The 230686-nt window shown below is 40.9% G+C and carries 222 protein-coding genes, 1 tRNA gene, 2 pseudogenes, 1 riboswitch and 1 other annotated feature (2 of these 227 cut by a window edge); of the genes and pseudogenes, 39 read left to right on the top strand and 186 right to left on the bottom strand.

What is annotated here, in order from left to right; genetic code table 11:
* A protein-coding gene (locus tag IGJ12_RS06580) for an NAD kinase (protein ID WP_301280263.1) crosses the window boundary here: on the bottom strand, positions 1–693 show its 5' portion. 105 nt of this gene lie to the left of the window's left edge; only the first 693 of its 798 coding nucleotides appear in the window; the start codon lies at positions 691–693; its stop codon lies beyond the left edge, outside the window.
* A gap of 5 nt (positions 694–698) precedes the next feature.
* The gene (locus tag IGJ12_RS06575; protein WP_005236729.1) at positions 699–1367 is read right to left on the bottom strand and encodes a GTP pyrophosphokinase; all 669 of its coding nucleotides are present in this window, start codon (positions 1365–1367) and stop codon (positions 699–701) included.
* Between the two features lie 196 nt (positions 1368–1563).
* On the opposite strand from IGJ12_RS06575, the gene IGJ12_RS06570 reads away from it, so the two are divergent.
* Positions 1564–2142 carry a CYTH domain-containing protein gene (locus IGJ12_RS06570; protein WP_016621318.1) on the top strand — a complete coding sequence of 193 codons (579 nt, stop codon included), beginning with the start codon at positions 1564–1566 and terminating at the stop codon, positions 2140–2142.
* Between the two features lie 105 nt (positions 2143–2247).
* Positions 2248–2904, top strand: a complete 657-nt coding sequence (locus IGJ12_RS06565) for a DsbA family protein (protein ID WP_008379746.1) — start codon at positions 2248–2250, stop codon at positions 2902–2904.
* A 135-nt stretch (positions 2905–3039) separates the two neighbouring features.
* Here the strand turns inward: IGJ12_RS06565 and pepF are convergent, their stop codons facing one another.
* The 5 genes from pepF to IGJ12_RS06540 form a co-directional block, all read right to left on the bottom strand.
* Complete coding sequence (pepF, locus tag IGJ12_RS06560) at positions 3040–4857, bottom strand: oligoendopeptidase F (protein WP_430619494.1); 1818 nt, start codon at positions 4855–4857, stop codon at positions 3040–3042.
* A gap of 60 nt (positions 4858–4917) precedes the next feature.
* Positions 4918–5916: a competence protein CoiA gene (locus IGJ12_RS06555; RefSeq protein ID WP_430619493.1), complete on the bottom strand. Its 999-nt coding sequence runs from the start codon at positions 5914–5916 to the stop codon at positions 4918–4920.
* Positions 5917–6016: 100 nt separating this feature from the next.
* Positions 6017–6667, bottom strand: a complete 651-nt coding sequence (locus IGJ12_RS06550) for an adaptor protein MecA (RefSeq protein ID WP_016621314.1) — start codon at positions 6665–6667, stop codon at positions 6017–6019.
* Between the two features lie 152 nt (positions 6668–6819).
* A complete protein-coding gene (gene spxA, locus IGJ12_RS06545) occupies positions 6820–7218 on the bottom strand; it encodes a transcriptional regulator SpxA (RefSeq protein ID WP_003127030.1) in 399 nt (132 codons plus the stop codon).
* Positions 7219–7923: 705 nt separating this feature from the next.
* A complete protein-coding gene (locus tag IGJ12_RS06540; RefSeq protein WP_005236757.1) occupies positions 7924–9660 on the bottom strand; it encodes an ABC transporter ATP-binding protein in 1737 nt (578 codons plus the stop codon).
* A 244-nt stretch (positions 9661–9904) separates the two neighbouring features.
* Here IGJ12_RS06540 and IGJ12_RS06535 point away from each other — a divergent pair, with 244 nt between their 5' ends.
* Positions 9905–10639, top strand: coding sequence for an HAD family hydrolase (locus tag IGJ12_RS06535; RefSeq protein WP_034878652.1), 735 nt, complete (start codon positions 9905–9907; stop codon positions 10637–10639).
* A 46-nt stretch (positions 10640–10685) separates the two neighbouring features.
* Here IGJ12_RS06535 and IGJ12_RS06530 read toward each other — a convergent pair whose 3' ends face one another.
* The 3 genes from IGJ12_RS06530 to IGJ12_RS06520 are packed head-to-tail and all read right to left on the bottom strand — an operon-like array spanning position 10686 to position 18119.
* Positions 10686–13850 (bottom strand): SNF2 helicase associated domain-containing protein, encoded by a 3165-nt coding sequence (locus tag IGJ12_RS06530; protein WP_429960089.1) that lies wholly within the window; start codon positions 13848–13850, stop codon positions 10686–10688.
* Positions 13851–13866: 16 nt separating this feature from the next.
* The gene (locus IGJ12_RS06525; RefSeq protein WP_430619492.1) at positions 13867–16995 is read right to left on the bottom strand and encodes an AAA family ATPase; all 3129 of its coding nucleotides are present in this window, start codon (positions 16993–16995) and stop codon (positions 13867–13869) included.
* 2 nt (positions 16996–16997) lie between these two features.
* A complete protein-coding gene (locus IGJ12_RS06520) occupies positions 16998–18119 on the bottom strand; it encodes an exonuclease SbcCD subunit D (RefSeq protein ID WP_430619491.1) in 1122 nt (373 codons plus the stop codon).
* Between the two features lie 254 nt (positions 18120–18373).
* Here IGJ12_RS06520 and anmK point away from each other — a divergent pair, with 254 nt between their 5' ends.
* The 3 genes from anmK (at position 18374) to IGJ12_RS06505 (ending at position 22061) form a co-directional block, all read left to right on the top strand.
* A complete protein-coding gene (gene anmK, locus IGJ12_RS06515; protein ID WP_194188025.1) occupies positions 18374–19534 on the top strand; it encodes an anhydro-N-acetylmuramic acid kinase AnmK in 1161 nt (386 codons plus the stop codon).
* A 21-nt stretch (positions 19535–19555) separates the two neighbouring features.
* Positions 19556–20851, top strand: coding sequence for a PTS sugar transporter subunit IIC (locus IGJ12_RS06510; protein WP_005236767.1), 1296 nt, complete (start codon positions 19556–19558; stop codon positions 20849–20851).
* A gap of 118 nt (positions 20852–20969) precedes the next feature.
* Positions 20970–22061, top strand: a complete 1092-nt coding sequence (locus IGJ12_RS06505; RefSeq protein WP_016613241.1) for a DUF871 domain-containing protein — start codon at positions 20970–20972, stop codon at positions 22059–22061.
* Between the two features lie 53 nt (positions 22062–22114).
* Here IGJ12_RS06505 and IGJ12_RS06500 read toward each other — a convergent pair whose 3' ends face one another.
* Entirely contained in the window at positions 22115–22750 is a 636-nt protein-coding gene (locus IGJ12_RS06500; protein ID WP_005229679.1) for a lysophospholipid acyltransferase family protein, read from the bottom strand.
* A gap of 137 nt (positions 22751–22887) precedes the next feature.
* Here IGJ12_RS06500 and IGJ12_RS06495 point away from each other — a divergent pair, with 137 nt between their 5' ends.
* Both IGJ12_RS06495 and IGJ12_RS06490 read left to right on the top strand, forming a co-directional pair.
* The gene (locus tag IGJ12_RS06495) at positions 22888–23622 is read left to right on the top strand and encodes a tRNA1(Val) (adenine(37)-N6)-methyltransferase (RefSeq protein WP_005236774.1); all 735 of its coding nucleotides are present in this window, start codon (positions 22888–22890) and stop codon (positions 23620–23622) included.
* The gene (locus IGJ12_RS06490) at positions 23612–23890 is read left to right on the top strand and encodes a GIY-YIG nuclease family protein (protein WP_005236776.1); all 279 of its coding nucleotides are present in this window, start codon (positions 23612–23614) and stop codon (positions 23888–23890) included. Before IGJ12_RS06495 ends, IGJ12_RS06490 begins: the two co-directional genes overlap by 11 nt.
* Positions 23891–23973: 83 nt before the next feature.
* Here the strand turns inward: IGJ12_RS06490 and IGJ12_RS06485 are convergent, their stop codons facing one another.
* Positions 23974–24666, bottom strand: a complete 693-nt coding sequence (locus IGJ12_RS06485) for a hypothetical protein (RefSeq protein WP_086338085.1) — start codon at positions 24664–24666, stop codon at positions 23974–23976.
* Between the two features lie 231 nt (positions 24667–24897).
* Positions 24898–24970: riboswitch (Fluoride riboswitch) on the top strand.
* Positions 24971–25064: 94 nt separating this feature from the next.
* Between IGJ12_RS06485 and IGJ12_RS06480 the strand changes: the two genes are divergently transcribed.
* On the top strand, positions 25065–26276 hold the full coding sequence (locus IGJ12_RS06480; protein ID WP_430619490.1) for a chloride channel protein: 1212 nt from the start codon (positions 25065–25067) through the stop codon (positions 26274–26276).
* Between the two features lie 62 nt (positions 26277–26338).
* On the opposite strand, the gene efp is transcribed toward IGJ12_RS06480, so the two are convergent.
* The 18 genes from efp to parE form a co-directional block, all read right to left on the bottom strand.
* Entirely contained in the window at positions 26339–26899 is a 561-nt protein-coding gene (efp, locus tag IGJ12_RS06475) for an elongation factor P (RefSeq protein WP_005229668.1), read from the bottom strand.
* Positions 26900–26973: 74 nt separating this feature from the next.
* Positions 26974–27912, bottom strand: coding sequence for a cation diffusion facilitator family transporter (locus IGJ12_RS06470; RefSeq protein WP_034872243.1), 939 nt, complete (start codon positions 27910–27912; stop codon positions 26974–26976).
* 104 nt (positions 27913–28016) lie between these two features.
* Positions 28017–28586, bottom strand: coding sequence for a DUF2179 domain-containing protein (locus IGJ12_RS06465; protein ID WP_005236782.1), 570 nt, complete (start codon positions 28584–28586; stop codon positions 28017–28019).
* Between the two features lie 362 nt (positions 28587–28948).
* Positions 28949–31948 (bottom strand): WxL domain-containing protein, encoded by a 3000-nt coding sequence (locus IGJ12_RS06460; protein ID WP_430619489.1) that lies wholly within the window; start codon positions 31946–31948, stop codon positions 28949–28951.
* A gap of 408 nt (positions 31949–32356) precedes the next feature.
* Positions 32357–33118 carry a hypothetical protein gene (locus tag IGJ12_RS06455; protein WP_035006818.1) on the bottom strand — a complete coding sequence of 254 codons (762 nt, stop codon included), beginning with the start codon at positions 33116–33118 and terminating at the stop codon, positions 32357–32359.
* An 81-nt stretch (positions 33119–33199) separates the two neighbouring features.
* On the bottom strand, positions 33200–35653 hold the full coding sequence (locus IGJ12_RS06450) for a glycogen/starch/alpha-glucan phosphorylase (protein ID WP_430619488.1): 2454 nt from the start codon (positions 35651–35653) through the stop codon (positions 33200–33202).
* A gap of 117 nt (positions 35654–35770) precedes the next feature.
* Complete coding sequence (gene glgA / locus IGJ12_RS06445) at positions 35771–37204, bottom strand: glycogen synthase GlgA (RefSeq protein ID WP_430619487.1); 1434 nt, start codon at positions 37202–37204, stop codon at positions 35771–35773.
* On the bottom strand, positions 37201–38352 hold the full coding sequence (gene glgD, locus IGJ12_RS06440; protein WP_430619486.1) for a glucose-1-phosphate adenylyltransferase subunit GlgD: 1152 nt from the start codon (positions 38350–38352) through the stop codon (positions 37201–37203). Before glgD ends, glgA begins: the two co-directional genes overlap by 4 nt.
* The gene (locus IGJ12_RS06435; protein WP_016613232.1) at positions 38342–39484 is read right to left on the bottom strand and encodes a glucose-1-phosphate adenylyltransferase; all 1143 of its coding nucleotides are present in this window, start codon (positions 39482–39484) and stop codon (positions 38342–38344) included. The genes glgD and IGJ12_RS06435 overlap by 11 nt, the downstream gene beginning before the upstream one ends.
* A gap of 42 nt (positions 39485–39526) precedes the next feature.
* Complete coding sequence (gene glgB / locus IGJ12_RS06430; protein WP_016613231.1) at positions 39527–41461, bottom strand: 1,4-alpha-glucan branching protein GlgB; 1935 nt, start codon at positions 41459–41461, stop codon at positions 39527–39529.
* Between the two features lie 174 nt (positions 41462–41635).
* The gene (locus IGJ12_RS06425) at positions 41636–42043 is read right to left on the bottom strand and encodes a hypothetical protein (protein ID WP_005236791.1); all 408 of its coding nucleotides are present in this window, start codon (positions 42041–42043) and stop codon (positions 41636–41638) included.
* A gap of 94 nt (positions 42044–42137) precedes the next feature.
* Positions 42138–42584 carry a hypothetical protein gene (locus tag IGJ12_RS06420; protein ID WP_005236794.1) on the bottom strand — a complete coding sequence of 149 codons (447 nt, stop codon included), beginning with the start codon at positions 42582–42584 and terminating at the stop codon, positions 42138–42140.
* Positions 42585–42781: 197 nt separating this feature from the next.
* A complete protein-coding gene (locus IGJ12_RS06415) occupies positions 42782–43591 on the bottom strand; it encodes a DUF1803 domain-containing protein (RefSeq protein WP_207463016.1) in 810 nt (269 codons plus the stop codon).
* 88 nt (positions 43592–43679) lie between these two features.
* The gene (locus IGJ12_RS06410; RefSeq protein WP_008379685.1) at positions 43680–44609 is read right to left on the bottom strand and encodes a manganese-dependent inorganic pyrophosphatase; all 930 of its coding nucleotides are present in this window, start codon (positions 44607–44609) and stop codon (positions 43680–43682) included.
* A 94-nt stretch (positions 44610–44703) separates the two neighbouring features.
* Positions 44704–45459, bottom strand: a complete 756-nt coding sequence (gene pflA, locus IGJ12_RS06405; protein ID WP_008379682.1) for a pyruvate formate-lyase-activating protein — start codon at positions 45457–45459, stop codon at positions 44704–44706.
* Positions 45460–45563: 104 nt separating this feature from the next.
* A complete protein-coding gene (gene pflB / locus IGJ12_RS06400) occupies positions 45564–47792 on the bottom strand; it encodes a formate C-acetyltransferase (protein WP_008379680.1) in 2229 nt (742 codons plus the stop codon).
* A gap of 270 nt (positions 47793–48062) precedes the next feature.
* Complete coding sequence (parC, locus tag IGJ12_RS06395; RefSeq protein WP_430619485.1) at positions 48063–50534, bottom strand: DNA topoisomerase IV subunit A; 2472 nt, start codon at positions 50532–50534, stop codon at positions 48063–48065.
* Positions 50535–50545: 11 nt separating this feature from the next.
* Positions 50546–52573 (bottom strand): DNA topoisomerase IV subunit B, encoded by a 2028-nt coding sequence (gene parE, locus IGJ12_RS06390; RefSeq protein ID WP_034872209.1) that lies wholly within the window; start codon positions 52571–52573, stop codon positions 50546–50548.
* 284 nt (positions 52574–52857) lie between these two features.
* Here parE and plsY point away from each other — a divergent pair, with 284 nt between their 5' ends.
* Positions 52858–53496 (top strand): glycerol-3-phosphate 1-O-acyltransferase PlsY, encoded by a 639-nt coding sequence (gene plsY, locus IGJ12_RS06385; RefSeq protein WP_008379676.1) that lies wholly within the window; start codon positions 52858–52860, stop codon positions 53494–53496.
* Positions 53497–53548: 52 nt separating this feature from the next.
* Here the strand turns inward: plsY and IGJ12_RS06380 are convergent, their stop codons facing one another.
* From IGJ12_RS06380 to IGJ12_RS06310, 15 genes are all read right to left on the bottom strand, one after another.
* Entirely contained in the window at positions 53549–54424 is an 876-nt protein-coding gene (locus IGJ12_RS06380; protein ID WP_005236816.1) for an aldose 1-epimerase family protein, read from the bottom strand.
* 11 nt (positions 54425–54435) lie between these two features.
* The gene (codY, locus tag IGJ12_RS06375) at positions 54436–55227 is read right to left on the bottom strand and encodes a GTP-sensing pleiotropic transcriptional regulator CodY (RefSeq protein ID WP_005236817.1); all 792 of its coding nucleotides are present in this window, start codon (positions 55225–55227) and stop codon (positions 54436–54438) included.
* Positions 55228–55240: 13 nt separating this feature from the next.
* Positions 55241–56638 (bottom strand): ATP-dependent protease ATPase subunit HslU, encoded by a 1398-nt coding sequence (gene hslU, locus IGJ12_RS06370; RefSeq protein WP_005236820.1) that lies wholly within the window; start codon positions 56636–56638, stop codon positions 55241–55243.
* Between the two features lie 14 nt (positions 56639–56652).
* Positions 56653–57195 carry an ATP-dependent protease subunit HslV gene (gene hslV, locus IGJ12_RS06365; protein ID WP_005229630.1) on the bottom strand — a complete coding sequence of 181 codons (543 nt, stop codon included), beginning with the start codon at positions 57193–57195 and terminating at the stop codon, positions 56653–56655.
* Positions 57196–57217: 22 nt separating this feature from the next.
* On the bottom strand, positions 57218–58156 hold the full coding sequence (xerC, locus tag IGJ12_RS06360) for a tyrosine recombinase XerC (protein WP_005236822.1): 939 nt from the start codon (positions 58154–58156) through the stop codon (positions 57218–57220).
* A gap of 196 nt (positions 58157–58352) precedes the next feature.
* Positions 58353–59789 (bottom strand): flotillin family protein, encoded by a 1437-nt coding sequence (locus tag IGJ12_RS06355; protein ID WP_005236824.1) that lies wholly within the window; start codon positions 59787–59789, stop codon positions 58353–58355.
* Between the two features lie 13 nt (positions 59790–59802).
* Positions 59803–60228 (bottom strand): hypothetical protein, encoded by a 426-nt coding sequence (locus tag IGJ12_RS06350; RefSeq protein WP_008379668.1) that lies wholly within the window; start codon positions 60226–60228, stop codon positions 59803–59805.
* A gap of 119 nt (positions 60229–60347) precedes the next feature.
* Complete coding sequence (gene trmFO / locus IGJ12_RS06345; RefSeq protein ID WP_008379665.1) at positions 60348–61649, bottom strand: FADH(2)-oxidizing methylenetetrahydrofolate--tRNA-(uracil(54)-C(5))-methyltransferase TrmFO; 1302 nt, start codon at positions 61647–61649, stop codon at positions 60348–60350.
* Positions 61650–61801: 152 nt separating this feature from the next.
* Entirely contained in the window at positions 61802–63880 is a 2079-nt protein-coding gene (gene topA, locus IGJ12_RS06340) for a type I DNA topoisomerase (RefSeq protein WP_008379664.1), read from the bottom strand.
* Positions 63881–64022: 142 nt separating this feature from the next.
* Positions 64023–64901 carry a DNA-processing protein DprA gene (dprA, locus tag IGJ12_RS06335; RefSeq protein WP_008379662.1) on the bottom strand — a complete coding sequence of 293 codons (879 nt, stop codon included), beginning with the start codon at positions 64899–64901 and terminating at the stop codon, positions 64023–64025.
* Between the two features lie 68 nt (positions 64902–64969).
* The gene (locus IGJ12_RS06330) at positions 64970–65734 is read right to left on the bottom strand and encodes a ribonuclease HII (RefSeq protein WP_016621295.1); all 765 of its coding nucleotides are present in this window, start codon (positions 65732–65734) and stop codon (positions 64970–64972) included.
* The gene (ylqF, locus tag IGJ12_RS06325) at positions 65718–66584 is read right to left on the bottom strand and encodes a ribosome biogenesis GTPase YlqF (protein ID WP_005229614.1); all 867 of its coding nucleotides are present in this window, start codon (positions 66582–66584) and stop codon (positions 65718–65720) included. The genes IGJ12_RS06330 and ylqF overlap by 17 nt, the downstream gene beginning before the upstream one ends.
* A gap of 424 nt (positions 66585–67008) precedes the next feature.
* Positions 67009–67914, bottom strand: coding sequence for a class C sortase (locus IGJ12_RS06320; RefSeq protein ID WP_087664328.1), 906 nt, complete (start codon positions 67912–67914; stop codon positions 67009–67011).
* Positions 67915–67936: 22 nt separating this feature from the next.
* Positions 67937–69808: a SpaH/EbpB family LPXTG-anchored major pilin gene (locus IGJ12_RS06315; protein ID WP_430619484.1), complete on the bottom strand. Its 1872-nt coding sequence runs from the start codon at positions 69806–69808 to the stop codon at positions 67937–67939.
* Between the two features lie 53 nt (positions 69809–69861).
* Positions 69862–73437: a SpaA isopeptide-forming pilin-related protein gene (locus IGJ12_RS06310; RefSeq protein ID WP_430619483.1), complete on the bottom strand. Its 3576-nt coding sequence runs from the start codon at positions 73435–73437 to the stop codon at positions 69862–69864.
* A 344-nt stretch (positions 73438–73781) separates the two neighbouring features.
* Between IGJ12_RS06310 and IGJ12_RS06305 the strand changes: the two genes are divergently transcribed.
* On the top strand, positions 73782–75275 hold the full coding sequence (locus IGJ12_RS06305; protein ID WP_005236849.1) for a helix-turn-helix domain-containing protein: 1494 nt from the start codon (positions 73782–73784) through the stop codon (positions 75273–75275).
* Between the two features lie 133 nt (positions 75276–75408).
* Here the strand turns inward: IGJ12_RS06305 and lepB are convergent, their stop codons facing one another.
* From lepB to IGJ12_RS06270, 7 genes are all read right to left on the bottom strand, one after another.
* Positions 75409–75957 (bottom strand): signal peptidase I, encoded by a 549-nt coding sequence (gene lepB, locus IGJ12_RS06300; protein WP_086299602.1) that lies wholly within the window; start codon positions 75955–75957, stop codon positions 75409–75411.
* Positions 75958–75989: 32 nt separating this feature from the next.
* Positions 75990–77420: a S41 family peptidase gene (locus IGJ12_RS06295; protein WP_430619482.1), complete on the bottom strand. Its 1431-nt coding sequence runs from the start codon at positions 77418–77420 to the stop codon at positions 75990–75992.
* Positions 77421–77496: 76 nt separating this feature from the next.
* Positions 77497–77718: a YozE family protein gene (locus IGJ12_RS06290; RefSeq protein ID WP_005236867.1), complete on the bottom strand. Its 222-nt coding sequence runs from the start codon at positions 77716–77718 to the stop codon at positions 77497–77499.
* The gene (gene msrA, locus IGJ12_RS06285; RefSeq protein WP_087664331.1) at positions 77711–78232 is read right to left on the bottom strand and encodes a peptide-methionine (S)-S-oxide reductase MsrA; all 522 of its coding nucleotides are present in this window, start codon (positions 78230–78232) and stop codon (positions 77711–77713) included. Before msrA ends, IGJ12_RS06290 begins: the two co-directional genes overlap by 8 nt.
* Positions 78232–78882, bottom strand: a complete 651-nt coding sequence (locus tag IGJ12_RS06280) for a YpmS family protein (protein ID WP_005236869.1) — start codon at positions 78880–78882, stop codon at positions 78232–78234. Before IGJ12_RS06280 ends, msrA begins: the two co-directional genes overlap by 1 nt.
* Positions 78879–79865 carry an SGNH/GDSL hydrolase family protein gene (locus IGJ12_RS06275; protein WP_086317054.1) on the bottom strand — a complete coding sequence of 329 codons (987 nt, stop codon included), beginning with the start codon at positions 79863–79865 and terminating at the stop codon, positions 78879–78881. Before IGJ12_RS06275 ends, IGJ12_RS06280 begins: the two co-directional genes overlap by 4 nt.
* A 214-nt stretch (positions 79866–80079) precedes the next feature.
* A complete protein-coding gene (locus IGJ12_RS06270; RefSeq protein ID WP_034872242.1) occupies positions 80080–80922 on the bottom strand; it encodes a DegV family protein in 843 nt (280 codons plus the stop codon).
* 126 nt (positions 80923–81048) lie between these two features.
* Here IGJ12_RS06270 and trhA point away from each other — a divergent pair, with 126 nt between their 5' ends.
* Entirely contained in the window at positions 81049–81702 is a 654-nt protein-coding gene (gene trhA / locus IGJ12_RS06265; protein ID WP_005236874.1) for a PAQR family membrane homeostasis protein TrhA, read from the top strand.
* 63 nt (positions 81703–81765) lie between these two features.
* Here the strand turns inward: trhA and IGJ12_RS06260 are convergent, their stop codons facing one another.
* From IGJ12_RS06260 to IGJ12_RS06195, 14 genes are all read right to left on the bottom strand, one after another.
* Positions 81766–82254, bottom strand: coding sequence for a dihydrofolate reductase (locus IGJ12_RS06260; RefSeq protein ID WP_086299606.1), 489 nt, complete (start codon positions 82252–82254; stop codon positions 81766–81768).
* A 5-nt stretch (positions 82255–82259) separates the two neighbouring features.
* Positions 82260–83006, bottom strand: coding sequence for a hypothetical protein (locus IGJ12_RS06255; RefSeq protein ID WP_008379634.1), 747 nt, complete (start codon positions 83004–83006; stop codon positions 82260–82262).
* Positions 83007–83049: 43 nt separating this feature from the next.
* Complete coding sequence (locus IGJ12_RS06250; RefSeq protein ID WP_005236877.1) at positions 83050–83997, bottom strand: thymidylate synthase; 948 nt, start codon at positions 83995–83997, stop codon at positions 83050–83052.
* Positions 83998–84013: 16 nt separating this feature from the next.
* Complete coding sequence (locus tag IGJ12_RS06245) at positions 84014–85921, bottom strand: ABC-F family ATP-binding cassette domain-containing protein (RefSeq protein ID WP_430619481.1); 1908 nt, start codon at positions 85919–85921, stop codon at positions 84014–84016.
* A 204-nt stretch (positions 85922–86125) separates the two neighbouring features.
* A complete protein-coding gene (locus IGJ12_RS06240; RefSeq protein ID WP_430619480.1) occupies positions 86126–88162 on the bottom strand; it encodes a cation:proton antiporter in 2037 nt (678 codons plus the stop codon).
* A gap of 3 nt (positions 88163–88165) precedes the next feature.
* The gene (locus tag IGJ12_RS06235) at positions 88166–88447 is read right to left on the bottom strand and encodes a hypothetical protein (RefSeq protein ID WP_008379625.1); all 282 of its coding nucleotides are present in this window, start codon (positions 88445–88447) and stop codon (positions 88166–88168) included.
* 190 nt (positions 88448–88637) lie between these two features.
* Complete coding sequence (locus IGJ12_RS06230; protein WP_016613209.1) at positions 88638–90758, bottom strand: peptidoglycan D,D-transpeptidase FtsI family protein; 2121 nt, start codon at positions 90756–90758, stop codon at positions 88638–88640.
* 311 nt (positions 90759–91069) lie between these two features.
* Positions 91070–92098 (bottom strand): LCP family protein, encoded by a 1029-nt coding sequence (locus tag IGJ12_RS06225; RefSeq protein WP_087664334.1) that lies wholly within the window; start codon positions 92096–92098, stop codon positions 91070–91072.
* Positions 92099–92271: 173 nt separating this feature from the next.
* Positions 92272–93081, bottom strand: coding sequence for an ABC transporter permease (locus tag IGJ12_RS06220; RefSeq protein WP_086299611.1), 810 nt, complete (start codon positions 93079–93081; stop codon positions 92272–92274).
* Positions 93082–93126: 45 nt separating this feature from the next.
* Entirely contained in the window at positions 93127–94182 is a 1056-nt protein-coding gene (locus tag IGJ12_RS06215; RefSeq protein WP_086317042.1) for an ABC transporter ATP-binding protein, read from the bottom strand.
* 167 nt (positions 94183–94349) lie between these two features.
* Positions 94350–94751: a glycerol-3-phosphate cytidylyltransferase gene (gene tagD, locus IGJ12_RS06210; protein WP_086317041.1), complete on the bottom strand. Its 402-nt coding sequence runs from the start codon at positions 94749–94751 to the stop codon at positions 94350–94352.
* Positions 94752–94860: 109 nt separating this feature from the next.
* The gene (locus tag IGJ12_RS06205) at positions 94861–95061 is read right to left on the bottom strand and encodes a cold-shock protein (RefSeq protein ID WP_005229578.1); all 201 of its coding nucleotides are present in this window, start codon (positions 95059–95061) and stop codon (positions 94861–94863) included.
* Positions 95062–95205: 144 nt separating this feature from the next.
* Positions 95206–95811, bottom strand: coding sequence for a superoxide dismutase (locus IGJ12_RS06200; RefSeq protein ID WP_430619479.1), 606 nt, complete (start codon positions 95809–95811; stop codon positions 95206–95208).
* A gap of 76 nt (positions 95812–95887) precedes the next feature.
* Complete coding sequence (locus IGJ12_RS06195) at positions 95888–96331, bottom strand: GtrA family protein (RefSeq protein ID WP_034872204.1); 444 nt, start codon at positions 96329–96331, stop codon at positions 95888–95890.
* A gap of 132 nt (positions 96332–96463) precedes the next feature.
* Here IGJ12_RS06195 and IGJ12_RS06190 point away from each other — a divergent pair, with 132 nt between their 5' ends.
* The gene (locus tag IGJ12_RS06190) at positions 96464–97273 is read left to right on the top strand and encodes a DUF1189 domain-containing protein (protein WP_005236906.1); all 810 of its coding nucleotides are present in this window, start codon (positions 96464–96466) and stop codon (positions 97271–97273) included.
* A 26-nt stretch (positions 97274–97299) separates the two neighbouring features.
* Complete coding sequence (locus IGJ12_RS06185; protein ID WP_086299663.1) at positions 97300–98295, top strand: phosphoglycerate dehydrogenase; 996 nt, start codon at positions 97300–97302, stop codon at positions 98293–98295.
* 64 nt (positions 98296–98359) lie between these two features.
* Here IGJ12_RS06185 and IGJ12_RS06180 read toward each other — a convergent pair whose 3' ends face one another.
* The 19 genes from IGJ12_RS06180 to IGJ12_RS06090 all read right to left on the bottom strand — a co-directional run bounded on the left by IGJ12_RS06180 (position 98360) and on the right by IGJ12_RS06090 (position 124041).
* Entirely contained in the window at positions 98360–99304 is a 945-nt protein-coding gene (locus IGJ12_RS06180) for a glycosyltransferase family 2 protein (protein ID WP_176285423.1), read from the bottom strand.
* 57 nt (positions 99305–99361) lie between these two features.
* A complete protein-coding gene (locus IGJ12_RS06175) occupies positions 99362–99661 on the bottom strand; it encodes a HesB/YadR/YfhF family protein (protein WP_008379609.1) in 300 nt (99 codons plus the stop codon).
* An 11-nt stretch (positions 99662–99672) separates the two neighbouring features.
* The gene (locus IGJ12_RS06170; protein ID WP_005229566.1) at positions 99673–100338 is read right to left on the bottom strand and encodes a potassium channel family protein; all 666 of its coding nucleotides are present in this window, start codon (positions 100336–100338) and stop codon (positions 99673–99675) included.
* 87 nt (positions 100339–100425) lie between these two features.
* Positions 100426–101055 (bottom strand): response regulator transcription factor, encoded by a 630-nt coding sequence (locus IGJ12_RS06165; RefSeq protein ID WP_005236913.1) that lies wholly within the window; start codon positions 101053–101055, stop codon positions 100426–100428.
* 3 nt (positions 101056–101058) lie between these two features.
* Positions 101059–102126 carry a sensor histidine kinase gene (locus tag IGJ12_RS06160; protein WP_005236914.1) on the bottom strand — a complete coding sequence of 356 codons (1068 nt, stop codon included), beginning with the start codon at positions 102124–102126 and terminating at the stop codon, positions 101059–101061.
* Complete coding sequence (gene liaF / locus IGJ12_RS06155; RefSeq protein WP_010749367.1) at positions 102123–102854, bottom strand: cell wall-active antibiotics response protein LiaF; 732 nt, start codon at positions 102852–102854, stop codon at positions 102123–102125. Before liaF ends, IGJ12_RS06160 begins: the two co-directional genes overlap by 4 nt.
* 152 nt (positions 102855–103006) lie before the next feature.
* Positions 103007–103486 carry a transcription elongation factor GreA gene (gene greA, locus IGJ12_RS06150; RefSeq protein WP_005229556.1) on the bottom strand — a complete coding sequence of 160 codons (480 nt, stop codon included), beginning with the start codon at positions 103484–103486 and terminating at the stop codon, positions 103007–103009.
* Between the two features lie 115 nt (positions 103487–103601).
* Complete coding sequence (gene mltG / locus IGJ12_RS06145) at positions 103602–104945, bottom strand: endolytic transglycosylase MltG (RefSeq protein ID WP_218193345.1); 1344 nt, start codon at positions 104943–104945, stop codon at positions 103602–103604.
* 191 nt (positions 104946–105136) lie between these two features.
* Positions 105137–106894 carry a hypothetical protein gene (locus tag IGJ12_RS06140; protein ID WP_430619478.1) on the bottom strand — a complete coding sequence of 586 codons (1758 nt, stop codon included), beginning with the start codon at positions 106892–106894 and terminating at the stop codon, positions 105137–105139.
* Positions 106895–107025: 131 nt separating this feature from the next.
* Entirely contained in the window at positions 107026–107973 is a 948-nt protein-coding gene (locus IGJ12_RS06135) for an NAD-dependent epimerase/dehydratase family protein (protein ID WP_207463014.1), read from the bottom strand.
* Between the two features lie 39 nt (positions 107974–108012).
* Positions 108013–111471 (bottom strand): CDP-glycerol glycerophosphotransferase family protein, encoded by a 3459-nt coding sequence (locus tag IGJ12_RS06130; RefSeq protein ID WP_430619477.1) that lies wholly within the window; start codon positions 111469–111471, stop codon positions 108013–108015.
* Positions 111472–111550: 79 nt separating this feature from the next.
* Positions 111551–114865, bottom strand: a complete 3315-nt coding sequence (locus IGJ12_RS06125) for a CDP-glycerol glycerophosphotransferase family protein (protein WP_430608741.1) — start codon at positions 114863–114865, stop codon at positions 111551–111553.
* A gap of 3 nt (positions 114866–114868) precedes the next feature.
* Entirely contained in the window at positions 114869–116068 is a 1200-nt protein-coding gene (locus IGJ12_RS06120) for a CDP-glycerol glycerophosphotransferase family protein (protein WP_142424438.1), read from the bottom strand.
* Positions 116049–116795 carry a WecB/TagA/CpsF family glycosyltransferase gene (locus IGJ12_RS06115; RefSeq protein ID WP_177900717.1) on the bottom strand — a complete coding sequence of 249 codons (747 nt, stop codon included), beginning with the start codon at positions 116793–116795 and terminating at the stop codon, positions 116049–116051. Before IGJ12_RS06115 ends, IGJ12_RS06120 begins: the two co-directional genes overlap by 20 nt.
* A complete protein-coding gene (locus IGJ12_RS06110) occupies positions 116785–117948 on the bottom strand; it encodes a CDP-glycerol glycerophosphotransferase family protein (RefSeq protein WP_087664337.1) in 1164 nt (387 codons plus the stop codon). Before IGJ12_RS06110 ends, IGJ12_RS06115 begins: the two co-directional genes overlap by 11 nt.
* Before the next feature lie 201 nt (positions 117949–118149).
* Positions 118150–119448, bottom strand: coding sequence for an asparagine--tRNA ligase (gene asnS / locus IGJ12_RS06105; RefSeq protein ID WP_005236932.1), 1299 nt, complete (start codon positions 119446–119448; stop codon positions 118150–118152).
* A gap of 43 nt (positions 119449–119491) precedes the next feature.
* On the bottom strand, positions 119492–120685 hold the full coding sequence (locus IGJ12_RS06100; protein ID WP_008381156.1) for a pyridoxal phosphate-dependent aminotransferase: 1194 nt from the start codon (positions 120683–120685) through the stop codon (positions 119492–119494).
* A 50-nt stretch (positions 120686–120735) separates the two neighbouring features.
* Entirely contained in the window at positions 120736–121236 is a 501-nt protein-coding gene (locus IGJ12_RS06095) for a DUF5590 domain-containing protein (RefSeq protein WP_005236934.1), read from the bottom strand.
* 48 nt (positions 121237–121284) lie between these two features.
* Complete coding sequence (locus tag IGJ12_RS06090; protein WP_430619476.1) at positions 121285–124041, bottom strand: helicase C-terminal domain-containing protein; 2757 nt, start codon at positions 124039–124041, stop codon at positions 121285–121287.
* A 212-nt stretch (positions 124042–124253) separates the two neighbouring features.
* On the opposite strand from IGJ12_RS06090, the gene IGJ12_RS06085 reads away from it, so the two are divergent.
* Positions 124254–125024: an SDR family oxidoreductase gene (locus tag IGJ12_RS06085; RefSeq protein WP_008381149.1), complete on the top strand. Its 771-nt coding sequence runs from the start codon at positions 124254–124256 to the stop codon at positions 125022–125024.
* A 98-nt stretch (positions 125025–125122) separates the two neighbouring features.
* On the opposite strand, the gene IGJ12_RS06080 is transcribed toward IGJ12_RS06085, so the two are convergent.
* The 5 genes from IGJ12_RS06080 to IGJ12_RS06060 all read right to left on the bottom strand — a co-directional run bounded on the left by IGJ12_RS06080 (position 125123) and on the right by IGJ12_RS06060 (position 129297).
* Entirely contained in the window at positions 125123–125755 is a 633-nt protein-coding gene (locus IGJ12_RS06080) for a YfbR-like 5'-deoxynucleotidase (protein WP_008381147.1), read from the bottom strand.
* Positions 125756–125861: 106 nt separating this feature from the next.
* Positions 125862–126062 (bottom strand): cold-shock protein, encoded by a 201-nt coding sequence (locus IGJ12_RS06075; protein WP_003126918.1) that lies wholly within the window; start codon positions 126060–126062, stop codon positions 125862–125864.
* 278 nt (positions 126063–126340) lie between these two features.
* Positions 126341–127465 (bottom strand): hypothetical protein, encoded by a 1125-nt coding sequence (locus IGJ12_RS06070; protein WP_005236938.1) that lies wholly within the window; start codon positions 127463–127465, stop codon positions 126341–126343.
* An 83-nt stretch (positions 127466–127548) separates the two neighbouring features.
* Positions 127549–128268 carry a ThuA domain-containing protein gene (locus IGJ12_RS06065; protein WP_087664339.1) on the bottom strand — a complete coding sequence of 240 codons (720 nt, stop codon included), beginning with the start codon at positions 128266–128268 and terminating at the stop codon, positions 127549–127551.
* Positions 128269–128364: 96 nt separating this feature from the next.
* Entirely contained in the window at positions 128365–129297 is a 933-nt protein-coding gene (locus tag IGJ12_RS06060) for a PEP phosphonomutase (protein WP_087664340.1), read from the bottom strand.
* A gap of 69 nt (positions 129298–129366) precedes the next feature.
* On the opposite strand from IGJ12_RS06060, the gene IGJ12_RS06055 reads away from it, so the two are divergent.
* Positions 129367–129438, top strand: a tRNA-Arg gene (locus IGJ12_RS06055).
* A 76-nt stretch (positions 129439–129514) separates the two neighbouring features.
* On the opposite strand, the gene IGJ12_RS06050 is transcribed toward IGJ12_RS06055, so the two are convergent.
* From IGJ12_RS06050 to sfsA, 11 genes are all read right to left on the bottom strand, one after another.
* Positions 129515–130696, bottom strand: coding sequence for a GNAT family N-acetyltransferase (locus tag IGJ12_RS06050; RefSeq protein WP_087664341.1), 1182 nt, complete (start codon positions 130694–130696; stop codon positions 129515–129517).
* A 60-nt stretch (positions 130697–130756) separates the two neighbouring features.
* Positions 130757–131170 (bottom strand): DUF3284 domain-containing protein, encoded by a 414-nt coding sequence (locus tag IGJ12_RS06045; protein WP_087664342.1) that lies wholly within the window; start codon positions 131168–131170, stop codon positions 130757–130759.
* Positions 131170–131355: a DUF3188 domain-containing protein gene (locus IGJ12_RS06040; protein WP_010749336.1), complete on the bottom strand. Its 186-nt coding sequence runs from the start codon at positions 131353–131355 to the stop codon at positions 131170–131172. Before IGJ12_RS06040 ends, IGJ12_RS06045 begins: the two co-directional genes overlap by 1 nt.
* Before the next feature lie 42 nt (positions 131356–131397).
* The gene (locus IGJ12_RS06035) at positions 131398–131619 is read right to left on the bottom strand and encodes a hypothetical protein (RefSeq protein WP_087664343.1); all 222 of its coding nucleotides are present in this window, start codon (positions 131617–131619) and stop codon (positions 131398–131400) included.
* Positions 131620–131706: 87 nt separating this feature from the next.
* On the bottom strand, positions 131707–133122 hold the full coding sequence (locus IGJ12_RS06030; protein ID WP_371179804.1) for a PTS sugar transporter subunit IIC: 1416 nt from the start codon (positions 133120–133122) through the stop codon (positions 131707–131709).
* A 102-nt stretch (positions 133123–133224) separates the two neighbouring features.
* Positions 133225–133542: a PTS lactose/cellobiose transporter subunit IIA gene (locus IGJ12_RS06025; protein WP_005236949.1), complete on the bottom strand. Its 318-nt coding sequence runs from the start codon at positions 133540–133542 to the stop codon at positions 133225–133227.
* A 38-nt stretch (positions 133543–133580) separates the two neighbouring features.
* A complete protein-coding gene (locus tag IGJ12_RS06020) occupies positions 133581–133898 on the bottom strand; it encodes a PTS sugar transporter subunit IIB (RefSeq protein WP_005229471.1) in 318 nt (105 codons plus the stop codon).
* Positions 133899–134032: 134 nt separating this feature from the next.
* Complete coding sequence (locus tag IGJ12_RS06015) at positions 134033–136747, bottom strand: sigma 54-interacting transcriptional regulator (protein ID WP_194188049.1); 2715 nt, start codon at positions 136745–136747, stop codon at positions 134033–134035.
* Positions 136748–136813: 66 nt separating this feature from the next.
* Positions 136814–138088 (bottom strand): DEAD/DEAH box helicase, encoded by a 1275-nt coding sequence (locus IGJ12_RS06010; RefSeq protein WP_016621253.1) that lies wholly within the window; start codon positions 138086–138088, stop codon positions 136814–136816.
* Positions 138089–138102: 14 nt separating this feature from the next.
* Positions 138103–139104, bottom strand: a complete 1002-nt coding sequence (locus tag IGJ12_RS06005; protein ID WP_008381134.1) for a Gfo/Idh/MocA family protein — start codon at positions 139102–139104, stop codon at positions 138103–138105.
* A gap of 18 nt (positions 139105–139122) precedes the next feature.
* Positions 139123–139848, bottom strand: a complete 726-nt coding sequence (sfsA, locus tag IGJ12_RS06000) for a DNA/RNA nuclease SfsA (protein ID WP_430619475.1) — start codon at positions 139846–139848, stop codon at positions 139123–139125.
* 182 nt (positions 139849–140030) lie between these two features.
* On the opposite strand from sfsA, the gene IGJ12_RS05995 reads away from it, so the two are divergent.
* The 3 genes from IGJ12_RS05995 to IGJ12_RS05985 all read left to right on the top strand — a co-directional run bounded on the left by IGJ12_RS05995 (position 140031) and on the right by IGJ12_RS05985 (position 142330).
* Positions 140031–140375, top strand: a complete 345-nt coding sequence (locus tag IGJ12_RS05995) for a DUF4828 domain-containing protein (RefSeq protein WP_008381130.1) — start codon at positions 140031–140033, stop codon at positions 140373–140375.
* Positions 140376–140589: 214 nt separating this feature from the next.
* Positions 140590–140754: a hypothetical protein gene (locus IGJ12_RS05990; protein ID WP_430619474.1), complete on the top strand. Its 165-nt coding sequence runs from the start codon at positions 140590–140592 to the stop codon at positions 140752–140754.
* A 241-nt stretch (positions 140755–140995) separates the two neighbouring features.
* A complete protein-coding gene (locus tag IGJ12_RS05985; RefSeq protein ID WP_016621251.1) occupies positions 140996–142330 on the top strand; it encodes a serine hydrolase in 1335 nt (444 codons plus the stop codon).
* 57 nt (positions 142331–142387) lie between these two features.
* On the opposite strand, the gene IGJ12_RS05980 is transcribed toward IGJ12_RS05985, so the two are convergent.
* Complete coding sequence (locus tag IGJ12_RS05980) at positions 142388–142900, bottom strand: GyrI-like domain-containing protein (protein ID WP_086317016.1); 513 nt, start codon at positions 142898–142900, stop codon at positions 142388–142390.
* Between the two features lie 124 nt (positions 142901–143024).
* On the opposite strand from IGJ12_RS05980, the gene IGJ12_RS05975 reads away from it, so the two are divergent.
* Entirely contained in the window at positions 143025–144224 is a 1200-nt protein-coding gene (locus IGJ12_RS05975) for a YdcF family protein (protein WP_016621250.1), read from the top strand.
* Between the two features lie 48 nt (positions 144225–144272).
* Here the strand turns inward: IGJ12_RS05975 and IGJ12_RS05970 are convergent, their stop codons facing one another.
* Together IGJ12_RS05970 and IGJ12_RS05965 are read right to left on the bottom strand one after the other, a co-directional pair.
* Complete coding sequence (locus IGJ12_RS05970; protein ID WP_430619473.1) at positions 144273–144782, bottom strand: HD domain-containing protein; 510 nt, start codon at positions 144780–144782, stop codon at positions 144273–144275.
* A gap of 124 nt (positions 144783–144906) precedes the next feature.
* On the bottom strand, positions 144907–145668 hold the full coding sequence (locus IGJ12_RS05965; protein WP_005236967.1) for a TrmH family RNA methyltransferase: 762 nt from the start codon (positions 145666–145668) through the stop codon (positions 144907–144909).
* Positions 145669–145763: 95 nt separating this feature from the next.
* Between IGJ12_RS05965 and IGJ12_RS05960 the strand changes: the two genes are divergently transcribed.
* The 3 genes from IGJ12_RS05960 (at position 145764) to IGJ12_RS05950 (ending at position 148144) form a co-directional block, all read left to right on the top strand.
* The gene (locus tag IGJ12_RS05960; RefSeq protein ID WP_005236969.1) at positions 145764–146042 is read left to right on the top strand and encodes an acylphosphatase; all 279 of its coding nucleotides are present in this window, start codon (positions 145764–145766) and stop codon (positions 146040–146042) included.
* Between the two features lie 124 nt (positions 146043–146166).
* On the top strand, positions 146167–147093 hold the full coding sequence (gene yidC, locus IGJ12_RS05955) for a membrane protein insertase YidC (RefSeq protein WP_005236971.1): 927 nt from the start codon (positions 146167–146169) through the stop codon (positions 147091–147093).
* Positions 147094–147202: 109 nt separating this feature from the next.
* Positions 147203–148144, top strand: a complete 942-nt coding sequence (locus tag IGJ12_RS05950; RefSeq protein WP_034872197.1) for an AEC family transporter — start codon at positions 147203–147205, stop codon at positions 148142–148144.
* A 285-nt stretch (positions 148145–148429) separates the two neighbouring features.
* Here IGJ12_RS05950 and IGJ12_RS05945 read toward each other — a convergent pair whose 3' ends face one another.
* The 9 genes from IGJ12_RS05945 to rpsB form a co-directional block, all read right to left on the bottom strand.
* Positions 148430–152779, bottom strand: a complete 4350-nt coding sequence (locus tag IGJ12_RS05945) for a PolC-type DNA polymerase III (protein ID WP_005236975.1) — start codon at positions 152777–152779, stop codon at positions 148430–148432.
* Between the two features lie 108 nt (positions 152780–152887).
* Positions 152888–154597 carry a proline--tRNA ligase gene (locus IGJ12_RS05940; RefSeq protein WP_008381112.1) on the bottom strand — a complete coding sequence of 570 codons (1710 nt, stop codon included), beginning with the start codon at positions 154595–154597 and terminating at the stop codon, positions 152888–152890.
* A 69-nt stretch (positions 154598–154666) separates the two neighbouring features.
* Positions 154667–155935 carry an RIP metalloprotease RseP gene (gene rseP, locus IGJ12_RS05935; RefSeq protein ID WP_430619472.1) on the bottom strand — a complete coding sequence of 423 codons (1269 nt, stop codon included), beginning with the start codon at positions 155933–155935 and terminating at the stop codon, positions 154667–154669.
* Positions 155936–156085: 150 nt separating this feature from the next.
* Positions 156086–156892: a phosphatidate cytidylyltransferase gene (locus IGJ12_RS05930; RefSeq protein WP_005236992.1), complete on the bottom strand. Its 807-nt coding sequence runs from the start codon at positions 156890–156892 to the stop codon at positions 156086–156088.
* Positions 156889–157689, bottom strand: a complete 801-nt coding sequence (locus IGJ12_RS05925; protein ID WP_005236994.1) for an isoprenyl transferase — start codon at positions 157687–157689, stop codon at positions 156889–156891. Before IGJ12_RS05925 ends, IGJ12_RS05930 begins: the two co-directional genes overlap by 4 nt.
* A 191-nt stretch (positions 157690–157880) precedes the next feature.
* Positions 157881–158438 carry a ribosome recycling factor gene (frr, locus tag IGJ12_RS05920; protein ID WP_005229434.1) on the bottom strand — a complete coding sequence of 186 codons (558 nt, stop codon included), beginning with the start codon at positions 158436–158438 and terminating at the stop codon, positions 157881–157883.
* A 1-nt stretch (position 158439) separates the two neighbouring features.
* Positions 158440–159162: a UMP kinase gene (gene pyrH, locus IGJ12_RS05915; protein WP_005229433.1), complete on the bottom strand. Its 723-nt coding sequence runs from the start codon at positions 159160–159162 to the stop codon at positions 158440–158442.
* Between the two features lie 147 nt (positions 159163–159309).
* Positions 159310–160191 (bottom strand): translation elongation factor Ts, encoded by an 882-nt coding sequence (gene tsf, locus IGJ12_RS05910; protein WP_005229432.1) that lies wholly within the window; start codon positions 160189–160191, stop codon positions 159310–159312.
* A 110-nt stretch (positions 160192–160301) separates the two neighbouring features.
* Positions 160302–161090: a 30S ribosomal protein S2 gene (rpsB, locus tag IGJ12_RS05905; RefSeq protein ID WP_005229426.1), complete on the bottom strand. Its 789-nt coding sequence runs from the start codon at positions 161088–161090 to the stop codon at positions 160302–160304.
* 301 nt (positions 161091–161391) lie between these two features.
* Here rpsB and IGJ12_RS05900 point away from each other — a divergent pair, with 301 nt between their 5' ends.
* Positions 161392–161862 carry an arginine repressor gene (locus IGJ12_RS05900; protein ID WP_005236999.1) on the top strand — a complete coding sequence of 157 codons (471 nt, stop codon included), beginning with the start codon at positions 161392–161394 and terminating at the stop codon, positions 161860–161862.
* Between the two features lie 86 nt (positions 161863–161948).
* Here IGJ12_RS05900 and argS read toward each other — a convergent pair whose 3' ends face one another.
* The 10 genes from argS to IGJ12_RS05850 all read right to left on the bottom strand — a co-directional run bounded on the left by argS (position 161949) and on the right by IGJ12_RS05850 (position 172885).
* The gene (gene argS, locus IGJ12_RS05895; protein WP_005237000.1) at positions 161949–163640 is read right to left on the bottom strand and encodes an arginine--tRNA ligase; all 1692 of its coding nucleotides are present in this window, start codon (positions 163638–163640) and stop codon (positions 161949–161951) included.
* A gap of 127 nt (positions 163641–163767) precedes the next feature.
* Positions 163768–163961 (bottom strand) — a binding site (T-box leader).
* 80 nt (positions 163962–164041) lie between these two features.
* Positions 164042–165055 (bottom strand): ornithine carbamoyltransferase, encoded by a 1014-nt coding sequence (gene argF, locus IGJ12_RS05890; RefSeq protein WP_005237003.1) that lies wholly within the window; start codon positions 165053–165055, stop codon positions 164042–164044.
* A 137-nt stretch (positions 165056–165192) separates the two neighbouring features.
* The gene (gene tsaD / locus IGJ12_RS05885; RefSeq protein WP_016621244.1) at positions 165193–166212 is read right to left on the bottom strand and encodes a tRNA (adenosine(37)-N6)-threonylcarbamoyltransferase complex transferase subunit TsaD; all 1020 of its coding nucleotides are present in this window, start codon (positions 166210–166212) and stop codon (positions 165193–165195) included.
* A complete protein-coding gene (gene rimI, locus IGJ12_RS05880) occupies positions 166205–166678 on the bottom strand; it encodes a ribosomal protein S18-alanine N-acetyltransferase (protein ID WP_005237006.1) in 474 nt (157 codons plus the stop codon). The genes tsaD and rimI (IGJ12_RS05880) overlap by 8 nt, the downstream gene beginning before the upstream one ends.
* Positions 166671–167213: a ribosomal protein S18-alanine N-acetyltransferase gene (rimI, locus tag IGJ12_RS05875; RefSeq protein ID WP_005237007.1), complete on the bottom strand. Its 543-nt coding sequence runs from the start codon at positions 167211–167213 to the stop codon at positions 166671–166673. The genes rimI (IGJ12_RS05880) and rimI (IGJ12_RS05875) overlap by 8 nt, the downstream gene beginning before the upstream one ends.
* Positions 167197–167922 (bottom strand): tRNA (adenosine(37)-N6)-threonylcarbamoyltransferase complex dimerization subunit type 1 TsaB, encoded by a 726-nt coding sequence (tsaB, locus tag IGJ12_RS05870; RefSeq protein WP_005237009.1) that lies wholly within the window; start codon positions 167920–167922, stop codon positions 167197–167199. Before tsaB ends, rimI (IGJ12_RS05875) begins: the two co-directional genes overlap by 17 nt.
* A gap of 264 nt (positions 167923–168186) precedes the next feature.
* On the bottom strand, positions 168187–169167 hold the full coding sequence (locus tag IGJ12_RS05865) for a LacI family DNA-binding transcriptional regulator (RefSeq protein WP_061053918.1): 981 nt from the start codon (positions 169165–169167) through the stop codon (positions 168187–168189).
* Between the two features lie 32 nt (positions 169168–169199).
* Positions 169200–170684 (bottom strand): UDP-glucose--hexose-1-phosphate uridylyltransferase, encoded by a 1485-nt coding sequence (gene galT, locus IGJ12_RS05860; RefSeq protein ID WP_005237015.1) that lies wholly within the window; start codon positions 170682–170684, stop codon positions 169200–169202.
* A gap of 3 nt (positions 170685–170687) precedes the next feature.
* Positions 170688–171686, bottom strand: a complete 999-nt coding sequence (gene galE, locus IGJ12_RS05855; protein WP_081118772.1) for a UDP-glucose 4-epimerase GalE — start codon at positions 171684–171686, stop codon at positions 170688–170690.
* Positions 171687–171727: 41 nt separating this feature from the next.
* Positions 171728–172885, bottom strand: coding sequence for a galactokinase (locus tag IGJ12_RS05850; RefSeq protein WP_008381089.1), 1158 nt, complete (start codon positions 172883–172885; stop codon positions 171728–171730).
* Positions 172886–173035: 150 nt separating this feature from the next.
* Between IGJ12_RS05850 and IGJ12_RS05845 the strand changes: the two genes are divergently transcribed.
* A complete protein-coding gene (locus IGJ12_RS05845; protein ID WP_017144401.1) occupies positions 173036–173203 on the top strand; it encodes a DUF3042 family protein in 168 nt (55 codons plus the stop codon).
* 56 nt (positions 173204–173259) lie between these two features.
* Here the strand turns inward: IGJ12_RS05845 and IGJ12_RS05840 are convergent, their stop codons facing one another.
* The 9 genes from IGJ12_RS05840 to IGJ12_RS05800 all read right to left on the bottom strand — a co-directional run bounded on the left by IGJ12_RS05840 (position 173260) and on the right by IGJ12_RS05800 (position 179516).
* Positions 173260–173616 carry a DUF488 domain-containing protein gene (locus IGJ12_RS05840; protein WP_005237034.1) on the bottom strand — a complete coding sequence of 119 codons (357 nt, stop codon included), beginning with the start codon at positions 173614–173616 and terminating at the stop codon, positions 173260–173262.
* Between the two features lie 148 nt (positions 173617–173764).
* A complete protein-coding gene (locus IGJ12_RS05835; protein ID WP_005237036.1) occupies positions 173765–174166 on the bottom strand; it encodes a rhodanese-like domain-containing protein in 402 nt (133 codons plus the stop codon).
* Positions 174167–174248: 82 nt separating this feature from the next.
* Complete coding sequence (locus tag IGJ12_RS05830) at positions 174249–175220, bottom strand: ROK family glucokinase (RefSeq protein ID WP_008381084.1); 972 nt, start codon at positions 175218–175220, stop codon at positions 174249–174251.
* Positions 175220–175429: a YqgQ family protein gene (locus IGJ12_RS05825; protein ID WP_005229394.1), complete on the bottom strand. Its 210-nt coding sequence runs from the start codon at positions 175427–175429 to the stop codon at positions 175220–175222. The genes IGJ12_RS05830 and IGJ12_RS05825 overlap by 1 nt, the downstream gene beginning before the upstream one ends.
* 30 nt (positions 175430–175459) lie before the next feature.
* Positions 175460–176128 carry a rhomboid family intramembrane serine protease gene (locus IGJ12_RS05820; RefSeq protein WP_430619471.1) on the bottom strand — a complete coding sequence of 223 codons (669 nt, stop codon included), beginning with the start codon at positions 176126–176128 and terminating at the stop codon, positions 175460–175462.
* A 12-nt stretch (positions 176129–176140) separates the two neighbouring features.
* Positions 176141–176680: a 5-formyltetrahydrofolate cyclo-ligase gene (locus IGJ12_RS05815; RefSeq protein ID WP_008381081.1), complete on the bottom strand. Its 540-nt coding sequence runs from the start codon at positions 176678–176680 to the stop codon at positions 176141–176143.
* A 90-nt stretch (positions 176681–176770) separates the two neighbouring features.
* Positions 176771–177748, bottom strand: a complete 978-nt coding sequence (locus tag IGJ12_RS05810) for a FecCD family ABC transporter permease (RefSeq protein WP_016621237.1) — start codon at positions 177746–177748, stop codon at positions 176771–176773.
* Positions 177748–178728 (bottom strand): FecCD family ABC transporter permease, encoded by a 981-nt coding sequence (locus IGJ12_RS05805; protein ID WP_008381077.1) that lies wholly within the window; start codon positions 178726–178728, stop codon positions 177748–177750. The genes IGJ12_RS05810 and IGJ12_RS05805 overlap by 1 nt, the downstream gene beginning before the upstream one ends.
* Positions 178725–179516: an ABC transporter ATP-binding protein gene (locus tag IGJ12_RS05800; protein WP_061053916.1), complete on the bottom strand. Its 792-nt coding sequence runs from the start codon at positions 179514–179516 to the stop codon at positions 178725–178727. The genes IGJ12_RS05805 and IGJ12_RS05800 overlap by 4 nt, the downstream gene beginning before the upstream one ends.
* Before the next feature lie 202 nt (positions 179517–179718).
* Here IGJ12_RS05800 and IGJ12_RS05795 point away from each other — a divergent pair, with 202 nt between their 5' ends.
* The 6 genes from IGJ12_RS05795 (at position 179719) to IGJ12_RS05770 (ending at position 184547) form a co-directional block, all read left to right on the top strand.
* Positions 179719–180678, top strand: coding sequence for an ABC transporter substrate-binding protein (locus IGJ12_RS05795; protein ID WP_016621235.1), 960 nt, complete (start codon positions 179719–179721; stop codon positions 180676–180678).
* A 137-nt stretch (positions 180679–180815) separates the two neighbouring features.
* Positions 180816–180965, top strand: coding sequence for a 50S ribosomal protein L33 (gene rpmG / locus IGJ12_RS05790; RefSeq protein ID WP_005229384.1), 150 nt, complete (start codon positions 180816–180818; stop codon positions 180963–180965).
* 652 nt (positions 180966–181617) lie between these two features.
* On the top strand, positions 181618–182028 hold the full coding sequence (gene fosX / locus IGJ12_RS05785; RefSeq protein WP_008381069.1) for a FosX/FosE/FosI family fosfomycin resistance hydrolase: 411 nt from the start codon (positions 181618–181620) through the stop codon (positions 182026–182028).
* 64 nt (positions 182029–182092) lie between these two features.
* Positions 182093–182479 carry a VOC family protein gene (locus IGJ12_RS05780; RefSeq protein ID WP_430619470.1) on the top strand — a complete coding sequence of 129 codons (387 nt, stop codon included), beginning with the start codon at positions 182093–182095 and terminating at the stop codon, positions 182477–182479.
* 254 nt (positions 182480–182733) lie between these two features.
* A complete protein-coding gene (locus IGJ12_RS05775) occupies positions 182734–184128 on the top strand; it encodes a Y-family DNA polymerase (protein WP_430619469.1) in 1395 nt (464 codons plus the stop codon).
* A 143-nt stretch (positions 184129–184271) separates the two neighbouring features.
* Entirely contained in the window at positions 184272–184547 is a 276-nt protein-coding gene (locus IGJ12_RS05770) for a hypothetical protein (protein ID WP_008381063.1), read from the top strand.
* A 35-nt stretch (positions 184548–184582) separates the two neighbouring features.
* On the opposite strand, the gene IGJ12_RS05765 is transcribed toward IGJ12_RS05770, so the two are convergent.
* From IGJ12_RS05765 to IGJ12_RS05750, 4 genes are all read right to left on the bottom strand, one after another.
* Positions 184583–185041, bottom strand: a complete 459-nt coding sequence (locus IGJ12_RS05765) for a hypothetical protein (protein ID WP_008381061.1) — start codon at positions 185039–185041, stop codon at positions 184583–184585.
* Between the two features lie 67 nt (positions 185042–185108).
* Positions 185109–185477: a thioesterase family protein gene (locus tag IGJ12_RS05760; protein WP_430619468.1), complete on the bottom strand. Its 369-nt coding sequence runs from the start codon at positions 185475–185477 to the stop codon at positions 185109–185111.
* Between the two features lie 7 nt (positions 185478–185484).
* On the bottom strand, positions 185485–186699 hold the full coding sequence (locus IGJ12_RS05755; RefSeq protein WP_016613091.1) for a CCA tRNA nucleotidyltransferase: 1215 nt from the start codon (positions 186697–186699) through the stop codon (positions 185485–185487).
* Positions 186686–187036: a nucleotide pyrophosphohydrolase gene (locus IGJ12_RS05750; protein WP_008381054.1), complete on the bottom strand. Its 351-nt coding sequence runs from the start codon at positions 187034–187036 to the stop codon at positions 186686–186688. The genes IGJ12_RS05755 and IGJ12_RS05750 overlap by 14 nt, the downstream gene beginning before the upstream one ends.
* 137 nt (positions 187037–187173) lie before the next feature.
* Between IGJ12_RS05750 and IGJ12_RS05745 the strand changes: the two genes are divergently transcribed.
* Positions 187174–188079 carry a YitT family protein gene (locus tag IGJ12_RS05745; RefSeq protein ID WP_005237068.1) on the top strand — a complete coding sequence of 302 codons (906 nt, stop codon included), beginning with the start codon at positions 187174–187176 and terminating at the stop codon, positions 188077–188079.
* 44 nt (positions 188080–188123) lie between these two features.
* Here the strand turns inward: IGJ12_RS05745 and IGJ12_RS05740 are convergent, their stop codons facing one another.
* The 8 genes from IGJ12_RS05740 to ilvD all read right to left on the bottom strand — a co-directional run bounded on the left by IGJ12_RS05740 (position 188124) and on the right by ilvD (position 197344).
* Positions 188124–188681: a YpiB family protein gene (locus IGJ12_RS05740; protein WP_034872191.1), complete on the bottom strand. Its 558-nt coding sequence runs from the start codon at positions 188679–188681 to the stop codon at positions 188124–188126.
* Between the two features lie 9 nt (positions 188682–188690).
* Positions 188691–189950, bottom strand: coding sequence for a tetratricopeptide repeat protein (locus IGJ12_RS05735; protein ID WP_008381050.1), 1260 nt, complete (start codon positions 189948–189950; stop codon positions 188691–188693).
* Positions 189951–191000 (bottom strand): hypothetical protein, encoded by a 1050-nt coding sequence (locus IGJ12_RS05730; protein WP_430619467.1) that lies wholly within the window; start codon positions 190998–191000, stop codon positions 189951–189953. It abuts the gene before it with no gap.
* Positions 191001–191166: 166 nt separating this feature from the next.
* Positions 191167–192420, bottom strand: coding sequence for a threonine ammonia-lyase IlvA (ilvA, locus tag IGJ12_RS05725; RefSeq protein WP_430619466.1), 1254 nt, complete (start codon positions 192418–192420; stop codon positions 191167–191169).
* A gap of 11 nt (positions 192421–192431) precedes the next feature.
* Entirely contained in the window at positions 192432–193421 is a 990-nt protein-coding gene (gene ilvC / locus IGJ12_RS05720) for a ketol-acid reductoisomerase (protein ID WP_008381047.1), read from the bottom strand.
* Between the two features lie 50 nt (positions 193422–193471).
* The gene (ilvN, locus tag IGJ12_RS05715) at positions 193472–193948 is read right to left on the bottom strand and encodes an acetolactate synthase small subunit (protein WP_430619465.1); all 477 of its coding nucleotides are present in this window, start codon (positions 193946–193948) and stop codon (positions 193472–193474) included.
* A gap of 4 nt (positions 193949–193952) precedes the next feature.
* Complete coding sequence (ilvB, locus tag IGJ12_RS05710; protein WP_430619464.1) at positions 193953–195653, bottom strand: biosynthetic-type acetolactate synthase large subunit; 1701 nt, start codon at positions 195651–195653, stop codon at positions 193953–193955.
* A 2-nt stretch (positions 195654–195655) separates the two neighbouring features.
* Positions 195656–197344 (bottom strand): dihydroxy-acid dehydratase, encoded by a 1689-nt coding sequence (ilvD, locus tag IGJ12_RS05705; RefSeq protein WP_008381045.1) that lies wholly within the window; start codon positions 197342–197344, stop codon positions 195656–195658.
* Between the two features lie 808 nt (positions 197345–198152).
* Here ilvD and IGJ12_RS05700 point away from each other — a divergent pair.
* The 4 genes from IGJ12_RS05700 (at position 198153) to IGJ12_RS05685 (ending at position 200080) form a co-directional block, all read left to right on the top strand.
* Positions 198153–198443, top strand: coding sequence for a DUF5960 family protein (locus tag IGJ12_RS05700; RefSeq protein ID WP_317722805.1), 291 nt, complete (start codon positions 198153–198155; stop codon positions 198441–198443).
* A 1-nt stretch (position 198444) separates the two neighbouring features.
* Positions 198445–198714, top strand: a complete 270-nt coding sequence (locus tag IGJ12_RS05695; protein WP_430619463.1) for a hypothetical protein — start codon at positions 198445–198447, stop codon at positions 198712–198714.
* Entirely contained in the window at positions 198632–198889 is a 258-nt protein-coding gene (locus IGJ12_RS05690; RefSeq protein ID WP_430619585.1) for a hypothetical protein, read from the top strand. Before IGJ12_RS05695 ends, IGJ12_RS05690 begins: the two co-directional genes overlap by 83 nt.
* A gap of 873 nt (positions 198890–199762) precedes the next feature.
* Positions 199763–200080 (top strand): hypothetical protein, encoded by a 318-nt coding sequence (locus IGJ12_RS05685; RefSeq protein ID WP_430619462.1) that lies wholly within the window; start codon positions 199763–199765, stop codon positions 200078–200080.
* An 82-nt stretch (positions 200081–200162) separates the two neighbouring features.
* Here the strand turns inward: IGJ12_RS05685 and IGJ12_RS05680 are convergent.
* From IGJ12_RS05680 to terS, 32 genes and pseudogenes are all read right to left on the bottom strand, one after another.
* A pseudogene (locus IGJ12_RS05680) lies at positions 200163–200354 on the bottom strand (N-acetylmuramoyl-L-alanine amidase); the annotation flags it as partial.
* A gap of 297 nt (positions 200355–200651) precedes the next feature.
* Positions 200652–201134: pseudogene (locus tag IGJ12_RS05675) on the bottom strand (N-acetylmuramoyl-L-alanine amidase); the annotation flags it as partial.
* Positions 201135–201174: 40 nt separating this feature from the next.
* The gene (locus tag IGJ12_RS05670) at positions 201175–201507 is read right to left on the bottom strand and encodes a phage holin family protein (protein WP_430619461.1); all 333 of its coding nucleotides are present in this window, start codon (positions 201505–201507) and stop codon (positions 201175–201177) included.
* A 5-nt stretch (positions 201508–201512) separates the two neighbouring features.
* Positions 201513–201830, bottom strand: a complete 318-nt coding sequence (locus IGJ12_RS05665) for a hypothetical protein (RefSeq protein WP_313151546.1) — start codon at positions 201828–201830, stop codon at positions 201513–201515.
* A gap of 71 nt (positions 201831–201901) precedes the next feature.
* Positions 201902–202039 (bottom strand): CD1375 family protein, encoded by a 138-nt coding sequence (locus IGJ12_RS05660; protein ID WP_171917632.1) that lies wholly within the window; start codon positions 202037–202039, stop codon positions 201902–201904.
* Positions 202040–202052: 13 nt separating this feature from the next.
* Positions 202053–202343, bottom strand: coding sequence for a hypothetical protein (locus tag IGJ12_RS05655; RefSeq protein ID WP_429968130.1), 291 nt, complete (start codon positions 202341–202343; stop codon positions 202053–202055).
* Between the two features lie 15 nt (positions 202344–202358).
* Complete coding sequence (locus tag IGJ12_RS05650) at positions 202359–204437, bottom strand: hypothetical protein (RefSeq protein ID WP_430619460.1); 2079 nt, start codon at positions 204435–204437, stop codon at positions 202359–202361.
* Positions 204438–204704, bottom strand: coding sequence for a hypothetical protein (locus tag IGJ12_RS05645; protein ID WP_135172201.1), 267 nt, complete (start codon positions 204702–204704; stop codon positions 204438–204440).
* Positions 204701–205282, bottom strand: coding sequence for a putative phage tail protein (locus IGJ12_RS05640; RefSeq protein WP_429968132.1), 582 nt, complete (start codon positions 205280–205282; stop codon positions 204701–204703). Before IGJ12_RS05640 ends, IGJ12_RS05645 begins: the two co-directional genes overlap by 4 nt.
* Entirely contained in the window at positions 205279–206412 is a 1134-nt protein-coding gene (locus IGJ12_RS05635; RefSeq protein ID WP_429968133.1) for a baseplate J/gp47 family protein, read from the bottom strand. The genes IGJ12_RS05640 and IGJ12_RS05635 overlap by 4 nt, the downstream gene beginning before the upstream one ends.
* Positions 206409–206783 (bottom strand): DUF2634 domain-containing protein, encoded by a 375-nt coding sequence (locus tag IGJ12_RS05630; RefSeq protein WP_429968134.1) that lies wholly within the window; start codon positions 206781–206783, stop codon positions 206409–206411. The genes IGJ12_RS05635 and IGJ12_RS05630 overlap by 4 nt, the downstream gene beginning before the upstream one ends.
* A 4-nt stretch (positions 206784–206787) precedes the next feature.
* Positions 206788–207090 (bottom strand): DUF2577 family protein, encoded by a 303-nt coding sequence (locus IGJ12_RS05625; RefSeq protein WP_429968135.1) that lies wholly within the window; start codon positions 207088–207090, stop codon positions 206788–206790.
* Positions 207090–208100, bottom strand: coding sequence for an XkdQ/YqbQ family protein (locus tag IGJ12_RS05620; RefSeq protein WP_430619459.1), 1011 nt, complete (start codon positions 208098–208100; stop codon positions 207090–207092). The genes IGJ12_RS05625 and IGJ12_RS05620 overlap by 1 nt, the downstream gene beginning before the upstream one ends.
* Positions 208064–208741, bottom strand: coding sequence for a hypothetical protein (locus IGJ12_RS05615; protein ID WP_430619458.1), 678 nt, complete (start codon positions 208739–208741; stop codon positions 208064–208066). The genes IGJ12_RS05620 and IGJ12_RS05615 overlap by 37 nt, the downstream gene beginning before the upstream one ends.
* Positions 208742–208750: 9 nt before the next feature.
* Positions 208751–213211, bottom strand: coding sequence for a tape measure protein (locus IGJ12_RS05610; RefSeq protein WP_430619457.1), 4461 nt, complete (start codon positions 213209–213211; stop codon positions 208751–208753).
* Positions 213212–213220: 9 nt separating this feature from the next.
* A complete protein-coding gene (locus IGJ12_RS05605; protein ID WP_164888636.1) occupies positions 213221–213394 on the bottom strand; it encodes a hypothetical protein in 174 nt (57 codons plus the stop codon).
* A complete protein-coding gene (locus IGJ12_RS05600; protein WP_249850305.1) occupies positions 213394–213789 on the bottom strand; it encodes a phage tail assembly chaperone in 396 nt (131 codons plus the stop codon). The genes IGJ12_RS05605 and IGJ12_RS05600 overlap by 1 nt, the downstream gene beginning before the upstream one ends.
* Positions 213790–213806: 17 nt before the next feature.
* Positions 213807–214271: a phage tail tube protein gene (locus IGJ12_RS05595; protein ID WP_429968139.1), complete on the bottom strand. Its 465-nt coding sequence runs from the start codon at positions 214269–214271 to the stop codon at positions 213807–213809.
* A 19-nt stretch (positions 214272–214290) separates the two neighbouring features.
* The gene (locus tag IGJ12_RS05590; RefSeq protein WP_101699392.1) at positions 214291–215595 is read right to left on the bottom strand and encodes a phage tail sheath family protein; all 1305 of its coding nucleotides are present in this window, start codon (positions 215593–215595) and stop codon (positions 214291–214293) included.
* 1 nt (position 215596) lies between these two features.
* Positions 215597–215830 (bottom strand): hypothetical protein, encoded by a 234-nt coding sequence (locus IGJ12_RS05585; protein WP_101699393.1) that lies wholly within the window; start codon positions 215828–215830, stop codon positions 215597–215599.
* The gene (locus IGJ12_RS05580) at positions 215817–216248 is read right to left on the bottom strand and encodes a phage tail terminator family protein (protein WP_430619456.1); all 432 of its coding nucleotides are present in this window, start codon (positions 216246–216248) and stop codon (positions 215817–215819) included. Before IGJ12_RS05580 ends, IGJ12_RS05585 begins: the two co-directional genes overlap by 14 nt.
* Complete coding sequence (locus IGJ12_RS05575; protein ID WP_101699395.1) at positions 216245–216715, bottom strand: HK97 gp10 family phage protein; 471 nt, start codon at positions 216713–216715, stop codon at positions 216245–216247. Before IGJ12_RS05575 ends, IGJ12_RS05580 begins: the two co-directional genes overlap by 4 nt.
* The gene (locus IGJ12_RS05570) at positions 216712–217074 is read right to left on the bottom strand and encodes a hypothetical protein (RefSeq protein WP_317720932.1); all 363 of its coding nucleotides are present in this window, start codon (positions 217072–217074) and stop codon (positions 216712–216714) included. The genes IGJ12_RS05575 and IGJ12_RS05570 overlap by 4 nt, the downstream gene beginning before the upstream one ends.
* 7 nt (positions 217075–217081) lie before the next feature.
* Complete coding sequence (locus IGJ12_RS05565) at positions 217082–217456, bottom strand: hypothetical protein (RefSeq protein WP_430619455.1); 375 nt, start codon at positions 217454–217456, stop codon at positions 217082–217084.
* Positions 217457–217464: 8 nt separating this feature from the next.
* A complete protein-coding gene (locus tag IGJ12_RS05560; protein WP_430619454.1) occupies positions 217465–218493 on the bottom strand; it encodes a head protein in 1029 nt (342 codons plus the stop codon).
* Positions 218493–219077, bottom strand: a complete 585-nt coding sequence (locus tag IGJ12_RS05555; protein WP_428206273.1) for a phage scaffolding protein — start codon at positions 219075–219077, stop codon at positions 218493–218495. The genes IGJ12_RS05560 and IGJ12_RS05555 overlap by 1 nt, the downstream gene beginning before the upstream one ends.
* A gap of 120 nt (positions 219078–219197) precedes the next feature.
* A complete protein-coding gene (locus tag IGJ12_RS05550) occupies positions 219198–220001 on the bottom strand; it encodes a hypothetical protein (RefSeq protein ID WP_430619453.1) in 804 nt (267 codons plus the stop codon).
* Positions 220002–220090: 89 nt separating this feature from the next.
* The gene (locus IGJ12_RS05545) at positions 220091–220279 is read right to left on the bottom strand and encodes a hypothetical protein (RefSeq protein WP_428206275.1); all 189 of its coding nucleotides are present in this window, start codon (positions 220277–220279) and stop codon (positions 220091–220093) included.
* 5 nt (positions 220280–220284) lie between these two features.
* Positions 220285–221931: an ADP-ribosyltransferase gene (locus IGJ12_RS05540; protein WP_430619452.1), complete on the bottom strand. Its 1647-nt coding sequence runs from the start codon at positions 221929–221931 to the stop codon at positions 220285–220287.
* A 5-nt stretch (positions 221932–221936) separates the two neighbouring features.
* Positions 221937–223328, bottom strand: a complete 1392-nt coding sequence (locus IGJ12_RS05535) for a phage portal protein (RefSeq protein WP_171917618.1) — start codon at positions 223326–223328, stop codon at positions 221937–221939.
* 13 nt (positions 223329–223341) lie between these two features.
* Positions 223342–224616: a PBSX family phage terminase large subunit gene (locus IGJ12_RS05530; RefSeq protein ID WP_430619451.1), complete on the bottom strand. Its 1275-nt coding sequence runs from the start codon at positions 224614–224616 to the stop codon at positions 223342–223344.
* Positions 224617–224621: 5 nt separating this feature from the next.
* Positions 224622–225440, bottom strand: coding sequence for a phage terminase small subunit (gene terS / locus IGJ12_RS05525; protein WP_430619450.1), 819 nt, complete (start codon positions 225438–225440; stop codon positions 224622–224624).
* A 127-nt stretch (positions 225441–225567) separates the two neighbouring features.
* Between terS and IGJ12_RS05520 the strand changes: the two genes are divergently transcribed.
* Positions 225568–226128, top strand: a complete 561-nt coding sequence (locus IGJ12_RS05520) for a hypothetical protein (protein WP_231455961.1) — start codon at positions 225568–225570, stop codon at positions 226126–226128.
* Between the two features lie 259 nt (positions 226129–226387).
* Here the strand turns inward: IGJ12_RS05520 and IGJ12_RS05515 are convergent, their stop codons facing one another.
* The 10 genes from IGJ12_RS05515 to IGJ12_RS05470 all read right to left on the bottom strand — a co-directional run bounded on the left by IGJ12_RS05515 (position 226388) and on the right by IGJ12_RS05470 (position 230138).
* On the bottom strand, positions 226388–227323 hold the full coding sequence (locus IGJ12_RS05515; protein ID WP_430619449.1) for a TIR domain-containing protein: 936 nt from the start codon (positions 227321–227323) through the stop codon (positions 226388–226390).
* Positions 227324–227616: 293 nt separating this feature from the next.
* Positions 227617–228087 carry a hypothetical protein gene (locus tag IGJ12_RS05510; protein ID WP_430619448.1) on the bottom strand — a complete coding sequence of 157 codons (471 nt, stop codon included), beginning with the start codon at positions 228085–228087 and terminating at the stop codon, positions 227617–227619.
* 67 nt (positions 228088–228154) lie between these two features.
* Entirely contained in the window at positions 228155–228310 is a 156-nt protein-coding gene (locus tag IGJ12_RS05505) for a hypothetical protein (RefSeq protein ID WP_430619447.1), read from the bottom strand.
* Positions 228270–228407, bottom strand: a complete 138-nt coding sequence (locus IGJ12_RS05500) for a hypothetical protein (RefSeq protein WP_231472552.1) — start codon at positions 228405–228407, stop codon at positions 228270–228272. Before IGJ12_RS05500 ends, IGJ12_RS05505 begins: the two co-directional genes overlap by 41 nt.
* Positions 228408–228421: 14 nt before the next feature.
* Positions 228422–228664, bottom strand: a complete 243-nt coding sequence (locus IGJ12_RS05495) for a hypothetical protein (RefSeq protein WP_430619446.1) — start codon at positions 228662–228664, stop codon at positions 228422–228424.
* A 2-nt stretch (positions 228665–228666) separates the two neighbouring features.
* On the bottom strand, positions 228667–228867 hold the full coding sequence (locus IGJ12_RS05490) for a hypothetical protein (RefSeq protein ID WP_430619445.1): 201 nt from the start codon (positions 228865–228867) through the stop codon (positions 228667–228669).
* Positions 228857–229243, bottom strand: a complete 387-nt coding sequence (locus IGJ12_RS05485) for a YopX family protein (protein ID WP_430619444.1) — start codon at positions 229241–229243, stop codon at positions 228857–228859. Before IGJ12_RS05485 ends, IGJ12_RS05490 begins: the two co-directional genes overlap by 11 nt.
* The gene (locus IGJ12_RS05480; RefSeq protein ID WP_430619443.1) at positions 229227–229439 is read right to left on the bottom strand and encodes a hypothetical protein; all 213 of its coding nucleotides are present in this window, start codon (positions 229437–229439) and stop codon (positions 229227–229229) included. The genes IGJ12_RS05485 and IGJ12_RS05480 overlap by 17 nt, the downstream gene beginning before the upstream one ends.
* 2 nt (positions 229440–229441) lie before the next feature.
* Positions 229442–229951, bottom strand: a complete 510-nt coding sequence (locus IGJ12_RS05475) for a hypothetical protein (RefSeq protein ID WP_430619442.1) — start codon at positions 229949–229951, stop codon at positions 229442–229444.
* 1 nt (position 229952) lies between these two features.
* Positions 229953–230138, bottom strand: coding sequence for a hypothetical protein (locus IGJ12_RS05470; protein WP_428219255.1), 186 nt, complete (start codon positions 230136–230138; stop codon positions 229953–229955).
* Between the two features lie 45 nt (positions 230139–230183).
* Between IGJ12_RS05470 and IGJ12_RS05465 the strand changes: the two genes are divergently transcribed.
* Together IGJ12_RS05465 and IGJ12_RS05460 are read left to right on the top strand one after the other, a co-directional pair.
* Entirely contained in the window at positions 230184–230327 is a 144-nt protein-coding gene (locus tag IGJ12_RS05465; RefSeq protein ID WP_428219254.1) for a hypothetical protein, read from the top strand.
* Between the two features lie 226 nt (positions 230328–230553).
* A protein-coding gene (locus IGJ12_RS05460) for a hypothetical protein (RefSeq protein ID WP_144330465.1) crosses the window boundary here: on the top strand, positions 230554–230686 show its 5' portion. It continues 185 nt past the right edge of the window; 133 of the gene's 318 nt are visible here — the first part of the coding sequence; the start codon lies at positions 230554–230556; the stop codon falls past the right edge of the window.

Genomic DNA, 230686 nt, shown 5'->3' with positions numbered 1-230686 from the left:
GATTTCTTCTTGCTCGATGGTAAATTGATCAATCGTCACTAAATAGTCGGTACTTTGTTGCAGTTGCACTTTGACCCACTCGTGATGACCCACGACGATCGGTGATCCAAGTGTCCGAAAGACGCGATTGTTCAAAGAAGCAATCTCTGCTAATTGAAACGCATTGATACTTGGGTGCAATACTGCCCCACCAACACTTTTGTTATAGGCAGTTGAGCCGGTTGGCGTTGAGATCGAGAGGCCATCCCCGCGAAACTTTTCAAAGAGGTCTTCTTTAATAGAAATATCGGCAACCATGGTGCGATTGCCGCGTTTGATCGTTGATTCGTTCAATGCCAGGAAATGCTTGTCTGGTTTGCCATTTGCATAAGTGATTCGGACATCCAATAAAGGATAACTGACACTCTTTTGATGGTCATTGCATAAAGACTCTACCAATTCATCCAATTCATAGTCACGCCAATCTGTATAAAAGCCGAGGTGTCCCGTATGGACCCCTAAAAATTGTACTTGGTCTAACTTATGGTTGAACAAGTGAAAAGCAGAAAGAAGCGTACCATCTCCACCAACAGAGATCACTAATTCAGGGTTCTCTTGATCGATCTTGTTTTCAGACTGCTCCAGGAGGACAGTTAAACGCTTCGTCACTTCTACTGACTTGCTTTCTTGATTATGGACGATTGCCACGCGGATGCCATTCATTCTGATTCCTCCTTCGGCAACTTGGGCGTGTCATGTCCGCCGCGTTTGCCTTTCCCATGAGAAAACAACCGCTGTGCCTCTTGGATCTCTTCACGAATATTAGACATCTCTTCATCTAGCTGGTAGGCTGCTTCTGCCGAACGTCGTAGTCGCTCGCTAATTTCATCGGGAAATTCCCCTTGGTATTTGTAGTTCAATGAATGTTCAATCGTTGCCCAAAAGTTCATCGCCAGTGTACGAATTTGTACCTCTGCTAAGATAATTTTTTCTCCATCGATCAATTGAACTGGATACTCGATCACCAGATGATACGAGCGGTAACCACTGACTTTTTTATTGGTAATATAGTCACGTTCAATAATGACTTTCATGTCTTTACGTGTCCGCAACAGTTCAACGACTTGGTGAATGTCTTCCACAAACTGACACATGATTCGCAAACCGGCGATGTCAGACATTTCTTCTTCAAGACGATCCAGTGCGATTCCTCGTAATTTGCTTTTTGTTAAAATGCTATCTACTGGCTTGACACGCCCCGTGACAAATTCAATGGGAACATGTTTGTTTTGTTCCCGATATTGTTTTCTTATGCCTCTTAATTTTACTTTTAATTCTGAAACCGCCTGTTCATAAGGCGCTAAGAATTCTTCCCAATCTCGAATCATTCTTCTCCCTCGATTCTGTTCATAACATACCTCTTATTCTACCATACTCTTGGAATAAAACTGAATGGACAGAAGTGCAGAAGCAAAAGATATTTTTGTCTGCCCCAATCGTATCCGCTTTTCTTTGTTTAGTTTCTTTGACGGAATAGCTGAAACAGCGTACACTATGTTTGCAATAGAAAGAGAGTGAAAATCAATGGTCGAACAAGTAGAGATTGAATATAAAACAATGTTGACGGAAAAAGAATACCACCAGTTGCTTGCTTATTACAAATTGTCAGAAAAAGCCTTCAAGACGCAAACCAATTATTACTTTGATACGCAAGACTATAAACTGCGAGAAAAGCATTTTGGCTTGCGCATTCGCACGACTCCTACCAATGCAGAATTAACGCTAAAGACCCCCATTGAACACGGTCTGTTAGAAACGACTGATCCTTTGACAATCGAAACCGCAGCGTCATTGATCGCGTCAGAAAAAATTTTAAAAACAGGTGTGGTTGCTCAACGCTTAAAAGCAGCGAATATCGAACCTGATTCATTACACATGATCGCAGCATTAAAAACGAAACGGGCGGAATTTCCGATCAATGAAGGATTACTTGCTTTGGATGAAAGCTGGTATGGTCAACAGCATGATTATGAGTTAGAGCTAGAAGTCAGTGAGCCAATTCAAGGAAAATTTGCCTTTCAATCGTTATTGCATTCTTTTGGTGTTCCTTACCGACCAGCAAAAAACAAGATCATTCGAGCCGTTGAAGAAAAATCATTGTAGGATGCCCTTTTGCTTACTTTTTTCGCGTTTTTTTGCTATATTTAATAAAACATACTTATTTTGTTTTTCAAGTTACTCAAGAATCTTAATTGGGGAGAGATTCAAATGATCGAACTTTTTTTATTTATTAATCCGATTGGGCCTATTTGTTATGATATCGAAAAAGAGATTCTCAACAAATTAAACACGAGCCGCAAAAAAATCCATTTGCAGATCCTGCCTTTCGTTAACTTGTTTTCCGTAGGTGTTTCAATGGACTATTTGTCCATGAATAAGGCGGATTTGGTCTTGCGAAATGAACAGACCAACCAAATCTATGCTGCGTCATTGGATTATAAAGCAGCCCAGTTGCAAGGAAAAAAAATTGCTCGGGATTTCTTATTGAAATTGCAACAACGGATAGGGATCGAAAAACAGGAATATTGTGACACCTTAGTGAAAGATCTATTTTCAGAAACGAATGGTGATTTAGAGATGTTCCTAGAAGATCGTACATCTGAGTTAGTGAAAAAGAACTTTGCCACTGATCAGAGGGTAGCGAAAGACATGGGCATCACGATCACACCTTCTGCTGTGGTGTATGATTTTTCAAGTGAAGAAGAATATGGGGTCCTTTTAGAAGGATCAGAGGAACTGAGAAGTCTTCCTCTCGTCTGTGGTACAGCAACAGAACTCGATACATTTATGCAAAAAGCTCAGTCTTTGAAAGCACCAAAACTTTCCACTATTCATGAAATTGATCGAGGGTTGATTCTTTTATGAAACCCTATTCAATAGCGACGCTGCGCAGCGAGCCAAACGATGATCTTGTGTTTGGCTCGCTGCGCAGCGTTTTTCATTGCGGGAGGAACAAAAAAACAAACCAATCCTTTTCGGACTGGTTTGTACTCTTTTCAATTATGCTTCGACTTCTTTTACGAGTTCTTCCAATTCATTCAAGCGTTGCTCAAATACTTTCATTGCATCTTCAATATAATCTGCTTTCGTCATATCTACGCCTGCTTTTTTCATGACTTCGATTGGATAATCACTACGTCCGGCTTTCAAATAGTTCAAATAGTTAGTTAAGGCATCAGGTTCGCCAGCTAAGATTTTCTTCGCCAAAGCAGAAGCTGCCGAAAAACCAGTTGAATATTGGTAAACATAGTAATTGTAATAGAAATGCGGAATGCGTGACCACTCAAGACGAATCTCCGGATCTTTTTCAACTGATGGTCCGTAGTATTTTGCATTTAACTCGGCATAGTTCTCGCTTAAGAATTCACTGGTCAACGGCGTTCCTTTCGCATCTTCCACGTGCATGAAGTGTTCAAACTCGGCAAATTGCGTTTGACGGAAAATCGTTCCTTTGAAGCCATCAAGAAAATGATTCAAGACATAGGCTTTGACCCGCGGATCAGTCTCAGTCCGAAGCATGTATTCCGTTAAAATATTTTCATTCGTGGTTGAAGCGATTTCTGCTAAGAAGATCGAGTAATCCCCATAGGCATAAGGCTGGTTATTCCGTGTGAAGTAACTATGCACACTGTGTCCCATTTCATGAACGAGGGTAAAGAGTTGATCCAATCGATCATTCCAGTTCATTAAGATATAAGGCAGTGTGTCATAAGCACCTGAAGAATAGGCACCACTGCGTTTGCCTTTGTTTTCAACGACATCGATCCACCGATTGCTGAAAGCTTCTTCAACTACAGCTAGATACTCTTCCCCTAATGGTTTTAGCGCTTCTTTCGCTTTTTCGACTGCTTCTTCATAGGTATAGCGAATCGGTGCTTCCCCTAAAATCGGCGTGTACACATCATACATATGAAGCGTGTCGACAGCCAACAGGCGTTTTCTTAATGCCATATATCGGTGTAATAATGGCAAATGCTGATTAACGACGTCCACTAAGGTATCATAGACACTTTCAGGAATATGATTGGCACTCAAAGCGGCTTGGCGTGCCGAGTCGTATTTACGGGCTTTGGCTTTAAAGTTGTGGGCTTTGATATTCGTACTTAAGGTTTGGGCAAAGGTATTGCGGAATTGCTCATAAACGCCATAGAGACCTTTAAAGGCCGCTTCCCGAACAGACCGATCCGTGCTTTCCATCAACTCACCGTATACACCATGAGATAGCTGTACTTTTTCCCCGTTTTCGTCTTCAACTACTGGAAAATCCAAATCAGCATTGTTTAAAACAGAAAAAATGTTGCCGGATGCTCCAAAAATTTCGCCTGCTCCGGCCAATAGCGCTTCTTGATCGGCAGGCAAAACATGGGGCCGCTCGTTAATAGTTTTTTCGATCATATGACGATAAACAGCTAGTTTCGGTTCTTGATCGAAATAGCCCCAAATCGTTTCATCGGACATCGTCAATAATTCGGGATCAAACCAAGCAACGGCTTCACTTACTTGCGCAACTAAACTGCTGGCTTTCGCATATAAGCCTTGATAAGTCGTATTAGCGGTATCTTGATCATTTTTCAAATGACTGTAAACATACAGTTTCTCTAAACGGCGAGAAAGATCTAAGACAAATTCTAAAGCGGATAGGAAGGCTTGTGGCCCATCTGCTAAAGTGCCTTGGTAACTGCTAGCTTCTTTAAGCTGTGCTTGGATTTCTTGAAATTCTATGTCAAAAGCCGCATCATCGGCATAGATTTTCGTTAAGTCCCACGTTTTTTCGACTGGAATCGATTCACGTGCTGGTAATTGTTTTGTTTCTGACATTCCCTTCACTCCTTGTTCATTGGTTAAAAATATCTTATCACACTTTTCAACGAAACCAAATCATTGGCTTGAAAAAGAAACCGAATTTTCTAAATATTGGCATTCTTGAAAGATTTCTCTCAATATTTCTCTTTGATCAAGCAAAGGAAAGCACCATTGCCAATGCAGCTTCCTCAACTGAATCAACCACTGTTCAAAACTAATGGGACATTCACTTAAATAGAGAAAGCGAAAAATCAGTATGTGGTGTTCAAATAAAAAGCCAAACCGACTTTCACAATAGCACCAAAGAGGCAACTGTGAGACATTCCCATTCAACGGGTATACTATTTCTTGAATCTCTCTGATTTTAGGCAGTCTGTTTCGCAGTTTTCGAATCACCCACAAACGATAATCGACCGCTACCCATTCAATAGAATGGTGGGTATCTGATTCATCTGCTTCGTACAAAGGTCGAAGTGTCTCTTTCCTGTATGGCTCCCCTTTTTGTATAGCGCTTCGTCGACTGATTACCCCTTCTTGATAGTGCCATTTGATTTGGTGCAGCCGCACCAATGCCTGATTTCGCGTATCAATGAGCCACAAGCAAAAGCCAGTAGACTGATAAGTACAGCAGGCTTTTGCCAAAAGCGACCAATGGCGTTTCGGATACATTTTGGTCCCTAGGATCCACCAAGGCTGATAACCATTTGCTAAATAAGTGCTGGTTCGTTCCAGAAATCGTGAAAACTTGAGTGAAGAACACTGGACTTCAACGGCAATATTTTTGTAACAGAGATCAGGTCGCTGCTGAAGTTGCGGCAAGTAGGCTTCAAGTTCAATATCCATCTCTTGATACCATTCAAACAAAAGTTGTTTTGCTTCCAAGTGCTCCTTCGTCTCCCTTTCACTGTATGTCTGACAATCAGTGGTGGCTTGATGGGCAAAGTGGGACTGTCGCTTAAGTCCTTGCCTCAAAATCACTTCTTTCTGACAGCCGGGGCAATAAAAAGGGCCCGAGGATTTCTTTGCCCCTTTCGCTAGGATGACTTCTTTTCTTTGGTTCAACGCTTTCAACATCTGGCTCACCTCAATAAGAGGTACGCCAGATTCGTCAAACACAATTAAAAAAGCCAAAAACATTGTCAAAATGTCCTTGGCTGGAAATGATTTTCATTCATTAATCATTCTTGAAATAGAAACGAGTCAATTCAAGTGCATCGTTTTCCATGATCAACTCACCGTATTCTGATAAAACTTCGGGCGTCACTGAAGTCCTTTGGGCAAATTCCATCAAATAAGAAAGTGCATTTTCCACTTCAATATCAGTAATATCTACATCCATAAATCGAATTTCAATATAATAATGATTGCCCATTTGGTAAAGATTGGTTGCAACGGAATCCAAATATACTTCGGATGCCAATTGAATCATATCTTCGAATCGCAACAACTCGAATACAAAACGATTGCCGATTTCTTCTGCTTGCTCTGACTCTTGTAATTGAGCCGCTACATGTTTTTTCAACATATCGGTAATGTCTTCATTCGCTTCATCGTTCATCTCATCAAAATTTTCCATTCCTTCTGGTGGAAGATTTTTGCTAATAAACAATTCTAACCCATCGCCTTTAGGCAAGACTTGGAAAGTTACAGCTTCACTGCCTTTAAATTCTTCGTCAATATCAACTTCTTCAAGAATACTGTAAAAGAAGTTTTCAATTTCATTGTGATTTCCTAGAAGGTCAAGAAAAGTGATGCCTCTCGCAGCTAAGTCTTCACTTTTGATCAGTACACGAATGGTGTTCTCATTGATATGTTCCATTTCCATATTAGCTACACCTCACTTTTGCTACTCACTATAGGTTCATTGTATCGAAACCTGATAAAAAGTAAAGAGAAAACGAATATCCTCTTAAGAAAAACGTAAAAACTCAAAAAAAGACTCACTTTCTACGAGAAAGCGAGTCGATGAAGTCAAATTTATAAGCCTGCCATTAATTGCGCTTGTCTTAGTTCCAGTTGGCGAACATCCCTAGGTAAGAACCGACGAATTTCATCTTCGTTAAACCCAACTTGCAATCGTTTTTCATCGATCATAATTGGCCGACGCAATAATCCTGGATTTTCTTGAACAAGTGTCAATAAATCTTTTAGGGGCAGGTCATCTAGATCCATATTCAACTTTTGGAATACTTTGGATCTGGTGGAAATAATTTCTTCTGTGCCATCTTCTGTCATTTGTAGAATTGCCTTAAGCTCAGAAATATTTAACGGTTCTGAAAAAATATTTCTTTCAACAAAAGGGATTTCGTGCTCTTGTAACCACGCACGAGCTTTGCGACAAGATGTGCAACTTGGGGAAGTGTATAGTGTCAACAACGTGCATCTCTCCTTTTTAATTTTCAATCAAGCAAGTCCTGTTCCCTCGCTTGATTTCAATTATACAGGTTTAACTAAAAAAAATCTAGTCTAAATCTCATATTTTTTAATAAAACTCGAAAGTTATATTAAAAGCGAAACCTTTTAGGCAAAAGGTTTCACTCAAAAAGTTTATTTTTAAATGAGAAAAATCAAATTTTTTTTTAATATTACTTCTTTTATACAACAGTGTGTCAAAGGTGTATCAAAAAGATGTCAGAATATTAAAATACTCTTTTAGTTGAATCCCGCGTTTTTTAATTTCCCCTCTGTAATTACATGTGTAATCAAAAAAACGGAGGAAAAAACCAAGTCCATGGCTCAATCGTTTTCAAAGGAAAAATTTCACGATCCCTTGTTGCCTTGGAAACGAAAGGGCTACAATAAAAATATATGTTATTTTTTCCAGAGAAGATTCTCAACCAATGTCTTCATTCTTGATTCCATTGTATCACATTCCTTTTTAATCAGAAAACCATACAAGTATTTCTATCATAATCGACAATAAAACAGTAGGAGAAATGAATATCTGCTTATAAATGAAAAGGGTTTCTCACAAAAATTTAGTGAAAAACGATCAACCTAAGAAACCCGTCTTTTATGCTTTTTCCTGACAAAGTATAAAAAGACTAGTGTTTTCTTGGATTGATCGTTCATTTCTTTCTTCTAAGGGAGAGAAGGTTCTCCATCACGAGCGAATTGCGCATCATGCAATGCGCGATAATGTCCCTTTTTCGCCATCAAATCTTCATGGGTCCCCTCTTCTAAGATGCCTTTATCACTAACGACAATGATGCGTGTCGCATGTTTGATCGTTGCGAGGCGATGGGCAATGATCAAGGTTGTACGGCCATCTGCCAAAGAATTCAATGACTCTTGAATCACTTGCTCGGTTTCTGTATCCAACGCTGATGTTGCTTCATCCAATATCAAAATCGGCGGGTTTTTTAAGAACATCCGAGCAATCGCTACCCGCTGCTTTTGACCACCGGATAATTTGACTCCTCGTTCACCGATGACCGTATCTAACCCATCCGTCATTTGATCGATGACCTTTTCTAAGTGTGCTAATTTGACTGCCTTTAAAATCTCTTCTTCTGTTGCATCAAGTTTGCCATAAGCAATATTTTCTCGAATCGTTCCCGGGAAAAGAAAGACATCTTGCTGCACAGTCCCAATCTGCTGACGTAAAGAAGCCAGGGTCATCTCCTGAATATTGATGCCGTCAATCGTAATGGCGCCTTCAGTGACTTCATAAAAACGCGGCAACAAGTTGCATAACGTGGTTTTCCCTGAGCCACTTTGCCCGACGAAGGCGATCGTCTCGCCAGCTTTGATCGATAAATCGATGTGATTCAAGACTTTCGTCGCATCCGCATAGGAAAAAGAAACATCTTGGTAGACGATATCCCCTTTTAATGATTGAACAGCCCGTGCCCCTGGTTTGTCTTTGATCGTCGGTTCTTTATCCAATTCTTCGGTCAATCGTTTGAAGCCAGCGATGCCTTTCGGATAGCTTTCAATCATCGTATTGACCTTCTCAATTGGTCTAACAAAGACATTCGATAATAAAATAAACCCAACAAACTGGCCATTCGTCAGTTCACCACGAATCACGTAGTAAGCACCAAAAATCAGAGCAAACAAGTTGATCAAGCGAATCAGAAAGTAATTATACGCTGAACTGATCGCCATTACCTTATAAAAAAGGATCTTCGATTGCCGATAGATTTCGCTCAGTCCATCAAAGCGTTTATGTTCGAACGTTTCATTAGCAAACGATTGGGTCACTCGAATGCCGCTAACAGATGCTTCCACTCCGGCGTTGAACTCACCGAGGTTGTCATAGATCTGTGTATTGACTTTGGTCATTTTCTTATTGAAAAAAACCAAGGCAATCGTAATCAATGGAATCAACGCAAATGTCGCTACCGCTAATTGAACGTGCATATTCAACATCAATAGGAATGCCCCCACCAAAGTCATGATGGTAATAAAAACATCTTCTGGCCCATGGTGAGCGACTTCAGAGATTTCAAAGAGATCCGTGGTCAAGCGACTGATCAGCTTGCCGGTCTTTTGATTGTCATAATATTCAAAAGATTGGGTCTGCAGATGTCGAAACAGTTCTTGACGCATATCTGTCTCAATATTGACCCCAAGTTTATGACCATAAAAAACCACGATATATTGCAACACAGTATTGATCACATAAAACAAGAACAAGCCTAAGCAAGCCAATAGTATCAAGCGAAAGTTGTTCTGGGGCATGATCTTATCGATTACTTGGTTGACGGCAACGGGAAAGGCCAGTTCTAATAAACCAGCAAATACCGCACAAGTAAAATCTAGCATAAATAGTGACCGATACGGTCGATAATAACGAAAAAACCTTTTTAACACATTTCCCCCTCCTCAATAGCTTTCATTATAAGCAACTCTTTGAAGAAATGCAAAATGAGAAACATGTGAAAATGGGTAAAATTCACTATAATTTTGAAAACCTATCAAGACGCGGATTTCTAAAAACAGTAAATAAAACCTTTATTTCACAAGGCTTTCCCTCTTTTTTTTAGAGTCATAATGGCTTATGATTGATTCGAAAACAAACTGAAAATTTTCACTAACTCTGAAAGGCGTGTCTCTTTTGATCACTAGTATTCTTTTTGATGTCGATGATACCTTATATGACCAGCAACAACCATTTCGTAATGCCATAACCTCATGCTTTCCACAAATTGCCCGCAAGGACCTAACCGCTCTTTATTTGCGTTTTCGCGTACATAGCGATGAACAGTTTGGAAGGGTATTGGCGAATGAATGGACGCTGGAGCATTTTCGTTATTACCGGCTGACTCATTCTCTAACGGACTTAGGTTATTTCCCTATTACTATGGAAGAAAGCTGCCAGTTTCAGCTGTGCTATGAACAAGAACTAGATGCTATCACGCTACATCCAGAAGTTGAGTCAACCTTGAGTTATTTGTCCAAATTGCCAATCAAATTAGGAATTATTACTAACGGTCCCACCGACCACCAACAAAAGAAGTTGAATCAGTTGCAACTGACTCGATGGATCAAACCAGAGCATATGATCATTTCACAAGCAACCGGTTATCAGAAACCAGAGCTAGAAATTTTCCAATTGGCTGAAACCGCCTTTGCTCTTGATCCAGAAACAACACTGTACGTAGGTGACAACTTTGATAATGATGTAGTGGGCTGCAAAAAAGCCGGTTGGCAAGCCTTGTGGTTCAATCATCGTCTTCGTCAGGCGCCTAATGGATTGGAAGATTTGCCCGATGTGTCGATCACTGCTTTCTCGCAGCTCCAAGAAAGTATTGACGCCCTCTTGCAGCTTCCTGCATACGCCTATAACTAAAAAACATGGACCTTCGCTTCAAGCGGGTCCATGTTTTTTTGAATGCTTAATGTTCTTCGCCGATACTCAAAATTAAGCGAATATCTTCTTCGGTCATTTGTTGAAGCTGGGTTTCATTGCCTTGAATCACTTTTTGGAAAAGCTCACGTTTTTCTTGTTGCAATGCATCCATTCGTTCTTCAATGGTTCCTTCGGCGATCATTCGCCAGACTTCGACTACATTTTTTTGACCAATCCGATGGGCTCGTCCAGCGGCTTGTTCTTCCACTGCTGGGTTCCACCATAAATCGTATAAAATCACTGTATCTGCACCAGTCAGATTTAGTCCAGTTCCTCCTGCTTTTAATGAGATCAAGAAGACATCTTTTTCGCCACTATTAAAAGCATTGACCATCGTCAAACGATCTTGTGGCGGTGTGCTGCCACGCAAATAGAAGGATTCAAACCCTTCCTGGGCTAATTCTTCTTCAATGATCGAAAGCATACTGGTGAACTGAGAAAATAGCAGGACACGACGGCCATTTTCTTTGGCTGCTAAGAGTAAATCTTTGACCTGTTCAAGTTTCCCAGAAGACCCTTCGTAGTCCTCCACGAATAATCGAGGGTCACAGCAGATTTGCCGTAGACGAGTCAAGCCAGCTAAAATACTGATCCGATTTTTGCGGAAAGACGTAGAATCCATTTGCGCGATTTCTTCTCGCATTTGTCGCAAATACGCCAAATAAATTTTCTTTTGTTCCTCTGTTAGGACACTGTAATAATTTGTTTCCAGCTTTTGCGGCAAATCATGTAACACAGATTTTTTATCTCTTCGCAAAATGAAGGGTTTGATCATTTTTGCAATTTCCTGTGTAGATAGTTCCTTAAATTTCTGCTTGTTGGGGAAAAAGCCTGGCATAATCATTTGGAACAAGGACCACAATTCTTCTAAATTGTTCTCGATCGGTGTGCCACTGAGGGCGAACCGCTGCGGAACTTCCAAGGATCGCAATGCCTGTGCCGTTTTGGTCGCGCTGTTTTTGACCATCTGTGCTTCATCTAAAATCAAACACGATAGCTCTAGTGCTTGATAGGCATCAATGTCCTGACGCAAGCTTGCATACGAAGTAATTCGGACGTCCGCTGATTGCGCCATCTGCGCTTCTCGCTCTTCTTTCGTTCCACTGATGACAGTCGCTGAAATTGAAGGTGCGAACCGTTTGATTTCTTGCTGCCAGTTGAATGTTAGACTGGCTGGCGCCACGATTAACGCATTCAATTTTTGATGCTCTTGTTTCTCAGAAAGCAAATAGCTAATGGTTTGGACGGTCTTCCCTAACCCCATTTCATCAGCAAGAATGCCGCCAAATTGATAATGGCTCAACATTTTTAGCCAACGAAAGCCAACTTCTTGGTACTGCCGCAACTCAGCATGCAAGTTGTCTGGCAACTGTGCCTCAAAGTTTTCTGGATGGATCAAATCTTTCGTCATTTGCTGAAAGCCTGTGCTAAAACTCGCTTGATCGGCAAACTGTTCTTGCAGCAATAGCCCTTGATTCAATGGGACTTGGATTGCCCCGTTTTTCGTATCTAACGAGAGCCGCAATTTTTTGAGGGCAGCACTTGCTTCTTGAAACTCTTCCGACTCCAGCGAAAGAACTTGCCCATTTTCTGTGGTATAAAATTGCGCAGATTGCAACAGACTCCGCAAAACATCGTTGATCTCTGATTCTTGAATGCCGCTAACATCAAACTTGATATCCAACCAAGAACCATTCTCTTCAATCACGATTTCTGGTCGATGATGCTGGGCATCAAGGTAGAGTTCCCGCAGCTTCTTGCCGATCCGCACTTCCCCTAATTGTCTCAAGACCGGGATCTCTCTCGTAAAAAAGGTATAGAGTTGCTCACCTAGTGGTAGATTTTTTTGCCAATTTTTGCTGCTGGCTTGATAGCCAAAGGTTTCAATAATGGCTTCGATCCGTGCTTCTTGTTGGAAATCACGTAAAATCTCTGGATGATTTTCTGGCATGTATTGATGTTTTTCATCACTTGAAAAAACGACTTCTCCATAAGTAAAATCAACTTGTAGATCTACTTGACCTTTGATTTTCCGCAAGGAGAAAACTGCTTTCAATTCAGATTCTTCGATGTCATTTTGAACCTCAGGAGCCACTTGGACACGCCCAATTTTTCGCAAATAAGGCAAAACTTTCATAAAGAGATTCGCCAGCTCTTCTTTTGGATAATCAATGATTGGCTGTTCAAAACGTTTAAACAGCTGCTGCATCGTGACATAGATCTCCTTTTGCTCGACAGTCAATTCATAAAATGTTCCGTCCAACAGCCCCCAGTTATAATAACTAAGTAAGTGGTCGAAGTCTTTTACGAACAGCAGCGGAAAATGATCCGCTTCTTTTGTAACTGAAAACGTCAATGGTTCCCCCGATTGGAAGTCTACTTGGCTGACCTTGGTTTCACCAATGGTGATTTGCGTGTAGACATCATTGAATTGCAATAGCAGTTCCTTGCCGAATTCAACGGGCAGCAGCAAGTATTTTTTGTCAAGTTTGCCATTGATTTGAATGCCCGCTTGCCCCATTAATTGTTGGGTTTGCGCGATTCCTGTCAATCGATTCAATAAAGCTCGATTTTTCTCATCAAAAGCATCCGCAGAAAGCAAAAAGGTCTGTTGCTTATTGGCCGCATAGTGCTTGTTCTCTTGATACATCTGTAAAAATTTGTAAATGTTTTTGACGACATAGGTCCTGGCCGTGCCGCGATGCCCGACCTTCAAAGAGACCCCTAAAATATCCATCTCTTGGTGATAAGGATTTGTCGCAATCGTATCTACCCGAAATTCAATCTGTAATGGTTTACTCGCTTCTTTTTCGCTGTCTAAGCGAGCAAAACCATTGGAAAACATCTCTGAAGCAGAAAAGGCTTTTTTGATGGGGGTTTGTTCATTGATTTTTCGTGTTTTTCCTTGTTGGCGTAAATAGAGTTCGACGGCCACCGTATGTTTGCAATAATGATGTTCTTCCCAATAGGGACATTGGCAATAATCCACTTCTTTGGCAGTAGCATCCAAAGTAACTAAATACAATTCTGTTCCGAGTACTTCTGCATGCCACACATTTTTTTCTTTATCCGGGGTGACAGACAGTACACGGCCTTCATTAAGATACGTTCTCCCCCGCTCGATTACTTTTTCTGGAATACTCCACTTCATAAGAGCCCTCCTCTCCTTATTCTTTTATTCGGATCCGGCTTTGCCCGCTGCCGTTGGTTTCTACGAACACTTGCTGCAGGATCCTTGCCCGCAGTTCTCGAACATGACTGATGATCCCAATCATGCGCCCTTCATTTTCGATCATTTCTAATGCTTCCATCGCCATTTCCAATGATTCTTCATCAAGCGAGCCAAACCCTTCATCGATGAAAAGTGCTTCGATCTCAATCCCGCCAGCTCGTTGCTGGATTACATCTGCTAAAGAGATTGCTAACGCTAAGGCTGCAATAAAGCTTTCACCGCCTGACAGTGTATGTGCTCTTCTGACTTGACCGGCATTATCGTCATAGATGTCAATTTCTAAGCCTGTTGAGCTTCGATAGCTCCCAACTTTATCCGCTAATTCAAATTGATAGCGGCCACGGGTCAAACGGGACAAGCGTTCATTGGCGACTTCTAAGATCTCCGTCAAAAATTGTTGCAACACATACCGTTCCAAGCTGGTTTTCTTCGTGTTTTCGCCATTGATGGTTTCTGCCAACTGTTGGAGTTGGCCTAATTGGGCAAGTTCTTCGACATTTTTCTGATAAATGGCTTGCAACTCGTCAAATAACCGTTGATTGCTGTTGACCTTCTCCTGTTTGCGAACCGTTTCTTGCTGTAATTCCTCCATCACAGTCTGCAACTGAAGGTAGGTCGTTTCCAATTGGATTAAATCCATTGCCGCCTGCTCTTTTAATTGGGTATCTAGCAATATCAGACGCTGTTGAACAAACGCCGTTTCTTGCTCATAGGTTTTGATTTCTTCTGTCAGAAGGGTTGTTTGAGGAGCTTGGGCAATCAATTCCCGCATTGCTTCTTCAGTCATCGCTGCTTCTTGCAATCGTTGCATCAGCCGTTGTTCTGCTTTCGCCTTGGCGGCTTGCTTTTCTTCGAAAAATTGTTGTACATTCTTCAACTTCTCTGAAAGGATCGCTTGCTGCTCTTTGATCTGTGCTTCTTGCCGTGCATCCGCCTCGATTTGTTGCGTATATTCCCTTAGTAAAAGATGAATTGACGTTAAATCGGCTTGTAGTTGTTGGTAAGTAGCACCAGCAAGTTGTTCTTGCAAAGAGGCCAATTTTCCTGCCGCAAGTTGGCGCGCTTCCTCGGCCTTTTTTGCTTGCTCACTGACTTGCTGATAGGATTCATCTAACTTTGTCAATTGCCCCTTTACTGCCTGATATGTTTTTTGCGCTGCTTCGTAAGAGGAGGCTTTTTGCTGATTGAGAGATTGTCGTTTTTTTAATTCCTGTGCAATCGTTTCTTCAGTAAGCTTCTCTTGCGTTTCGAAAGGCTGTAACCTAGCGTATGCCTGCTGAACGTCGTTCCAAGCAGCAGCCGCTTGCTTTTCCGCCGAAACGCTTGTCGCTTGCCATTCATTGATCCGCAATAACGCTTGTTCTTGAAGCGTTTGATTTGCCGATACCTGCTGTTGGACTATCGTCAATTTTTCTTGCATTTGCTCAAGTCTTTGCTCACTCGCAAGAATGTCCTCAATGGGATAGGTCGTATGCTCCTGTGCATTCGGATGATCCAATGATCCACACACGGGACAAGGTTCATTTTCTTCCAATAAAAGACGAAGCCGCGCAATTTGCATCCGAGCATTTTGACTGGTTTCTTGTTTTAGCGTTTTTTGCAGCTCTAGCAAAGATGTTTCTAGTTGCTGTTTTTCAAGGACCAAATCCGAATGAATTTGTTGTTGTTCCCCTGTTTTTTGCTCTGCTTCACGAACCAGTGCCTTTGCTTGCTGCCATTTTTCAATTAGCAATTGTGTTTCAGCTAGTTTTAATGCTTCTGTTTGAAATGTTCTTAACGTTTCAATTTTTTCTACCAGTTGCTGCTCTTGTGTTTTGGTGTTAGCAAGCACTTGAGTAATTTTGGTCAATTTGCCCGTTTGCTGCTGTGCTGCTTTTTCCTGCTGTGCCACTTCTTCTCGCTGCTTTTCTGTGCGTTGCGCCAATGGAATCTGCTGCTGGATCTGTTGGCTTCTTTGATTGGCAGCTTCATGCTTTTTCTTAGTCTCTTCGATCAACGGTCTTTGTTCTTGCCAGCTTACTTGTTGCCGCTGAACATCTTGCAACAGCTGCTTCGTTTCGTCGATTTGCTGTGCTGCTTGCTGCGCTTCATTTACGCGTTCTTCTTTTTGCTGCATGATTTCTTGATGTTCAAGCGCCCACACAAGTTGGGTCAATCGTGCTTTTTTTTGATCGATCTCGTTTTTTTGGGCATTCAACAGTTGTGCTTTTTCTTGTAGTTCTTGCCATTCGATCCGAGCATTTTCGATTTCTTTTGCACGGTAAAAGGCATCTTGCGCAGCTTTCATTTCTTGCGTTGCCTGGTCTTTTCTCTGCAATAACTTTTGAAGTTGAATCTGTTGTTTCTCTAAATCTTGCGCCCATAAAGTCAGACATTCCGCAACCGTTAAAACTTCTTGCACTTCTTCCCATTCAAAACGCTCCATGATCTGCGAAGCGACTAGTTGCTGATGTTCAAGCTTTCTACTTTGTGCTTTGACTTGCTCTTTTAGCCATTCATTAAATTGCTGGTACATTTCTGTACCAAATAGATTTCGTAAAACCCGTTCTTTCTCGTTACTACTGGCAATCAGAAAATTACGAAATTCTCCTTGCGGCAACATCATGATTTGAAAAAACTGTTTTGCATCCAGCTGCAGCAGATCCTTGATAAACGCATCAACTTCTGTCCGTTTACTGATCTGCTTTTTCTCTTTGCCATCGGCGTCAAAAATCGTCAATTGAACTTTTGCCGTTTGGTTAGTGACACCGTCACCACGTTTTTTTGCTAACGTCTGTTCCGGTTTCCGTTGGATCTGGTAGGTAAAACGCTGATGTTCAAAAGTAAACGTGACGCTGGTCTCTTCGGTTGGTGAAGCAAACATCGATCGCATTTCTTTGCCTGAGCGCAGATTCCCTGATGTTTCACCGAACAAGGCAAACGTCATTCCATCGAAAATAGTCGTTTTTCCTGCACCAGTTTTGCCGCTGATCAAAAACAACCCGCCAGCTTGCAGCTGACTAAAATCCAATTTTTCATCAATGAATGGACCAAAATTTTTCATTTGTAAAGACTTCGGTTGCATGACTATTCCCTCTTTTCCACGACAAATGCTTCATTTAATCCTTGTTCGATCCATTTGGCTTGTGAATCGAGCAATGAATCACCCGTCATTTCTTGAAAAAAATGACTGATCAAGGTCTGCGGATCGGTTTCTCGTGTCGTTAATTGTCTTTTTTTCGTCTGTTCTCGTCCATTCAACCGTTCGACAGACAAAATAAATGGATAGATTTTTCGCAACTGATTCATCATATTTGGAATCACAGCACGATCCGTCAGCAGAAAATGCCAAAACGCCTCACGATCAAGATCACGATAAAAACCCGGATCGATCAACTCCTCAAAGGACGCCGTCAGCTGCTGGATATCCCTTTTTGGTGTCAGTGGAATAAATTCATTGGTATCTTTTACGGTATCAATAAGATAGATTCCTTTTTGGTTCGTCCGTTCAGAAAGGGAAAATTTCAGTGGTGAGCCGCTGTACCCGATCTTTGGGTGTTTGAGAGCCGTATTGGCATGTAAATGGCCTAAAACAACCCGATCAAAAGGCGCAAAAGCGGTGGTCGGTACGCTGTCCAATCCGCCAACTTGAATTTTTGTTTCTGAATCTGTTTGGCTAGAACCCGCCACAAAAAAATGGGTCACTAGCACTTGCTTTTTGGACGAGTCAAAGTTCTTGGTCATCTCCTCAATGACTCTTTGGACACTATCAGAAATCTTCATTAATGGTTCATCAAAAAACAAGCGGGCCTCGATGGGTTCGAAATACGGTAGTAAAAAGAATTGTGTATCGTCAAACTCAACCGGGTGCAAACTTTGTTCGATGCTAGTGGACAGGTAAAAGCGTGTTTGTTGAAACCACTGACTGCCGGTTTCTAAACGAGTTGGACTATCATGGTTTCCTGAGATAGCCAATAATGGCAGTTCATTCGTTAAATTGATTTCAGCGATTTTTTCATTTAGTAATTTGACTGCATCAACAGCAGGAACCGAACGATCATAAAGGTCCCCCGCAATGATGATGGCATCGACCTTTTCTGCTCTTGCTAGCGCTATGATTTGATCAATGATTGCTCGTTGGTCTTCCAGCAGATCATAGCCATGTAGTTTTTTTCCGATGTGCCAATCAGCTGTATGTATAAAGCGCATTTCTTCACCTTCTTAAAAAATATCCTTCCAATCATTATACCACTTTCCCTGATCGTTAGACATCTCTCTTCCAGCGAAATTTCATTTACCACCCATTTTTGATAAAAATAGCGAACACCTAACATCATTATGTTGAAATGTTTTTTCAATTATAAATTTATATCTTGAAATATAATTACACTTCATTTACAATGAGTGTGAAATCGAATTCAACAATCGCTTTCATCACTATTCTAAAAGAAAGGAGAAACGATATGCTTGCAATAGGACTCATGTCAGGAACCAGTTTGGATGGAATCGACGCTGCTTTAGTAAAAATCAACGGCTGCGGTACCGAAACTGACGTCCAGCTGATGGAAATGCTCACACTGCCCATTGGTGAAGAATTGAAGGAACGAATAAAAACTGCTTGTGATCCGGTGGAATCAAATGTTCCCCTCATCTGCCAATTAAATACTGAATTAGGGTATCAATTTTTGAAAGCGTGTCAAATCCTCTGCCAAAAAGCCGGTATTGAAGAAAAAAGCATTGATTTTGTTGCCAGCCACGGACAAACGATCTGGCACTCCCCCGATGCTGATCCAGCGAAAAACAGCACCTTGCAAATTGGCGAACCTTCGATTATTGCTTATGGCTTACAAACGAAAGTCGTCGCCGATTTCCGAGTGATGGATATGGCTGCTGGCGGGCAAGGAGCGCCCCTTGTACCTTATACGGACTATCTGCTTTATCAATCAGACGATAAAAATCGCTTATTGCAAAATATTGGCGGCATCGGCAACGTTACGGTTCTGCCTAAAAATGGTGGCTTAAGCGAATTATATGCTTTTGATACAGGTCCAGGAAACATGGTCATCGATGAACTAATGGTTCAGCTATTCGGTCAGCCTTATGATGCGTTTGGTGAAACAGCCCGAGCGGGAGCAATTATACCCACCTTGCAAAAGGAATTAAGAACTCATTTTTATTTGTCCCAGCAACCGCCGAAAAGCACTGGACGTGAACAATTTGGCAAACATTTTGTGCAGCAGCTAATGACCGAATATCCCCAAGTAGCATCGGAAGACTTGGTGAGGACTTTAACCGATTTCACCGCATTTTCCATTGCTGACAGTTACCAACGGTTCATTTTCCCTCAGTTGGGAACAAATGATATTGAAGTGATTCTTTCAGGTGGTGGCGCCCATAACCATCTGCTGATTGAGATGATCAAAGGCTATTTACCCGAAACAGTAGCCGTTGTAACACAAGATGACATTGGCGGTTCGAACGATGCCAAAGAAGCGGTGGCTTTCGCCATCTTAGGAAATGAAACTCTTCACAGCCGTGTCAACAATGCCCCTGCAGCAACCGGGGCAGCCCAAGGCGTGATTTTAGGAAAAATCATTCCGAATCCATGGGAAACAATAATGTAAAACATCTTAGGAGGATAAACCATGTTAGATAAATTCACTCAGTTCATCGAACGCCATCTGGCAGGACCGATGGAAAAACTTGGCAGCCAGCGTCATTTGCGAGCGGTTCGTGACGGGATCGTTTCAACATTGCCATTGATTATCGTCAGTTCGTTCTTTATGATTTTAGCCTTTCCACCGCTGCCTCAAAGTTGGGGCATCTATCAATTCTTGTCTAGCAATGCCACAACGATCTTATTGCCTTATCGAATGACGATGTACATTATGAGCTTGTATGCTGCATTCGGGATCGGATACAGTCTTTCTCGCTCTTATAAGCTTGATGGTCTTTCAGGTGGGATCTTAGCTACGACCGCCTTCTTACTGACCTTCACCCCGGTCAATATCCCAGCAGAAGCGTTGGATGCAGCTGGAACGGTCGGTTTTGTCTTGCCAATGGCCAATTTAGGGAGTGCTGGTATGTTCGTGGCGATCATCACCTCGATTCTTGCCGTTGAAATCTATCGGTTAACGGACAAATCGAAATTCAAAATCACGATGCCAGAACAAGTCCCACCTGCAGTCGCTCGCTCTTTTGAAGCCTTGACTCCCACTTTAGTGATCATTTTAGGAATGGGCGCAATCACTTACTATATCGGTTTTGACTGGCACACGATCGTGGCAAAAGTCGTCGATCCTTTAGTCAGTGCCGCAGATACCTTGCCAAGTGTGCTTTTGATCACCTTCTTGACGACCTTCTTCTGGTCATTCGGGATCCATGGTGCTTCTATCGTTGGTTCACTGGCTCGTCCATTATGGTTACAGTTGTTAGAAGGAAATACAACAGCGCTTGCATCGGGAGATATGATTCCCAATATTGCAGCCGAACCATTTTATCAATGGTTCATCTGGATTGGTGGGGCTGGTTCAACGATTGGTTTGGCTATTTTGTTAGCTTTTCGCACAAAATCGGAATTCGGTTCAAAACTAGGAAAAACAGCCTTAATTCCAGCTATTTTCAACATCAACGAACCACTGATTTTCGGTACACCGATCGTCTTGAATCCAATCTTGATCCCACCATTCATCATTGCGCCTTTAATCAATGGTATCATTGCATGGGTCGCCACCTCAGCAGGTTTAGTCAATGCCGTCACGGTCAATGCCCCTTGGACATTGCCTGGACCAATTGGTGCTTTCTTAGCGACTGGCGGCGATTGGCGTGCGATCGTGCTGAATGTTCTTTTGATTCTTTTATCGATTCTGATCTATTACCCATTCGTAAAAATCTATGACAAAAACGAATTGGAAAAGGAAAATCAACCAGTCACACAATAATTTGTTGATAAAGGTCGGACGAAGCACCCATCAAGACAATCGGAAGAAGCGCTCCACAGCAGCATTTTTCGATACTAAGAGGTGCTTCGTACGATTTTTTTAGAAAGAGGGAAAACCATTGAAACGAGAAATTGGCCTTTCGATTTACCCCGACCATAGCGATCCTTTACTGGATCAAGACTATTTAAAAAAAGCTGCTGCCCTTGGTTACTCTCGCTTATTTATGAGTATGCTAGAAGTCAGTGAAGGCAAAGAGACCGTCAGAAAAAAATTCTCTTCGATTATCGGGTTTGCCAAGAACCTTGGGTTTGAAACGATTTTAGATATTTCCCCAGCTGTTTTTAGTGATCTGGCGATCTCTTATGACGATCTAAGCTTCTTTGCAGAATTAGGTGCGGACGGTATCCGCTTGGATCAAGGGTTTGATGGCAGCAAAGAAGCCCAACTGACCTTCAATCCATTCGGCTTGGCGATTGAATTGAATATGAGTAATGATGTGAACTATTTAGAAAATATCCTTTCTTATCAAGCCAATGAACCTTTTTTATATGGCTGCCACAATTTTTACCCCCAACGAGGCACAGGCTTAACGGAGGCTTTTTTCCGCAACTGCAGTCAACGTTTTAAAAAATATGGGTTGAAAACAGCCGCCTTCATCACTAGCCAATCAGCCAAAATTGGCCCTTGGGAAGTCAATGATGGCCTGCCAACCTTAGAATCTTGTCGCGATTTACCATTGGCGCTACAAGGAAAGCTGCTTTTTGCTTCTGGGTTGATCGATACGGTGATTATTGGCAATGCCTATGCGTCGGATGCAGAACTGAAAGCTCTGGCAACGATCGATCGCTACAAACTGACCTTTGGCGTTTCCGTAGAAGCAGAAGCCAGCGAAATCGAACGGAGGATATTAGCTGAAACCAATCATTTTCGTCGCGGTGACAGTAATGCGTTAGTCGCTCGGTCCACACAATCACGGGTGAAATACCGTCCCATCGAAAACCTCCCTCATACAAACCATGAACCGTTTGCTTATGGGGACATCGTTATCGGCAATGATACCTTTGGTCAGTACAAAAACGAATTGCAGATCGTTTTGACCCCTCACCAAGACGCCCGAAAAAACAAAGTCGGCGCTATCCCCAAAGAGGAGTTGCCTTTGTTGGAATATTTGAAACCATGGACCAAATTTGCTTTCGAATTATTGGATTAAATCATTAGAAAAAAGCCGCTGATCACAAAAGGATCAACGGCTTTTCTTAGGTATTAATCTTCTCTTTTGGACTCATCGATTTGATAAACAAATGACGGATCGATCGCTTGATCCAGTGTGTCAAATGCACCTTGGATGCGCCGTTCCACTTCCGCCAAGCCCTCTTTGTCCATCTTTTTGATGTCACTGATATCGATTGGCTCCCCAAAACGGACAGTCACTCGCTTGCGTTTAAATAAATCCTTTAATGTCAGCGGTCCTTGATAAACAGAGGGAACGATCTTGACTTTGGCCATTTTCGCGATCAACGCCATGCCACCTTTTAAGGCCGTTGCATGTCTCGTACCACTTGGGAACATGATCAAGCTAAGATCGGTTTCCTTCAAGATTTTGACTGGCGTCTTTACCGCGCTCGGTCCTGGTTTGTCCCGTTTGACTGGAAAAGCATTGGCATGAATCAAAATGAACCGTAAAATCGGGTTTTTGAACAGCTCTTCTTTCGCCATAAAACTGAATTTCTTTGGCCGAGCAGCCACTGCTAGGTACAATGGATCCCACCAGGTTCGGTGAGGAGCCACTAAAATATAGTTTTCATTTTTAGGTAAAACCTCTTTGTTTTGATAACGAGCATTGCCGTTGATCAAAAATAATACTACGCGAACCACACCGCGCATAAAGCGAAAAAACATACTCATTTTCCTTTCTATTTCTCTCCTATTCAAGTATGCAAAAAAACGGTTTAAATGACAAGCCTTTTTTAGCGTTTCCCATTATTCTTAATCGTAGTATAATACATTGAAATGAATTTAGAACAGGAGTATGCTTCATGTTGCAACCGAACGAACGCATTGACCAATTGTATGCCGATGACATCAAGATCATTCAGAGTTCCGAAGTTTTTTCTTTTTCATTAGATGCTGTCTTATTAGCCAATTACGCTAGAGTACCAAAAAGAGGTGTGATCGTTGACCTTTGTGCAGGGAATGGCGCAGTCGGTTTATTTATCAGCAGAAAAACGACTGCTCATATTTATCAGGTCGAATTGCAGGAACGCTTAGCGGATATGGCGCAGCGCAGTATCGAATTAAATGACTTGCAAGAACAGCTGACGGTCTATCCTATGGATTTGAAGAATCTCTTTCAAAAAATCAAACCTGATTCCGTCGATCTTTTGGTCTGCAATCCGCCTTACTTTAAAAATATACCGACGGCGATCAAAAACCCGAATCCCTATTTAGCGATCGCCCGGCACGAGATCACCACAAATTTAGATGAAGTGATCCAAACCGCCAGTAAAGCGTTAAAAATGAATGGAAGGTTTGCGATGGTTCATCGACCGGATCGCTTTCTCGATATTTTGGACCATATGCGCACCCATCGAATCGCGCCAAAACGAGTCCGCTTCGTCTATCCGAAAGTAGGCAAAGAGGCCAATATTTTATTGATTGAAGGAATCAAGGATGGTAAGGCGGAAGGGTTTAAAATTGATTCTCCTCTCATTACCTATGATGAAACGGGCTCTTATAGTCCAGAAGTGAAGGCGATGCTCTATGGCTGCTGACAACCATTACTTTTATGTCTTACGTTGCAACGACCAATCCTTTTACGGCGGCTATACTACCGATTTGAGTCGCCGCTTATTAGAGCATAACAAAGGGATCGGGGCAAAATATACCCGTCCCGCTAGTCGCAGACCCTTGCAAATGATCCATGCGGAAAGCTTTTCCACTCGCAGTAAAGCCACTCAAGCAGAAGCCGCCTTCAAAAAATTGCCTCGCAAAAAGAAAGAGGACTACCTGATCAGTCATAGGAAAAGCAATGTTCTCTGACCAAGCATGCAAAAAACTACCTGCGCACGGAAGTTTCCTTCTTGAGGGAGCTTTCTTTCGTGACTTAGGTAGTTTTTTTATCGTTATTCATTCCTATTCGGTAACGCCCATTGGGTTTGACTTTTCCCAAATTCTTTCGGGATCACAGAATCAACGGATTGATATTCGAGGGTTTCTTGGGACTTTGGAATCGTAATTGCCGTTAAATAGTTGTTGGTTTCGGAATAGAAACCAATTGTTTTAAAGGAAGGATCAGTCAAATGGTATTGAACCCCCTGCAGTTTAGCAGTTGTTTCCTCATCCACAAAAGTCGGTTGATAGCGAGCATAGTAAACCTGGGCGCCCATTTTAAAATATACGGAGTTATGAGCAGAACCAAGAAATTCAATCTCCCGTTCCACCGGTATTGCTTGATAGATTCCTAAAGTTTCAATCGCTTCATTGCTTTGGATGCGCTGATAAATTGCTGTAGTATCAGATTCGTAATATTTATAGCCTAGAAACATCTTTTCGCGATCTCGGATATTCGGTGTGATCAGCGCATTATACGTTTTGAATTCACCATACACTTGATCCCCAATAAAAAAACCTAATAGACACGTAACGACTATGCCGCCAAGCAATAGCGTCACTTTTGGGTTGCGGTTTTCTCGATAAAGCAGAACCATCAGGAACCCTAATAACGCAATCAGACCAACTACCATGAGAATTGGTAGGATCACATAATAAAAACGCTCACTTTGCAGCCATTTTTCGCTCGTCATAAATGCAACCATTTTTTATTCCTCTTCGATTCCTCACTACTCACTGTCTTACCCTTGGTCAAACAGTAGAAGGATCGTCCTTTCATCCCTTTTCATGCCAATTATCCTCAAGGCGCTCAATTCCCATATAAGTTCTTATGAGATTAATTTTACCATAACTATGTAGAAAAGATAAGTGTTAGATGAATTGCTTTTCACAACAAACATCCATTGACAAAAGGAGGGTTTTATCAGATAATATTGATGCTAATCGGGAATGAATGTCTCCCTCAGTTCTTACTGAAACCGCAATTTTGCTAATGACTTCTACCACTTTTTTTAGTGTGTAGCAGTCATTTTTTTATTTTCACTAGGTCGTCGTATTTGCAGGAGCATTGTTCCTATATTCTTTTTAAAGGATCGTGATAGAAATGATGAAACAAAAAACAACTTATTGGGAACTGACTGCTTTAGGTGTGGTCAGTCTGGTTATTGGCGTATTCGCTGGAGCCGTCGACACCTTCTTTGGTAAGATCCTACTTTCCTTAAGCGCCTTTCGTGATAGTCATTTTTTGTCCTTGATTCTCTTTTTACCCATTATCGGCATTTGTTTTACTTACCTGTTCCAAAAGTACGGTGACCGAAGTCCTCAGGGAATGAATTTAGTGTTTTTAGTCGGACATGAAGAAGAAAAAGACATTCCGTTGCGCTTGATTCCTTTTGTAATGGTGGGAACCTGGCTGACGCATTTATTTGGAGGAAGCGCTGGCAGAGAAGGGGTTGCGGTTCAGTTAGGTGCCACCATCGCCAATCGCTTAGGAAAATGGCTGCGACTAGAAAAGTACGCCAGCACCCTGATCATGATTGGGATGGCTGCGGGATTTGCTGGTTTATTTGAAACCCCGATCGCTGCGACGTTCTTCGCACTGGAGGTACTTGTCATCGGTAAATTCAGTCATCATGCACTCTTACCAACTTTGCTGGCTGCTTTCACCGCTAGTACGACTTCTCAATTGTTAGGATTAGAAAAATTTAGTTTTGCTTTGTCACCGTCCCCCGATTTGACTTTGGCTGTTTTTCTGAAATTACTTTTGATTGGCTTACTATTTGGTATTGTTGGTGGCAGCTTTGCGGGATTATTAGAAACGATGAAACGGATCATGAAACGACGCTTTCCTCATCCTCTCTGGCGCATCGGCATCGGTTCACTCGTGCTAGTCTTACTTTTTGTCCTTTTGTATCATGGTCGTTATTCAGGTTTAGGCACGAATTTGATCAGCGCTAGTTTCACGAATCAACCAATCTATTCTTATGACTGGCTGCTTAAGATGGTGTTAACTGTACTGACTATCAGTATTGGTTTTTTGGGCGGAGAAGTCACCCCTTTGTTTGCGATCGGCGCCTCTTTGGGTGTCGTGCTGGCACCGCTCTTCGGACTGCCTATCGAACTGGTGGCAGCCCTAGGCTATGCCAGTGTCTTTGGCAGTGCTACTAGCACTTTATTTGCACCGATCTTTATCGGTGGGGAAGTCTTTGGCTTTGAAAATCTGCCCTTGTTTGTGATCGTCTGCTCCGTCGCCTACTTTATCAGTAAACCCTATAGTATTTATCCCTTACAAAAATCATTGGCAGACGGGAAATGATTCACTTTTGATCCCTCCTCCAGAGCAAAAGAAAAAACCGCGAACAAGTCGCGGTTTTTTTCTTATTTCGCACGTTTTAAGTAGGTACCTTCAGCTGTATTGATTTCTAGCATTTCGCCTTCTTCAACAAAGTCAGGAACATTGACAACTAAGCCAGTTTCCATCGTTGCTGGCTTGCCTGAACCAGTCACAGTCGCCCCTTTGATCGACGGCTGTGTTTCAACAACCTTTAAGATTACGCTTGATGGTAGTTGAACGCCGATTACTTCGCTTCCGAAGAATTGGATTTTTACTTCCATGTTTTCAAGAATAAATTTCATTTCTTCTTCTACCACTTCAACTGGAATTTCATATTGTTCATAGGTTTCCAGATCCATGAAGAATGCTGTATCATCCATTGTGTATAGATATTGTACAGCTTTCGTATCAATATGCGCTTTTTCAAATTTTTCTTCTGGACGGAAGGTTGTATCATAAGTCGAACCAGTCCGAACGTCCCGTAATTTCATACGCATAACCGTATTTCCCTTACCTGGTTTGTGATGGCTAGCATCTAATACTTTGATAAGTTTGCCGTCTTGAACGAATGTCATTCCAGCTCTTAAGTCACTTGCATTGATCATAATTTTGAAATCTCCTTCACTATGTGATAATCCTTGTCTATTGTATCAAAAAAAGCTGCTTTATTCTAGCTAAATCAGTGGGAAGGTCGCACAAGTTTACGGCGTTTCTCCATATAGTGAGGGTCATACTCATCTGTCTCAATATAAATATAGACTTTTTTATCTGCCATCTGGTGTCGAATCTCGGCTTCAATCTCATTAATGATCTCATAGCCGACCTCTTCTTGTTTCGAGGCAATATCAACTTTTGCCGCAATCAAAATTTCTGATGGTCCTAAATGCACCGTTTTAACATCAATCAAGCGATCAACATCTGGCCGTTCAAATGCTCTTTTGATCACTGCTAGATCCCGTTTTGTGACACTTTCGCCAATCAGTAGACTGTAAAATTCGCGGGCTAAGAAAATGGCTGCTACCATCAATAAAAGACCAATCAATAAACCACTGAAGGCATCAAAAAATGCGTTACCCGTAATCATGGTTAAAATCGTACCAAATAGTGCGATCATTAGGCCGATCATTGCACAAAAGTCTTCTGTGAAAATGATCAGAATCTCACTATGTCGACTTTCTTTCAAAAAACGATAGATTGGTTGACGTTCCACATTCAGTTCGCGGATCTCCTTGATCGCGATCCACAACGAACTTCCTTCAACGATCATCCCGAAAATCAAAATAGCGATCACCAACCAAGCGTTACCAACTTCATGGGCAGGATGCAGCAGCTTTTCTACCGCTTCCATCACACCGAGGGCGCCCCCACCAAAGAAGAGCATCATCGCAACGATCGTGCTAAAAAAATATTTCGCCCGACCTTCTCCAAACTGATGCAGTTCACTTTGGCCCTTTGTTGCCCGTTTATCCCCGATCAATAAAAAGATTTGATTGCTGCAATCCACGACACTATGAATGCTTTCATTCAACATGGCTGCACTGCCACTTAGTGCATAACCGACAAACTTACTAATAGCCACCAAAATATTTGAGATCAGGGCAGCGATGACCGCCATCATACCATTTGCTTTCTTTTCCACACCTTACGCTTCCTCTCATCAATAAATTCCCTGTCTTTTACTCTGCTATTCTTCTCAAATGAATCACGGCTGACTGAGTTTCTTCAATCAACAGGTGCTTGTTTTTTCAACTTTGCTTCTCGGCGACTGATTTTTTTGGTCCAAAATCCACCTGAGATATACTTGGGTTCATAGCTGATGATAAACGCTCGTTCTTCCACCGCTTTGATGGTTTGATAGAGCTTTTTCTCACTTTTTCTTTGGGAAAGAATCTCTAAAATCAGTCGTGGCCCTTCTAAGCCTTCTCCATAACTTTGTGTAACTCCGTAGCCTTCTTGTCGTAAGATCTTAGGCAAACTTTTTTCCTCATCCGTATTACTAGGTAGGATCACTGTGACCATTGTATAGCCCAGAGCCAGCTTATCTTCGATTTTGATACCAATACTGACTCCTGCAGCATAACCTAATGCATAGAATAAGAGATTCAGCGGGTTATCCAAACGATCCAATACCATAGATAAGCCTAAAATATAGATCGTGATTTCGATCATACTCACTAATGGGGCAATCACGCGATACCCTTTCATTGTCAATAAAAATCGCAGTGTGTTCAATGTAACATAGGCGAGATTGATAAAGAAAATCATCGCCAGCATTTGTAGATCAACTTCCATCTTTGATTCCCCCTTGTTCTTAGCATATCAAAAGGCAAGCGAAAATTAAAATATTTGAGCAGGATTTAATTACTAAAATAGCTAAATAAAATTTATACTGGGGAAGATATAGTGCTTAAGTGATTTCATTGATCACTACCATGTCATGATTTTGCTCATTGGTCCATTGCCTGTGGTTTCACTCTCTTCTATTGATCGAAAAGCATATCCACCAAAGTGGGAAAAGCAGTTTAAACCACCGCTCGTCTGTTTCAGACAAAAAAGAAGTCCAATGGCAACTGGACTTCTTTTTGTCTGAGCAACTTTTACAGTGTTCGATCATATTCACGATTGCAGAACATGCTTACTTGTTTTCCAAGGGGTTATTCGTCAGCACCAGGTACGAAACTCAGCTCCCAACGAAGGGTTCCTTGATAACTTGTTGCTTGCGGCCTCGCGCCAATAGGGATTTCCAGCTCGACACTTTTTTGCATGGTATGCTCGTTTCCATAGCGTTGAATCCAAGTACCCGTCCCTTGATTTTCATTGGCACGTGCAATCACTTGGTTCTGCGGTCCTAGCTCAATTGCTTCAACGTAGTCTGGTGCTTCAGAGCGATTTTCTTTAGAGGTGACCATTTCAATATTATTCAAATGCACACTCGCTCCTTTTAAATAGTGCTTAAACGCATCCGTGCTTACGAACCCTTCCTCAGATAATCGGGCACTCAAGGTCCAGCCATTTGGGAGAAATCGACGATCGGAAACCTGAATATAGTTTGGTCGTTCGGTTGATTCATGATCATCCACTGAAGAAATTCGTTGCGGACGCGCCGGATAGCGGCTTGTCGACGAGCGAATCGGTACTGTACCAAAATCGAATTGTGAAACAAAGTCTATACTGATAAACCCGCGATTTTCTGGTATCAAGGGTGGATTTTCAGGTAGAATCGGTTGATCAGGATCAAGGGGATCTTTTGGGTCTACGTCACCAATGGGTTCCACAGTGGTTGATGCTTCTGCCCATTTGCCATCAAGAAATGCCTGAGCGGTGACCACCTCACCTTGAGTAAAATACTGGAAAGGTTCTAAATCAGATAGATCAAGTAAATAATGCCCGTTTTCATCCGCTTGGGTGTGAAAATACGTGCTATTGCCAGCACTATCGACTGTCGTTTCAAGCGTCGGTTCTGGCATCAGTCCCTCTCTTTGGAATCGAAGGTAGCTACCAGGATTGGCGGTTCCCGAAATCGTATAGGCATTAGGTAAGGTTCTATCTTCTGTCAAAGGATCGATGGTCACCGTGATGTCTGGGATTCTCTCAAATAATAGACGTTGTGAACGAGAAGCAAACTGCGAGGCAAACCCTCGACTTGTTTCCTCATTCAGTGAAGATACATTGGTCACATTGGTGTTGGTTCCGGAAATCGCCGCAGTCATGGACAGAATCGGTTGCCACTGAAAATCAGATGGATCTCCTGTATTTCCATGCCTCCACTGGCGAATCGCCTGATTCTTTGCAGTGATTCCTCCCCCTTCAATTAGACCATTTGTTGTGGTCGTTATCGGGCGGGTTCTTTGCAAATTGACACGCTTGGCATCGTCGATCGTCAATCTTGCGGGATTGTTGGCACCGCTAAAGAAAAGTAGGCGTTGGACAGGTTGTGGGCTGTCCGTACGAATATCTAAGGTAGCATCTTTGCCTACGTTGAGATTGCCAGTCGTGCCAGAGAAGTGGAAGATATTTGCGGTTGTATTTTGATTTGTTGCTTCAACCTCTAAGGTGCTGCTGTCTTCTAAGGTTACATGAGTATTGGCACTCAACCAGAAAATATGACTATACAACGTTCGGTTTGTAGCAGTAACTGACAAGCGACTTTTTTCCATTAAGCGAATATCATGGGGCGTGCCTGATGTGATGACTGCCGGACTGTTGTTTTGTGTATTTAATGCCAATTCCGCACCTTTTCCTAACTCAATGCGTCCATTGCCAGCGACAAAGCGAATATTGGCGCCGCCTGCTTCGCCAGCTGAACCGTTGGCATTTAATGATAGTCGGGCATTATTCCCTAGTATGAGACGCGCGTTCGTATTATAAAAATCAAGATTTCCTGAGCTGATCGTCGACATTTCGACGTTTGCTCCCTCACGAAGCTCGATTTGGTTGATTTCAAAATTCGCTTGGGTGTTCGAGTGAATCATCCAAGAAGCATTGAAGTCTGATGTATATCTAGGCGTTTGGTGTGAAACCGAATGTCCAGAAAAGCTGGCTCGAGAGTGCAACCCGTAAAACAACTGATTGCCAGTATGGTTGAGATTGTGGTACCGAATGATTGAACGCTGCTGATTTGACATGTTCAAATCATGATATTCAATTGCCCCCCAAAAGTTTCCATGGTAAAGTTCCAAATTTTGCAAGGTAATGTCCCATGGGGATTCAGGATTGACACTCGAATCGCGGAAACAGATCGCTACGGCTCTAAGATCCATCTGAAAGGTGTCAAGACCATCGATGATTAACGTTCTTGAAACTCTCGAGGCATTGATATAAACATAGGCTAATCCGCCATTAGGATTGGCGCTGCTGCTCCAGCCGTCAATTCCCGTAATGCCTAAACGAGGATTATCGTTCGTTTGAAAACTGGCTGTCAAATAAATATAATTGACCGTCGGATCGACCATTGCAGCCATAAATTCGACCCAGTTAGCAACCCCTCTCTTTTTTACGTCGTCGCCTAACAGATATAGATTGCCAGGATCTGACTCTGATTCGTCAGGAATCTGGCTTTCTATTTCCTTCTCTTTTGGTAATTGATCCTCTTTGTCCTCTTGATCGAATTGGTCAGTGGAGTCACTCGAATCGGTTAGCGCATCCTCTTGTGTATCCGTAGGGTTTGTCTCCCGTGCTTCCTTTATTTCAAGTATTATCATTGATTCTGCTACTTCAAATGGAAACGCCCCTGCTGTATCAACTACCAATGGAACCAAAAAATCACTTCTAGGGATATCAGTCGTTAGTTTCCAACCATTCTCTTCAGTGGTTGACGTAATTTTGACTCCCTTTGGCAACTCCTCTTCAACAAAAACCGCAGATTGCGGCAACCGGATCGCTATTTCACTAATGGGACGGCCCGTATGAAACGCAACTAGTAACATGTCTCCTACAGTCCCGGCTTTCGTTGATTCATCAAAATAAATGGCAACTTTTCCCTCAGCCTCTTTCTCTCGTATCGGTTCGAATGGGTCACTCGCAACCGTTTCTTCCTCCAGCTGTGCAGCAAAGAAAATGTTTGAAGAAAACACACTCATGGTTGAAAAAAAGTAGAGTCCTCCAAGTAAGCCAATAATGATGGTGAAATATACCTTTCTCTTTTTCTTGTTCATTTGTTGATGCCCCACCTTTCAGCGTATCTTTCCCTTGAAATCGATCATGGATCAGTCCTTCCCAAAGAGCAGCTATAACCATCAGGACGCTTGCTTCCTTTTTTCAATTACGGCTGATCAGAAAACCACAATCCTGCCATCGATTTTAAATGACAAAAGAAATCGCCAATTAAAATAACAAACATTATAAATAACGATGGTTTTGATCGTTTCACTTTATTCTATAGCCCACACTATTGCTTAGTAAAATCAGAATATTCCTCAGTCGGTGAAAAATGTAATTCGACTAAGTATTTTGTGAAATCGGCAGTTTCAGCACACAAAAAAACAGCTAGATGTTCGCCATCTAGCTGAAATCATTCATCGTTATGCTCAAAGGACTACTTCTATTAAGAGTAACTGTCTCTGCTATTTAGAACGAAAATAGCCATTTGAAGATTCTTCTTGTTGATCGTCTTCAATCATTCCTTTTAATGATCGATCTAAAACGGACCGTTTTTTCTCACCATTTTTTTTATTGTTGGCGCGAAACTCGCTGCGTGTCATCCCAACAGAGGGGTGGCGATTGAATTTTTTGACGGTTGGATCGCTTTCTTCTTTGACTTGGTAAGCTGCTGGTTCAGTGTCAAATAACAAATAACTTTCTTGTTTTTTTGCCATTGCATCCATCAAATCGTTCGGCGTAATTTCAGGTTTTTGCTCATCAGGAATAATTGATGCAGGAATATATTTAGGCACGAAGTAAGAGCGTCCCGAATATTCTTTTTTTGAAGAAACAGGAACCTCAGCTTTTTCCTTCTTACTAGTCACTTGATAAGAAGAATGGTTCGCTTCTTTGCCAAAAAAATTGGTTTTTCCTGTCGGCATCTGCTCTTTCACCGGACGTTTTCCGTACTGAGGCAAGTTGGCACGGTGATTGGCAAGCTCTTCTTTTTGACGAACATTGTGCCCTCGATCGCGTTGGCTGGACTGCACTTTACGCTGCAAAGATTGATTTTCTTCCTTGTGAGAATGACTCACGGGATCTTTGATTTCGGTTAAAATCCAATCATCTGCTTTACTGAATGCGGGGCGATGCTCGGATTGAAGCTTCACACCGTCTGTATCATCATAAGCAGGAAAACGGAAGTGTTTTCGTTTCACATCTAAATAATTTGCCACTGTACTCATCCTCTTACATGCATTTTTTTCATCATACCACAAATAAAAGAGAATTTCACGAAAGACTGCGCCATTTCAACCGAAGTCGCTTCAATTGTCTCCCCTTGGAGGCACTGACTCCGTCAAGCTTGCCGCATTTGGTTCTTTGATATGGGCAAATAATGGATCGATCTGCCAAATATCTGCTGCATAATTTCGCACCGTTTCATCCGCCGAAAACTTCCCAGCATTCGCAATATTCATTAGACTGATTTTTTGCCAGCGATGAGTATCTTGATAAGCAATATCCACCCGATGCTGTGCATCACAATAGGCGTGGAAATCTCTTAATAAAAAGTACTCATCATTGTATTTCAAAAGTGAATCAAAAATCTCGCGTCCTTCTACTTGGATATTGGGGATTGTCCCGTCAATAAAGGCATTGACTACACGTTGTAGTAGTGGATCTGACTCATAATACGCATAGGCAGAATAATTACGCTGGGCGTAATACTGATACACTTCTTCTTCGGTTAGCCCAAAGATCGCGATGTTTTCATCACCGATTGCATCTCGAATCTCAATATTGGCACCATCTAAAGTGGCGATCGTTACTGCCCCATTTAGCATCAACTTCATATTACTTGTCCCTGAAGCTTCTTTGGAGGCCAATGATATTTGTTCACTGACATCCGCTGCTGGGATAATTTTTTCTGCTAAAGAAACGTTGTAATTTTCTAAAAAAACAACCTTGATTTTATCATTGATGGTTTCATCATGATTGATCAGATTCGCCACTTCATTGATGACTTTAATGATCGATTTTGCGTAGTGATAGCTTGGTGCGGCTTTGGCACCAAAGAGAAAGACTCTTGGATGAAACGCAGCAGTTGGTTCGTCTTTGACCTCAAAGTAGAGCTTTAGAATATGCATAAGATTTAGTAATTGTCGTTTGTATGCATGCAGACGCTTGATCTGCACATCAAATATTGCCGTCGGATCTACTGTGATGCCCGTTGCTTTTTGAATGTACTGTGCCAGTGCACGCTTGTTACTCATTTTTGCGTCGGCAATTTGTTGGAGAACAGTTTCGTCCTCATAATAGTTTTTGAGTAGTTGCAGGTCTAATGGATCATTGCGCCAGCTTGTACCGATGGACTGATCCAATACTTTGGCTAACGGTTGATTGGCTAGCTGAAGCCAACGCCGTTGCGCGATGCCGTTGGTCTTATTGTTGAAACGGGCAGGATAAATAAGGTAAAAGTCATGGAGTACCACTGATTTTAGTAAATCAGAATGGAGCTTGGCTACGCCATTGACACTGTGGCTGCCGATGATCGCGAGATGTGCCATATGGACTTGATCATCAATAATGATTCGCGTCCGTTCCAGTAAGGCTTGCGGATGGACCCCTTGCATCGTTTCCACAAAACGGCGATCAATTTCTTTGATGATCTGATCCATTCTCGGCAAAACTTCTTCAATCATGCGCACGGGCCATTTTTCTAAGGCTTCCGCCATGATCGTATGGTTCGTATAACTCATGACTTTTACGGTGATCGACCACGCTTGTTCCCAAGCAAGACCTTCTTCATCAACTAAAATGCGCATCAGTTCTGGGACGCAAAGGGCTGGGTGCGTATCATTGATGTGGATCGCTACTCGTTCACTCATCATGGCCAAAGGTAAATTCAATTTTTTATAATAACGGACGATACTTTGGATCCCTGCAGACACAAAAAAGTATTCTTGCATCAGCCGGGTCCGTTTGCCTGTCTCATTGGAATCATCGGGATACAAGACCGCTGTCAGATTTTCCAATGCTTGCCGCGATTCTAGTGTCGCGTAGTGCGCCTCATCTTCGGCAGGAACCTCAACACTCCATAAACGCAAGGTATTGAGATGGTGATTTTGGTAGCCAACCATTGCTGTATCATAAGGAACCGCCCGCCAGGTAAAGCCACCTTCATAAACTGGGGCTAATTTCCCGTCCTCTCCGGTAACGAGATAGACATGGCCCCCGAAACGAATAGGCACCGCCTTGCTTTCTTTGCGGACTTCCCAAACATTCCCCGAACGCAACCAGTCATCGGGCAACTCTACTTGATGACCGTCAATAAATTTTTGTTTAAATAATCCGTAGCGATAGCGGATCCCATTGCCATTTCCCGGCAAACCTAAAGAAGCCAATGAATCCATAAAACAAGACGCTAAGCGACCGAGTCCCCCGTTGCCTAAAGCCATGTCTTTTTCCGTCTCTGCAACATCGTCAAGTGAAACCCCTAACTCTTCAAAAACGGCTTCCGCTTGCTCCAACAGCTGCATATTTAACAGATTACTCTTTAACATTTTGCCGGGTAAAAATTCGATTGAAAAATAATACGCTTGTTTCTGATCCTCCAACAAGAGATTTTTTCTGGTCTGGCGCCAGTCTTCTGAATACATTTGCTTCACGACATTGGCTAGCGCCTGAAACAATTCCTGCGGTGATGCTTCATCGATCTCTATCGCAAACAGTTCGTGCACGTTGGTTTCTAACAGATCACGCAATCGTTCTTTTGTCATAGGGTTACACTCCTTTATGCTAACCGTTTATAAAAAAGAAGAATTCTTGCCGCCAGAATGGCTAGTCATACAACTAGCCGCTCTGTTGCAGACAAGGATTCTTCTGTCTTAAAACAATCAAACTTTGATAGTATTATACAACTCAACATAAAGATCTGAGCTTTGATTCCAGCTAAAATCTTTTTTCATTGCTTGCTTGACTAATGCCGTCCATGTTGTCGGATCCGATTCATACAATTCAATCCCCTGTTTTAAAGCATTCATCAAGTAAAAAGGTGAAAACTCTTGGAAGCCAAAGCCGGTTCCTTGTTTCGTGATCGGATTATAGGAATCCACCGTATCTTTCAAGCCACCGATTTCATGAACGATCGGTAATGTACCATAACGCATCGCGATCATCTGCGATAGTCCACATGGTTCAAAAGCCGAAGGCATCAAGAAGAGATCCGCTGCTGCGTATAACTTTTGCGCCAGTGCAATATCAAAAGAAATCGCGGCAGCACATTTGTCAGGATATTTCTGCGCAAAGTAGCGAAAGCCTTCTTCAAAATCATGCTCACCGGTTCCCAATAGGATAAACTGGACATCAAACTGCAAGAGGTTTTCCATTTCTTCAAGAACTAAATGGAACCCCTTTTGAGTGGTCAAACGACTGACAACGGAAATCAACGGAACCTCTTTACGAGTTGGCAAGCCAAACTGTTCTTGTAGCACTCGCTTGTTTTTAGCTTTTCCTGATAAATCCTCGACACTGAAAGGATAGTCTAAATGAGGATCGGTTTCTGGATCATTCATTTCATAATCAATTCCATTCAAGATACCGCTTAGCTTGCCACTTTCCATGCGTAAAATGACTTCAAGACCACAACCAAACTCAGCTGTTTTGATTTCTTCACTATAGGAAGGACTGACGGTCGTGATGCGGTCCGCATACAAGATTCCTGCTTTCATAAAGTTCAAGCAATCGTTTAAACGCAAGGTTCCATCATCATATCTTTCCGTACCCATCCCAAAAAGATCCGGTAAAATATCGCGACTATACCACCCTTGAAACCCAATGTTATGGATCGTCAAAACGGTGCGTATGTTTTGATACGCTTGGATCCAATGATATTTTTCTTTGATCAAGAACGGAATCATCGCCGTATGGTAATCATTGACATGTACGATGTCTGGAATAAATTCAATGCGTTCCATCATTTCGATCACGGCTAATTGGAAGAAAGCAAAGCGTTCCCCATCATCATAAAAATCATAGAGCCGTTCGCGACCAAAATAGTAGAGATTGTCTATGAAATAATAAGTCACAGCGCCTAGAACTAATTTTTTGATTCCACAATATTGCTTGCGCCAGCCGACCGCCACTTCAAAGGAAAAACAATCTTCCATTTGGTCTTGGTATTCGGCAGGCATTTTCGTGAAATAAGGTAAGACGACAACTGTCTCGACGCCTTTTTTGACCAACTCTTTTGGCAATGCACCTGCAACATCCCCTAACCCGCCTGTTTTAAAAAACGGAGCGCACTCTGCTGCTGTAAACAAAACCTTCATGCGCTTGCTCCTCCGATTACATCTTCTGTCACATGAGAATTCTTCTTAATGACAATCGGCGTTTCTTTGGTTCCCTGCACTTTTACACCTTCTGCGATGGTTACATTTTTATCTAAGATCGCATAAGAGACTTCGGCACCTGCTTTGATTTCGTTATTTCCGAAAATGATCGCGCCTTTGACTTTTGCCTCAGGATGGATTTTCGTACGGCGAGCAACCAGTGACTGCTCGACAGAGCCTTCAACGATGCAACCAGAAGCAAAGTGGCTATTTTTCACCTCAGACGTTTCCGAATAATAGGTTGGTACTTCATTCTTCAATTTGGTATAGATTTTTTGATTCGAATAAAGCAATGAGGTGAATTTATGCACATCTAGCATGTCCATATTTGTTTGATAATAAGAAGAGATATCATAAATGTTACTTAAGTAACCAGTGTACTCATATAGGCCAGTGTTCTCCACAGAGATCATCTCTCGTAAAAATTGACCGAGATCTGCCGTTGCGCCAACTTTTTGCCCTTCTTTAAGAGCCGCGATCAGACGATCCGTTTGAATGATAAAAATATCCGTACACAAGTTGACTAGGGAGCCAACTTCCCCTTTTTTCGCTTGGATCGCTTCTTCTAAGTGTCCTTCACTGTCAACATTAAACAACAAGTCACTTTCAGAAACATTGTCACTACCGATGCGTTTATACACCACAGTCATTTCATTGCCTTGTAGTTGATGAATTTTCAGCAAAGCACGCAAATCGATGTTGCATAAGATTTTGCTGCCCATAAATACAGTGTGATCTGATTTCGATTTTTCCAAATAGTCAATGACGTTATAGTAGTACTCTTGCCCTTCGGCTTGCTTTTTCAATGAGTCTTGAAATAAGTGGATAAAGAACCGGTTTTGAACACCGTCCAAGTTCCACTCTTTTCCACCACCGATATGATCAAAGACCGACTGAGTCTCTCCTTCATTGAAAATCATGTAGACTTGTTTGATGTTGGCATTTTCAATACTTGAAAGATTGAAATCCAGCAAGCGATATTTGCAGTCAAACAACAAGGTCGACAGCGGACGATTCTCCGTTAATGGCAACAAGTCTTGGTATCGCTGTAGGTTCCCTAAAATTGCACACATTTTATTAGTTCTCATCAATCGTCACCCCTAAAATTTCAGAATAGCCGACTACGGCAATTTCGTCTGTTCCATCGATCTCTGCGTCGTCACCAATCACTGCATTTTCCCCAACGATCACTCGATTTAATTTGACATTTCTGCCAATCACCGCTCCAGGCATGATTACGCTATCTTTGATAGTCGAGCCTTCTTTCACTTGCACGTTCTCTGATAAAATACTGTGCTCGATCTCCCCAGCAACATAGCAGCCGTCCATCACAAGCGAATTTTTAGCAGCACCGGTTTCAGTTACAAAGTGCGGCGGTGCGATTGGGTTTTTGGAGAACACTTGCCAGCTTTTATCCCGGATATTCAACTCCATGGCTGGATCAATAAATTCCATGTTGGCTTCCCACAATGAATCGATCGTTCCTACGTCTTTCCAATAGCCAGAGAAGCGATAGGCAAAAACGTTGTCGCCGCTTTCTAGATAAGAAGGAATGACATGTTTCCCAAAATCGACCATTTCGCCGTCTTTTGTGTAGTTACTCAAAAGCATACTGCGTAGACGACTCCAATCAAATATATAGATCCCCATCGAAGCAAGATTGCTTTTTGGTTCGGCTGGTTTTTCATCAAATTCGATGATGCGGTCATTTTTATCAGTATTCATGATCCCGAAACGAGAAGCATCTTTCATCGGAACTTCGAGAACTGCAACCGTCAATGAAGCATCATTTTCTTTGTGTTTTTCCAGCATTTCTTCGTAATCCATTTTGTAGATATGGTCGCCGGACAAAATCAAGACATATTGCGGGTCCATCTCATCGATATAGGCGATGTTTTGATAGATGGCATGGGCAGTTCCCTCAAACCATTTTTCGCCTTCTGAATTTGAATATGGCTGTAAAATCGTCACACCGGTACTGATTCCATCCAATCCCCAACTGGCACCATTGCCGATATGGTTGTTCAGTGCTAAAGGTTGGTACTGCGTGACTACACCCACATTTTTGATTCCAGAATTGACACAATTACTCAACGTGAAATCGATGATCCGATACCTGCCGCCAAACGGAACTGCTGGCTTGGCAATATTTTTTGTTAGTTTCCCTAAACGAGTCCCTTGTCCTCCTGCGAGGATCATTGCTAACATTTCTGTTTTCATTTTGTTTGGTGATCTACTCACCGTTCCCCCTCTACTCTTTTTTTATGCTTTCTTTACTGCTTTTTTACGAGTCATTTTGATTTTTTCTGGTTTGATAATCAAAGCCCCAAGTGCAGGCAAAATTGTTTTGATTTGATAGTCGTATTGTTTAAAAGGGGCATTACTGGTCTGGCAGTCTTGGTTATTAGCCACCCAAGTTCCACCAAATACATCCCGTTCAGTGTTTAAAATCTCTCGATACGTTCCTTCGTATGGCACGCCGATCGCAAAATCGTGACGCTCCACTGGTGTCAGATTGACAACAACAATCAAGAAATCTTTTTTCGTTTTTCCTTGTCGTAAGAAAGTCAATGTCGTTTCATCTAAGTTGTCTGCATCGATCACCATCAATGAATCTTCTTGATCATCCAATTCCCAAAGGGCTCGTTCTTCTTTGTATAGTTCATTCAAGGTCTGGGTGAAGAACTGCATTTTTGCATTTAATGTGTCGTTTAAATCGACCCATTCAAGCCCATGATCATATTTCCATTCTAAAAACTGTCCCCATTCACTACCCATGAATAACAGTTTTTTCCCTGGATGCATCATCATGTACGTATAGAGATTTCGTAGTTGTGAAAACTGTTTGTAGCGGTCCCCCCACATTTTATGCATCAAACTTTTTTTACCATGAACGACTTCATCATGAGAAAGTGGCAAGATATAATTTTCTTGCATCCGATACATGAAAGAGAAAGAAAGCAGATTTAAATGATCTTTACGGAAAATCGGGTCCATTTCATAAAAACGCAGGACATCGTTCATCCAGCCCATATTCCATTTATAATCAAATCCTAACGCGCCTTCTTCGACCATTCCTGTTATTTTGGTTTCAGACGTACTTTCTTCTGCAATCATGACCACTGCTGGATGGGCTAACTTGATAACAGAATTAAGCTTCTGTAAAAAGTAATAGCCTTCAAAGTTGCGATTGCCCCCTTCGTGATTTGGTTCCCATGGACCTTCATCATAATCGCGATAGATCATGTTGGAAACGGCATCTACCCGAATACCATCAATATGATAAAATTCGATCCAGAACAAGGCACTTGAGATCAGAAAGCTTTGGACTTGTGGTTTGCCGAGATCAAAGTTGATCGCACCCCAGCGAACATTTTTGGCACGGTTTTCATCCATGTATTCAAATGTCGGCGTGCCGTCATAATAAGCTAGGCTGTCATCATTGACACAAAAATGTCCTGGTACCCAATCAACAAAGACACCAATATTTTCTAAATGGCATGCCTCTACAAAGTCTTGAAATTCTTCTGGTGTCCCATAATAGGAACTGAGCGCAAAATAACCTGTCAGCTGATAGCCCCACGAGGTACCTAATGGATGTTCCATCAAAGGCATAAATTCAATATGGGTATAACCCATTTTTTTCACATAAGGAATAAGTTCATCTTTTAATTCAGAGAAGCGATAAGGGGTGCCGTCTTCGTGATGCTTCCACGAGCTGGCATGAACTTCATAAATATTTAGAGGTCGATTAAATGTTTTCTGTCTTTTTTTGCGGCCTTGCCATAGTCCATCCCGCCATTTTTTTTGTGGGATCGAATGCAACACGGCAGCAGTTCCTGGTCGAGCTTCGAAATGGACAGCAAAAGGATCAATCTTCAATACTTCTCGTCCATTTGCTTGTTTGACTTTGTATTTGTAAAGCTGTCCTTCTTTTACTTGGTTGGTCTCAATCTCCCAGACCCCAGATTCTGCCCTTTTATTCATTGGCAAAGTGTCTGTCCATTGGTTGAAATCACCAACCAGCCAAACTTGTTGAGCGTTTGGTGCCCAAACACGAAACACATAGCCATCATCCGCTTGATGGGCTCCTAAGAAATGTTGGACATAAAAATTTTCACCGCTCAGAAAGTCCTTTTCTGCAGTCAGTACCTGTTGTTTGGTAACCACTCTCTCATCAGTCCTCCTTCGACTCATCTTGATCGCTTATTCTTTAACGATCGATCATTGTCCCATTTTTTCATAGAGAAGCATTTGCAATCAAACGATCTCTACTGTTAGCATAGCATAAAATAAAATTCTAGTAACCTAATAACCCTATGATACGAACGAATTATTCAGGACAGAAAAAAACAGCTTGAACGTATCTGTTCAACCTGTTTCAGCTCTACTTTTTAGCTTTTGGAAAATGAAGTATGTGACTACACTTAACTGAAACAAGCTTGCCAAAACCAGGATGAAAACAACCATCACCGGAAATGTCTCAGTTAATTCAACATATGCCAGCAGTGTCCCAAATGCAGAAGAGGCGGAGCAAAAACACCAGAATCGAAACCCGTAAAAACTCGTCACTACGGTATAAAGACTAATAATCCCCAATAAGAAAAGCTGAGTAAATCGGTCAAATACCGTATCGGTATAATAAATTTCACCTAACATGACTTGGATCGTACCAAAACTAGTTGGTACTTTATAAAGCGTCAGCAATGCACCGATCAAACTGAATGCACCAATCAAAAGATGACTGCCAGCTAAGCTGATTCGAATGTTTAGTTTCACGCGTCCTTCACAACCTTCAATCTTCGATCCTTTTACGAAAACAACTGCTTCTACAGCCGTTTCCCTTCTTCGCTAGAGCCGAAATCACCTTCAATTATTTTGCTTGCCAAAGCTCTTTTACTTGCCCATCGGTGTAAACTTTATAGGCTTTATTTACTGCCAAGGACTTGTCTGCGTGACCAATTAAGTAATAATTGCCATCACAGTCAAACTCTCCCTCACTCAATAATTTATAACTCGTTAATGGACCATCTGCCATTTTTTTTGCCAAATAACGAAGGGCATTCGCGGGATTCACTAAATAGTTTTGATTCACTAGCCAATCAATAACCACTGAAACGATCGTATTTGCCCCAAATCGTTCCTTTTGCTTTAATGCGAGAATGAGATCTCCATCAGAAAAACGCGTTTCATCGATCCCCGCATTTGTAATTGCTTGCCGTGCCGCTTCTATCTCTGACATTGATACGAATGTAATCATTTCTGCTTTCGTTTTATTCCGTTCCAACTGTTCAAAATCAACCGTTTTATATCCTTCCATTTTTATATCCCCTTTCAACGTTCTAAAATCATCATATCATCAAGAAATCAAATCTCCAAGCAAAACGATCGTTATATTTTAATTTTTATTCATCAAATTATCATTTTAGCGAACAAGAAAAAAAGCTATTAGAATAACATCTAACAGCTTTGTAATATTCAGAAAATTTAAAACAAATAACATAATTATTAGAAATCTCAATTATTATTGAAAAAAAACGTGTTGTATGAACCTGCTTTTTTCGCTAAGTGAGCGAGCACTGATCGTTGCAAGAAAATATCCTTTTCAGCAGATGGATAACGGCCGTTTTTTAGATTATCACAATTTATTTCTTCCAGCAAGAAATCTAGCTCGGAACTAACGATTTTCAACTGTTGAAGCGATTCTAGAAAAATACTCGGACGCACTTTTTTGTTTTTACGGATACGTTCAAAGATGACACTTACTTGATCTAAGTAATAGACCGGATCGACATCGCCGATCAAATCCATTAGTTCGTCATAAACCGATAGATTTTGCAGTTGGCGATTTGCTTCAAAAAAAGCCGGCAGCGTTGGTGGCCATGGCGCTTCTGCGTATGAGATCATCTGAAAACTTTCATGGGCCAAGGAATAAACAATCCCCTGCTCCACCTCCTGCAAACAACCATAGAAGTATTTATTTTCATTACTTAATGTCGCAAAGTTTTTGAGAAAACCAGCGATTTCTTGTGTTGACCAATCAAGGGCATCTTGATAAAAACCGTCACTTTCTTGCAGCTGCTTTTGATCTTCTTCGGTATAAACAGGAAAACCTAAAAAATAGCGTCGATTTTGGCGGATGATCAAAGCTGATGCGATCAGACGGTCAAGGGTTTTATCAAATGACACCTCTGGAAACTTCGCTTTTAGCTCTCGTAGTGTCGGCGGTTCCTGACAGCTTAAAAGCACATGAACCAAATCATGGAATTCAGAAGATGCCAGGATCGGTTGCAACGAACGATAATGGGGACTATAAAAAAATTTCACTGTGTGTACTCCTTATTAAAAAAATCATGAAAAATGCTGGCTTGATCTACCAAAACAGATCTCACCAGCACTCTGACATTCATCCTAATTATCCTTCGAAAACCGCTGTTAATTGAGGAACGATTTGTTTTTTACGAGAAACAACGCCAGGTAAAAAGGCACGATGGTTCGTTAATGTCGTTTCAAACGCTGCTTCTACTGGGGCAATTGGTTCACCAACAACTAATAGCTCAGAATTACTGTCTAAGATATCAGTAGCAACAAGCAAGAACAAATCATAGCCATTTGCTGACATTGATTCTTTCATGGCAGCTTCCAATTCTGCTTGACGGTCAAAGACCTCTTTTAGGTCGACTGTATTGACTTGTCCGATACGGATGTTTTTCCCGCCCATTGGGAAGCTTTTTGCATCAAGATCCAGCAATTCTGCTGCTGATTTCGTTCCAAGATTTGTGCCGGCTTTCAACATATCCAATCCGTATGCTTCCAGTTCAACACCTGCTAAAACCGCTAATTCTTTTGCTGCCGCTACATCTTCATCGGTACATGTTGGCGATTTGAACAACAATGTATCGGAGATGATCGCTGAAAGCATGATTCCTGCGATCGCTTTTGGAATTTCCACTTGATTTTCTTTGTATAACTTCAATACGATCGTACTGGTACAACCAACAGGTTCTGCACGATAATACAACGGATTGGCTGTCTCAAAGTTAGCAATACGGTGATGATCAACCACTGCCAACACTGTAACATCAGCGATATCTGCCGCACTTTGCTGAAACTCATTGTGATCCACCAGCATTACTTCTTGTGTTTCCTTAGTTACTGAATCGATTACACGAGGAGCAGCCAGGCTAAAGGTGTCTAGTGCAAATTGTGTTTCTTCATTCGGTGTACCTAGCGCCACCGCTTCACAGTCTTTCCCAAGTTGATTTTGTAAGTTTGCAAAGGCAATCGCTGCACCAATAGCGTCGGTATCAGGATTTTGGTGACCGAATACTAATATTTTCGACATTTCTTCATCGCTCCTATTTCAATTGATATTCACTTTCTAATCATAGTAAAAAAACAGGAAAGAAGCAATAGCAATCTCTTCTTTCCTGTTTTGATCAACGGGTTAAGTAGCCTTTATAGTCATCTACATGGAGCAAACGTTTGGCATTTTTCACCCGATCTTCGGTTGGTGGTTCGATTCCTTCAAGGGGATATTTCAAGCCTAGCTCATCCCACTTGTATTTCCCCATCGTGTGATAAGGTAAGATCTCAACTTTATCGACATTCTTCAACGTCTTGATAAATTCATCCAAACGGATCAAGAAGTCATCATAATCGCTTCTAAAAGGAACCAGCACATGACGAATCCAGACGGGCTGATTGATCTCTGAAAGATAATTTGCCATATCCAAAATATTATCATTGGATTGGGTGGTCAGCTCTTTATGGGCTTTGTTATCGATATGTTTGATATCAAACAACAGCAAATCAGTCACAGTCATCAACTCTTGAAACTTACTGAAAAAAGGCTCTTCTCGTGTAAATGGTTTTCCGCAAGTGTCCAGTGTTGTGCTGACCCCTTCTGCTTTGGCTTTGCGAAACAGATCGATCAGAAAGTCCATTTGAAGTAACGGTTCCCCACCACTAACGGTGATCCCACCTTTTTGTCCCCAGAATTCGCGATATTTCAACGCCTCTTCTAAGACGTCATCAGTCGTTCGTTCGATACCCGTGCCAATCTTCCAAGTATCTGGATTATGACAAAACTGGCAACGCATGCGGCATCCTTGCATGAATACAATAAAACGGATACCTGGTCCATCTACTGATCCAAAACTTTCTGTTGAATGTACTTGTCCTGTTACTGCCATAATGCTCTTCCTTTCTTCGAAACGACGGATAACCACGCTCCGTCTGATACTCTCAAAACAAGAGGCGGCGGATTTTCCCGTCCGCCGCCTGAAGTTGTTGCTTATTACATTGCTTCGTGCATTGTACGAGCAATGACATCATCTTGTTGTTCTTTGGTTAATTTAATGAAGTTAACCGCATAACCAGAAACCCGAATCGTTAATTGTGGGTATTTTTCTGGGTGAGCTTGCGCATCAAGTAATGTATCACGGTTAAATACGTTGATATTTAAGTGGTGACCACCTTTTGCTGCATAGCCATCTAGCATGGTTGCTAGGTTTTCTTGTTGTGTCTCATCGTCACGACCTAATGCTTTAGGTACGATTGAGAAGGTGTTTGAAATACCATCTAATGAGTAATCATATGGTAATTTCGCAACTGACGAAAGACTTGCTAATGCACCATGCGTATCGCGGCCATGCATTGGGTTTGCACCTGGAGCAAATGGTGCACCTGCACGACGTCCATCAGGCGTGTTCCCTGTTTTCTTCCCATAAACCACATTAGAAGTGATTGTAAGGATCGAAGTTGTATGTTTTGCATCACGATATGTTTTTGTACGTTTTACTTTCTTCATGAAAGCTTTCAACAAGTTGACTGCGATATCATCTACACGGTCATCATTGTTTCCGTATTTAGGATAATCGCCTTCGATTTCGTAATCTTCAACAATGCCGTTTTCATCACGAATCGTACGAACTTTGGCATATTTAATCGCTGATAATGAATCAACTGCAACAGAGAAACCAGCGATACCAGTAGCCATCGTACGTAGAATATCTGTATCTTGGAGCGCCATTTCAATGCGTTCATAAGAATATTTGTCATGCATGTAATGAATGATGTTCAATGTGTTCACATACAGATCACAAATCCAGTCCATCATTGTGTCATATTTTTCCATTACTTCGTTGTAATCCAAGTATTCAGAAGTAATTGGTTGGAATTTTGGTCCAACTTGTGCTTTTGATTTTTCATCGACCCCACCGTTGATTGCATACAACAATGTTTTCGCTAAGTTGGCACGAGCACCAAAGAATTGCATTTGTTTCCCGATGCGCATTGCGGATACACAACAAGCGATTCCGTAATCATCGCCCCAATGTCCACGCATCACATCATCGTTTTCATATTGAATCGCTGATGTTTGGATCGACATTTTCGCACAGAATGTTTTGAAGTTATGAGGCAAACGTGTTGACCATAAAACAGTCAAGTTTGGTTCTGGTGCTGGACCTAAGTTTGCTAGCGTGTGTAAGAAACGGAAGCTGTTTTTTGTTACCATGTGGCGTCCATCTTCACCCATACCAGCGATTGACTCAGTTACCCAAGTTGGGTCACCAGAGAACAATGCGTTGTAATCAGGCGTCCGAGCAAATTTCACAAGACGTAGTTTCATGACAAAATGGTCAACGATTTCTTGTGCTTCTTCTTCAGTGATCACGCCATTTTTCAAATCGCGTTCAACATAAATATCAAGGAAAGTTGACGTACGTCCCAATGACATTGCCGCACCATTTTGCTCTTTGATGGCTGCTAAATAACCAAGATATAACCATTGGAATGCTTCTTTCGCCGTTTGAGCTGGTTTAGAAATATCAAATCCGTAAATGTTTCCTAATTCTTTCAATTCGCTTAAAGCGCGAATTTGTTCACTTAATTCTTCACGTTGGCGGATAATGTCTTCAGACATGGTTCCGTTTCCGCAATACAATAGGTCTTGTTGTTTTTCTTTGATCAAGAAATCCACTCCGTATAATGCAACACGACGGTAGTCACCAATGATCCGGCCACGGCCGTATGCATCAGGAAGACCTGTGATTACACCAGAACGACGAGCTGCTCTGATTTCAGGTGTATAGGCATCAAATACCCCTTGGTTATGTGTTTTACGGTAGTCGCGGAAAATGTGAGAAACTTCCGCATCGATTTCATAGCCGTAAGATTCTGCTGCTTGTTCTGACATGCGGATGCCGCCAAATGGTTGCAAGCTGCGTTTAAATGGTTTTTCCGTTTGGAAACCAACAACTGTTTCTAAGTTTTTGTCTAAGTAGCCAGGTCCATGAGAAGTAATCGTTGAAACGACTTTTGTATCCATATCCAATACGCCGCCAGCTTCACGCTCTTGCTTGTTCAGTTCCATGACTTGATCCCATAGCTTCGTCGTTGCTTCAGTAGCATCTGCTAGGAATTCATCTGTTCCGTCATAAGGTGTGTAGTTTTCTTGGATGAAGTCGCGTACGTTTACTTCTTCTTTCCAAGTTTTTCCTTTAAATCCATTCCATTGTTCCATCTGATGGACCTCCTTAAATTTTCTGTTCACTAATGTAACAGCTTTACGTGAACAGTATAACACACACCCTAATGATTGCAAGTGTTTTCAAGAATTATTTTGAACAATTTAGTTTTTTTTAAGATTTTTATTATTAAAAACGTTGATTTATAAGCATTTATCAAATGTGAATCTTTTATTAAAGTGCGTTTTTTATTAATGTGAAAGATTAATTAAGAGGCAAAAAAGCAACCATTCTGTACTGGTACAGAATGGTTGCTTTGTTATAATTTATAGTACAGAATCCTCTGCGATTGCAGGACTGATTTGTGTTTTCACTTCGTAGATTTGCCCCCCTGTTTTCTCATCCATGATAAATGAGCCGTTGGAGGTCCGATCATTGATCGGGATTTGATTCGTGATGACTTCAAAGGCTTGTCCTTTTTGGTTGGTTACCAGTAGCTGCTGGTTCTCTCCATTCCCCATATAGACTACGCGATGAGGGTTTTTCTTCAATTCCCGTAAGACCATCAATCCACGCTTCGCCCGTCCTAATTGGGTGATCTCTTGGGCTAGCATGCGTTTTGCTGCGCCACGTTGGGTAATCAGAACGATCGGTGTATCCCCTTCTGAATAAACTAACAACCCATTGATAAGATAATCATCCGCTTTAAGGTTCATCGCTTTGACCCCAGCTGCTTTTGGTCCCACAACGGGCACTTCATTAAGCGAATACCGTAAGCCAAAGGCAAGATGACTGACTAAAAAGACATCCATTTCTTCTGTTTGATCAGTCAAAAAGACATTGACTAATTCATCTGATTCATCTGATTCATCTTTCAGCTTCATGATCGTCATTGGCCGTGTCTTATAGGTGCGCCAAGGTTCAAATTCCGTCATTCGTGTTTGTTTAATCATGCCGTTTTTACTGATCAGCACAAAGTTTTTCAACGGATCGATCTCTTTGTAGGCAAAGACCCCAATGATCATTTCATCTTGCGCCAGTGTCATAACCGTTTGCGAAATATGTTCGCCTAGATCTTTCCATTTTAAATCAGGCAATTCATGAACCGGACGATAGATCGTGTTTCCTTTATTGGTTACCAATAACAGATGATCCAACGTATTCATTTGGTTGCTGTAAAGTAAAGAGTCGCCTTCTTTCATGCCGATCTCTTCTGGTTTTGAGGCACCGTAAGAACGCAAACTGCTGCGTTTGACATAACCGTCTCTTGTGACTGTCACGACGACTTCTTCTTGCGCGACTAAAACTTGTGTTTCGATCTTGATTTCTTGAATTTCGGCTTCGATCTCAGTCAATCGCGGTGTCGAATATTTTTTCTTGATCTCCCGCAATTCCTTTTTGATCACTTTCAGTAATTCACTTTCCTCATTTAAAATCGTTGTCAATTCAGCGATCGTTTCAGCAAGTTCTTTCGCCTCTGCTTGCAATTGTGTGATATCCGTATTGGTCAAGCGGTACAACTGTAAGTTCACAATGGCTTCTGCTTGCTCTTCCGTAAAACCGTGCTGAACAACCAGATTGTTTTTGGCATCTTTTTTGTCTTTACTGCCGCGAATGGTGGCGATCACTTCATCAAGAATCGATAAAGCTTTGATTAACCCATCGACGATATGCTGTCTCTTTTGGGCTTTTTGCAGTTCAAAACGACTGCGTTTTTCGATCACTTCACGCCGATGCTTGATGTAGCTTTCTAAAATCCGTTTCAAACCGACTTGTTGGGGGCGCATATTGTCGATAGCCACCATGTTGAAGTTGTAGTTGATCTGCAATTCGGTATTTTTAAATAAATAATTTAAAATTCCTTGTGCATTTGCTTCTTTTTTCAGCTCGACAACGATCTGCAAACCAGTACGGTCAGTTTCATCACGCACTTCAGCAATCCCGTCGATCCGTTTATTCAAACGAATCTCATCCATTTTTTTGACTAGATTGGCTTTATTGACCTCATAGGGAATCTCATTGATAACGATTTGCTGCTTGCCACCTTTGATGTCTTCGATCTTGGTTTTCGAACGCAGGATCACTTTGCCTTTGCCTGTTTCATAGGCTTTTTTGATTTCTTCTTTCCCTTGTAAAATCCCTCCTGTTGGAAAATCAGGGCCGGGAATATACTTCATCAGCTGATCCAAAGAAGCTTGCGGATGGTCGATCAAATAGACCGTTCCATCAATGATTTCCCCTAAATTATGGGTGGGAATTTCCGTTGCATACCCAGCTGAGATCCCAGTTGAGCCATTGACTAACAGATTTGGGTATTTTGCTGGTAAGACAGTTGGTTCTTTTTCGGTATCATCAAAATTCCACACCAATTCGACGGTGTTTTTTTCGATATCTTTTAACAGCTCACCGCTTAATTCTGAAAGTCGTGCTTCGGTATAACGCATGGCAGCTGGCGGATCACCATCCATACTCCCGTTGTTTCCGTGCATTTCAATCAAAATCTGACGCAATTTCCAGTCTTGGCTCATGCGGACCATTGCTTCATAAATACTCGAGTCACCATGGGGATGAAAGTTCCCCATGATATTCCCGACTGATTTCGCTGATTTGCGGAAGCCTTTGTCATACGTATTGCCGTCTTGGTTCATGGCGAACAAGATGCGCCGCTGAACCGGTTTTAACCCATCACGAATATCTGGCAATGCCCGTTCTTGAATAATGTATTTGGAATATCGACCGAAGCGATCTCCCATCACTTCTTCCAATGTCAATTCTTGTATATTGCTTCTGTGTTCCAAGAGACCACCTCCTATTCCTTAACTAAATGTTTGCTTTCTGCTTGTTCGGTATCCATTAACTTTTCATCAACTAATTCCGGTACCGTATCTTCTTTTTTATCCAAAATACTGCCATCTTCTTCTAAACTGAATTGAACATGGCTTTCGATCCACTTCCGACGAGGTTCTACCTTGTCCCCCATCAGTGTGGTGACACGGCGTTCTGCTTGGGCCGCATCATCGATTCTTACCCGAATCAGCGTCCGCGTTTCTGGGTCCATCGTCGTTTCCCACAATTGATCGGCATTCATTTCCCCCAACCCTTTGTAGCGCTGAAGCATATAGCCTTTACCGATTTTTTGGGTCAGTTTGCTTAGTTCATCATCCGTCCAAGCATATTCGACTACTGCCTTTTTCCCTAACCCTTTAGACACTTTATACAAAGGTGGCAAAGCAATGTATACTTTTCCCGCTTCGATCAAAGGTTTCATATACCGGTAGAAAAACGTTAAAAGCAGCACTTGGATGTGCGCCCCATCGGTATCCGCATCGGTCATGATAATGACTTTGTCATAATTGCAGTCTTCAATCGAAAACTCTGGGCCAACACCGGCACCGATAGTATAGATCATGGTATTGATCTCTTCATTTTTCAAAATATCCTGCATCTTGGCTTTTTCTGTATTGATAACTTTGCCTCGTAACGGTAAAATCGCTTGGAACTTGCGGTCACGGCCTTGCTTCGCTGACCCGCCGGCTGAGTCCCCCTCCACCAAATACAATTCATTTTTCTTAGGATTACGAGACTGAGCAGGCGTTAATTTTCCAGAAAGCAGTGACTCACCTTTTTTGCGTTTCTTTCCTGTGCGGCTTTCTTCTCTCGCCTTTCTGGCAGCTTCACGGGCCTCTCTTGCTTTGATCGCTTTACGAACCAGCATTTGACTCATTTCACTGTTTTCTTGCAGGTAATAGCCTAGTTGCTCGCCAATCACATTGTCTACAGCATTTCTTGCTAAGGGTGTTCCTAATTTCCCTTTGGTCTGCCCTTCAAATTGCAAAAGATTTTCTGGAACACGGATCGACAACACGGCCGCTAAGCCTTCACGAAAATCACTACCTTCAAGGTTCTTATCTTTTTCCTTCAACAAATTGACCTTGCGGGCATATTCATTGAAAGCTTTCGTCATTGACGTTTTCATCCCCACTTCATGGGTACCACCATCTTTGGTACGTACATTGTTGACAAAGGACAAGACATTTTCCGAATAGCCATCATTGTATTGAAAGGCAAGTTCTACCTCGATTGCTTCTTTGGTACCGGAAAAATACACCACCTGGGTCAAGGTATCTTTTTCTTCATTTAAATAATCAACGAATTCTTTGATGCCTTCTTCATATAAAAAAACTTCATGAATTGGTTCTTCCCCACGTTCATCCGTCAGGGAGATTTTGACCCCTTTTAGCAAGAAAGCCGATTCTCTTAAACGTTCTGCGAGAATTTCATAGGAGAATTTGGTTGTTGAAAAGATCGTGTCGTCAGGTTTAAAGGTGACTGTGGTTCCAGTTGGTTTACGAGTTTTGCCGATTTTTTTCAAAGTACCCGCTGGTTTCCCACCGTCTTTGAAGCTCTGTTTGTATTCGATGCCATCACGAACGATGACTACTTCCAGCCAGCTGGATAGAGCATTTACAACACTGGCACCAACCCCATGAAGGCCGCCAGAAGTTTTGTAGCCTCCTTGGCCAAACTTCCCGCCGGCATGTAGCACTGTGAAGATCACTTCAACAGTAGGGATTCCCGATGCATGTGTCCCGACCGGCATTCCTCGCCCATTGTCTCGAACACTGATACTATTGTCTTTGTGGATCGTAACATCGATTTCATTGCCGTATCCTGAGAGTGCCTCATCAACCGCATTATCGACGATTTCATACACTAAGTGATGTAAGCCGCGGCTATCGGTCGAGCCGATATACATTCCTGGCCGTTTTCTTACTGCTTCTAGGCCCTCTAAGACCTGAATGGAAGCATCATTATATTCTGTGGTTTTCTTTGCCAAACCCACCGCTCCTTTAATCTTGATCAGTCCTTTTTTACTGCTGAAAGGACTGCAAAAAAAATCTTAACACAAAATACGCTTTTTTCAAGCGAACATTTTTCTAAACTATCTTATCCTTTTTCCTTTGTTTGCACAAGCTAGAGTCACAAAATGGCTTGTTTGTGTTTCACAGCTCCGAGGAAAGCTGTTTTTCTTCTTTCCCTGACTAGCGAAAGATTTTCTTATTGTTGGAAAGGCGTTTTCATGCTAAAATTGCCCTAGCCTTGCAAAGAAAGTTGGTTATTATGAATACGATTCTTTTATTTATTGTTGCTTACCTTTTAGGTTCGATCCCCTCGGGTGTTTGGATTGGCCAATTGTTTTTCAAAAAAGATATTCGCCAATTCGGCAGCGGCAATACGGGAACGACCAATACATTTCGCGTTTTAGGAAAGAAAGCCGGGATCGTTGTTTTATTGATGGATATCTTAAAAGGAACTTTGGCAACCAGTTTGCCTGTCCTCTTTGGTCTCCATACCGTCAATCCGCTCTGGTTTGGGGTCTGCGCGATCTTAGGTCATACCTTTCCGATCTTTGCCAAGTTTAAAGGCGGCAAAGCGGTGGCGACAAGTGCTGGGATGCTCTTAGGATACAATCCGCTCTTTTTCATTTATTCTTCATTGATTTTTGTTATCTGTCTTTATGTGACAAGTATGGTAAGCCTGACCAGTATGATCGCGGCGTGTTTGATCACCTTATCGACGGTCGTTTTGCCTTTTATCGCCCCTGCGATATTGCCTGAGCAAAACTGGCTGCTGACCTTCATCGCGATCGGCGTAACGATTTTTATTTTTATTCGCCATCGCGAAAATATTTCACGTATTAAAGACGGGACTGAAAGTCGGGTACCGTTTGGTCTGAATAAGCGTCAAGCGAACAAATAAGCAGAAGCTGAGAAAAGTGCAATGACTTTTCTCAGCTTCTTTTTGCCTGCTTTTATTTGACTGTGATCGAGTACTTTGTTTCAAATAACTCCTCAGGCGAAAGTGCTTGAATACCCAATTTTTCTGAAAGCTCACCGGAAGCTTCCAGTGTATCTGCGATACCGCACCATGGTTCTATACATAGAAACGGCGATTTTACGGGATACGTGGACCAAAAACCGACATACGGCATATTATTGTAGCTTAACGTAACACTATGAGGCGATTTCTCACTGCGAATCGAGTAGGAATGTAATCCTTTCGTTTCATAAACCAGCGCATCATTTGCAAACATATCGTGGGTCAAGCGCAAATCCGTATTCGTTTGACCGAGTGTGCGTTGTTCATAATCAATATAATTGCCTTTTAATGGCAATTTCACTCGTGATTTCTTTGGAGAAAAAGAAAGGTAGTAGTCTTCAAATGTCAGCCCTTTTTCAAGTGGGACATTGAATGCAGGGTGTCCTCCAATGGAGAAGAATAGTTCTTTTTGACCGCTATTCTTTACTTGATATTTGACGACTAAGCCATCACCGCCTAATTCGTAACTGACATACAGCTGAAAATCAAACGGATACTTCGCTTTGGTTTCAGTTGAACTTTCTAATAGAAACAAGGCATAGTCTGTACGTTTTTCAACGACAGTAAACACCATGTCTCTGGCAAACCCATGACGGGGCAAATGATAACTTTTGCCCTCATGCTGATAGGTGTCCTCTTTTAAGGCGCCAACAATCGGAAATAAGATTGGCGCATGCTTTCCCCAGTGGTTTGGATCAGCTTGCCAAATATATTCAAGGTCATTGCTTGTATCAACTAAGCTTTGTAGCTCAGCCCCTTTTTCTGCAATTTTTGCTTGCAGATGACCCGCCGTGATGGTAACTGTCATGGTCTCATCTCCTAATATTGATGTTTCGTCAATTCCTCTTTAAAGCGGCTGTTAAGCACTTTTAAATAGGTGCCTTTCATCCCCAAAGAGCGGGATTCTATAATGCCGGCAGACTCTAGTTTACGCAAAGCATTTACGATCACCGACCGTGTAATTCCAATGCGATCAGCGATACTTGACGCGGTCAGACGACCTTCGTCGCCTTCTAATGCCTCAAAGATTGCTTGAACAGCTTTCAACTCACTATAAGAAAGGGTGTTGATTGCCATTTGAACAGCTGTGGTACTGCGAACATCTTCTTCGATACTGCGGGATTTTTGGTACAAGAATTGCATACCAACAACTGTCGCACTGTATTCCGCTAATACCAAATCGTCGTCATCAAAGGACTTATCGATTCTGGAAAGAATGATCGTACCTAAACGTTCCCCTGCACCGTAAATCGGTACGATGGTCGTTAGTCCGTTGGGATACAACTCACGGCCTTCTACAGGAAAAGCGGTCATATCATCACTGATTGGCACATTAGCTTCTGTGGAAGTCAGGTGATCGACTAAATCTGTATAATTTTTAGGAAACTGTTTTTCAACAAACATTTTTTTGATGCGTTCATTATTGACATCATGGTTCTCAACAAAACCTAACACGCTACCGTCAATGCTAATAATATACGCATTGCTGTCTAGGATGTTTCCTAAAATGACAGCCATCTTGTCGTAAGGCAAATCAGAAGCTAAATTAAAGGTGTTTTTTTGCTGCAATAATTCGTTGATTTGTCTTGTCTTTTCTAATAATGTTTTCATTGGTCCGCTCCCTTTATAAAATATACCGGCTTAAGTCTTCATCTTTTGCGATGGACGCAAGTTTTTCTTCCACATACGCTTCTGTGATGGTGATTTCACCCATTTGCATCTCAGATGCTTCAAATAATAAGTCTTCAAGTAGTTTCTCTAGAATCGTATGCAAACGACGAGCACCAATATTGTCGGTATCGCGATTCACTTGATAAGCAATTTCGGCAATTTTCTCGATAGCTTCCATCGTAAAGACTACTTTGACATTTTCGGTTCCTAACAAGGCAATGTATTGCTTGACTAAGGCATTGTTGGGCTCCGTTAAAATTTTAACAAAGTCTTCTTTTGTCAAATCATCTAGTTCCACACGAATCGGGAAACGCCCTTGCAATTCAGGGATCAGATCGCTTGGTTTCGACAGGTGGAATGCCCCAGATGCAATAAAAAGGATATGGTCTGTTTGTAGGGTTCCGTATTTCGTATTGACTTGCGATCCTTCAACGATCGGCAAGATATCTCTTTGCACCCCTTCACGAGAAACTTCTCCTGACTGCTGTGATTTCGAAGATACTTTGTCGATTTCATCTAGAAAAATGATGCCACTAGATTCTGCTAAACGTAATGCTTCACTATGAATATCCGCGTCGTTGACCAGTTTTGAAGATTCTTCTTGAATCAGCAATTCTCGTGCTTCTTTTACGGTTACTGTGCGTTCAATTTTCTTTTGCGGTTTCAATGCTCCTAAGGTTTCATTCAAATCGATCCCCATTTGTTCTAAGCCATTGTTCATCATCGGTGCTTGATTTTTCGGCTCATCGACTTGGATCGTCACTTCCCGGTTGTCTAAAAGGCCCTTTTCTAATTGCTCAAAAATGGCTTGACGGTTGCTGCGAATCTCATCTGTCAATTCTTCTTTTGGCTCTTCTGGTTGTTGTGCGGCGTTGAACATATTCATCATTTGTTCATAAGGATTGGTATTCTTTTTCTGTTCCTTTTTAATACCAGGAACTAAGACTTTTACTAAACGACGGTTGGCTTTTTTCTCTGCTTGGATCCGCACGTTTTTATATTGTTCTTTTTTCACGATTTGGATCGCATTCTCAACGAGGTCACGTACCATCGATTCTACGTCTCGACCGACATAGCCGACTTCCGTGAATTTCGTCGCTTCTAACTTAACGAAAGGTGCATCAACGATCTTTGCTAAGCGTCGCGCAATTTCCGTTTTACCAACCCCTGTTGGTCCGATCATCAAAATATTTTTTGGTGTGACATCTTGTTGCATCTTTTCATCTAATTGCAGCCGGCGGTAGCGATTTCTCAAAGCAACAGCCACTGATTTTTTGGCGTTGGTTTGTCCAACGATGTATTCATCTAATTCTTTCACGATTTCTCGTGGTGATTTGTTTTGGTTTGTCATATCGTCATCCCTCTTTAAAACTCTTCTACAATGATATTGTGATTCGTAAAGACACAAATGTCTGCGGCAATATTCAAGGCACCTTCAGCAATTTCTTTGGCAGATAGTTCACCGCCATAACGTTTCATCGCACGGGCTGCTGCCAAGGCATAGTTTCCACCTGAACCGATGGCTAAGATCCCTTCATCTGGCGAAATGACTTCGCCTGTCCCAGAGACCAAAAGCATCTCCTTATCATTCATGACGATCAGCATCGCCTCTAATTTTTGCATCGATTGCTGAGTCCGCCATTCTTGTGCCAATTCTACTGCAGCTCGCTGCAAATTTCCGTTGTATTCATTTAGTTTTCCTTCAAATTTTTCTTCCAAGGTAAAGGCATCTGCCACACTGCCGGCAAAACCAACGATCACTTCACCATTGTAAATTCGACGGACTTTCCGAGCGGTTCCTTTCATAACGACCTGTTCTCCCATCGTTACTTGTCCGTCACCGGCCATGGCAAATTTTCCATCTTTTTCAACCGCACAGATGGTGGTTGAATGAAATTCTGACTTCATTTATGTTCCTCCTGTACCAATTTTACGCGCGTGGATGAAATTGGCGATAATTTTTTTGTAAACTGTCTTTGGTGACATGCGCATAAATCTGTGTCGTCGATAGATTGGCATGCCCCAACAGTTCTTGAACGGTCCGCATATCGGCGCCATTGTTTAATAAATGGGTTGCAAACGTATGCCGAAGCATATGAGGATGGATTTTACTGTCTAAACTGCTTTTTCGAATGATTTGATTCAAAACATATTCGATCCCAGTTGCAGTGATCCCGTCACCAAGATGATTCACGAAAAGGATCTCGTGTTCCTTGTTCTGCTTTTCCATCAGCTGTTTGCGTCCTGAGGAAAGATAGCGTTTGACTGCTGCTTGTGCGTAACTACCGAAAGGAACATAGCGATCCTTATTCCCCTTCCCATGAATCAGTAATACGCCGCTTTCCCAATCGATTGCCCCCAGTGTGAGACTGCTGCACTCACTGACCCGCAAACCTGAACCATAAAGGACTTCTAACAATGCTTGATTGCGCTGTTGTAGTGGCTCATCGCCAGCAACACTTTGAAAGAGAGCATCCATTTCCTTCTCATAAAAAAAACGCGGCAATTTGGCGTTTTTCTTTTTTAAATGAATGTAGGCGAAAGGATTCTCTTTGACGATCTCATGCTTGGTTAGAAACTGATAAAAAGATCGCAAACTAGCCATTTTACGACTGATGGAATTACGGCTGTACTCTCGTTCCGTCAAATAGCTTAAATAGACGCGAACATCGCGGTATTCCACTGCTAATGGGTCTTCATTGCCAGACTCTTTTAAGAAGTGAAAAAAATCGCCCATATCTTCTTGATACGCTTTTTTTGTCTTTTCCGAATACCCTCTTTCAACAATAAGATAACGAAAAAACTCTTCTTGAAACTGATCTGTTTGCAAATTAACCCCCCTTTTCATGATTCGAAATAACTTTAGCATAGACCACAAAAAAAAACAAATGAATTGTCAGAATTTAATCAATATTTCAAAGTTTAGACATAATTGTGAAAACTTTCTAAGAATCTACGTAAGATTCTTATCATTGTTCAGAAAGATCCGTTAAATGCGCCAGAAAAACGTACCAGTCCCTCTCCTCAAAAGAAAGAGGGACTGATACGTTTCCACTTATTTGCTTTTATTCGATTGGATCAGTTGTTGGCTGATGCGAACCAGTGCTTTCAGATACAGCCTGAACTAGCTCTTTGTTTCCTTGTTTTGTGGACATCGTGTCATTGATTAACCCAACTAAGTCTAATCCGGTTGTCTCTTTGATCGTATCAAAGGTTCGCGCTAAACCAGCTTCCCCCATTGATTGAAGACCATCATTGCCGCCAAAGCTAACCACTTTATCAATATTGCTCAGTGGCGCATTGACCTCTTTCGCGATTTCAGGCAGCACTTTGATGAACTCCATCAAAATACCAGCTTCGTTCAGTTTGGTCAAAGCAATCGCCATCTTTTCACGGCTTTCCGCTTCGGCTTGACCGACTTTTGCGATCCGTTCCGCGTCGGCACTACCTAGTTTTTCAATTCGTTCGGCTTCTGCTTGGGCAGCTAATTTGACTTTTTCCGCTTCCGCTTGTGCTCGTGCGATTTCTCTTGCTTTGTCTGCTAAAGCGTTTTGTTCAACCACATATTTATCCGCTTCGGCTTTTTTACGGACAGTTGCATTCAATTCTTTTTCCGTCAATTCCGCTTGTTTTTCTTGAATCTCGATATTTTTTTCTTGTTCGATCAATTGAACTTTCATTTGTTCGCCGACCGCGATCTGTTCCGCTTTCGCATCCGCAACTTCGCGTTCTTGTTTGTATTGTGCTTGTTTCAATGCCATATCTTTTGTCGCTTCTGCGATTTCTGTTTGGCGACGGATCTCTTCATGCTGTGCCAATTGCTCATTCTCAGCTTGCTTGATTCGAGTTTCTCTTAAGGCATTGGATTCCGCTACTTCGGCATTTTTTTTCACTTCAGCAATCTGAGGGCGTCCTAACGCATCCAAGTAGCCATTGCTGTCGCTGACATCTTTGATCGTAAACGAAACGATCTCCAACCCCATTTTCTTCAAGTCCGTAGAGGCAACTTCTTGCACTTGTTCCGCAAAATCATCGCGGTTTTTATAGATGGCTTCTACCGTCATCGTTCCTAGAATCGCCCGTAAGTGACCTTCTAAGACTTCTTGGGCTTCATCTTCCAATTCACCTGTGGATTTGCCTAAGTATTGCTCAGCAGCTGTCTTGATCGACTCGGTACTGTTGCCGACCTTTACAAGCACCGTCGCACTGGCTTTGATCGGTACGCCTTGTTCCGTATAAACTTCTGGTGTCCCAATCTCTAACTTGTGGGTTAATAAACTTAATTTATGGGCTTTTTGAACAATAGGAATCACAAACGTCCCACTGTTTTTTAAGATTTTGATGCCTTCTTTTCCTAAAAACGACCCCGTAACGATCAATGCTTCATCGGGTTTCCCAATGCGATAGCGTATCATCAAAAAAGCGATCAATAAAACAACGAGGACAACACCCCATAAAATCGGATTACTTAAAAAATCTACTGCTGATCCTGTATCCACCATAACGTAACACTTCCTATTCTATAAAATTTTTACTTTCCACCACCAACGCGATCCCTTTTTTATCAAAATCGACAATGATGACTTTGGTTCCGACTGGCAATCGAACATTGTTTTCACGATCTTCTTCCCGAAAAAAACGTGCAGGATAAACAGAACGTGCACCTTGACTCCCTATCTCCATGACTTCGCCGATTGTATCTCCGACAATCTTTTCCGTCAGTTCACCGATCACAAAATCATTGCGACTAATGACATTGCTGCGGTTTTTGTCTGTGATGCGATTGTAAAGCCACATAATGGGACCTAACAGCAAACTAAATAAAACAAAGACAACGAAAATGACCCCGACCAAAAGGATCAGCCATCCTAAAAATTGAATTACTGTAGGAAAACGCTGTAAATAGTTTTGAATCAAATGAATCCATTCTCCAATCACCATCTTCACCACCTTCTGTCATTGTTACTGTCTATCATAAGTCACCTTGATTAAAGTTTCAAGACAAATTAAAAAAAAACCTTCTTACCATTTATTAGTAAGAAGGTGATGACTCATCGCTCTTATAGTTGTTCTTTGGCTTCTTCTAAGGCAGCTAATGCCCGGTTTGCCAATGCTTCATAACGAGATTTTTTATCTCTGATTCGTTCTGGAAGTTCTGGCAGCAAACCAAAGTTGGCATTCATCGGTTGGAAGTGTTTGCCTTCTGCATGAGTGATATAATACGCCATACTGCCAATTGTCGTCTCTTGTGGCATAATGATCGGCGCTTCCCCTTTTGCAAGTTTGGCAGCGTTGATCCCGGCCATCAATCCACTGGCTGCACTTTCAACATACCCTTCAACGCCTGTCATCTGACCAGCAAAAAAGAGGTCTTCACGTTTTTTCGATTGGTACGTTTGTTGTAACAACTCTGGTGAATTCATAAAACTATTCCGATGCATCACGCCGTAGCGCACAAATTCTGCCTCTTCCAAACCAGGGATCATACGGAAAACCCGTTTTTGCTCGCCCCATTTTAAATGTGTTTGAAAACCAACGATGTTGTAAAGAGAAGCAGCCGCATTGTCTTGACGCAACTGAATCACTGCGTAGGGACGTTTGCCGGTTTTCGGATCTTCCAATCCAACTGGTTTCATCGGACCAAACAACATGGTTTTCGGTCCACGGCCAGCCATAACTTCGATTGGCATACATCCTTCAAAAAATTTTTCTTTTTCGAATTCTTTCAAAGGGGCCACTTCCGCATTGACTAAAGCTTCACGAAACGCATAAAACTCCTCTTCGTTCATTGGACAGTTCAGATAGGCTGCTTCGCCTTTGTCGTAGCGTGATTTCAAATAAACTTTATCCATATTGATGGTGGATTTATCGATAATCGGTGCTGCTGCGTCATAGAAATAAAATCCTTCTGATCCGTTAAAAGCTTGGATCGCTTTTGATAAAGGTTCAGAAGTCAAAGGTCCCGTTGCAATCACGGTAATCCCTTCTGGAATTTCAGTGATCTCCTCTTCGATGACAGTGACTAAAGGATGTTCTTTGACACGTTTGGTGACTAACTCTGAAAAATCATCACGATCCACAGCTAAAGCACCACCTGCTGGAACAGCTGTTTTGTCTGCAGAGGTAATAATGACTGAATCTAAGCGGCGCATTTCTTCTTTCAAAACACCGACCGCATTCGTTAAGTTGTTGCCCCGAAGTGAATTCGTACAAACAAGTTCAGCAAAATTATTTGTATGATGGGCTTCTGTCGATTTCTTAGGACGCATTTCATAAAGCTTTACTGCGACACCTGCTTGCGCTGCTTGCCAAGCAGCTTCGCTTCCGGCTAAACCGGCACCAATAACATTGATTTCTTTCATAGTGCTCTCCTTTTATTTCAAAAGCTCGCCTCTTCTCATAAGAAACTGCTTGTATTAATCAAAAGGACCGGCACTTTCTTTTGTCAGCCAACATCGAGGCTGACCGTTCAAAAGAATGCGCCGATTCTTTTTTTAACAGGGAATCCTGTTAGTTATTTTTGCACATTTTCTTCATAGTCCCCATTGATACACACGACTTGCTTGCCGCCTTTGACTTTCTTCTCGACTAAGTAATTATCACATTTCGGACAATTACGGCCTACAGGTTTGTCCCAAGAAGTAAAGTCACAGTCCGGATAGCGGGTACATCCATAAAACAACCGATTTTTTTTCGATTTGCGTTCAACAACTTGGCCTTGGTGACAGACCGGGCACTCAACGCCGATTTCTTTGACGATTGGTTTCGTGTTGCGACAGTCAGGGAAATTGCTGCAGGCATAAAATTTTCCGTAGCGACCTAATTTGATCACCATTGGATGGCCACAAAGGTCACAGTCAAAGCCTGCAGGTTCGTCTTTGATTTGGATTTTTTCGATACTTTCTTCTGCGGTCGTCAATTCTTTTTCAAAGGGACGGTAGAATTGATCGACGACTTTGACCCATTCTTCTTTCCCAGCTTCAATGCTATCCAAGCTATTTTCCATTTCAGCAGTAAAATGCATATCAACGATTTGCGGGAAGAATTCCTCGATCAATGAATTGACGATCTCACCAAGTTCAGTTGGCTCAAAACGTTTTTGTGTCAATTTCACATAATAACGTCGTTGGATTGTTTCCAACGTTGGTGCATAAGTTGAAGGACGACCCACACCGTTCTCTTCAAGGGTTTTGATCAAGGTGGCCTCACTGTAGCGGGCAGGTGGTTGAGTGAAATGCTGTTTTGGTTCGATCGATACGGATTGGACCACATCTCCTTCAACTAACTCTGGCAAAATGTTCTCTTTGTCTTCTTTGCCATCATCGCGCCCTTCCACATAGACCTGCATAAACCCTTTAAATTTGATCTTTGAACCATTGGCAATAAAGATGACACCATTTTGATCCAAGGTAACTTTCATTGTATCCAAAATCGCCGGCGTCATTTGACTAGCCACAAAGCGAGACCAGATCAAGCGATACAGTTTCAGTTGGTCTTTGTCTAAGAATTTCTCCATGGCTTCTGGCGTACGCATCACACTTGTTGGTCTTACCGCTTCATGGGCATCTTGTGCCCCTTGTGCATTCGCGCGTTTTTTACCACCGTGCGCCGAGAACTCTGAACCATAAGTACTTTCAATAAATTCTGCCGCTTCGCCTTTGGCTGTGTCTGCGATTCGGGTCGAATCGGTACGCATATAGGTGATCAAACCAACGGTTCCTTGTTTACCAAGAGCGATCCCTTCATAGAGCTGCTGTGCGACCATCATGGTTTTCCGCGTTCGAAAGTTCAGTTTACGGGCTGCTTCTTGTTGCAAGCTACTGGTGGTAAACGGTGCCGCCGGGTTGCGTTTGCGTTCTTTCTTTTCAACCTTCGTCACTTGAAACTCTTTACTAGAAAGACGATCGGTGATTTCTTTTATGCTTTCAGCATTCGGTAATTTTTTCTTTTTGCCATCTAGGCCCCAAAAATTGGCTTTGAATTTTTTCGTGGCTTTTTTAAAGTTTCCATCAATGCTCCAATATTCTTCAGGAACAAACTCACGGATCTCTTTTTCACGATCAATAATAATCTTAAGCGCCACCGATTGAACACGGCCAGCACTCAAGCCTTTTTTCACTTTACGCCAAAGGATCGGGCTCAATGAATACCCGACTAATCGGTCTAAAATCCGGCGCGCTTGTTGAGCGTCAACAAGATCTACATCGATCGTTCTTGGCTCTTTGAAGGCTGCTTTGACCGCATCTTTAGTGATTTCATTAAAGACGACGCGATTTTTATCTTTTAAATCTAATCCAAGTAGAAAAGCTAAATGCCACGCAATAGCTTCTCCTTCTCTATCCGGGTCACTTGCGAGGTAGACTTTTTCGGCTTTTTTCGCAGCTGAGCGGAGACTTTTGATTACATCGCCCTTGCCACGTATCGAAATGTAATGCGGTTCATAGTCATTTTCGACATCAATTCCCATTTTACTTTTCGGAAGATCACGAATATGACCGACACTTGCGACGACTTTGTAATTTCGTCCAAGGTATTTTTCAATGGTTTTCGCCTTTGCCGGCGATTCCACGATTACTAAATATTTATATGCCATATAAAGAATGGCTCCTTCCTGAATTTTTCCTACTATTATATTCTATCAATCAGTGAACCTATCGTATGCAGATGAAACATACAAATCGTAGCTTATCATAGCTTTCAAGAAAAGGTTTGTCAAGGAAGGTTGATTGGAAAAATCAAAAAAAGGCTAACTCCTGTAAAATATCTGACACACTAATCGTACATTTTGCGCCATCTTGAATCAAGTGGTGACAACCTTTTGACTGATCGGAAATCATTTCACCAGGCACTGCAAAAACTTCTCGGCCATTTTCCATTGCTAATTGTGCTGTAATCAAAGAACCGCTTCTTTCTTTAGCTTCAATCACACAGATCGCTTTTGAAATACCGGCAATGATGCGATTGCGTAAGGGGAAGTGATGTCTTTGCGGTTTGGTGTCGTGAGAATATTCACTCAGTACTAGATGTTCTTGACGAATCTGCTGGAACAACGGATACGCAGAAGTAGGATAACAATGTTCCAAACCAGAAGCAATCACGGCAATGGTTTGTCCCCGATTTCTAATGGCTGATTCATGAGCAAAACTGTCGACGCCATTTGCTAATCCACTGACGATCGTATAGTTTTCTGTCACTAAAGGCGGGATCAGCTTTTCGCAAACTTTACGCGCGTAGCGAGAAGCTGTTCTTGCGCCGACAAATCCAATCATGGGCGTTTGCAACAATTGCAGATTTCCTTCGTAAAATAGTAATAATGGTGGGTCCGCAATTTGTCTTAAAAGCATCGGATACTCCGCTGAAAAGAAGGTGAGGTAGTTTTGTCCCCCCATCTTTTGTGTGATATGCTCTTCTGTCATTTGCTCCCACGATCGGCGAAAGACCGTCCTATGCTGTGGAAGGACGCCGATGGCAATCATCTCTTCCAACGAACAACGCATTTCTTTTGTTTCCAGCCAATGCCAAATAATCTTCCAGCAACCTTGCAGACCGATTCCCTGACAGTAGTACAGTTTTATCAACTGTTTTTCAAAATCTGTTGCTTGTTGATATTTCATAAACAAAGCCCTCTTTTCTTAGTGATCTTACTTATAAGATTCGCTAAAAAAAGAGGGATGGATGAAATTTATAGGTATTGTTTAACTGGGGCAAAGGTTTTTCGATGAATAGGGCAAATTCCATGGGCAGCTAACCCTTCTAAATGAACTTTGGTCCCATACCCAGCATTTTGATCAAACCCATAAAAAGGATACACATCATGAAAATCTTTCATTAAATTGTCACGATAGACTTTGGCAATGATACTTGCTGCGGCAATCGAAATGGAGCGGGCATCGCCTTTGATCAAGCTTTGTTGAGGGATGTCGGTCTCGATGGTCATCGCATCAATGAGCAAATGTTCCGGCTTGACCGCTAAGTCGATCAAAGCTTCTTTCATCGCCAGGCGGCTCGCTTGATAGATATTTATCCGATCGATTTCTTCAGGACTAACCACACCGATACCGACAGCAACGGCTTTATTTTGAATTTCGATAAACAGTTCTTCTCTTTTCTTCGCAGAAAGCTGTTTTGAATCATTTAACCCCAAAATCTGGCATTCTTTAGGCAGAATCACCGCAGCTGACACCACGGGTCCTGCTAAAGGTCCGCGCCCCACTTCATCTAAACCGGCGATAAAACGGGCGCCTTGTTGAAATGCTTCGTTTTCAAAACGCATCATTTCTTCGTATTTTTCCTGCAATAGCTGCTGTTTGACTAATTGTTTCTCATATCGTTGCAACAGCTTTTGGACCCCTGCGCGTTCATCTGCTAGCAATTCCTGCAAAAATGCCGGGTCATTAAAGGTTGGATCAAATAATCGCTCTTTGATTGTCTTAATCGGTTGTTTCATCTTGGCTTTCCATTTCCTCCACTCGATCTAGTGTATAACGGCCTAATTTTCCTTGCCGAATGTCAAAGACAACAAGCTCGCTTCCTCGATCATAGTTATCTTTATACCCACGTTTTTCAGTGATTTTCATCAACAGGTCCGGCGCTAACAACGCCTCTTCCTCCGCCTTTAGTTGGTAACGATTGGCGATTCTTTCAGGATAATAGCGGGCAAAAAAATCAAGTCCATACAATGCGATATCATCCAAATGGATCAGCTGATCTTTAATAGCCCCCGTCAATGCCAATTTTTTACCAATCTCAGGATCTTCAAATTTTGGCCATAAGATCCCAGGCGTATCTAGCAGCTCTAGATCAGTCCCAAAACGCAGCCATTGCTGTCCTTTGGTCACGCCGGGTTTATTACCCGTCTGAGCAATTTTCTTCCCTACTAAACGGTTCATCAAGGTTGATTTTCCGACATTCGGAATGCCAATCACCATCGCTCGAATCGCACGGGGCTTCAATCCTCTGGCTTTGTCACGAGCGATTTTTTCCTTCAAGACTTGCTTAGCCGTCGGGACAATGGCTTTGACGCCTTGATTGTCTTGGGCGTTGATCGCCAAGGCTAAATAGCCTTGTGCTTGGAAATAATGCTCCCATTTTTTGGTTTGAACGGGATCTGCTAAATCCGCTTTATTGATCAAGATCAATCGTGGTTTTTGCTGTAATAATTGGTCCAGCATGGGGTTGCGGGATGAGATCGGCAAGCGTGCGTCCACGAGTTCAAAAACGATATCCACGAATTTTAATTTCTCACTTACTTCACGTCTGGCTTTCGCCATATGGCCTGGAAACCATTGAATGGTCATTTGAACGTTTTCCTCCTTGGTACTTCTTCGAATTGGTAAAAAAAGACAGTAGTGTCTAAATCCATGCAGTATATACCTAACAAGAACGAGGACTATTTGCTCTAAAACCATCAGAGAAACTAGTCACACTGGGCATTTTGCTAAAATTGCTTTAGGACAATGTTCTTGTTCCAACCTCGTGCATAGGTAAAGCTTTCAGCGCGATTCTCATGCGTCATACGCGCCTCTCGCTTTTTAATTTTGGGGAAGTGGTTGGAAAAAGCTTGTCTACCCACTCATTCTTCCTTTTTTCTGACACCTTTACCATTAGACCGACTGTTTTTTACTACCTTTTATCTTCGTTATTGTACCATATTTCACACGACATGTTTCGTTCTGAGTAAGGTTAACAAGTCATTTTCTAGTGGATCTAGAGGAAAACCTGCTATCTTTGCTTCTTATCACTGGGAGTGATCAAATCATGCTGTTTTTTTCTTTTGATTCTGCTAATCACCAGCAGGAGTAGTAATAGTGTGGTGCTTACAACTAGCAGCACCCACAAATCCTGCTGGTTTGCTTTTTTTGCGGCATTTGTTTCATTTTCTTCATTGTAAGGAACCCTTTTGCCGCGAACCAATAAACGATGGCTATTGACCATATAGGGTGTGCAGGTTAGTAAGGTGACATAATCACTGCCTTTGACAATTTTTAGTGCTTCGGTATCATCAGGGGCGACCGTTTTAATCTGATCTATTTGATACGCCAACGTATCATCAAACGTTTCGATATAAAACTCATCGCTGATCTGCAGCTTAGGCAGATCCGTAAAGAGGGTTGCACTCGTTAACCCACGGTGTCCGCACAGAACTGCATGGGTATCTTCACCACCTATTGGATACGAAGCGCCCTCCAATAATGTTGCTCCTCTTTTTAACAACGTATCGGTGGTTTGATCAAAAATCGGGAGAGCGACACCAATCACGGGGATCTTTAAAACGCCGATCGTATGTCGTTCATAGTAATCAGGTGTATCGCCTGATTCTGAGTCCCTTGTTTCTGATAAATCTTGCGTTTCTTTGATTCCAGGATTGCTGGGATGCTGTGCCAGCTCTTGATTTACTCGTTCCAACTGGTTCCTTTTTTGTTGTTTTTCTATTTCACTCATTTTTTTAGCTTGGCTTTGGTAGTAGCTGATCAACTGTTGATCCAAAAAGGTGTTGAGCTGATTACTTACAAAAGGATAACTGATGATCAGAACACCTAGCAGCAGCAGAATACCCATTAGAACATCCAACAAAGTCACTTTTTGAGTAGGTACTTTCGTGCCATTTCTTTTCCTTTTGATTGTCATCGTGCATTTTCATCTCATTTACTTACCCTTTTTTCCGTTTAACAAAATAACACCCAGCTAAACCAACGATCACCACTCCGATGGCGCCCATTAAATACGTGCCGGCACCACCAGTTGCCGGTAAGGTTCCTTTGCGGCGGTTAGGGACTTTTTCTGGATCTCCCAATTGCTCTTTCGTTCCATAAGACGTTTCATGTACTTCAAAAGCGATGCGATTTGTTAGCAGTACATAATTTTTTGGTGCTTTTACTTCTTCCAAATAGTAGGTGCCAAATTTTAACCCGATGATATCAACTAATCCATCTGTCCCTGTGGTAAATTTCGTCGCTTCATCCGCTGTTTGCACCCAAGATACCTGTTTGGTTCCTTCTTCGATTTTCAGGTAGTTGGCATCATCACGGTCTTGATCCCGTACAACAAAAACTGCATCTGCCAATGCTTCGGTAGCGGTCACAGCCCCATCGACTTTTAAGAACCGTTTGCCCCCTGTCAAAACTTCCACGCTTGGAGGCGTTTGATCCGTCATGAAATCCGTTTCTACATTTGCTTCATTCGTAAAGCCATTGATAGGCATAGCCTGTTCATTTAAATACATATAATACACAAAGCGCAATTGATTTCCCGGCGTTAATTGCGGCACGAATTCTGGATTGATAGTTACCGTAAAGCCATGCTCTTTTTCCGTTACTTGGTAATTCGTCGCATCGATTTTCTGCTCTCCATCATACAACGCATAGCCCGTTTCTCCTTCAGCTGTATTTTCAAAAGTTAATGCTGGATCATGGGCATCGATCAATTGAAAATGTTTGTATTTATTTTCTGATCCTACTTTATCTTGAATACCTGATGGGATATTGACCGTTAGGTGATATTGGATTCTTTCGCCGATCTCTACGTCTTTGTCGTCTAATTGTGGTGTTGTTTTTGTAACATTTGTTGTGTCATTCTTGATTGTTAGCTCAACAGTAACGTTATTTCCTGAATCAATCGAGAAATCCTTGATTCTTTCTTCCTCGATTAAGGCGGCTTGACTTGGGGCTTTCGTTTCCTCTAATTGATAGGCGCCTGTTTCTAGTTGCGCAATCTTTAGCTGTCCTTTTTGGTTCTCACTCACATCGATACCAGCGTCTCCAGAAGCATATTGTTTGCCTGTCAAAAAACGATACGCTGCCTGTTTGTCAGTTGTCCATGTATAAAGTCCATCGGCTGCACTTAAAATGTATTTCTTGGTATTTTCGCGTCCTTCTTGCTTTGAAACAACAAATTCCGCATCATTCAGTGGTTCGTTTTCCCCCGTTCCTCGCTTATTCACAAGGAGCGTTCCTTCATTTGTGACGATATTTTTCGGATAAAGATGGATCGTGTCTAGCTCTTCTTCTCCATAAACATATGAGCCATCAGCTTGTTGGATCATTTCATATACGGGAAAGGCGATCACCATATTCTCAGCAGTTGTAACGCCGTCTTTAGGGGCTTCTACAATGGTGTAAACTGCATCCCGATCGGCTTGTTTTTTCGGCAATTCAAAAACCAAATCACCGGCTGCATCTGTTTTCCCGCTAGCTATAGGGGAACCAGACGTCAAGGTTTGGACTTGACGCTTGGCTTCTTCAACGGATGCCCCTGCAGATCGTTTTTCATAAAATGCTGCTGTCACATCATAGACAGAAAAAGTGACATCGGCTAAGCCTTGGTATTGATCAAACTCTTCCATCTCAGTCCCACTATTTTGAATCAATGAACCTGGCAGATTGACCATTTTCTTTTTATGGAGATGGATCTGTGCCAAATTGCTCTCTGCAGACACTTGCTGATTTTTTGTTCCAAAAAAGACAAATGGCAAAAGTAAAAATAGGAGACAAACCATTTTCGTATGATTAAAAATCTTTTTCATTGTTCTTTCCTCTCTTCTAAATTTTTTTCGTTTTTCATTCGCTAATGGAAAAATTACTTTAATGAAGGCTTATCTTTGCGCTTAACGTGCAAATAGCTACCAGCTAAAAGGACTAGCAGACTTGCTGAAAGAATGACCATCCATCCATGCCAATTCCCTCCGGTTTCAGGAAGAGACACTTTCACTTGATTGGTTACGATCAATTCTATTTGATTGTTCTTTTCTCCAGAAACAAGAAGATTCGGTAGTCGTTCTTCATCGATAAAGACCTGACCATCCTCTTCAATCTTGATTTGGACAGGTGCTGTTAAACCTGCATAGCCTGCGGGTGTACCAGTTTCTTCCAAGGTATAGCTGCCGGGTGTGAGATCTTGGAAGTGAAATACCGCTAGTGCTTCTCCGTTTTCAGGCAGTTCGACAGTCCGTCCGTTTCCACTTAGCCGGAATTTTGCCCCCTCAAGTGCTTGTCCCAGTTCATCCTGTTTATTGACCACCAAATCAAAAGGTTTTAACTGATTGCCATGGGTAAGGGTCCAACAGTTGGCATCCCCGTCGACATTTTCCCCTTGATACTGGATTTTTCCGTCTGTACCAACGACAAATTCATAGTCACCGGCAACCGTATCATATCCGAGCGGACCGGCTGTTTCTGAGATACGATAAGCGCCAGGCTCAAGGATCGTAAATTCAGCCATCCCAACATCATCCGACGTTTCTGAGGCGATTTCTTGATAATCCCCTCCTGCTGTTTTTTGTTGAAGAGAAAAGACAGCGCCTGCTAACAATACTTGCTGCTCATTTTGCAACGTATATTTTCGAATAGCGACTGGAATTTCTTTAAACGGATTGGTAATCTCCAGGGTAATCGTATGCTCGACCAGTGTGACAGGTTGTCCATCAATCGTCGCATGCCCTTGCTCATCAATATGGATCAGCCACTCTGTTTGCTTAGCCAAATGATGTCCCGCCGGTGCAGTGACTTCCTTTAAACGATACGTCTGACTTTTTTGCAACGTAGTATCTGCTGGCAGCCCGTACGTTCCATCCCCTTGATCCACAAGGGTTACTGTCTTTCCAGCGCCCGTCAATTCAAAAACAGCACCTGTCAGCTTCACCTCTCCTACAGCGGATTTTTTGATCAGATTTAATGCGAGGGGCACAAACGTCTTTGTGTTTTTCCATGTAGAAACGTCCACTCTTGTCGATTCGTAGCCTGATACTGCCAGTTCATTTGTGACTTGATAATTAAACGTTTCTCCTTGATTGTTATAAAGCGGCAGTAGCCGGGTTTCTTCGTAATCCGTTCCATCCTTTTCAGAAACCGCGGAAACCTTGCTTCGTTCCCAACTTGTCTGATCTTGTGCATCGGTCTCAGTAAGTTTGAGATATCCTGTTTGCCAGCTCTCCTTGCTAGTAACTGGGCTTCTGCTTATTTCAAAATAGACAGATTCTGGGCGACTTGACGTATCGCCATCGTATTCCTCCCAGACTTTTTTGATCGTCAACTCCTTCCCAGCTGCTTTGGCAGATGGCACACCAAACAATGCCTTTTGATCGGACTGATGATTCGGATAAAACACCGTTTCTCCATTCATTTGATACCAAGTATCTGGTTTAAAATCCGCTGCTTCCGTTTGAATCCGCACTTGATAATGAATTTGCAGTTCCTGTCCTTCGCCTAAATAAAGACCAGAAGCATTGAGTGTATTGTCAGATATCGTGACCTCAGGCTGCACCGTTAGAGCAGCAGAACCGACACTTTTGATGGACAAGCTATTTTCTTCGTATAAAAATGGCTGCGAAATGGGGTCAGTAATCTCTCCATCAGTGACTGTCGCCGAAATATGAAGGGCTTTTTTCTCGAGATAGTCGGCAATATCCGCTGCTTCATTGGCTGACTCATAATAAAGATGCCCCTCTTCATCAGCAGAAACCATCTGTCTCATTTTGTTCTCAACATCGGCCTTTGTATACCCAGCTGCTTGATCCCCTTGCAGTTGAATCCCCAATCCGTGAATCTCAATCCCGCGCTCTTTTAACGCCATCGCCTCACCGATCGTGGCGACAAACGTATTGTTGATCCATTTAGAGTTACCGTACTGATCAGATGCAAAATACCCGTTGTAGAGATGTGAAGTATTCATCGGCTGGTCTTGAGAAAGAGAAAAGGCGGTTCCATAATAACTACCATCTGCTTGTGTATGCACTTTGGACACATGATAACTGTAGGTCGGCACGCCATCTGTTAACAAAACGATGACTTTCTTATGTCCATTTTGCGTTGATAGCATATCCCCAGCTTGGCGCAGCCCTCTTTGGGTAAAGGTCCCCCCAGCTGCTGTTTCTGGCGTCATCGTTCGGATCGTCTCTTTGACTTCAGAAAATTTTCCTAACTGGCAGGTTTTGTTTTGGTAATTGTTACCATCACTGGAATAACCGACATAGCCCATGTAGACACTGTCTTGAATGCCGCTTCCTTCAATTTGATTCAAAAAGCGATCCACACCTTTTTTTACCTCAGTGATGCGTCCCATCTCATTCATACTCCCTGACCAATCCACTACCAACACAACATCGATCGGATCAATTTGGCGTTGAACATTCCCTCGTACATTTAGGTAGACATCAAACAGTCCTGGAGTATTCGTCTCTTTTGCAAATTTCCGTAAAGCAAAATCCGCTTCATCTCCCACACCACCATACTCAATATACGAGTTGGTCAAATTTTCTGGATCACCATTCCATGTAGTTACGCCATCCCAGGTTTCGCCTGCATCTTTGTTCCCCTGATGATTTAAGACATTGCTCTTTTCATCAATTGTCCAATTAGCCGAAGGATACGTCCCGCTTTGGTCTGTCGTATAATCTGGTTCAATCGAAGCAAAAGCCTGTGAAACGGTCGTTTTTTGATAAAGACGTTCTTGTTTAAACGGTTCAATGAGTGTTTCGTCTTCAGAAGAACTTGTCGTTGTTCCTGTTTCCTTTGTCTCTTCCTGCGTTTCTTCATTCGAAACACCTTTTGAGTCTTCATTCGACACTTGTTCCGAAGTTGACTCCGTGCCGGTTTCTGTAGCTTGTGAATCAGTTGAGCTGACTTCCACCCTATCTGAGGAAGCAGATTCTGTCGCAACCGGAATGTCAACTATCAATTCATCCAAAGACGCCAATTTGTGCGATTCTTGATTTTCGTGATCATATTCTTCAATCTGAATCGCCAACTTCAGTTTTTTTGTTTCATTAGGTAGTTGAAACGTTACTTCTTGTTCACAGGGTGTTTTCAAGAAGTCTTGTGTTGTTAGCCAAGACTGCGCGGATTCATCCTCAATAAAAACCACCTCTTTGTTGTTCGTTTTCGTTAGCGGTTGTTCTTTTGTTTCATCAAGTGCATATAATTGCAGCCAGATGCGTTGCTGTTTGTTTTTTTGTGATAGCTGATATCGTAAAGTAAATTGATTGCCCTCCCGTTGACCTGTCAGCTTGATCTGCTCCGTTTTGGTAATAGCGATCGTATTTTCTTCTTGTGCACTTGCTGTCCCATTTGTTTGCAAACTCGAATAAATGAAAAATAATATCCCCCCTAACATACAGAAAATGAAAGAGAACCAGTGGTGTCTCTTTGTCAAAAACATAAAAAGACCTCCTTTCAAAGAATCAAAAATTACAAGCTGATGATACAAGAAAGAAGCGAAAGACACCTCTTTTTTTTATTTTCTGAAAAACAGGAAAAATTTACGCATCTGTAGTTATCCATAAATAAAACAAAGTTTTTTATTTCAAAGCGGAACCAATTAACCAACGTTATTTAATAACTAAAAAAAACTAGCGTTTTTCACATGCGATTTCTATTTTTGTTCTTTATGAGACAGCTCTGGCAAAAATTTGTCTCAGTTTTTCTAAAAAAAAGCAAAAGTTTTGAGACGTGTCTTTACACAGTAATATAAATAAGTTATTAATAAAATAAGAAGGTGATCATTTGATTGAAAAAATACTCTTAGATACCCGAGCATTAGACAAAATCGGACTCTACGGAAAACTACTATCAATTGCTCCGGGTGAATACAACATAGAGTTCGTGAAAAATCTGACCCATTTAAGTGCAACGAGATTGAAAAGTTTACTTTCCTCGATCCAAGAGGACCTGCAAAACCTCTCCCCAGTAAATCTTTCATTACATAAAAACACCCTTAGTCTCCCTAAAAATTTGATTGAATACAATCAATATCAGCAGTTTTTAGCCCAAGAAAGTATTTCTTATAAAATGTTGTTAAGTATCTTGACCAACCAAGATGAAAGTTTGCTGGCATTTTGCCAAAGAAACTATATCAGTCGTTCGACTTGTTTCCGACAAACTAAAAAGCTTCAGGATCATTTAAAGGAATTCAACGTAACCTTAAATCAATCCGCCATGACGCTTATCGGTTCAGAGATGGTGATTCGCATCTTATTGTTTAATTTTATCTGGCACATTTCTTTAGGGGATAGTTTGGTGAAGGCCTTTGACCAAGAGATCGAAGAGCTTTTTGTTACCTATGAAGGAACGAAATACAAAAGCAAGTATGAAATTGGCAAAAAAGAAGCCTTACTTCATTGCAAGATTTGTCTGTTTCGTTTAAAGGATGGTCACAAGACAAATCTTTATCAGTTAACGAACCGATCATTTATCCCCAGTGGTGAAAAGCTTGATTTCTTCTCTGCTTTCTTTATGATCATTGATTCAGCAATAGACATTCTTGAGATCAATTCTTTGTTCTTTCTTTTTTATTACTGGCCGATGCTGACTTCTGCCAAAGATGTGCGTCTTCCGATTGTAGCGGATTGTTACAATCACGAAAAGCTAGAATTAAAAGAGCTGATGACTGAGTTTGAAGAACATTGCCAAAAATTTCTCTGTGATTTTGACTTCGACCATCAGTCGTTCCTTTATATGAATACATATCTTACGTTGCTGAAGTTCTGTATATTTAAGCAAAAAGTCCCCCTTTCAAATTTTTTCGAAGCAAATGTCATTAAGGATAAATACCCATTACATACGATTTTGACAAATACCATTCAAAGTTTTTGGCGTAAAATAGCAAATCGTAAAGGTTATGAGTGGTTAAAAACCTGTTATACCGATCTTGCTTTTTATCAAGCCTGTTTGCTTTATCCCATTTACATTGAAAAGGAACAAAAATATAAACTTAAAGTTGCTTTTGTCTATGTATCTAACTACTTGGTTTCCATGGAAGTTTTTAATATATGTGAACGGTTGCCCTACGTTGAAATTGAACGGATCACGCTGCCAACTGAAGAACCTTTTGACTTTTATATTTTGAGCTCACCACAGCTTTTACCCCCTTTTACAACCGAAGAAAACTCGGCAATCATTGATTTTTGTCGCTATCGTGATTTTGAAACGAATTTATGTCAGAAACTATCGAATGCTTTTAATGAAAAAATAAAAAAATTAACAGCAATTAGTGACTAAACAAACGCTTCTTTCGATGCTAACCATTTCCCTTTGGAAAAAGAATAAAAAGCTAGACAAAATCCCCCCTTGGAATCAACGGATAATTCCAAGGGGGGATTCATTATTTAATTATTTATTGATTTTACACAGACTAAATCAATCGAATATGAGTCAATGGATAATAAACAAAACGAGCATTGCCTAAAATGGCCTCTCCTGATATTGGTCCAAAGGAACGGCTATCTTTGGAGGCACGTCGATTGTCTCCAATGACAAAGTAACTATCTTTCCCTAATTTCTCAACACCTAATAAAGATTCCAAATCAAAGTCATTGGTGTAAGAGACAGACTCGTGATCATTGCTGCGGTTCTTCACTAGAAAATCTTCATCTACCGGTTCATCATCAATGTAAAGCTGATCATTGACATATTTCACTGACTCACCCGGTAAGCCAATCACCCGCTTGATATAGGTCGAACCATCCGGCAACTGGAAAACAACGACATCAAAACGTTGGATTGGCGAAATCTTCTCAATGACCACCATGTCTCCTTGTTTTAAGGTTCCTTCCATCGAATTTCCTTCAACAGGAACTGGGATCAACAAGAATGCCCGAATCAAGAATGCTGTTGCAAAAGCAATTAACGCATATTTCACTACTAGCCAAAAACGATCAACCCAGAATTTTTTCGCCTCCACACGTCTGCCTCCTCTCCAATTTTTCACTTAGTTTATTCTTCAGAAAGCAAGGACAGTGCTTTTATATATGCTGGGTCCTCTGCTTTGAGTTTCTCCGTTACTTCTTTTTCGATCGCTTGGGCAGTGTCTGCATCGACTTCCCCAGTCACTTTTAAATCATGAGCCTCTTGAAAAGTCTTCACTGCTGCTGTCGTCTCATCATTGAAGGTATCACCACTAGTGGCATACCCTAACGCTTTAAGAAATTGATTTAGATTATTGACTGCCGTTGATGATTGTCCAGCTTTTAAGGCATTGTCCCGTGGTAATGGCGGGAAATACGCATACTCTGGATAGTCCTCTTCATAATCCGGCATCACACCTTGATCATTGACCCAATTTTCATCCGGTGTCAGCCATTTCATGACCGTCATTTTTAATTCACTATTATCCCCCAGATCTTTCACGTTCTGAACGGTTCCCTTGCCGAAGGTTTCTGTACCAACAACTGGGATATCCGCTGATTCTTGCAAGGCTGCGGCAAAAATCTCCGATGCAGAGGCACTGCCGCCGTCGACTAAAACAACGACCGGCTCTGTGACTTTGAATCCTTCATCCAATGCTTCGCTCGCTTTGGTCTCACTGACCACCCCTTGATTGTTGGCAAACTTCACGATCGTTTGGCCGTTTTCTAAAAACATACTTGCCATGATCTGTACTTGGTCCAGCAATCCGCCAGGATTTTGTCTTAAATCCAAAACAAACGACTTTGCGCCGGCTTCTCGCAGTTCGGTGATGGTTTCTTTCAACTCAGCTGCTGTGTTTTCACCAAAGGAAGTAATATCGATACGACCGATTGTGTCATTATTTACAGCAATTTCTCCATGGACTGTTTCGATTGGGATCACATCACGAGTGATCTCCACATCAAAGGTGTCCTGATCACGTTGAATCGTTAAGGTGACTTTCGTCCCTTTTTCACCACGAATCTTTCCCACAACTTCAGATAATTCCTGTCCCTGCGTATCTTCACCGTCTACCTTGACGATTCGGTCATTGATCCGCAGACCACTTTTTTCAGCAGGCGTATTTTTTATCGGCGCTTGTGCGACTTCTGGATAGTCTTCAACGATTGACAAGGTAGCACCAATCCCTTCAAAACTTCCAGAAAGTGATTGTTCTAAGTTATCCGCATCTGATTGGTTCAAATACGTCGTATAAGGATCATCTAGCGCATCAGTCATCCCTTGAAGGGCACCTTCTATCAAGGCATCCTCATCAACTTCTTGGTAATAATTCGCAAGGATTTGGTCATATAGCGACTGGATTTTCTCCATTCCGCTGGCTTCTGTGGTCGTTTCTGTCACCGGTTGCGTCGTCTGCTGATTTTGCTGAGCCGTTTGCCATAAATAGACACCGCCTCCTGACAAAATTGCGACACAAACGAGAGAAACGATATATCGGCTCGTCGTTAAACCTTTCATTCACAACACCTCTCTGAGAAAAAACAGCTCCGTTCTGCGGATTTTATGCAACCATACAAAACGAAGGATAGTTTTTTTATTTGTTATTTTCGAGATACTCTGCCCAGATACGATCAAAAATATCCATGGATGGCAAATAATCAACATTTAGTTCCAGATAAGAAGAGACTTCATCATAGTCATCGCTGTGCTTCGGAAACTGGATATCATGACTTGCATGAGTAGCAAAGATCTGGGCCTCATCTGTATGACTCGGTCCTTTGACTGCCATTAAATAGGTATAAAAACTTTTACGCATGTTCTTGCTCCCAATGATTTTCTAAAAAGGCTGCTCTACGGGCATGATTGCGAGCAAAATTCTCAGGATTCTTTTTGTAATACTCTTGGTGCTCTTCTTCCGCTAAATAAAAAGGTTGGGCTGGTTCGATCGTGGCCACGATCGGATCGGTAAATCGACCGGAAGCCTGAAGCGCCTCTTTGCTGGCTTCGGCTTTTTTCCGCTGCTCTTCATTAAAATAGAAGATAGCCGGACGATAATTGTCGCCGCGATCTTCAAATTGACCAAAAGCATCTGTCGGATCCGTTTGCTGCCAATAGATCGTCAAAAGGTCTTCATAACTGATTTTTTCAGGATCAAAAATGATTTCCACTGCTTCAGTATGCCCTGTTTGATGGCTTTTGACTTCTTCATAGGTTGGATTTTCGGTATGTCCTGCGGTATAGCCGGAAAAAATTGAATGCACCCCTTCTAATTCATCAAAGGGTTGGATCATACACCAAAAGCACCCACCGGCAAAAATTGCTCGTTCCATTATTCATCCTCCGTTTCAGCTGGTAAATATAAACTCATTTGAATTTCATCATCCACAAGATTGATTTTGTTGGCTTTGATAAACAAGCCATTTTGCATACGGAATTGATCCAAACGTATCAAAATGATTTGTTCATCGGCATTGACATCGATCCAGTCAGGAAATTTAAAACTACGTTTGATCATTTTCATTACTTCACTGGTGGGCAGATCCAAGGTGCCGATTGATAAGCTTTTGGCTTTCAATTGAACGTTACCTTCTTCGGTCACGTAAGGATCAAAATAGAGATAGAAGGTGATAGGAAATCCTAATACTTGAAACTCTCCCGTCAACAATGCCTCATTTCTTAGCTCAAAATTATACTTGACCTCTTGATCTTTTTGAAAATCTGACAGATAAAAATCAATCAATTGGTTGACCTGGCTCTTGTTGCTGTTAACGGTCAGAACAGGACTGCCCTCCCGTTGAACAAGTTCAGCACTTTCATTTAAGCCGGTTTCTCGCTGTTGAAAAATTCTTGAAGCAAAGAAAACCGTTGTGCCTAAAAGGATACCGACCAACACTAGAAAAGCAATTTTCCAGTAGTTGATCGATTTTTTTTTCGTTGCAGCTGTTTTTTCCGGCTGCTTCGTTGATTCGCTTGGTTTCATTTTGCTTCCTCCTCTAGCAACCAATAATTTTGCGTTTTGATCACTTCATCGCGAACGGCATTCGCCATCAGTTGATACCCAAGATTATTGGGATGGAAGCGATCGCCTTCATACAAAACATTGTTTGTGATATTATTCCCGACAGTTTGCGATGAGTCAGTTGTCGTTGAAGTACTGCTTTGTGATTCATCCGAAGCTGTCGTCGATGAATCAGATAAGCGTTCTGTGTCCGATGATTCGGCAGTTTTCTCTGATTCTCCTTCTTCTGTATCAGCAATACCGACCTCATCACTTAACCCTTTATAGAGCAAATCGTTGATAGGAATAAAAAAGGCATTGTCTTGCTGATTGACGAACGTTTCCGTTTGTTTATTCCAGTTATCAATGATCGTCTGCATATCCGTGATTTCTGGGAAATTCAGATAAAATGGATTGTAGATGCCCAAGACATAGATTGGTGCATCACTATTCAAATCGCGGATTTGAGCAAACAAGTCTTTTAAACGTTCCTGGTAATCTTCCATCGGTTCCGTAAACGTCTCAATGCTCAAGCCGAAGAAATTGCTCTGAATCACTTTTAGTACGTCGTTACCGCCGACAGTCAAGGTAATCAAATCCGCTTGACTAAGATCTTGGCGTAAATCTTCATCGTTTTTCACTCGCTTTAAAATCTGATCGCTTCTTTCACCAGCGACCCCATAATTTTTAGTTACCAAATTGCTCAAATCATAGCGATCCTCTAGATCCCCAGCCAAAATTGGCACAAAGCCACCACGAGCTGTTTCATCACCAACCCCTTCTGTCAAGGAATCCCCAAGAGCGAGATATTCAATGGCGGATTTTTTCGAATCATTGGCTGCTAGCTTGTCCACAGGGGTCAGCAATGGTTGGGCTTTGGGAACAGTAAAATGAAACAGTAAGCCAGTTCCAATAGCTATCAATCCCACAACGAGTAGATAAGTTACTAATTTCTTCCATTTCACAGGTATTCAAACTCCTTTGTAATCTTTGCTATTTTAACAAAATTCTCATAAAATTCCTAGTCGCAATCCTTCAAACTTAAGAAAGAAAACAGCTACCTGCCAAAGAGTCGACAAGCAAAGGCAGCTTCTTTTTTTGTTTTTTCTTCCCGACAGCTTGTCATACGCCAAAAAGCGATTCGTCATTAAACGAATCGCTGAAAGAAAACATGCTTTTTTATTCCGTACTATAAGTAATCGCAAAGGCACCTTTACCTGTGTGAGTGGCGATGATCGGTGTCGTGTGCAACAAGGGGATATCCAACTCGGGGAATAGTTCCGCTAATTCCTTTTGGAAACGTTCTGTGATTTCTAACCCTTCAGCATGAGAAATACCAATTTTCGTCACTTTAGGCATACTCTTCAGTTCAGCTTTTAACTCTTCAAACCATTTATTGAAGGTCTTGACACCACGTCCTTTGACGACTGGAATCAGTTCTGAATGATCAAAATCCATAATCACTTTCATGTTCAGCAAACTCGATAAAAGACCTTTGGCACGACTGATACGACCGCCTTTTACTAAGTTTTCTAACGTTGAAACGCCGATAAATAATTTCGTATGCTCACGCACCAAATCCACCTCTGGTAAAACTTCTTCTAGTGTCTTACCGGCTTTAGCCAATTCTGCTGCCCGAATCACTTGAAAAGCCAACGCTTGGTCTGTCGTGTCACTATCGATCACGGTGACTTTAGCTTTTGATAAATGACTGGCTTGACGAGCCGCTTCCACGGTTCCGCTAAGCCCTTTGGTCATATGAATCGATAGTATTTCACTGCCATCTTTGCCTAATTCATCATATAGTTCTACAAAATGACCGATTGGCGGCTGGCTAGTTTTAGGTAATTCTTTGGCTTGCGCCATCATTTGCATAAATTTTTCTCCCGGCAGCGTTTCATCATCTGGATAAACGACACCATCGATCATTACAGATAAAGGCACGACATGGATAGCCAAAGCATCACGGACACTTGGTTCCATCGTACTGGAAGAATCTGTCACAATTTTAAGATTTGCCATCATATATTCACTCTCTCTTTAAATCAAGTCTTTTTTCGTGGTAAAATAACCACAGACCATTTATACTAAGTATAACAGAGAGAAAATTTTTTTTCATCTAATTTCGATTCGAAAGGACGGTGCCGAATGCAGCACATGAAGTTTAGTCGCAGATATTTGATCGTCAATGAAGTATTAAATGCAGTAACCCACGGGATCGGATTAGGACTGAGTATCGCAGGACTGGTCATCCTCTTAATCAAGGGGGCAAATCTAGGGTCACCTATCCACATCGTTTCCTATGCCATTTATGGGTCGATGATGATTTTGCTCTTCCTCTTTTCTACCTTATTTCACAGTTTGATTTTTACCAAAGCAAAAAAGGTCTTCCAAGTCTTTGATCATGCCTCCATTTTCTTGCTGATCGCCGGAAGCTATACACCTTTTTGCTTGCTTAGTATCCAAGGCTGGCTTGGCTGGTCACTCTTTGTCTTGATTTGGCTACTAGCAATTAGCGGCATCGTTTATAAGTCACTGACTCTTCATAAAAAAGAGACTGTCTCAAAAATCTCCACCCTGATCTACATCATCATGGGCTGGCTATGTGTCGTCGCCTTCAAACCTCTGATCGAACATTTAGGCTACTGGGGAACATTTTTACTAGCAAGCGGTGGTGTTTCTTATACTGTAGGTGCGCTATTCTATAGTTTAAAATCCGTTCGATTCATGCATGTGGTTTGGCACTTATTCGTTATGTTAGGTGCTGGACTGATGTACTTCTCCGTCTTGTTGTATACCTAAAAATGAAGCATTGCTTACAAACAAAGAACAGGAAACTTTCGCTGCAGAAAGCTTCCTGTTCTTTTATTTTCTATGATAAAATTCAAATTGATGGGGGTAACGGTTCTTTTCATCGACGATCCCATCGATCACATGATCAAGTTTCCATTGCGTCCAATCAATCTCTGGGAAATACACATCTCCGTTAAATTCCGCATCGATCACTGTACGGTACAATTGATCGCAATCGTCAATCATCGCTTCAAAAACACCCGCTCCACCAGTTAAAAAAACGGGATGCTCTTGTTGCTTCACATACGCTAAGATTTCCTCTCGGTCATGCATCACTAACGCGCCGTTGGCTTGATAGTGTGGATCACTTGTCAAAACGATCGTCGTACGCTGCGGCAGTAATCTTTTTCCCATGCCTTCAAAGGTTTTGCGCCCCATTATAATCGTATTATTGATGGTTTGCTCTTTAAAAAATTTCAAATCATTCGGCAAATGCCACGGCAGTGTGCCATCCGCTCCGATCAAACCCTTTTGATCTTGTGCCCAAAGTGCGATCAACATAAAAATTACATCCCTTCTGTATAAAATGATTCCGAAATAGTAGCAGCAACCTGCAGCCGCTGCATCAGCTGAAAAGCTGATTCATGCTCAAATGAATCTTTGTTGCGCTCATCAAAGCGCAAGCCATCACAGGCTTGGTAAACAATTGTGCCGCCGCTTCTTTGGACATTTCTCGGCCATTCCCCATCGTTTAAACGCGCGTTGTTGTTTTTCAGTAAGGTCGGTATCAGGGAGATAGGAAAGAGAGCACTACCAGCTGCGACATCAATTTCTTGTATTTGAAAAAAGTCAGCTGCGATCTCGTTGATCAAGCGCTCCGTTCTTTGCCACGTTTGCGGATGACTCGCAAACGCCCTTGCAGTTCGCCCTAGGATACAATACGTATTCTCTGGTAACGGCTGTTTGCTTATTGCCACAAGTTCTTCTGGATACGTCTCGATCCAAGTCACTACGCGATCAAAATCACAAATATGCAATGAATCCAGCATTGGTAAATTATGCTGTGCAGCAAAAACAAGTCTTCTGCGGGCATCCGCCGCCCCTTTTGCTGGTATAAAAATGGCAGTGCACTGCTGATTTGATCGAATGGCTTCTTTTAGCTCCGGCACTGTTTCCTCGGATACGGATAGCCAAACTCCATCATAGTGCTGATGCAAGAAATCAATGCATTGATCAATGAGCAATGCATGAATCGATCCAGCATGTCTCTGATGAAAGGTCGCCGCAAAGCCTCGTTTGTGGGTATTTTCCATTACGCCTCATTCCTTTCTTTATGAAATGAAACCAAACAACCACTTAAACTGCGATCGGTGCTTTGATTGTTGGATGCGGATCATACCCTGCCAGGGTAATATCTTCCATTTCAAAATCAAAGATTGACTGTTTTTCAGGATTTAACTGTAAGCTTGGCGCCGGACGTACTGAACGAGTCAACTGTTCCTTCATCTGTTCTATATGATTACTGTACAGATGAGCATCACCTAATGTATGGATAAAATCTCCGACTTCTAGTCCAGTTTCATGAGCAATCAGGTGCGTTAATAGCGCATAACTAGCAATATTAAAGGGAACGCCTAAAAAGACATCGGCACTGCGTTGATATAACTGACAGCTTAAGCGACCATCATGAACATAAAATTGAAACATCGTGTGACAAGGGGGCAACGCCATCGTCGGTACATCTTCTGGATTCCAAGCAGAGACGATCAAACGACGAGAGTCTGGCGTTGTTTTGATCATCTCGATCACTTCTTTGATTTGATCGATAAACCCACCCGTACTTTTTTCCCAATGGCGCCATTGGTACCCATAAACATGACCCAAATCGCCGAAGGTTTCAGCGAATGTATCATCAGATAAGATTTTTTCACAAAACTGTTTCAACTCATGTTGGTACTGTTCATTGAAAGCTTCATCCACTAAGGAACGACGGCCAAAGTCCGTCATGTCAGGACCTGTGTAAGCATCACTTTTAATATAGCGTTCAAACGCCCATTCATCCCAAATGTGGTTATTATGTTCTAGGAGATAACGAATGTTGGTATCTCCTTTTAGAAACCACAATAATTCGCTTTTGATCAAGCCAAAAGGAACTCTCTTGGTTGTCAACAATGGAAAGCCTTGGGACAGATCAAAACGCATTTGGTGACCAAAGACACTGCGTGTTCCCGTTCCGGTACGATCACTTTTATCATTGCCTTCTGCTAATATTTTTCTTCCTAGATCTAAATATGCTTGTTCCATCGTTCTCTCCTTTACTTTACACAAATTCGCTCAAATATTCCCAACGATCCATTTTTTCTGCAAGTTGCGTTTCAACCTCGCTGATTTCTTGCTGTAATTTTTGAAGCTTGGTAAAGTCAGCTCCTTGATGATTCATCTCTTCAGTCAAAGCGGCTGCTTTTTCTTCTAAAGCCGCGATATCATCTTCAATTGTCGCCCACTCTTTTTGTTCCATATAACTCAGTTTCTTTTTGACAGGCGCTGCAGCAGACTCCTCACTATCAGCAGAAAGGGAATCGTTTTTTGATTCTTTTGGCTCTAGTACACTTGAACTAGCTTTATTGGTATTGGCTGCTAGGTACTCATTAATGGAACCAAAGTAGGACTTAATCCTGCCGTCTCCTTCGAAGATCAGCAATTTTTGGGTAACTTTATCTAAAAAGTAGCGGTCATGGGAAACAGTGATCACTGCACCTGGGAATGTTTCCAAATAATTTTCCAAAATCGTCAGGGTATCAATATCCAAATCGTTGGTCGGTTCATCTAACAAGAGAACATTTGGCTGCCCAATCAATAGCTTGAGCAAAAATAGGCGTCGTTTTTCCCCGCCAGATAGCTTGCCGATCTTAGTGCCGTGCATGGATCGCGGAAACAAAAACTGTTCCAGCATTTCTGCGACACTGACTTGTGAGCCATCCACTTTTTGCACTTCCTCGGCTGCTTCTTGCAAATAAGCAATCATTCGCTGATCAGGGTTCATCGCTTCAATCGTTTGCGTATAATAAGCCATTTTCACAGTCACGCCAATCGTACGCTCCCCTTCTTCTAAAGGCAGGTGACCAGCTAAAATATTGAGCAACGTTGATTTGCCCGCACCGTTTTCTCCTGTGATCCCTAAGCGTTCTCTTGATTGAATCAACAAATCAAAGTGAGACAAAATCGTTTTGTTTTCAATCTGGAAACTCGCATCTTTTAGCTCTAAGACTTGTTTGCCTAAGCGTGTCGTAGCAACATCAATGGCCACTTCGCCGTTACGTTTTACTTGATGTAGGTTTTCTTTTAAATCATCGAAACGATCGATCCGTGCCTGTTGTTTCGTTGTACGGGCCTTTGCTCCGGTGCGAATCCAAGCCAACTCATGTTTGTATAACTGCTTGCGCTTGTCTTCTTGCGTCTCCTCCACTCGTTCTCGTTCTGATCGAGCATGAAGATACGTCTCGTAATTGCCTTGATATTCATGCAGCTTGCCAAAGGACAATTCAAAGATTCGGTTAACGACTCGATCCAAAAAGTAGCGATCGTGGGTCACCATCAATAACGCACCCCGATAATTTTTTAGATAGCCTTCCAACCATTGGATCGCATCATAATCTAAGTGGTTAGTCGGTTCATCCAATAACAACAGGTCTGGTTCATCGATCAATACTTGAGCCATAGCCACTCGTTTCTTTTGACCTCCAGATAACTCACTGACCTTTTTCTTTAAATCACTGATCCCAAGTTTTTGGAGGATAATTTTGGCTGTTGTATCTGTGTTCCAAGCATCCGCTTTATTCATCGCTTCTTCTGCCAATTGATAATTGCGCTGCGTTTGTTGATCCATACCATTATTTTCTAAAGCAATCAGCGCTTTTTCATAGTCGCGAACAACGCGGATCAGCGGACTGGTCCCTTGAAAAACAGCATCTACAACGGATAATTCTTCTTGTAGCTGATTGTCTTGCGCTAAAAAGCCAATTCGATAATCTTGACTGGCAAAAACAGTTTGGCGATCACCATCTCCACGATCCAAACCTGCTAAGATTCGCAGCAAACTTGATTTCCCCGTGCCATTGACACCGATCAAACCGATCCGATCTTTTTCATGTATCAGAAAAGAAAGCTGATCAAACAGTGTTTTTTCACCGTAAGTTTTGGTTAATTCACTTACTTTTAATTCTTTCACAGAATCCCTCCTGAGTTTTTTCTTCGCTCATTGTACCACATTTCATCCGAGGAAACGATGAGAGAAAGGAGCAGTTTTTGCAATAAAAAAGAATGCCTTCGTCAGTTTATTCCCTCTGATCATCGATGTTGATCATCTTTTAGGAATAACCTGACGGAGACACTCCATAAAACGTGCATCAAGTTGCGCGCCTTTTGAGACATATTATCGGCGGAACATCCGCTGTTTCGGTTGTTCTTCCGCTCGAGACATCGCATACGATTCTAACAGATTGACATTGCGTCGGTACTCATTTGCAGAAATCGTTGAAATTTTCTCAGCCACTTCATATTCATCGATCGTCTTGCGCTCAAGATAATAGCCCCAAAGGACTTTCTTAACAAAAATCGGGTCTTGCTCAATCATGATCGTTTCAATGAAATTGCTATGTTCAAACCGTTTGATGCTCATTTCTCGTTGACGAATAAAGAAATTGATCAGCGAGGAATCATAAACATCTTCTAAATTGCTCAAACTGTGAAAAATGTATTCGCTGTTTTTTAAGTAGATTTTTTGTACTTCAGAAATGTCTCGTTGTTTCAAGGCATCTTTCAGTTGCTGCTGCCGCTGTAAAAACAAACGTGGATGGATCAGTACACGAATAAAACGCTGAATAAAGAAGAGCCAAAAACTAAAGAATGAGAGAATTTGTTTTGCGAGGGAATGCTGCTGCTGAGAAATAAAGCGTGAATAAAAACGATAGCCATTTAGGCTGACTTTCCCATTTCGATAAGCTTCATCCAAGCCGTCTTGTTCGATCGATAAGATCAATCCTTGAATTTCTTGGATTTCTTGTTTTTCTGAATCAGTCAAACTATTGCGATACAATTCCCAACGACGATTTTCATAGGAATTGATGACAGCATCGATCGCTAAGCGACCTTTATCAGAAAGCTCTTGTTTTTCTTCTGCTTCCAATTGTTCGATGACGTCTTCTAAGATCAGCAAGTGATTGAAGTCGACACTTTCGGCAGCTTCACCATCTGCCAAATAAGGTAAGACCATCACGCTGATGATCAATGTCAGCAAAATTACACAGGCGGTCAAAAACAGGAGCAAGCTCCGTTCCTGAAACGGTGTATCATGCACCATCACCGGTAAAATGAAGATGGCTGCCAAACTGACTGTTCCCTTGACGCCACCAAAGGTCAACAAGGCGACTTGATTCATGGATACTTTTTTTTTTGACTGTACGAACCAATAATAAAATAGCAAAAAGATAAAACGTACGAGGAAAATCACCGCTGTGACGACTAAAATCGTGATGACTAGATGCCAGTTTGCATAGTTTTTGCTTTCCCAGATCGGTGAAAAGACTTGTGACAACTCGATCCCTAGAAAGAGAAACACTAATGCGTTCAATGTAAAGACAATGGTCGACCATGTGCTTTCCGAAATGTTCGCTAATTCTGCATCAAACAACGAGATCCGGCGTTTTCTTTGGGCTTGGGCTACACCTGCCACAACTGCTGCGATAATCCCTGAGACGCCAATCATTTCTGCCAGCAAATAGGCAGCAAATGGCAAGAGCAGTTCAATCAATAAGTATACTGTGACATCTTGTGCCGAGATTTTTTCAATAAAACGTAAAATCCGGCGTTTCAGCCATACGATCAAGTAACCGACAAGCCCGCCACCGATACTAGAGAAAAGAAGTTGGAAGCCTGCGTTGGCTGCTGAAAAACTCCCGGTAGTCAAAGCCACGATAGCAAACTGTAATGCGGTAACCCCCGAAGCATCGTTCAGTAAGCCCTCGCCTTCAAGAATATGCATAATGTTTTTGGAAATTTTCAAACGCTTTGCTAATGAGGAGACTGCCACCGCATCAGTTGGTCCTAACGCAGCCCCGAAAGCGAAGCAAGCAGCCAGAGGTATCGTCGGCATCAACCAATGGAGGGTTCCGCCGACCGCAAACAGCGTCATTAACACGCCACCAAAAGCCAAAAACAGCACGATCTTGCTGTTTTTTAGGATCTCAGGTACATCTGCTCGTTCCCCTTCTCGAAATAGCAATGGACCAATGATCATTACTAAAAACATTTCCGGTTCAAAGGCGATCTCTTGACCCATTTCTGTAAGACCTAATAAAATTCCTAAGATGATTTGAATAAAAAAGATCGGTACTGAGGGCAATATTTTGCTCGCCACATTTGATAATGTGACAAGAATTGCAATGATAATGACGAGTTCAATAAATTCCATCCATTACCCTCTTTTCTTTCGAATGGCTAATAACAGCTCAAGAAAATCTTCTTTTTTTAAAAGGATCTTGTCGTTTAGAAGACCTAACTCCTTTTCGTTATTTTCAATCTCGCATTGGACACGCCGTGATTCCAAGCGATATAAATCGTGTTTCATTCGTTCAAATTTTCGGAAAAGCAATGGATTTTTCCGTTGCAAATAATCCCGAATCTCCTTTTTTTCAGCTGGTGTAAATTGTCCCAACTGCTTCATTAGTTCTTGCTTACTTAAACATTCCTTGTTCATAATTACGTTTTTTACCCCTTTTATCATCAGTTTATCTTTTTATTTAACGTGCAAATCAAAATTATCTCTTGACCGCTAGTATTCTAAGCCAATCATTCAAAAATAGCAAGTCTTTCTCACTAAATGTTGGTTTTCTATCAGTTTTCTTATAAAACAAAAAAACCGCAGTCTTCACTGCGATTTTTTATGCTTATTTCATATATAAGTCGTAGTAAGCATCCATGATCTCTTTGGCGATTTGAATATTTGGATGGGTATCTGTGTCGCCTTTTAATTGAGGCATTACGATCGCAATCGCAATATCCGCATCACTGCTTGGCCCGTAGGCAACGATGTTTAGGTTAACTAAGCTGATGGTATTGCCATTACTATCCACAATTGGTGTTTCGGCAGTACCTGTTTTGGCAGAGACCTCCATTTTCGCAGAAGCCAAGCCTTTGGCAGTTGCCCAAGCATCCGTTCCATGAACTGCATCATAAAATCCATTTTGAACAATTTGCATTTGAGCATCTGTTAAACCAACTTCGTTCAATACCGTTGGTTCGATCTCTTCAATCAGTGAGCCAAGACCGCCAGTTTCATCATTGCCGTAAATACCGTCGACGATATGAGGCTGCAATCTTTTGCCACCATTAGCAACAGTTGCTGCATATTGTGCCAGTTGCAACGTGGTATAGGTATCAAACTGACCAAAAGCCAAGTCAAGGATCTTCCCACCATCACTGACCGGGTCCATGTTATCGATCGATGTGCTGATACCAGTCGCTTCTCCCGGTAAATCGATCCCAGTTTCAGTTCCCATACCAAAAGAGGCAAAAGACGAACGTAGTTTTTCATAGACATCCCCTTGACGATCCACTGTTGGAATCGAGATACCTGACTGATAATTGATGCCCATCAAACGTAAAGCGACTTGCATCATATAGGAGTTAGAAGAAACTTCCAACGCCTGCTCCGCAGAAAGGTTACGATTATTTGCCCCAGTTGGGTTGAAAATTGAGGCTTTTACATCGGAGCCAATTCTGATTGGTTGATCCAATAACACTTCATTGCCGTTTAAGACCCCATTTTCCCAGCCGGCAGCCAAAGTCCCTGCTTTGACAACGGACCCTGGTACAAAGGAATTAATGAAGGTACCAATGGCATTTTCCTGCAATTCATTTGAACCTGTATCATGATGATAGCCGGACATTGACAAAACGCCGCCGGTTTTTGGATTTAACGCCACTGCGTAAACCCCTGGAGAATATTCTGCTGCCCCAGAATCAATCAGTTTTTGGAAATTGTCTTGCAAGATTTTATCAACTCTCGCTTGAAACTCAGCATCTAATGTTAATACAAGGTTATCCCCTTTTGCCCCTGCAAAGGTTTCTTTTTGACTTTCAATATTATTATTGTTATCAAGGGAAATCTCGGAAATGGATTTTGTGCCTTGTAAGACTTCTTCATACTGCTGCTCTAAATAACTGCGTCCAACACGATCATTACGAGCATAGCCTTTTTCTAAAAATTCATCCAAAACTTCTTCCGGAATCCCTTGTTCTTCACTAGTCACCGTTCCGATCAAACTAGCCAGAGAACTTCCTTCAACGATGTTTCTCGTCCAATCAGTCCCCGTGGAGATTCCCGGTAAATCAACCATATTTTCAGCGACAACAGCTAATTCACGGTCAGACACATCCGACGTCTTAATAAAGACCGTACTCAAAGATTGGGCGCTATTCATCCGCTTAAAAATCGTGGCTGCTTCTAATTCTGCATCAGAGAAATTGATTTCATCTTCTGTCACTTTATCAACGGTTGCCGCATATTGTTCAGAAGTACCTAAAGAACGCTCTTCATCACTCAATCGGTCAGTTGCTGCTTCAAGATTTTCTTCATCGGCCAGCCAAAAGTCCTTAAGATCACGATCAGACAAGTTTTTGTCCACAGGTACTTCGATCAACTCGCTCAATTTTTTGGCCGTTTCTAACAAATCTTGAGCGGTCATTTTGTTTCCGCGGGTAAATGTGATTGCTGCATTGGCTTGATTTTCCACCAGCGCTTTTCCAGAAGCGTCATAGATCATTCCCCGAGGGGCGCTTCCTTTGACTTCCACTACAGATGAAGCTTTCAACTGCTGCTCAATATTGTCGCCATTGACGATCTGTAGATAGCCTAATTGAACGATCAAGGACACAAACAAAGCAAAAATAATAAAAAACAAAAAGTTCAATCGAAATGGAACATGAGATTTGCGATACGATTTAGCCTTTGGTTCTTCTGGCCCCTTGCGTATCCCTTGGACAACTTTATCTTTCAAATTCTTCATCTCATCTATCCTTCCAATCTATAATGACTACTGTCCTATTTTACCAAAAAATTCGATTCGAAACAGAAAAAACAAAAAATATCCATTAATCCTTAGAAAAAACTATAAAAATTAGCGTGAATCCGAGTAAATGTTTCACAGTTTGATTGTTTCATTTTCATTCTTTCATGAAAAAATTGTTTTTTTAAGCTTTCTTATGTTTTTTCATTTGATGGTTTCGTGAAACAAGATTTCCGTTGGTGCTTTTGTGGAAAACTAAAAAGCAGGAGGACTTTCGGTCATCCTGCTTTTTAGGCTTCTAAAGAAACTAGCTACTCTCCAGTTGTTGAGTTTTCTTCTGAAAAGGTCAGACTGTCGTCGTATAACTGATAATTAGGCGATCCGTTAGTAAATTCGTCGCCTTGGGTCAAACCCTCGTTCGTCGGAAGCTGCAACTGCTCCTTTAATAAATTTTGCGTATGCAACAACTGATTCGTCCCCAATAACTGATAATATACTCCACCAATCAGTTGCCCTTCTCCTTGGAGTTGCTCTTGCTTGATGGTCGTAAAAGCAGGAATATAATTGGTACCGATGTCCATCATATCATTCCACGTAAGATCCGTCTTCGAATTCTTTTCAACCGCCTTAAGAATCTTTTGGTAATTACTGATACCATCCAGACTCATAACTTTTTGAAGAATTCTCGTAACCACTTCTCTTTGCCGTCTTTGGCGACCGATATCCCCTTCCGGATCTTGTTTTCGCATTCTTGCATAAGCCAGACCTGTCTTACCATCTAAAGTAATTCGCCCTTCAGGGACATGAACACCTTCTAAAGTAAAATCGATATCATTTGTCACCTCGATGCCCCCAACTGCATCGATCAGATCCCGCATACCCTGCATATTGATCGTCACATAGTGATCGATAGGAATGTCCAAGAGATTTTCAACAGAGTCCATGGCCATGGCCTCCCCACCAAAAGCATAAGCATGATTCAGCTTATCGATCGTATTGTACCCAACGATTTGTGTGTAAATATCACGGTCAAGGCTAATGATCGTTGACTGTTTTTTTTCTGGATTGACCGTCACCACCATCATACTATCCGAACGACCTTGTTCGGTTCGCCCTAAAGCCCCAGTGTCGATTCCCATTAGCAAAATGGAAAACGGATCTCGATCTTCAATGCTGATCGCTTCCTCTCGTTTGTCTGTTTTCCGATCAACAGCGTGAGAGATTTGATTAAAAGTGGCATTCGTCTCTTGATAAACCTGCATCCCGTAGATCGTTACTCCAATGATTCCAACCACTAACACGACTAAAATACCTAAAATTACCTTTTGATATCTCCGCATCTTACACCTCACCAGTAAAAATTCACTCATCAAATAAATTTTCCCACAAAACGCATCTTTCAGCAATCGCTATCATGCATCAACTTCATATTTAATCCTTCCGTAACTTCTTTGAAATAAACAAAAATAAAGTGTCCCCTCTAAGTTAGAGGGGACACCGCAAATAGTCTTTTTTAAATATAATCCACAAAACGAGCGCGGAACTTCATATGCAAATGACTTCCTAGAATAAGAAGCATCAAAGTTAAACACCAGAAGATAAGTGTATAAGTTGTTTTTTCCCAAACCCATGCACGAGAAAGGAAAGCATCACGAAATCCTTCGATTAAATAGTAAAATGGATTCAAGCGAAGAATCTTGATTAACCAAACAGGCATATTTCGGTTATTAATATCCCAAATCGGACCAGAAACATAAAATAATAATCTCAAAACAGACTGTAGAAAAATATGATAGTCACGTATCAGTACTGTTATGGTCGCATTCAATAGACCAAAAGCAAATAGGAATATGACCATCGCAAGAAAGTAATAAATAAATTGTAACCAATAGATGCTTGGTGTCACACCTGCTATGAATAACGAACCTACGACGATTGCCACCATAGGAATGTAGGATGACAAATTACTTATAATATTGATCGATGGTAAAATGCTTACTGGGAACTTCATTTTTGCTACCATTCCAACTTGTCGGTGAATACTATTAGAAGCGCCTAGTACAGATGCATTAATATAAAACCAAGCAGTGATCCCAATCAGCATCCAGATAATAAAAGGAACGCCATCAATTTTTCTATTCCCGTTCACTCCTAACCCGAAAACCAAATAATAAATACCGATTTGAATCGCAGGATTTAATATTTGCCAAGCTAATCCCAAATAATGGCTCTGATAAGTAGCCTTATCCTCATATCGAGACATCCGGAATATAATTCCCGCATGCTTAAATTGTTCTTTTATAACTGCAGCAATCTCTTTCACAAACTTCTTCCTTTTCTATATGAACTAAACAAAGAAACATCTTCTTTATTTGAAAACTTGACTGATCGTTTCAACGGGATTCTTAATTGCGTAAGTAATCGAACGCCCACTAAAAGAAACCAGCGAACAAAATATCGTTGCGGCTACTACCAAACCTAGGATTCCTTTGGTTGGCCAGCTCATTTTTTCCCCTAAAGGTGTACGTTTCAAGTTTTTTTGGATCATTTGGTCCGAAAGATTTTGTTGTTGCAAGAAGTGATCTTCACGGCTTTTTTCTGCTAATTTCTCCAAATTAAAGGCTTTCTGGTCTTCTTTATAATTGTCTTGATACGCTTTTTGCTCTTTCTTTGGCTGCTTTTTGAACCAATCAATGAATTTGCGATATTCAGCCATTACTTCTTCAGTAGGACCAAACATCCGTAAATCACCATAGTGCATCCAAATCGTTCGGTCGCAAAGTTTTTCTACCTGTCCTAAAGCATGACTGACAAAAAAGATGGTTTTTCCGGCTGCTTTAAATTCCATGATTTTATCCACACATTTTTGATAAAAAGTTTCATCACCGACAGACAAAGCTTCATCAATAACTAAAATATCTGGATCATTATGAACAGCAATAGCAAAGCCTAACCGTGATTTCATCCCACTGGAATAGCTTTTAACCGGTTGATTGATAAAGTCACCCAAATCAGCAAAGGCCACGATCTCAGGCATTTTTTCATCAATTTCTTTATTAGTCATTCCAGACATCAATGCTTTGAGTCGAATATTTTCTAACCCAGTCAGCTGATATTTTAACCCCGCACCGATTGCGATAATCGAGGTGTCACCATTTACTTCCATCGTACCAGATGTCGGTGGGATAATCCCACTGATCACGTTGGATAAAGTTGATTTCCCAGAACCATTGATTCCAATGATCCCTACTGATTCGCCGGCTTTCACATCGAAGCTGACCCCTTTTAAGGCCCAAAATCGAGGAACATTGCGATGATAGAACTTGAATAGTGCTTTTACTTTATCCGCTTTCTTTTTATATAAGTCGTATTCTTTCGTCACTAAAGTTGCACGGACTTTGATTTCTTTTTCCACTTTCTTCATCCATTCTCATAGAATTTCTAATTGATCGAGTCAACTCACAAAACATCATACCATATTTTGTGTTCTGAACAAATAATCAATGAAAAACTAGTAATAAAATCTTAATTTCTTGAAGTTGGGCTCAATAAAAAAAACATCTGTAAAAGATGCTTTTTTATAATAGTCTTTTAATTGTTAAGTTTCAAATCTTTTTTGATTTGAGTAGTTGATATTTCCGGAGTCCGTGCTAGATAGATCACTTCAGCATCTGTCTCTTCTTGAATAAAATCAAATTTGCCAGCCCAATCGTCTCCCATAACAAAGGTATCCACATGATATTCTTTGACATCGGAAACTTTTTGGCCCCAGCCTTCTTCAGGAATCACTAGATCCACATACCGAATCGCTTCTAATAACTGCTTTCTTTTCTCATAAGAAAAGTAGCATTTTTTTTGTTTTTCGTTCCAATTAAATTCATCCGTTGATAGTGCTACGATCAAATAATCGCCTTGCTCTTTTGCACGACGCAAAAGATTGATATGTCCATAATGCAATAAATCAAATGTTCCGTAAGTAATTACTCGTTTCATGCTTATCCCTCTTCGCTTCCTAATCTTACTAATGTATTGAAGATACCAAATATGGCGAGAAATAGCAAATTAAAAAAGCTGAGGGCTTACTCAGCTTTTCCGTTCTGATTTAGACTTTGGTCACTTCTGCTGCTTGAGGTCCGCGGGCACCTTCAACGATCGTAAATTCAACTTCTTGACCTTCTTCTAGTGACTTAAAACCGTCTCCTTGAATGGCAGAAAAGTGAACAAATACATCATCGCCACCGTCAACTGTGATAAAACCAAACCCTTTTTCGTTGTTGAACCATTTTACTTTCCCATGTTCCATAGTGTGTAAAGCCTCCAATAATTATAATCCGACGATTCCGTCGCCTTTATTATAGCGGATTATGTAAGCGTTAGCAATATCAAAACGATTCTTTCTATCCACAAAAAAAGAAGCCTTTTAGCAGGCTTCTTTCTAGTAAATTGTTTAAGCTTTTGCGAAATATTCGTTTACTTTGTCCCAGTTAACAACACTCAAGAAAGCATTGATGTAATCTGGACGAACATTTTTGTATTTCAAGTAATACGCATGTTCCCAAACATCTAAACCTAAGACAGGTGTTTGGCCATCCATCAATGGTGAATCTTGATTCGCTGTTGAGGTGATTGCTAATTTGCCATCTTTCACGACTAACCATGCCCAACCTGAACCAAAACGTCCGGTTGCAGCCGTTTTGAATTCTTCTTTGAAGTCTTCAAAGCTGCCGAAAGCTTCGTCAATTGCCTCTTTGATGGCTCCAGTAGGTTCGCCACCAGCATTTGGGCCTAAGATTTCCCAGAAGAACGTATGGTTGGCATGGCCGCCACCATTGTTACGAACTGCTGTTTGAATATCTTCTGGTACAGAAGAAAAGTCAGCTAATAATTCTTCAACTGTTTTTTCACCTAATTCAGGATGTTTTTCAATCGCTGCGTTTAAGTTTGTTACATAAGTGTTATGGTGTTTATCATGATGCAAATGCATCGTTTCTTCATCAATGTATGGTTCTAATGCATCGTATGCGTAAGGTAAATCTGGTAATGTGTAAGTCATAAAAAAATTCCTCCTCAATGATAATGTTTACATAAGTAACATTATCAGACTATCAGACTTTGTTCAAAAAATATGCTTACTTTTTCTCACTTTTTTTCGTATTGAAAATCAAAAATTTACTAAACACATAGTTTGCCAAAACAACAACAACTTGGGTGACCAGCTTGGCAACTAGATCGCCGGTTGCCAAAATTGAAATAAATAGATACATACAAAGCATATCTAAGCCTAATGATAAGACACGAAAGAAAATGAACTTCCCAAATGCCGCCCATGACTCTTGCTTTGTCTCGGTTTTTGCTTCAAAAACCCATAACTTATTTGTAAAGTAGGCGAACAAAACAGAAGCAATCCATGAAATCACATTCGCTGTCTGGTAATAAAGACCAAATCCTTCACGAAAAATGAGATAGACGACAATGTTGACTACAGTCGTTAATCCACCAAAAAATAAATACGTAATCGGCTCCCACAACTTTTTTTGCTGCAAGAACTGCTTGTATTCGTTGTACTTTTGCATTCTTTTGCCTACTTTCATTTCTTTATTTATTCATTCATTCGATTATTGGTTCTTTTTTTGTGAATTCCTTGTAATTCAAAGAACCCTTCGTTACAATTACTCTAGTTATACCACAAAGGAGTTCATCAGCAAATGACTATCGTCCAACTATTTAAAATTGCTTTTTTCCGAATACCTGATTTAAAATTTGTCAAAAAAGCAGAATTTTCCAAAGTAATCGTTTTTCTATTAAGCGCCTCCGTGCTTATCGCGGTACCGATGACCATCAATGTATTAGGTGTCTTTCGCGATGTGCAAGCAGACGGACAAAAAATTGGAGAATCGATTCCAGATTTTACGATCGAAAATGGGCAGCTTGCTACAGCGCCGGATACGCAAGGTTTCATTTATCAAACCGATTCGATCATCTTTACTTTCGATCCAGATGGCAACCGTACGCCAGCAGATATTGCATCTGATGTTACTGGCTCTGTCATCGCTGTTGGCTTGTTAAAAGATCAGCTGGTCATCCGTATCCCCTCTTCTGGCTTATCGACGTCAATGTTAGATTCTAATCAATTAGAATTTGATTACAGTGAGCCTGCGCTGCGCAATCTTAACGGTCAGGCGATTCGAGAAGCGCTATCAAACCAAGCAATTCCATGGCTAATCAAACTCATTGTCTTTTTTGTTGCATTGTATCCATCATTTGTCAGCTTGCTGATCACCTTAGTGATGGGGACCTTTATTGCAACAATCTATACAAGATTAAAACGATTCTCCTATACTTTCTTTGAAAATTTAAAGATTCTGATCGTAAGTGCTGCATTGCCTACGCTTATTAGTGTAATCGTACAACTACTATTGCCTTCCTTCGATGCAACCACCTTTATTTTGTTTGGTTCTTTATTCTTATTCACACAAGGGGTCAAACATTCTCCAAAAATTCAGTTTAAAACCTAATCTAGGCCATGTTCAATTCCTTGAACATGGTTTTTTTCTCATTCTTTGCTACACTTAAGTTAAAAGGAGGCTTGGCAATGAAAAAAATAATCTTAGCCACTCGAGAGTTTCGCGACACATATGTGAAACAAATCGAAAAAGACTATCAATTTCTTGTGTACACAAAGGACCAAGCAATTGATTGGTCACAAGTAGAAATCACCATTGGTTGGAAGTCGGAATGGAAGGACTACCTGCTAACGGAGAAAACAAATTTGAAATGGGTCCAAGCGATTTCAGCTGGCGTAGACACCTTACCATTAAAAGAGTTTGCGAAATACAATATTCGCTTATCTAATGGCAGCGGCATCCATGCCGAATCGATCACAGACCATTTGTTGGCTCTACTATTTATGGAAAACCGCGGGATTTTCCAAGCAATTCAGCAACAGAGAAAACAGCAATGGTCACCGAATACAATTCACTATACAAAATTGTCGGACCAAGAGATTTTGATCGTTGGTACAGGACAAATTGGCCAAAAGTTAGCTCAAGCATTGACCTTTTTTGGTGTAAGTCCCATTGGTATCAATACTAGCGGGCATGACGTGACAGGTTTTGAAAAAACGTTTGCGTTATCTGACTTACACGCTTGCGCAAAAACCGCCGATTGCGTCATCAACATCCTTCCTCTGACGGAAGAAACCAATCACTTGTATGATGCAGCTTTTTTTGCCCAAATGAAACCTAGTGCTTCCTTTTATAATGTCGGCCGCGGGCCAAGTGTGGATACCACTGCATTAGCAAAAGCCCTAGAAAAAAAGCAGATAGCATTTGCCGCACTGGATGTTTTTGAAGAAGAGCCCTTGCCCGAGAATGATCCGTTATGGCTCATCGAGAACCTTTTGATAACCCCCCATATCTCAGGGCATACGCCCCATTTTCAAAAGGCATTTATGGCCATTTTCTTAGCGAATCTCCAACAATTTTTGGCGAAACAAGAACTTGAAAAAAATGAGATAAACTTGGATAAAGGCTACTAACAAATTCTTTCCGCAAAAAAAGTGTACAGTTGGAGGCGAAACCTTCAGATTGTACACTTTTAATTTATCGTTGTTTTTCTTGGTCTTTTTCAGTTTCTTTCAAGAAATATAAGGGTCTATTTTTGGTTTCTAAGAAAATTTTCCCAATATATTTCCCGATGATTCCCAAACAAAGCAATTGCAAGCCGCCCACAAATAAGAAAATGCTAACCATCGATGGCCAACCAGTTGTTGGATCACCAAAGATAAAGGTTCTGATCACAATAAAGATCAATGCGATCAGAGAGCCAAAACAGGAAAGCGCACCAATAAAAGAAGCAATGTTCAGAGGGGTATCCGAAAAGTTGACGATACCGTCGATCGAATATTGAAATAGTTTCCAAAATGACCACGATGTCTCACCAGCGACTCGTTCCCGGTTCTCATAGGCGATGTATTCTGTATCAAAGCCGACCCAACTGAAGATCCCTTTGGAAAAGCGATTATATTCAGACAGTTGTAAAACGGCATCTACCATATTACGGCGCATCAAGCGAAAATCTCGAGCACCATTTACCATTTCGGTATCGGCAATCTTGTTGATAATATTATAAAAAGCATCTGAGAAAAAACTACGGATCTTCGGTTCTCCTTTGCGATCCGCCCGTCTAGTCCCCACACAATCAAGCTCTGGTTTTGCTTCCAGCATCGCAAACATTTCTGGCAGTAATGTCGGCGGGTCTTGTAGATCTGCGTCCATCACAGTGACAAAATCGCCTTTCGCCGCTTGTAAGCCTGCATAAAGTGCCGCTTCTTTGCCAAAGTTTCTCGAAAAAGATAAATAGCGAACACTGTCGGGGTGGGCACGATATAACTCTCTTAAAACAGGTAGTGTTTGATCTGAAGAGCCATCATTGACAAAAATATATTCAAAGGGCATATTTAATTGTCTCTTCACTTTTTCTGTTTCCTCAAAGAATATCGGCAAGCTCGCCTCTTCATTAAAACAAGGTACAACAATTGATAACATCGGTTTCATCTCCTAGAGCCAATCGTGGGAAGCCGGTCAGCTATGACCGAATCCACATTATTTTTTATCTTCACTAAAATCGTACTTCGGTTCATCCAACGTTTGATCATAATCAACTGTCAGATTATAGCCTTTGAAAAACCACTCATCCGCTTCATCAATAAAAAAAAGCAATCCGTCAATGGTTTGTTCAACGATCGGACGTTCTGGTTTGTCTACTGACATCCCCACGGAAAATCCGTCATGCACTTGTGTCTTTCCATAAATTTTTCCAAAAAAACGAATCCCGCTTCCTTGGTCTACCACCAACTCTTTTTTGAACCATTGCATTGCTTCAGGACTTATTGTTAAGTTCATTTTCTTCACTCCTAATCATTCATATGTTCATCGAGTATATCTACATCATCTGTATTGCCGATCACGAGTAAATTGTCATTTTCACGCACGATTGCCTCTGCATCAGGCGAAACGATCACTTGTCCTGGTCCACGACGAATCGCAACGACTGTCAGACCATACTTTTGTCGAAAATTCAGCTCAATCAGGGATTTATTGAAAAAGCGTGGATTGGACACGCGAATCTCTGCTAAAGAAAATTCGTCAGATAGTTCAATATAATCTAAGATATTTTTGGAAACTAGATTATGGGCGATGCGAATCCCCATATCACGTTCAGGATGGACGACACGGTCTGCGCCGAGTTTTTCCAGTACACGGGCATGGTATTCGTTTTGGGCTTTGGCTAAGATATTAGGAACACCCATTTCTTTAACCATCAGTGTGACCAATATACTGGCTTGAATATCTTCACCTATCGCAACAATGACATGGTCAAAGTTACGGATACCCAATGAACGCAACGTCATCTCATCTTGTGCGTTCCCGACCACCGCATGGGTGGCGATATTCATGTATTCATTGACACGATCTTCGTTGCTATCGATTGCCAACACTTCTTGACCTGATTCAATCAACGTACGACAAATACTTCCACCGAAACGACCTAATCCAATAATTGCATAATTTTGCTTCACCACAAACGCTCCTTTGTTTGCCAGATCATTATTTAGTATAACAAAAACCTCCCCTGCTTGCCATGAGGAGGTATGATTATTAAGATTTTATTTTATCAAGCCATGTTTAAAAGCATATATCGTAGCTTGTGTACGATCTTCTACTTCTAATTTTGATAAGATGTTTGACACATGTGTCTTCACTGTTTTCAGCGTAATGAAGAGTGAATCCGCAATCTCTTGGTTGCTCTTTCCTTCAGCGATCAACAGTAACACTTCTTGTTCCCGATTGGTCAAATCTTCATGTAGGATTGGTGTCCGATTCGTCAAACGATCCATCATTTTCGTGGTGACTTCGGGTTCTAAGACCCGCTCTCCTCGCTGGGTTGCACGAATGGCTTCCGCAATCTCATGAGCAGTAGACGTCTTTAACAGGTAACCGGCCGCACCCGCTTCAATTGCAGGATAGACTTTCTCGTCATCAATAAAACTAGTGACAATGATGATTTTTGCTTCTGGCCAATCATTTAAAATCAATTTCGTAGATTCGATCCCATCCATTTCATCCATAACCAAATCCATCAAAATCACATCTGGACGTAATTCCAATGCCTTTTCATACCCGACTCGACCATTTTCCGCTTCCCCAATTACTTCTATATCGTCTTGAATTGATAGATAAGAAGAGACCCCTAGACGAACCATTTCATGGTCATCAACTAACAACACTTTAATCATACGTTATGCCTCCTTCAACAGTGGAACTTTGATTTCAATACTGGTTCCTTGATTTTTAAAACTAATAATTTTCAACGTTCCGCCAACAGCACTTACACGTTCTCGGATATTCATCAAGCCATAGCTGCCGGCCTTTTGATCTTGGGGATCAAAGCCAACTCCGTCATCGATCACCCGCAATAACACGTTATTATCGATGCGATGCAAGTATACTTCTAACTCATCAGCTTTCGCGTGACGCAGTGTATTAGACAAGAGTTCTTGGATCACACGAAAGAGTTGATCTTCAATCGAACTAGGCATCGTAAAGTCTTCAATATCCCAAGTCAATAGAATTTTGATTTTGGTCTCTAATTCCTTTAACAATTGCTCGATTCCTTGCTTTAGACTCTTCCCTTCCAAAGTTACAGGTCGTAGATGAAGCAAGAGCGCCCGCATTTCAGATTGCGAAGCATTGATAATGTCTGTGACCATCGCTAACTGTTTCTTTTGGCTTTCTGGAGCATCTGTTCGAATCGCTTGCTCATTCAGTGCAGACATCATCATCATGGCGGCAAACAGCTGTTGAGAAACAGAGTCGTGCAGTTCACGAGCCAGACGCTGCCTTTCTGCTTCTAAAATCTCTTCTTTCGTCTGACCATCAACAAACTGAGGTTTCGCATTCAATTGCTGTAATTCCATCGACATCTGTTTCATCTTCGATTGGATACTGGCAATATCACGATCCACATTCGCAATCAAATGGTTTTCAGACGCATGTGGGATCTTTGTTTCCAATAAAGGGCTATCGATATAGCCGCTGGCTAACAGTCTTAGCTTTTCTTCCACCGGACCGTATTGACGGTTGCGAAAAAAAGAAATCAGTAAAAAGACAGCTAAAGCAATCAATGCAGATATTACAAGTAAGTGAAAGATAATTGGGATAAAAAAGAGTTTGATTTGAAAGACTTCTATCAGCCAATTATTTTTCCCACTGGCATACAAATAGGAAAACAGCATCAATATCATGGTGAAAAAACTTGCTAATCCTGCGTAAAAAGCGATCATGCCTCTTGAAAATTTCCCAATCATACCCGAATCACCTCAACATCACCAACAAGGGTATTCGTTAAGATTTTCAAACGCCGACTATTTTCGCCATAATCCGGGCTGTAAATCGTCACTTTTTCATTTTTCAAGCTCGTTTCTTCGCCTTCAAAGATAACAGAGCCAATAAAAGTACTGTGCTCTAATTTGATCGCTATGCCAGCAGGCACTAAAATACGAGTTCTACCAAAGCCTTTTCGTACGATCACGACGTTTTCTTTCTTAGGCAATAAAGTGTTGCCTAGATCGATGAAAGTGTCTCCCGTCAAGATATCTAAATTGATATCGTCCCATTCATAGACTTGACTGCCGATCCGTTCATTGCCTAACCATTGCTGCTTTTGTTTCAGCGGATGATCAGCTTTGGGTTCTTCAGTTTCAACGATAATCATTTGTTTTTTGCGCCAGAATGAATTTTTAGTTAAGTCGATTCCGGTAATCTCGACTCCTTTTAAACCAATAAATAAAATCGCAAAAATCAGCATCAGCCACAGTGCTGGACTATTTAACAAACTGATCAAAATAGCAATGGAACTTGAGACCATCAAGAAATTTTTAAAATTGCTCTTGCGCTCACTTCGGTTCACAAGGACCAAGCACGTCACACCAAGTATTAATAAAAATAATAATGGCGGATTAGATAAAATTTGCCATACCGCAAAAAGCAGTAAGAGCGCTTCAACAATAAAGAAAAAACGCCAAGGACTTTTCATTCAAGCTCCTCCTCCTAGTAATTCTACTTTATCATACCCGAAAAAAATGGTTTGTCCATCCGTCGCTGGTCCGAAAAAAGACCCTGTTTGATCAAATTCCCTTAAGGAGAATGAACAACAGGGTCAACTAGTTTGATCGAGTGATCAAGCAATTAGCTTTTCTTTACTTCTGTGATTCTTACTTGCATATCTCCGCCTGGCGTTGAGATCGTCACTTCATCATTGACTTTTTTCCCAATCAAGGCACGAGCGATTGGTGAATCATTGGAAATTTTACCAGAAAACGGATCTGCTTCAGCACTACCAACGATCATGTACTCTTCTTCGTCACCATCAGGCAACTCAACAAAAATCACAGTTTTTCCGATGGAAACTTCATCAGAGTCTACACCCTCATTATCAATGATCTCTGCAAAACGAATCATATTTTCTAAAGTAGTGATTCGGCCTTCGACAAACGCTTGTTCATCTTTTGCAGACTCATACTCGGAGTTTTCGGATAAATCGCCAAAACTGCGGGCTACCTTGATACGTTCAATGATTTCCCCGCGTTTTACCGTTTTCAATTCTTCTAATTCTTGTTCTAGCTTTTCTTTTCCTTCAAGTGTCATTGGGTAAACTTTTTCTACCATAGTTCTTTTCTCCTTTTAGTAACTTCTAATAAATCGCAAAAGGTAATCTTTTGCGATGAGTCCACAAAAGATTACCATGCTTTTTTTTAAATGTAAACTATAAACCTATGAAAATTTAATTTGAGGTATTGTTTACATATTGTTCCACTAATTGCATATGCTGTTCATAGGTTTCCGCAAAGTAAACTTCTTGGGTTTGAATGTCAGCAATGAAATAATAGTAGTTATTCGGTGTTGGATCTAAGACCGCTTGGATCGCTGCTTCGCTTGGATTGTTGAATGGTCCAGGTCCGTAGCCAGTTTGCACATAGAGATTATAAGGAGAGTCAACTTGAGTGTCCTCATAAGTGACTAGCTCTTTGTGCTCACCTAACGCATATAGAATCGAAATATCCGATTGTAGCGGCATATCAATCGCTAAACGATTGAAGAATACCTGTGCGATATTTTTACGATCTTCTAGCTTACTACCCTCTTTTTCAACAAGTGAAGCCAATGTAAGGACTTCTTGGACCGTCATTTCTTTTTGAGCAATTTGATCGAAATATTTGGACAAGACTGAATTTGATTTATCCACCATTTGGGTAACGACTTCTTCTAGGGTATTCCCTGTATAGTAGTCATACGTCGCTGGGAACAAGTATCCTTCTAGTCGGTAACGCACGCCTTGCGCATCGCCGGCACTTGCTAAAAGCTCAGGATAGGTTTCTTTCATTTTTTCAAAGAACTCATCGCTTTCCATCAAAGCTAAGAAATCGTCTTTCGAGATATTTGTTGCTTCCGCTAGAGCATCACCGATTTGGTCCACATCAAATCCTTCTGGAATCGTCACTTTTGCATCAGAGGTGACCGAACCTTCGCCATTTTGCAGCATCTTTGAGATTTGATCCAAAGTCATACTAGGAGAAAAATGATAATTTCCTGCTTGAAATCCAGTTAAATTATTGAATTTCGTATAATAGTTAAAGATCATACCACTTTTAATGATATTGTCTTCTTCCAATATTTCTCCAATTGCTTTGTTGGACGATCCACTAGGAATCTCAACTGCCACCGTTTCTGTATCTTCTGGATTCAACGGCTGCAATCCTGATGTTACATAACGATACATTGAAAATCCTAAAACACCACCGATGACGAGCAGAGCAAGGACTACGATCAAAACGATCCGATTGACAATCCGATCTTCTTTTTTGCGTTGCTGCTTGCGCAATTGCGTTTCCCCACCTTCAGCTATGGGCACTTCTTCCGCTGCTGCCCTACGACTTGTAGCAGCTTGCTTTGCTTGTTTATTTTTGGTCTTTCCACTTGCAGTTCGCGAACCCACCTCTTCTTGAGGTTGTTGAATAGGACGCTCGTTCAAACCTTGGTCTTCATGGGTTTGATCTGATTGAGGTTGCTTTAAAGCTCCTAATACTTCGTCTTTAAAGGATCTATCCTCTGGATGTTGTTTACTCAAAACAACTCCTCCTAACTTTCGTAATACTGGCTTGTACCATTATACACGAAAGTTAGGAGGAGTTAAATAAAATAATTCTTCCATTAAAAAGATTATAAACTAAAAAGTCTCATCTTGCCCTCTCCTCAAGATAATACGATTTACAATAGCAACAAATTGTACATTACATAGTGATATTGAAAATAATAAAGCTAATTCAATAATTTATAAATTTTTGAAAAACATATATAACACAAAGATATGATGAAAACTATTGATGATATAAATATTGAAAAAATCACATAACTAGGTGTATCATACGATACCTCTAATCTATTTTGACCTTGGTTAGCTTCGACCTGAATCGTACCAATCTCAGTTAGTTCAGGTTTAATTTCATTTTTATTCAATACATCCTCAATTATTGTATCATTATACTTCACGATAGGAATATTCGTTTTTTCTTCTTTATCATTATTCCATGTGACTATTATTTTGCCATTCTTTACTTCCTTATTAAAATCGCTATTCGGATATATAATATATGTCCAATATTTTGTATATGGATTAAAATCCTCGAACTCATTATTTGGAATTTTGTGTTGTAAAGGAAGATAATCAGAAGTTCCCTTTCTTACTATGTTAAGTACTTCCTCTAAATTCTTACTCTTAATAGCATTTCGCATATCCTCACTTGAAATACTATCAGGCTTTTTATTTGGAAATGCTAAAACATTTTCAGACTTCCAACTATCCATTCTTTCATAAACTCTATTTTGAGCTATCGACACAGAAAACAAAGTGATTACACCTAGCATTATAATTAATTGTTTTTCTTTGTGTTTGTTTATATTCATCCCCAGTGAAAGCAATAATAATATAGTTGGTATTATAATTAGTCTAGATGGAAATTGAAGAAGAGTCTCTAATGCTGAGACTTTTTGACCTAAAACATTCCATGGGAAGAAGCGACTTGATATAAACAAGAAAATAACACCTATTGCTGTCATTAACTTGTTATTAATATTTATGGTATTCCAAAAGGTAACTGAATAACAAATTTGTATAAAAAATACAAGAGAAAAAATAATTCCTATATTAGCATGACCAGTACCTGCATTAGGGAGAAAATAAACTGCATTTGCCATTAAATCACTGGGAAATGTCTGTAACAATTCATTACTGCTCATTAAATGTAGCATTCCTGTCCAAACATTTAAACTTAGCAGTATTGCTAGAATAATCGCTAAGAGTAGTTTGATTGCGAATTTTTTTTTATTATCACACTTATAAAAAGAGTAAACAATAAATGGGGCTAAAGTAATTGTCGCAAGTAAAGAAGAAAAAACATGTGTTTGAAGCAGCATCCCCATACTTAGTCCTAATCCAAAAGCAGAAAAATCATGGTCCTCGTTAATTAGCATTTCAATACCATAATAGATTACAAATGGAATAAGCATATTTCCCACGCTCGTAAAAGAGCCTGCAAGATTCCATGACGAAACAAAATAGCTTGACATATAAAGGATACCAGACATCAGTGCAATTGAATCTCTCAACGAAAGCTTCTTCGCAATTCTATAAATTCCAATTGCACCTATTATATTAACAAGAAACGATGTTACTAATTGAAACTTCACCCAGCTCTCCGTAAATAGTAAAATAGCACCTAACAAATAAGCCATTGCGGGTCCGTAAAATGCATTTACGATTCTTGCGGATTGTTGAAAAGAAAATAGAGAAAGAAAATAATTGAATTCTCCCGATTGCATTTGCATCATGGTTTCATAAATACGATTCATATGAAATATAGAATCCACACCCAATATAAATCCTCTTTCATACATCTGAGCACTTTGAATAGCTATGGAAGCAATTGAAAATATTAAGATGACTCCTAAATACTTAAAGCTATTTTCTTTTTTTGCTCGATTTATCATTATTAAAAAACTCCCTACATTATCAGACAAGATTTGCCTCTATTAATTTGCACCAAATTATTTATTGAAATAAAAAGGTTTCTCACTAAAATATCTTAACAGATATTTTAGTGAGAAACCAACCCAACAATAAAAAAAATAACTCTAAAGAACAGAAAAACTTATTTCATTTCATTTGTTAAATATTTAGCTATCCCTTTATTCAAATTGTATTTAGGTGAAAATCCAAGACTTTTGAGTTCAGAAACCTCTGCATATGAGTCTTGAATATCTCCTTTTCTTACATTTTCATATTTAATGATTGGCTCTATACCTGTCTCTGATTTAAAAATATCCAGTACATCATTAATTGAACTTGGAGTACCAGTACCAACATTATAAACATTACCTTGTGCCTCTTCTTTTTCTGACACAATTTTTAATGCTTGAACGACATCGTCAACATAGACGAAGTCTCTTGTCTGACTTCCATCACCATAAAGGGTAAACACATTTTTTTCATGGTTTTTCAGTTTCTTGAAATGGTTCGTTATTATAGAAAGTACACCTGAATAGGGCGATGATGGGTTTTGATTAGGTCCATATACATTGAAAAATCGTACAGCACTAGTAGGTAGATCATAAAGTGAATTATAAAGTAAAACATATTGTTCCGAAGAATATTTATCAATAGCATACGGTGATAAAGGCTTTATCTTTGAATTTTCGGTTTTAGGTAAAGAAGGTTCATCTCCATATACAGCGGCAGATGAAGCAAAGACAAATCTCTTTAGTTTTTTCTGAGTTTGTTTTGAGAGCTCTAATAAATTTAGAGTCGCCTCCATGTTAACTTGATGTGTTAATAATGGTCTGCCAATTGAATCTGCGACACTGGCGATTGCTGCTAAATGAAAGATAAACGAAAACGTATTTTTTTCAAATATTTCCTTAATCATTTCTTTGTCTCGTATATCACCTTTAACAAATGTTAAATTTTTCGATTGCTTCAGATTTTGAAGATCTCCCATTGATAAATCATCTAAAACAATGACTTCATTTCCTTCTTTAATTAGCGTGTTGACAATGGTAGACCCTATAAAACCAGCGCCTCCAGATACAAAATACTTCATAATTGATACTCCTTAAAATATATTTATTTAATACGTCACTTACAGTATGCTAATTTTATCATAAAACATCTCTACAGCTTTTTTATTGTACTCATTTGCATCAAATCTCTTAAATTCGTCTTGACTATGATAAGACTCCAATAACATGTTTTCTATCCCATTGATATCATTAGAGGATGCCAGTATACCATAATCTCCATTTGAAAGAACATAATTACTCGCTGGAATATTAGTTGAGCAAACCGGAATACCTAAAGATAAAGCTTCAAGAAGAACCATAGGTTGACCTTCATAGGCCGAGGTTAAAGTAAAAAGTTGACACTTTTTCAGTATTGCAAAAGGATTAGAAACATGTCCCATTAGAAAAACAGAATCTTCTAAGTTATTATCCTTAACAATTGATATTAATTCTTCTCTTAAATTGCCGTCCCCCAAGATGTACAATTTGCTTTTAGGAACCTTTTTTTGGAAGTTTTGAAAAGCAGTAATAAGCTTATCTTGCTGCTTTTCAACAGATAATCTTCCAATAGAAATAATATTATAATTACTTTCATCTGGAAGTAAAATGAAGTTCCCAAGTAGATCATATTTTCCAAACTCTTTTACTATCTCAACATCTTTTGTTTCAAAATAGAAAGTTCCATCATAAAAGAAAGACCCTTTAGTGGATTCAATTAAAGTATCAACAATAATAGTTTCTTTTTTATCAATTGTAATAGGATTCTTTAAGAAACAATCAGTATACTTATTGTTTCCTGGATTCAATAATATCTCCACTCTTACTTTTCTTTCTGAAACAATTTGATCATCTGATATAAAACGCAGATTATTCTTATTTACCCAACCAATTTTTTTGCTGCCATCAAATAAAAGATAGTAAGTTCCATAAAAATTATTAATAATCTTAGTATATTTAACTATTTTGTTTATTAAGTTAACAGAATTGAAATTTGAATTATTGTTCGCCGCTTTATCGAAGGGATCTTTTCCATCTATACTATTTATAGATACATAACCTTCTTCGTTAATTGTTAATAAAGGATTTTTTTTCTTATCAGCTAGCCTCTTTAAATTAGATATAATATTCTTGACTCTTCTAATTTTACTGAATCTTGGTACTTCGTTAATAACGTTGTAATAGACCCATCCATTAACATAATTATCAACAATAATATGAAAATAGATATCTCCATTACTTAAAGTGGCTTTCTCAATAATTCTTACATACAAATATTTGTAAAAATCGGTCGTTCCATATCTTTTACTAAGATCACTTGTAGGAAGATCGATCCAAAAGACCTTGTTTTTTTGCCTTTTTATATAACCATACGACGAATATGGTTCCTTTGAAAGTAAATAAGGATACTTTTTAGTATAGTTCTGTGCATCAACCCATCCCACATAAACATCGTCTATTAAGATTTTATAAAACTCTTTACTTTTATATTTTACAGATGCTATAGCTTTTATTTTTAAATCATCCTTATAAGGATACATTTTACTAGATTTCTCACGAAATGTGTCCCATACGAGAATATCCATTTTATTTGTTAACTCTAATTCTATATTTACTTTTTTTATAATAGGTTTTTTTTCTTCCTTAGTACTATCATCATTACTAAATAGTTTTTCTAAATCTAATGAATTTAATACATAGCTAATTTTTTCTTCTGGAATAAACTTTTTCAGAGAGTTTTTATTCACATCGGCCATGACTGGAGATACAGCTAATAACATATCAAAACGATTATATACACTAAATAATTGCCCTAGGGTTTTAAAATGAACTTGTCTTCCATTTACTATTTTTTGTCTATCAGCATCCATATCACTATGCATGTAACAAATTTTCTTTTTTGAATCTGATGATAAAATATATTTTGCCCAATAGAAACTATAACCAGAGAAATCAATAGAAACATCAAATTTACTATTTGAAAAAATACGATTTGCTTCTCTTCGAAAACCTTCCCAAGGAAGCATTGAACTATCAATATGATCTACATTATTTTGTGAAGTTAACTTTCTAAGATTCTTACTTTCTTCCGGGGTAAGGATGGCATATCCTGGTTTGAAAATAAGATGACATTGCTTCGGAATTCTATTCACATTCTCCAGTTTTTCTTTTGTATTAGGATTGCCCATAAAACAAGTAATTTCGTATCTATCGTAGTCTATATTTTTCAAGAGATTCAATAAACTAGAAGTAATACCATTGTTTTGCATTCCACCTGTATATATTAGAACTTTTTCTTTTGTATTTGTTAACTTTACGACTTTACCAGAACCAGCTGCTTGATCCTTGAATATATAATTTATTACTCGTTTAGTTGCACAGCCATCTTCATATTTAACAAAATTTTCTTTTGCTCTATTATAATTTTCTTTGTATTCAGCTTTCACTGATTCAATTGCGTTAATCGATTCAATCACTTCATCTATCGTACTTAGAATCGGTCCTGGTAATTCTTTCTCATCAAAGTACAATCCCCTGGTCGAATCGTAAATATCATTATCCCAAGAATAGAAAATTATCGGTTTGTCTGTAATTAAAAAATCAAAAAAAATACTTGAATAGTCTGTCAACAATATATCTGTAGCTAATAATATACAATTTGGATCAAAATCGTCTGGAACTAAGTAATTATTCAACTCTTCAACTTCTTGTGCTCGCTTAAAAATATAAGGATGTACTTTGACTAAAACATTGTATTTATCCCCGACTTGTTTTCTTAATAAGGATGTTTCCGCTAGTATCTGATGTATTGAATCTGTCGGATTCAATGTTGAGGTACCTTTCCAAGTAGGACAATACAAGATAACATCTTTTGTAGAATCAATAACCATTCCACGTTCAATCAACTGTTCCAAGACAGATTTATCTTTCTTCTGCAATATATCATTTCTTGGGTAACCAAACTCTAGTATCTCACCTGAAAAAATACCGTCCAATCGGAAACTATTCTTAAACACTTCCGTAGTATGTGCATTAGGACTAAGAATAAACTTACTAAATAAAAAGTTTCTAACAACATTCTGAGATCCTACTGGATTTGCATTTTCAATGTCATATCCCATTTTTTTTAAAGGTGTTCCATGCCAAGTATTAATCACAATTTGCTCTTCTTTAGGTATAAAGAAAGATTGAAATGTTGAATTAGTTATAAGATATTTACTTTTTGAAAGATAATATACATATTCGCGAGTGTTTCTTTCTATAAAAGAAACATTTGGCATATTAGAAAATTTTTCGATTATTCTACCCCATCCAATTTCAGTGGGAACATAACTCCACACATGATGATATTTTTCAAACATAGGATCCCCAATTAGATAATCAAATATTGCTTTGGGAGAATCAATCATATTTTTTCCATCTCGAGATTCGTAAAAAATTGTTGATGAATCAACATCATTTTTTTTATATTCTTCAGAAAACCATAATGATAATTGCTCAGAATTTCTCAATTTAATTTTCTTGAACTTTTTTGCTATCATAATAAGCACCTTTCTCTACAATACAAATTGTAAATTATTCTATAATATAGCCACTTTTTCTTACAGTTTAAATTCATTTTTAATTTACTTCTGTATAAAAGTTTTTTAACGCCTTATCATTATATTCTTCGGGATTAAAAATTAAATTCATTTCTAAATTATTAATTTTTTTAAACAGAGCGCTAGAAATATCTTCAGAAGAAAATCCTTCAATATATTCCGAAGCATAATTTTTGAGGACCGATAGATTTGCCGGAATATTAGTGGCTAAAACAGGAAGTTTTAAAGTTAATGCTTCAAGTAAGACCATTGGTTGTCCTTCGTAAATTGAGGGGAAAACAAAAAGATCACACTGCTTCATAATTGTAAATGGATTTTCTTGATGTCCCAAAAGAAAAACATTTTTTTCTAAGTCTAAGCTCAAGATCAACTGACGCATTTCGTTCTTTAAAGGGCCATCTCCTATAATAAATAGGCGAATATTTGGCTGTTTACCTAGTACGGTCTTAACTGCTTTAATTAAACTGATCTGATTTTTTTCAGGTGATAATCTTCCCATATTGACTAAATTAAAATAATTATCTAATGTTTGTGGTAATTCAGTTTCTGTTCGTTGGTTGTTATCAGTAAATTCATTCCGATAATTTTTATTGAAAATATATTCATTACTTTGTATATCAGAAATTCCTATTAAATCATCCTCTTCAACCCAAAGAGACTGATTGTTAAAATCATTAGTGCAGTAGTAAATCTTATCAGCAATTCTTGCTTGCTTAGAAAAACTTATAACCCTACCCTTTTGTTTTTCCAAAACTAAATGTTCACTTTCAGAATCTATTTCAGGAGCAAGAGATGCTACAATGGGATTCTTAGCAACTGTTCCAATTACAAACTCCATTGCAAATGAATCATACAGATTTATGTTTTTTGATTTATTTTTTCTAAGAAAATAATTTTTTAAAAACTTAAGTCCTTTAGTGTCATGAAAATTAGAAAGACTACTTTGATTCACCCAGCCAACTTCGCCAGTATTATTCTCAATAAAGCAAAATCTTTGATCATTGAATATGATTCGCTTACTTATATAAACATAAGTTTTGTCAAGCATCTTTAGTGGTGAGCGAAATTCAGTTAAATTGTTTAATGACTTAAAAATCATTGCATCATTGTCACAATTGACGGTAGCAATTGATGAGTATTTATCTACAACAGTATCTAATTCAATCATGTGATTAATTGGATCAACATCTTTACCGTCTATCCATCCTGTATATAGTCCATTCAACGTAATCTTTACATATTCCTTAACATTAACTCTCGTTGAAGCAATTACGAAGATAGTGTCTTTTTCAGAAATCAATATATTGAAAAAGGAATTGTCTTTTAATGAAACTAAGTTTTTTGCTACTTTATAAAAACCCTCTTTTTTGATTCTTGCATTATATCGAAATTCCACTACTTCATTACTTACTATATTATGATCTTTAGAAACAAAATCATCATTTAGGATTTTTCTAGTATCGATAGTATTTATAGTGAAACCAAGTTGATCATCTTTAATAAATCTTCTTAAGTTTCGTCTATTAACTTCCATAGTCTCTTTCGATACGCTTAAGATGCGGTCATAAAGATAATATATTGAAAAAACAGCTGGTAAATTTTTCTTGTGTGGGGCTTTTCCATTGATTATTTTTTTTGAATCACTTAATAAATCATTGTGTTGGAAAATAATTTTCTTATCGCTGTTCATAAACGCTATAGTTTTTGCCCAGAAAAAACTATAGCCACTAAAATCAATCGCAGCATCAAAATGAACATTCCCAACTATTCTAGTTGCTTCCCTCTTGTACGCTTGTTTCGGAAGGACAAAACGCCATACTTTTTTCGAAGTGAACGCCTGAATAAATAAGTCTCTCAATATTTCACTTCTCGAATAAAGGGTCCTTCCAGGACGAAAAAGCATTCGAACATTTTCATTGATTTTATTTAAATTACTGATTTCTTCGTCGGAAACTGGTTTGTTGAGGATAATGGAAACATCATACTTATTGAAGTCTAGATTATTGGTAAGATTGATAAAACTAGTTGAGATACCATTATTTTTCATTCCGCCAGGATAAATAATAAGCTTATTTAAATCGTTTCTTAGAATAACTTCTTCAATTCTTTTCGTTCTTTTATTATTAAATATTCTTTCGATGTATCTTTTTGTAACTTTACCATCTTGATATTTGGAAAATTTCTCTTTCATCAATTGGTAACATTCCCGATGTTGCTCAGTAGAATACGCTTTTGTTTCTATTAACCGAATAAGATCATCTATTGTTTCAGCAACTGGTCCTGGTAAATCACTTTCTTTTAAATACATTCCTCTATCCACTTCATATAAGTCTCGATCCCAAACATAAAAAATAATTGGTTTATCAGTTACTAAAAAGTCGAAAAATATACTAGAGTAATCTGTTATTAATAAGTCAACAATAGACAAAACTTCATTAGGATCTAGGTAGTCCGGAATAAGTATTGAGCGAATCTCTTCATCTCTACTTAATTCACGATAAATATATGGATGTACTTTAACCAATACATTGTACTGATTTTTAAAATGTTCTTTCAAAAAAATGGTTTCTTTAACGATCTGCTCTTTATCATTCGAGGGATTTAAGATGGATGATCCTTTCCAAGTCGGTGTATATAAAATTGTAGGTAAACGATCATTATAAGTTAAGTTTAGCTTCTTTAACTCTTTCTTTATACTTTCTCGATTGATAGTATTCGTCCTATCGATCCTTGGATATCCGCCTTCTAAAATCGTTCCAGGAAATAAGCCATCTAAACGATAACTTTTTGAGAAAATCTCTGTTGTATGTGAGTTAGGTGACAAGATGTAATCAGCCATTAAAAAATTTCGTACAACATTTTGAGAATGGGCTGGATTACCAGGAATGTCAAATCCCATATATTTCAAAGGCGTTCCGTGCCAAGTATTTATGTATGTTTGACCTTCTCTCTTTAAGAAAATTGACTGGAAAGTAGCATTGTTAATTAGATACTCTGCTGTTGCCAGCCAAAGCAAATATCTTTTTGAGTTTCTTTCTACAAATTCAACATTGTCGAATTCTGCCTTAATACGTTTTACTGTGGGATAATTTAAGTCGTTGATAACCCAGATATGATGAAAATGAGCATATTCGGGATCTTTTACTAAATGCATAAACATTGCGTAGGGAGAATCTACGATTGATTGCCCATCTCGAACTTCATAAAGGATCGTGTTCTTTTGTATTTTCTTTTTACTCGCTTTTATATAGTATGAGGCAATTTTGCCATTTTCTGAAACAAAACTAGTCACTACTTTACTTAATATCGTTTTCACATTACTTAAAGCACTCATGTGTTATCCCCTTATATTGCATTCTTTGATCAGTTCAGCTACCTTATTAGCAGCATCACCATTTTCCCAAGAACAAAATTTATTATAGAATTCTAGATATTTCGTATCCGAACATTCTGAATCAATAGTTTGACGACAAAATTTTTCTATAACCTGGTAGAATGATTGTTCATCTAAACAGATAGATCCTGGTACTTCACTATAATCGAAGTAAAATCCTCGGATTCCATTTTCATAATGATTTAAATCATATGGATAGAAAATCAACGGTTTTTTTAATATCAAATAATCGAACATTACAGAAGAATAATCCGTTATGAGACAGTCACTAATTAAATATAACTCATTAATATCCTCATCCGAACATATTTTGATTTGGTCTTCATAGCCATCTATTACAATAGATTCTTTGACTAAATAGTGCGGTCGAATTATCAATGTATCGTCTTTATTCATTCTAGAAGTAAGTTGACTCAATTCAAATGGCATAAAGAACTTGTAGTTTCCTTTTGAAATAAAATAATCGTCCCGCCAGGTCGGTGCATATAATAGAACATGCCCTTTTCTATCTCCAATAATTTTTTTCTTAAGCTGACTAATTGTATTATCATCATCTTTGAAACGTACTAAAACATCATTTCTTGGATAACCAATATCTAAGAAAGTATTTTCAAAACCAAACGCCGTCTTGAAGATATTTTTTGAATACTCATTTGGGGCAATCAAGTAATCCCACCGATTACTTTCTTTGTAGAAGCCAGCTTTGTATTTTTGCGTATCAGTATTTGGCATAACCACGTTATCAATATCTGCTCCTAATTTTTTAAGGGGCGTACCATGCCACGTTTGCAAATAAATTGTCTGCTTATTTTTTTTAAGCCATTCAGATAAACGGGAGTTAAAGATCCAAAAACTAGCCCTTGGCATTAACAAAAGCCATTTAAAGGAAAAACGTGAGATAAAAAACATTTCAGGATATTTTTCTTTCGCTTCTGACAAACTTTCTTTTTTTATACTCCAGTAGAAAGTCCAATCTGCAAAATCAATCGATTGTATCATCTCTTGATAGATCGCTAAAGGATTATCAGAAGGAATTTTCCCGTTAAAACTTTCGAATATAACCATTTGTTTTTTTACTGGAAAAATAGATGCTATAAAATTAAATAGTATTCGATAAAAAAAACTAATTATTCTTTTGATCACTTCTATTCACCAGCTTCCAATAGATACTTTTAACTAAAAAAACAGGCAATTGCGCAATTCTTCCTAATCTGGTCGGATTACTTAACGAGCGATACAACCATTCTAAGTGAAGGTTTATAAAAAAATTAGGGGCTCTTTTTACATGACCACTCAAAACATCAAAGCTCCCACCAACATCTTGAAAAACAGAAGCGTGTATCGCATTCATATTTTGGGCAAGCCACCGTTCTTGTCTGGGGAACCCTAGCGCCACAAAAACAAAATCGGGCTTCACAGCGTTTATTTGATTGACAATTGCCTCATCACCCAGAGTCGTATAACCGTCTATCGCTCCTGCAATTGTTAGGTCGGGATACTGATTATTAATATTTTTTAGTGCATCAGTCAACACTTCAGGTTTTGCGCCATAAAAAAAAGCACTCATTTTATTTTCATTTGCGTAACCTAGCAATCTTACCATTAAATCGTAACCAGTAACTCTTTCTTTTATCTTTCCGCCAGTTAATCTTGAAACAAGTACCACTCCGACGCCATCAGGTATCCGATGGGTACTCTGATTGATAAACGTTACAATATCTGGGTATTTTCTGCTTTCAGTAATAATCTGCGGATTTACACTAATGATAGTCATTTTCTTATCACTATCGATGTAGCGTGCCAAATCATCCACCACTTCTCCATAAGTGATTGGATCAACTAAAACGCCCATTATATTTTCAGATTTCATATTGCTTATCAATCCATTCTAAAAAAGAGTCAATGGCGCGCCCGGAAACATACGTATTCCAAGTTTGGTTAAAATCTGACAAATCCTCATTTCCCATCGTCTCTATACTGGAAAAAAGTTCCTCGGAGGATTTCACAATGGAAGAACCTATATCTTTCTTAAACTCTTCTTGAATTCCGACAATTTCATCGTACAGTTCAAAATCATAACAGAAATAAATGATCTTCCCACGAGGGTTTACTAAAGAATATTCAAAAGGTACTGAAGAATAGTCTGTAATCAAGCAATCCGCCATTGCTATTAAATTTTTTAAATCGTAGTCCTTATCATCTTTAATAAAATATTCTGGGTATTGGTTTGCTAATTCTATCATCTTTTTATCATGTGGATGTGGATGAATGAATAATGCCCAATCTTCATTCAATTGATTTGATATAGAATCAAAATCTAAGGGATTATTATCATCGGTATTCTCTCTGTAGGTAGGTAAATAAAGAGCGATTTTCTTGTTCATATCCTCTAGCAAAGCGTTTTTTTGATAAGTTATTGTTTCATCATCTAATTGATAGTAATAATCAGTTAATGGATAGCCGAACTTTAGAAAGATCGGATCAATATTATAACTATCCTTGAAAATCGTTGCCATTGTGGGTGAACTTACTACAAAATGAGTAAATTTATTATAAACTTTCTGATAGCGCCGACGATCCGCAGGAGCAGCATTTTTTGCATACTGTGCTTGAAGACCAAACTTTTTAATTGCTCCATTGGCATGCCAAATTTGAACAACATTCGTTTGTTTATCTAATATCATACCACCCAAAAAAGCAAAGTAATTATCACAAATGATCAATTTTGACTTCTTTAGTATCGGTATGACTTTTAAACAAAGGATTGCAAAGGAATCCACAAGATAGCTCTTAAATCCTTGTTTCTCAAATACTGAAACCATTTGTCGCGCATTTCTGGTGTAACAAATTATCAGTCGATCACCATAGGCTTCAGCCAGAGCTTCCAAAACGTAGTTGCTTGTTGAAGGAAAACTGACAAGAAAAATGATTTTATCATTTTTACGCCTTTTCCCTAAGGAACAAAGACGAACTAAAAATAAATATACTTCTTTTGATAATGAAACAAAAAAATTTTTTTTCATAATTACCCTCTATTTTCACATTAGTTCTTATTTTACATGATTATTAGTGAAAAGAAAATAATTGTAACAAAACCGTTATATTACTCTAACTGTTTTTGAGCTTTTCTTTCATTAGCATCAGTCAATGAGCAGTAATCTTATTCATCACATTTAAGAAATCAAAAAAAGTCAGCTTCAAATCAAGCTGACTTTTTATCTTTTTTACGGATAAATCCGATTCAACAACCGTGGAAACGGAATGGATTCTCTTACGTGCTCGATTCCTGATAACCAGGTAACGGTCCGTTCTAGTCCAAGTCCAAAGCCGGTGTGAGGAACTGAGCCGTACTTGCGTAGGTCTAAATACCATGAGTATTCGTTTTCGTCCAAGCCATGGGCGCGGATTTGCTCTAGGAGGTATTCATGATCGATGGCACGTTCAGAACCACCTATGATCTCGCCATAGCCTTCTGGTGCGATCATATCGGCACAGATCACGACATCTTCTCTCGTTGGATGTGGCTTCATATAGAAAGGTTTGATGGCTTTTGGATAGTTTAAGATAAAGACGGGCTGATCGAATGAATTGGCAATAAAGGTCTCATGTGGTGAGCCAAAGTCATCGCCCCATTGAATATCATCAAAGCCGTTCTTTTGTAATAATTCCACTGCATCATCGTAAGAGATTCGTGGGAATGGTAATTTGGTGTATTTTTTCAAGACTTCACGGTCACGACCTAAGACGTCTAACGCATAGTCACAGTTATCGAGCACATTTTGCACTAAGAATGCCACGTACTGCTCTTGGACTTCTAAACTTTCTTCTTGGTGCATAAAGGCCATTTCTGGTTCAATCATCCAAAATTCAATCAAGTGACGACGTGTCTTTGATTTTTCGGCACGGAAGGTTGGTCCAAAAGAAAAGACTTTGCCAAACGCCATAGCGGCAGCTTCCATGTACAATTGACCGGACTGAGATAGATATGCTTTTTGATCGAAATAGTTGGTTTCAAATAAATCGGTCGTTCCTTCTGGTGCTGATCCGGTTAGGATCGGTGGATCGATTTTGATGAAGCCATTCTTGTTGAAGAATTCATACGTTGCCCGGATGATTTCGTTTCTGATTTGCATGATGGCGTGTTGTTTTGAGGAACGCAACCATAAATGACGATGGTCCATCAAGAAATCTGTTCCGTGTTCTTTTGGTGTGATTGGGTAATCATGGCTTTCCCCAACAACTTCTAAACCAGAAATGCCAATTTCATAGCCAAATTTTGAGCGGCTGTCTTCCCTGATTTCCCCAGTGACCAGTACGGCAGTTTCCTGATTTAAATTTTTCGCTAATTGGAAAACTTCCTCACCTACTTCACTTTTTACAACGATTCCTTGGAAATACGCTGTTCCGTCGCGAAGTTGTAAGAAGGCGATCTTGCCGCTAGAACGTTTGTTAGCAACCCATGCTCCGATTTGAACGGTTTCGCCAACGTGTTTTTTTGCATCTAAAATTTGAATAGATTCCACTTGATTCTCTCCTATCTAATTAATAAAGGCACCATAGAGCATTTTAAGCTTTTTGGCGCTTCTTTTCAACAAAATCATGGATTCGTTTGGTAGCTTCCGCTAACGTGTCCCAATCAGTTGCATAGCTGATCCGTAAATAATCCGGTGTGCCAAAACCAGCACCAGTCACTACTGCCACGTGGGCTTCCATTAGTAAAGCTTCTACGAAGGCATCAATGGTTTGATAGCCGCACATTGTCATGGCTTCTTTGACATTTGGGAACAAGTAAAAAGCGCCTTGGGGTTTCGTCACCTGAAAACCAGGAATAGCGGCAATTAGCGGATATAGTTTGTTCAAGCGTTCTTCGAAGGCCTGACGCATCACTTCGATCGATTCTTGATTACCAGTCAGTGCCTCAACTGCAGCGTATTGGCTAGCAGCCGGCGGGTTGCTGGTAGCTTGGGAAGCGATATCGACCATCGCTTTGATGATTTTTGCATCGCCGACAGCAAATCCGATCCGCCACCCAGTCATAGAATAGGTTTTAGAAACGCCGTTGATCACGATGGTTTGTTTGCGGATCTCTTCTGATAGACTAGCGATTGATGTAAAGGTATTGCCGTTATAAACCAAACGACCATAGATATCATCCGCTATGATCCAAATATTATTTTCCACTGCCCAGTTGCCGATTGCCGTTAATTCTTCTTTTGAGTATATCGCCCCTGTTGGGTTGGCAGGCGAGTTTAAAATGATGGCTTTCGTTTGCTCTGTACGAGCGGCTTCTAATTGAGCAACAGAAACTTTAAAATCTGCTGATTGCTTAGCTTCAACAAACACAGGTGTCCCTTCTGCTAAACGGACTTGTTCCGCATAACTGACCCAGTAAGGAACTGGAATAAGTACTTCATCCTCTTCATCAAGAAGCGCTTGAAACAACGTATACAAAGCAAATTTCGCGCCATCTGTCACGATCACTTGGTTTGAATCATAGTCAGCACCATAAAACTCTTTCATATAAGCAAGAATCGCCTGTTTTAGCTCTGGAATCCCAGCAGTTGCTGTATAAAAACTAGCTTTGCCGCTCTCAATCGCTGCAATCGCTGCTTGGCGAATGTTCTTCGGGGTAATAAAGTCGGGCTCACCGACGGTTAGACTTAATACGTCTACACCTTGGTCTGCTAATGCTTTTGCCTTAGCAGATGCCGCTAACGTAGCGGAGGGTTCTAATTTTTCTGCTCTTTTTGAAAGTACCATGTTTATCATCCTTCCTACGATCCAAATTTCTGTCTATCAAAAGCGCCTTTTTATAGTTCAGTGACCGCTTTGATTTCTTCTCCATCTTTGAAACCAATCAAATAATAGTTCAAGCGGCCTTGGTCGTCTTTAGTCATGACTTCCCAAGCGGGCTCGCCTTTAAAAATACCCAATGCTGCTTTTTGGATTTCCTGCCCTTGATGGTTGTCGCGAACGAAGGCCTTGGCCTGTGCTTCCGTCAATCCATCCCCTTGATTAAAAACGGAAACCTTTTCGCCGCTTTTAGGAATGATCACGACGATCTCATTGTTATTCGTATCTTTTCCAACAATGCTAAAAGATGTTTCCTCACGGGTGAACCAATAAAATTGTTCGACCTCTGCTAAATCGGTGTATCTTTCTGCTATTTCGATCGCTTCGTTTCTTGCTTGCCGCATTGGACGAGAAGAACGGAGATAGAAAATAGAAGCGAAGAGAATAACGACCAGTAAAACCGTGATCGCACTCAGCAAAATAATCACTCGCCGATGTTCTTTGTCTTTTGTTTTCACACTTCGTACTCCAATCTTAAATAAAACTCATTATATCAGATGTTCGACTCATTTTTCAAAATCAACCGCCGCTTTTTCCTCTTGCGCAAAAAAATGTTGAATATCTTCGGCAATTTCGGTTGGACTAGCTTCAATCAGAGGTAAGTTTTTAGGTAGACCTTTGACCATCCGTTTGCCATACTTCGTTGATAACAAGCGTCGATCAAGGACGACCATCACGCCTGTATCCTCTTCAGAACGGATCAAGCGCCCCAACGCTTGGCGTAGCCGTAGAATCGCTTTAGGTAAGGCATCTTCTTTGAAAGAATCGATGCCTTCTGCTTCCAAGAAGGCATGCCGTGCTTGGACCATAGGTTGCTTAGGATTCTCAAAAGGTAAGCGAGTCACCACAGCGATCTTCAAGGCCTGACCTGGTAGGTCGACCCCTTCCCAAAAACTGCTAGTCCCTAATAAGATGCCATTTTCCGCTAATAAAAATTTCTTTAAGATTTTCTCACGGGTTCCGCCAGTTCCTTGAGCAACGATTTCTCTGCCGTAATGCAGGGCTTTTTTATTCAATCGATCATAGACATTTTTCAAAGTTTCGTGCGCCGTAAACAACACAAGCGCTGGTTGCGGATTGTCAAACAAAATTGGGACTAACGCTTCGACTAAATAATCCGCGTATTCGGCAGCTGATGCTTGTTGGATCGAGAGTCCTTTTTTAACTACATAGAGTCGAGTTTGTTTGCTGTAGTCATAAAAAGCGGGAATCGTTTTGACTGGCACATCGGTCAAGCCAATCTGATGGGCAAAATATTCTTTATTTCCTGGAATCTTCAATGTCCCCCCAAGATAAATGATGTGCTGATAGCGTTGATACCACGTGCTTTCCATGATCGAATGCCCTTCTAGATCAGCTAATTCAATCACAGCATTTCCTGACTGGGGATGCTTTTTCAACCAATGAACGTAACGAGGATGCCACCAAGTCAACCATGCGGTCACCGTTTGTTCCTGGGTTTCCATTTGACCAAAGAAATCAAACAAACGAGCAATCACGATTCGTTGTCTTGCATACCACCGATCATTGGTCAACTCGAATCGCTGACGCAACTGTTGTTGGATCTCATTGATTTCTTGATAGTAAAGGCTCAATTTCTGATGCAGCTTGTCTTGTTCTAACGTGCCATCATAGAGGTCGTCATGGTGCACGACTTGTAGCTCTGGCGCATCGATCGACAAACTGCGAAAATACTGTTCTTGTGTTTCGACCAAGATCGACAACGCGTTTCGATACAACGAGAACATCCGTTGCAGAAAGTCATCCTCGGTAATGATTTGGGCAATTTCTTCAAATAGCCCTTCTTCATTTAGCTGTAAAAACTGCCGCTTGAAGTGAGCAGAGTCAAAGACATGTTGACTAAAGCCTTCTGCTTGCTGCGGCAACTGTTGGGCTTCATCAATCAATAAGTAATCACTCGTTGGCAACAGTGGCTGCGCTCGCCGGTTTTCCTGCATCAAAAAGGCATGGTTGACGATCAAAACATTGCTTTGCGCCATCCGCTTATATAAATGTCGAACAAAATCTTGTTCATAGAAGGGTTGATCTTTGGCTAAAAAAGCAACGCCGCGATGGCGGATGTCGGTAAATAAAGGATGATCAAGTCGAACCAAGTTCAATTCATCGAAATCCCCCGTTTCTGTTTTAGTCAGCCAAACTAAGATCCCCATTTGGTATTGCGCATATTGCTTTTGCTCTATCGGTTGATCAAGGGTCGCTTTAAAACGCTGCAAATCAATGTAATGACGATGACTTTTGACCAAAACTGCTTGCAAAGGTTGCTGCAGTACTTGGTTTACCAAAGGAATGTCTTTGTTGATGATTTGATTTTGCAATAGAATTGAAGAGGTACTAACGATCAACGGATTTTCTGGTGTCACTAAATAGGCGGCTGGAAACAAGTAACCAATGGTTTTCCCCATGCCTGTTTCTGCTTCAATGATCAGATTTTTCTCTGGCTGGGTGTAATGCGTATACACTGCATTCATCAAGCGTGCTTGTTGTTTCCGATAGACTAAGTGCTGGCCAAAGCGCTGTTCTTTTTCCGTTTTAACTTTCGGATACGTTTCTTGAAAATGCGTAGATTCAAAAAGCGGGACGGTCTTTTTCCGCAAGACGATACCGTCGATCACTTCTAAATCTTCTGCCAACTCTGGGCCTTTTTCTTTTAAGATTCCATGGATATAGTCACTCGTTTGCATGCCCATTTGACCGCTTAAAAGCGCAATTTGTTTAAGGGTCGTTCGGGGCAGTTCTCGCATGATCGCTTCAATATACAAAAATAAAGCTGCGGTCACTTCTGCATCACTATCAGCTTGATGCGGGTTATCATGACGAAAGCCGATGCTATCTGCCAGATCGCCTAAACGAAAGCTGCTTTCTGTTGGTAGAAACACTTGCGCCAATTCCACCGTATCGATTCCGGGAAGTGATAAAGGCGGTAGCCCGCAACGCACAAATTCATTGCTTAAAAAATGATAATCAAAATAAATATTATGCGCCACAAAAATCGTGTTGCTGAGTAAGTTATAGATCGTATCAGCTACGTCTTCGAAATATGGCGCTTTGCTTACTTGTTGGTTTGTGATGTGTGTCAATCGTTGAATTTGCTTAGAAATTCTGCGGTCAGGGTTGATATCTGCGGCAAAACGATTGATGATCTTGCCATCTTGGACTAAGACACAGCCAAATTGAATAATTCGATCAATCGTCGAATCGGTTCCTGTTGTTTCAAGATCCACCACAGCGTATATGGGTTTCATTGTATTCCTCCTTGCACACTGTCTGCATTATACTACAAAATCAATGGCGATTACATCTGTTTTCCCACTAGATAAGAGGGTTCTCGGGAGGTAAAATTAGAAAACCAACCATTGGCGTTTCCTAGCTGAAGAAGTTTGTTGCTGTTCGCTGATCGCTTTTTTCGACAAAAAAAGGGATCTTTTTTATAATTTACTGTAAGGAGGCGAAAAAAATGAATGATTTCAAAAACAAACGAGTGATTGTAACGGGGGCTGCTTCAGGGATTGGAAAAGCGGTGGCAGAACAATTTCTAGCACAGGGCGCACTTGTTGGGTTAATTGATCGCAACGAAGAAGAGCTGCAGGAGTTTCTTGCTGACTATCAAGCACAAGCCCATTATCGAGCTGTTGACGTCACTGAAGCGGATAAGCTGCAAGAAGCAATAAGTGGTCTTGTAGAAGAACTAGGCGGTCTCGATGTACTCCATGTCAATGCCGGCATCAACGGTACCTGGACACCGATCGAAGAGCTGACAGTGGCAGAATGGGATCAGACGATCAACACAAACTTACGTAGTACCTTTATTACCGTCAAAGCAGCCATTCCCTTTATGAAAACGAACGGTGGCAGCATTGTCATTACGAGTTCAGTCAATGGAAACCGCATCTTCAGCAATTTTGGTGCGACTGCTTACAGTACGTCTAAGGCAGGTCAAGTCGCCTTTACAAAAATGGCTGCGCTGGAACTTTCTGGTTATAATATTCGGGTCAATGCCATCTGCCCTGGGGCGATCGCGACGAATATCGATGCCAGCACAGAAATTGAAGAAGAGGTTGCTCGCGTTGAGATCCCCGTCAAATATCCAGAACGTTCTCGACCATTAAAGCAAGAAACAGGCGTGCCAGAACAAGTCGCCAACCTTGTGCTTTTTCTATCTTCAGAGGCTGCCGGCAATATTTCTGGAACGGAAGTCTATATTGATGGAGCAGAATCTTTGCTTTAATCCAACAAAAAAACGAAAAATCAAACCTGATCCCCTCACTTGTTTCATTGAAGCCCTTGAGATGGATCATTTCTTGATTTTTCGTTTTTTCGTTTGGGTTATTTTTCCACCAAAGCCGCGATTTCTTCTAGAAAAGCAGTCTTGCCATAAAAATCTGCATTTAGTAACTCTGGAAAAATGGCTTCAAAGAAATAAGTGACACACGGACGATGCTGAAACTCTTTGACGGTTAAAACGGCCTCTCGAAACATTTCTTTGTATACTTTATCTGGGTTGCTTTTTGAGATCTCTTCAAAAGATTCATACAAAAGATCGATCTTATCCGCAATTGCTAATAGCTGCCCTTCAAGGCTGTTGTCTTTGCCATCCGCTAAGCGTCTGCGATACGTTGCTTGAAAGCTTCCTGGAATTTCTTCTTCGATGAAGGCATCGGTCATTTTTTCTTCAACGGTTGATAACATTGCCCGCAATTCTTTGTTCGCATATTTGACCGGCGTTTTGATATCACCGATGAAACGTTCAGTGTAATCATGATTCAAGGCTTTTTCGTAGAGAATTTGCCAATTGACTTGATTCCCCGCCTTTTCTTCGATATCAGCTAAGGTCTGGGCAATCATCGTTACTCGAAATGAATGAGCAGCTACACTGTGCTCAGTAAACTTAAAAAAACCCGGCGCTCGTTGGATCTTCTCTAAATTAGCCAATCCGAGAATAAATTCATTCAATCCCATAAATGTGCCTCCTTTTTTTAAGAGTATAACAACTCCTTTGTCTGCAAGCAACTATCTCGCGCACAAAAAAAGAGCAGCTAAGCTGCTCTTAAAAGGCATTCACTAATTATGCTTTGTTAACGTTAGTCGCTTGAGGGCCACGTTGTCCGTCTTCGATATCGAAAGTCACTGCTTGACCTTCTTCTAAAGTTTTGAAGCCTTCGCCTTGGATAGCTGAGAAATGAACGAATACATCGTTACCGTTTTCTGCAGTGATGAATCCAAAACCTTTGTCTGAGTTAAACCATTTAACTGTACCTGTTTCCATAATAAAAATCCTCCTTGTGTTTATACACATATTTTGCAATTACTTGTATAAGGTGAAAATGTGGAAGATGTTTAAGATGAAACAAGCTACCATAATTTACCGTAACAAAAACTACACTTTGTATTATAGCACATTATCTTCATTATGACTAATAGAAAATCAAAAAAAATGAAAACGCCTTTATTTTTTTATAATTCGTAAAAAGACTGCTGCATTAAAGATCTGCAACAGCCTTCTCTTTTTTGGAAACGATTTATTGGCTAACGACGCAACTGCGTTTAGTAGCGCAAAATCGCCGTCAAACTTTTTTCTCCAGGGGCATCTTTTTGTTCCAAGATAGATACCTCACCGCCGTTCTCTAAAACATCGATTGCCAGTGTATTTAACACTTGCCGCCGATCGTACTCTGTATCAGGATCTTCTCCAAAACCATCGGCGAGATTTGAGGTAGCCACAAACAGATAGGCGATCCGGCCTTCTTTGGCTGCAGGCACGATATCAACCAATTGGTCAATAAATTTTCGATCCAACAGCTTGCCGTATTCCCCAACTTCTTTTTGTGTCAACTCTGCAATCAACTTATGCGTACACGTTTGGATCTCTTTCAAGGATAACGATGCTGGGGAAGAGGAAATACTTGGTTCTGCTTTGAAAAAGTTCGTTTTTGCCACTTTTTTAAACAGCGTTTGATTTTCTGGTAATGCAAACAGATACATTGGTAAATGCTCTTCATTTGAAAAATCATTCTTGAAAAATGCATCAACTGCTTGGTAGTAGTTGACGTGATCGATCTCGACTTCTTCATCTTTGGCACTAAAGCCGTGATAAGCAACGCCTTCTCCCCCTGAGTTAGGGCCACCTTGAGCACTGTAATTAAAGTTACCACCACCAGTGACTTCTTCCCCCAGCGCTTTTTCAATCGTCGTCGGTGCCTCTTCTGGCAACTCGACTTCACGCACTTGATTGTTTTCAACTTGATAGACTTGCATTGAATCGCGATTCAACGCTAAGAGATAAAATGGGTAATTAAATTGTGCATTTTTGATGACAGCTAATACATAAGGGGTTTCCCCTACGTAATATTGATCATCCACACGAATACTTAACCGATGGACCAGTACCTCTTCTGGGGTAATAATCACCGCCACACTTGTTGTACTGTTGCGCCAAAATGATTGATCTGCAAGCAGTTCATCAATTTTCGTTTGAAAAAGATCCCAAGAATGTTCTGGGTATTTCTTTTCAAAGCGGCGCTTCGCATCTTTGGCAAAGTTCTTAAATTTGATTTGATCCTTTTCGACATTCTGGTGGCCGACATGCGTATTGAGCATGATCGTGACAAATGGTCCTTTGATTCCGTCAGATATTACCTGCGATAAAAAACTTTTTCCAAATTTTCCCATTCCACATTACCTCCTGCTTAATCAAATACAAATAAAGTGTACCATGCTTATTTTCTTCCATAAAGTAAAACGATTGCACGACTTTATTTCCTCATTCGTTTTTCTGATGACTCACTATACCGACTATTCTTCAACGGATCTGTCAATGTGTTTCTGGTGGCCCATAGAAAGCCTCGCTTGGTCCAAGTCTGAATGGTCGGCTCTTTCAGCTCTTTTAGACTGTGTCCAACAGATTGGAAAAAGACTCGGCCCTTGCCCCATTTTTTGATCCACATCATTGGCAGTATGACTTCTTGGTTAGCTGCATTCGGATGATCTTTAGCGGCAAATGTTGAGGTAGCTAACACAGTGACGGCTGGATCAACCAGACAATAGTATTGCTCCGTCGTCAACTGAGGGATCGATTGCGTATTTGCCGTAATATAGTGATTTGTCGTAAGATCGATGCTATAGGTCGTTTCCAAGCCGCCAGGATGTGCCAAAAAACAGCCGCCAGTCAGAAACAACCAGCCTTTACTGGCTTGAAAAGCCGAAGCAAAGCCGCCATGAACTCCTGCTAATCCTAATCCTTCTGCTACAGCCTGAGTGACATTTTTCAGCGGCTCATCAGGTAATTCTCCACGCGTCCAATTAATGATCAACAGATCCAGCCTTTTTAATTCTTCTTTATGATAGAGAGGTTCAAAATCTGAGGCGAGTGTCACCTGATATCCTTCTGACTCCAGCAACGTTTGGTAAAACTGACTGGTTTCTTTTGGGGCGTGTCCTTCCCATCCTCCGTAAATGATCAATGCTTGTTTCATTTTGTGTTTCCTCCTTTCTTTCTAACTTAGCGAAAAAAACGCAAAAAGCGAAGCAGAACGATTCTTCGTTTTCCTTCGCTAGTAATTTTTTCTGATTTAACGATTAATTGAACGCCCGACACGATTGATCGTATGGCGCATGCCTCTAATTGCAACCGATGTTTCGAAAATATTTTCGGTCGGTGCCATGCCGCCATAGCCGGCATCACCGATATGCTGCAGATCGACCCCACAGGTTTTGTTGATAATGGCTAATTGCCGCAACGTTTCTGGACGTGCGCTTTCTTGACTCGTTCCGATCGCTGACATCGTCAATAAGTCATATTGTTTGGCAATTTGAACAGCTTCAATCAGATCCTTTTCTAGAAAGCCTTGAATCGAGCCAACGGAAGGCAGTAACAAAATATCTGCCCCAGCTTCAGCGTAAGAAATGATGGCTTCTCGATCAACCACAGGCTCATCTGAGCCGGCACTGTGCATTTTTCCAGCGATGATCAACCCAGAGAAATGTTCTTTTGCCAATTTTACTGCTTTAGCGATTTCTCGGTTGGTCACACCTGTTCCAGGATTGCCTGTAAAGCATAGAAAGTCCACCCCGAGTTCTTGGGCTTTTTTGATGGTGTCAACCGAACTTGTTCTGCCTTGACTGATGCTGATCTTTTCACTCATCATCTCCGTCGTAGCTGGGATCGGCTCAAGATTGATGCCGACAGGTCGTCCAATCAGTTGTTTTAGTTGAGGAATCGGGTTTTCAATCGGTTGTTTAGGATCAAGCAGCTGCTCCAATGTGATACTAGGCATCCCAAAAATAGCTGGGCGATAACAATCAAACCCATTCAACAAAATTAAGTCAGCCCCAAAAGCTGCCGCGACTTCTGCGTTGGTGATATCGCCAGCTTGCGGCATGGTTTGAACCACCGTTTCACAGACGATTACTCGTCCTTCGCTCGCTTTAATGGATTGTTTCAATTCTTGCGCCGACATTTCTTTGATTTCACTATAGTTTGCACTTATCAATCGTTTGACCATGTTTTTCTTCCTTTCTTTTCCTTCTCATCTTGCGAGAAACACGAATAACAGGTAAAATATAGCTATTGTGTTCCCTTAGTTAAATGGATATAACAAGTCCCTCCTAAGGATTAGTTGCTGGTTCGATTCCGGCAGGGAACGTTTTTTGAAGAAAAAGATTCCTTATTTTTAAGGAATCTTTTTTTGTTGGAAAGTGAATGCGTCTGTGTCGATTGGCTTAGAAATAGTCTTCCAATAGTGGTTTTCCTGTTGGCAAGTTTTCCTGAATCAACACTGCAGCTTCCTGATCCGTTTCCATTTGCTGGAAAAAGACCAGAGAATCGAGGGATTGTGCCTGCAAGAACAGCTGCACAAAACGCTGAATCGACAAGGTTGCTTTTGGCAGCTTGGTGGCCGTCGTTTTCGTGACCTGATGCTGAGCGTTTTCGATTGTCACTTCATAACACCCATTATTCCATGGGGCATATTCATCCCCTTGAATTTCTATGGCAAAACGACCAGCTTTTTTCATCGTAAATGGATAACTTTTTAGAAACCCTTCCACATCGATGACTCGCGCCATCATGTCCGGGCGCACTTGGTAGTGAGCCAATGGTTTGGCCGCGTTTGCTTGTAGGACTTCCCCATCAAACCCTGGTCGATAGTTAATCTGTGCTACTGAATCTGCATGGGAGACGATAAACCGATTAAATCCTTGGTAAGCATTCGCAGTCAAATAGCCCCACTCTTGAATATCGAAACGTCCTCCCTCGATAAAGTAAATCAAGTAGCCTTCAGGGACCCCTGCTTCATTGCGATAAATCGCAAACGTATACGGTCGGCGCAAAACAAACTTGATTTCTTCCCACCAGGGTTGGCGAATCAGTCCGCCCTTTTGATGGCGCGGCAATTGATGATAAATCTCGTGAATGATCGGCTGTGCTTCCTCCCAATTCATGCGTTGAATCGTTCCATTCACTTTCTTGCCATCGGGCCATTGATGCGCATCGACTTCATAAACCGTCCGTTCAAAAGTATACTCATACCCATATCTACGATAAAAAGCAAAGGAGAAAGGTGCCAGATAGGAAAGAACGATTTTTTGTTCATAGCAGTCCTTAATGATTTGTTTCATGATTCGATCGATCCGACCTTGGCTGCGATACTCTGGATACGAAGCCACAAAACCGATCCCTGCCATCGGATAACTCGTTCCATGAAAGTTCACATCAAAAATCGTTACCATGATTTGGCTCGCCAATTTTCCATCCCCATCGTAGGAACCATAATTCCAAGAATTTTCCGCAAGCTTGCGATAGCGCTTGATATTTGTTTCATTCAATTCCCACTGAAAGGCATAAGAAACCAAGTCCAGTACTTCTTGCGAACCGAATTCGGTCATTTTTTTGACATCTGTCATTCCTTCATCTCCTCTACTTGAAAACACGCAAGAAACGCAAAAAAGGCGTCAGTCGACCCCTTAATATGCTTCTTCCATCATACTCAACATTTTTTTAAATTGCTTGCGTTTGAAATATCCTAGAATCGTACCTAAGAGCATGTCATTTAATTGCTGCATGAAGCCATGTGATTTCATGGTTTCCGTATAAATGACTTTGCTACTCTTTCCATCAAGTGGCGTTACTTCATAGCGAGCGACAAATTCATTTTTTGTTGTTTCTGTTTTGAATTGATAAACTTGATTTTCAATGATTTCTTCGATTTCGATCTTCGCACGACTCATAGTAGAAAATTCCTTTACATATTGAAATCCTGCCAGTTGCTTTCTAGAAAGTGTTTTTCCAGTTGCTTTTCGTATGTCAAAGATAACAGAATCCATAATTTGATCGTAAAAGACATTTGCTGGAATCGATAAATCTTTTTCAATTCTCATTAAGACTTCCTCCTATCTGACTCTTCGGCTTTCTTCTTTCCTTTCATGAACAGAAGACTGCCAGAAATAAGCAAGAAAATACCTGTTGTAAAACTGAATATATCTAACTGCTGATTACTTGGATTCATACTGTATAGGACTACGAGTAGACCTATACTACATATAAACAAGCCGTTTTTTATCATTTTCAATCATCCTAACTATTCGTTGATCCACAGAGAACCTACTCAAACACTAACTGCTTGAAAGTATAAAACAGAACCCCAAGGCTGTGCTTTGATCAATTCTTTTGCTTTTTTTGCCGCCGCTTCTGAATCGGAAGCTGTCGTAGTAAAAATAAGTTTAATTCCTTGTTTTTCTTTAAATGTAAAAGAAATTCCATCTTCGTTATATCCTTCAAGTAATTCTTTGATGGCATCTTGCTGCATTGCACTTGCTATTGAAATCATATTCTTTTCCTCCTAAATAATCAATAATAAAAGGAGGAACTGCTTTACTTCAAGCGAAGCCATAGCAGTCCCCCACAATCTACAGGTCTATTCGCCTAGTTTTGGATCAATTTTATTTGCTGAAATAACGAATGGTGCCCATATGAAGAATGTAACGACCATACATACCAACGTTACGATTGGGGCACGCCAGTCAGCTCCTGTTGCCAAGAATGATAGCAACATTGGTGGAACGACCCACGTTACTTGTTGTGAAACAGGTGCTACTAAACCAAAGTACGTTGCTAACCAACCGATTGAAGTGGCTACTAGCGGAGCAATAATGAACGGAATAAACATGATCGCATTCAATACGATTGGCAGACCGAACATTACCGGCTCATTAATATTAAACACACCAGGTCCGATTGACAATTTTGCAACAGTTAGATAATCCGCACGTTTTGATAGGATCAAAATAGCAATCAGCAATACAATTGTACCGCCTGAACCACCAAACCAAGCAAATGAGTCAAAGGATCCGCGTACCCACATATATGCCTTGCCATCTTCGATTGCGGCAAGAACCGCGTTTGTACCGGTTTGTCCTTCATATCCTTTTTGGAAAATATCGATATTGATCAACTGCGCTTGTCCCCAAATACCTTCTAAAACTGGAGCTAGTACGTTTGGACCATGGATTCCGAAGAACCAGAAAATTTGAACAAAAACAGTTACGATCAGTACTGCACCAAGCCCTTGAGACAAGCCTAGGAATGGTTCTGCAATATATTTTTGGACAAGATCAATAATTAATTGTCCATCAGTCAGTTTACCGACAATAAAGTTAATAATAGCAATGACATATAAGGCAATTGTTGCCGGCAAAATCGCAGCGAACGCTTTCGATACTGCTGGCGGTACTGAATCAGGCATTTTGATAGTGATATCAGCTAACATCAATTTACAGAAAATAATAACTGAAATAGCCCCCATGATCATTACGGTAAAATAAGCGTTTCCGTTTAGATGATCGAGTTTCAACCAACCCCATCCACCTGCTGTAATTGCATCTGCTGTTGCAGACCATCCGGAAGTTGCTGACCCAGCATTGATTTCATCCATCAAAGCTGTTGGAACAGCTGTCGCCACAGAAGTGCTGTATGAAAAAGCAATTCCTTGAATCAGTGTCGCTACTCCAACGATCCCACCTGCGAGATCATTCACTCGATAAGCACGAGCCAGATTATATCCCCAAGAAAAGGCAAATACTAAACCAGCAACAGCCAATGTACCATTCCATACGAAGCCATTGATACTAATAATTTCACGAATAACTGGAATGGTACTGGCATCATAACTCGGCCAAAATTGCGGTGGTAAGTCACGAATGATCGCGTTGATCATTACTGCGATCGAACCAGCCATAGTAGCGGGCATTGTTCCAATAAAGGCATCACGTAATGCAACTAAGTGCTTCTGGGCTCCAATTTTTGCAGCTACAGGGAGAATGTACTTCTCCATCCAACTTGTTAATCCATCCATTCTTAATTCCTCCTATAAGTTCTATTCGTCAAAGAAGATTTTTTGATTCATCGACAATAACTACTTCTATCCGTTCAAAGATTATTCGTTATTTAGACGTCGATAGACATCAATGATTTCTTTCGCTAAATCGGTAAATGCGATTGATGTCATTAGGTGATCTTGTGAATGCACGGTCAACAATGTCACGGTCATATGATTGCCTTGCGCTTCTTGTGTCAACAATCCTGTTTGCGAATGATGCGCTTCCACAAGAGATGCTTCAGCATCTTTGATTTTTTGGTCAGCTAATTCGAAGTTCCCTTCTTTTGCTGCCGCGATTGCTTCCATTGCGTCACTTTTTGCATTACCACCATACATGATCAATCCCATAATGGCTTCCAAATTTTGCTCATCCATCTTTAAAAATCCTCCTTACACTTCGATCCTAAAAAATCTTAGTTCATTAATGTTTCTGCTTGTTGCAATACTTTTTCGCCGTTCATCATGCCATAGTCTGCCATGTTGATCACGTCCAAAGGAATGCCTTTTGGTGCTAATTTTTGTTCAAATTGTGATTTCATGAAACGTACTTGTGGTCCTAACAATAGAACATCGACTGGTTTTGACTCCAAATGTTGGTCGGCTTCTGAAGCTGAAACAGCAAAGATATCTGCTTCCATTCCTTTAGCTTCGGCTGCTTTTTGCATTTTTGTCACCAATAGACTGGTACTCATTCCTGCTGAACAAACCAGCATAATCGTTTTTTTCGCCATCGCGCATCTGCTCCTTTCTGTTGTAAGTTACACTTTACTATAAAGCAAAAAGCGTGCCAAAAAAAAATAAGTTCAGACCTTTATTTATCAATGGTCTGAACCAATTTCTCGTTTACACACTAGCAGTTTTTTCATTACACACTAAAATTGTGTGCGGATTCATCATAATTTTTGATTTTGTTTTCTAAAAACATTTGGGTTAAATAGGCGATCTCATCTTCAGAAAATTTGATTTGATAATTTTTTTCAATTTGTAATAAATGGGTTCGTAAAACATCCATTTCAATTCGGTACCGTTTTTGGAAAGTAGCTAAGTTGACGAAAGTACGGGAAGGCTCCTTCTTCAATAAACTTTCTACCAAAAAGGCTAAATGAATGACTAATCCTGCATCGACGGTTGGTTCTACAATCACATGCAATTGATTTTGAATCTGATGAACGATTCGTTGCAGGCTTTCGATCAGATGATAGACGGACCCAACATGAGTTATCGTATTTTCCAATGAACGCACGATCTTTTCGATCGGCACTTCATCTGAAGCGATTCGTTTTAGCACATTCAAGCGATTGTCATCAAAAACATCATAGGCGGAGAAAAACGGAATGTTTTGATAATCGATCTCGACGGTGCCAGCAATGGCTTTGATCTCATATTCTTCTAGCAAGCCGTCAATATGTTTTTTGAAGGTTTCTTTTTCAATAAACTGCATTTGGATGATCTCGACTTTTGACTGATCAACGACGGGATAAATTCGTTGATAAAGTTTGGCAGCGACACCTTCCCCAGTAAAGCAAGTAACGATGACTGCCTTTTTATTTCCTTTTGCTTCACGAACCGTACGGAACTGTTCTTGTACGATGGTTTCAAAAGAACGCTGAATGTTTTGGTAGACGTCTTCTAAACTGCGCCCACTCTCTGCCATCCGCAAGGCTTCTAAAACAATCATCGTACTGACCATCGAAATAGCTTTCGTACGAATCCCCGTCTCTTCGGAAATCAAATTCGCAAAGGAATTGAGGGAGCCCATATCGGTTAAAAGCAATAAGCCATTGCTCATCTTCTCTTTGTTTTCATTGATATAATTCAACAGCTGGTCATACATTTGCCCGACTTCCATATCCAAAGACATATTCATTGCCTTGCCATGGTCGGTCTCCAGCAGCTCTTGGGCTGTCTCCAACATACTGCTGGCAGTTGCCTTGCCATGCATCAAGACAATGATCTCGATTTTTTCAAGGGGCAAAGGCGAAGGTTGTTTGACTTGAATCGCTAAAAACATACTGATAAAGCCAATTTCATCAAATGGGATCTCGACATGACGTTCCTCTTCAATGATCGTCGATAAATCCATTGCCACTTGAAATTCGGATTTTAAGTTTTTTCTAATTGTGTTCAAATCCGGATGAACGATCATATGTCCCTCTTTAACACGTTCCAGCGTACTTTGCAAATGCAACGCAAAGGCAAAACGGGCTTTTTCACTATAAGTTCGATCTAACCTCTGACCTGCCAAGTCATAAAGAACATTGGTCAGTTTCCAAATGTCTTCTGGAATCAACTCTTTATGAACAGGGTTTTGGATCAATTCTTCGACATATTTTTCAAAGTAGGCATCCACATCCTTAGAGATCAAGTTTTCTAAGTCAACATTGGCTACACCGGTTTCAATCAGTGTGCTGACTTTTTCTTCGATCTCATTGTACACCTGCATATTCCGTTGCGGATCACGAGACCAGACAACATCTGGGTCGCCGGGTTCGAAACTCAGAAAGTCGCCTTTGCCATCTAAAAACCGATCCAAGCGTTCTGACATTTCTTTGATCTTCAACAGCCCTTTTTGAACTTGCAGTGAGCAATCGCCTTTTCGAATCAGGAGGTGTTTTTTCCCATAGGTCCGATAATGTAAGAATGCCTTCGCACAGACGAGTTTCAGGTCTCGCTTGATTTGACCGATGTTGCCTTCTGCATCATAGAGCATAAAGGCCAATATCGCATCTCGCTCGACATCGATCCGCTGATTTAGACGGGTCGCCTCTTGCTTGATAAACAAGGAAATGATTTCATACCGTTCATCTAGCGAACGACTTTCCACATTTGGCAAAGTAATAGCCATGGGAATTCGCCGATTGAAGGTCGTCAAAAAGGTTTCTGATGATTCAGTGGTGGCACCAATGATCTGCACGGCGGCTTCATGAACTTGGTTGCTTTCCCCTAATGGGCGGTAGATCCCTTTGTCAATGAAGGTAAAGAGCATTTCTTGGCCTTCTGGCGGCAGTCGATGGATCTCATCCAAGAACAATATGCCGCCATCGGCTTTTGCCATAAGTCCTGGACTATCTTCTGCAGCACCTGTGTAGGCCCCTTTTTTGATGCCAAAGATGTGACCAAACAACAACTGCGGATTTTGTGCATAATCCGCACAATTAAACGATACGAAAGGAGCATCTTTTTCTAACATATTTGATTCAACCGCAAAGTGATACATACATTCGGCAAATAGGGATTTACCGGTACCTGTCTCTCCAAAAATAATGGTATGGAGTCCTCTAGGCGGATATAAAATTGCTGCTTTGGCTTGCTGGATACTTACTTTTAAAGAAGCTTGAACCCCAACAAGACTTTCAAAACTCACTTCAGAGGAAACATCCACATGCACCGTTTCTTCTAATGGCTCATAAACGACCGGACGGCCGGAACGTTTGCCGATTTTCTTTTCTTTATAAAGCTCACTGAGATAACGGCTTGCATTGCTGCGATCGATTTGTAAGATTTTAGCGACGTCAACTGCGGTCAACCCTTGCTTATGCAGTTCGATCGTTTGAAAAATCTCTTCTTTTCGCGAATTCATTCGATAGCCTCCTCATTTTTTTACACACTAATAATAAACAACGTTAATGGTAACACAAAAAGACGCTCAATGGCGTCTTTTTCCTTTGTCTTTTTGCTTTTTCGTCTTTTTCTTGGTCTTTTTAACAGGAGTGTGTAATTTTTCAGATGTTTTCTTGGAAATTTTCTGCACACTTACTATTTTCGTTTCTTTCTTGCTTTCCTTTTCGATAACAGGTGCTTCTGTGTGTAATTGTCCCCCATGCAGATAGACTTCCTTGAGTTCTATGGACAATTGATTCGCGATTTTTTTCAAATCCTTCAACGAATGGTCTTGAACGATCGTGACGACGGTTCCTTCTTTGCCCATTCGTCCAACACGTCCTGCCCGGTGCAGATAGGATTCTTTTTCTAACGGGACTTCCGTATTGATGACATAAGGCAAATCCACCACATCTAAGCCGCGAGAGGCGACATCGGTCGTCAATAATTCTACTAGTTTTCCTTGACGGAAGCTCTCCAGTGCGCCTTTTCGGGCAAGTTTGTTTTGGTCAGATGCTAATGATGCCACCGGCAAGCCGTGAAACAGCAGTTTTTCTTCTGCATTTCCCATTGCGCTTAATTCATTGAAGAAAACCAAGGCTTGAAAGCTTGGTAAATGAGCAAAGCGCCTTAAAGCATCCACGATTCGTCGTTGCGGATAATTCAAATAGTAGTGATGGATCACGCCTTTGCTCTGATCTTCTTGGGTAACATCAATGATCAGCGGCTCTTTTGTCACCAATGGTCGAATCTCATCAATCACTTCGTTAGCGGTTGCTGAAAAGAAACTACGCTGGATTTGTTTTGGCAATGTTTGATTGATCTTGGCAGCCAGTGTGAAGGCCCCTTCTTTCAATAATTGGTCAACCTCATCTAATACCAACGATTGCAACTGCTGGGTCTTGATTTTTTTTGCTTTGATCAATTCTAACACTCGGCCTGGGGTGCCAATCAAGACCTCGGGCTTGTCTTTCAGTTTTTCCACTTGGCGTTTTGTACTTGCGCCACCAATTAGGGGCAGAACGGTCAAACCAATGGCTTGGGCCCATTCCCGGGCCACTTCTGTGACTTGCATCGCTAATTCTTGTGAAGAAGTCAAAATCAACAACTGATTGCCTTGCTTTACCTCGACTTTTGTTAACAGTGGCAAGAGGTACGCCAATGTTTTACCAGAACCGGTCGGTGAGACTCCAATGACAGACTCACCATCTTTTAAAGGGCCAAAGGTTTTCTCTTGGATCAAGGACGGTGCGTGATACCCTGCCGCTTGCCATTTTTCCTGCCAGATGTCTGGCAATTGTGTCAATTCAAATACTGTCATAAATGTTCCATTCCTTATTTTTTATCTGCATCAAAAATGATGCCTGCTTGTTTACGCATAAGAGCGATGGTTTCATTGACACTGCGAGCAAGTTCCACCCATTCCTCATACCGTTGTCCTTGTTGGGGATCATTTTTGTTTTCGATGATGTCTGCAAAGTCTTGTGCTTCTTCGATCATCGGGTTTTCTAAAGCACTTACTGCTAATGCCTGGGTTTGTTTTGTTTTTCGCTCATAAAACGCGGCTTCTTCGATGGCATTGACGGCATTTAGGTCTAATGTACCGTCTTCAAAATAGATTTCTGAACGCAACTCTGAATCAGCGATTTTTCCTGTTTGGATTGTGACATCAAAGTCAGCATAGCGCAACACTGCGGTCCCGATACCATCTACACCAGTCGGTAATTTACGAGCAAAATAATGAACATCTTGCGGTTTGCCAAACCAAGCGACCGCCGCATAAATCGGATAGACGCCCAAATCCGCTAAGGCACCGCCAGAAAAATGTGGAGAAAAAATATTTGGTTCCTCCCCAGCTAGTACAGCGTCATAACGAGACGAATATTTCATATAAGAAAAGTTTGCCCCAAGAATGGCACCGCGTGTCGGTAAGAATTCGGCTACAGTAGAAAAACTTGCTTCATGGATGTTGCGAGCTGCTTCAAAAAATAATACCTGTTGCTGATTTGCCAATTCGATGATCTCCGCCATTTCCTCAGGCGTTGAAAAGGCTGGCTTCTCCACAATGACATTTTTTCCTGCTAAAATACCTTGCTTGGCTTGTTCAAAGTGCAAACTATTCGGAGACGCGATGTAGACCGTGTCCATATGAGCTAAGCCAAAAAAAGTGTCCAGATCGGTCGCATACTCGATGTCCCCATATTTTTCTCCAAAACGTTGTGCCGTTGCTAACTTTCTTGAGTATACGGCAACCAATTGATAGCGTTTGGTTTCGTGGGCTGCTTGTACAAATTGATCGGTGATCCAATTTGTGCCGATAATCCCTAAATGAATCATGTTTTTTCCTTCTTTCTTCTATAGATTAGGGTCGTCAAAGACGACATTCAAATCAAAAGGGATCGGTTCTTTGACCGTGATCATCCCTTGGTTTACTTGGCAATTATAGGCAAACACTTCGACACCCTTGCTTTGCGCTTCAGCGATTTTAGTGGCCAGATCCGGTTGCATCTGTCGATGGATCGTGGCGATTTGCACCGCTTCAAATTGGATCATAAACAAAACCGCCGCGTAATAGCCAGCTTCTCTGGCATGGATCAATTCATTGACGTGTTTCAAGCCACGAATGGTTGGTGCATCTGGAAAAGCACCGACTTGCTTGTTTTCAAGGGTCATTCCCTTGATTTCTAAAAAGCCTTTTTCTTGTTCATCTGTTTCAAAATAAAGGTCGAATTTTGATGTCCCATAGACAACTTCCCTTCGCAAAAGCGCGATTCTCCCTTTGATATTTGGCAACTGGATCGTGCCATCCAAGAGGCCTTCATAGCCTAAACGATTCGGTACTTGACTATCGATATTGATCCATTGGTCTTGTTTCTTGACTGAGATCAAGTCGTAATTGGTTTTGCGTTTCGGATTGTCCCAATATTGCAGGGTAACAAGCGCACCTTTGTGCAAGAGCTCTTTTCCTCGTTCGGTATTTTTTACATGGACGATTACTTCTTGACCGTCAACGAGACATCGGGCAATGAACCGGTTGTCTCGCACGAGAAACGTGGCTAAAAGGGTATTCGGATAATTCATTTTCTCACCTGCTCTTTTGAATCATAGCATATATTGATAAAAACTTCTAAACTTCAAACTAAAGTACCATGCTTTTTTACCTTCTCATGGTATACTTATGGCAATTATTTTCTAGTGCGAAAAAGTGGACACCTGTCCACAAGGCACAACTTGATGAATCGTAAATGATAGGACGTGTATAAATGAAGAAAAGGTCTATTTTGATTGGTTTATCTCTTGCAACGGGCGTGGTCAGCTCCTTGCTGTTGCGAAAAGAAAAACAAAAAAATGAGAATCGCCAGAATTTCATTGGTAATTGGCGTTTTACTTCCAAGACAAAAGAAGATGTCACGATAGAAATAGCCAATGATTATTCGTTGACCATCGAAGGCAAGCCTTTGACTGCTTCCATCGTTGAATTGACTCCGATGCGGTTAGTTTTACTGGACACATTTGGCTATCATTTAGTTCTTGAACAAAAAGGCTCCGTCATTACTTTATATGATGAAGCAGAAGATTGCCACTATTCTTTGACAAAAATCATCTAAAATCGCTGAGAAAGCCAAGTTCATGTTTTCTTCACATTTTCTTCGGTCAATTCTCAGACTTTTTATCAGCATTTCTTGGCAATCCATGCTATCATTAACTTAACAAGTGGTTGAACAAGGTGTTCCGTTGAGTGATGTTTGATCGTTCATAGATTAAGGTGTAGGTTCGATTCCTACCTTCCACATTTATTTTAAATAGAAAGAAGGGATTTTTATGTTAACGACCTTTATTTCACTCTTTTCCATCTTTGCTTTAGCTGCATTGTTAGCTGGGACATTCTTTTTAGCAAAATTGGCTATGCAACAAGAAACGAAGGCGGTGAAAGTTCCCGTCAGAGTCCAAAACCAAAACCCGAGAATCTATTCCAATCGTCGCTAAGTGAATCAGTTTGACCCTATGTCAATTCACAAAAACTTGCCTTCTATTTTATAGGAAGGTAAGTTTTTTTGTTAGCTATTATTTACAGTAACCAACCTTAGTCACGTAACGTCTCAGTTTGTCTACTGAGGGATCGGTCTTACGCAATTAAATGCTAAGTTTTCTCTTAGAGTATTGCAACGGTGGATACTCTTTGTTAAAATTTTTGCTTAGATACAACTTTAAAGGAGCTACTACATATATGCAGAAAATAACCAAGTTCGGGTATTCCATCGTTGCTGCTTTGGCAATCCTCTTTGCTGCTGCCGGCTTACCCGTCGTTTCGTATGCTGATGATACAGCTATGAGCGCCGAAGAGATCCAAGATTTTTCAGTCGATGCAAAAGCCGCTTACTCCATTGATTTTGACACAGGCAAAGTGTTGTATGATCAAGATGGTGAGACCGCCATGGGCATCGCCTCCATCACCAAGATCATCAGTCTCTACCTTGTAGCTGAGCAAGTAGAGCAAGGAACCATCGCTTGGGATGATCCTGTCCCTATTTCAGATTATGCCGCGAATCTCAGCGTGTCGCCAAACTTATCGAATGTCCCTTTGCATCAAGACGTTACCTATACAGTAAAAGATTTGTATGATGCCAGTTATATCCAATCTGCAAATGCTGCAATCGTAGCGCTCGCGGAGCTGATTGCTGGGTCTGAAAGTGCCTTTGTTGATCAAATGCAAGAAAAAGTGCAATCATGGGGCATTACCGATGCAAAGATCGTTAATGCTTCTGGCTTGAACAATACTTATTTAGGGGACAATATCTATCCCGGGTCAACTTCCACTGACGAAAACGAACTATCCGCAAAAGATGTCGCCCTGATTGCTCGCCATTTGCTGCAAGACTTTCCAGACGTTTTAGAAGTAACAAGTCTTTCCACCAAACAATTTGGCGAAGGTTCCTATTCGCCTGTCGAGATGGTCAATTGGAACTGGATGCTTCCAGGCTTTACGAATACTAAAGATGGGGTTGACGGTCTTAAGACTGGTACGACAGATATGGCAGGCGCCTGCTTTGTCGGAACCGCCGTCAAGGATGGTCAACGAATTATCACCGTCGTGCTAAACGTCAATGGTCATGCGGAAAATCCAAGCGTACGTTTTATCGAAACAGGTCGGTTGATGGACTACTCCTTCGATGCTTGGGAACAAGTAGAAATTCTACCAGAAAATGCACAGTTAGAAGATACACAGACGGTGGCAGTCAAAGATGGGAAAGAATTGAGTGTTCCCGTTGCCTTAAATCAAGGTTTGACCTTATGGGTACGTGGAGATATGGATGCAACAGCCTTTGAAACAACCATTGACTTTAATGAGCATTATCGTGATTCTGCCCTGCAAGCGCCATTGACTGAGGGCACAGAAGTCGGTACTGTAAGTGCTTCGATTCCAGCTGATACGCTTGGTTATATTGATGCTTCTGATCATGACGAAACTGCAGGATTGGTCACAACACAAACGGTAGAAAAAGCCAACATCTTTGTTCGTGCTTGGCGCGGTGTGTCTACCTTTTTCGAGAATCTTTTTTAATCCAAACCAAAGAAAAAATCTGTCCTGAGCAAAGATTGCTTCTCGGACAGATTTTTTTTATTCTACCGTTTCCACCGTTGCTGCTGCCAAAGGCTCAACAGGGAAAAACAATTCAACTTCCCCTTCTTTAAAATGAGGAAGATATCTTTCTTGGATCGCTGCTGACAAGTGGACGTTATTTTCTGGTAAAACTTCGATCAACATTTTTTCAGTCATCATGGTCAAGTTTTTTTCATCCGTTTTTACAACGAGATAGGTCATTGCGGGCATTTCCCAACGAACCCAACCGACGGGAGGAAAATTTTCTGTATGGACTTGAACGCCTGCCAAATAACGGCCGGTTTCTTGCCAAGGCTCTAACCAATTAGTGCCATCACTCATTAAGCCCCAAAATTCCAGTTCTTCTGCCTTTTGATCGCTCACTAGAAATTCGATCTCTTCAAAATCCTTTGTTGCAAGTTCCCATAGCGCTGGTACCCAAGAAGCTCCTTCTTCCGCTAATCCCTTGCCTTCTTTTCCGATCACATAAAAAGCGGGCCGTTCAACGCGAATCACTTCACCTAATTGCATGTTCCTTCCTCCTTCTTTTCTTCATTTTAGCGAATTGCAAGAAATTCAGCAACTTTGACCTTAGCAACAAGCAATTTTTGTCATTTTTCGGTATACTAGGTGTATCGTTAAAGGAGTGAAAAACATGGATTTTACGCAATTGCTGATTTTTGCCATCAGCTATTTGACGGGTGTGATCGTCGTTCAAAAGTGGCGCAAGAATAAAGATGAGCCAGATATTTTCTTTTTTGAGTGCTGTTGGACGATTTTAGCCCTGCTGATTTATTTAGCCGTCTCAGAATTACGGACAGGCAGTTTCTTTATTCTAATACCAGTCGCCTTCGCCGGCCTTTTTTTATTTTCTTATCGGCGCAACAAGCACCGACTCGTAAATGGCTTGCTCTTTAATTTGTTTGTCTTAGCATTTGGTGGCTACCTAGTCATTAATCTATACCGAACACAAGATATTCTTGTAGGTGGTCTATTGGCTGTTTTGCTAGCGATCTTCTTCGCTGTATTATTATTCGGCTTAGCCATTCTCGTGGTCTTTCTTTACTGGAATTCCATTATTGTTTTACGAAGAGAGTCGCGATCAATCGCCAATCTATTGACCCTGATCTTAGCAGTGGTTTTGACCGTTTTATTATTTTCAGATACCCTTTTGCACTTTTTCCCGGATTGGATCCGAACCTTATTCGGCGTTGTTCCCCTAAGTCTGATGTATCTATTTGTGGTCTTTTTGAACTTTTTATCGATTTCAGTCATTTATCAGTTCAATCATCCTCGTTACAATCAAGATTTTATCATCGTCTTAGGAGCAGGTCTTTTGAATGGCACCACGGTCTCCCCTTTATTGGCCAAGCGTATCAATAAAGCAATCTCGTTCTACGAAGCGCAATTTAAAGCGAAAAAAACCGCTCCTCGGTTACTGATGTCAGGCGGCCAAGGAAGCGATGAAAAGCTGCCAGAAGCTGTCGCGATGAAAGAATATGCAGTTGCGCAAGGAGTGCCCGAAGGAGAGATTTTAGTAGAAACAAATTCCACGACTACTTATGAAAACATGAAGTTTTCGAAAGAAATCATGGATTCCTTAAAGCCAAATGGCTACAAAGTTATTTTTTCCTCCAACAATTACCATATTTTTCGTGCCGGTCTCTATGCAGATCAAGCACAACTTAAAGCGGATGGTATCGGAGCACCCACCGCCTTTTACTATTTACCAAATGCCTTCTTACGAGAATTCGTAGCGATCCTTTTTATGCACAAAAGACGACACTTAACGGTATTGATCACCTTACTGATCCTTTATGTAGGCGCAGCGATCCTCCAACTTATTTTTGGCTAAGCAAACAAAAAAAGTTCTTTGAACCGGCTGGTTCGAAGAACTTTTTTCTTATTGAATCGTACGATGTTTCTTCCAGAAACGTTGTTGCCATTTTTCTTTCATACTTTCTGTAAGTGGTTCTGATGCTTCTTTGATCGCACAATATTTGTCAACCATTGTGACAATATAGCTTTCTTTATAACGTGGCGGCGCAATCGTTGCTCCCCACATATGTTTCAAGATGATATCTTTTTCTAGATCACTTAGTTCAGTGATTTTTTCAGCATTTTTTACTGCAATTCGTGGATGCATATACGCATGGGTACCTTCATCAAACTTTGTGGTACGCCAGTCATAGTAGAATAAATCATGAAGGAGTCCTGCACGAGCTGTTGCACGAGCATCGCCGCTCCATTTCTTGGCCAATTTGTAACTATAATAAGAGACGCTGATCGAATGTTCCAAACGTGTGGAGTTCATATGCTGCACAAAGTTGGCTAATTTTTTTACAGCTTCTGTTTCTAACAGGTCAGCCACGTAAGACATATATTCGCTATCTTCTTGCCATTTTTCTGTCATAAATTTTTGTCTGCCACCTTTTTTTGATCTGCTTGATTGTTACAAGACAAAGTATAGCACCTATTCATCGAAGATTCTAGGTGAGGTGCAATAGATTCAAATAGTTTAACAGTTCCTTAAAAATCTAACTGACAGAAAAATACATCAAAATTCCGGCTGCAATGGCGACGTTCAATGATTCCGCCTGACCATAGATGGGAATATACACATTTTTGTCAGTCAAAGCCAACAGTTCTGGGTGGACCCCTTGTCCCTCGTTACCTAAAATGAAGGCAGCTGTTTGTTCTTTAGGAAGCTCGGTATAAGGAACGGCTTCTTTATTTAATTCGGTGCCATAAATCGTCACGCCAGCTGAGCGTAGCTGCTTTAGAAATGGCGGGATCGCTCCTTCTAAAATCGGTAAATGATAGTTGCTTCCTTGCATGCTGCGCAAGACTTTTGTGCTGTAAAGATCTGCTGTTCCTTCGCCGAGAAACACCCCGCTAAATCCAGCAGCATCCGCTGTTCGAATCATGGTACCAACGTTCCCGGGATCTTGCACATTATCTAAAATCAACCAATTACCCGTCAGTGTCTGTAAGTTTTGCTCTTGCTTTTCCACCACGGCAAAAATTCCTTGTGGTGTTGGTAAATCAGAAAGCATCGCTGCGATCTCCTCTGTGATCAAATAGCTTTCTTCCTGATAATCATCGAGCTGCCCGTTGGCTTCGCTTAACCCTCGCGGTGTCACCAACAACGCTTTGATAGGTACTTTGGCCTGCAGCGCTTCTTGCACTAAATGCCAGCCATCGATCAAATACGTATTGGTCTGTGTACGGTGTTTTTTTTGTGTTAGTTTTTTGATTTCCTTGATAAAGGTATTTTTTTTCGATTGAATTTCTTTCATGTGGTCACCTCAATTTATTATAGCATGAGTCAATCGATCTAACTTGTTCTTTTACTGAAAAAACGCTATCATTATAAGCAGAGGAGGGATTGTCCATGAAGAAACTACGAATCCATGTTCAAGGGCGTGTCCAAGGTGTCGGCTTTCGTTATACCACGAAAATGCTTGCCGATCAGTTAGGGGTCACAGGATCTGTAAAAAATGAGGCAGATGGTTCTGTTTCGATTGAAGCGATGGGAGATGAAAAAATCATCGATGCCTTTGTTGCCGGAGTGAAAGATTCTCCTTCTCCCGCTGGAAAAGTGAACCAAATCGACATCCAACCAGATGATACCATTAAAGAACGTACTAGCTTTGACGTAGTCTATTATTGATAATTGAATGTTTTCTAAGTCGAAAGATTGATTTTTCAATGAATTTCTCTTTGTACATTGAAATAGTCGGTCTTTTTTAGTATAGTTATTTTTGTCTAAATTTATTGTGAAGAGGAAGAATAGAATGTCTAAAATGAATAAATGGCTGCTTTCATCAGGATTATTTGGCCTGTTATTAGCATTATCAGGCTGTGTCAGTACCAATGCTGATGGTACGCCGAAAGAAACAGGAATGATTTATCGCTTTTTGGTGAAACCTTTAGGTGATATGATCACGATGCTCGTTGAAAACTTCAACTGGTCTTACGGCTGGGCGATCATCGCCGTAACGATCGTTGTCCGCGTCATTATCTTACCATTAGGGATCCATCAGTCTCGAAAAACGATGATTCAAAGTGAAAAAATGCAGTTTCTGAAACCTCAAGTGGATATTGCGCAAGCCAATTTGAAGAAAGCAACCACTCGGGAAGAACAAATGCAAGCGCAAGCGGAGATGCAAAAAATCTATTCTGAAAACAACGTCAGTATGTTTGGCGGTATCGGTTGTTTGCCTTTACTGATTCAGATGCCGATCTTCTCTGCCCTCTACTTCACCGCCCGTTACACACAAGGAATCCAAAACTCTGAGTTCTTTGGCGTATCATTAGGTGACCCCAGCATCCTCTTTGTGGCGATTGCTGGTATTTCCTACCTGGCACAAGGATACATCTCAACCATTGGGATTCCGGAAGAACAGAAAAAAACGATGAAAACCATGTTGATCGTTTCTCCATTGATGATCGTTTTCATGTCAATGAGTGCACCAGCTGGTGTGACGCTTTATTGGGTAGTCGGTGGGGTCTTCAGTTGTATCCAAACATTTATCACGAATGTCATCATGAAACCAAAAATTCGTGCCCAAGTCGAAGCAGAAATGAAAGCCAATCCGCCAAAAACGGTGGTTACGCCTCGCAAAGATGTAACTCCTGAAAAAACAGAAGCTGTCAAAAAAGCGTTGAACACGACAAAGCCTAATGGAAAAGGTCGTAACGCAGGCAAGCAGCAACGTTAGTAATTCTTGACCAAATCGCTCAATGAGTGGTTTGGTTTTTTGTTGTTTTCAAATGGGAATCAGTTGCTTCTTCTTCTGCCTTTCGCTATAGTAAATGAGAGGTGAGCACATGTTTCAAGCATATATCAATATTTTTGTCATTTTCAGTCTCATGTTTATCGGTTATTGGTTGTCTTACAAACAATGGTTTTCTAATCGAACCGCCGATACGTTTTCAAAATTGGTATTAAATGTCTCATTACCAGCCAATATGTTTTTAACGATTATTAAAAACTTTACGAAAGATGAATTTCTTTCATTGGTTTCGGGGATGATCATCCCATTACTTTCCATGATGATCACTTACTTCGCTGGTTATTTATGGCGACGTTTCGCGCAAGTTGAAGCCAAACACCAAGGCGCATTTTCCGCCATGTTTACCTTTTCCAATACGATCTTCATCGGCTTACCGATCAATTTAGCTATTTTTGGTGAAAAAGCCGTTCCTTATGTGTTGTTGTACTATATTGTAAATACGACATTATTTTGGACCATCGGTATTTTTGAGTTAGCAAAAGACAATCCTGATTTTGGTGAAGCCCGGATTTCCTTTCATCCATTGGTCATGCTAAAAAAGATTTTTTCACCAGCCTTGATTGGTTTCATCATCGGTTTGATCTGGATGCTATTCACCTTACCGCTGCCCTCATTTGTTGATGGCCTTGGAAGCTATCTAGCAGATTTGACGACACCCTTATCAATGTTTATTATCGGAATCATCGTCTACTTTGGGGGACTCAAAAATTTGCGAATGACGAAAGACATTGTCGGTGTCTTGTTTGGTCGTTTCGTTCTTTCGCCCCTCGTTGTGTGGCTGTTAAGCAGAATCATCCCTGTTCCTGAATTGATGCTTTCTGTGTTTATTATTCAAGCCTCTATGCCCGTCCAAAACTCTGTCCCGATCCTTGTACGAAACTACCAAGGGGATGAAGAATTTGCAACTTCATGTTTAGGCTATTCCGTCTTACTGTACATGGTGTATTTGCCTGTTTTGCTTTTTTTCTTTTTTTAGCTATTTAACGAACTTTGTCGAAAAATACTCGTTACCAAAGGCATTCGCTTCTTTCGGTAACGAGTATTTTTCTCCTCTTTGTATGGTAAAGGTTCGATTGATTCGCTACCAAGGCTGGCCCCTATGATTTCCCACAATAGACCACGATCTTTCTGATTTTCGTCAGATTGTGGCTGCTTAGATCGATTTCACAAACAAGACAAAAAAGCACATCATGCAGAAACTAGCTATACTAGCCATTATGATGATGTGCTTATTTTTTATCTTAAGTGAACAGCCGGTGGTTTACAACATATCAAACAACGATAACTGATTTTCATCAGGTAAATCTTTAAGAACACCGTTATCCGTCATGTATTCAATCAAAGTCTTAGAAACTTTCCCGCGATTGGCGAGATCTTCTTTCGATAAGAAAGGACCATTTTTCCGTGCTTCCACGATTTGTTTCGCTACGTTTAGTCCCAAACTCGGCACTGCTCGAAATGGTGCGATCAATTTTTTTCCGTCGATCACGAAGTTTTCCGCATCCGATTTATACAGATCGATCATCCCAAATTCATAACCGCGCTCTAACATTTCATTGGCTAACTCCAGAACGGTTAACAGATTCTTTTCTTTCGTTGACGCATCCAATCCTTTGTCAGTGATTTCTTGCATCCGTTCTTTTACGGCGTCTTTTCCTTTTGACATGGCAATCAAATCAAAATCATCCGCCCGGACAGAGAAATAAGCACAGTAATAGAGAATTGGGAAGTACACTTTAAAGTAAGCCACCCGCAACGCCATCAAAACATACGCCGCCGCATGGGCTTTCGGGAACATATACTTGATCTTCGAACAAGAATCGATATACCATTCAGGGACATTGTTCTCCCGCATCGCTTGCAAGTAAGTGTCCCGCAAGTCGTCAGGGATCTTGTTCCATTGCCCTTTACGAACCGTCTCCATGATTTTAAAGGCCATCCCGTCATCTAAGCCAGCATGGATCAAGTACACCATGATATCATCCCGACAGCCGATTACTTCTGCTAGACTGGCATCTCCGCGACGAATCAGTTCTTCGGCATTGCCCAACCATACATCGGTACCATGGGAAAGACCAGAGATCTGCAAAAGCTCTGCAAACGTCGATGGATGGGTTTGATCCAACATCCCCCGCACAAATCGGGTCCCAAATTCTGGGATGCCTAATGTACCTGTTTTTGAGTAGATCTGCTCTTCAGTCACACCTAGCACGTCCGTACCACCAAAAATACGCATCACTTCCGGATCATCCGTGGGGATCGTTTTAGGATCGATTCCTGATAAATCCTGCAGCATCCGAATCACCGTTGGGTCATCGTGTCCCAGGATATCCAGTTTTAAAATATTGTCATGAATGGAATGGAAATCAAAGTGGGTCGTTTTCCATTCTGAATTTTGATCATCTGCTGGGTATTGAATCGGCGTGAAATCATAGACATCCATATAGTCTGGAATAACGATGATTCCCCCCGGATGCTGACCAGTTGTCCGTTTGACGCCAGTTGCACCCTTAGCCAATCGATCGACTTCAGCTGCTCGATAATGGAGATTATGATCGCGCTCAAAGCCTTTTACGAAACCGAAGGCTGTTTTATCGGCTACTGTACCGATCGTTCCGGCACGATAGACATATTCTTCGCCGAAGAGCACTTTCGTATAGTTATGGGCCTCTGGCTGATATTCCCCAGAGAAGTTCAAATCGATATCGGGGACTTTATCGCCATGGAAACCAAGGAAGGTTTCAAAAGGAATATCATGGCCATCTTTGTTCAGACGTGTGCCGCATTTTGGACATTTTTTCTCTGGCATATCATAACCAGAACCATACGAGCCGTCTTCGTAAAACTCAGAATACTGGCAATCGGGACAATAATAATGAGGGGCTAATGGATTGACCTCAGTGATCCCAGTCATCGTTGCTACGAAACTAGAACCGACTGATCCCCGTGACCCTACTAAGTAGCCGTCTTGATTGCTTTTATGAACCAGTTTTTGTGAGATCAAATAGATCACGGAAAACCCATTCCCAATGATCGAATCAAGCTCTTTTTTCAAACGTTTTTCCACAATTTCTGGTAATGGATCACCGTATAGCTCTTTGGCACGGTTGTAACTCAAGTCGGTGATCTCTTGTTCAGATCCGGGAATCTTTGGTGTATACAGATCATCTTTTACCGGAATGACTTTTTCACAGAGATCAGCGATTTTATTTGGGTTCGTCACCACAATTTCTTTCGCTACTTCTGGACCTAAAAACTGAAAAGCGGTCAGCATCTCATCGGTTGTTCGGAAGTGTACATCCGGTAAACTATGCCGATTCAAGGGATTGGCGCCCCCCATCGAATTGATCAAGACCTTACGATAAATGGCATCTTCTTCGTTCAGGTAGTGGGCATTCCCAGTAGCAACAACGATTTTTCCTAACTCTTCACCCATTTGGATCAAATTCCGAATAATGTCTTCTAGGTCTTTTTCGCTTTTCACGAGCTCCGTTTCTAGGAGATGGGCATAAACTGCTTTGGGCATGACTTCGATATAGTCATAAAACTTAGCAAGTTCCCGCGCTGCATCGACCCCTTTTTGCATCATTGCGACAAAGACTTCCCCTTTATCACAAGCGGTTCCGACTAACAATCCTTCCCGCAATTTCACCAATTCTGAGCGCGGGATCCGCGGGACTTTATCATGGAAGTACTTCACATTCGACATCGAGATCAGCTTGAATAAATTCTTCAATCCCGCCTGTGTTCGGGCTAAGATCGTGGCATGGAAAGGCCGAGCTGCTTTATAGGAGTTCTCGCCCCCAACGTGTCGGTTCAAATCTTCGTGCAGCAGCATGTCATGTTTTTCCATCGCTTCTTTGACAAAGATCCACGCTAAATGACCGGTTGCTTCGGCATCGTAGATCGCTCGGTGATGTTGCTCCAAACTAACGCCGAATTTTTTGGAAAGGACACCTAAACCGAATCGCTTAAACTCTGGATACAAATAACGAGCGAGTTCCAATGTATCAATGACGGGATTTTCTGCTTCTGGAATACCGTATTTTCGATAACTTGTATTTAAGAAGCCCATATCAAATGACGCATTGTGGGCAACTAGAATGGCTCCTTCAGAAAACTCACGGAACAAACGTAAGACTTCTTCTTCCGATTTTGACCCCCGAACCATTTCATCGGTGATCCCCGTCAATTCTACGGTCGTTCGTGATAAAGGATGGCCAGGATCGATGAATTCATCAAAGGAGCCTTCCACGTTGCCTTTATGCATCCGCACAGCGGCCAATTCAATGATGGTGTCGTACACTGCAGACAATCCGGTGGTCTCCACGTCAAACACGATATAAGTGGCATCAGTCAGTGGGACAGGCTTCGGATTATAGGCAACCGCTACCCCGTCATCCACGATATTGGCTTCCACACCGTAAAGAATTTTTACCCCGGCTTTTTCTCCGGCGTGATGGGCATCAGGAAACCCTTGTGCGCCACCATGATCGGTGATCGCAATCGCCTTATGGCCCCACTTGCCAGCTTGAGCGACAAAGTCTGCCACATTGTTGGTTGCATCCATCGTACTCATATTAGAATGCAGGTGAAGTTCGACCCGTTTTTCGCCTTCAGGTGCATAATCTTTGCGGGCCTCGTGTTTGACTTCCAGCAAATCTTGCGCATTCATAACGAGATCTCGCATAAAAGTATCTTCTTGAACACTACCACGCACTTTGACCCAACTACCTTTAGCAATGGCATCAAAGACTTGTTCATCTTTTTCATTATTGGAGAATTTTTTCACACTAAACGACGACGTATAGTCGGTGATTTTCAAAATCAAAATCTTCCGTTTTGAACGCAATTCTCGAACTTCTTTATCAAAGACATACCCTTGGATCGTAACTCTGCGTTCTTCCTCAATGATATTGATCATCGGTGTCACAGGTTCATCGGCAGGAATATTACGTCCCAAGGCAATTGGTCCGTCAAATTCGACTGTTTTGACTTCTTTTTTGCGTTGCTCGTGGGCCATTAAGTTCTCAGCGGCTTGCAATTGGAAGGCTGCCGTTTGTTCTTCTTTTCGTGCTTCAAGTTCTTTCAAGGCTGCCTCAGCCTGTTCTTTGTCTAGCTGCGGCAAGATCCGAAATTTTTGAAACCCGAAAGTCCCATAATTTTCCTCAATGATCGGTAAGTACTGTTGCTGCAAAATCGTGATGACCGCATCATTGTTGACGGGTAAAATCACTTTGTTCTCTTGAATCATAGGCATTTGATTTTTAATCACTTGATGAACTAACGGCCGATCACAATTTTGATTGGCTAACGCTAATGGCCAGTATTCTTGAATGAACTGCTCATCGAAGGAACCATCTTGAGCTTCAATGACAATGCGAACTTCCGCGATCTCTTTAAACGCTAGTTCAATGTGTTGTTTAAAGGATTGATACACCATCACCGGTAATAAACGTTCAAATTGGAAATAAAACGTCCACGCTTTTGATTGTCGATGCACGGTTACTTGTCTGATTTGGGCAGTCTGCATCAACGGATGCTGCCGAAGATTTGGGGCAGCTGCAATTTGGTCTAATAATATCTCAAAGGTCTCTCTTTCTTTTGACAATTGAAGATCCTCCTTTTCTCAGTACTCACTAGTATACCTCTTTTTGTCTTCACTTTCATTAAAAAATCGAGAAAGGATTTCCTCTCTCGATCTACCATTTGTTCCGATTTATTCTTGGTTGGCTAATAAAATCGTCAAGGTCGAAGCGACTTCTTCTTTCCTCACTTCAACGGTAGCGCCAGTATGCTTGATTTTGATCTCCACGATGCCTTCTACGGCTTTTTTACCGATGGTCAAGCGAATCGGACAACCAATCAAATCGGCATCTGCAAATTTGACCCCTGCACGTTCATTGCGGTCATCCACCAATACTTGATAGCCGACTTGGTTCATCATTTCTTCTACTTCTTCACTTAAGGCATTTTGATAGCTATCTTCAATCGACGTTTGGATGATATGCACATCAAATGGGGCAATTTCTTGGGGCCAATCGATCCCAAACTCATTGCCGTATTGTTCGACGATTGTTGAAAGCAGCCGAGAAACGCCCAGACCATAACAGCCCATGATGATTGGTTGTTCATCGCCATTTTCATCGACAACCGTCGCTTCTTGGGCCTCGCTGTACTTGGTTCCTAACTTGAAGATATGCCCAACTTCGATTCCTCGCGTAAAGGTTAAGGTTCCTTTTCCATCTGGGGAAGGATCGCCTTCTTGAACCAAGCGAAAATCGGCAAAGGCTAGTGGTTGAAAATCACGGCCTACATTTGCATTGAGAAAATAGCTCTGTTTTTCTGCCGCTGGGACGATCAGATTCGCCATATCTTGGACATGCTGATCCGCATACAATTGGATCGAATCAGCAAGCTCAATGGGGCTGCGAAGTTGTGTGTCACTGGTCAGATAGGACTCGGCTTCTTCAGCAGTCAGGACCTTCACTTGATCAGCCGCTAAAAAATGCTTGATTTTTGTTTCATTGAGACTGTGATCACCTCGAAGTAATACCATAATGACTTGCTCGTCAACGAGCAGCAAAAATACTTGAACGATTTTTTGCAAATCCGTATCGTGTGTTTTCGCCAGTTCCTCTAACGATAATGATTCTTTATGAACGACTTTTTGTAACTCTAAGTAGGTCTCATGAGATTTTTTAGCGATATACTGACTAGTTGCTAGTTTCCAATTGGCGACATAGTCGCTTTCAGTCGAATAACAGATCAGCTCTTCGCCGATTCCAGACAATGCCAAAAACTCTTTTGAATCTCGGCCACCCATCAAGCCATTATCCCCGACCACTGCCCGATACTCGATCCCACAGCGTTTCAATATGGCATGGTAAGCCATTTCGTAGCGATTATAGGTTTGATCTAAGCTGGCTTCATCGGCGTGAAAAGAATAGCCATCTTGCATGATAAATTCACGGCTGCGAATCAATCCAAAACGCGGCCGCTGTTCGTCCCGATATTTCGTTTGGATCTGATATAAGCTCAAAGGCAGTCGCTTATAAGACGTGATCTCGTTTTTGATCAATGTCGTGAACGGCTCTTCGTGAGTGGGCCCTAAAACGATCTCTCGTTCGTTTCGATCTGTCAACCGATACAAAGACTCACCATACAGTGAGGCCCGTCCAGACTCCTTCCATGGTTCATACGGAAGCAAAGAAGGCATCGCCATCTCCACAGCATCGATTTCTGCCAGCTCCTCACGAATGACCCGTTTGATCTTTTCTAACACCCTTTGTGCTAATGGCAAGTAGACATAGATGCCTGCCGCCACTTGTCGAATATACCCTGCCCTAACTAACAGTTGATGACTTAACGTCTCCGCATCGCTGGGGGTTTCCCTCAATGTCGGAATCAAACATTTTGACTGTTTCATTTTTTTCTCCTTTGCTACAAAAAATCATGTTCACCCGATCAACAATTGATTTGCTTGTGCGTCTTATTTTTAAAAGAAGAAACGTTGGATATCATTCCAGGTAACGAGAACCATCAGCAGCATCAAAAACCCAAACCCAATCAGGGTAATGATGCCTTCTTTTTCTTGACTGATTGGCTTGCCTCGCACACCTTCTAAAATATTTAAAACCAGTTTCCCACCATCTAATCCAGGAATCGGCAATAAATTAAAGATCCCCAAATTGATGGAAATCATCGCCATCATGGCGATCACCGTTGTGACACCTTGCGATGCGGCTTGAGAAGACAGTTGGAAAATCGCTACCGGTCCGCCCAATTTATTGATATCTGGTTGGGCGATCAAGTTGCCGACTGCTCTAAAAATAACCAGCGAATTGTCAATGGTCGTTTGTAAGCCACCCAGTAAGATGTCTCCGATCCCAGTTTTTAACGAAGCCGTGATCCCTAAGAAACCGATCGTGGTCTCCCCTGATTCTTGACTCGCAGGAGTTGCTGTCAAATCAAGTGTTTCCGCTCCTCGTTTGACTTCTAGAGTAATCTGAGTAGCTGGGTACTTTTGGATCTCTGTCGTCAATTCTGACCAGTTGGAAACATCGACGCCTTCAACTGCTAGGATTTCGTCGCCATTTTGCAGCCCGGCTTCAGCAGCCGGGGTTCCTGCTTCGATTCCTGTCACGACGGTTGCATCTTGATTCGCGACACCACCTTGCGCAAACACCAACCCAGTGAATAAAACCAAGGATAAAATAAAGTTATTCATCGGTCCTGCAAAATTCGTCAGCATTCGTTGCCACAGCTTTGCAGACTGGAATTGAACGTCTTTTGGTGCGATCCGAACTTCAACGCCATCTTCATGAATGATCGTTGCGTCATGATCCACAGCGTACGTAACCGCTTCTTGTTCATTGCCGTTGATGAAGCCAGTGATCGTCAACTTCTCCTCCAAGTCAAAGTCGGTCACTTCCATGGGGATCGCTTGCGGCAATTGGATCTTTTTGCTTGTATTGATTTTGGTGACTTTGCCAGTTGCATCTTGAACCAAGGAGACTGGCATGCCAGGCGTTAATTCGGTCTCATCTTCGCCCCCGCCTGCCATTTGGACATACCCGCCTAATGGCAGCATCCGAATCGTGTAGGTCGTCCCATCTTTCGCTTGATGCGCGAACAATTTAGGCCCCATACCGATGGCAAACTCTCTTACTAAAATACCTGCCCGTTTTGCAAAGAAGTAGTGTCCAAATTCGTGAATCACTACCACCACGGAAAAGATAATGATAAATACAAGTATCGTTTTCATGCTCGTTCCTCTCTTTCACAGCATCCCTCTCATTCAGGGCAGCCTTTCCTTATTTTATCACACCGGTTCCCGTTGAGGAACTCACATTCCCGTTGTAACAAGAATTTAAAAAAAGAAGCGCAAGCCAAGCCTGCACTTCTTAAAAATTTTCTAAAAGACACCGAATAAATACATGATTGGAAACACAAACAACATGCTGTCGAAGCGATCTAAGATTCCTCCGTGACCTGGCAGGATATTCCCTGAATCCTTCACGCCATAGTGACGTTTGATCGCGGATTCCACTAAATCACCAAATTGCCCAGCGATCGAAAAGAGGACCGTCAATAAAATCATGATGGCACTACCGTGTCCAAAATAATCTTTCCCAGGAAATGCTAATAGATACAAACCAGCTACGACCACCGCAGCAGCAATCCCGCCTAGGGCCCCTTCGATGGTTTTATTAGGAGAAATCTCCGGCCATAATTTTCGTTGGCCGTAACGCCGTCCCACCATGTAAGCCCCAATATCCGTTGCCCACACGATAAACAGCCCGAAAACTAAAACAACTAATCCATCCGTTGCTGACCGTGCCGTCAAGAAACGTTCAAACCCGACACCGGTATATAAGCTAACGATCACCGGAAACCCAGCTTCATCGATGGTATACGTATTTTTCGAAATAACCGCGATCCCTAGTAACAAAAGAACGATCAGATAGTACAAGGCACTTTTATCTGTCCCCTCTGGCAAAAAGAAAAACCAGCGTTCTTGAGGCAAAACTAAGATCACCGCTCCGAGGATTGAAAGAATTCCTTCAAAACTGAAAATAGCTAGTCCTTTCATCCGAAATAATTCATAAACACCAATTCCTGCCATTGCTGCTGCCAGCAATTCGACGGCAATGCCGCCAACATAAATAATTGGCAGGAAAAAGGCTAATGCGACGACCGCAGTGATTACACGTTGTCTCACTCTTCTTCCTCCTCTGTTTTCAAACCGCCAAAACGCCGGTTTCGTTGTTGAAAGCTCCCAATCGCGTCCTCTAATAACGCAGCATCGAAATCAGGCCAGAGCGCCTTCGTAAAGAATAACTCGCTGTATGCAATCTGCCATAACAAGAAATTACTGACACGTTCCTCACCACTCGTTCGAATCACCAATTCAGGATCCCGCAAAGGGCTTGGTAAAAAACCAGTCATCAAATGCGTCCCCAGCATGTCTTCCGTGAGCTCTGGTAGGGCTTCGCCGGAAGCCGAGAGTTCTTCATAAAGCGCTTGGACAGCTGTCAAAATTTCTGCGCGGCTGCCATAATTCAAAGCAAAATTCAAGATCATTCCCGTATTGTCTTTGGTTTGGTCGATCGCTCGCTTGACCGCTTCTTGCGTGTGTAGGGGTAAAGAATCCGTGAACCCCATCACTTTGACTTGAACATTTTCTTTGATTAGCTCAGGAACAAAGGTGTCGAAAAAGTCGACTGGTAGTTGCATCAAAAAGTCTACTTCCTCGTTCGGCCGTTTCCAATTCTCTGTCGAAAATGCATAAAGCGTCAATACCTTCACACCTAAGTGTGAAGCGTGTTTCGTGATTTTCTTTACCGTCTCCATGCCTTCTTTGTGGCCAGCTACTCTTGGCAAGCGCCGATTTTGCGCCCATCTGCCGTTACCATCCATAATGATCGCGATGTGTTGGGGAATCGGCAGTGATGGATCAAATTCATGTTCAGCCGCTTCTTTGATATATTTGTCTTTTTGTGGAAAAAAACGCAGCATCGTATTCGCTCCTCTTCCAATTCTTGAAATTCATCTTTTACATTATAACAATAATCAGATTTCTTGCCTATGAAAACCAAGAAAAGATTTCCATATTAAGAAAAAACAAAAAAACAGCTGTCATATTCAAGTACATGAGATAGTTTCGCCCATAAAAAAAGAGCCGCTGAAGCGACTCTTCGTCATTCCTTTTAAACTTCAAGTAATTCTTGTTCTTTTTCAGCTGCGATGGCATCGATTTCTTTGATGCTGTTATCTGTAGCAGTCTGCACTTCTTTTTCAGATTCCCGCAAATCATCTTCTGTGATGTCGCCAGCTTTTTCTTGTTTCTTGTAAGCTTCCATGGCATCCCGACGAATGTTACGGACGGCGATTTTCGCATTTTCAGCTTCTTTTTTCACGTCTTTTGCTAATTCTTTACGGCGTTCTTCCGTTAATTGAGGAATCACCAAACGAATCACTGTTCCGTCATTGGCAGGCGTGATACCAATATCACTTTGCATGATGGCTTTTTCAACTTCTTGGATCATTGTTTTGTCAAAAGGTGTGATCATCAAAATTCTTGCTTCTGGAATCGTAATTGAAGCCATTTGGTTCAAGGGTGTTGGTACACCATAGTAAGTAACCATTACGCGGTCTAAGATGCTCGCGTTCGCGCGGCCAGCACGGATTTGTCCTAGTTCCCGCTGCAAGTTTTCTGCTGCTTTTTTCATTTTGTCTTTTGCTTCTGTTAAAATTTTGTCAGCCATGTTATTTCCCCCTTACTGTCGTTCCAATATGTTCACCTAAAATGGCGCGGCGAATGTTTCCATGCTCATTCAAGTTGAATACGACTAATGGAATATCGTTGTCCATACTTAATGAACTTGCGGTTGAATCCATTACTTGCAATCCTTTGGAAATGACTTCTAAATGAGTCAATTCTTCAAATTTCACAGCACTTTGATCCGTTTTAGGATCTGCTGAGTAGACGCCATCAACATTGTTTTTTGCCATCAAAATGACATCGGCGTTGATTTCAGCTGCCCGTAAGGCTGCGGTCGTATCAGTTGAGAAATAAGGATTCCCGGTTCCGCCAGCAAAAATGACGACCCGTCCTTTTTCTAAGTGGCGTTCTGCTCTACGACGAATATAAGGCTCAGCGATTTGACGCATCTCGATTGAAGTTTGGACACGCGTTGGTACACCAGCGTTTTCTAGTGTATCTTGTAATGCTAAAGCATTCATCACAGTCGCTAGCATGCCCATGTAATCAGCTTGGGCTCTTTCCATCCCCATTTGCGCACCGATTTGTCCACGCCAAATGTTTCCGCCGCCGACCACGATCGCCATCTGTACACCTAATTCGTGGACTTCCTTGATCTCTTTAACGATCTCCTGGATGGTCGGTGGTTTGATCCCAAAGCCTTCGTCACCCGCTAATGCTTCACCACTTAATTTTAATACAACACGTTGATATTTTGGTTTGCCCATCATGATTCCTCCGTACATTCTCCAATACTATTGTAGCATATTGGTGCTCTTTCGTTGAAAATTATCTACACTATTTCTTCAAAAACCGTTTTTGCTTAAAAAAAGGGAGCGCACTTCCATGCGTTCCCATCTGTTCGAGGAACAGAATTATTTTTTCACTTGGCTCATTACTTCTTCAACGAAGTTGTCTTCGCGTTTTTCGATACCTTCGCCGACTTCAAAGCGGACAAAAGATTTCACAGTTGCGCCTTTTGATGCAACATATTTTTCAACTGTCATATCTGGGTCTTTAACGAATGGTTGGTCAACCAAAGCGATTTCTGCTTTAAATTTCTTCAAGCGTCCTTCAACCATTTTTTCAACGATGTTCGCTGGTTTGCCTTCGTTCAATGCTTGTTCTGTCAAGACTTGTTTTTCATGATCCAATTCTTCTTGAGAGATTTGTGCTTCGTTCACGTAGCGAGGGTTGATCGCTGCAACGTGCATTGCAACATCTTTCGCAACTGATTCGTCAGTTGTTCCTTCAAGAACAGTCAATACCGCAATACGTCCGCCCATGTGTAGGTAACCGCCGAAAGCAGCATTGTCATCTTTTTCAACAACTTCAAAACGACGGAAGCTGATTTTTTCTCCGATTACTTGTGTTGCTTCGATCAACGCAGCATCCATTGTGCCTTTAGAGGTTTCTAATTTTAAAGCAGCATCCATATCAGCTGGTTTGTTCGCTGCGATTACTTCAGCGATTTCTTTTACTAAGTCTTGGAACATTTCGTTTTTAGAAACGAAGTCAGTTTCTGAGTTCACTTCAACGATTGCTGCTGTGTTGCCGTTGATTGCTACAGATGCTAAACCTTCAGCAGCAATACGGTCGTTTTTCTTCGCAGCTTTTGCCATACCTTTTTCACGTAATAAGTCAACGGCTTTTTCGATGTCGCCTTCTACTTCAACTAATGCACGTTTTGCGTCCATCATTCCTACACCAGTCATATCGCGTAATTCTTTTACTAATTTAGCTGTTACTTCTGCCATTTTTTGTTTCCTCCTAAATGTTTTTAAACAAGATTGCTTGTCTTTAAAAAAAGCTGTTTCAAAGGAGAGTGAGGCTTGGCGCCTAGCCTTTGAAACAGCTCCATCATTTATTATTCAGCTGATGCGTTGTCGCCTTCGACAACATCAACGATTTCTTCGATTGAAGTTGCGTTTTCTGTTGATTCAGCAGCAAAATCTTCTTCTGCTACTTGGTCTTCGCCTTGGTTACCTTCGATGAAAGCATCTGCCATTTTCGCAGTGATCAATTTAACGGCACGAATAGCGTCATCATTTGATGGGATAACAACATCGATTTCGTCTGGATCACAGTTTGTATCGACCATCGCTACGATCGGGATATTTAATTTGCGTGCTTCTTGAATCGCGATACGTTCTTTACGTGGGTCAACAACGTACATTACATCTGGAATTCTTGGCATATCAGCAATACCGCCTAAGAATTTTTCAAGACGTTCGCGCTCTTTGTTCAAGCCAACGACTTCTTTTTTAGGAAGAACAGCAAATGTACCATCTTCTTCCATTTTGTTGATTTGTTTCAAACGAGCAACACGTTTTTGGATTGTTTCCCAGTTTGTCAATGTTCCACCTAACCAACGATGGTTAACATAGTATTGACCTGAACGGATTGCTTCTTCTTTGATTGCTTCTTGTGCTTGTTTTTTAGTACCTACGAACAATGCAACGCCGCCTTCTTCAGCAACATTTTTCATGTAGTCGTAAGCTGCGTCTACTAATTTCACTGTTTTTTGCAAATCAATGATGTAGATGCCGTTTCTTTCTGTGAAGATATATTTCTTCATTTTTGGGTTCCAGCGACGAGTTTGGTGACCAAAGTGTACGCCGGCTTCTAGTAATTGTTTCATTGAGATTACTGCCATGTTGTGTTTCCTCCAATTTGGTTTTTTGTTTTCCTCTCTTGCTCTTTTACTCCTTGAAGAACTGAATCGATCAGCACCGCTTCGCAGATGGAACAAGATGTGGGATTGACGTGAAAAACTCACGCCTTAAACAGTATACAGTAGCTAAAAAAGAAATGCAACTGATTCAAATGAAAAACTACGATTCGTGGTCCCGCTTTTTTTTAACGTTCTAATTCTTTTCTTATTATATCTAGGTTTTTTCGGCGTTATCTGCTATGATAAGGCTGACTTAATCAATCATGCTTAAAGGAGTTTACCTATGCGAAAAGCTGATCGCCATTTACTTATTAGACAAATCATTACTGAACATACTGTACGCACGCAAGAAGAATTATTGCAGCAATTGGAAGTCCAAGGCGTCTCCGCCACGCAAGCGACTATTTCTCGCGATATTCGTGATTTGAAAATCGTGAAAGTGCCCGATGAGTCAGGTCAGACAAAGTTTGTCATTTTTCAAGGAATGCAAGCTTCTGAGGATGAAAAAGAAGAAGAGCAGCGTTTGATACAGATGATCGAAGACGTTGTCACTAAAGTAGATCGTGTGCAATTCATGACCTTGATCCATACCGTTGCGGACAATGCGCCTTTGCTTTCGGCAGCGATCGATGAAGTGACCATGCCAGAAAAAGTTTGCTCGTTGGCGGGCTTTGATACAGTAGCGGTGATTTCCCGCAGCGACGAAGACGCTGAAACTTTTTATCAATTTATCAGAAACCATGCGGTCTTATAGCGTAAAAACAGCTATAGGATCTAGCTGCATTCTTCACTACAAAAAAAGCTGTGCCCTTGTCGAAACAAGTGACACAGCTTTTTTTGTTACATTTTGTCGGGTGCGTGTAAACCAAGCAACCGTAAATCTTCTTTCAATAGAGTAGTTACTGCATAAACAAGAGCTAGACGTGCGTCTTTTTCCGTATCTTCGGCTAAGATTTTGACATTGGCATAATACTTGTTAAAGGCTTGTGCCAACTTGATGGCATGTTTGGCAATGACGGATGGTTCATATTTTTCCGCCGCTTGCATGACCGTTTCTGGGTAGCGCTGAATCAATTTGATAACTTCCCAGCTCTCAGCGTCTGCCAACGCCAGACTGCTGACAGCAGCGGGATCAAAGTTGGCTTTTTCAAGAATGCTCATGGCACGGGCATGAGAGTATTGCACGTATGGTCCGGTTTCTCCTTCAAAACGGACGACTTCTTCTAGCGTAAAGTCGAAATTATTCAAACGGTCATTTTTCAAATCGTGGAAAACGACTGCCCCGACACCGACTTGTTTTGCTACTTCTTCTTTGTTTTCAAGTGTTGGGTTCTTTTCAGTGATTTGTTCTTTCGCTGAATCGATCGCTTCATTCAATACTTCTTCCAAAAGAACGATCTTGCCTTTTCTTGTAGACAGTTTTTTCCCATCTTTGGTGATCAACCCAAATGGTACGTGGGTCATATCATCTGCCCACTCAAAGCCCATTTCCTTCAAAACAGCTTTTAATTGTTTGAAGTGATAACTTTGTTCATTCCCTACCACGTACAATGATTTTGCAAAATTGTAGGTCCGTTTGCGGTAAAGCGCTGCAGCCATATCCCGTGTGATGTAAAGGGTCGCACCATCGGACTTACGGATCAACGCCGGATTTAAGTCATAGGCAGCCAAATCAACGATTTCTGCTCCTTGGTCTTCTTTTAGCAAGTGTTTTTCTTCTAATAATTCCACGACTTCTGTCATTTTATCATTATAGAAAGCTTCGCCATTCAACGAATCAAAGGAAACTTCCAACATATCATAGATTTTATTGAATTCTTTTAATGATTCATCACGGAACCATTGCCACAAATCCATTGCTTCTTGGTCACCATCTTCTAGTTTCTTGAACCAAGCTCTCGCATCATCTTCTAATTGCTTATCTGTCTCGGCTGCTTCATGAAAATCAACATACAAACGTAATAGTTCGTTGATTGGTTCCGCTTTGACCGCTTCTTCTGACCCCCACTTCTTATAGGCAACGATCAATTTCCCAAATTGTGTGCCCCAGTCGCCTAAATGGTTGATGCGAATTGGCTGATAACCGATTTTTTCTAAAATAAAGCCGATCGAGTTACCAATCACAGTGGAACGCAAATGCCCCATTGAGATGGGTTTGGCAATATTTGGTGAAGACATATCGATCGGTACTGCTTGCTGATTGCCGATGGTTTGATCGCCAAAATGATTTTTTTCTTTGAGAACCAGCTCTAAGACATGGGCAGAGATTGCTTTTTTATCCATAAAGAAGTTTAAATACGGACCGACCACTTCAATTTTTTCAAAAGACGCTTGATCGATTTTTTCTGCTAAGTCTGCGGCAATTTGCTGCGGCGCTTTCCGATAGACTTTTGCTAGCGAGAAGGCTGGGAATGCCACATCCCCATGGTCGGCTGACTTTGGATTTTCCAGTAATTGCTGAACTTGTTCGATCGATAGATCTTCTTTTACTACTTGATGGATCGCTTGTGCGACGATTTCTTTGTTATTCATAGTATCCCTCCTATAATGACTGAACCCATTTTTTGATGAAACGTTGTTTGAAGCAAGCAAACAGTTGTATGTTTTTCATGCAAGAAATGATTGATAAAAACAAAAAAGCCTCTAGCGCATAACTTGCACTAGAGACGAGATTTCCCGCGGTACCACTCTGATTGTCCTTTTCGGACCCACTTTTTTCTGATAACGGCAGAATTCCGTTTGCTTAGCAAATTCTCACAAGTGCGTTTCACAATCTGATCAATTCGGCTTCCACCACCCCGAACTCGCTAACTGATACTCGAATCGCTACTTCTCTTGTTTCATCAAATCAAGGCTATTTACTTCCCAGAAAGTATAGCAAAGAAATGTTTGTTTGGCTAGCGAGATTCTGGCATTTTTCAAAAATTTTATTTTTATACTTTAGGAATAAATAGATCCCCGGCAGTCACTGCCATGATCGCTTTGATTGAGTGCAAACGATTTTCGGCTTGATCAAATTGACGAGCATACTTGCTACGAAAGACCTCGTCAGTGACTTCCATCTCAGAAATCCCATACGCCTGCGCTGCTTTTTTGCCATAAATAGTTTGTTCATCATGAAAAGCCGGTAAACAGTGCATAAAAATCACTTGGTCATTTTGCGTTTTTTCCATCAACGATTGGTTTACTTGATAAGGCAGCAGCTGTTCGATCCGCTCTTGAAATTTTTCTTCTTCGCCCATTGAAACCCAAACATCGGTATACACGACATCAGCGCCTAAAACACCTTGATCCACGTCATCCGTCACCAGGATCTTTGCGCCAGAGTGCTGAGCATAGGCTTGTGCTTGTTCGATAATGTTTGCTTCTGGCTGCAAGGCCTTTGGGGTGACGACATGAATATTGACCCCTAAAATCGCACTCGTCACTAACAAAGAATTGGCGACATTGTTGCGCCCATCCCCACAGTATGCGATGGTCAAGCCAGTCAGTTCACCGAAGTTTTCTTGAATGGTTAAAAAGTCAGCGATCATTTGTGTTGGATGCCAGTCATCCGTTAAGCCATTCCAAACAGGCACGCCTGAATAGTTGGCCAGATCTTCGACGACCTGTTGGCTAAAGCCGCGAAACTCGATCCCGTCAAACATGCGTCCGAATACTTTGGCGGTATCTTCAACGGATTCTTTAGACCCCAACTGAATATCATTGGCCCCTAAAAATTCCGGATGCGCCCCCAAATCCACCGCTGCAACCGTAAAGGCCGCTCGCGTCCGTGTTGAATTCTTTTCAAACAAAAGTGCAATATTTTTTCCTTCTAAGTAGCGATGTGGTTGATTGTTGGCTTTCATCCCTTTTAAGTGCTGGGAAAAATCAATTAAATATTGCAGTTCTTCTTTTGTGAAATCTTTCTCTGCTAAAAAACTGCGTCCTTTAAAAACTGATGTCATTGCATACCCGCCTCTCAAATAATTAATAAATATACATAAGAATATCAAATAATGAAATATAATACAACTATATCTTCTGTTTGCTCATAAATGAAGCAAAAAAAAACACCTAAGAACGGATCTTAGGTGCAATCATCTTAAGAAATCCTATGGGCAAAGCTGACACTTGGATCAGCATTCAATGAAAGGTCTGCTAGGTGCTGCTTTTTCAACGCAACATGGGCATAGGCACCAATCATGGCCGCATTATCTCCGCAAAGGCGCAACGGTGGAATCAACAGTTCTACCTCCGGCAATTCCTGCATTGCTTTTTGTAAAGCGTCACGCAAGCCTTGATTCGCGGCGACCCCGCCAGCGACGATCAGTTGTTTTACCGGATAGGCTTGGCATGCCCGCACTGTTTTGTGAACCAATACTTCGACTACGCTGGCTTGAAAACTGGCTGCTAGATTTTCTACTGACAATGCTTCCTCTCTTTGCTGTGCATTATGCACAAAGTTGATAAAGGAACTCTTCAAGCCACTGAAACTAAAATCAAAATTATCTTCTTGCATCATTGCTCGAGGAAAGTGATACGTATCACTACCTAGATGGGCAAGGCGATCAATTTCTTTCCCACTAGGATAAGGCAAACCGAGAACTCGACCAACTTTGTCATAGGCTTCACCAGCGGCATCATCTCTCGTTTCTCCGATGATCTCAAAAGAGCCATCTTCTGCCATATACACCAATTCGGTGTGGCCGCCGCTGACCAATAATGCCATTAAAGGAAAAACCAATGGCTTCACTAGGCGAGCTGCATAAATATGTCCTGCCATGTGATTGACCGGAATCAGCGGTAAGCTGTGGGCCCACGCAAAGGCTTTCGCTGCAGAGAGCCCAATCAACAGTGCCCCAACCAACCCTGGACCATAGGTGACAGCCACGGCTGATAATTCTTCTGGTTGTGTGTTGGCTTGGGTCAATGCTTCGTCGATGCACAAAGTAATCTGTTCGACATGGTGACGACTAGCGACTTCTGGTACGACACCGCCGAAGCGCTGGTGGCTCTTGATCTGCGAAGCAACAATGTTACTTAAAATGGTGTCGCCGTTTTTAATCACTGCCACACTGGTTTCATCACAACTGCTTTCAATGGCTAAAATCAATTCATTCATTTGATTTTTTTCCGCCTACTTTCTTTTCCATAATCAACGCATCCTCTTCAGGATGACTGTAATATTTTTTTCTACGACCGATGACCGTATAGCCCATGCGCAAATAAAGGGCCTGTGCTTGTAAATTCGACACACGTACTTCAAGATAGATCCGCCGACCATCGGTTTGTTCCACGAGCGATTCCATTTGTTTCAACAATTCTTTCGCCAAACCATGCCCTTGATATGCTGGTAAAACCGCTACATTAAACAGCTCTGCTTCATCCAGCACTTGCTGAAAACAGAGAAACCCAATCAGCTCTTGGTTGGTTTTTCCATAACGAAACAAATAGCGACTGTTGCTGTTTTGCAAATCTTGCTGAAATTGCTGCAGATTCCAAGGCGAGCCAAAGGGATAGCTCTGATCCGCCAATGACCAGAGCATTTGCGGTGTCGGGATCGTTTGATCTGCTTGTTCGTTAATCATTTAAAAATTTCACCATATCCAATGCGTCTTCATTGCCTTCAGTGTAATACGCCGTTTTGATCGCCTGTGAAACAAACCCGAGGGTCCGATACAAACGTTGCGCATCACGATTGCCCAGGCGAACTTCTAATGTCAAACGGTCGCATTTGTTTTTCCTTGCATAACGTTCGATCTCTCCTAGCAAGAAAGAACCGATCCCTTTTCCTTGATAATCAGGAATGATCGCGATATTGGTGATATGGGCATCAGCGCCTAAAATCCGCACCCCGATAAACCCAATCATCCGTTCATTATGCAAGATGCCCAAATAAAGATGTTTGACCCGTGAATAAAGTTCTGACAAAAAGGCGCTCTTGGTCCAAGGCAGTTCCCCAGCATACACGAGACGCTCCACCTGCAGCAGCTCTTTAATGTCATCACCGACTAATTCACGAACAACATACGTTTCCCCTCGTATCTCTTTTTTACGCTCTGGATATTGAATCTGACGGAAAAGAGCCAACTTTCCCGTCATCGTTTTAAATTTTTTCAACATAGGCATCCACTCCCGGTTCATGCGAGGCTAACCATTTTTCTTCGGCTTCAACTAATTTTAAATAGTCCGGTACAAAATCATGGATCGAAGCCACCGGCGCTTCTTCTTTCGCAATAGCAGCTAAAACAACGCCATTCGGGTAATTCCAAAACGACACTTGATTGATATGGGCTGTCGGCAGTTCCGCCTCGATCATGTCTTTAAATTTGACGGTATCGGCGCCGACAAATAGCACTTCTTGACCATCAACTGCTTTTAGCTGGGTCAATAACTCAGAAAGTGAGATATGCTGGTCTTTGATCCTTGTTTCTAAGGTCCCATTATGCCATTGGTAGGCACCTGCGTAGACATTTTGACGGCGAGCGTCAAACAACGGGACGATCACTTGCGATACGCCCACGCAATTGGCAGCGACTGCTTTCAAACTAGAAACACCAATCAGCGGGATGTTCAATGTTTGTGCCAGCGTTTTTGCTGTTGTGACACCGATGCGCAAACCCGTATACGAACCAGGACCTTTCGCAACAACGATTTGCTCCAGCTCTTTAGGGGCCATCCCCACTGCTTGCATCAATCCATCGATGGCAGGCATCAATGCTGTGCTGTGGTTTTTGATCGCCATCGTCTGGCTTTGTCCCAACACTTCTTGACCATCGACCACCGCAACCGCCAGTGTCTGGTTTGAGGTATCAATCGCTAATGTTTTCATCTATCTTCTCCCCATTCAAAAAACTCTCTCATATTCTACCATATTCTAATCAAATGCCCAACCAAGTCTCCAAAAAGATGCCTGTGTTAAGAAAAAAAGCAATAGGACAACAATACCCGAACCTTTGAAAAAAGCAAGCGCGGTTGCAGCTGCAAACCAGCGGGGCTGTTTAAAGGTTCGGGTAAGGCGATATTCATTTTTTTGTTATTTCATTAAAACTCAGTTGACGTGTGTAACGGTATCCTCCGATGATTCAACTGGTTGCTAAGAAGATTGGCGCGTAATCAGCTCCGTTGCGATCGTAACTTTTCGAGGAACGGGTGCTGCATTCGTAATGATATCCAGCAAGGTCGTCACTGCCAGCTCCCCCAGCCATTCCGTATGAACTTTGATGGTTGACAGAGTCGGAAAGACGTACTTTGCGACACTGACATCATTGAAGCCGATAATTGCGATCTCATCTGGAATCTTGATGTTTTTTTCTTGCAAAGCACGCATAGCGCCAATCGCTAAGGCATCACTGGAAGAAAATAAGGCACTTGGCAACTCTTTGTTTTGCTGCAAATACTCTTTCATCGCCTCATAACCGCCCTCTACTGTAAACGGTGCGCTGAGATGATATTGCGGGTGGTGCAACTTCAACCGACGAAGCCGTTCCTCAAAAATCCGGCGCCGAGGGTCTTCGATTTCTTGGTGATGGTCCTTGGTAAACTCAACGCCTGATAACAAGCCGATCCTTTGGTGGCCTTTTGCAATAAAGTCATCGATCACTAAATCGACCGCTTGTTGAAAGTCCACCACCAGAGAATTGACGCCCTGGGCCAATGCGTCAAAATCGACCATCAACAAATTGGATTGGCTTTTTTTCAATTGACGAATCTGGTGATCATCGAATTTCCCTAGCGCGATCGTTCCATCGACGGCGGTATCAGACAATCCTTCATAGGGTTCTTTCAGCAAACGGATCCCTAATTCTTCGGTTTTGTTTTCAATCCCGATACGGATCGCTAAATAGTAAAGATCCGCTAATTCTTCCTCGGTATCAAACCATTGGATCAAGCGCATACTACTGGTTTCTGGCTGACTCTTTTTTTTATGTTTTGTGTAATTGAGTGCTTCTGCGGCCTTAAAAATTTTTTCTTTGGTTTCAGAGCTGACCGATAATTCTGAATCGTAATTCAGCACCCGTGATACAGTGGCTGGCGAGACGCCAGCCTGTTGTGCAATATCTTTGATCGTTGCCATCTTCCAGCCTCCTTTTTTTGCGGGGAACTTTTTTATAAAGTAGCTATAAAGCGAGCAAAGGCCGTTTGCCCTGTCTGGTCTCGTTTAAAGACGCCCGCATGCGTCAATACTTGCGTAAAGACTTCTCCTAATGCATTGCGCAAAATCTGCGACACGTTTTCGGCATTGCATTCTGGGTGCTGGGCTTTGATCGCATCTGCCCACGGTATATGGTAAGCCGCGATCTGATTGGGCTGATCCAATAGATAAGCAGTCACTTCTTCTAGTTCCGGAGCTAAACGCGGTGGGAGAACTGCCAAACCCATGACTTCAATCAATCCGATATTTTCTTTTTTGATATGCTGCACTTCTTGATGTGGATGAAAAATGCCGTCAGGATGTTCTTTGGAAACATTATTATCCCGCAAGACTAAGTCCATTTCAAACAGCTCTCCTTGCTTGCGGGCGATCGGTGTCACCGTATGATGCGCCGTCCCATCTTCTGAAAAAGCATGGATCGAAACACTTGGATCTGAGTACTGTTGCCATTGGGCTAACACATATTGGCAAGCGGCGGCTAATTTTTGTTTGTTTTTCGCTTGTAATCGTATCACCGACATTGGCCACTTCACGATCCCCGCAGCGACATCAGGAAACCCAGTCAAAGAAAAGTGTTGTTCGATTGGCGCTTTTGCCATGGCAAACGTATGCCGCCCTCCTTGGTAATGGTCATGGGACAAGATCGAACCCCCAACGATCGGCAGATCGGCATTGGACCCGACAAAATAATGCGGCATCACTTCAATGATCTGCAACAAGCGAGCGAAGGTTTGCAAATTGATTTTCATAGGCCGATGGTCTAAAGAAAGAAAAATCGAATGCTCATTGTAATAGGCGTAAGGAGAATATTGGAAGCCCCACGCTTCATTATCCAAATTCATACGAATGATCCGATGATTGGTCCGCGCTGGGTAATTGACTCTTCCTTGGTAGCCTTCATTTTCCAAACACAACATACATTTCGGATAATCTACAGAAGTAGCGGTACCTTCTTGGGCAATTTGCTTCGGATCTTTTTCAGGTTTTGATAAATTGATCGTGATCTCGATCTCCCCATACTCCGTATCAACAGGAAAGACGATATTTTTAGCGATAGCCCGAGTCTTGATGTAATCATTTTGACGGCACAGCTCAAAGAAATAATCCGTCGCTTCTTTAGGATCATTGGCATAATGCTGCGCAAAAAAAGCATTGACTACTGAAGGCGGTGGCGTCAAAAAGTCCATCAACTGGGCTTCAAAGATTTCTCTTTCTGCGTGAGAATCGCCAATTTGCTGATTGCTCAATGCACATGCCACCAGTTCGTCCATCAATTCAATCGAGGAACGAGCAACAGAACGAATTTCGCTGGGCTCAAAAACAGCTTCCCCGATCATAGCTAGTACTCGGTTTTGCAAATAAATACGATCCATTTCCATCCAGCCGCCAGCCTTGATTGCTAAAGTGACGAAATCGCTGATTGTTTGGCTGATCGTCATTGGTTATTCCTCCTGCCCTTGATACCCATTTGGATGGCTGACATGCCAATTCCAAGCAGTCTCGATGATTGCTTCGACGTCGGTATAGACTGGTTTCCAGCCTAAAACCTTTCGTGCTTTTTCACTCGATGCCACTAAGGTACTTGGATCACCGGCACGGCGAGGCGCCACTCTGGCTGGGATCTCTTTTTTCGTTACATTGCGGGCCGCTTCCACCATTTCTTTCACAGAGTACCCATGATTGCTGCCTAAATTGAAGACATTGCTCTCATTGCCTTTTTGTAAATATTCTAATGCCAACAGGTGAGCAGCGATCAGATCTTCGACATGGACATAATCACGAACACAAGTCCCATCTGGAGTATCGTAATCCTCCCCAAAAATCGCGACTTCTTTTCGTTGTCCTAAAGCAGCTTGTAAGATGATCGGTACTAAGTGTGTTTCTGGATCATGGTCTTCACCGATCGAAGCATCCGACTTCGCGCCAGCCACATTGAAATAACGCAATGCGACATACTTCATACCATAGGCTTCATCGCACCAACGCATCATTTTTTCCATGATCAACTTGCTTTCGCCATAAGGATTTTTAGGATTTGTTGGGGTTTCTTCCGTGATTGGACTATGATCAGGTTCCCCATAGGTTGCTGCTGTAGAAGAAAAGACAATATGTTTCACTTGATGTTCCTTCATCACTTCTAAGAGGACCTGCATCCCATACACATTATTGTTGAAATATTTCAATGGTTTTTCTACGGATTCCCCCACCAAAGAGCTGGCAGCAAAGTGAATCACGCCGTCGATCGTTTCTTTTTCAAAAACCGATTGTAAAAATGCTTTGTCGCGAATATCCCCTTCATAAAAGGTTGCTGCTGGATGGATCGCTTGGCGATGTCCTGTCAGCAAATTGTCAACGACAACGACTTGTTTTCCTTGTCCGATCAATTGATCGACTGCATGAGAACCGATATAGCCGGCTCCTCCTAATACTAAAATCGCCATATTTTCAGCCTTCTTTCTAAATTCCTTCATCATTTCTTATTCTACAGTTTTCGTGCACCATCATCAATACTTGCTTGATAAATGTCGGTTGCGTAGCCGATTTCTGCTAAATAGGTTGCTTTGACGGACGCTTCAAAATCAGCCCATTCACTTGCTTTGACCAATGCGATCCCGCAGCCGCCAAAGCCCGCACCAGTCATCCGCGCACCTAAAACAGCAGGATGCGCTTGAGCAGCTGCGACTAATGTATCTAGTTCACGCCCTGTCACTTCATAATCATCCCGCAATGAAGCATGCGAAGCATTTAACAACTGGCCGAATTCTTCAAGATCACCAGCAGTCAAAGCAGCTTTTGCTTTTAATGTCCGTTGGTTTTCCGTCACTGCATGTTTCGCCCGTTTGATCAAGCGTGGATCATCGATCAATGCTGTATTTGCAAAAAAGGTTGCTTCGTCTAATGCACCCAATGAATCAACGGCTAATGATTTTTGCAAACGAGCTAATGCTTCTTCACATTCTGCACGTCGTTCATTGTATTTAGAATCAGCCAATTCGCGGCGCTTATTGGTATTCATGATCGCTACGACATAATCACCAAATGCCGCTGGTACGACTTCATAATTTAAAGTGTTCGTATCTAAAAGCAATGCATGGTCTTTTTGACCCATTCCGATCGCAAATTGATCCATGATCCCTGAGTTAACGCCAATAAACTCATTTTCGACTTTTTTGCCGATTTTAACTAAGTCCAAGGTCTTCAAAGTTAAATCAAAGAGATCTTTTAGACAAACCCCCGTCAGCAATTCAATCGATGCAGAAGAAGAAAGACCTGCGCCATTCGGAATGTTGCCATAAAAAGCGATGTCAAAGCCACGATCGATCCCTTGCCCCGCTTCTTTTAGGAAACGAACGACCCCTTTCGGATAGTTTGTCCAATCATCTTCTTTTCGGTAATCTAGCTCATCTAACTGAAAGGAGATCACGCCTTTTTCTGGAAAATTCTCTGAATAGAGTTGGATCAACTGGTCTTCACGTTTTCGTGCTACTGCATACGTCCCTAATGTGATTGCCGCCGGGAAAACATAACCGCCATTGTAATCTGTGTGTTCACCGATCAAGTTGATTCTCCCTGGCGCAAAATACATGCCTGTGCCTGCTGTTCCAAATTTATCAATAAATATCTGTTGCAATTGCTCCATTTTTCTCACTCCCACTTTCTTTTTAGTAAACTTATTGTAAATTATTTACTAAATTATTTCAAGCGTTTTCAATCCTAAAAGTGATTTTTTTTGATATTTTTTCCGTTTTCATTCATAATGAACCTATAACTAAAGGCGAGGTGTTTAATGATGAAACGATTTCTTTCAGGATTTTTAGTAGGAACAGTCGCAACGGTTGCTGCAGCTGCAAGTGTTGTTATGACGGTCAAGAAACAAGTGATTGATCCAATTGACGAACAACAAGCAGATCATGATGAAAAACGGAAACGCGCGATGCGTAAAAGCGTTGCCCGCTAATCATTTGCTACAAAAGAGCCGTCAGCCTTCAATAGGCTGGCGGCTCTTTTAGGTAATCATTCTGCCTTCTCCAGTAAGTCCTGCAAAATCACGGCTTGATTTTGTTCTTCATTTTTCGCTCCGTATAGTAAGGTCACGGTCTGTTGTTCAGCAACCAACGCTTTTAACCGTGCCAAGGCATCTTTAGCTGGCGCTTTCTCTAATTCTTGTAGATAGCAGCCTTTAAAGGCATCAAAACGTTCAGGATCATGCCCAAACCATTTGCGCAATTCAGTACTTGGTGCGACTGCTTTGAGCCATAGATCGATCTGGGCTGCCTCCTTTTTCATTCCTCTAGGCCAGATGCGATCCACCAATACCCGATAGCCATCTGTCGTTTCCGCCACTTCATAAATTCTTTTTCGCTTGATCAACGCACACTCTCCTTATCGATAGACCTAAGTTCAAATAAAGGCAAAAGCCCACAATGTAAATTGAACAATGACTTACTTGAAACACTCCATTTGGTGTTTCGTCACTCATTCAAATTTGCTTGTGTTCTTTTGCCTTGAGTTCTCTCTTTTATAAACTATTTTTCTTTTTCGTCTTGCCGCTCCAACCTTCATACCCTTCTTTTAGGATATAGACATTGGTAAAGCCTTCTTTACGTAATTTATTTGCTGCCCGAATACTCAACGATTTACGCGTGTCATATAAGTAGATTGGTTGATCTCTACGAAATGCGCTGAAGGAATTGGTTAAAACCGTAAAGGGAATATTACGCGCCCCTAAAATATGCCCACTGTCAAATTCATTTTTTTCCCGAACGTCGATCACTTGGGCTTTCTTCATTCCTGCTTTAAATTCATCTTCTGAGATGATCGTTGCTGAACGGCGTCCCATAATTTGAAAATACGCCCAGTTCAAAGCGATTGCTAAGATTATTAATGCCAAAACCAAGTTTAGCCACATAATTGGTGTCATTTCTTCTATTCCTCTCTATTGTAACAAACATTCTTTTTTGATTTATGCTGCTTTAATGTATCATTGCCTAGCAGCTTGTCATCTATGCTTTTGCTGCAAACTGCAAAGCTAATGATGCTGCCCCAATCACACCGGCATCATTCCCAAGTTCGGCCAATTTGATTTCAGTACTTTCCGTTACCTGTGGGAAGGTAAATTGAGCAAAGTAGGCAGCAACCCGTTCACGTAAAAATTCACCGGCTGCCGATACGCCTCCACCTAAAACGATACTTGATGGATTTAATGTGTTTCCTAGGTTTCCGCATGCCAACCCAAGGTAGAAGCACACTTTATCAACGACCATCAAGCCAAATGAATCGTTTGCTTGAGCCGCTTCAAAAATATCTTTACTTGAAACATCTTCCCCATTGTCCAGCTGTTGTTTCAATGCCGAGTCGCCAGCATATTCTTCTGCCAACTGTCGAGCAACTCGCACAACACCCGTCGCACTAGAAACCGTTTCTAAACAACCACGTTTGCCGCAAGTACATTCGAACCCTTCAGGATCAACAGTGATATGACCGATTTCTCCGGCACAACCAGCAACCCCATGAAGCAATTGCCCTTCCATGATGATACCGCCGCCAACACCTGTACCTAGTGTGATAAAGATGACATCAGGATTGTTATCCCCTGCCCCTTTCCAACGCTCACCTAAAGCTGCTACATTGGCATCGTTATCGATGGCAAATGGGATTTTTGTGCCTTTTTCAATCAGTTCTTTGACTGGCTGAAGTGTTTTCCAGTTCAGATTGTAGGCACCTATGACGGTTCCTTTGTCACGGTCGACACTTCCTGGTGTCCCCATACCAATACCGATAAATGCTTCCGGCTGTAAGCCATATAATTCTAGGCGATGATTGATCGATGCCACGATTTCTGGCACGATATGTGAGCCTTCATCAAGAATATTGGTGTCAATACTCCATTTTTGCTGAATCTCGCCTTCGCTCGTTAAAATAGCGAATTTCACAGTTGTTCCGCCTAAATCAATTCCGATGATTTTTTTGTCCATCACTTGTTTTCCTCCCGGCTTTCTTCAATTCGATGCTCCCGCGTAAGAATTCGCCGGGCAGTCAGATATACATCCCGATCTATCAAGCGACTGTCATAAAAGTTTTTCAACTCGATTTGCATCAGTTCTATATCGTAGATCCGCTTGCCGACATATACGTAAACACCAAATTGTTTCAGTAATTGTTGTACGTCATATAACGTTTCCATTTAACCACTTCCTGCTTATTATACAAGTAATTAATATTTTTTAAAACCATATATCACAAAAATAGCCAATAAGAAAACAAAGAGTCCGCCAGAGAGGATTCTGGTGTGGATCGAATATTTTCCATAGTTCTTTGGCAATGCCAAAAGACTCCCTAACAATAACCCACCGAGGATCCCGCCAATGTGTCCCCACATATCAATCGTTTGATCAAACACCCCAAAAACCAGGTTCAATCCAACGAATAGGGCAAATTGCCGTACCATTGCTTGGATGCGGTAATCATTTCTAAAATGCCAACCTAAAATCAAAAATGCCCCGAAAAGCCCGAATAATGAAGTACTAGCGCCTGCTGATTGAACCCCTATTTGGTTGAAAGCAAAACTCATGGTATTGCCCATGATGCCGCTTAGTAAATACAAGGCAAAAAAACGGCTATGACCATAGATGGCTTCTACTTGTTGCCCCATATAATAGAGAATCACAGAGTTGATCGCAAAATGTGCCAACCCGAAATGCAGAAAGATTGGGGTAACGAAACGCCAATATTCATTTAAATAGACGACAAACGGACCAAACATCACCCCGCCTGATTGAATAGAGGGACTAAAATAACCCAAGATAAACACAATAGTTTGGATAGCTAAAAATAGATACGTGAAGATCGGCTGATTCAGCCATCTTTTCATTTGAGAATTCATTGACGTGCTCCTTTACGTGCGAATAAGCGAATCCGTATAGATTTTATCGATTGGAATGTCGAATACATCTGGTGTCCATTGATCGTTGAATTGTTCTCCGAAGACCAAAGAAACGGTCTTGCCATCAAAAGCTGACAAGAAACGATCATAATAGCCGCCGCCAAAGCCGATGCGATAGCCTTTTTTCGAAAAAGCCAAGCCGGGAACAATGAGTAAATCCAAGTGATGGGCTTCTTGCTCACTGATCGGCTCTTCAACCCCAAATGCCGACGTTTCATAACGCGTTGCCGGCTCCACATGATAAAACTGCAATTTTTTTTGTTGTGCTTTCGGCACTGCGATTCGTTTGTTTTGTTCAAATCCTTTAGCAAAAATAGCCGCTGTATCAAATTCAAATGGCAACGAACGGATCACTCCTACTGACTTAGCCGTTTGCCAAAGCTGAGAAGAAAACAGCAACTGCAAAATCACCGTTTCTTTCTGCTGCTTTTGTTTGCTCGGCATTTTTTTTAATGTTTGGATCATGTGCTCTCTAATGACTGGTTTTTCCATTGGATCACTCCTCTCAGAAATAGTACCAAAAACTGTGTCCAAATAGCAAACTAGAATCGCAGATTTCTTGGCAAGATCATGACTATCTGCTCATCCTTCTTTACGCCGGATCAGTAAAAAGACAAAGTACGGTGCCCCCACGATAGAAATGATGATACCAGCTGGGATCTCACCGCTTGTCAATAGTAAACGACCGATCGTATCACTTACTAAGACCAGCAGACTGCCGATCATTCCCGCTAAGAAAAAGGCACTGCGAGATTCTCTGCCGATTAGTCCCTTGGCGATATGAGGCGCCAATAAGCCCACAAAGGCTAAATTACCGGTATAGCCAACCGTACTGGCAGCCAAACCAACCGCAATCACTAAAAACCACGTCCGCAACCGTGTCAAAGAAACCCCTAAGCTAATTGCCTGTTCCTCACCAAAACCAAGCAGATTAAGTTTAGGTACGGTCCAGAAAGCTGCGACAGACAATACGATGACCCAAGGAAGCAGACTGGTAATTTGCTGCCACGAGGTTCCCCAGATAGATCCAGAAAGCCATGCTGTTACAAAGCGATAGCGGTCTTTTGATAATTCCACCGTAAAAAGTAAAGTAGCCGCGGCCAACCCTGCATTGACGGCGATTCCCGCCAGCAGCACTCGCTCCATCGACAACAATTGGCGGTGTTTATAGGCAATCAAATAGACCAGTACAGCAGCCAACAAGCCACCGAAGATCCCAACGACAGGTAAAAGCTGCGATCCTTGGGTATAAACCCCTAAGTAGATCATTACAAAGAGACCCGCGCCATTGTTGATTCCTACGATACTTGCATCAGCCAGCTCGTTTCTTGTCACCCCCTGCAAGACAAAACCAGAAAAACCAAAGGCACCGCCGGCGATCAGCGCCAGACAAGCCCGTGGTAGTCGAAACTCAGTAAACGTCAGTACCTGACTCGAAGAAGCCGTACCTTGAAAGATTGCCCCTAATGTCTGAAAGGTTAAGATTGTTTTTCCCACCATGACACTTCCTAAAAAAGCGGCCATCACCAGTAGAAAAAAAACAAAGAGTGTTTTTTTCATCAGTCTTCCCTCCGTATCTTGACCAATAGAAAAGGCACACCGATCAATGCCATCAGTATCCCAAAGGGTGTCTCAAAAGGGGGATTGATCAAGCGACCTGCCAGATCAGCGGCCATCACTAGGGTCCCACCTCCAATGATCGTCAAAGGCAAAATTAATTGGTAGTTTTTGCCCACCATCCCCCGCACGACATGAGGAACCATTAAGCCGACAAAGCTGACCGGTCCTACAAGCGAAACCGCCATTCCCGCCAAAACTACGACTAACAGTAAGGCAGATGCCCGAATCAGATGCGGGTGCTTGCCTAATGAAATGACGGTGTCATCTCCTAGTGCTAACAGATTGAGGGCTTTTCCTAGCCGTAGCACAAAAACGATGGCGATCAGATAGATGGGCCCCACAAAACGCAGTTGCTGCCAAGTCACATTCGCCGCACCACCGATAAACCAAAAGGCTAGCTCTTGGTTTAAATCAAATTGCAATGACAGAGTTTGACTAATGGCTGAGAAAAAAGAACTTAATGCCACACCAGCCAAAATCAGTCCCGTGGGCGACATGCCTAGTTTGGCGTATCTGGTCAGTAAAAAAAGCAGCCCAGTTGCCGCAAACGCACCAAAAAAGGAAAACAGCGCCGCTTGACTCGGTTGCACACTAGGAAAGAGGATAAATGCGATCGCTAGTCCCAAGGCAGCCCCACTATTGACACCTAAAAGACCACCATCTGCCAAGGGATTTCTCGTAATCCCCTGCATGATGGCTCCTGTAACAGCAAAACAACTTCCTACTAGAAAAGCAGCCAAAACACGTGGCAACCGAATATTGCGCAAGACTTGATGCAGCTGATTCTCATAATCAAAAGCAAAGACGGCATCCCAGATCGTTTCAAAAGAAAGGTCCGCTGCTCCTTGAGTGATCGCTAAAAAGAAACAGATAATAAAGCAGCCACTAAAAAGCAGCAGCAGCCAAGGAAACTTTTTCATATCTGCGCTCCTAACTCATAGGTCAAGACCAGCGGCTTTGTACTATTAGGAAAGGTACCTAACACGGCATCGATCTCAAACAAACGCTGCAGCCATTCTTTGGTCAGTACCGTTTCCGGTGTACCGGAAACCAAAAGCTCTCCACCTTTTAATGCGTAAATATAATCAGAAAAACGTGACGCATGATTCAGGTCATGAATCGACATAATGATCGTTTTCCCATAGGTTTTATTGATTTGCTGTAATAAGAGCAAAATTTCTAATTGATGCGCAGGATCTAAAAAGGTTGTTGGTTCATCTAAAATCACGATATCCGTATCTTGCGCCAGTGCCATGGCGATCCAAACGCGCTGCTTTTGTCCCCCTGACAGCGTACTGATCACTTCTTCTGCCAGTGCCGTCAAACCAGTTGCCTGCAAAGACCAGTCGATCGCTGCAAGATCTTGTTCCGATAGACTATTCAGTCCTTTTTGATAGGGAAAACGACCGTAAGAAACAATTTCGCGAATCGTCAAGCCAATCGATGAGTCGCTAACTTGTGAAAGCAGCGCAATCTTTTTAGCCACTTCTTTGGTTTTGATGTTCTGGAGGTTTTGTGTATCTAATAGGACCTCACCAGACAAAGGCTGTAAAATTCGGGCGAGTGCCTTTAAAAATGTCGATTTTCCACTGCCGTTCGGACCAATCAAGCCGATGATTTTCCCTTCTGGAATCTCAATTGTTAGATTTTGCACAATTTTTTGTTTTTGATAGCCGACACTCAAGTCAACTGTTCGTAATTTCGCCATATTCGTCCCCAAAATAATTGATTGATAATGCTTATCAATTATGAATGTAATCCTACTATTCGTCAATAGTTCTAAAAAAAGGAAATAAAAAAATAAGATTGACAAATCAGCGTTTCTCCGTAATAATAGCAATCAGCAAATGAGAATTATTCTCAATTAAAATGATAAGTGCTCATCTTTTAACAAAGGAGGAAGTTTTTCTATGAAACAATGGTCAAAAAGAAGTACTTGGCTTACCCTGCTAGCAGCCTGCTCCCTTACTCTACTGGGTGCTTGCGGTACGAATAATGACTCAACGGATAGCAGTGGATCAGCCACTACTTCTTCAGAAATAGCAACAACCTTTACCGATGCGATGGGAAATGAAGTCACTGTTCCCGAAAACCCACAACGGGTGATCGGTAGTTACTTGGAAGATTATTTGGTCGCTTTAGGGGTAACCCCGGTTGCTCAATGGACAGTCGGCAATGACAGTGATCAAGCATACTTGCAAGACAAACTAGCAGATGTGCCAAGAATCAACTATGATCTGCCCTATGAAGATGTCTTGAGCTTTGAGCCAGACCTGCTGCTGATGGATAGCAATTCCATGGTGGAAGGCGACAAATATGATCAGTACAGTAAGATCGCGCCGACCTATGTGGTCACAAATGGCGAGGAAGTAACCTGGCGTGAACGTCTGACAGATATCGCAAAGGTCTTACACAAAGAAGAGGAAGCTGCCCAAGTAGAAGCTGATTATGATGACTTAGTCGCTACTACCAAGGAAACGTACGCTGATCAAATCCAAGGCAAGTCAATTGCTGTTTTATGGGTGGTCAATAATTCTGTCTTCATGGTTTCAGAAACAAAATCAAGTGGTCAACTGCTGTATCACGAACTCGGTTTTGAAGTTCCCTCGCTTGTTTCAGAAATCAGTGAAAGTGCCACTGCTGACTGGTCTGCCGTTTCTCTGGAAAAATTGGCAGAATTGGATGCCGATTACTTGATTTTAGTGAATAGTGATAAAGGCGCTGATTTTTTCAGCGAACAAGTCTGGCAAAATCTTGATGCAGTCAAAAACAATCATTTATGGGAATTCGGTCCTGAATCAAGCTGGCTCTACAACGGTCCTATCGCCTATACCAAAATGATCGAAGATATCCAGAGCAAATTGGACTAATGCGTTTCAAGTAATTCGTCAAGTAAAACTACTTAACAAATTTCAGGAAAAAGCTAGCATTCCCGCACAAAACATGCTATTATATTTTAGTCTGAGAGATTTCTTAGAGGATTCTTGTATCGTTAGGGGGGAAAATCATGCGCGTAAACATCACATTAGAGTGCACTTCTTGTAAAGAACGCAACTACTTATCAAACAAAAACAAACGTAACAATCCTGATCGTTTGGAAAAGAAAAAATATTGCCCACGTGAAAGAAAAGTTACTTTACACCGCGAAACAAAATAATGCTATTTAAGAAGTTCGCAAACGCTGATAACCAAGGCGTTTGCGAACTTCTTTTTTTTCAGACATTTTGCAATGATAGCTGCTGCATTTTTATTTCCCTCTTTACACAACCACTCCCCTATTTTCACTTATTTGCTTTGAACTTTTGAGCCAACTTTTTCTTTGAAGCGACGTATAAATAAATTTTAATGTATAATGTAAAAAAGAAACTAATGTTCAACAAAGGCGGCACATAGAACATGAACTAGCTTTTTCTTCTAGCTGTCCTTTCAATATACTTTGAGTGCCAGTCGATCCTTTCATGCTATACTGCCTACAGGAGGTGAACCCATGCTTGGCAATTTTACGTATCTACCTAGTAACTATCGTCTGTTTTATGGCGCTTTTCTTTTTGCTCTTATTGGAAATATGCTTTTCATTTTCATTAAACACCCTGCTTGGACCTTTAGCTTACCGACAGTGATTATCCTCTTCTTAATAAATGTCTTCTTTTGGACAAAATACAAGAAGAAAGTTATTCCTTGCACAACTGATGCACTGTTTTATGTTCTGCTCTTCCTGTTGGTATTTTACAATCACTAACATAATGCTTATTTTGATACTAATTGTTTCTCTTTCCCCTATTTCGTCATAACGAAGGAGTGTTGATGCGATGGAGATTTCCCATATCACGTTGATCGTACAGAATTTAGCAAAGACGACAACGATGCTGGAAACATTGTTTGAAGCAGAGGAAATTTATGATAGCCGAGACCAGCCCCATTCTTACTTCCCAGAAAAATTCTTTTTGATCGATGGCTTATGGCTTGCTGTTATGGAGGATGCCTCCCAGAAGCTGCCGAAAACGTATAACCATATTGCCTTTAAAATCGATCAAACTCAAATCGATTCCTTGATTACGCGCATCCAAGGACTAGGATTGAAGATCGAAAAAGATCGTTCTCGTATCAAAGGCGAAGGTGCTTCCATTTATTTTTACGATGATGACAATCATTTGTTTGAACTACACACTGGTACGTTGGCTGAACGGTTGCACCATTACCGTCTGACAGAAACGAGGTAATCTTCATTGCTAGCAACTGCATTGACTGTTATGGAAAGAATTCCCACAAGAAAGGAAGAAAACAATGAAACTAGATATGGTTGGTATTATCACAAAAAACATGGAACAGGCACTGGCTTTTTATCAAGTACTTGGCTTCACACCATTAGGTCAGCACTCAGAAGATTATATGGAATTAGCAAACGACGGGGTTCGCATCTCCTTGAATAGCCGCAAAATGGTTGCCGGAATCTATGGGCATTCACCAATGACTGTGGGAGATACGATTGAATTAGCCTTTTTATGTGATTCCCCTGAAGAGGTTGATGCCCTTCATGCAAAAGTCGTAGCTGCCGGGTATCAGTCTTTCAAAGAACCTTGGTGTGCCTTTTGGGGGCAACGCTATGCCATCGTCAAAGATATAGACGGCAATCTCTTAAGTTTGTTTGCAACCCTACCTGCCGAAAATTGATTTAAGCTACGACAGTCGGTCCAATGGAGCGGCTGTTTTTTTATCCGTTTTTCGGGTAAAAAGACAAAACCCCGTATTTATGTCCAATCGAATTCTGATAATCTGAAATGAATGTATTCCTTATAAACCAACATTTCCCATCATTATAAAATAAAAATAATCTCTCTATAAAAAAACAAATCCCCCTCATCCACTCCTGTTCGCTTGACAAAAAAGAACAAACGTTCGTATAATCTCGGTAAGGAGTGATAAAAATGGGTGGTTTTAATTATGCGCTCGAGCCAAAACGCGATATCTTATTTATAGATGTCAAAAGTTTTTATGCTTCTGTCGAATGCATCTCTCGCGGGTTAGATCCTATCCAAGCGATGCTGGTCGTCATGTCACATTCTGACAATACTGGTAACGGCTTAGTCTTAGCAGCTTCCCCAAAGGCAAAATCGGTATTGGGGATTTCAAATGTGACTCGCAATGACAACCTGCCGACACATCCCGATTTGTACAAAGCATCGCCGCGTATGAGTTTTTATATCAAAGAAAACACCAAAGTCAATAATGTCTTTCGCAAATATGTTGGACAAGACGACTTGCTGCTCTATTCGATCGACGAAACGATGATGGATCTGACCCGTACACTGGATCTTTTCATTCCCGATAAAACGATCTCTCGCGAAGAAAAACGTTGGTTGATTGCCCAGCAAATTCAAAAAGACATTTACGAAACAACGAAATTGTATGTCACCATCGGCATTGGCGATAATCCATTGTTAGCAAAACTAGCTTTAGATAACGAATCCAAACACAATCGTTCCTTGATCGCTGAATGGACCTATGACGATGTACCGACAAAAGTTTGGCAGATCGCCCCTATGACAGAGTTCTGGGGGATCGGTCGGCGCACAGAAAAACGACTTCACTTGATGGGGATTGAAACGATCGAACAATTGGCTCACGCCAGTCCTGATCTTTTACGCAGTCGCATGGGGATCATTGGCGAGCAGCTCTACCATCACGCTCACGGCATTGACCGCACCATTTTAGCCGAACCGACACCGCAGGTCATGGAAAAAAGCTACGGCAATAGTCAGGTCCTACATCGCAATTATTATTTACAAGAAGAAATCGAGATCGTCATCAAGGAAATGGCGGAGCAAGTTGCCGCTCGAATTCGCCGCCATCATTGTCAGACCGCTTGTATCAATGTTTACATCGGCGTAGCCTTTGGTGAAACTGCCTCTGGCTTTTCCCGACAAATGAAAATCCCGCCAACTGACAATACACGTAAGCTTGTTGCTCATTGCCTATTTCTCTTTCGAAAATTTTATACCGGGCAAGTCGTTCGCCACATCGGTATCACCTATTCAAAATTGGTTTATACAGAAAATGTCCAGCTGGATCTTTTTGAGCAAGCAGAAACGCAATTACGCCAGCGTAAATTAGATTTGATCATCGATAAGATTCGTGAGAAATACGGCTTCACTTCGATCGTTCATGCCACAAGCCGAATGGAAGGCGCTCGTGCCATTGCACGCAGCAAATTAGTCGGTGGTCACGCTGGTGGTCTAGATGGGATCGCCAACATAGGACCTGTCCATCAGCAAAAAGAAAAAGAACCGTTTGCTGATGGTTCAAAAAATACTGGCACTTGACTCGTTTTTCTTTCCTTTTCGATGACAAATCTTAAGATAACATTAACAAACGATCCATTTTTTAAAGATTTATGTAATTTCGAGGCCCCCATCTCCCCCTTTACTTCTTTCTAAGGTACTTTAATAGCAAGGAGTGTGAGCAGATGAAAATTGACAAAATCGAATACAAACGAGTCATCAATGGTGCGGGACACCTTGAGTACGATTTGCTGCAATATTTAGAAAAGAATCGGGCGACTGCTGCACAAAACCTGAAACAGTCTGAGATCGATTACCTTCTGGAAAAAGATATTCAGCATCGGATCATTCAACATGCTCGTAAGAGTTTCTTTGGCGATACAATCGTTTTAAAGGATGAATATGCCGAAGATTATCTTTTATTAAAAAAGTATACGGATATGTTCCAAGAAACATTCTAAAAAAAAACGCAGAACCAACTGGTTCTGCGTTTTTCTTATTCTTCGAAATGTTCTTGATAAACATCATCAACCGTTTGATTTGGGTCGATCACGATATACAGACTCTTCGTTTTTTCACTGATTTTTGTTGATTGGTATACATTATCCAATCCTTCCGTATCTTTGTCCTTGTATGGGAAATAAACAAGATCCGGTGTACCGTTACGGTAAAGAATTTCCATCCGTTCAATATCTTCATATTTCAACGCACGAGCAAACATCCCTAATTCAAGTCCGCCTAAGTTGATGTCATGTGTTGCCACATGATCGCCTTCTTGGAAGATTTCAATTTTGAACCCAGCACATGGATGAATCTCAACGAATTCGCTTCCGTGGATACGGCCAAAACTGGTCGTGATTTGTTTGATCCATAAGTCACCGATGTAACGGCGCTCGATCGTCCATGTTTCTCCATTACGGAAATAAAATTTTAAAGCTTTCATTTCTCTAGCCATGACAAAACGCTCCTTTTTATTAATAATACATTTTAATTCTAACACATAGTCGCTACTGGGACACAAATTAACTTGGGTTTTCGTTGACTTTTTTCATAAACCGAGAGATTTCCACCGCCGCTCGTTGATGAGTCCCTTTGGCAATGAGTTGTTGCGCCCCATCGGTCACCTGATAATCAAACTGGAATCCTTGTTCTTTTTCCCATTGTATAAAAACTGTGATTGTCGCTCCGACTGGCGAAGGTTTCAAATGATCGATCGAAAACTTTGTACCAACGGTGGTAAACCCTTTATCTAAAGTAGGCTCAAGGGCTTCCCAACAGGTGTTTTCCACCATTGCGACCAGTCGAGGGGTTGCTAAAACCGCTAAACCGCCAGAACCCAAAACAGCCGCAGTGTCTTGAAGGTCAACGAGAAAGTCTTTTTTGCTTTCCATTCTTCAGTTATCCCTCCTTCGCTAAATATGCTTGGGCAAACGCCAATAGTGCTTCTTTTTCATTAGGGATTTTTCGTGTGATGACTGCAGCTTCAGCAGCGGCCAAGACTTCTTTGAGCCACGGACCAGAAGAACGATCAACTGTCTGCAGTAAATCACGTCCATTGATCGCCAGCTCCTTCAGTGAATGGATCGGTAGCTGCTGATAGCGTTGACTGATTTTTGCTGGATCATTGGGCAGCTTGTCATAACTCAATAATCCTTCAGCTAAACAGGTTGCTTCTAAACCGAACTGATACAACAGCAGATCGTTCCATTCGCCGTTTCGACGCATTAGTAGTGCTTGATAGACCGTTTGTACTTGGCGGATGCAGTCATTCGAACATTTCCAAGCTTTTAAAAAGCTGCGGACTGCCTCAGGAGCTAAACCGATTTGGTCAATGAGCAATACCCAAGCCGTCGTTTCGTTTTCTAATGGGATCGCTGGCAGGTCTGCCATCCGCAGTAACGCCTCACCGTATTCCCGCAAGCCTGGGCAATAGATATAGCATTCGGTTTCTACTAGTGCTCGTAGTGCTTGGTTCCGATGATTGCCTAACAGCAATTTCACGAATTCAATCATGATCCGTTCAACAGAGATTTTCCCCAACAAGGCATGATTCGCATGGATAGCAGCCAATGTTTCTGTTTCTAAAACAAAGCCCAATTGACTGACAAAACGCAGCCCCCGCATCATTCGTAGGGCATCCTCATGGAAACGTTCCTGCGGGTGACCCACTGCTCGTAAAATCTGATTGTCGATATCTGCAAGTCCATCGAAAAGATCAATGATGACCCCATCTTCTTGAAGTGCCAATGCATTGATGGTAAAATCCCGCCGCTTTAGATCTTCTTTCAAGGAACGGACAAAATCAACTTTGTCAGGTCTGCGATAATCCTGATAGGCGGCTTCGGTTCGAAAGGTGGTAATCTCATATTGCGCCTGTTCCCACAAGACCAGCACCGTCCCATGCTCGATACCAATGTCAATGGTTCGAGGAAAAAGCGCCTTGATTTCGGCTGGAAAAGCGCTGGTAGCAATATCGACATCATGGATCGGCTGGCCTAAAATCGTATCCCGCACGCTGCCGCCAACAAAGTATGCTTCATAGCCCGCGGCTTCGATTTTTTTTAGGAGTGGCGCAGCTTCTGCAAATTCTTTTGGTAGTTTAGTCAGCTTCATGTACTTTCCCATCTTTTCTTTCAAAACGATACGCATCCCGCTGATTGAATTTTGCCATATTTTCCTCAAACACTTCAGTCAGGTCGATGTCTAGTGAATTGGCCATGATCATCGTCACAAAGAGCACGTCACCCAGTTCTTCTGCCACTGTCTTTTCAACTTCATCGCTTTTTTTATTTTTTTCCCCGTAATAGTGATTTACTTCTCGCGCCAATTCGCCAACTTCTTCAGTCAAACGAGCCATTTGGGCGAGGGGGCTGAAATAGCCAGTTTTAAATTGTTGAATATAGGCATCGACTTCTTCTTGCATCGATGCCAAGGAACGTTTATCTGTCATCTTCTTCACCCTTTCTCGTTTATCTTACCAAAAGAATGGCTGCCTGCCTAGATAGAGCCCCCCTCAGGATTTGTTGTACATTCAATGATTTCGTGCTACATTGATACTTGTGGAAGTTGAATAACGGAGGAAACAGGATGCGGGCATTTTTTTCATGGCGAACGATTCGCGACATTGTTTTGATTATTTTCGGTACGAGTATTTATGGCTTCGGTCTAGTCTATTTAAATATCCCAAATGACTTAGCAGAAGGCGGTGTGACAGGGATCACCTTGATCCTGCGAGCCTTATGGGGAATCAATCCTGCCATTAGTACATTGATCTTAAATATTCCGATCATTTTGATCGGTGGCAAAATTCTTGGTCGACGCTCATTAGTGTATACGATTTTAGGAACCTTTGGTTTGTCTTTTTGGTTGGCATTTTGGCAGAGTGTTCCCCTGTTGATCGATCTACAGCATGATCTACTGATCGTCGCACTCTTGGCTGGTTTGATTGCAGGGATCGGTAGTGGGATCGTCTACAAAGTCGGTGGAACAACAGGTGGCGTCGATGTACTGGCGCGCATTTTAGAGAAAAACTTTGGGGTGACGATCGGGCGGTCGCTTTTGATCTTTGATGTGTTCGTCCTGTTGCTTTCTTTGACCTATATAGATTTGAACCGCATGATGTATACCTTGATTTTTTCTTATGTCTTCACTCGTGTGATCGATTCGATCTTAGACGGCGGCTATTCAGCCAAAGGGATTTTAGTGATCAGCAATCACAGCGAAGAGATAGCTCCTGTTTTAATGGATGAATTGGAACGCGGTGTCACGTTTTTACAGGGCGAAGGGGCTTACTCAAGAGTATCGAAACAAATCATTTATATGGTGGTCAGCGGACGGGAGATTTCTGAAGTCAAGCGCATTGTTCATGACTTTGATCCGCAAGCGTTTGTTTCTGTCATCAATGTCCATGAAGTCGAAGGCGAAGGCTTTACTTACTTAAGACCTAAGTCACGGTTCTTACAGCGCAAAGCAGCGGTCTCTAAAACAAAATAAAGACTAAAAAAGCAGTCCCGGTTAAAGGACTGCTTTTTTATTTGTCAGCGGCTTTTTTCTTTTTGTTGGAGCAAGTGCCGATTTACTTCATCGGAAAGTTCTAAGAAGGCATCACGATCCCCATTTTCCAATGCTAGATCGATCTGCCGATACAAGGTATCAATTTTGGTTTTTGCTTCTTCTTTTTCAAGGTACTGGGTAACATGTTGGGTCATTTCTTGATCCAAGTGGTCGTTCCAACGTTCATAAGGATTGTCTTCTAAAACTGCTAAATAAAAGGATTGCGACCAAGAATCTGGAAAGAGACATTCAAGATACAAGGGTTGTTTCCAATTCATGCGAATCTCGTGAAAAATCTGATCAATGTCATAAAAGGTCTGTCCTTCGATACTCAAGACAAAGGGTTCGCCTCCAACTTCCGTACTGCGGACACTTAAGCCCCGTTTGGCTGCGGCTGCCCCTTCTACAAAATGAACATTGGTCAAGATCGCTTCATGGTTCGCCAGATAGTTTAACACCCAAGAGACTTCTCGGCGGCTGAAGGAAACGGTCGAAACTAACCAATTAAGAAACTTTTTCTTTTCTTGTACATTGATGTTCATTTCTCTCACCTATCTTTCTAATAAGTCCTCCACGATCGACTGTACTTCTAAATCACCTGGTTCGTGAGCCAAATAATGTTGTAGCAAATGAAGAGCTTCAGGTAAACGCCCTTCTTCACGTAAGAAAATGCCATATTCCTTCATAAACGCCGGTTCATGGTGCAAATCAGCATTGGCTTCTTCGTAATATTTTGCTGCTTTGTCAAAATCTTCTAACGCATTGAAGGCTTGCGCTAGATTCCATAAAGCGTGAGGCTGTTCATTGTCTTCCATTCGCTCGATCGCCAAGATCGCTTCTTGCCAACGCTCTTCATTCAAGTATAAATTACTTAAAGTCAGTAATGTATCCTCTTCTTTTTCACCAGTTTCCAGTGCTTTAAGTAAAAATGACTCGGCTGCTTCACTGTCATGAAGTCGGTAAGCATTCTCGGCAGCAAAATGATAGAAATCCACTTGATATGGATCTTCATGAATCCCTTCTTCGATCACACGTTGCGCTTCTTCCAGCTGTTCTTCTTCTTGCAATGCTTCAGCCAAATAAAGATACAAGGCCCGGTATTGGGGATTCATGACCCGCAACTGCTGCAAGTAGCGAATCGCTTGTTCATTTTCCTTCAGCTGCAAATAGACTAAAGCCGTTTGAAAGAGACGCTCGTCCGTCTGTTCGTCTTCTAAGCTTGCTTCAAAATATTCCAACGCCTCTTCAAACTTACCTGCCATACTCAATGAAGTTCCGGTCCGTTCAACGATCGAAATCCCCGAAATATCCGTAATATCTTCTTCCAGCAATCCTTGATAAAGGTCAACAGCTTCTTGATAGCGATCCGTTGAAAAAGCTAACTCAGCTAAGGCAAAACGAATCAAGGGTTCCTCTGGCACAAGGCTTTGCGCTTCTTTTAATTTGGCTTCGCTGACTTCCGGAATACCGATCAGTTGATAGAGATCCGCACTCAATAACAAGGCTTGCAGATAAGCTTCACTCGTTGGTAGTATTTGATCGATATAAGTGAAGGCTGTTTCAATCTGGTCTTCTTCCATCGCAATTTCCGCTAAAGGAAGCAGCAAAGCTTCATTTTCAGGATGCCGCTGCTGCAAGGTTTCAAATAACGTTTTCGCCTCTTCTAAAAAACCGATCTGCAGTAATTCATCGCCTAAAGCGCCAAGTGTCTCATCATCATCTTTTTGCAGTGCTTCGGTAAAATTCAATTGTGCTTCAGCCAACTCTTCTGCGGCTAGTGCTTTTAACATTTTTTCACTATAAGTTTCCATTTAGACCCCTCGAATCTCATTGATTAATCGCTGATAAGTCTCCATCGTCTGGACAAGATCTTTCTCCTCGATTTCCGTTCTGCCCCCTATTGTACCAACTTTTGCCAAAAATAACAGTTTTTTTTCTTTTTGCTGCAATTCTAGTACACGGCTGAAATATTCGCTTAAGGAAAAAGACTCGGGCAATTCGATAGGAAAGCCTAATCGTGCAAGCCATTGGCAAAATACTAGCAGATCGACAGTCAACTGCTGCTGCTGGACTGTCCAAATAAAATGAAACAAAAAGCCAAAGAACAATTTCATCGCATCAGACAGCAAGTGACCATTTTCTGTTTGATAAGCAGCATCGGCAAAGAGTTGCCCAAACTCCTCTAATTCGCGTCCCGACTGCTGATACAATTGGATCAGCTGATTGGTATAAGCTGCCAACGAGTGTCTCATCAATGCCTGATGACTGGGGTACGTTCGATAAAGTTCCTTTAAAAAATCGCTATCGGCAAGCACGCCACCACGGATCAGGGTCAAAAAGTCGACAAGTTTCCCATCGATTTGCTTTTCGGCAATCGTCTGATCGAAAATAACAAATTGTGGTGCATTAGGATTTTCCAGCATCGGGATATCTGGCTTTTTCACAACGATCGCTGTTTCTTTGACACTTTTGGCTAAGGCCCGCAAGGAAACAGGAATCAACCAAAGCTGTGTCGTCAGAACCGACGTCGCGTGGATAAAGCTGCTCAATGCCAACACGCCTTCATTCCCAAAACCGACGATCAGCAGCGGCTCTTGTTTTGAAAAGCGGCCGAAGAAATCCATTGCAGCTTTAAACTCGGTAAAGTTGTTGCAATACATTTGATTGGTACAAATATACCAATTGACCTCTCGTGGCAAAAAGAGGCGGGTCAATTTTTCTGAAAAGCGGTCATAATAGCGCTGATTCGTCAAAATTATCACCTGCTGCGGCTCGATCGACTGTCCTTTCATGACCGATGCCAATGTTTCCCCGTAAGAGATCTGGGTTTCTTGCTCATTTCTGTAAAAAACAGCTTCCATCGGCTCACTCCTTTGTTGCTACTACTTACTATTATAGCAAGAAGCCGCTGAAACACCTACTAAATCGCTAACCATTAGGAAGTATTTTCGCCGATTTGTCCCATGATTCTATGCCAAAAAGCAAAAAACATGGTTTCCTGTATTACAAAGGAAACCATGTTTTTTTCTAAACCAAAAGCGAGTAAAGTGATTGATTTTGCTGAAGGTTGATGTAGCCTTGATCAAACTGTTCAATTCGTGACAGTAATGCGGGTAGATCGTTTTTTTGTTTCAACAAGATTCCCAGCATTACTGGTCCTGTTCCACGATTGATTTTTTTCGTATATTCAAACCTCGTGATATCATCATCAGGCCCTAATACATGGCTAACAAATTCCTTCAACGCACCGGGACGTTGTGGGAAATTGACGATAAAATAATGTTTCAATCCTTGATAAATCAGTGATTTCTCTTCGATCTCTGCCATGCGGGAACTATCATTGTTACCACCACTCACAATACAGACGACCGTCTTGCCTTTGATTTGCTCTTTGATCTCATCCAGAGCTGCCACGCTCAAGGCACCAGCTGGTTCAGCGACGATCGCTTGTTTGCTGTATAATTCTAGAATCGTTTGGCAGATTGCACCTTCTTCCACCGTTACCAATTGATCCACATAGCGTTTGGCATGGGCATAGGTCTGAGCTCCGACTTGTTTGACTGCCGCACCATCGACAAAGGTTTCAATATGCTCTAAAGCCACCGGTCCTTGATGATCAAAGGCTGCTTGCATCGAGGCGGCCCCTACAGGTTCTGCTCCAACAACTTTTATATTTGGCTGCTTTTCTTTCAAATAGGCTGCGGTCCCGCTGATCAAACCACCGCCACCAATGGCTGCCACCACCAAATCGATCGATACTTGTTTTTTTTCAGCATCCGCCAACATTTCCACGGCTACTGTTCCTTGTCCTGCGATAATATTGGGATCATCAAAAGGAGCAATGAAAGCCATTTGCTCTTCTTTTGCAAATTGTTTGGCAGCCTGCGCCGCCGCATCAAAGGTATCTCCCACCAATTCGATTTTGACGTAGTCGCCGCCGAAAAAGAGAACTTGCGCGATTTTTTGTTGCGGCGTCGTTGTTGGCATGAAAATGACCGCATGGATCTGCTGTTCTTGGCAGGTATAAGCAACGCCTTGGGCATGATTTCCAGCACTGGCACAGACGACGCCACGACTGGTCTGCACAGGATCTGCTTGGGTGATCGCATAGTAGGCACCTCGTAATTTGAAGGAGCGGACTTTTTGCAAGTCCTCTCGCTTCAACAAAACCGTCGCTTGGTATTTTTCAGATAAAAAGCGATCATACTGCAGCGGTGTATGACTAACTGCTCCCCGCAGTCGTTCATATGCTTGTTCGATTGCAGAAACTGTCACCAACAAACGCGCCACCTCTAATCTTTCGCAACAAACGGCATCATTTTCCGTAACTCGCTGCCGACTTTTTCAATTTGATGGTTGCCGTTTTCTTCACGCATTTTATAGAATTCAGGGAAGCCATTTTGATTGTCTTCAATGAATCCTTTCGCGAATTGACCATTTTGGATATCTGTCAATACGGCTTTCATGTTTTCTTTGGCTTGTGCGGTGATCACCCGAGCACCGGAAACGTAGTCGCCATACTCTGCCGTATTCGAGATCGAATGGCGCATTTTTTTGAATCCTCCTTCATAAATCAAGTCAACGATCAGTTTCAATTCATGACAAACTTCAAAATACGCCAATTCCGGTTGGTACCCGGCTTCTACCAATGTTTCAAAGCCAGCTTCGATCATGCTGGTCAAACCGCCACAAAGTACGGCTTGTTCCCCGAAAAGATCGGTCTCGGTCTCTTCTTTAAAGGTCGTTTCCAAAACGCCGACCCGTGTGGCACCAATGCCTTTTGCATAAGATAAAGCTGTCGCTTGTGCGTTGCCAGTCGCATCTTGATAGACTGCAAATAAGGCTGGCACCGCAAACCCTTCGGTAAAGGTTCGACGCACCAAGTGGCCCGGTCCTTTAGGCGCAACTAGGAACACATCCACCTCTTCTGGCGGCGCGATCACATCAAAATGAATATTAAAACCATGCGCAAATGCTAATGCATTGCCGGCAGAAAGATTCGGTTCGATCTCATTTTTATACAACGATCCTTGGATCTCATCGGGTGCCAAGATCATGACTACGTCCGCTTTTTGAGTGGCTTCGGCTACTGGAAAGACTTCAAATCCGTCGTTTCTTGCAGCTTCTGCTGACTTTCCTTCACGAATGCCGATAAAGACTTCATGACCTGTGTCCCGTAAATTTTGCGCATGAGCGTGCCCTTGAGAGCCGTAGCCGACGATCGCAATCTTCTTGTCTCCTAGATTATCTGTAACTTCCTCGTTGTAATATACTTTTACCATACTTGTTTCCTCCGAATTCTTTCTTTATTTTAAGCAATTCAAAATTGCACTTACCCTCTTGTAAAGCCAGTGACACCCGTTCGTGCCAACTGTTTGATCCCGTAGGGACGCAAAACTTCGATGCATGCTTCTACCTTTTTCGTATCACCGGCAACTTGCACAACGATCGTTTTCAGTGCGACATCGACAATGTGCGCTCGAAACGGATCAATCACTGCTTGGATCTCCGAGCGGCTAGTTTTTGGTGCATTGACTTTGATCAGCACCAGCTCTCGTTCGATATGAGGAACTTCTGTAATATCAGAAACCTTCAAGACATCTATTTGTTTATTTAAATGCTTGGTCACTTGTTCTGTTTCTGCCAAATCGTTCACGTTGACAATGATCGTCATTCGTGAAAACTCTGGCCGTTCCGTTGTGCCGACAGAAATACTCTCGATATTGACCTGCCGGCGGTTTAAGACACTCGTGATGCGGCTCAAAACACCTGCTTCATTATGGACGATTGCTGCTAATACCCGTTTCATCCCCTTAGACCCCCATCATTTCATGATTGGCTTTCCCCGGTGGGATCATCGGCAACACATGCTCTGAGGGCGAGACCATTACTTCGATCAGTTGCGGCCCCGTATGTGCAAAAGCTTCCGCTAGCATAGCAGAAAGCTGAGTGGGTTCATCGATCCGACAGCCTTCGATGCCATAAGCTTGTGCTAGTTTAACAAAATCAGGTTGCTGTGCAAAAACAGAGGCAGAGCGTCGTTTGCCATGAAATGTTTCTTGCCATTGGCGGACCATTCCTAACGAACGATTATTCAACAAAACAAATTTGACATTCAAGCCATACTCATTCAAAATAGCAAATTCCTGGTTTGTCATTTGGAACCCGCCATCGCCAACAAACACCACGACCATTTTTTCTGGATGAGCAAATTGGACGCCAATTCCCGCAGGGATACCATAGCCCATCGTGCCTAGTCCGCCACTGGTGATCAACTGCTTAGGAAAGCGAAACGGATAATACTGCGCGACCCACATTTGATGCTGCCCAACATCGGTGATGACGTAAGCCTCTCCTTTGGTCAAACGCCCTACTTCTTCGATGACTTTTTGCGGTTTGATTTCTTGTGCTTGAGTGCGATCATAGCGATAAGGTTTTTCCGTCTTCCGTGTTTGGCATAGATCCGACCAGGCAGACCACGTTCCTCTAGTTGGCGGATACCGTAGCATCTGTTTCAAAGCAGCCTTGGCATCGCCGACGATTGGGATCTTTGTCTCTACAATCTTGCCGATCTCCACCGGGTCGATGTCGATATGAGCAACGATGGCCTGCTTACCGAACTGACTGCCGGCAGTCGCTAAGCGATCATCGAAGCGAGAGCCGATATTGATAATCAAATCGGCTTCTGATAAAGCCATGTTCGCCGCATACGTTCCATGCATACCGCCCATGCCCAAGAAAAATTGATGATCATTTGGCAGTAAGCCTAAGCCGAGCAACGTTGTGACTGTCGGCAACTTGTACTTGGCAATAAATGCATTTAATTCAGCCGCAGCTTCAGCCGCGATCACGCCTGCACCCGCCAGTACCACTGGTCGCTGTGCTTTTTCTAAAACGTGCATCAATTTTTCAATTTGCAGACGGGAAGGCTCTGCATTCGGTTGATAACTTTTCCTTGTGATCGGCAATGAGCAGGTTTCAGCGGTTTCTTGCAATGTAATATCTTTCGGAAGGTCGATCACAACAGGTCCCTTACGCCCAGTTGAAGCGATGTGAAAGGCTTCAGCGATCACTTTCGGTAAGTCATCCACACAACGGACTTGGTAATTGTGTTTCGTGATCGGCAACGTGATACCTAGAATATCCGCTTCTTGAAAAGCGTCTTTGCCAATTCCTGGTACGGCCACTTGTCCCGTGATAACCACCAACGGTACGGAATCGCTCATAGCATCGGCAATGCCAGTAACGACATTCGTAGCACCTGGACCACTTGTCACTAAAACGACCCCAACATTGCCAGTAGCTTTGGCATAGCCTTCAGCGGCGTGGATCGCGCCTTGCTCGTGACGCGTCAAAATATTCGGAATCGCTGCATCATATAATTGGTCATATAACGGTAAGACGGCGCCACCCGGGTAGCCAAAGATCATTTCGACGCCTTGCTCTTGCAAGCTGTCCACTAACACTTGCGCGCCAGTCCTTAGATGCGATGCTTGATAGTCGATGTTTCCCATTGCTACTCCTCCTCATCAGGTACTCGCATAATCCCGCCCGTATTCGCAGAGGTCACTAAAGCGGTATAACGTGCAAGCCATCCTTTTTTTACTTTTGAACGAAACTTCGGTCGTTCTTGCGCACGCTTGGCAAGCTCTTCTTCTGAAACTTGCAGATTTAGCGTTCGATTTGGCAAATCAATAATGATCTCATCGCCATCGTTGACTAGTCCTAATGGACCACCGGCTGCAGCTTCCGGAGAAATATGTCCAACTGCGATCCCCCGCGTCGCTCCTGAAAAGCGGCCGTCTGTAATCAAGGCGACATCTTTGCCTAACCCACGACCAACGATACTTGAGGTAGGCGCCAGCATTTCCGGCATTCCCGGCCCCCCTTTCGGGCCTTCATAGCGGATCACTACGACATGTCCTTTTTGTACGGTATGATTGTCAATTGCTGCGACTGCTTCATCATGAGAATCAAAACAGATCGCTTTCCCTTTGAACACTTGGACACTTGGATCGACCCCGCCAACTTTGATGACACTGCCTTCTGGGGCGATGTTTCCGTACAAGATCGATAGACCGCCAACTGGACTATACGGATTTTCTTTCGGATGGATGACTTCTTCGTTGTGGATCTTCGCTTCAGCGACATTTTCTCGCAACGTCTTACCGGTAACAGTCGGTCGATCGGGATGAATCGCTCCCTCGATATCACATAGCTCCCGAATGATCGCTGAAACCCCACCGGCTTCATGGACATCATGCATTGAATAGGCTGATGATGGCGCGATTTTTGAGAGATAAGGCACTCTTTTAGCGATTTCATTGACCCGTCTTAAGTCATAATCGATCTCAGCTTCATTGGCGATCGCTAAGGTATGCAGCACTGTGTTGGTGGACCCCCCCATCGCCATGTCTAAAGCGAAGGCATCATCAATAGCTTCTTTGGTCACGATGTCTCGAGGTTTCACTTGTTTTTCAACAAGATCCATCAACTTAAAGGCGGCTTGTCTAACTAGTTCTCGTCGTTCTTCAGACACGGCGAGGATCGTACCATTGCCTGGCATTGCCAATCCTAAGATCTCTAAGAGACAGTTCATTGAATTGGCAGTAAACATCCCTGCACAGGAACCGCAAGTCGGACAGGCATTTTGTTCCATAAACTCAAAATCTTCTTTTGTCATATTACCCGTCTTGTACGTCCCAACGGCTTCAAACATGGAAGATAAGGTTATTTGATGTCCCCGAGGATCAATGCCGGCTTTCATAGGACCGCCGGAACAAAAAATTCCTGGTACGTTGGTCCGCATGGCTGCTAAGATCATGCCAGGAGTGATCTTGTCACAATTTGGGATATAAAATACGCCGTCAAACCAGTGGGCATTGATGACGGTTTCTGCAGAATCAGCGATCAATTCTCGGCTAGGTAGCGAATATCGCATACCGATATGTCCCATAGCAATGCCATCATCTACGCCGATTGTATTGAACTCGAAAGGGATGCCGCCAGCTTCACGAATCGCTTCTTTTGCGATATCTGCTAACTCCCGTAAATGCACATGCCCAGGCACGATATCGATATAGGAATTACATATCGCAATAAATGGCTTGTTCATATCATGGATATTTTTAACTTGTCCTGTGGCATAGAGCAGACTCCTAGCTGGCGCTGCATCGATCCCTTTTTTAATTTGATCACTTCTCACACTCATCATCTCCTGCATTTTGGAATAAAAAAAAGCATCCCGGTTATAAAAAACTGGGATGCTTTGCCAGAATCCCATTTTACTTACGCAAATAGGACTCAAACAAACGGATAATTTTTGCTTCCGTGTTCTAAGTCCTGGTATCAATAATAATGACTAATAAATATTGATTAAAATTGCGCATAGAAAATGGCTCCTTCATTAGAAATAGTAACGTTCTTGTAATTGTTTACCAATATACCCTTTGCAAAATCACTTGTCAACGAATTTTCTGAATTTTTTTTCAATAATGACAATTCTAAGGAACCCTTTCTCACATCAGATGTCATTTAATCACTTGCTTGTTTTGATAAAAATGACTTTTAAATCACCTTTATTCTTGCTTGAGAATTAAAGTGTGCCAGCAACCCATGTTTTTTTAAGATCAAAAGAAAAACAAAAAATAATTTTGAATTTTCTGACAATAACAACCGATTCTTTTCCCATTCGTTCCGCCTGCATGGTGGCAGTCCCTAGTTAGACAAAAGAAAAAACCCTTGATTACTCAAGGGTTTCTACAAGACTCAATTATTTCACTGCGTCTTTTAATTAAATCATTTTCCTACTACTATACACTGGTGCTTTTCCGCATCAAATAAGGCGGATTTAGCATCGCATACTGTTATAAATATTTGACTGGTATGGACTAGTGGACAGTTTATGCCCCTTTTTTGCCCCTTTAAATAGCATAAACAACTAAATAATTAATCTGGTGTTCGCTTTACAACGAGAACGTTCGTTCGTATAATTTCGTTAAGGAGTGATTGATATGCAAATACCACTTGCGCACCAACGGACATATGCACTAGAAAGATACTACTACGAGTTCATTCAACGAATGGGGCCAGCGCATCTTCTTTACGAGCAATTCGTAAAAACTATGGAGAACTTTGGTAAACCTTACTTTACCGTCCCCTCAAGCTACAGTGGCTATCCAGAGGAAATAGCATTTGTGTTCAAAATCGAAGGCGAAAACTATATTTTTGATCACGTTAGGACCCAAGACAAAATTCTCCGAAAATACGATCCTAATATAAAGTATAAACCCGGCGGAAATTGATATGAATATCATCAGCCAATACGAGCAAGGCTACCTATCTCTTTCTGAGTTTATAAATGATTTTCCGTACAGTATTTCTGAGTCACAGGAAGCTTTATACGGCGCAAAATGTGTCGAGTTTTATGTTGCTGTCACTTTAGGTAAAACGGATTGTCGCTATTATGTACAACTTTATGGAGGCGATTGTTATGAAATCGATGAAAGGCTCTGTATCGAAGATACGTGTGTTAAAGATGAGCAAGACCCCTTTAGTGCGGTTCTCGCTGAATAATATAAATTGCTTAATTGCTGCACACAGTTTGAACTTTTTGGCAGATGTGGATGAAGGAATGCAGGTTGTGGTTGCTGGAGAGTATAATAGTAGGAAACAATTTGTTGTTAGGAAGTATTCGGTGATTGGCAAGACGAAGATTATGATTGAATTTGAAAATATCAATGTTCGATAAGCGTATTACTTTTCCTATTCAGTAAATTGCTATATGATGATTGTTATGATGACGGAACATAGTTCCACTTGCACGGCATATGAGAATATGCTGTGCTTTTTTTTACAAAAAAATAACCACTCCCGAGGAGGAGTGGCACAATTAGATAAAAAAGTTTTTTTATATGGTAAATTAATTATATGAGCAATCTAAAATTTATTCAAACCTTTTGCTCAAAAATAACCCACCCTCAAGGAGAGTGGGCCTGAAAAAAGATATAAAATGAAATAGCCCCGGTTAAGGCTATGATTTCATTCTACAAGAACATAGTTTTTATTTCAACAAAAAATCCACCCTAGCTATAATAGAGTGGATCTCGAAAGAGTAAACGAAAAAAACTTGGGTATGAATCTAGATTACATCTTTTATTAATTAAACTCAACCAATCTATGACGGTTTTCTAATCAATAATATCTATTAAGTAGTAATCATGATAGAATATAAAAATCGAAGAGTACTAGGCACACTTCCCCAAGCATTACCGCCTAATACTCCTCATAGAGTATTGCACGCACCTACTAATCTATAGGATAAACTTGGTTAGCGCAAGTAAAACGAACATGATCTATGTACAAGCTCGCCTTAGCGGGCTATTTTATTACCATGGAAGCTTATTTTTGTTCAATACTCTTTGACAAATCAGCAATATGACTAGTTTGAATACATTAGAGAGAGTGATCTTTATTATCTTTAATTACTAGTTGTCGGTATTCGCCGATTTATGATTAATTTATTTGCACATTTATTTATGTCTTAGAATCCCGAGTTAGAAAAATGTTCTCTTATATAATTTTTTTCTGGTACAATAAAGAAAAAATGACAAGGGGGAAAATAATGGCAAAGAGATATATAGTCACAGAAGATAACGGATGTGGCTGTGGTAGTGGCTGTGGAGGAGTAATCGGCTTTCTATTAATAGGTAGTTTTCTGATGGCGGTTGCACCTTATTTACTAGTTTTCTTCGTAATATTGGGAATTATACTCGCTATCATCTATATTCCGAAAATGAGAGCAAACAAACAAAGACTGAGGGAAGAAGAAGAACTTAATGAGCGAGAGCGGAGATTGGAACTGGAACAACGCAGAAGAGATCTCGAACGAAGAGAAAAAGAAATGGCTTCTTCTGAAAATAAGGACTGGAGCGACTTTTAAAAAAATTGATCCACCATACATGAAATCAAATAAAAAAACCTCGCTTATCTACTTCAAGCGAGGTTTTTTCTTCTGCGACTTACTTAAGATCTTGTTCAAGGAACCAAGAGTTCACTCCTTCAAGAAGATAGGCCTTCTTAGATTTAGATTGATTGACAGATTTCACTTGCTTAATTTTGTACTTCTGTCCTTTGACCCAAGAAGGAATCTTTTGTCCAGTTTGATAGTTTGTTGCGAAACTTTGAACGGTTACAGTATCGCCAACCTTGTGTGAGACATTACTGGTTGTCACCAACTGAATGTCATTTTTATGCGCCCAACCTAGACTATCGACAAGATATGGCTTATTTCCGCTGACTACACGCTTGATTGTTCCTGTTTTACCCCGACTAGCAGTCGAGCGTCCAGCTCCTGTGCTATCTTTGTAAAGTGCATCAACAATCTTCACTTTGTCTCCCACTTTGAAACTGGTTGTGGAAGTAGAGGGCTTATTGGTAGCTGCGTTATTATTTGATGAGTTTGTGGCATATCCAAATACAGCCAATGCAGCATCAACAGCTTTCTCCATTTTAGCCATCAGTGCTTGCATGTCTTTCTTGTTGTCAATAAATCCCCATTCAATCAAGAGAACTTTCTTTCCGGCTCCCGAATTACGTGCAATTCCTAACCATGTTCCATCTTTAGCGCCACGATCCACTAATCCTAATGCTTTAGCAATCGCTGCGGAGAGTTTAGCAGCAGTAGCTTTGCTGGCAGACGAACCGTACAACACTTCTACTCCTGTTGCTGATCCGTTAAAAGCGTTCAAATGATTGGAGATATGCCAACCATCGGCACACTTATTGATATTGTTCGCAACGTTATTTACAATCGCATTTGCAGTTGTTCCTGCATTATCAGTAACATTTTTTAATCCAGCTTTATTTACCATCATAGCTGTAATCGTACGAGCAACGTCTGCTTCTTTATAAACACAACCAACTGCCCCTGGATCTGTCCAAGAGCTTCCGTTTTTACGTCCTCCATGACCTGCATGAACTGATTTGATACTCATTTAATATCATCCTTTCTAAAATAAAAGAGCAGTCAATTGACTACTCTTCGTCTTTATTCATTAGGTTTTCTGTTTCTGATTGGCCATCACCATAATCTGTTTTCTGTTCACTATTTCCTAAATTTAAGAGTTGTACAAACAATTGATGCATCCCTGTTGAAGCGATACCGCTCACTGCACCGTAGACAATCCCTTCTACTGTCAAACCATTGATGATTGCTCCTAGAACTGCTCCTAGAACAATGACAATCACAGGAATATAACCGTTAGCCACAGCCGCGAATACCGGTGTTGACTTAATTACATATCCTACTACTAGACAACCTACTACAATAACTGGCACTAAATACTCTTGTAAAAAATTTAAATCCATTTTCTTCAATCCTTTCTGTGTAAAACAACGTCCATTTTCATGTTGATATCATTGACAGTTTTGTTCATTGCCTCAAATAACTTTTTCTCATCCTCAAGCAATCGTTGTTGCTCACTGATTAGATCTTGTTGTTTGTCCAATGTGTCCAGAAACTTTGTCCTTTCTGCTTTTGCTTCTGATCGCTCAGTAATCATCATGCGATATGCTTTGTATAGCACATAGAGCAATATTGCAAAGACAAGTAAGAACATCACTAAAAACACTTGATTGTTTCTCACTGCCCAATCAAGTGTTTCCTGGCCCTCATTGATATACTCGTGCATATGCCACCTGCTTTCCTAAAATAAAAAGCAACCAACTAAAAAGCTGATTGCTCCAACCACTACATATCCGATTATTTGGTTTCTTCTTGCTTTTTTGCGCTTGCAACGATTTCTGCAACATCTTCACGAATCGAAGCAGGTACACTTTCAATAGTGCGCTTTCCTTCAACAATATGAGATGCATATAACATTTGTAGTGCTGAATACATAGATCATCCCTCCTTATCTTGATAAAATCATATCCGATATTTCCAACAAAGCATCTTGAGTAATTGCCATCTCTTGACGCAATAATTCGTTTTCCAGCTTTAATTTATCCAAGTCAGATGGTTCGCGTTCAGTATTTTCATCTACGATTGATTGAATAAAATCACTCATGAGTTCAGGATTATTATCAAACTCGTTTGCAAGTATATCTTCAAATAATTCATTTAGTTCTTCATTCATATACCCTTTGTCTTCAAGGATTATTTTCTTGTATAGCGTAGAGAACCTTTCTTTCTTTTTATCCATAGCTGTTTCTCCCCTCTACAATACTAATCGTACAATACCATTGAATGGCAACCAGTCTCCGGCATTACAATTTGTCCAAGTCGTTCCATACCGATGTCTAGACATTTTGAAGATTAGATTGTTAGTATCACCGCTCATTCCCAACAACCATATTTGTGTGCCACTGGCTTGTTCTACAGCTGGAGCAAATGACCAATTGTTGGTAATACCAAGTATTGATTTCGGCACAGATATTAAGTCATACTCTTGAGCGTTACTGGTAAATGTTAAGGTTTTTGTTGGAGAAACCACGCCAGCGATCAATAAGGATGTTTTATTAATCCTCTGAATAACAACTTTCGAATTTGCACTTGAATTATATACCTTAAAAGACGATGTTAAATATTGACTAACATCAATCCAACTTGGATCAGCCACTTCTTCTAATTTAGAGTCAACTTCTGCCTTTGTATAAGCTCCAACATTGCCCGCAGCTATCGCGATATTACTCGTCCCATCAAAAGAAACACCGGCAATGCTTCTTGCAGTTGCAAGCTTTGTAGCAGATGGAGCGTTGCCAGCAAGTGTAGTTGCAATTGATATGTTTCCAGATCCGTCAAAAGATGCTGATCCTGTTGCTCCACCTGATAAGGAAATTGTTCTAGCAGTTGCAAGTTTTGATGCTGCAGGAGCAATATCAGTTGTTAAAGCAAAAGTCTGCCATGCCTGCCACGTTCCATTATTTTTAATACGGATCCTTATCTTTTGATCTGTACTATTTAATCGATACGCCACCTGAGTAATATAATTTGCATTGTGAACCATAGATTGGATATACCACCATCCAGTATCAGGAGCATTCGCCATAGTGCTCCCCATGAAAATTCCAGACTCAGCAAGATCATTCAAATTGGTGCTACTTATTTGAGTCACTGTACTATTGGAGTGCCCCCTAACATTTGTTTTGCTATTTAAATTTTCTTGAAGTCCAGTCACATTTGCTATGGTATGTTTATGACTATTATCAGCAATCGAAACACCAACTGTGACATTTTTAGATCCATCAAATGCAACCGAACCTGTTGCACTACCAGATAAAGAAATAGTTCTTTCGGAACTAAGCTTGCTTGCGGTTTGTGCAAACAAACCAGATTGTAAAGTTCCGTCGGCTACAGCAACTTGATACCAACTCCCCCATGTAGTTGTGTAACAACGCCTTATCCACATTTTCGTACCAGCATTTGTCGTATATTCTGAAAAAATCTGAGTAGTAATTGATGTATTAGCCGCATTCATAACAACTAAACTAAAAGCTACTTGTGCTGGCACGTTCTTGATAGTCGCTGCTGTCACATTGAGAGAACAACCATAGAATCCGACTGTTTTATAGTCGTTCAAATCCGCATTCTCTGGAATGGTATCTGTTTGAGGGACAGCTTTGACTGTAATATCAGAAGTGCCATCGAACGTTGTACCATTGATTCTTCTTGCAGTCTGTAGTTTAGTCGCAGTTGCAACATTTCCAGAACTAATCTCACTCTTTACAGTTGCTACCTTGCTATCCGCTTCCTCTTTTGTATATGCACCAACATTATTGGCAGGAATGGAGATATCCTTAGTTCCGTCAAAATCAATCCCCGCTATTTTTCTTGCCGTTGTTAATTTATTGGCGGAAGCAACTGATCCAGACTGAATTTCTGATTTTGCCGAAGTTATTTTTTGGTCAGTGTAAGCTGCTGATTCACTCTTTTTTGTATCAGAATATGATTTTGCTGCACTTAACGTTGATGTATTCCTCTCGTCAACCTCGGTTTTCGTATAAGCTCCAGTTTGCCCTGCGGTTACCCCATGCGGATTATCTTTTTTCACAGAGTGTAAATCCGTGTATGCTTTTGCACCTGAGAGAATAGCTGCATCTTTGACATCCGCTTCAGCTTTCGTATAAGCTCCAGTTTGTGCCGCTGTCACATTGTGAGGGTTTGATTTATTATCCGTATGATTTTTAAGATTAGTAGTATTTTGACTGTTGTTTTGTTTGGCATCCTCTAATCCGTCTTCCCACCGCTGGGCATCTTCAGGATAAATAATGTCTTCATTTTTCCATTGTTTTACCATCTATTTCACCTCAATTCGATACTTAAACAATGTATTTCCATTAATCGGAACGTATACTTTACATTCAGATAGAAGAGTTTCTTCATCATAGAATTCCAACTTCCTCAAAATTGAAATTTCTTCCGGAACTTCGAACTCAATCAGCAGTATAGCTCCCTCAGATACCGAGCTAAATTCACTAATGAGAACCTCATCATTTAATCGGATACTGGTAATCATTTTTTTTATTTCAAGATTGACTTTTGACTTCATAATCTCAGTAATCACTGAAGAATCACCTCGCTCTCTTCTGATCGTCTTAGCAGTTGGTCCCTGCCCACTCTGCTTTTCCCAAGTCTAAAATAGGTTAATGGTGCGATTGCACCTGTTTCAACTAATGTAATCTCCTGGAGGTAAGTGGGACTTTGTATATAAACAATATTAGCGGGTTTTACTTTATGAATGATTGTTTGAGCTTCCAAAAACCAATTCGCATTTTCTGCAGCTGTTTCTAGAACCATTTGATAATCATCATAGTTAATAATTAGTAAATAGTTTTCTTTCCCAAAAATTCTATTTAAATGATCTTGTAAATATGAGACCGTGAACGGTGGCGTAGATTGCAATCGATTTAAGATTCTCTGTTTTCTAAATTCTAGGTCTTCTGTTTCCGGATTAACAAGGATTCCTAAAAGTTGCTCATGAAAGTATATCGTTTGTTCATCAGCTGTTTGAATCCATTGATTTTGCTTGACTTTATTGATATTTTCATTCGTTTCTTGAATCAATTTGTCTTCAACATCAAATAAGATATTAAACTCTTTGATATTTTCATACCAATCTGGTGCTAATTCCTTAAGACTCATACAACACTCACTTCCCCAAGCATTGGTAATTCCTGTTTCATATCAGATAGCTCCATTTGCATATCTGCTTCTACATTGTTCAACTTTAAGGATTGAACATTTGCCACGCCTAATACTGACAAAACTGCAGCAGTAATTTGGGAACGAAAAACCCAACTCTCGTATCCTGACTCGCTACGCTCATCCCATGATTTTCTGACCTTGTCAAAATAATCTGCTACTACACTTTTTATTTGTGCTTCAACCTGAGGATAGGTAATTCCGGAATTAAGAGTCAATTCAAAAGAAACATCAATAACTTTTTGAGTTGGACCAGCAACAGTTACTTTATGGCCAATCGGCGCATATCCTAGTCCTTGGCCATCCTTTGTAGGGTCAATCAGTTGTTGGACACGATCAATTAGAACCGAAGAAGCAGAATGGTAGGAATCATCTAAAATAACCAATCTGACGGTTCCTCCTCCATTCCAGACCGGATAAACTTGAACCGCTCCAACTCCATCGATGCCAGATGTTAAATAGTAATAGTCAGAGATATTTCCACCGAAAGTTACAACTTCTTTAGCTTCTATAATTCGCTTTCTTAAATCGTCATCCGATTCAGTGTCTCTAGCTGGAATCAGAATTTCCGTCAAAACAGCTTCAGCTAATCCGTTAAAATTATCCAATGGTAGTAAGGTTCCAATAAATTTGTTTCCTACCTCCCCTTCAGTCTCAGCTTGCAATCGATAGGTGCCAGGTTCGGATTCTTCAACAATCACACGATAATAAACTAGATCATCTCCAGTGGAAGAAAACCTACTTCCAATCGCTAAAGAAAATGGACTTCCATCTGCTTTCTTAAATTTTGCACGTACAATAGATTTCGTTGCTTGGATACGACTCAAACCCGCTTCTTCAGCTCGATAGTCAAGATATTGACCTGTGGCTGTTGATACAAATGTCTCGAGTAAAATATTTTTCAGCTGCATCATAAATTCTGCTAGTTGATAACATGTTGGGGCTAAAGCATCGTAAATAATCGATCCTTCTCTTGTATCAATGCCTTCTGGAACTTTTGATAAGGCCTTATTGATAAAGTAATCATAATCATAAGCTTCCAAATACTGTCCGATTTCTTCTGGATTCACTCTACATTCACCTCCTGTTCAATTTTTACTTGGCCGTAAATAGTCGACACAAAAAAAGAAACCAGAATTGAACTTCTGCTTTCTTGTGTGATTGAGAAATTTTCCAAGCCAATAATTCGCTCATCAGTAGATACTGTTTCTGTAATTACACGCTCGATTTCTGAAATAACTAAATCAATATCTTGGCCAATTAGATTTTGTAATTCAATTCCGTAGTTATCTGTGTAAATAGGCCACGTAAAACGTTCGGTATGTAGCATCTTATCGATGGATTGTTTAATTGCGTCTAAATCATCAACCCATCCAGCAATCCTACCGTTAAGAACACGATAAGTCCTCGATGGTAGTTGTTCAATCATCTCTTCATCCATCTCATTAGCTCCTTTCCAAAACGTAAAATTTTTGTCCTTTACTCACTCTTAACATACGAACATGGTCCCCGATTTGTAGTGGGCGAAATACTTGAGCAGTCCCCTGTTTTCCATCTATCGTAACCGATACTGATAGATCCCTAACCATCTGTGATAAAATCAAATGTTGATTCCCAACACTATAACGATTATCAACGCGAATTGTAAGTGGACTCACACTAGTTACTAGACCGTATATCATGTCCGATAGTTCGCTCTCTCGAGGTCTATTATCTTTAATGACTCTTGCAAGTTTTTCTCCAGCCATTATGCTACCACCTCTACTTGTAGACTCATTGTATGAACCTTGCCTAGATTATGCACGCAAGAAGTCACTAGAGCTAGACTATCGTTTCCTATTCCATCTTTTTGTAAATCAGAAACCCTTAAGATGAAGCTGTTTCCTGCTTGGATTTCAAATGAACCTACAGCTTCTAATCCCAAGGTTTTAACTTCTTTATTGTTTTCACGCAACAAAGAATTTGCTTTTTGTTGCAATTGGGATGAGTTTAAATCAGCATCGCTTACTGTCTCAACGATTTGCAGCCGCCCCCACTTTTCTATATTTCCAGAATGACTGGCCGTATAGACTTCCCGAGATTTTTTTTCAGAATCCTCTCGAATAACTTTGACTGCATTTGCCGAATCATCAATTGAAGCTTCGTAATCATAATCTGTCATAAGTGAATTATCACCGATAACAAGCTTTGTGATCATACGATTATAAGAAAAAAACTCTAATGTTCCAGCGTTATCTCTAATACCATAACGCATACCGCTGTAGTTAATCCTTGTGTCTTCTAACGAATCTTCTAGCATAGAAAAATAGGTTTTATTATCCATAACTGCTGCTGGACAATTATACGGCACTTGGTCTAAGACTTTATATTTTAAGCCCTGTGTTTCACATATTTTTTTAAATCTGTTAGCCACACTAGAGGCACCAAAAACAAGGGTATCCTCATTTTTTAAATATCGCATATTGTCATATGCAATGATTTGCCACAACATGGATTTGCTTTTCCGCCTAATAAAGACCTTTCCTTTAAAGAAAGTCTTGCCATCACTTTTAGCCTCAATAATATCTCCACTACGAATAAAAACAACCTTATCAACATTAACAGAAAACTCAAATTTACCCGGCTGGGACGATGTTCCGGTTGTCCATCTTGGATCGCTCGCTATTTCTGAAATATCGTACATTTCCCGATTGTTTATACTAGTTTCAAGAATCTGTAAGCTCATTTGATTCTCCTCACACTTCCAGCGGTAACCCATCCACGCCATCCTCCATTTGTTAGTGTTACATGGTAGGGATGACTACGACCTTTTGCGATGAAATTTACTTTTCTGGTAGCATTAACCTCAGTTAGCCCAGGACCTGATCCATAAGAATCTCGATGTAGTCTGCCATTGACAATCACTGTGCACCCAATTGTGATCTCTTGAGTGACGGTCGGTCTTGCTGGTTGTCGACTTACTTGCTTTGCTACTGTTTTTACATATTTAGCAGCATACTCTCTATACTCTTTTAGAGAAAGTGAATATTCAATATCCCCTGTTGCATCAACAATAGACCATGAGAATGATTCTATTGAAACAAGCATGTTAATTTTTGTGTCAGTTACAATAAATCTGATTGCCTTTTGGCTGTCCATAGCTTTTTCTAAAAGCAAAACATAATCTCCTGGTGGCAAAAAAGAACTTCCATTCATAACAAAACGATTGTCTTTGCTTGCAGGAAAAAAACAATCAAAGGATGCTGATTTTAATCCTTTGACAGCAAACTGGGTGATCTCTCCCAGCTTTACAACTTCATTTGATTCATTTCTACTTGGAACATCGACTTTTATTGAACTAGGATTAACAGGAAGCATGTAACGCTTCCCACTAATCTCTAAATAGAATTTAATTGCCATACATGCCTCCTAACTTAGATCCGCATCAATTAACTCAATTACTTTATCTTCAAATTTTTGAAGTAAAGCTTCTTCATCAATTGGCTCTCCATCCTTGTTGTCAATGTGAATCGTAACTTGAGGTACTACTTGCTTATGTTGGACCACTACCGTAGAACTTGTTGAAGCTTTTAGACGAGAAATATCTTCATCATCAACATGAACACTGCTTGTTACGGTCCCGTTTGCAGCAACTGTCGCTAACTGATCCGGAATTGTTGCCAATGCCAGTGCGTCACTTGCCTTTTGCACTAAGTTCTGAGCCGCAAGGATACCATTAGCCAATCCTTCAGATACAAATCCGCCAATAGCCATCATAACTCGTGAAGGTGAATGGATATCTAATGCACTACGAACCGTTGACGCCACACGACTTGCTACCGACTGCGCTGCTGCGATTGCTGATCCTGCACCTGCTTGAATCCCGGCAGTTAAACCAGACATCGCATAAGAACCGGCAGAAAACAGTTGGCTCCTCAACGATGAAAAAGCACTAACAATTTGAGCATTTCCGGATCGTGCCGCATTCGATGCAGCAGCCATTCCACTAGCAATAGCTGAAGTAAATGCTGCCATCCCAGAAGTACCTGCCGACTGAATTGCGCTCATTGTAGCTGTAGTATTGCTTTGCATTGATAAAAGATTGGAACTGAAATTAGCTGATAGCCCATCCATTCCTGTCATGCTTGCTTGTGTAGCTGCTACTACAGCATCAAACTGACTTACTAAGGATTGTAAAACACCGATCATGTTTTGTAAGCCGCCAATATCAGCAGTTTCCGGTAAAGTGTTCAGCTTTTGAATTACTGAATCGATTGCAGTAATTGCTGCTTCAATTCCTTGTGTATTGATTTCTCCACTCCCGAAATTAGCTATGGCGTCACGTACAAGGGTCAATTGAGAAATTGTAGAAACAACTTCCCCCAATTGTGATGATTTAACCATTGTACCTATCCAATTCCCTATAGAAGAAGTGCCGATAGTCTCAATAACATCATTAATTGCTGTAATACTTTGCTGAACTGCACTTGGTGTAAACAGAACACCTTGCAGACTTGAAAATTTTTGACCAATTTGAATCAGTACGTCTATCGCTTGACTGACTTCGTTCAAGGTACCTGTGTCAATTTTACTTCCAAAAAAGTTTTTTAGTTTATCCCACAAACCACCTCCAGTCAGCATATCGATACATTTTTGCAAATCATCGATAGCCAATTGAACAGCGTTTGCAGAGAAAACAGTTGATTGTAGCTTAACAAATTGATTTCCAATTTTTATCAGCGTATCAATAGTCTCAGAGACCTTATTGACAGTTCCACTGTCAAAACCACTGCCTATGAAATTACTCAATTTTGTTGATAGACTTCCACTAGTCAATAAATCAATTGCACTTTGAATATCAAGAATAGATTTTTCAACTGCGCTTCGAGTAAATAAAACTAACTCCAATTTCTGAAAACTATTACCAATTTGAATTAGGGTATCGATTATTTTCTCTACATTAAAGGTTGTCCCAGTGTCTAAGCTGCTATTAGCTAAAGCTCCAAACTTGCTTATGAAACTACCATTGGTCAAAGCATCCATGCAGTATTGAATGTCTTCAATTGCCCCCATCACAGCTGTTCTTGAAAAAACTACTGTTTGAAGATCGATCATTGCGTTACCAATTTCAACAAACTTCGATAAGTTAGATACGACTACTGCAGTATTTAGCATACCTACAGCATTACTAAACACACTGAAGATATTGCCCAAATTTTTGTCAGAAAAATATCCAATTACTTCAGCAATATTGTCGATCTTTGTTTTTACTCCAGACAGATCATCAGGGACCTTGTTTTGGACTTGTTGTATTGCTTCAGCAACAAGAATCAAATCAGCGGCAACGGCTGCGATTGCTAACAGACCCGCTGTAATGATTGCTCCGCCAATTCCTGTAGCCATGACTGATCCTATGATGCCGGCCAGCAGAGATAAGCTACCAATAGCTATCGCCATATTTGCAATTTTAGAAGCGAAATCCCCTATGTTGCTTGGAACCTTATTATTCACTTGTTTCATAGCTTCTGCTGCTAAGATTAATTCAACACTTAGCGCAGCAACAACCACCAATCCAGCTACTGCAGTTGAAGGATTGAGATTTGCCAGTACACCCGCAATTCCCACAATAGCCGCCATGCTGCCAAGTGCAATTGCCATGTTTCCAAGTTTTGCACCAAAAGACGCTATATCAGTAGGTACTTTTGAGTCAATTTGTTTCATAGCTTCTGCTGCCAAAATAATATTTCCTGATAGTGCAGCAACAGTTGCCAAACCCGCTATTGCAGCGCTTGGATTTCTTTTAGCAATTAGTCCTGCAGCGGCAACAAAAACACCCATACCAGCCAATGCAGCTGCCATCATTCCCAGTTTCACTGATAGCATAGCCAAATTATCAGGAATTTTCTCACTTACTTCTTTGAGAGCTTGGGCTGCTTGCTTGATCAATAAAATAACTCCAAAAACAAGCGTTAGGTTTGTTGCGCCTTTTGCAAAACCGTTCATTGTATTTAAGAAAGTATTTAATGGACTAATTAGGGTTTTTGCACCCATGTCGGAGCCACCCGAAGGATCGCTCCCGGGTTTGCTCTTTCCAAAACCAAAAATACTTAAAAAGTTACCAGCCAAATTACCACCTAATTTACCAGTAGCGGATAAGACAGTGGTTAATCCTTTCCCAAATGTAAGGAATGGTGATAAAACTCCTTTGCCGATTTTAAACCCAATAAAAGCAGCTGCTAATTTGGGTAACAATGAAATTAATTTAGCAATTGAATCTGAATGTTTTTCAACAAAACCTGCAAGTTTAGATATACTCTCCGTTATTCCATCAACAAACGATTGAAAGCTAGCCACGCTTTTTTGACTACCAAAGGATCCTGTTAATTCGGACAGGCTTTTCTTGACTGCATTGATTGCATCGCCAATCGGTCCTTTCAAATCATTAAAGGCGCCTTTCAATACGTTCACATAAGGAGTAACCTTTTCAATCATTCCTGGCAAACGATCCAACAGACCAGTCTTTTCATCGTTTCCATTAATCGCTGCGAAAACATCTTTAACTTTTTGTTTCACACCATCTAAGTTTTTAGCAATATTTTTCCCGGTAATCTTTTCAACTAAGGAATCTATTTTCCTTATGGAACCCTCAACGCCGTTCGTAACAGCTGTTCTGATATTCTTAAAGCTCGTCTTAATACCTTCAGAACCAATTAAAGCACGTTCTGCAAATCCGCCAGTTGCCTCACTCATTTCAATGATTCTGTTGTTGAACTGATCAAAAGTTATGTTTCCTTCTTGCAAGGCTTTGTACAAATCATTCTGAGCAGAACGACCAGCAAAACCAAAAGATTCAGCAACTTCATTTAGAGCAACCCCCATAGTATCTTGAAGCGATCGCCAAGATTGCATATCCACTTCGCCTTTGCCGAGCATTTGAATATATTGCTCTAGCCCTTGCGAGGCTTTTGCAGAATCTGAACCAGAAGCCAAGAATGCATTATTCAGGGCCAATGTTGTTTTAGTCGCCCCATCTAAATCTTTGGTCATTGTTGCAATTCGCTGTGTAGTGCTTACAACCTCACCTAAAGTAGTTGGCAATCCATCGATCCCCGCCACTAGCTTATCTTTTGCAGTTGCGGCTTGATCGGCACTAAAGCCAACAGCTTGCATCATTTTAGGAAATTGATTCAGCGTATCAAAACGATCAATTGCTCCATCAATCGAACTTTTGACAGTATTCACTATTGCACTTGCAGCTTTCATCAAGCCAATAGCAGCAACAAAACTTTTCACACCATTTGTTGCTTGTCCTGTAGATTCTTTGATTCCTGAAAAGCCTGATTTTAAATCGTGGCCAAACTGCTTGAACGAATTTTTCGCGCCATTAAATGCATTGCCTAGGTTACTGCCAAAATTTTTAGCATGCCCAATCACTGAAGTAAATACTGATGATACTCCTGAACCAAAACTCTTAGCAGCAGACGTCACTGAACTAAAAGCGGATCCTGCTATTTTTCCTAGACCAGAAAATACAGATGAAATTTTATTGGTCACTCCACTAAATGCTGAAGATATTTTGGAGGTCACACCTCCAAGATTTAGCTTCGTCGAAATTTGATTTCCGAAGTTCCCGAATAGCGTTAAGATTCTCTCGGTAGTCGAGCGAACCACATTCATCACAACATCTAATCCACTTCGAATACTTGAATTCATCTTACTAACAGCATTAGCAGCTGCTGTGGCCATTTGCTGTAATGCTTGAGCCGGACCAGCTGCTTTTTGCTTAAATGAACTCATGGTTTGCGTTGTATGATTTAAGGCGCTATCGATTGTTTTGAGAACTGCGGTGAATTGATCTCGAAGCTTTAAGCTCGCTTCTAGAGATGTCATAGAATCCACCTACTTCTTCATTTTTTTATTAGCCTTTTCTTCTGCTTCAATATTGATATCTATGAAAGCCATAACGATTGCTTTTTCTCTTTTGGGAAGATTTGAAAAAATAGACGGCGTCATCCCATTGCGATGGTACGCATGATATGCATACCAAAACTCACCGGATTCGCCGTCTTCCATTATTTTTTTACATCTTCTTTAAGATCTTCTTCATCCTCATCAAAACCGTTAAGCTCTAATACTTCTTTTGATAGTGTTGCATATTCGCCTGCAAGCAACATTGCTTTCAATGTATCAGAAGCCGATCCGTCCGTTTTAAAATAAGCTTGCAGTTCTGCATTGTGCAAGTCAGGCGTTTTTACACATCGAGATAGCAAAGCGTCTGCATATCGATCAGTATCAAGATCTTTGATAGTATTTCCTGATTTACTGCGCCGTTTAGAGGTGCTCGCTTTTTTCAAGCGATCATTTTCGGTTTCTGAAATTGCTTCAATAACAAATGGTTCTTCAAACCGATCAAATTCGACCTCTTTTGTTCCGCCTTGTGCTTCAATCATAAAACTTTTGATATCCATGTGTGTCTCCTCCTAAATTATCCTAGTGATGGTTCAACAAACTGATCTAGTAAATCAGCGTCTGCAAATGTAAAGTCAACATCTTCATCTAATGTTTCTGATTCGATATCTAGCTTCGCAATAACGATAGAATCAAAAATAACATCACTGATAAGCGTCGATTGCCGACCTATGGTGCTATTGGGATCATCATTTGTAATTTTAATTGTGATATCAGGAATCTTTCCCGACTTAAGGTAGTTGATACCGATTGCTGCAAATTCACTGGTTACTTTGTGAATTGTCATTGATCCAGTACCATTAGCCCCAGTTACTTTTTGTTGATTCATTCGTTTACCCAAAACCGGAACTTCTGTTTTGATTAACTCAACTTTAGCCTCAATATTTTTTAACCAAAACATCGGAATATTCCGGCCATCAATGGTCATAAAGGCGGTTCCTTCACGACCAGAAATCACGTCACCAGCTTTTAAAAATGGCATATTCTTTTATTCCCCTTTCTTATAAGACTTGCACTGTCATGTAAAGTTTTTCCATAGCGTCTACTGGCTGAACCTGTACATTAAGTACAATAGAATCTTTATCATTTCCTGCTTCTACCACAACATCATCTGCAGAGAAATTCGTGATTGCTCCTGCTCCTTGCAATGAATTGAAATAGCTAATACGATCGGCTTTGAATAACTCTCTGCCGTCCTGATCTGCATTTACTTTTCCAATGAAATTATCTTCAAATGTTTTCTTTGAGTTATTAGCAATATCATCCAATACTCGAAGAATACGGTTCTTAGCAAAGTCTCGGCTTTTTTCGGTAGTGAATGAGCGTAAACTATTAATGTCTTGCTCAACAACAGCAGATCCTCGTTTTTCTGTAAATACGAATTCACCATTCTGCAGTGAAGTGATGATCTCCGAATTTAAGTACCGTTGTGTTACATCAGTAGCGCCATCATAAGCTTTGTAAGTTAGCGATGTCGCAACACCCGCTGCCGCCGAAGCTCCTGCTACCCATGCTGTTGCTTGTTCGGGAGAAATTAAGGTGCCATCTGACAGCACTACACCATTCTTAATGTTGATAACAGCCTCACTATTAGCCGCATAACCCGCAACTACTAATTGGCACTTTTTGCCCTCTTCATTTCTCATGCGATTGATAAAAGAAGCGCCCGCAGCCTTTGTAACTTCATCTTTGACTGGCAAAGCAATGGTATTAAAATCATATACTTGAATCTTGCTAAAGAAAGTCATATAGTCATTCGCCGTTGCTGCAGTATTAGATCCATTTTCTAAGACAATCGAGAAAGCAGTTAAATCTCCTTCGCCAGTGAAAGAAACTAACCGATTATTGATTAATTCTCCGATCGTCTTTACCGTCTGAGAATCAATCAATCGGCCCTCAAGATATGTCTCAACATCAAAAGCTCCAGTAATATTTACATTTTCTTTTGAAATAACACTGATGTCATTTCCCCTTGTTCCACCGTATAGTGCCGTAACTGATAACGATCCTTCGACAGCTGCTGCTTTTCCTCCGCTACCCACTCGATAAAGTAATACAGTTGCAGCTTGCTTCAATGCTTCTCGGAGCAGCAAAAGTTTTTCGTGTGTTAGGTCGTATCCAAATCTAGTCAGATCTGAACTAACATTAATTTCAATGACTTCGCCTTCTGGCCCAAAATCTAGAGCCAATGGCAAAGCCACTACTCCTGTAATTGAATCAGATGTCCCGACATTTCCATTGGAACGAACGTTAACATATGCTCCTGGTCGTACTTTATTCTGTGTAGTCCATGTTCCACCTGCCATATTAATTTACAACTCCTTTTTTTATTTTATTTAAGGCCTGTTTAGCCTCAGCCACTGTGTATTTCTTATCTTCTAAGTAGCCGCTTAAAAAATCTCGATCAATTGGAGAAAAATCTGCTGAACGAATAACATCCTCTTTAGGAAACTTTTTTTCTTCACTGATTTCTTCATTCGCAATCTCTTCTCCAATACTCTCGACTGTTGCCTCTGTAATTGCTTTTTTAGGTCTTGCCACTTTTCAAACCTCCTTTTTGTTCAAATGAGTCTATTTTTGATGTTTCATTATCAAAAGCAACTCTATATCTGATTTTAAATGTAAAATTGAGCGTCCCAGATTCGATTTTAGCCTCTCTATTTAATAAACCAACAGATAAGACGTCCAGACGATTAAACTCATCTAGTAGCTTGCTACGCATTTTTTCGCACTGCTCTTTCACACCAGGATCATCTTTTGTTGTATCAGGAAACCACATCACACAATATAGATGTTTGCGATTCTCATATGACATCAATTCGCCCTTACTATCGGCCATGATTTCGTAGATATAAAAAGACGGCTCTTGGAATCCTTGTTCCTGATTTTCCCGGTAGATGACCGCATCAGGAACGATTCTAGAAAGTTCGTTTGCAATTGCTAACGTTACATCGATCATGAAAAACCAAATCCTCTCAAATATTCTTCATACGCCGGACCAACGATTTTTGGTAATTGATCGAGAATTTCTTCCATCGTGATCTTCAAGAAGAACTGGCCTTCCACCCATCCAGAATGATCTGCTTTCCTATGACCGTTCTCAACATATGATGCATATTCCGTATTGTTTGAGATCGTAACAGCATATCCATCACCAGTACTTTCCACACCGTCAAGGATCCAATTCCTTCTCAATTCTCCACCTGTTCGTGCTGTGCTACCAGCTTCAAAAACAAGCAGCTTTCCATTTGAGACGAAAAATACAGAATTATCATATTTACCGACTGGCGTTTTCATTTTCACTTCTCGAATCATAATATTTCCTAGTTTATTCATGACATCGACAATAAACGTTTCTTCTTGCAAGTTCTTATGAAACTTATTAGCAAAAGCCAAAAACTCGTCATAAATGAAATCCGAACTCATGCTTTATCATCCCTTACAATTGAAATCTCTTGGTGTGTTCTGTAACTAGAAAATCCTTCTGATGAGCGTTTATACTCTCTTACTACACCATAAAGATCAGTAATAGATATGCGACTCCCGGGTTCAATTTCCAGTAATGGGTCGCAGTACAAGGAAATTGAATAAGAGATACCTGCAAATTCTCCCTCACTAACTGGAGTAATCTGTTTTTTCGAGATGCGACAAGGTATATCTTTCAGACCATTTACAGCAACCCATTTAGATTTTGTTATAGTCCCTTCCTTGACCTGCTGGTTCATTTTCACTGTCATTTTGGAATCATATTGTTTCTCAAATTCTTTTTTTGCAAAATCAAACATGGAATATTCACCTCAACCGTCTAAACTGATTCAGGATCCTGAAATAGCTTCTAGAAAAAGAAGGCAACTGCATCATTTTTTGATACGCCTCTGCCCTAGTTTCTTTTGTGATTGAGAAATCCCCTTCGCTTAAAGACTTCATTTCACCTTCAGCTTCTGCCGCTTTAAGAAAAAAATCTGTTTCATTGATAAGATCAATTGACATTAAAACTGTAGTGTTATCCAAAGCCACCGGCCAGTCTTCTATTTCGAAATGACAATAGTTCAGAATGTCTTGAATAGCTGTTTCAATTGCAAACAAAAAGACATCGTTTGAACCATCGTCATCGATGCCTTTCAGCTTCTTCAATTTTTTAAGAATTCGTTCTTTCAGCTCTTCCATACGATCACTTATCCTTCAGTTTGTGGCGTCGTTTCTTCTAAATCAGCACTGATTTTGTGACGCAAACAAACCAAACCAATTTTCTTGTCTTCGCGAACTTTCTTCCAATTTTTAGGTAAAGCTAGATCAGCATTTGTTGGCGTTAGCTCAGAAACTTGAGCATTTTCAAAAGCCAAGCCGAAAGGATGAATTACACGAGCACGACGAACATAAAGCATGTTATTTCCTTTTGCTTTATCACGATCAGGTTCATAAGTCACCATGTCTGCTGGTGTTGCAGTATTTCGACCAAAGGCACCTGTAGCATAAAGATAGGTTTCATAAATACCATCTGCATTTGGTAGTAATGCATCATCTTCTACAACACGCATACCGAGATACGTATCAAATCCAGACTTAGAGTCACTTGCGGGAATAAAATGTTTTGTTTGAGTATTTTGCTTTTCCAGTTCTGCTTTTACTTTAGAATGCATTGCAATCACTGATAACTTGCTTCGAGAAGTTCCTAAAATCGACCGTGCATCAATAACCATTTCAGGACAAATCACTGGATTTTTGGCCGTAGATTGATCTGATACGTGAGAATCTGCCAATGCCCCTTTGTTTTGTCCTGTTCCTTTTGCGAACAACGCTTTGATGATCGTTTGCAAAATTTCTTGGTCAGATTCGATCGTATATACACCAAAGTCACTTAAAATCTGAGTTGCAGGATTAGATCCAGCAGTGATTGCAGCAAGATCCGTATACGCTGCCCCCGTTCCACGGTAAAGCACTGGTGCTACTTGTTTAGCTGCACTGGTTTTACCAGTTTCTAGAGCTTTGTCTTCAGCTAAGACTTGATCAACTAACGCTGTCTTACTCCATTCGGGCATTGTAACTAGCAGCCCACCTGCTACGATCATTTGATCTAAAGTTGGTGTTGGTACTAAGATACCCGATTGAATGAACGCCGAGTGTTGCTCCGCGTACCAATTTGTATATTTTGTATACTGTTCTGGAGTAATAGTATCCAGAATTTTTGTAATTTCATTCGCCATTATTCATTTTCCTCACTTTCAATTTGTTGACGCAAAAAACCATCTACGTCACCTTTTTCCATTGCTTCGTCAAAAGAAGCATAATTTGTTGCAGGCTGTCCTGCAGAAGGGTTATACCCACCTTGCTTAGTGCCTAAGTCAAACAGATACGCATCTGATTTTTGTAGCGATTCAATTTGTTCCTTCGCACCAGATAATTCTCCGTCTTTAAAGACAATTTTTTCATCATCTAACAATGCAGCAACTGCTTTAGGATTTTTTACTTTTGCTTCAGCAAGCAATGCCGAAAGGGCCGAATCACGTTGCACTTTAGTGAGCGATTCCTGATACTTTTCTTCTTGTGCTGCATTTTCCTTTTGCAGCTCTTTTAGCTGCTTTTTCAGCTCTTCATTATCGCTGTTGTCTTTCTGCAGTTTCTTCAAGTCCTCGGCATTTTTTGAAACCTGGTTCTTTAGTTCTGTTTCCGACTGCTGCAATGTAGCAATTTGAGTGTTAAGTGACTGAACAGTTTGGCCATGCTGTGCCATCACCACATCTACTTGCTCATCCGACAGCCCTAATTTTTTAAGCTCTTCTCTTTTCATATTGTTCATCCTTTCGAGATTTTACGGTGCAACGACACCGGTTGGATTTGTTAGTTTAACGACGTTCCGGTCGATTTTTTTGCAAAATAAAAAGCCTAGTAAACTTACTAGACTTTGGTTTTACGTGATAGCTTCATATAGAAATCTACCTGTATTAGTTAGGTTGGTTTTTATTATATTACTATTTTGACCGAGTTGGGCTCCATAAATCAAACCCGAGCTAGACATTTCATTTACAGCTGTTTCAATTGAATTCTTGTCAAATTGCGGATTATAAGATTTGTATGCATCTACAAAGTGGGATTCAAATCCATTTACTCTTCCACCCATTGACATCATCATTTGCATTGAAAATGTTGGCCACTTCGGAAATTCTCCAATCATATAAAGTGACATTGGGCTTAGCTTATTGATTAGATTCAGAACTTGCTTTGCAGGAGGAAAAATTGCTTCTAAGTTATCAGAATCACTAATAGTTTTCATGACATTACTTAGTTTCTTAATAATCTCATCATCTAAAGGATTATCAGCGACCATATTATCAATTTTGCTAAATAGAGTCTGTCCATATAAGTCTGATAATACTTTTTCTAAGTTGTCAACTCCTTGTTCGATAGTATCAAATTTTTTCATGTACTCAGCCATCAATATAGATTTTTTTGCATCGTCCATATTTTCATCAAGTCTCTTTTTCCAGCTCAAAACTTCAAAAATAATATCTGATGTTCCTGCTGTAAGGATACTTAATCCTGACTTAATGGTACTTCCCCCAGCTTCAACAGTAGTATCAATTTTTACTTTTTCTTTTTGTTCTTCGCTCAGCTTCACGGCTTCAATTCGCTCTTGAAGAGACCTTGTTTCATATTTTAGGTACTCTTTAGGATTCTTTGCTATACTTTTTAGTAGGCCGTTATCTTCAGTCACAGTAATCCTCCTTCTAACTACTATTGCCAAACAATTAATTTCTAATCATGCTAAACTAGCACTCATCAGTATATATAGCGATTCCAGTGCTATTTTATTAGTCCTCTTTTTTTCATTTCAGCTTCAATAAGCTCTGCCTCTTGCTTAGTAAGTTCGACCCCAGCCCATGAATATCTTAATTCATCATCAGACAATTGAGCTATTTCTTCAGCTGTTATTTCCGTTTTCTTCCAATTTAATCCATCTACCATTTTTTGGAATTCCTCTTCAAAAGACAAGGTTCTCATCCTTTCCAACGCATCTTGATAACCATTATTTCACGATTGGCAAGTTGCCTTATTTCCGCTCCCATTATCTCATAGAATGAGCCTTTGTTCAAAATCATTTCACTTTCAATATGGTTTTCTGTGACGAAAACTTGAGCACCTTTAGGTACTTCGATTTCCATTTTTATATTGCGTACTTTATTAAATAGGTTTCTAGACGGAACAAGGCTTGTAGAAACAAATCCAGAACTTTCAAATGTTGCTGAGCCAGAGTTGAAGTGTTTCAATAGATTCTCAACTGATAGGCTGCCAATCTCCCGATAATGTGATTTTGCATAGTCTTGTAGCCAACTATTTTCAACCCATCTATTTGTAGATACAGCCTGTTTTAAGGTGTTTTTCTTAATTACTCTATCAAGCACACGAATAGTGTTCTTGCTGGCATCAGAAAGATTGGTTCCATTATCTCTCAAAAACTCATTAATTTTAAATGAGTTTGTTGTACCAATGTAACCATCTTTACCCTCATATAGAATCTTTTTGTCTCTTACTGAAACTTTTCCAGACTGCTTAATAAGCTTTTCAAAATCTTCTTTTTTAAGTTTGGCGTATTTGGTCTTAGAACCTTTGCTTTCTTCTTGAGCCTGTTTAATCTTATTGGCGTTAGCTATTTTCCATTCATTGAATGTTTGGTAATCCTCAACTGAACCTTTACCAGTGATTGGATCTCTCTGCCATCTTGACTTAGATTTCCACCCATTCATGACAGGAACACGAGTACAACGACAATTCGGGTGATCCGGACAACTGGGAATGTATCCAAACTTCTCCTTCAACTCTTTTGAAGTCTTACCATCAAATCCACCACAACGATCACAGGTATGAGCTTCAAGAGTAGCAAGCCATTCCCACTCCTCCACACCTGTTTCCGCCATTGCTTTATCATTGGCCACTTCAGCTAAGTGCGCCGATTCAGTTTGGACTAGAGTTGTCATTCTATTACGTAACACAGAATCGATTCCAAACATCATTTCTTTGACCGTACGATCCACACCCCATCCATGCAGTATGGATAGGGATATCGTTTTTGCCAATCGGTCTGGAATGTTTTTAAGATGGTTTTTCCAAATTCTTCCTGAAAAATTATTGCCTTTCCACGGTTTGGAGATGGCCACTTGCAGTGCATGACTACTGTAACGACTAAAATTCAAAGAAAAAGCGCCCTGATCCGTCAGTTCATAGATCTGACGGAGGTAACTCTCATTAAGCGATTCTTTTAGATGTGATTGCAGCGCTGCTTCTTGATTTTTCGCCATCTCGGCAAGTTCAAAGTAAAGCTGTCGTTGAAGCTGATCCAAACGACTGACTCTTGATTTGAAATACTCACGATTTAACTCTTGCTCGTAGCCGCCCGATATTGCTTTTTGCCGAAATTGCTCCAATGTCATTGACCAGGCCTTTTGTTCTTTCTTGGACAAAATCTGTTGTGCATCTTTAGATGAAATTTGATCGTTATCGGCATATCGGTCGATCCATCCTTTTATCTCTTTGTACATTGACTTTGATAAACGCCTGTATTCTTTTTGCATCTGTCGGATATAATCTTGGTCCTTTCGATCACGATCAATCGAAATCTGCAGGTAACGCTTTTGCCAATATCTCATTTAGATCATTCCTCCGGTCGATAATCATCCTCTCCTCGATATTCTTTTTGACGCTCCTCTTTTAGATTTGCGACCTCTGTCTCCCAATTCTCAACAATCGGGTTAGCCTTGGCAAGATTCTCTTCGCTCGTCACTGGAGCAAGTTTGCTGACAATGTCCGCTTGTTCAAGGTCATTGTTGATTGCAGAACGAGTCCATGTCTGTTTAATTGTAACGTTCGCATCTTTGCCAGAATATTCTAGAATAAATCGGACCAATTCAGCGAATCCTAAACGGAATTCTGTTTCTAACATCGACGCTTTAAGCTCTAGTAATGAGTACATATATTTTAAAGCAGCACCGCTGTTGTTCTGGCCAATATTTTTCTGAGGATCCACACCTTGTCCGTGGACAAATATACTATCTCGCGTCATTTCCAAAATCTTTGATCGTGCTTCAATTGGAATATCAATAGCGAGTGTCTCAACTCCTCCTTTAGCTCCTTGGCCATCATCTTCGACCTGAACCATTTTGTATTTTTTCAAGTCATTCAAGAATTCCTTTTTATCTTCCCCACCATAATTGGTCAACACATAAATGATTTCTTGAATATCGTCAACATCATTAACAAAACCAGAAAAGACCTTGTCATAGACGTCAATCAAAGCTTTGTACATTTCCAAATCTGGTTGTTGTAGAGGATTATTTCTCAAAGGAATGAATGGTAATCTTGACCATCCGTGTTTATAAGTATTTGTTGCGCCCGCTGGTTGATTCGTTGCAACATCTATGAGATTAAATACCTCGTATTCCTCTAGACTATCGAGTGTCTTGCTTTTTTTTCTAGAATAAGCACTACACTCTTCGTTATTCCAATACTCATATACCAATAAAACATCTCCCGCATCATCATAATCCTCATATACTCTCAAAATACCTTCTAATTGATTAGATAATCGCTTAGAGTATATCGGTATGATCTGCTTAGAATCAATGACCGCATATCGAAAGAAATTCTGGTGTTCTTCATCTCTCCACACATGTAACCATGCAATCCCTGCATTACTAGCATTGATACATAGATCTTTAGCAACTTTGGGATAGACATCCCCTAACAACTTTACGATTTCCTCATTTAAGTGTTTGTCATCAACGTCAAACAAAGGCGGAACCGTCATTGCATATGCAGCCTTTTGATTAACTAGAAGTTGATGAAACGAATGACTGATACGATTATCAGCATTCCTCAAAGGATTGTCGGGATCCTTATCTTTAATTCTATCCGCCAAAGGATTTCGCCTACGTAAGATGTCATTTTTATTTTCATAATATAGTTCTGATTTTCTGATTTTTCGAATTTTACTGGGAAACCCCTTCAGATTCTCACTAATGATTTTCTTGACTGTTTCAATGTCCAAATCGCAACACCTCCTACTTCATAATTTTTATTTTGGCTGGTTTCTTCATTTCTTCTTCACGAGAGTAACGAACCGCATCAATCGAGTGGTTATTTTTATCTGGATAAGACCCTTTAAGATTTCCGTTAGAGTCTCGTTCCAGCTCATAAGTTGAAAATTCTCGCTTAGTATTTGGACAACGATATGGATCGATGATAATTTCTTCCAGATCTTGCAGCCACTTGATCCCATGTTCGATAGAACCAGGTCCTTTTTTAGCTCCTTTTATCTTCAATCCTAAATCTTTGAATTCATTATTTGTTCTAGGTTCAGCGCTATCTGCTATAACAATTTCATTATCAGGATTTAGTTTTCTAATTGCTGAAACTGCCTTAAGGTTAGACAATCCCACTTTATGAACTTCTCCGAATATATAAAGCTTACGCCGCGTCTTGTCGAAATGATTTTTCGTGTAGTGCATCGGATCCCCGGCGTAACCGTGGTCGATACCGTGCGAAACTTTATCAAAGCTTGCAATTTCTTCATCAGTGATTTTACGGACAGTGATATTCTTAAATACTTCTGCACCTGTACCAGTCACCTCGCCTAGATACTCATGCTTGTATTTGTCCTCATTCGTCTTCTTAAGGTGTTCTGCCTCTTGGATGAACAATTCCCCTAACCATTCTTTCGGAACTGTCCTGTAATCGCTGTGATGGACAAAAACCTCATCACGAACTTGTTGCTGTTGAATTTCTAGGTTTGTCCAGTTAGTGTTACTTTCCGGCGGATTGAAAGAATAGAAGATAGTGATGCCTGCACCACCACGACCAAGAGATTGGTTGATCGTTCTAATTTCAGCCATTGAATTAAATTCATCGACTTCCTCATACCATATGAATTTTGCATAACCCCTACGGAATTTTGATGCCTTTACCTTTTTAGGCTTTTCTGCACCTTTGAATATAATTCGTTGCCCTGTCCTAATTTTAGTTATTCGTAGCGGCTTGACTGATGCATGATACTCATCGGTTAAGCCGAGAATGTCAATCGCCCAGAGCATTTGTTCATAAACTGACTCTCGAAGCGTTTCAGCTACTTTCCTTAAAACAACAGCATTTGCATTTGTATCCTTTTCAATGCCGAGAATAATTTCAACTGAAATAGCGGATGATTTTGTAGATCCACGACCACCTTTCAACCAATAGGAAGAATGCAAGCCGTCTTTTACTGCTTTGTGAAATGAATAAAATGAAGGAGCTAGAACATCAGTTAGTTTTACGTTTTTTTGCGTTACAACTTTCGCCATCCCAATCACCCAATATCGTCGATGATGTTGATAACAGTTCCGCCATCATTCTCATCGCCATCCTTATTGATCAATGCTCTGGTTGTTTGAGCTTTCGTGTGATCGATTTGTACGTCCATCAGCCTACTGCGCTTATCATTCATCGTTAGATCAGCAAGCTGCTTAACTGCACGCTGCAATTGAGCGCTCACTCGTGTTAAGGCATCTTCAATGGCCAAAATATCTTCAATTTTCCTGAACGATTTTTCTTTCCTCTCCGTCAAGACTAATTCTGGAACATCAACCTGAACTTTTCGTCCGAATTTCTTCGATTCGACAAGCGTCTTACGTCCTCGTAGCTCGAGAAGCTGTTCAGTTTCTTTCTCTGTTAGTCCGGCTTGCACATCAGCAATACGCTTCATCATCCGGCGCTGTCTTATTTTTAATAGCCGCACCTCTTCTGACATAACAAAAAAAGGATCATCATTCAAATTCGAATAAAGATCCTTCTCTTCTTCAGTTAGATATTCCGCAAATATGGTTTCATATTCCCCTGTTTTCAGCGCATTTTTATTGCCTGATGGCGGAGACGCCTGTTTGTTCCCTTTGTTTCCTTTGGCATTTTGATTCCCCGACGGCGCACCACCTCGATTGGTAACGTTCCTTTTCGCATTGGTAACATTACCTTTCAATTCTTCTGCCCATTTATCCTGTGATTTCCACTTTCGGATTTGAGAATCAGAAATGCCAAGTTCTTCTGCAATTTCTTTCAAAAGCTTTTTGCCATCGGATTTTAGCCATAGCTCTCTTGCTTCATCTCTTCTTGGATCTCGTTGCCTAGCCATTCAATATACACCACCTCACGATCATTAATTTGTTGAGTTTTGTTTTCTGATATTTCGAGCTGCCATTATATCTCAGCGCTTTTGCTAACTGTCCATGATATAATCATTGAAAAAAAGGATGTGCCCTATGGATAATAATATAGAAATCAACCAACTTGTTGCTGAATTGAGTGAAATCAATAAAAACACTTCGCTTGATTCTTTTGAAAAAAGAAAATTACAATCATATGTTTTCATAGCAAATTGCAACGGCCCTTCTGACGAATACAAAGACTTAATGTCAGATGTCACACATTTGTCTTTTCAGATTCAAAATTATCTACAAGAAAATAATATAGATCTTAAACAGACAGTTTTAGATTCATCTGAATTGACTGATGAATCTAAACAAGTTCTACTTTCTTACACTTCCGATCTAAAATATTTAACGCCTCGCGGTGGCTTTATTGAATTATTACCAGGGTTAGAGTTTAGCCAAGATACTGTAGAAGCTATAAAATTTTGGGTGTTGTTAGCAGGAAGTTTTGTAAATCTTCTCGCTATTTCACCTAAGTCCATAAAATCTATACAAGATATAATTTATAAACACTACGAAATTCAAAATATCAAATTAAAGAATCAAAAAGAAAAAATTGAATTGTACGAAAAAAAGAAAAATCTCACCAGATCAGAGCGTCATAAATATTAACTTAATTCTCAATATCTTTTAAGCATCGAGTCTGCTTCAATCCTTCTCCAGCTGCTTTTCTCGTTTTTTTAGATATTCTAAAACTATAGGATTTTGAAGGAGTTGAAAAGCTTGTGAACTGTCAGACACAGGACTTTGTTCAGCTTCAATGGCAACCTTTGTCTGATTCTTTTTTCGGTTTTTAAATTATCTACGAAAAGCTTTCGTTACCTTGTAGGTCCTCTCACAACCATTTAAATCACGATCCTTACAATTTCTATTAAAGTATTGTTATTTTAGTTTTTGAAGGCAAGAGTGAATATAAATCTTTCGTTATACTATTAATTGTTAAAGAAGAATTATTATATGTTTCTGCTAATTCAATTGTAACGTAGTAAGTCCCTTTTGAATTACGATTTATCCTTTTTAAGTTTATTTTACCATTGTATGAAAAAGCCCACTTTTTAATTTCCATTATGAATTCGTCATATTCTAGTTCGATATTACGGATTGCAATCTTATATCTAATAGGATCAACCACTTCTAATTCTTCTATTTCATTGAATAAATTATTCTGATAGTAGATAGTATTCTCATTTATTCTTTGAGGTCTATCTACCAAACTATTATTCAAGGAGTTTCTTTCCATTGATCTTAAAATGGATAAGACTTCTGATAATTGCCCGTCTTCATCTAATGTACCGCTAACTTCTTTAACTTCCGGACTTGGATTTTCAGTTTTAAATTTTTCGTATTGATTTTCAAAGTCAGGATACCATTTATCAAAAATCTCATCTAATATTGATTGATCAATTTGCCTTACATCTGTAATGTTTACATTAATCAACCTTATGAGTCTTCTAAAATCATCCTTGTTATAAGCAATTGCTTGGAATTGCGTCAACGGTCCCGTTATTCTTGATGGTTCAATATCATGTAAAAGAGGTATTACATTCGTATTTCCCACTTGATTGGATATAGCGCCAGCTTCAAAGTTTAACCAAGGTTGAACAATATTTTCTTCAACAACAAAAAAAATACCCATAGGATTTCCTTTTAAGCCGTCTTTTATACTGTCACTCCATCTTTCTCCAGGTTGAATATCATTGGGAGAATAATAAACTTCAAGTTGAGGTATTACTTTAGTTACCCAATTATTAAATATACATGCAAGTTTTTTACTTCTATCAGTTGACCAGCTTAAAAATAAATCCATTTTATCAAACCAACTTTCATTTTTAAACAATCATACCTTTCGATTAAAATGAAAGCAATAACAAAAAGACAGCACTAGCGAATTTCGAAATGAGGTTTTTCACCTCGCTTCAAAAAATTGTGCTGTCTTTCGTATCCATCAAAGAAGTAAAGCGATGAGGGATTAGCCCCCTTTCAGTTATTGAATAGTGTGAGTAGTCCAATAACCGTCTCTCCGTTTCTTCTACGCTATTAATATAACCCGATTAAATCAAGAAATATACACAGGCTTTGAGGTCGCATTTTGTGACAATGTCAAAACAAGCGCAACTGATTCTGGTCTGCTGCATAATAATCAATTTCTTCTTGCTTCTTTAAGCGGTCCTCTCGCCTTGCCTCATAATCATCAACAAACGACAACGTCTTTCGAATCTCTGTATGCCGCTTTCTGATATAAGATACGCTGTAGCCTGTAGCTTCTGCTATATCATAAACATCCATGTCATCAATATACTTTAATTTAACAATTTGATTGTCTGCACCGCTGAACGAATCAATCAATTCCATCAGTTCAACTTTTTCTTTTTCAAGCAGCTCTAGTTCATTCTCTATGATCCTGATGTTTTCTTCCAACGATGATGATCTTGAATTTTTTTCAAGGCGCACGTTTGCTAAATCACCGTTGACCCATCGATCTAATTCCAACCTACTCTTGTTAAGATTCCATTTCATGAAGAGTATTTGTTCTTCTAAGTCTTGGTAGTTTTTAAGCCATTGAAATCTCACAAACGCCACCCCTTTATGGTAAAATAGTCTTGTCACAGGTCACTTACCCAAAAGGTAGTGGCTTTTTTTATTTATCAAAATGTGAACCATGTTGATGTTCTTCATTGATGACCAAACTTTTCAAGGTCTTACCAAGGACTTTTTTATTAATCGTTCCGTTCGCCTTGGCTTTTTCTAGTAACTTACGCTTCTTCTTTTTTACTTTCGATTTTTTCTTTGGCAATGGCTTGCTTCTCCTTTTCATCTAATTCTTTACCGAAAATTACACTTGCGACCACTGTCGCTACGACTGCGAAAAAAATTGCTACTGCAAAGTCCATCATTTATCCTCCGATTACAAGATAGCTTTGATTTTTTTCAGTTGCTTTCTCTTGATTCTTGATTTCTTTGTCCTACGATAAATTTGATGATATTTCTTGACCCTTGGATCTCTGGATTGTTTGATTTGAATATTTAGAACAGCTTCATCCATTGAATCTCCAAATAACCTAAAAGCGTTCGATATACGGTTTGCTATTTCTTTCCATTCGTTATACGCATTAATAAACAATTTTTGACTCGTTTCATCTGATGACATTTTCATCCACCTGCTTCCATCGCATCCCTTGCTAACGGATCGTTGATAATAATCTTGTACTTCATCTTCTCATGCTGCAGCTGCTGTTCTAGCTTTATGATTTGCTGTTGTTGGTTGAATATTGTATGGGATAGCCAACTCAAGCCAGCGATCGTTAGCAGTATTGATACAACAGCCAGTACCGTATAATGATTAACTTTCATTGGATTGATCCAAAAGTTCTGGGTTCTCGTAGATGTTGCCGGCGACAGTTACATAAGGTTTTAATCTTGCTAACAAAAGATTACCCGCACACCAAGTTAGGTCCCCTTCATTCCAAGAAATCGCATAATCATCATCAATTTCGATGCCAGCGCCCGATTTTTCTATTTTCTGAAATGGATGATTTCTTACTGAAACGATATCCCCCTCGAAAATCTCCACGTCGTTCTTGTCTTTCAAACCAGTGGATTGCATGAGTTCTAATCCACACATTTCAGGTCTCATAAAAACATTTCGCAAATTATACCCATTTAACAAATATCTCCAAGAAATCATTTCTTTATTGTTTTTATCCCACGCTCTAAATTTTGGTACCATTTTGTCCCTCCTGTTCAAACAAACGAATGGCACGACCACAAGCAAGCTCATTGTTAAATCTGTAAATATTTTTCCTTACAGAATCCAGATCTTCTTCTTTAACTTCTTGATTCATTTTGTATGAAAAATTTGCCCAATCATTAAAGGAATTAAGCCAACCTTGTTCCTCATGGTCAGTGGTAATGATGTATTTCATCCTTATTCCTCCTGCTCATTCTGTTGGATTGTATCAATCAAATTAATGACCTGCCCTTTGCTAAGATTACCTTTGATCCCCAAGACCTTCTTTTTCAGATTCAATTTGATTGCAGCTGAAATTTCTTTAGAAACCTTATCCGATATTTTTTCAGTGATTTGCTTTTCTTGTCTTTTCAGCTCGTTGACTTCATCAGCTAACTGCTTTTTTTCGATCTTCAGCGTATTATTTTTTGATTCTAGATCTTCTATACGTGACTTATAATGATCGATGCTGTAAAGTCTCCCATTCAAATCCGCAATTGTTTTTTCTTTGTTCTCAAGTACGACTTTCAAGGCATCAAATTGCTGCAGATCATTTTGAAGTTTTTCAATTTCAGAATCTTTCTTTTCAATTTGTAATTCCAGAGACTTCTCTTTCTCGTATCCTTGAACCACATATTTTTTCAGATTATCTACCGGAATTTGATCTGCTAAATCATATTCTTTTTTCTTCTTTATTAATCCGAACATCTTATCCCTCCTGTTTGATTTCGACGGCAATATATTTTGCAAAAACGTAGACACCCTCAATTGTTCCTTGATACCACCTAACATGGCTATCTTGGATATTGAATCCAGCGCCCAGATAGTGGTTCAACATATTTTCTAGTTCCTCACCAGACACATGATTTAAAACCTCAACTTTTACTTCACTCATTCTTATCCCTCCGTTCATGATATAATCGCCATAGGAGGCGATTGTATGAAATTTTTTAAATTTGATTACAGTAAGGGTAATAAACCTTTTCTTATCATGGCAATTGTATTTTTTATATTAGGTATTGGGCCAAGATTTTTTTGGTTTTTTATGGGTTTAGTTTTCCTTTTGTCCTTCTTAGAAGAATAGGTTTACTGATTTTTTTCTATCGCTGAAGATTGTGTAATTACTCTTTCATCCATTTTAAACATTGACTGATTACTTTAATGACCTGAGTTTCTTGTTTTAAATCAAGCATTTCGAAATACATGATACTTTTACTTCGAGCGGATAATTTAACGCCCTCTAAAGTTGATATTTTTCACAAAAATTCTTTTATATATGGTATTGTTTACATATTAAAGGAGGTTTAAAAATGTCAGAATTCATTAAAAATACTGCTGGTGCCAAGATTTACACAGATGCTTCGAAACATGAACCACTAGAATTTAAGGATGAGGGTACATCTTATAACGTACTTTCAGCTGGTTTCATTAATCCAAAAAATT

This window comes from Enterococcus sp. DIV0802b (assembly GCF_050543535.1).
GTDB lineage: Bacteria > Bacillota > Bacilli > Lactobacillales > Enterococcaceae > Enterococcus_D > Enterococcus_D entomosocium.
The sequence above is the reverse complement of the archived record's forward strand: the minus strand, read 5'-3'. Positions and strand labels throughout refer to the sequence as shown.

What these genes read in the sequence shown, in the direction of transcription:
- IGJ12_RS06135 (WP_207463014.1), bottom strand. Translation starts at nt 107,973, where the DNA reads ATGAAGTATTTTGTATCTGGAGGCGCTGGTTTTATAGGGTCTACCATT.
- IGJ12_RS06100 (WP_008381156.1), bottom strand. Translation starts at nt 120,685, where the DNA reads ATGGTACTTTCAAAAAGAGCAGAAAAATTAGAACCCTCCGCTACGTTA.
- IGJ12_RS05845 (WP_017144401.1), top strand. Translation starts at nt 173,036, where the DNA reads ATGAAACGATTTCTTTCAGGATTTTTAGTAGGAACAGTCGCAACGGTT.
- IGJ12_RS05980 (WP_086317016.1), bottom strand. Translation starts at nt 142,900, where the DNA reads ATGCAATTAGGTGAAGTGATTCGCGTTGAACGGCCCGCTTTTTATGTG.
- IGJ12_RS06020 (WP_005229471.1), bottom strand. Translation starts at nt 133,898, where the DNA reads ATGGCGAAAAAAACGATTATGCTGGTTTGTTCAGCAGGAATGAGTACC.
- IGJ12_RS06235 (WP_008379625.1), bottom strand. Translation starts at nt 88,447, where the DNA reads ATGAACAAGGAATGTTTAAGTAAGCAAGAACTAATGAAGCAGTTGGGA.
- frr (WP_005229434.1), bottom strand. Translation starts at nt 158,438, where the DNA reads ATGGCTGACAAAATTTTAACAGAAGCAAAAGACAAAATGAAAAAAGCA.
- rseP (WP_430619472.1), bottom strand. Translation starts at nt 155,935, where the DNA reads ATGAAAACGATACTTGTATTTATCATTATCTTTTCCGTGGTGGTAGTG.
- IGJ12_RS05490 (WP_430619445.1), bottom strand. Translation starts at nt 228,867, where the DNA reads ATGAAAGTTAATCATTATACGGTACTGGCTGTTGTATCAATACTGCTA.
- IGJ12_RS05810 (WP_016621237.1), bottom strand. Translation starts at nt 177,748, where the DNA reads ATGAAAAAAACACTCTTTGTTTTTTTTCTACTGGTGATGGCCGCTTTT.
- IGJ12_RS05610 (WP_430619457.1), bottom strand. Translation starts at nt 213,211, where the DNA reads ATGACATCTCTAGAAGCGAGCTTAAAGCTTCGAGATCAATTCACCGCA.
- IGJ12_RS06110 (WP_087664337.1), bottom strand. Translation starts at nt 117,948, where the DNA reads ATGAAAAAAAATTTTTTTGTTTCATTATCAAAAGAAGTATATTTATTT.
- IGJ12_RS06130 (WP_430619477.1), bottom strand. Translation starts at nt 111,471, where the DNA reads ATGATAGCAAAAAAGTTCAAGAAAATTAAATTGAGAAATTCTGAGCAA.
- IGJ12_RS05800 (WP_061053916.1), bottom strand. Translation starts at nt 179,516, where the DNA reads ATGGCGAAATTACGAACAGTTGACTTGAGTGTCGGCTATCAAAAACAA.
- trhA (WP_005236874.1), top strand. Translation starts at nt 81,049, where the DNA reads ATGCAGCACATGAAGTTTAGTCGCAGATATTTGATCGTCAATGAAGTA.
- IGJ12_RS06460 (WP_430619489.1), bottom strand. Translation starts at nt 31,948, where the DNA reads ATGAACAAGAAAAAGAGAAAGGTATATTTCACCATCATTATTGGCTTA.
- pyrH (WP_005229433.1), bottom strand. Translation starts at nt 159,162, where the DNA reads ATGGGCAAACCAAAATATCAACGTGTTGTATTAAAATTAAGTGGTGAA.
- IGJ12_RS06290 (WP_005236867.1), bottom strand. Translation starts at nt 77,718, where the DNA reads ATGCGTAAAAGTTTTTATACCTATTTAATGGCAGTCAAAGGACCGAGT.
- IGJ12_RS06480 (WP_430619490.1), top strand. Translation starts at nt 25,065, where the DNA reads ATGATGAAACAAAAAACAACTTATTGGGAACTGACTGCTTTAGGTGTG.
- IGJ12_RS06455 (WP_035006818.1), bottom strand. Translation starts at nt 33,118, where the DNA reads ATGAGTACAGTGGCAAATTATTTAGATGTGAAACGAAAACACTTCCGT.
- IGJ12_RS05730 (WP_430619467.1), bottom strand. Translation starts at nt 191,000, where the DNA reads ATGGAAGCTGTTTTTTACAGAAATGAGCAAGAAACCCAGATCTCTTAC.
- IGJ12_RS05825 (WP_005229394.1), bottom strand. Translation starts at nt 175,429, where the DNA reads ATGGAAACGTTATATGACGTACAACAATTACTGAAACAATTTGGTGTT.
- IGJ12_RS06320 (WP_087664328.1), bottom strand. Translation starts at nt 67,914, where the DNA reads ATGACAATCAAAAGGAAAAGAAATGGCACGAAAGTACCTACTCAAAAA.
- IGJ12_RS05690 (WP_430619585.1), top strand. Translation starts at nt 198,632, where the DNA reads ATGAAATCGATGAAAGGCTCTGTATCGAAGATACGTGTGTTAAAGATG.
- IGJ12_RS06240 (WP_430619480.1), bottom strand. Translation starts at nt 88,162, where the DNA reads ATGGAATTTATTGAACTCGTCATTATCATTGCAATTCTTGTCACATTA.
- IGJ12_RS06495 (WP_005236774.1), top strand. Translation starts at nt 22,888, where the DNA reads ATGTTGCAACCGAACGAACGCATTGACCAATTGTATGCCGATGACATC.
- IGJ12_RS05865 (WP_061053918.1), bottom strand. Translation starts at nt 169,167, where the DNA reads ATGGCAACGATCAAAGATATTGCACAACAGGCTGGCGTCTCGCCAGCC.
- rpmG (WP_005229384.1), top strand. Translation starts at nt 180,816, where the DNA reads ATGCGCGTAAACATCACATTAGAGTGCACTTCTTGTAAAGAACGCAAC.
- topA (WP_008379664.1), bottom strand. Translation starts at nt 63,880, where the DNA reads ATGGCATATAAATATTTAGTAATCGTGGAATCGCCGGCAAAGGCGAAA.
- IGJ12_RS05625 (WP_429968135.1), bottom strand. Translation starts at nt 207,090, where the DNA reads ATGGCTGGAGAAAAACTTGCAAGAGTCATTAAAGATAATAGACCTCGA.
- efp (WP_005229668.1), bottom strand. Translation starts at nt 26,899, where the DNA reads ATGATCAATGCAAGTGACTTAAGAGCTGGAATGACATTCGTTCAAGAC.
- IGJ12_RS05735 (WP_008381050.1), bottom strand. Translation starts at nt 189,950, where the DNA reads ATGGAAACTTATAGTGAAAAAATGTTAAAAGCACTAGCCGCAGAAGAG.
- IGJ12_RS05950 (WP_034872197.1), top strand. Translation starts at nt 147,203, where the DNA reads ATGTTTCAAGCATATATCAATATTTTTGTCATTTTCAGTCTCATGTTT.
- IGJ12_RS06125 (WP_430608741.1), bottom strand. Translation starts at nt 114,865, where the DNA reads ATGAGTGCTTTAAGTAATGTGAAAACGATATTAAGTAAAGTAGTGACT.
- IGJ12_RS06485 (WP_086338085.1), bottom strand. Translation starts at nt 24,666, where the DNA reads ATGGTTGCATTTATGACGAGCGAAAAATGGCTGCAAAGTGAGCGTTTT.
- IGJ12_RS06380 (WP_005236816.1), bottom strand. Translation starts at nt 54,424, where the DNA reads ATGACAGTTACCATCACGGCGGGTCATCTGCAAGCAAAAATTGCAGAA.
- glgB (WP_016613231.1), bottom strand. Translation starts at nt 41,461, where the DNA reads ATGAGTCGAAGGAGGACTGATGAGAGAGTGGTTACCAAACAACAGGTA.
- xerC (WP_005236822.1), bottom strand. Translation starts at nt 58,156, where the DNA reads ATGCTAAAGTTATTTCGAATCATGAAAAGGGGGGTTAATTTGCAAACA.
- IGJ12_RS06570 (WP_016621318.1), top strand. Translation starts at nt 1,564, where the DNA reads ATGGTCGAACAAGTAGAGATTGAATATAAAACAATGTTGACGGAAAAA.
- IGJ12_RS05990 (WP_430619474.1), top strand. Translation starts at nt 140,590, where the DNA reads ATGTTAACGACCTTTATTTCACTCTTTTCCATCTTTGCTTTAGCTGCA.
- IGJ12_RS05520 (WP_231455961.1), top strand. Translation starts at nt 225,568, where the DNA reads ATGGATAATAATATAGAAATCAACCAACTTGTTGCTGAATTGAGTGAA.
- IGJ12_RS05900 (WP_005236999.1), top strand. Translation starts at nt 161,392, where the DNA reads ATGCGAAAAGCTGATCGCCATTTACTTATTAGACAAATCATTACTGAA.
- IGJ12_RS05995 (WP_008381130.1), top strand. Translation starts at nt 140,031, where the DNA reads ATGAAGAAAAGGTCTATTTTGATTGGTTTATCTCTTGCAACGGGCGTG.
- IGJ12_RS06350 (WP_008379668.1), bottom strand. Translation starts at nt 60,228, where the DNA reads ATGGTGATTGGAGAATGGATTCATTTGATTCAAAACTATTTACAGCGT.
- IGJ12_RS06525 (WP_430619492.1), bottom strand. Translation starts at nt 16,995, where the DNA reads ATGCAACCGAAGTCTTTACAAATGAAAAATTTTGGTCCATTCATTGAT.
- IGJ12_RS05615 (WP_430619458.1), bottom strand. Translation starts at nt 208,741, where the DNA reads ATGGCAATTAAATTCTATTTAGAGATTAGTGGGAAGCGTTACATGCTT.
- sfsA (WP_430619475.1), bottom strand. Translation starts at nt 139,848, where the DNA reads ATGAATTATCCGAATACCCTTTTAGCCACGTTTCTCGTGCGAGACAAC.
- ilvB (WP_430619464.1), bottom strand. Translation starts at nt 195,653, where the DNA reads ATGGGAAACATCGACTATCAAGCATCGCATCTAAGGACTGGCGCGCAA.
- IGJ12_RS06550 (WP_016621314.1), bottom strand. Translation starts at nt 6,667, where the DNA reads ATGGAAATGGAACATATCAATGAGAACACCATTCGTGTACTGATCAAA.
- tsf (WP_005229432.1), bottom strand. Translation starts at nt 160,191, where the DNA reads ATGGCAGAAGTAACAGCTAAATTAGTAAAAGAATTACGCGATATGACT.
- IGJ12_RS05650 (WP_430619460.1), bottom strand. Translation starts at nt 204,437, where the DNA reads ATGGTAAAACAATGGAAAAATGAAGACATTATTTATCCTGAAGATGCC.
- IGJ12_RS06185 (WP_086299663.1), top strand. Translation starts at nt 97,300, where the DNA reads ATGGTTTTTTTCTCATTCTTTGCTACACTTAAGTTAAAAGGAGGCTTG.
- IGJ12_RS05605 (WP_164888636.1), bottom strand. Translation starts at nt 213,394, where the DNA reads ATGGAAGACGGCGAATCCGGTGAGTTTTGGTATGCATATCATGCGTAC.
- IGJ12_RS06435 (WP_016613232.1), bottom strand. Translation starts at nt 39,484, where the DNA reads ATGAAAACAGAAATGTTAGCAATGATCCTCGCAGGAGGACAAGGGACT.
- IGJ12_RS06315 (WP_430619484.1), bottom strand. Translation starts at nt 69,808, where the DNA reads ATGAAAAAGATTTTTAATCATACGAAAATGGTTTGTCTCCTATTTTTA.
- IGJ12_RS05775 (WP_430619469.1), top strand. Translation starts at nt 182,734, where the DNA reads ATGGGTGGTTTTAATTATGCGCTCGAGCCAAAACGCGATATCTTATTT.
- IGJ12_RS06225 (WP_087664334.1), bottom strand. Translation starts at nt 92,098, where the DNA reads ATGCGGAGATATCAAAAGGTAATTTTAGGTATTTTAGTCGTGTTAGTG.
- IGJ12_RS06270 (WP_034872242.1), bottom strand. Translation starts at nt 80,922, where the DNA reads ATGGCAAATCTTAAAATTGTGACAGATTCTTCCAGTACGATGGAACCA.
- IGJ12_RS06410 (WP_008379685.1), bottom strand. Translation starts at nt 44,609, where the DNA reads ATGTCGAAAATATTAGTATTCGGTCACCAAAATCCTGATACCGACGCT.
- glgD (WP_430619486.1), bottom strand. Translation starts at nt 38,352, where the DNA reads ATGAGAACTAATAAAATGTGTGCAATTTTAGGGAACCTACAGCGATAC.
- IGJ12_RS06030 (WP_371179804.1), bottom strand. Translation starts at nt 133,122, where the DNA reads ATGGAGAAGTACATTCTCCCTGTAGCTGCAAAAATTGGAGCCCAGAAG.
- galE (WP_081118772.1), bottom strand. Translation starts at nt 171,686, where the DNA reads ATGGCGATTTTAGTATTAGGAGGAGCCGGCTATATCGGTTCTCATGCA.
- IGJ12_RS06200 (WP_430619479.1), bottom strand. Translation starts at nt 95,811, where the DNA reads ATGACTTACACATTACCAGATTTACCTTACGCATACGATGCATTAGAA.
- IGJ12_RS05660 (WP_171917632.1), bottom strand. Translation starts at nt 202,039, where the DNA reads ATGTATTCAGCACTACAAATGTTATATGCATCTCATATTGTTGAAGGA.
- IGJ12_RS06005 (WP_008381134.1), bottom strand. Translation starts at nt 139,104, where the DNA reads ATGATTCATTTAGGGATTATCGGCACAAATTGGATCACCGATCAATTT.
- terS (WP_430619450.1), bottom strand. Translation starts at nt 225,440, where the DNA reads ATGGCTAGGCAACGAGATCCAAGAAGAGATGAAGCAAGAGAGCTATGG.
- IGJ12_RS06215 (WP_086317042.1), bottom strand. Translation starts at nt 94,182, where the DNA reads ATGAAGAAAGTGGAAAAAGAAATCAAAGTCCGTGCAACTTTAGTGACG.
- IGJ12_RS05590 (WP_101699392.1), bottom strand. Translation starts at nt 215,595, where the DNA reads ATGGCAGGTGGAACATGGACTACACAGAATAAAGTACGACCAGGAGCA.
- IGJ12_RS05975 (WP_016621250.1), top strand. Translation starts at nt 143,025, where the DNA reads ATGGATTTTACGCAATTGCTGATTTTTGCCATCAGCTATTTGACGGGT.
- IGJ12_RS05815 (WP_008381081.1), bottom strand. Translation starts at nt 176,680, where the DNA reads ATGGAAAAACCAGTCATTAGAGAGCACATGATCCAAACATTAAAAAAA.
- pepF (WP_430619494.1), bottom strand. Translation starts at nt 4,857, where the DNA reads ATGTCAGAAACAAAACAATTACCAGCACGTGAATCGATTCCAGTCGAA.
- IGJ12_RS05770 (WP_008381063.1), top strand. Translation starts at nt 184,272, where the DNA reads ATGAAAATTGACAAAATCGAATACAAACGAGTCATCAATGGTGCGGGA.
- IGJ12_RS06565 (WP_008379746.1), top strand. Translation starts at nt 2,248, where the DNA reads ATGATCGAACTTTTTTTATTTATTAATCCGATTGGGCCTATTTGTTAT.
- IGJ12_RS06025 (WP_005236949.1), bottom strand. Translation starts at nt 133,542, where the DNA reads ATGGATGAGCAAAATTTGGAAGCCATTATGGGATTGATCATGTATGGT.
- IGJ12_RS05600 (WP_249850305.1), bottom strand. Translation starts at nt 213,789, where the DNA reads ATGGATATCAAAAGTTTTATGATTGAAGCACAAGGCGGAACAAAAGAG.
- rimI (WP_005237006.1), bottom strand. Translation starts at nt 166,678, where the DNA reads ATGATTAACGAACAAGCAGATCAAACGATCCCGACACCGCAAATGCTC.
- hslV (WP_005229630.1), bottom strand. Translation starts at nt 57,195, where the DNA reads ATGAAGTCAGAATTTCATTCAACCACCATCTGTGCGGTTGAAAAAGAT.
- IGJ12_RS05465 (WP_428219254.1), top strand. Translation starts at nt 230,184, where the DNA reads ATGAAATTTTTTAAATTTGATTACAGTAAGGGTAATAAACCTTTTCTT.
- codY (WP_005236817.1), bottom strand. Translation starts at nt 55,227, where the DNA reads ATGAAAACATTATTAGAAAAGACAAGACAAATCAACGAATTATTGCAG.
- IGJ12_RS06045 (WP_087664342.1), bottom strand. Translation starts at nt 131,170, where the DNA reads ATGAGAATTGAAAAAGATTTATCGATTCCAGCAAATGTCTTTTACGAT.
- IGJ12_RS06260 (WP_086299606.1), bottom strand. Translation starts at nt 82,254, where the DNA reads ATGTTGATCGCACTTTGGGCACAAGATCAAAAGGGTTTGATCGGAGCG.
- IGJ12_RS06065 (WP_087664339.1), bottom strand. Translation starts at nt 128,268, where the DNA reads ATGAAACAAGCATTGATCATTTACGGAGGATGGGAAGGACACGCCCCA.
- IGJ12_RS05630 (WP_429968134.1), bottom strand. Translation starts at nt 206,783, where the DNA reads ATGGATGAAGAGATGATTGAACAACTACCATCGAGGACTTATCGTGTT.
- IGJ12_RS06295 (WP_430619482.1), bottom strand. Translation starts at nt 77,420, where the DNA reads ATGAAAGGTTTAACGACGAGCCGATATATCGTTTCTCTCGTTTGTGTC.
- IGJ12_RS06160 (WP_005236914.1), bottom strand. Translation starts at nt 102,126, where the DNA reads ATGATTGGGAAATTTTCAAGAGGCATGATCGCTTTTTACGCAGGATTA.
- IGJ12_RS06205 (WP_005229578.1), bottom strand. Translation starts at nt 95,061, where the DNA reads ATGGAACATGGGAAAGTAAAATGGTTCAACAACGAAAAAGGGTTTGGT.
- IGJ12_RS06500 (WP_005229679.1), bottom strand. Translation starts at nt 22,750, where the DNA reads ATGTTTTTTCGCTTTATGCGCGGTGTGGTTCGCGTAGTATTATTTTTG.
- glgA (WP_430619487.1), bottom strand. Translation starts at nt 37,204, where the DNA reads ATGAAGGTTTTGTTTACAGCAGCAGAGTGCGCTCCGTTTTTTAAAACA.
- IGJ12_RS06490 (WP_005236776.1), top strand. Translation starts at nt 23,612, where the DNA reads ATGGCTGCTGACAACCATTACTTTTATGTCTTACGTTGCAACGACCAA.
- IGJ12_RS05475 (WP_430619442.1), bottom strand. Translation starts at nt 229,951, where the DNA reads ATGTTCGGATTAATAAAGAAGAAAAAAGAATATGATTTAGCAGATCAA.
- IGJ12_RS06090 (WP_430619476.1), bottom strand. Translation starts at nt 124,041, where the DNA reads ATGAAACCCATATACGCTGTGGTGGATCTTGAAACAACAGGAACCGAT.
- plsY (WP_008379676.1), top strand. Translation starts at nt 52,858, where the DNA reads ATGAATACGATTCTTTTATTTATTGTTGCTTACCTTTTAGGTTCGATC.
- IGJ12_RS06470 (WP_034872243.1), bottom strand. Translation starts at nt 27,912, where the DNA reads ATGATGGCGGTCATCGCTGCCCTGATCTCAAATATTTTGGTGGCTATT.
- IGJ12_RS06070 (WP_005236938.1), bottom strand. Translation starts at nt 127,465, where the DNA reads ATGGGAAAATTTGGAAAAAGTTTTTTATCGCAGGTAATATCTGACGGA.
- tsaD (WP_016621244.1), bottom strand. Translation starts at nt 166,212, where the DNA reads ATGAATGAATTGATTTTAGCCATTGAAAGCAGTTGTGATGAAACCAGT.
- IGJ12_RS06115 (WP_177900717.1), bottom strand. Translation starts at nt 116,795, where the DNA reads ATGAAATCTGAAAATATAATGGGCGTTTTAGTTGATCCAATCACTTAT.
- IGJ12_RS06080 (WP_008381147.1), bottom strand. Translation starts at nt 125,755, where the DNA reads ATGGGATTGAATGAATTTATTCTCGGATTGGCTAATTTAGAGAAGATC.
- IGJ12_RS06075 (WP_003126918.1), bottom strand. Translation starts at nt 126,062, where the DNA reads ATGGAAACAGGTACAGTTAAATGGTTTAACTCAGACAAAGGTTTTGGA.
- IGJ12_RS05570 (WP_317720932.1), bottom strand. Translation starts at nt 217,074, where the DNA reads ATGTTTGATTTTGCAAAAAAAGAATTTGAGAAACAATATGATTCCAAA.
- IGJ12_RS06310 (WP_430619483.1), bottom strand. Translation starts at nt 73,437, where the DNA reads ATGTTTTTGACAAAGAGACACCACTGGTTCTCTTTCATTTTCTGTATG.
- IGJ12_RS06575 (WP_005236729.1), bottom strand. Translation starts at nt 1,367, where the DNA reads ATGATTCGAGATTGGGAAGAATTCTTAGCGCCTTATGAACAGGCGGTT.
- trmFO (WP_008379665.1), bottom strand. Translation starts at nt 61,649, where the DNA reads ATGAAAGAAATCAATGTTATTGGTGCCGGTTTAGCCGGAAGCGAAGCT.
- dprA (WP_008379662.1), bottom strand. Translation starts at nt 64,901, where the DNA reads ATGAAATATCAACAAGCAACAGATTTTGAAAAACAGTTGATAAAACTG.
- IGJ12_RS05485 (WP_430619444.1), bottom strand. Translation starts at nt 229,243, where the DNA reads ATGGTACCAAAATTTAGAGCGTGGGATAAAAACAATAAAGAAATGATT.
- liaF (WP_010749367.1), bottom strand. Translation starts at nt 102,854, where the DNA reads ATGAAAAGTCCTTGGCGTTTTTTCTTTATTGTTGAAGCGCTCTTACTG.
- IGJ12_RS06050 (WP_087664341.1), bottom strand. Translation starts at nt 130,696, where the DNA reads ATGACAGATGTCAAAAAAATGACCGAATTCGGTTCGCAAGAAGTACTG.
- tagD (WP_086317041.1), bottom strand. Translation starts at nt 94,751, where the DNA reads ATGAAACGAGTAATTACTTACGGAACATTTGATTTATTGCATTATGGA.
- msrA (WP_087664331.1), bottom strand. Translation starts at nt 78,232, where the DNA reads ATGGAACGAGCAATTTTTGCCGGTGGGTGCTTTTGGTGTATGATCCAA.
- IGJ12_RS05965 (WP_005236967.1), bottom strand. Translation starts at nt 145,668, where the DNA reads ATGAAAGAAATTCAATCGAAAAAAAATACCTTTATCAAGGAAATCAAA.
- IGJ12_RS06465 (WP_005236782.1), bottom strand. Translation starts at nt 28,586, where the DNA reads ATGGAAGTTGATCTACAAATGCTGGCGATGATTTTCTTTATCAATCTC.
- IGJ12_RS06040 (WP_010749336.1), bottom strand. Translation starts at nt 131,355, where the DNA reads ATGATAAAAAACGGCTTGTTTATATGTAGTATAGGTCTACTCGTAGTC.
- IGJ12_RS06255 (WP_008379634.1), bottom strand. Translation starts at nt 83,006, where the DNA reads ATGGAAAATACCCACAAACGAGGCTTTGCGGCGACCTTTCATCAGAGA.
- hslU (WP_005236820.1), bottom strand. Translation starts at nt 56,638, where the DNA reads ATGACAAACCAAAACAAATCACCACGAGAAATCGTGAAAGAATTAGAT.
- IGJ12_RS05985 (WP_016621251.1), top strand. Translation starts at nt 140,996, where the DNA reads ATGCAGAAAATAACCAAGTTCGGGTATTCCATCGTTGCTGCTTTGGCA.
- IGJ12_RS05515 (WP_430619449.1), bottom strand. Translation starts at nt 227,323, where the DNA reads ATGGATTTATTTTTAAGCTGGTCAACTGATAGAAGTAAAAAACTTGCA.
- IGJ12_RS05925 (WP_005236994.1), bottom strand. Translation starts at nt 157,689, where the DNA reads ATGCTGCGTTTTTTTCCACAAAAAGACAAATATATCAAAGAAGCGGCT.
- pflB (WP_008379680.1), bottom strand. Translation starts at nt 47,792, where the DNA reads ATGGAACAATGGAATGGATTTAAAGGAAAAACTTGGAAAGAAGAAGTA.
- IGJ12_RS05540 (WP_430619452.1), bottom strand. Translation starts at nt 221,931, where the DNA reads ATGAGATATTGGCAAAAGCGTTACCTGCAGATTTCGATTGATCGTGAT.
- IGJ12_RS06555 (WP_430619493.1), bottom strand. Translation starts at nt 5,916, where the DNA reads ATGTTGAAAGCGTTGAACCAAAGAAAAGAAGTCATCCTAGCGAAAGGG.
- IGJ12_RS06190 (WP_005236906.1), top strand. Translation starts at nt 96,464, where the DNA reads ATGACTATCGTCCAACTATTTAAAATTGCTTTTTTCCGAATACCTGAT.
- IGJ12_RS05820 (WP_430619471.1), bottom strand. Translation starts at nt 176,128, where the DNA reads ATGAATTCTCAAATGAAAAGATGGCTGAATCAGCCGATCTTCACGTAT.
- IGJ12_RS06330 (WP_016621295.1), bottom strand. Translation starts at nt 65,734, where the DNA reads ATGAAACAACCGATTAAGACAATCAAAGAGCGATTATTTGATCCAACC.
- IGJ12_RS06355 (WP_005236824.1), bottom strand. Translation starts at nt 59,789, where the DNA reads ATGGTGGATACAGGATCAGCAGTAGATTTTTTAAGTAATCCGATTTTA.
- argF (WP_005237003.1), bottom strand. Translation starts at nt 165,055, where the DNA reads ATGACATCAGTTTTTAAAGGACGCAGTTTTTTAGCAGAGAAAGATTTC.
- IGJ12_RS06015 (WP_194188049.1), bottom strand. Translation starts at nt 136,747, where the DNA reads ATGAATTCGCGAAAAGAAGAGATTTTTCAAACGATCGAACTGCATAAG.
- rimI (WP_005237007.1), bottom strand. Translation starts at nt 167,213, where the DNA reads ATGTTGAAAAAATTTAAAACGATGACGGGAAAGTTGGCTCTTTTCCGT.
- argS (WP_005237000.1), bottom strand. Translation starts at nt 163,640, where the DNA reads ATGAATAACAAAGAAATCGTCGCACAAGCGATCCATCAAGTAGTAAAA.
- IGJ12_RS06165 (WP_005236913.1), bottom strand. Translation starts at nt 101,055, where the DNA reads ATGATTAAAGTGTTGTTAGTTGATGACCATGAAATGGTTCGTCTAGGG.
- IGJ12_RS06520 (WP_430619491.1), bottom strand. Translation starts at nt 18,119, where the DNA reads ATGCGCTTTATACATACAGCTGATTGGCACATCGGAAAAAAACTACAT.
- ilvC (WP_008381047.1), bottom strand. Translation starts at nt 193,421, where the DNA reads ATGGTAAAAGTATATTACAACGAGGAAGTTACAGATAATCTAGGAGAC.
- IGJ12_RS05750 (WP_008381054.1), bottom strand. Translation starts at nt 187,036, where the DNA reads ATGACAGATAAACGTTCCTTGGCATCGATGCAAGAAGAAGTCGATGCC.
- IGJ12_RS05575 (WP_101699395.1), bottom strand. Translation starts at nt 216,715, where the DNA reads ATGAGTTCGGATTTCATTTATGACGAGTTTTTGGCTTTTGCTAATAAG.
- IGJ12_RS05850 (WP_008381089.1), bottom strand. Translation starts at nt 172,885, where the DNA reads ATGGAGCAATTGCAACAGATATTTATTGATAAATTTGGAACAGCAGGC.
- pflA (WP_008379682.1), bottom strand. Translation starts at nt 45,459, where the DNA reads ATGGCAGTAACAGGACAAGTACATTCAACAGAAAGTTTTGGATCAGTA.
- IGJ12_RS06085 (WP_008381149.1), top strand. Translation starts at nt 124,254, where the DNA reads ATGAATGATTTCAAAAACAAACGAGTGATTGTAACGGGGGCTGCTTCA.
- IGJ12_RS06035 (WP_087664343.1), bottom strand. Translation starts at nt 131,619, where the DNA reads ATGATTTCAATAGCAAGTGCAATGCAGCAAGATGCCATCAAAGAATTA.
- IGJ12_RS05500 (WP_231472552.1), bottom strand. Translation starts at nt 228,407, where the DNA reads ATGGACTTTGCAGTAGCAATTTTTTTCGCAGTCGTAGCGACAGTGGTC.
- ylqF (WP_005229614.1), bottom strand. Translation starts at nt 66,584, where the DNA reads ATGACCATTCAATGGTTTCCAGGCCATATGGCGAAAGCCAGACGTGAA.
- anmK (WP_194188025.1), top strand. Translation starts at nt 18,374, where the DNA reads ATGCTTGCAATAGGACTCATGTCAGGAACCAGTTTGGATGGAATCGAC.
- IGJ12_RS05745 (WP_005237068.1), top strand. Translation starts at nt 187,174, where the DNA reads ATGCGGGCATTTTTTTCATGGCGAACGATTCGCGACATTGTTTTGATT.
- IGJ12_RS05970 (WP_430619473.1), bottom strand. Translation starts at nt 144,782, where the DNA reads ATGACAGAAAAATGGCAAGAAGATAGCGAATATATGTCTTACGTGGCT.
- IGJ12_RS06450 (WP_430619488.1), bottom strand. Translation starts at nt 35,653, where the DNA reads ATGACAAAAGAACGATTGCGTGATCTGTTAGAAACCAACGTGCACGAA.
- tsaB (WP_005237009.1), bottom strand. Translation starts at nt 167,922, where the DNA reads ATGAAAACATTAGCGATTGATACCTCAAACCAGACACTGGCGGTTGCG.
- IGJ12_RS06175 (WP_008379609.1), bottom strand. Translation starts at nt 99,661, where the DNA reads ATGAACTTAACAATAAGTCCTGAAGCAATGCAATGGTTCAAAAAAGAG.
- IGJ12_RS06280 (WP_005236869.1), bottom strand. Translation starts at nt 78,882, where the DNA reads ATGAAACCAAGCGAATCAACGAAGCAGCCGGAAAAAACAGCTGCAACG.
- IGJ12_RS05835 (WP_005237036.1), bottom strand. Translation starts at nt 174,166, where the DNA reads ATGACACCAATTATGTGGCTAAACTTGGTTTTGGCATTAATAATCTTA.
- IGJ12_RS06510 (WP_005236767.1), top strand. Translation starts at nt 19,556, where the DNA reads ATGTTAGATAAATTCACTCAGTTCATCGAACGCCATCTGGCAGGACCG.
- IGJ12_RS06420 (WP_005236794.1), bottom strand. Translation starts at nt 42,584, where the DNA reads ATGGAAGGATATAAAACGGTTGATTTTGAACAGTTGGAACGGAATAAA.
- IGJ12_RS05695 (WP_430619463.1), top strand. Translation starts at nt 198,445, where the DNA reads ATGAATATCATCAGCCAATACGAGCAAGGCTACCTATCTCTTTCTGAG.
- IGJ12_RS05595 (WP_429968139.1), bottom strand. Translation starts at nt 214,271, where the DNA reads ATGCCATTTTTAAAAGCTGGTGACGTGATTTCTGGTCGTGAAGGAACC.
- IGJ12_RS05560 (WP_430619454.1), bottom strand. Translation starts at nt 218,493, where the DNA reads ATGGCGAATGAAATTACAAAAATTCTGGATACTATTACTCCAGAACAG.
- IGJ12_RS05580 (WP_430619456.1), bottom strand. Translation starts at nt 216,248, where the DNA reads ATGATCGATGTAACGTTAGCAATTGCAAACGAACTTTCTAGAATCGTT.
- IGJ12_RS06230 (WP_016613209.1), bottom strand. Translation starts at nt 90,758, where the DNA reads ATGAAGAATTTGAAAGATAAAGTTGTCCAAGGGATACGCAAGGGGCCA.
- IGJ12_RS05805 (WP_008381077.1), bottom strand. Translation starts at nt 178,728, where the DNA reads ATGAAAAAGTTTCCTTGGCTGCTGCTGCTTTTTAGTGGCTGCTTTATT.
- IGJ12_RS06250 (WP_005236877.1), bottom strand. Translation starts at nt 83,997, where the DNA reads ATGGAACAAGCATATTTAGATCTAGGAAGAAAAATATTAGCAGAAGGC.
- IGJ12_RS05765 (WP_008381061.1), bottom strand. Translation starts at nt 185,041, where the DNA reads ATGGCTAGAGAAATGAAAGCTTTAAAATTTTATTTCCGTAATGGAGAA.
- IGJ12_RS05670 (WP_430619461.1), bottom strand. Translation starts at nt 201,507, where the DNA reads ATGGATTTAAATTTTTTACAAGAGTATTTAGTGCCAGTTATTGTAGTA.
- IGJ12_RS05760 (WP_430619468.1), bottom strand. Translation starts at nt 185,477, where the DNA reads ATGGAAAGCAAAAAAGACTTTCTCGTTGACCTTCAAGACACTGCGGCT.
- greA (WP_005229556.1), bottom strand. Translation starts at nt 103,486, where the DNA reads ATGGTAGAAAAAGTTTACCCAATGACACTTGAAGGAAAAGAAAAGCTA.
- IGJ12_RS05655 (WP_429968130.1), bottom strand. Translation starts at nt 202,343, where the DNA reads ATGGATAAAAAGAAAGAAAGGTTCTCTACGCTATACAAGAAAATAATC.
- yidC (WP_005236971.1), top strand. Translation starts at nt 146,167, where the DNA reads ATGTCTAAAATGAATAAATGGCTGCTTTCATCAGGATTATTTGGCCTG.
- IGJ12_RS05530 (WP_430619451.1), bottom strand. Translation starts at nt 224,616, where the DNA reads ATGGCGAAAGTTGTAACGCAAAAAAACGTAAAACTAACTGATGTTCTA.
- IGJ12_RS05740 (WP_034872191.1), bottom strand. Translation starts at nt 188,681, where the DNA reads ATGAACATCAATGTACAAGAAAAGAAAAAGTTTCTTAATTGGTTAGTT.
- IGJ12_RS06195 (WP_034872204.1), bottom strand. Translation starts at nt 96,331, where the DNA reads ATGCAAAAGTACAACGAATACAAGCAGTTCTTGCAGCAAAAAAAGTTG.
- IGJ12_RS05665 (WP_313151546.1), bottom strand. Translation starts at nt 201,830, where the DNA reads ATGCACGAGTATATCAATGAGGGCCAGGAAACACTTGATTGGGCAGTG.
- IGJ12_RS05960 (WP_005236969.1), top strand. Translation starts at nt 145,764, where the DNA reads ATGAAGAAACTACGAATCCATGTTCAAGGGCGTGTCCAAGGTGTCGGC.
- IGJ12_RS05555 (WP_428206273.1), bottom strand. Translation starts at nt 219,077, where the DNA reads ATGAAAAGAGAAGAGCTTAAAAAATTAGGGCTGTCGGATGAGCAAGTA.
- IGJ12_RS05495 (WP_430619446.1), bottom strand. Translation starts at nt 228,664, where the DNA reads ATGTCATCAGATGAAACGAGTCAAAAATTGTTTATTAATGCGTATAAC.
- IGJ12_RS05755 (WP_016613091.1), bottom strand. Translation starts at nt 186,699, where the DNA reads ATGAAGCTGACTAAACTACCAAAAGAATTTGCAGAAGCTGCGCCACTC.
- IGJ12_RS06530 (WP_429960089.1), bottom strand. Translation starts at nt 13,850, where the DNA reads ATGAAGTGGAGTATTCCAGAAAAAGTAATCGAGCGGGGGAGAACGTAT.
- IGJ12_RS05830 (WP_008381084.1), bottom strand. Translation starts at nt 175,220, where the DNA reads ATGGACAAAAAAATCATCGGAATTGATTTAGGCGGAACAACTGTGAAA.
- IGJ12_RS05480 (WP_430619443.1), bottom strand. Translation starts at nt 229,439, where the DNA reads ATGAAATACATCATTACCACTGACCATGAGGAACAAGGTTGGCTTAAT.
- IGJ12_RS05700 (WP_317722805.1), top strand. Translation starts at nt 198,153, where the DNA reads ATGCAAATACCACTTGCGCACCAACGGACATATGCACTAGAAAGATAC.
- IGJ12_RS05795 (WP_016621235.1), top strand. Translation starts at nt 179,719, where the DNA reads ATGAAACAATGGTCAAAAAGAAGTACTTGGCTTACCCTGCTAGCAGCC.
- IGJ12_RS05640 (WP_429968132.1), bottom strand. Translation starts at nt 205,282, where the DNA reads ATGAGTCTTAAGGAATTAGCACCAGATTGGTATGAAAATATCAAAGAG.
- IGJ12_RS05565 (WP_430619455.1), bottom strand. Translation starts at nt 217,456, where the DNA reads ATGGAAGAGCTGAAAGAACGAATTCTTAAAAAATTGAAGAAGCTGAAA.
- IGJ12_RS05620 (WP_430619459.1), bottom strand. Translation starts at nt 208,100, where the DNA reads ATGGGTTACCGCTGGAAGTGTGAGGAGAATCAAATGAGCTTACAGATT.
- fosX (WP_008381069.1), top strand. Translation starts at nt 181,618, where the DNA reads ATGGAGATTTCCCATATCACGTTGATCGTACAGAATTTAGCAAAGACG.
- IGJ12_RS05940 (WP_008381112.1), bottom strand. Translation starts at nt 154,597, where the DNA reads ATGAAACAGTCAAAATGTTTGATTCCGACATTGAGGGAAACCCCCAGC.
- galT (WP_005237015.1), bottom strand. Translation starts at nt 170,684, where the DNA reads ATGACGATCAGCCAAACAATCAGCGATTTCGTCACTTTAGCAATCAAG.
- ilvN (WP_430619465.1), bottom strand. Translation starts at nt 193,948, where the DNA reads ATGAAACGGGTATTAGCAGCAATCGTCCATAATGAAGCAGGTGTTTTG.
- IGJ12_RS06060 (WP_087664340.1), bottom strand. Translation starts at nt 129,297, where the DNA reads ATGGTCAAACGATTGATAAGTGCAAACTATAGTGAAATCAAAGAAATG.
- IGJ12_RS05685 (WP_430619462.1), top strand. Translation starts at nt 199,763, where the DNA reads ATGGCAAAGAGATATATAGTCACAGAAGATAACGGATGTGGCTGTGGT.
- IGJ12_RS05780 (WP_430619470.1), top strand. Translation starts at nt 182,093, where the DNA reads ATGAAACTAGATATGGTTGGTATTATCACAAAAAACATGGAACAGGCA.
- rpsB (WP_005229426.1), bottom strand. Translation starts at nt 161,090, where the DNA reads ATGGCAGTAATCTCAATGAAACAATTACTAGAAGCCGGCGTACACTTT.
- IGJ12_RS06010 (WP_016621253.1), bottom strand. Translation starts at nt 138,088, where the DNA reads ATGACAGTATTTGAATTGACACAATTGCCAGACATCTGGCAGGAAAAA.
- IGJ12_RS05470 (WP_428219255.1), bottom strand. Translation starts at nt 230,138, where the DNA reads ATGAGTGAAGTAAAAGTTGAGGTTTTAAATCATGTGTCTGGTGAGGAA.
- IGJ12_RS06180 (WP_176285423.1), bottom strand. Translation starts at nt 99,304, where the DNA reads ATGTTATCAATTGTTGTACCTTGTTTTAATGAAGAGGCGAGCTTGCCG.